Below are 228,513 nucleotides of genomic sequence, written 5' to 3'. Positions count from 1 at the left end.
TGCCGCCGATCTGGCGCTGCCGATCGAGGAGCTGGAGCTCACCGTTCGGTCGTACAACTGCCTCAAGCGCGAGGGCATCCACTCCGTGGGTGAGCTGGTCGCCCGCTCCGAGGCGGACCTGCTGGACATCCGCAACTTCGGTGCGAAGTCCATCGACGAGGTCAAGGCCAAGCTCGCGGGTATGGGCCTGGCGCTGAAGGACTCGCCTCCCGGGTTCGACCCCACCGCTGCCGCGGACGCCTTCGGGGCGGACGACGACGCGGACGCCGGGTTCGTGGAGACCGAGCAGTACTAAGAGCTCGGGCCATCCGGTCCGTACTTGGGTGCGGGTGCGCTGTGGTTTCTCGCGCAGTTCCCCGCGCCCCTTCCGGGCACGGCCCCTTGCGGGGCCTGTGCCCGGATCTCCGACAGGCGACCGCCTGCTCGGATACTGACCTCGGTACCTGATACGGCCGGGGCAGACACACAGGAGAAAGAACATGCCGAAGCCCACCAAGGGTGCCCGTCTGGGCGGCAGCGCCGCGCACGAGAAGCTCCTCCTCGCGAACCTGGCGAAGAGCCTCTTCGAGCACGGCCGGATCACCACCACCGAGGCGAAGGCCCGCCGTCTGCGGCCGTACGCCGAGCGTCTGATCACCAAGGCGAAGAAGGGCGACCTTCACAACCGCCGTCAGGTGCTCCAGGTCATCACGGACAAGGGCATCGTCCACACGCTCTTCACCGAGATCGGCCCGCGGTACGAGAACCGCCCGGGTGGCTACACCCGGATCACCAAGATCGGTAACCGCCGTGGCGACAACGCGCCCATGGCTGTCATCGAGCTGGTCGAGGCGCTGACGGTCGCCCAGGAGGCCACCGGTGAGGCCGAGGCCGCCACCAAGCGTGCCGCCAAGGACGCCGAGGCCACCGAGGCCACGGTCGACACGACCAAGGCCGACGAGGCTCCCGCCGAGGAGTCGAAGGACGCCTAGTCCGGGCTGTTCGATCGCGGGTCCGTCCCTTCCGGGGGGCGGGCCCGCTTTCGTTTCGCTGAGAGGATCTACGGGTGAGTGACGAAGTGGAACCCGGGTACGTACGGCTGCGCCTCGATCTGTCGTACGACGGCACCGAGTTCTCCGGGTGGGCCAAGCAGGCCGGCGGGCGGCGGACCGTCCAGGGGGAGATCGAGGACGCGCTGCGGACCGTCACACGGTCCGGGGACACCACGTACGAGCTGACCGTGGCGGGGCGGACGGACGCCGGGGTGCACGCGCGCGGGCAGGTCGCGCACGTGGATCTGCCGCGCGCGGTATGGGCCGAGCACAGCGAGAAGCTGCTCAAGCGGCTCGCCGGGCGGCTGCCCCGGGATGTGCGGGTGTGGGCGCTGCGCGAGGCGCCGGCCGGGTTCAACGCCCGGTTCTCGGCGGTGTGGCGGCGGTACGCCTACCGCGTGACCGACAACCCCGGGGGCGTCGATCCGCTGCTGCGCAACCACGTCCTGTGGCACGACTGGCCACTCGACGTGGACGCCATGAACGAGGCGGCGCGCCGGCTCCTCGGGGAGCACGACTTCGCGGCGTACTGCAAGAAGCGCGAGGGCGCGACGACCATCCGCACGCTCCAGGAGCTGAGCCTGGTGCGCGGCGACGACGGGATCGTCACGGCGACCGTGCGGGCGGACGCCTTCTGCCACAACATGGTGCGCTCGCTGATCGGCGCTCTGCTGTTCGTGGGGGACGGGCACCGCCCGCCCGACTGGCCCGGCAAGGTGCTCGCGGCCGGGGTCCGGGACTCCGCCGTGCACGTCGTACGGCCGCACGGGCTGACCCTCGAGGAGGTCGGCTATCCCGCGGACGAGCTGCTCGCCGCGCGGAACAAGGAGGCGCGCAACAAGCGGACGCTGCCCGGCGCCGGCTGCTGCTGAGCTCAGTCCCGGGCCCAGGTGGCCAGGGTGTCGGCGAGGGCGTCCGCGGTGTCGTCGGCGTCGCGGCCGTCGCCGCGGGCGGCCGAGGACAGCTCCACGTGCAGGAACGGGGCGTGCCGGCGCTCGGCCGACCTGCCCTGCACATTGGCCGTGCCCTCCAGCGGGCAGCGGTCGGACCAGCCCCGGCAGACCCGCAGGCCGTCGGCCTCCAGACGGTCGGCCAGGGCCGTTGCCTCGGCGGGCGCGCTCTGGGCGGCGCCGCCGGAGACGATGGCCCGGTAGGGGCGCTCGGAGTTGCGGGTGAAGCCGTGCAGCTGGAGGCCGGGCACCCCGCGCTTCTGCAGTTCCTCGACGACCGTGTGGAAGGCGCTGTCCTCGCGGTGGGCGACGTCGGCGGCGCCGGAGCGCCCTGCCTTGCGGTGCGCGCCGGCCAGGATCAGTGAGCCGGACGGGGTGCCCTCCAGCAGCCGCACGCCCAGATCCTCGGTGTCGCGGTCGGAGACCGGGTGGGGCACCTGGACGTTCCAGCGCAGGGCGGAGTCGGCGTTCAGATAGAGCCGGCCCCAGGTCGCCGCGTCGGAGTCGGGTCTGGTGGCGGCTATCTCGTCGTAGCGGCGGCCGGAGTCGGTGTCGGTGAGGCGGGTGACGGCGAGGCCGAGAGAGTCGAGCACACGCGCGGATTCGGCGGCGTCGCCGTCGAGCAGGTGGCCCACGCCCTCGGCGAGCCGCTCGCGCTCGTCGTCGTCCGGCGCGGAGTAGTCGCCGTCGGCCGTGAGGTCCGCGGTGTAGTCGAGGATGCGGCTGCGCAGATCGACGAGTTCACGGGCCCGCGGAGCGGACTGTTCCGGGCCCTCGGACGACGTCGTGTCGCAGGCGGCCAGTGCGACGGTCAAAACCACCGGGGCAAGAAAGCGAGTGAAACGTGATGTTCTTGTGACGAACGAGCGTGATCGAGATGTGAGTGGCATGTGAGTATGTCGCGGTGACATTCCGTAAGTCTCTCCGTATAGGTCGCTCGGTGGCGGTTCTGGGGGCTTTGGCGGGCCTCGTGGCCGCCTGCACCTCCTCCGAGCCGTCCGGTACCCAGGTGAAGCCGGGTGGCCGCTCGTTCACCGTCGCCGCCGCGGGTGATGTGCTCATCCACCCCGAGCTGGTCGACCAGGCGGCCAAGGACGCCGAGAAGACCGGGGAGGGGCAGGCCGGGCTGGACTTCGGGCCGCTCATGGCGGGCGTGAAGCCCGTCATCAGCAAGGCCGACCTGGCCATCTGCCACATGGAGACGCCGGTCGGCACCCCCAAGGGACCCTTCGAGGGGTACCCCGAGTTCCTGGTCCCGCCGCAGATCCTCACGACCCTCAAGGACGTGGGGTACGACACCTGCTCGACGGCCTCCAATCACACCTTCGACCATGGCCTGAAGGCCGTGAAGCGCACGCTGGACGCCATGGACGAGGTGGGCCTCGGCCACACCGGGTCCGCGCGGACGCCGAAGGAAGCAGAGCAGATCAACATCCGGGACGTCAACGGCGTCAAGGTCGCTCACCTGGCGTTCTCGTGGGAGTCGTTCCTCAACCCGACGCCCGAGAAGCAGCAGTGGGCGTTCAACCGGCTCAGCACCGACGAGATCAAGAAGGCCGAGGCGCGCGCCCGCAAGAAGGGCGCCGAGGTCGTGATCCTCTCCGTGCACTGGGGTCTGGAGCACTACAACGAGCCGAGCGTGCCGCAGCTGGAGCTGGCCGAGCGGATCACCGAGGAGACCGGGGTCGACCTGGTGATCGGTCACCACGCGCACGTCGTGCAGCCCATCCAGAAGGTCAACGGCACCTGGATCGCCTACAGCCTGGGCAACCAGGTCGCCCGGCACTCCTCGCCGACCGGCCTCACCGAGGAAGGCGCGATCGGCTGGTTCGAGTTCAAGGAGACGACGGACGGCTGGAAGGTCGACGCGCGCTACCGGACCACGCTGGTCGACATCCCGCCGGAGCTGGAGGCGGGGGAGAAGGCCCCGAAGGGCGCGGTCGTCGACCACCGGCTGGTGGACGTCCAGGACGCGCTCGACCACCCCGGCGAGCTGTCCGAGGAGCGGATCGCCCGCTATCGGCTGGCCGCCGACCGGACGCGCGGCTTCCTCTACAACCGGGGCGCACCCGGCGGCGACGGCCTCGAGCCGCTGTCCCTCGGGAAGTGACAAGGGACACAGCAAGCTCTTGGGTGCGGGAGCCCAACCCCCGCGCCTGTCGGAAGTCTTTTAAAGCGACGGCGTCTCCTGCCCGCGTCAGCGGTGGTTGCCACGAGCGCCCGAGTAGTGAAGAGGCGAAGGAAACCACCGGTGACTCCAACCAAAGGCTCCGCGCGTCCAGGACGCGGCGGTCGGCGGCGCATGCGCAGACGCGCCGACATGCCGCTGCTGGGCGGCGTGCGCCCGCCGATCGCGCTGCTGTGCCTGCTGATCGTCGCCCTGGCCGGGCTGACCGCGAAGGTGCTGGGCCCGGCCGGCGAGCCCGTCGTGCCGAATGCCGTGCTGGGGTCCCAGCAGCACTTCGCGGAGGACGGCGCCATCGCCCTACGCGCGTCGATCGACGAGCGGGTCACCGACCTGAACCGCACCGCGGCCGTGCTGAACGCCGGGAAGTACACGGAGCCGGAGCGGGTCCTGTCGGACCTGAGCAACACGTACCAGAAGTGGACCGGCACCACCGTGCTGGACCTGGAGAGCGGCAAGGTGCTCGCCGCCCGTGGTGAAACGATTCCTCTGGGCTGGCTCGACAAGGACGCGCTCACCGGCGACAACGCCCTGACGCCGCGCATGGTCCGGCTGAAGACCGGCGACGTGCGGCTGATGACCATGGCGCTCCTCGACTGGAAGGACCGCCCGCAGCAGCTCCTCATCGCCTCCAACAGCCTCTCCGTCCCCGCCATCAACCTCGGCCCGTTCCGCTCGATGGCGGTCGTGGCCCGCGGCGGCGAGATCCTCGCCACGGCAGGCTTCGAGCAGGCCGAGGCGCTGAACTCCGACGCCGAGCGCGACGAGCTCACCTTCCTCCAGAAGCAGATGAGCCGCCTCTCCGAGGACGCCGCCGAGGAGACCGAGGAGGACCCGGTCAGCGCCCGCGAGCCCGGCTCCCGCGGCTACCCCGGCGTCAGCGGCACCCTGCTCGGCGACTCCTACAACGGACGGATCGCCACCGCCGGCTACGCCTCCCTCGCCTCCGCCGACCCCGAGCAGCGCAAGAGCGTCGGCGCGGGCCTCGGCCTGACCGTCGTGGCCATGCTCCCCGTGGTGCAGGAGGAGGCCGCCGGGCAGGAGCGCGAGCTGTACGGGCTGATCGCGGCCGGTGTGCTCGTCGTCGTCGGCCTGCTCGCGGCCGCCCTGCTCTGGCGGGCCGTGCAGCGGCCCCTGCTCGCCCTCTTCCTGGAGTCCCGCCGGCTCGCCCGCGGTGATCTGACCCGGCCCGTCGCCGTGCCCCGCTGGGGCGAGGCCGCCCGGGTCGGCGCCGCCCTGGAACGGCTGCGCGCGCAGTTGGCCGGCGGGGACGTGGAGCCCTCCACCCAGCGCACCGGCCGCCGCGGCCGGTTCGGGCTGCGGGTGCCGCTCGCCCTGACGGCCTTCCTGCTCCTGCTGTGGTGCGTCCCCGTCGGCCTGCTGCTCAACCGTACGGACGCCTCCGTCAGCGTGCCCAGCACCATGGTCAACGACCAGCGCGACCGCACCGACCTCGTCGCCGACCGGGTCCGCCGGGCGCTGAACGAGGCCCAGGCCGACCTCGCGTCCATGACCCGGCTGATCGACCCGTCCGACGCGGACACCGCCTCGGACGTCCTGTCCGACGCCCTGGGCGAGCACACCCGCTACGGCTCCCTCTACGTCCTCGACCGGGGCGGCGACGTGATCGCGCGCGCCGGTGACGAGCCGCACGCCGGCTGGGGCGACGACGAGGGGACCAAGGGCGAGGACGCCCCGCTGATCCGGGTGACCGGCGAGGGCGGCAAGAAGCCGGTGATCCAGGCCGCGGCCGCCGTGCCGGAGCACAAGGGCATGACGCTCGTCGGCGAGATCCGCGTCGAGTTCCTGAACTCGCTGCTGGCCCGGCCCGGCCTCGGCGAGGTCAGGGTCGTCGACGCGAAGGCCCGGACCATCGGCGCCAGCGACGGCTTCCTCGCCTTCGAGGGGCTGCCGCGCGACTCGCTCACCGACCTCGTGAAGGCCGGTGGTCTGCGGGTCGGCGCCGGACCCGTGGAGAACGGGCTGCTCATCCGCGAGGGCCGCTCGGTCACCGTCGCCGCGGCGGCGCCCTTCTCCGGCGGCGGCGTGGCCTCCGACATCGGCTGGACCGTCGTGAGCTGGCAGAACGCCAAGCACTTCGAGATCGCCGCGTACGAGCGCGAGGACCGCAGCGTCCTCGCCGGGATGCTCGGGCTCGCCCTGATCGTGGTGTGCCTGGGCTGGATCCACCTGGTCGTGGTCCGGCCGCTGCGTGCCCTGGCGAGCAGCGCCGAGAAGCTGGCCGACGGCGACCTCAAGACCGTGCTGTACCCCCGCTACCACGACGAGGTGGGCGCCGTCGTCCGCAGCCTCGAACTGGTCCGCCAGCAGCTGCAGGCTCGCAGGCAGAACCAGGCGCGCCGGAGTGCCGAGCCCCGGCTCGGCGCCGGAGGAAGGTGACCGGACGTGCTCTACCTGTACTTCGTGCTGCTGATCGGCGGGGTGTTCCTGCTGGTCGCCGGCATCATCGAGCAGCGCAGGCACTACGCCGCGCTGCACTCCATCCCCTCCCGGGTGCTGGTCAACGGCATCCGCGGCAAGTCGTCCATCACCCGGCTGTGCGCGGGCGCCCTGCGCGGCGGTGACCTGGTCACCGTGGCCAAGACGACGGGCACCGCGGCCCGCTTCATCCACCCGGACGCCACCGAGGAGCCCGTCTACCGCAAGTTCGGCATCGCCAACGTCGTCGAGCAGATCGGCATCGTCCGCCGGGCCGCCACCTACCGTCCCGACGCGCTCGTCATCGAGTGCATGGCCGTCATGCCGGCGCTCCAGGAGGTCAACCAGAGCAAGCTGATCCGCTCGACGATCGGCGTGCTGTGCAACGTCCGCGAGGACCACCTCGCCGAGATGGGCCCCACCCTGGACGACGTGGCGCGCTCGCTGTGCCGCTCGATGCCGGAGGACGGCATCTGCGTCACCGCCGAGAAGGAGCGCTTCCACATCCTCCAGGAGGAGGCGGACGCCCGGAACTGCAAGCTGGTCTACGCCGACCCGGAGACCGTCACCGACGAGGAGCTGCGCGGCTTCAGCTGGTTCACGTTCAAGGAGAACGTGGCGATCGCCCTGGTCGTCGCCGAGCTGCTGGGCGTCGAGCGCCAGGTCGCCCTGCAGGGCATGTACGACGCCCCGCCGGACCCCGGTGTGCTCTCCGTGGAGCGCTATGTCGCCCCCGACGGCAAGCGGCTGGCCTTCGCCAACGTGTTCGCGGCCAACGACCCCGAGTCGACGCTGATGAACATCAACCAGCTGCTCGACCTCGGCGCGATCCGCCGCCCCCTGAACGTCGTGATCAACTGCCGCCCGGACCGGGTGGAGCGCAACGGGCAGATGGGCGAGATCATCCCCGACCTGCAGCCGGACAACGTCTTCGTGATCGGCCACCCGGCCAAGAGCGCCATCGACGCCATCCCGGCCGACTGGCGCGACCGCGCGGTCGACCTCGGCGGCGAGCGCCGCTCGGCGGACGAGTTCATGCCGACCCTCCTCGGCCGGATGGCCGACGGCTCCTCCCTGGTCGCCATCGGCAACATCCACGGGCAGGGCGAGGAGCTGCTGGAGTACCTGGCCGAGCTGCCCGCCGACGAGAGCGCGGTGGAGGAGGCCCCGGAGGCGGTGACCAGCGCCCCGCAGCAGGCCCAGCGCCTCGACCCGTACGCCTCCTACCCGACGGCGTACGAGGAGCGGTACCAGGCCTCGCAGACCCAGGAGATCCCGGTCGTCCGGATCCCGCAGCAGCCGGTCGCGTCGTACGGCGACACCGCGTCGGCCTACGCCGGGGCGCAGGCACCGGGCCGGCAGGCCGACGGCTGGGGCGCGCACGACGGGGGACACGCCCCGCACGCCCCGCAGCAGGGGCACGGCACGGTGGCGCCGTACGCGCAGCAGCAGCCCGCCCCTAGCGGGGAGCAGCAGGTCTCCAACTGGTTCCAGACGTCGGGCCGCCCTCAGCGCGCACCGCACCAGCCCGCCCGGCCGCAGCTCCCGCAGGGCGCCGGCCCGGACGCCCACCACCCCGGGCAGCCCCACGGCACGGGCCGCCCGCCGCGGCAGCCGCACCCCGACGAGCACCAGGGCAGGCCACCGCGCCCGCCGGCCGGCGACGGCGGACACCACCCGCGCGCCTGACCCCGCGGGGCGGCCCGCCCCGCAGGCCGCCCGCCCCGCCCACGAACCCGCACCCTTCGTCCGGAGACCCCGTTGACCACCGCCGCCCTGACCCCCGAGATGGCCGCCCTGGGCATCGCCATAGGCCTGTTCTTCTCGCTGCTGTGCTATCTCACGACCAACCTGTCGCCCGGCGGAATGATCACCCCCGGCTGGCTGGCGCTGACCCTCATCGAGGACCTCCAGCGCGCGGCCATGGTGGTGGGCGTCACCGCCCTCACCTATGGCGGCACCAAGATCATGCAGCGGCTGGTGATCCTCTACGGCAAGCGGCTGTTCGCCGCCGTGGTGCTGCTCGGCGTGCTCCTCCAGGCCACGGTGATGATCGTGCTCTCCCTGGAGTTCCCGCTGCTGTACGGCAACCAGACGCTCGGCTTCATCGTGCCGGGCCTGATCGCCTACCAGATGGTGCGCCAGCCCAAGGGGGCCACGCTGCTGGCCACCGGCACGGTGTCCCTCATGGCCTACATCGTCGTCGCCGCCGGCCTGCTGCTCGGCGTCATGCCGACCGTCTGAGAACCGAGGAGCTATCGATGGCAGGGAAGAAGAAGTCGAGGCCCGTCGTCACCGGCCTGGTGCTGCTGGCGCTGGTCGGCACCTCCGGCTACCTCACGGTGGAGCTGCGCAAGCAGGAGGACCGGGGGATCACCGAGGTGCGCAACGTCGGCGTCCTGGAGGGCGGCCGCAGCACGGGGGCGGCCGAGGGCAAGACGACCTGGTCGCGGCTGGAGAACCCGGCGCGCTCGGTGCTGCGCGGGGCCGACGGCCAGATCAAGGCCGTCTTCACGGACGGCGCGCGCACCGCGACGCTGACCGGTCCGGCCCGCACCTTCCAGGAGCCCGCGTCGACCGCGTCCAAGGTCAGCACCACGGACTGGGTGCGGCTGATGCCGGAGCCGTGGACCAAGGGCGCCGAGAACAAGAAGTGGTTCAAGGACTGGTACGCCGAGTACAAGGACAGCAAGGAGGACGACATCTTCGCGTTCGCCTTCCAGTACGTGGCGGGCGCCCCGGACAAGAAGGACGAGCAGGGTGTCGTCTACGCCGGTGACGCCAACTTCGGGCCGCTGAACACCACCGGCGCCGAGGGCGGCGACCTGCGCCTGGAGCAGTCCGACTTCTACGACTACCTCCAGGTGCCCTACCCGTTCCGGGACGGCACCGTCGGGCAGCCGGAGTCGATGCGGGCCCGCTCCATCGACTGCTCGGGCTTCATCCGGATGGTGCTGGGCTACCGGGCGCGCTTCCCGCTGATGTCCTCCGACACCTCCGGCGACGGCCTGCCCCGCACCGCGAACGGCATGGCCCGCTCCCAGGTGGGCGCCGACATCCTGCCGCTCAGCGGCATCTCCGCGAAGGACCGGCCCGCCGCGATCGACCAGCTCCAGCCGGGCGACCTGGTCTTCTTCAAGCTGGACACCCGCACCGGCCAGCGCCTGGACCACGTCGGCATGGTCCTCGGCCACGACACCGAGGGGCACCTGATCTTCGTGTCCAGCCGCGAGGAGGTCAACGGACCCACCATCGGCGACGTCGGCGGTGTCTCCCGGCTCGACGGCAACGGCTACTACGCGAAGACGCTGCGCAGCGCCAAGCGGCTCTGACCGGGCCGGGATCCCCGGCCCGGTGAGGCCCTACGGGCGGCCGGTCACTCGCCGGCCGCCGCCGACGCCTGCGCCTCGCCGCGCCGGCGGATCTGACGGAACGTGAACTCGGCCAGGTCGTCACCGGCCTTGAAGGCGGCGGTGTCCTTGTCCGTCATGTCCCGGCCGTTGGTGAAGCCGGTGATGGTGAAGTAGGCGTAGCGGCCGTACGAGTTGGACGTCGAACGGCAGACCGCCGAGGTGCAGAAGTCCTTGACGCCCTTGCCGGACAGCGAGCGGACGATGTCCTTCTTGGTGTCGACCTTGCCCTTGACCTTCTGGGCCTTCGCCTCGGTGTCGAAGACGGCCACGCCGACCGTCACCGCGATGCCGTCCTTGACGTACGAGACGCGCATGAAGCGGGTGCAGTCGCCCTCGGCCAGGATCTTCGGCAGCCCGCCCTTGGTGGCGGCGGAACAGTTCTTCGTGTCCTCCGTCGCGCCCTTCTTGTAGACCGTCTCCCCCATCGTCAGCTGGGTGCCGGGGAAGAGGATCTGGGCGCCGAGCGGGGCCGTGTCCTTGTTCTTGCTGGCGATGAAGTCCTTCGGGTCCAGCGGCGGCGGGGCGCTCGTCGGCGCGAACGACGGCGCGCCCGCCGACTCACCCGGCAGGTCGGCCGTCGAGGGCAGACCCGAAGCCGGAGAGCCGGACGCGGAGTTGTCCCCGTTCGCCGACACCACCGCCACGGCCACGGCCGCGCCGATGGCGACGGTGGCCAGCGCGCCACCGCCGATGAACAGCAGCCGACGCCGCTTGTTGCGGGTCTCCGACGCCTCCGCGAGCGCGGCCCAGTCCGGAGTCTGGTCGGTGCCGTCGTTCCACGGCTGCTGGGAATGCGGTTTCCAGGGATCCCACTGGGACGGGGGTCCCCCCTGCTGCCCGTAGCTCATGGGGCGCATCTTAGACGGAGCTCGGGTGTGCCGGTCCGCCCCAAAGGGCCCTTCGGCACCTAGCGTTCAGGGGATGAGCGAGCGCAAAAGCGACATCTCCGGGTGGTTGGTACGACCGGCGAACGTGCCGTTGTGGGTCGCCCTGGCCGCCGTGCTGGGAGCCCTCGTGGCGCGCACGGCCCGGCTGACCTCGCGCGGAGGCATGGACAACGCCATCGTCGTCCGCGCGGCCAAGGTCTGGCTGGAGGGCGGCTCGCCGTATGACGACCCCCACTTCCTCTATCTGCCGAGCGCGGTGCTCGCCGCGGCCCCGCAGGTGCTGGTGGACCGGGACGTGCTGCTCGTACTGGCGCCCCTCACGGTGACCGGCTGCCTGGTCGGCGGATGGGTCTGCGCGCTGCGGCTGCACGGCGTCCCGCTGCGCAGCCGCTTCGCCGCGCTCGGGCTGCTGGGGCTCGCGGCGGGCTTCGCCCCCTTCGCCCATCTCGTCTGGCTGGGCAACTGGACGGCGACCGCGGCCCTGGCCCTGCCCCTGGCACTGCTGCTCGCGGGACGCGGGCGCTGGGTGGCCGCCGCGGTGGTGCTCGGCGCCGCGATCGCGCTGAAGCCGCTGCTCGCGCCGATGGCCCTGCTGTTCGTGTTCGCCCGGCGGTGGCGAGCCCTCGCGGTGCTGGTCGCGCTGCCGGTGGCGGTCTCGGCCGGCGCGGCCCTGACCCTGCCGGACCCGGCCGGGTTCTTCACCCGGACCGTGCCGTTCCTGCTCAGCGGCGACGACCGGTTCGTACGGCTCTACGAGGCCTCCCCGGCGGCCGTGCTGCCCCGGATGGGGGTGCCCGGGCCGCTGGCCGGCGCCATCGGGTGCGCGCTGGCGGCGGCCGGCGTCTGGTGCGCGTACCGGCGCTGGCACGGGGGCGGCGGCCCCCTGCGGTACGCGGAGACGGGTGCGCTGCTGATGCTCTCGGCGTTCCTGGTCTCCCGGCCGTCGTACGACCACTATCTGCTGGTCCCGGTGCCGCTGCTGCTGGCGGGGCTGCCCTACGCGGCCTCGGTGACCCGCTCGGTCTGGTTCTGGATGGCGCTGGTGCCGCAGCTGCCCGGCGTGACCTGGCCCTATCTGGAGGAGGGGGAGCGGCGGGCCTTCCGGGACGCGGTGACGCTGTGCGCCCTGGCGGTGACGGTGGGCCTGCACGCCCTGCGGCGGCCCGGCCCGGAGGCGGCGCCGTCCGTGCCGGTCCCGCCCTCGCGCGGGGTGGCGGAGCGCAGCGGTGCGTCCGGCGGGTGAGCGGGAGGGCCCCGCGCGTCGACTACCCTGGGCACGGAACAGCGACGCCGGCCGTGGGCAACCCGTTTTGACCCGGCTGGGGCGCCGCAGGTATCCTGCATGTTCGTTGTGTATTGGCTTGCTCATTCTCACGGGACGGGCCCTTACACCGGTCCACCGGGCCGATGACCAGCAACCCCACGTACGCGGTATGCGTCGCCGCAGTGGCTCAGGCTGTCGTGATCGTTTCGGTGACCTGTTCAGGACCATTCACTCGAAGCGAAGGCTACGAACCGTGCGTACGTACAGCCCCAAGCCCGGCGATGTGACGCGCCAGTGGCACGTCATCGACGCTCAGGACGTCGTCCTGGGTCGTCTCGCCACCACTGCCGCGACGCTCCTCCGGGGCAAGCACAAGCCGATCTACGCGCCGCACGTCGACGCTGGTGACTTCGTCATCATCATCAACGCCGACAAGGTGCACCTCTCCGGCAACAAGCGGACCCAGAAGATGGCGTACCGCCACTCCGGCTACCCGGGTGGTCTGCGCTCCGTCCGTTACGACGAGCTCCTCGACAAGAACCCCGAGAAGGCCATCGAGAAGGCCGTCAAGGGCATGCTCCCCAAGAACACGCTGGGCCGTCAGATGCTCTCGAAGCTGAAGGTCTACAAGGGTGACCAGCACCCGCACGGCGCGCAGCAGCCGCAGCCGTACGAGATCACCCAGGTCGCGCAGTAAGTCCGGCCACCCCCTAAGACTGAAGAGAATCTGAGGAGAATCGTGGCCGAGACCACTGCCGAGCAGCCGCTCGAAGAGCTTGACATCGACAGCTACACCAGCGAGTCCGAGGTTCCGGTGGAGGGCGAGTACACCTCCGAGTCCCTCGCCTCGCGCTTCGGCGAGCCCCAGCCGGCCGCCGGCCTGGGCCGTCGCAAGAACGCCATCGCCCGTGTCCGGATCGTCCCGGGCACCGGCAAGTGGAAGATCAACGGTCGCACCCTCGAGGACTACTTCCCGAACAAGGTGCACCAGCAGGAAGTCAACGAGCCCTTCAAGGTGCTCGAGCTCGAGGGTCGTTACGACGTCGTCGCCCGTATCTCCGGTGGCGGTGTCTCCGGTCAGGCCGGTGCGCTCCGTCTCGGTGTCGCCCGCGCGCTGAACGAGGCCGACGTCGACAACAACCGCGGCCCGCTGAAGAAGGCCGGCTTCCTCAAGCGCGACGACCGTGCGGTCGAGCGCAAGAAGGCCGGTCTCAAGAAGGCCCGCAAGGCCCCGCAGTACAGCAAGCGCTAAGCGCCAGCTGCCTCTGCACGTACTCCGGTACTCCGAACGCCCCGGCGGCACGCCACTGTGCCGCCGGGGCGTTCGTCTTATCACCGGGCGCGGGCGTATAACGGCACAAGACGTTCAAAGGCTTGTGTGATCCGACGCCCCGGCATGGAATGCCGGGGAGCGGGAGCCACCGGCGGCCACGTCAGGGCGGGCGCCGGCTCCGCTTCCCGGAAATGAAGTTTCCTCAGGAGGACAAGTGGGACGACTCTTCGGCACGGACGGCGTGCGGGGTGTCGCCAACGCGGATCTGACGGCCGAGATGGCCCTCGGTCTCTCCGTGGCGGCGGCGCACGTACTGGCCGAGGCGGGCACCTTCGAGGGCCACCGGCCGACCGCGGTGGTCGGAAGGGATCCGCGCGCGTCCGGGGAGTTCCTGGAGGCCGCCGTGGTGGCGGGCCTCGCGAGCGCCGGGGTGGACGTCCTGCGCGTCGGCGTGCTGCCGACGCCCGCGGTGGCGTATCTCACGGGCGCGCTCGGCGCCGACCTCGGAGTCATGCTCTCCGCCAGCCACAACGCCATGCCCGACAACGGCATCAAGTTCTTCGCCCGCGGCGGCCACAAGCTCGCCGACGAACTGGAGGACCGGATCGAGTCGGTGTACGACTCCCACCGGCACGGCGAGCCGTGGGAGCGGCCGACGGGCGCGGGCGTCGGCCGGGTGCGCGACTACGAGGAGGGCTTCGACGCCTACGTCGGGCACCTCCTGAACGTGCTGCCCAACCGGCTGGACGGGCTGAAGATCGTCCTCGACGAGGCGCACGGCGCCGCGGCCGGTGTCTCCCCGGAGGCGTTCCGGCGGGCCGGTGCCGAGGTCGTCACCATCGGGGCCGAGCCCGACGGGCTCAACATCAACGACGGCTGCGGCTCCACCCACCTGGGCAAGCTGAAGGCCGCCGTCGTCGAGCACGGCGCCCACCTCGGGATCGCGCACGACGGTGACGCCGACCGCTGCCTCGCCGTCGACCACACCGGTGACGAGGTGGACGGCGACCAGATCCTCGCCGTGCTGGCGCTCGCCATGCGGGAGCGCTCCGAGCTGCGCTCCGACACCGTGGTGGCGACCGTCATGTCCAACCTGGGCTTCAAACTGGCGCTGGAGCGCGAGGGCCTGAAGCTCGTGCAGACGTCCGTCGGCGACCGGTACGTCCTGGAGGAGATGAAGGAGCACGGCTACGCCCTCGGCGGCGAGCAGTCCGGGCACGTCATCATCCTCGACCACGCCACCACCGGCGACGGCACGCTGACCGGGCTGCTGCTCGCCGCCCGCGTCGCGCAGACCGGGCGCCCGCTACGGGAGCTGGCCGGAGTGATGGACCGGCTGCCGCAGGTGCTGATCAACGTCCCCGACGTCGACAAGTCGCGGGTGAAGACCTCGGCCGAACTCGCCGCCGCCGTCACCGAGGCCGAGCGTGAACTCGGCGCCACCGGGCGGGTGTTGCTGCGTTCCTCGGGCACCGAGCCGCTGGTCCGCGTGATGGTCGAGGCCGCCGACATCGAGCAGGCACAGTCCGTGGCAGGCCGGCTGGCCGACGTGGTGAAGTCCGCGCTGGGCTGACCGCGCCTTCCTGGAGCGGAGGTTCGCCCACCGCGGCCGAGCCGCCGGTGACGAGCCTCCATCCAGGGGGACGGGTCCGTGGCGCGTGGAGTGGCGCCGCGTCCGACGCGGGACGCGACCCTAGTTTCAGGGTCCATGGACTCATCGAGGAACCTCGTACCGCCTCCCGTTCACGCCGCCTCCAGCGCGCCGAGCCGCAGGACCGCGCTCGCCGGGCTCTTCGCGGGCGCCGCCGGAGCGGTGGGGGCCGTCGGCCTCGGCGCACCGGCCGCCTCCGCCACACCCGCCGGTGCCGTCGCCGCCGGCCCGATCCCCGACGGCTCGCCGACGCCCGGTGCCATGCAGCTCTTCGCCGACCCGGGTCTCAACTTCGGCGCCCTGCTCGCCCTGGGGGCCGCGGGCGCCAGGGCCTCCGAGGTCGGCGAAGTCCTCACCGCCGTCAACGCGATCAACGCGGCCGGGGCGAACGAGAACACGTACACCGCGGAGTTCCGTGCCTGGGGCGACCGGCTCGACTCCCTGCGCACCGGCCGCCGGGAGACCGACCGGTTCCGCTCGCTGCGCGCCGCGCAGTACTACGGCCAGGCGCTGTTCTTCGTCCTGGGCTCCCACACCCCGGGTGACGAGGAGCCGCTCTATCTCGCCGGGCGCCGCAACTGGGACAGGTTCGCCCGGCTCTGCGACCCCGCCGCCATCACCGACCGGGTCCCGTACGGCAGGACGCCGCTGCCCGTGTGGTTCTTCCGGCCCGACGCCTCCGGCACACCCCGCCCGACGGTGATCCTGACCAACGGCAGCGACGGGCAGAACGTCGACATGTGGACGTACGGGGTCATGGCCGCCCTCGACCGGGGCTGGAACGCGCTCGTCTACGACGGCCCCGGACAGGGGCAGTTGCTCTTCGTCGACGAGGTGGTATTCACCCCGCGCTGGGAGCGGGTGGTCGGCCCCCTGATCGACTGGCTGCTGCGCCGGTCCGACGTCGACGGCCGGCGGATCGCGCTGACCGGGCTGTCCATGGGCGGCGATCTGGCTCCGCGCGCCGCCGCCTTCGACCACCGGATCGCCGCGCTCGTCGCGATGCCCGGCTGCCTCGACCCATGGCTGGCCTTCCCGGCCGAGCTGAGGGAGATCCTCACGCCGGACCGGGAGGAGACCAACCGGATCTGGAACGAGGAGGTCGTGCCCGAGCTGGGCCCGTCCGAGGCGTACCTGGTGAAGAAGCGGTTCGAGCCGTTCTCCGTCGAGGCGATGCTCGAGGCGCGCCGGGGCCGGATGTTCACCGACTTCTGGACCGCCGCACGGCGGGTCGCGGCCATGGACATCACCGGTGTGGTCCGCCGGATCGAGGCCCCGACACTCGTGCTCGACTACGAGGACGAGCAGTTCTACCCCGGCCAGCCGCGGGAGATGTACGAACTGCTGCGCGCCCCCAAGGAGTACATCAGGCTGACGTCCGCCACGGGGGCCCAACTGCACTGTTCGCCGATGGCGCCCCAGCAGCACTGCGAGGTCGTGTTCGACTGGCTGGAGGACACCGTGGGCCGCGGCAGGGGCTGATGCCGCGGGCGTGGGGCGTCGAGGCGGTGGACCGCGCGGCGTGCCGCGCCGTGCGGTCCACGCCTTCTCAGACGGCGTTGACCTTGCGCGGCTGCCGCGACCACAGCCACTTCTGGAGCACCAGGGTGAGCGTGCCCGCCAGGACGATGCCCAGCAGGTTCAGCAGGAGCTGTTCCGAGGAGCCCCAGGTCTGCCGGGTGTCGCCGTAGCTGAGGGCGACGGCCGCGTTGGCGGCGGCCGGCACCGTCGTCACGGAGATGGCGACGCCCACCAGGGCGCCGGACTTGGCCGAGGTCAGCGACAGCGTTCCGGCGATCCCGGCGAGGACCGCCACGATGAACGAGAACCAGTCGGGGGCGTAGACGAAGGCCGTGTTGGGCCGGTCGGACTCCAACTGCCGTTCGGAGAACAGCCCCAGGGCGTCCATGAACCAGCTGAAGCCGACGGTCACCGCCATCGCCACGGCGAACCCGGCGATGAGCGCGACCACCGACCGCAGTGCGAGCCGGGGTTGCCGCTGCACGGCCGCCGTGGAGATCCCGGCCAGTGGGCCGAACTCCGGGCCGACCGCCATGGCCCCGACGATCAGCACCGCGTTGTCCAGGACCACACCGCACGCGGCGATCATGGTGGCGAGCGTGATGAACGCCAGATAGGTCGCGGAGAGCGTCGACTCCTCGTGCGTGGCCTCCGTCAGGTGGTCCCACAGCACGGCGTCCGCGGCCTCGCCGGGCGCGTCCTTCTCGGCTCGCTCGGCCCGCCGGGACAGCGTCAAGTCGACGTTCTCCACGGCGATGGCCCCCTCGTCCTCCAGGCCCAGGCGCTGCAGTCCGGTCAGGAGCGGGTCGCCCGCCTCGCGCGCCACGTCGCACAGGACGAGGTCCCCGGCGGGGTCGCGGGCCGCGCCGGGCAGGACGACGAGATGGGTCGTCCCCACCGTCCGCTCGATCAGCCGGACGACGTCCTCGGTCCGTTCGGGCGGCGAGATCAGTCGGAGGTGGAGCATGGGGGCAGCGTAGCCGTCACAGTTTGCGCAGGCTCAGCCGCTGCACCTTGTGGTCGGCGCCCTTGCGGACGACCAGGGTGGCCCGGCCGCGGGTCGGGGCGATGTTCTCCACCAGGTTCGGCTTGTTGATGGTCCGCCACATCGTGCGGGCGTAGTCGAGGGCCTCCTCCTCGGACACCTGCGTGTACTTGCGGAAGTACGAGGAGGGGTCCTGGAAGGCGGTCTCGCGCAGCCGCTTGAAGCGGTGCAGATACCAGCGCTCGATGTCCTCGGTGCGGGCGTCGACGTACACGCTGAAGTCGAAGTAGTCGGCGAGACCGACCCGGGTGCGGCCGTCCTTGCCCGGCAGAGCGGGCTGGAGGACGTTCAGGCCCTCGACGATGAGGATGTCGGGCCGGCGCACGGTGAGCCGCTTGTCCGGGACGATGTCGTAGATCAGGTGCGAGTAGACGGGGGCGGTGACCTCGTCCTTGCCCGCCTTGATGTCGGCGACGAAGCGGGTGAGCGCGCGCCGGTCGTACGACTCCGGGAACCCCTTGCGGGACATCAGGCCGCGTGCCTGCAGTTCCTCGGTGGGCAGCAGGAAGCCGTCGGTGGTGACCAGTTCGACGCGAGGGTGCTCGGGCCAGCGCGACAGCAGCGCCTGCAGCAGACGGGCCACCGTGGACTTGCCGACGGCGACCGAGCCGGCGACGCCTATCACGAAGGGTGTGCCGGACTGGGAGCCCTGCTCGCCGAGGAAGGTGTTCAGCGCGCCGCGCAGACCGTCCGTGGCACCGACGTAGAGGTTGAGGAGGCGGGAGAGCGGCAGGTAGATGTCCCGCACCTCGTCGAGGTCGATGACATCGCCGAGACCGCGCAGCTTCTCGACCTCCTCCGCCGTGAGCGGCAGCGGGGTCTTGTCGCGCAGCGCACTCCACTCCGAGCGGGTGAGGTCCACGTAGGGAGTCGCCTCCGGCCGCTGCCGGTGGGCGCTCCGGGGCATCGAGGAGACCGGAGAGATCACAGTCCATTGTTACGGCAGTACGAACGGACGGCAGGGTGGGATCCGTCACGTGACGCCGACCCGGCCGCTTCCGGTCGCCGAGAGGGTTCGTACCACCGTAGGAATTTCCGAAATCGGGCACGAATCGGCGCTTCGGGTCCCGGATCCGCCCGTAGGCTGCCGCGCATGTGCGGAATCGTGGGATACGTGGGGTCGCAGCCGGCGCTCGACATCGTCATGGCCGGACTGAAGCGGCTGGAGTACCGGGGCTACGACTCGGCCGGGGTCGCCGTGCTCGCGGACGGCGGGCTGGCGGCCGGGAAGAAGGCCGGGAAGCTCGTCAACCTGGAGAAGGAGCTGACGGAGCGGCCGCTGCCGACCGGCACCACCGGCATCGGGCACACCCGCTGGGCCACGCACGGCGGCCCCACGGACGCCAACGCCCACCCGCACCTGGACAACGCCGGACGGGTCGCCGTCGTCCACAACGGCATCATCGAGAACTTCGCCGCCCTGCGCGCCGAGCTGACCGAGCGCGGCCACGACCTGACCTCCGAGACCGACACCGAGGTGGTCGCCCATCTGCTCGCCGAGGAGTTCTCGGCGACGGCCGACCTCGCCGAGGCCATGCGGCTGGTGTGCCGCCGGCTGGAGGGCGCCTTCACCCTCGTCGCCGTGCACGCCGACGAGCCGGACGTCGTCGTCGGCGCCCGGCGCAACTCGCCGCTCGTGGTGGGCGTCGGCGAGGGCGAGGCCTTCCTAGCGTCGGACGTCGCCGCGTTCATCGCCCACACCCGCTCGGCGATCGAGCTGGGCCAGGACCAGGTCGTGGAGCTGCGCCGGGACGGGGTGCGGGTCACCGGGTTCGACGGCAGCCCCGCCGACGTGCGGTCCTACCGGGTCGACTGGGACGCCGCCGCCGCGGAGAAGGGCGGCTACGACTACTTCATGCTCAAGGAGATCGCCGAGCAGCCCAAGGCGGTCGCCGACACCCTGCTGGGGCGTATCGACGCGGGCGGCTCGCTCCGGCTGGACGAGGTGCGGATCGGCGCCTCCGAGCTGCGCGAGGTCGACAAGGTCGTCATCGTCGCCTGCGGTACGGCCTTCCACGCCGGGCTCATCGCGAAGTACGCCATCGAGCACTGGACGCGCATCCCGTGCGAGGTGGAGCTGGCCAGCGAGTTCCGCTACCGGGACCCGATCATGGACCAGCAGACCCTGGTCGTCGCCATCTCCCAGTCCGGCGAGACCATGGACACGCTCATGGCGCTGCGGCACGCCCGTGAGCAGGGCGCCCGGGTGCTGGCGATCTGCAACACCAACGGGTCGACGATCCCGCGCGAGTCCGACGCCGTGCTCTACACGCACGCCGGGCCGGAGGTCGCGGTCGCCTCGACGAAGGCGTTCCTGACGCAGCTGGTCGCCTGCTATCTGGTGGCGCTGTACCTGGGGCAGGTGCGGGGCACCAAGTGGGGCGACGAGATCCGCGCGGTCATCCGGGACCTCTCGCAGATCTCCGGCGCGGTCGAGCGGGTGCTGGAGACCATGGAGCCCGTACGGGAGCTGGCGCGGAGCCTCGCCGCGAAGAACACGGTGCTGTTCCTCGGCCGGCACGTGGGCTATCCGGTCGCCCTCGAAGGCGCCCTGAAGCTGAAGGAGCTCGCCTACATGCACGCCGAGGGCTTCGCGGCGGGCGAGCTGAAGCACGGCCCGATCGCCCTGATCGAGGACGACCTGCCCGTCGTCGTGGTCGTGCCGTCGCCGCGGGGCCGGTCGGTCCTGCACGACAAGATCGTCTCCAACATCCAGGAGATCCGGGCCCGGGGCGCGCGGACCATCGTCATCGCGGAGGAGGGCGACGAGGCGGTCGTGCCGTACGCCGATCACCTCATCCGCATCCCGGCCACCCCGACCCTGCTCCAGCCGCTGGTGGCCACCGTGCCGCTCCAGGTCTTCGCCTGCGAACTGGCCACGGCCCGCGGCAACGAGGTGGACCAGCCGCGGAACCTGGCGAAGTCGGTGACGGTGGAGTAGGCGACCGGAATTCCCGGCGTGCGGAGCCGCCCGAACTCGTGGCCGTCGCCGCCGAGGAGGCGCGCTCGGCCGGCTGCCACTGGCTGCACGTCGACTTCGAGGAGGGGCTGCGGCCCTTCTACTTCGAGGCGTGCGGGTTCCGGGCCACGGACGCGGGGCTGATGGCCATGCGGTGACCCGGCGCCGCTCAGCCCACCACGTCCCGCCAGGCCTCCGGGATGCCCTCCGCCACATCGTGGGCGCCCACCGGGGCGCCGTCCGCCGCGAACCGCCCCGACAGGCCGTGCAGATACGCCCCCGCGCTCCCCGCGTCCAGCGGGGCCAGGCCCGCCGCCAGCAGGGAGCCCGCGAGGCCCGACAGGACGTCCCCGCTGCCTGCCGTGGCCAGCCAGGACGTGCCCGTGGGGTTCACCCGGACCGGGCCGGTGCCCCCGGCGCCGGCCACCAGGGTCGTGGACCCCTTCAGCAGCACGGTCGCCTCGTAGCGCGCCGCCAGCTCCCGCACCGCCATCAGCCGGGCCGCCTCGACCTCCTCGCGGGTGACGCCGAGCAGGGCCGCCGCCTCCCCGGCGTGCGGGGTCATCAGCGTCGGCGCCGTCCGCGCCCGTACCGCCTCCCGGTCCGCCAGCCGCAGCCCGTCGGCGTCGATCAGCACCGGCACGTCCGCCGCCAGGACCTCGGCGACCGTCGCCGCGTCGTCCCCGGCGCCCGGCCCGACCACCCAGGCCTGCACGCGCCCGGCCTTCGCCGGCCCCCGGTCCGACACCAGGGTCTCCGGGAACCGTGCGATCACCGCGTCGGCGGCAGGGCCGACGTACCGCACCGCACCCGCCCCGCCGCGCAGCGCGCCCGACACCGCGAGCACGGCCGCCCCCGGATAGCGCGCCGAGCCCGCCGCGATGCCGACCACGCCCCGGCGGTACTTGTCCGACTCCGCCGCCGGCACCGGCAACAGGCGTGCCACGTCCGCGTGTTGCAGCGCCTCCAGCTCCACCGCGTCGTGCGGCAGCGTCAGCCCGATGTCGACCAGCCGCACCACACCGGCGTGTTCGCGGGCCGGGTCGATCAGCAGCCCCGGCTTGTGCGTGCCGAACGTGACCGTGAGGTCCGCCCGCATCGCCGTCCCGCGCACCTCGCCCGTGTCGGCGTCCACACCGCTCGGCAGGTCCACCGCGACCACCGGCACCCGGGCCCGCTCCGCCGCGTGCGCCAGCGCCGCCGCCTCGGGGCGCAGCCCGCCCTTGCCGCCGATCCCGACGATGCCGTCCACGACCAGGTCGGCGGGCTCGACCAACTCCCCGCCCGCGTCGGCGCCGACGCTCCGGCCGCCCGCCTTGCGCAGCGCGGTCAGGCCGCCCGGGTGCGCCCGCTCCGGGGAGAGCAGCACCGCCGTGACGCCGGCCCCGCGCCGGGCCAGCCGGGCCCCGGCGTACAGGGCGTCGCCGCCGTTGTCGCCGCTGCCGACGAGCAGCACCACCCGGCTGCCGTAGACCCGGCCCAGCAGGTCCGCGCAGGCCGCGGCGAGTCCGGCCGCCGCCCGCTGCATCAGCGCCCCTTCGGGGAGCCGTGCCATCAGCTCCCGTTCGGCCGCCCTTACCGTCTCCACGCCGTACGCAGTCCGCATACGACCGAGTCTGACGCACCGGGCGTGACCCGGCGCACTGAATCAGCCTTCGGCGATCACGACCGCCGAGGCGACCCCCGCGTCATGGCTGAGGGACACGTGCCAGGACCGCACGCCGAGTTCGGCGGCGCGGGCCGCCACCGTGCCGCGCACCCGCAGCCGCGGCCGGCCGCTGTCCTCGACGTAGACCTCGGCGTCGGTCCACAGCAGGCCCGCCGGGGCGCCGAGCGCCTTCGCGAGGGCCTCCTTGGCGGCGAAGCGCGCGGCGAGCGAGGCGACGCCCCGGCGTTCACCGCCGGGCAGCAGCAACTCGCTCTCCAGGAACAGCCGTTCGGCCAGCCCGGGCGTGCGGCGCAGCGCCGCGTCGAACCTGTCGATCTCGGCCACGTCGATGCCGACCCCGATGATGCTCATGGCGAGCACCCTATGGGTCCTCGTACGGGTGACCCCGCCGCGCGGCGCCTCCCACCGAGCCCGCCGCGCACGCTTCCCTGTGCGCATGATCAGCGGACGTATCGCCTGCCGGAGCATCGCCGTGATGCTCGCGGCGGCCTCCCTGCTGCCCGTCGGCAGCGCCTCGGCGGACCCCGAGCCCCCGGTCGGCGGGCCGGGCGCCGAACTCGTACCGGGTGTCCCCCTCGACATGCTCCAGCTCGCCCCGGCCGACACCGCGGACCAGGCCCTGCCGCCCAAGGTGTACGAGCCCAGCGCCGAGGAGGACGCCGTCGAGCCGAAGGACGCCCCCGACGCGACCCGCGACCTCGTCGAGTACGTCACTCCGATGGACGCCCTCGGCGGCGTGAAGTGCAGCGACGAGGACGGGCCGCACCAGCGGGAGGTCGAGCGGTGGCTGGGGCGGAAGGCGGACGGCGAGCAGTCCGCCGCCGACTGCCGGGCCATCCGCCGCTTCCAGGTGAAGCACCGGATCAAGCCCGCGATCGGCTTCGCGGGCCCGGTCACCTGGGCCACCATGCGGCTGGAGTCGGCGCGCAAGAACCCCAACGCGGCCGGGAAGTGCCCCGTGCGGGCGTACCGGGTCGCCTGCGTGGACCTCGACCGGCAGATCGCCTGGGTGCAGACGGGCCGCAAGGTCGTCTTCCGCCCGGTGTCCGTGCGCAGCGGACGCAAGGGCTACGGCACCCGCACCGGCTGGCACCGGGTCTACTGGCGGCACAAGAACCACGTGTCGTCGCTCTACAACAGCCCCATGCCGTACGCGCAGTTCTTCGACGGCGGCCAGGCCTTCCACGGCGTCTACGGCAGCATCTTCACCGAGGTCGGCTCCATGGGCTGCGTGAACATGCGCCTGGACGACGCCCGCGCCCTGTGGAAGCTGCTGAAGAAGGGCGACCGCGTCTACGTGTGGGGCCACCGGACGGAGGGCTGACGGGGTCCCGGGGGGTCCGGCGCGACGGTGTCGCCGGACCCCTCTGAGACACTGGGGGCGCGATGAGAGAGACAGCACCACAGCGGACCGCGCCCGCGCGTGCCCGCGCCGAGATCGATCTGGCCGCCCTGCGGGCCAACGTGCGGACGCTGCGCGGCCGCGCCCCCGGCGCCGCCCTCATGGCCGTCGTCAAGGCGGACGCGTACGGCCACGGGGCGCTGCCCTGCGCCCGCGCGGCGCTGGAGGCCGGGGCGACCTGGCTGGGCACGGCGACCCCCGAGGAGGCGCTCGCGCTGCGCGCCGCCGGCATCCACGGCGTGCGGATGATGTGCTGGCTGTGGACGCCCGGCGGACCCTGGCAGGAGGCGATCGAGGCCGACCTGGACGTCTCCGTGAGCGGGATGTGGGCGCTGCGCGAGGTCACCGAGGCGGCCCGGCGGGCGGGGACGCCCGCGCGGGTGCAGCTCAAGGCCGACACCGGTCTCGGGCGGGGCGGCTGCCAGCCCGGGGACGACTGGGCCGAGCTGGTCCGGGAGGCGCTGCGCGCCGAGGGCGACGGGCTGATCCGGATCACCGGGCTGTGGTCGCACTTCGCCTGCGCCGACGAGCCGGGCCACCCCTCCATCGCCGCCCAGCTGGACAGCTTCCGGGAGATGACCGCGTACGCCGAGGAGCGGGGCGCGCGCCCCGAGGTGCGGCACATCGCGAACTCCCCGGCCACGCTCACGCTTCCCGAGAGCCACTTCGACCTGGTGCGCACCGGCATCGCGCTCTACGGCGTCTCGCCGAGCCCCGAGCTCGGCAGCCCCGCCGACCTGGGCCTGCGTCCCGTGATGACGCTCTCGGCGTCCCTGGCCCTGGTCAAGCAGGTGCCGGGCGGCCACGGCGTCAGCTACGGGCACCACTACGTCACCCCGGGCGAGACCACCCTCGGCCTCGTCCCGCTCGGCTACGCCGACGGCATCCCGCGGCACGCCTCGGGTGCCGGGCCCGTCCTGGTCGGCGGCAAGTGGCGGACGGTCGCCGGGCGGGTCGCGATGGACCAGTTCGTCGTCGACCTCGGTGGTGACGAGCCCGAGGCGGGCGCCCGGGCCGTGCTGTTCGGCCCCGGTGACGGCGGCGAGCCCACGGCCGAGGACTGGGCGCAGGCCGCGGGCACCATCGGGTACGAGATCGTCACGCGCATCGGATCGCGCGTCCCGCGCGTCTATGTCGACGGGACCCGGTAGCCGAGGCCACCGGTTCCTCGCGAAGTGCGGTGGAGTGCGGTGTGTGCGGCCACGCGGTTGCTACCAGTGAGTACATTCATGTGAAAGAGGAACGAGAGGGGTAACCCGTAGGGGGCCCCACGCGGACCACCGGCACCGTCCACCACCGTCGTCACACCGGCAGACCGGACCCAGCGAAGAGGAGCGGTACGTGAGCGAGAGCAGCGCGGAGGCCGCCGTCGCGGCCGTCGCCTCCGCCTCGGAGGCGGCCGCGGGCTGGCGCAGGGCGACCGGTCTCGCCGGCGCGGCGATAGGCGTGATCGCGGCCGGCGCGGCCGCCGGTGTCGCCATAGAGCGGATGACCGTGGGCCGCGGCATGCGGCAGAAGGCGCGCCTCGCCCTCGACTCGGCGGGCCCGTACGGCTCGCTGCGCGGTACCCCCGGCAAGGCCTACGCCGACGACGGCACCGAGCTGTACTACGAGGTCGACGACGTCGACCCGGAGTCCGCGCCCGCGCTCAGCCCCCGCAGGCGCCGGCTGTTCGGGCGCAAGGCGCCCGCCCCCGTCACCGTCGTCTTCAGCCACGGCTACTGCCTCAGCCAGGACTCCTGGCACTTCCAGCGGGCGGCGCTGCGGGGAGTCGTACGCACCGTGCACTGGGACCAGCGCAGCCACGGGCGGTCGGCGCGCGGGGTCGCCCAGACCCAGGAGGGGCGGCACGTCGACATCGAGCAGCTGGGCCGGGACCTGAAAGCCGTCATCGACGCGGCGGCGCCCGAGGGACCGCTCGTGCTGGTCGGGCACTCCATGGGCGGGATGACCGTGATGGCGCTCGCCGACCAGTACCCGGAGCTGATCCGTGAGCGGGTCGTCGCCACCGCCCTGGTCGGTACGTCGTCCGGCCGGCTCGGCGAGGTCAACTTCGGGTTGCCCGTCGCGGGGGTGAACGCCGTGCGGCGGGTGCTGCCGGGCGTCCTCAAGGCGCTGGGGCAGCGCGCGGAGCTGGTGGAGAAGGGGCGCCGGGCCACCGCCGACCTGTTCGCGGGGATCATCAAGCGGTACTCGTTCTCGTCGCGGGACGTGGACCCGGCGATCGCCCGCTTCGCCGAGCGGATGATCGAGGGGACCCCGATCGACGTGGTCGCCGAGTTCTACCCGGCCTTCGCCGACCACGACAAGACCGAGGCGCTCGCCCTGTTCACCGACATGCCGGTGCTCGTGCTCGCCGGCGTGGGCGACCTGGTCACGCCCAGCGAACACAGCGAGGCCATCGCCGACCTGCTGCCGGAGGCCGAACTGGTCCTGGTGCCGGACGCCGGGCACCTCGTCATGCTGGAGCACCCGGAGGTCGTCACGGACCGCCTCGCGGACCTGCTGACGCGCGCGGGCGCGGTGCCCGCAGGGGCTACGGTTAGTGGCTATGGAAGCACCAGCAGCACCGCACGACGCGGGTGATCTTCAGCTGACCGTCACCTCCCCCGAGCAGATGCGCGAGCTCGGCCGCAGGCTCGCCAAGCTGCTGCGCGCCGGCGACCTCCTGATGCTCAGCGGGGAGCTCGGCGCGGGCAAGACCACGCTGACCCGGGGGCTCGGCGAGGGCCTCGGGGTCCGGGGCGCGGTGACATCGCCGACCTTCGTGATCGCCCGCGTACACCCGTCGCTCGGCGACGGCCCGCCGCTCGTCCACGTCGACGCCTACCGGCTCTCCGGCGGCCTCGACGAGATGGAGGACCTCGACCTGGACGTCTCGCTGCCCGAGTCGGTCGTCGTCGTGGAGTGGGGCGAGGGCAAGGTCGAGGAGCTGACCGAGGAGCGCCTCCAGGTCGTCATCCACCGGGCCGTCGGCGACACCACCGACGAGGTGCGCCACGTGACGGTGACCGGGCTGGGGGAGCGCTGGGGAACGGTCGATCTGAGCGTGCTGGCGGCCTGATGCGTCCGGGGCGGGGCCGGCCGTCCAGCCGTCGGCCTGTGCCGGCCGCCTGAAGCGCCCCCGGCCGAGGCCGTTCCGACAACGTGTCGGGAAAACATTGCGTTCACGGTCGTGGGCGTGGTCACATGGACTCCAGTGGGTGGTTAGGTCTGCCTAACCGCGCCCGCCCCCGACCTCAGGAGGCGTCCATGCCGGCACCGGAGAACACGCCCCACGGCGAGGCCCGGCCGCGGCCGTACCCACCGGCCGACGGCGTCTCCCTGTCCGTACGCGATCTGCTGGCGGCCAACGCCGCCGCGCGGCTCGTCTCCACACCGCCGCCCGCGCCCGAGTCCCGCCCGATCGCCGAGCCGCGCCCCGAGGCCGCCTGACCCGCCGGATCAGGGGATCACGACGACCGCGCGGCCGATCGTGGCGAACTGCCACATGGCCGTGCCGTCCGCGCGCGACTCGCGGATGCCGCCCGTCCGCGCGACCGGGTCCGGCTGCGGGGTGCCGCCCGGGACGGCCGCGCTGAACCCGACGGTCACGCCGTCCACCGTCGCGAACCGCACCACGTGCTCCACCGGCATGCCGTCGGTCCCGGTGATCGAGCTGGAGCGGGACCCGACCGTGTAGGCGCCCGGCGCCGGGTCGACCGATCCGGGGGACACCCGGAACGTCCGCTTGACCTTGTCGCCGTTCCCGACCAGCCACACCCGGTCGTCGTCCAGCGAGTACACGACCCGCTCACCGATGCCGGAGCCGGCGGGCAGCGCCTCCGGATCGTCGTTGTCCCGGGGGGCCTTGGAGGTGCTCACGCCGAGCGCGCCGCCGGTGCGCTCGCCCAGGTCAGGCGGGACGTTCGCGGCGGCCTTGAAGGTGAGGAACCCGACCGCGGCGAGGGCGGCCGCGGTCAGGCCCACGACGAATCCGGAACTGCTGCCCGCCACCGTCACCACCTCAGCGTTCGCTCGCGCCACGTGATCACGCCGACCGTAGCAGTCACCGGCGGACCGACCGGGGCGGCACTTCCTACGGCCCCGGGCGCCGTAGGCTGTTTGCGTGCTCTTGCTCGCTCTGGATACCGCCACCCCCGCCGTCACCGTCGCGCTGCACGACGGCACGGACGTCATCGCCTCCTCGAGCCAGGTGGACGCGCGCCGGCACGGAGAGCTGCTGCTGCCGGCCGTCGACCGGGTCCTCGCCGAGGCCGGTGTGCGGCTGGACGCCGTCACCGGCGTCGTCGTGGGCATCGGCCCCGGCCCCTACACCGGGCTGCGGGTCGGCCTGATGACCGCCGACACCTTCGGGCTCGTCCTCGGCGTCCCCGTGCACGGCGTGTGCACGCTGGACGGCCTCGCCTACGCCGCCCACATCGAGAAGGGCCCCTTCGTCGTGGCGACGGACGCCCGGCGCAAGGAGGTCTACTGGGCGCGGTACGCCGACTCGCGCACCCGCCTGATCGAACCGGCCGTCGACCGGCCCGCCGACATCGCCGCCGAGGTCGCCGGGCTCCCGGCGGTCGGCGCCGGCGCGCTGCTCTACCCCGACACGTTCCCGCAGGCCCACGAGCCCGAGCATGTGTCGGCCGCCGCCCTGGCCGCCCTGGCCGCCGAGCGGCTGGCCGCCGGCGAGGAACTGCCCGCGCCCCGGCCGCTGTACCTGCGCCGCCCCGACGCCCAGGTCCCCAAGAACTACAAGGTGGTCACCCCCAAGTGACCGGACCCGCGACCATCCCCGGCGGCGCCGAGGGCCCCACGCTGCGCGAGATGCGCTGGTGGGACATCGACTCCGTGCTGGAGCTGGAGAAGGAGCTGTTCCCCGAGGACGCCTGGTCCCGGGGCATGTTCTGGTCCGAACTGGCCCACTCCCGCGGAGCCGCGGCAACCCGCCGCTATGTCGTCGCCGAGCAGGACGGGCGCCTGGTCGGCTACGCCGGGCTGGCCTCCGCCGGCGATCTGGCCGACGTCCAGACCATCGCCGTCGCCCGCGACCACTGGGGGACCGGCCTGGGCGGGCGGCTGCTCGCCGAACTGCTCCGCGCCGCCACCGAGTTCGAGTGCGCCGAGGTGATGCTGGAGTGCCGGGTGGACAACGTCCGCGCCCAGCGGCTCTACGAGCGCTTCGGCTTCGAGGCGATCGGTTTCCGGCGCGGCTACTACCAGCCGGGGAACGTCGACGCCCTGGTGATGCGACTGACCACAGCGCCCGACAGCGGCAGCGCCGCGGGTGACGACTCCGTACAAGGAACTGAGATCAATGGCTGACTCGCGGGACGAACCCCTCGTTCTGGGCATCGAGACCTCGTGCGACGAGACCGGCGTCGGCATCGTCCGCGGCACCACCCTGCTCGCCGACGCCGTCGCCTCCAGCGTCGACGAGCACGCCCGCTTCGGCGGTGTCGTGCCCGAGGTCGCCTCCCGGGCACACCTGGAGGCCATGGTCCCGACGATCGACCGGGCGCTGAAGGAGGCGGGCGTCAGCGCCCGTGACCTCGACGGCGTGGCGGTCACGGCCGGTCCCGGCCTCGCGGGCGCGCTGCTGGTCGGCGTGTCGGCGGCCAAGGCGTACGCCTACGCGCTGGGCAAGCCGCTGTACGGCGTCAACCACCTCGCCTCGCACATCTGTGTGGACCAACTGGAGCACGGGCCGCTGCCCGAGCCGACGATGGCCCTGCTGGTGTCCGGCGGGCACAGCTCGCTGCTGCTGTCCTCCGACATCACTTCCGACGTCCGCCCGATGGGCGCCACCATCGACGACGCGGCCGGCGAGGCGTTCGACAAGATCGCCCGGGTGCTGAACCTCGGCTTCCCCGGCGGCCCGGTCATCGACCGCTACGCCCGCGAGGGCGACCCGGAGGCGATCGCGTTCCCGCGCGGTCTGACCGGGCCGCGCGACCCGGCGTACGACTTCTCCTTCTCCGGTCTGAAGACCGCGGTCGCCCGCTGGATCGAGGCGAAGCGGGCCGCCGGCGAGGAGGTGCCGGTGCGGGACGTCGCGGCCTCCTTCCAGGAGGCGGTCGTCGACGTGCTGACCCGCAAGGCCGTACGGGCCTGCAAGGACGAGGGCGTCGACCATCTGATGATCGGCGGCGGCGTGGCCGCCAACTCCCGGCTGCGGGCGCTGGCCCAGGAACGCTGCGAGGCGGCCGGCATCCGGCTGCGGGTGCCCCGGCCCAAGCTGTGCACGGACAACGGCGCGATGGTCGCCGCGCTCGGCGCCGAGATGGTCGCGCGCAACCGGGCGGCCTCCGACTGGGACCTGTCCGCGGACTCCTCGCTGCCGGTGACGGACCCGCATGTGCCGGGCACCGGGCACGACCATGTGCACGAGGTGAGCAAGGAGAACCTGTACTCGTGACCGTCGCCCTGATGTGGGAGGCGCGGGCGGTCCCCGGCCGGGGCGAGGAACTGCTCGCCTGGGCGCGGGCGCAGGAGCTGCCCCGGCCGCCGCTGCGCCGGGAGACCTTCCGGGCGCCCCAGGACCGGGTCCTCGTCGTCACGTGGTGGGACGCGGACGCCGACGCCGACGTGCCGGAACTCCCCGAACCGGACGCCGGTCTGGTGGTCCGGGCGGTGCACCGGTGGCGGTTCGAATCGCTCGGCACGGAGGGTTCCGGCCGGTCCGACGGATGAGGGGACCGGTCCGGGAAACCGCCCGGATGTCGAAGCTTTCGTGATGGCTGGCGAATGTTCCGATGCGAAGACTCGGAAGGAAGGGGTTCGTCACCGGGCCGGGCGGGGTTACGATCGCCGCCATGACAGCCCGTGAGACCGCTGAATCCCGGACGGCCGTGCCGGAGACCCGGTCGGCACCGTCGACGGCGCCGACGGCCGGCCGCTCCGGGCGGACGGCCACGCTCGCCGAGATCGCCCGCGAGGCGGGTGTCTCGGCGCCGACTGTTTCGAAGGTCCTCAACGGGCGCGCGGACGTCGCCCCGGGCACCCGCACCCGTGTCGAGGAGCTGCTGCGCGCCCACGGCTACCGCCGCCGGCGGGCCGAGACCGGCCGCTCGCCCCTGATCGACCTGGTCTTCCACGAGCTGGAGAGCGCGTGGGCGATGGAGGTCATCCGGGGCGTCGAGAACGTCGCCAGGGACGCGGGGCTCAGCGTCGTGCTCAGCGAGAGTGCCGGGCGCCTCACTCCGGGCCGGACCTGGGCCGACCAGGTCGCCGCCCGCCGCCCGCACGGTGTGATCCTCGTGCTGTCCGACCTCGACGAGTCCCAGCGCGCCCTGCTGACCAGCCGTTCCATCCCGTTCGTGGTGATGGACCCGGCGGGCGACCCCGGCGCCGACGTGCCGTCCATCGGCGCCACCAACTGGCAGGGCGGCCTCGCCGCCACCCGGCATCTGATCGAGCTGGGGCACCGGCGGATCGGCGCGATCACCGGGCCGTCCCGGATGATGTGCAGCCGCGCCCGCCTCGACGGCTACCGCGCGGCCCTGGAGACCGCCGGGATGACGGTCGATCAGAGCATGGTGCGCACCGGCGACTTCCACCACGAGACCGGCTACCGGCAGGGCCTGGACCTGCTGCGCCGCCCGGACCGGCCCACCGCGGTCTTCGCGGGCAACGACCTGCAGGCGCTCGGCCTGTACGAGGCCGCGCGAGAGCTGGGGCTGCGGGTGCCGGAGGACCTGAGCGTGGTCGGGTTCGACGATCTGCCGGTCGCCCGGTGGGTCGGGCCGCCGCTGACGACCGTACGGCAGCCGCTGACGGAGATGGCGGAGGCGGCGGCGAAGCTGGTCCTCGACCTCGCCCGGGAGCAGACCGCCCCGTCCGCGACCAGGATCGACCTGGCGACCAGCCTGGTCGTCCGAAGCAGCACGGCCCCGCCGCCGGAGCTCTGAAGCCCGCCGGGGACCGAAACATTCGGCCCCTTCCTGAGAGAAGTCTGAGAATTTCGCGAGAAAAGCGGCACCGGGCTCCCTGGCCGTAATAATTCGGACGTACGTTCCTCCCATGAGGGGACGTGGGCGGGGAACGGGTGGGGACGACGACGGGGGACGCGGGGGCCGGCGGGCGTCCGTGTGGCGACGGGCGGGGATCGGCCTCGCGGCGTTACTGGCTCTGGCGGTCGGGGTGGCGGCCTGGGCCTACCGGCATCTCGACGACAACATCACGGGCGTCGACATCGACCAGGCGCTGGGCGACGACCGCCCGCCCCGGGCGATGACGACCCCGACGCCGTCGGCGTCACCGCTGCCGACGGAGGCGCTGAACATCCTGGTCCTCGGCTCGGACTCGCGCAGCGGCGCCGACAACAAGAAGCTCGGCGGGGGCGACAGCGGGGGCGCCCGCTCGGACACCGCGATGGTGTTCCACATCGACGCCGGGCGCACCGCGGCCACGGTCGTGAGCATCCCGCGCGACACCCTGGTCGACCGGCCCTCCTGCCCGCTGTCGTCGGGCGGTTCGACCCGGCCGGCGTACCAGGCCATGTTCAACAGCGCCTACGCGCTGGGCGGTCCGGTGTGCGCGGTCAAGACGGTCGAGTCGCTGACCGGGGTGCGGATGGACCACTACGTCGAACTCGACTTCTCCGGCTTCGCGAAGCTGGTGGATGCCCTCGGCGGGGTCACGGTCACCACGGACGAGGACATCCACGACGAGGACAGCCATCTGGACCTCGCGGCCGGCACACACCACCTGGACGGCAAGCAGGCGCTGGCCCTGGCCCGCACCCGGCACGGCATCGGCAACGGCAGCGACCTGGGCCGTATCGAGCTCCAGCAGAAGCTGGTGAAGGCCCTGCTCGACCAGATCTCCGCCACCGACCTGCTCACCGACCCCGCGAAGCTCTACCGGGTCGCCGACGCGGTGACCGGCGCCCTGACCACGGACACGGGCCTCGACTCGCTCGGCGAGCTGACCGGCCTGGGGCAGAGCCTGCGCGGGCTGACGTCCGACACGGTCAGGACCGTGACCATGCCGGTGGTGCCCGCGCCGTCCAACCACAACCGCGTGGTGGCGGACGAGCCGGAGGCGGGCGAGCTGTGGAAGTCGCTGCGCTGAGAAAAGATTTCTCGGGAAATCCCGGAGGACGTGTCGATCCGGCGGCCCGCCGTTCGACGCAGGGGTGAGAGGCCGGGAAGGGCCCGGCCACCGCAGCACGAGGAGTCACCATGCCCCGATACCTGTCGCTCGTGAAGATCGACGAGGCGTCCGCCCCCGCCGAGGGCCCGAGCCCCGAGCTGATGCGGCGCATGGGGGAGCTGATCGAGGAGGTCACCAAGGCGGGCGTCATGCTCGACACCGCCGGGCTGCTGCCGTCCGCGCAGGGGACCAGGGTGCACTGGGAGGGCGGCCGGATCTCCGTCACCGACGGGCCGTTCACCGAGGCCAAGGAGGTCGTCGGCGGGTACGCGCTCATGCAGTGCAAGGACAAGGCCGAGGCCATCGAGTGGACCACCCGGTTCCTGAAGGTCCACGAGGAGTTCTGGACCGTCACCTGCGAGGTGCGGGAGATCGCCGAGGGGTGAGCCCGTCCGCTGGGCGCCCGGACCGGCAGGGTGTTCGATGGTGGGTTGTGGAGACACCGCGCACCATCGCCCCCGGGCCGGGCCCCGGCGACCCGTCCGGCTCCGACCCTCGGTCGGCGTCCGGCACTCTGGCCGCCGCCGATCCCCGGTCCGCCATCGAGACCGTTTTCCGGCTGGAGTTCGCCCGGGTCGTCGCCGCCGTCACCCGGATCGTCCGGGACGTCGGCATCGCCGAGGAGCTGGCCCAGGACGCCCTCGTCGCCGCGCTGGAGCAGTGGCCGCGCGACGGTGTGCCCGACCGGCCGGGCGCCTGGCTCACGGCCGCCGCCCGGCACCGCGCCGTCGACCTGGTCCGCCGCCGGGAGAACTACGCCCGCAAGCTCCGGGAGATCGGCCGGGACCTGGAGGACGTACCACCGCCGCCGGAGCCCGCCGACCCCGACGCCATCGACGACGACCTCCTGCGGCTCGTCTTCACCACCTGCCACCCCGTGCTCTCGCCGGAGGCCCGCACCGCCCTCACCCTGCGGCTGGTCGGCGGCCTGACCACGGCCGAGATCGCCCGCGCCCACCTCGTCCCCGAGGCCACGGTCGCCCAGCGCGTGGTCCGCGCCAAGCGCACCCTGGCCCGCCGCAACGTGCCCTTCGAGGTGCCGTACGGCCCCGACCGCGAGGCCCGGCTCGGCTCGGTCCTCGACGTCATCTACCTGATCTTCAACGAGGGGTACGCCGCCAGCGCGGGCGACGACTGGCTGCGCCCCGCGCTGTGCGAGGACGCGCTGCGACTGGCCCGCCAGCTGGCCGCCCTGATGCCGAAGGAGCCCGAGGTGCACGGGCTCGCCTCGCTGCTGGAGTTCCAGGCGTCCCGCACGGCCGCCCGCACCGCCCCCGACGGCACGCCCGTCCTGCTGCGCGACCAGGACCGGCGCCGCTGGAACCGCATGCTCGTCGCCCGGGGCGTCGCCGCCCTGGACCTGGCGAGCGCGACCGCCACGGGCGCCCCCGGGCCGTACGCACTCCAGGCCGCCATCGCCGCCTGCCACGCGCACGCGTACACCTACGAGGAGACCGACTGGCGGACCATCAGCACCCTCTACCGACTGCTCGCCGCCCGGTCGCCGTCGCCGGTGGTGGAGCTGAACCGTGCGGTCGCCGTGTCGATGGCCGAGGGCCCCGGACCCGCCCTGGAGATCGTCGACTCCCTCGCGGACGAACCCGCGCTGCGCGACTACCACTTGCTGCCGAGCGTGCGCGGCGATCTGCTGCTGCGCCTCGGCCGTACGGCGCAGGCGCGGGCGGAGTTCGAGCGCGCGGCGGCGCTGACGCGCAACGAACAGGAGCGGGAACTGCTGCTGAGGCGGGCCGCGGACACGACCTAGGCAGGATGCCCCACGAGCATCGTCGGGGCGCCCGCGACCCGGGTCAGGAAGACCGTGGCGGCGTTCGGGCCCTGCGGTTTGACCTTGCGGCGCAGTTCCTCCGGCTCGACCGCCGACCCGCGCTTCTTCACGGTCAGCGTGCCCACCGCGCGCTCCCGCAGCAGCGCCTTGAGCTTCTTCACGTTGAACGGCAGCTGGTCGGTGATCTCGTACGCGGTCGCGTACGGCGTGGGGCGCAGCGTGTCCGCCGTGACGTAGGCGATCGTCGCGTCGACCAGCCCGCCGTCCAGCGACTCGGCGACCTCGGCGACCAGATGGGCCCGGATGACGGCGCCGTCCGGCTCGTACAGATAGCGGCCGACGGGACGCACCCCGGGGTCGGGCAGGCCGCGGGAGAGCAGGGAGCGCGGGCCCGGCAGCAGGGTGGCCCGGATCGCGCCGGGGGCCGTCCCGAACCACAGCACCGCCTCCTTCACATCCCCGCCGTCCGAGATCCACTCGGCCTCGGCGTCGCCGGGGACCGCCTCGTGCGGGATGCCCGGCGCCACCTTCAGTGCGGCGTGGGGCGTGGTCCGCGCCGTCTCCACGGCCCAGGACAGGGGCGGCGAGTACGCCTCCGGGTCGAAGATGCGGCCGCGTCCGCCGCGCCGGGCCGGGTCGACGAACACGGCGTCGAACCCGGCGGTGCCGACCTCGGTGACATCCGCCTCGCGCACCTCGACGAGGTCGGCGAGCCCGAGCGCCGCCATGTTGGCCCGGGCCGCCGCCACCGTCAGCGGGTCCCGGTCGACCGCCAGCACCCGGATGCCGGCGCGCGCGAGCGCGATCGCGTCGCCGCCGATGCCGCAGCACAGGTCGGCGACCGAGCCGATGCCCAGCTCCCGCATCCGGGCCGCCCGGTACGCCGCCACGCTCGCCCGCGTCGACTGCTCGACGCCGTTCGGCGTGAAGTACATCCGTCCCGCGTCCTCGGTGCCGAACTTCGCCGCCGCGCGCTGCCGCAGCCGCGCCTGTCCGAGGGCCGCGGAGACCAGCTCGGCCGGGTGCTCGCGGCGCAGCCTGGTGGCGACGGCGAGTTCGTCGGCGGGGTCGGTGTCGCGCACGGCGTCGAGGAGGGCGCGGCCCTCGGGGGCGAGCAGGGCGGTGAAGGCGTCGAGGTGGTCGTTCACCGGGTCATTGTCGGCCAGTCGGTGGATGGTCCGCTCCACGGCGGCGCTGTCGTCCCGGTCCGGGTGCGGGTGCCTGTCAGGATCCGGCTCCATGCGACTTGTAGTACAAAATGACAAAAAGGGACGGCTTCGGCTCCGGGGGGCGCGGCTCCAGGGAGCGCGGCTCCGGGGCGTCGTCGCCGTGCTCGCCGTCGCGGCCATCGCCTCGGGGTGTGCGCAGGGCGGTATCGCCGGGCAGCCGGGCGGCGGTTCCCCGGCCGCGGGTCCCGTCCCGAGCCGGTCGGCCGACGCTCCCGCGTCGCCTCCGCAGGGCACGCGCACACCGGACGGCAGCCGCTCCCCGCAGGGCACACGCCCCCCGGACGGCACGCGCCCGCCGGACAGCACGCGCACCCCGGACGGCACTCGCGCCCCCGACGGCCGGCGGCCGCAGTCGGCGCAGCAGGCCCATGCCGCCCGGGTCGCCGCCGCCCGGCGCTGGCGGCTCGCCCGCGTCCCGCTCGTGCCCCCGCCACCGCCCAGGTCCAAGCCGGAGATCACCACCCGCAAGGGCTTCGAGGTCGACGGCCACGAGGAACTCGGCCTCCTGCCGGTCTTCACGACCGTGCCCACGACCCGGAAGATCGTTTTCCTGACCATCGACGACGGCGCCGAGAAGGACCCGGCGTTCCTGCGCATGATGAGCGACCTGAAGGTGCCGTACACCGCCTTCCTCAGCGACTACGTGATCAAGGACGACTACGGCTACTTCGAGCGGATGCGGCGCACGGGCACCGGCCTGCACAACCACACCCTGCACCACCGCTATCTGCCCGCCCTGTCCTACCGCCGCCAGCAGTACGAGATCTGCGGCATGCAGGACGTCATGGAGGAGCGCTACGGCGTGCGCCCCGCGCTGTTCCGGCCGCCCTTCGGCAACTACGACCGCGACACCCTGCGCGCCGCCAGGTCCTGCGGCGTGCGGTACGTCCCGCTGTGGAACGAGGAGGTCTTCGTCGACCACTGGGAGTACCGGGAGTGGGACCGGAAGATCCGTCCGGGTGACATCGTGCTCAGTCACTTCCGGGGCCGGGGCGAGTGGAAGGGCACAATGCCCGACATGATCCGCAGGTTCCTGGACAAGGTCACGGCCGAGGGGTTCGCGGTGGCCCGGCTGGAGGACTACCTGTGAGGACGCCGCCGGGGGCACGCGCGCTCGCCGCCGTGGCCCTGGCGTCCGCCCTGCTCGCCGGATGCGCGGGGGAGACCGCCCCCGCCGCCTCCCGGGCGGGGTCCGGCCAGGAGGCGACGCGCTCGGCGAAGAACGCGACCCACACCGCGCAGCCGTATCGCCGCTGGGGCCTGAGCGACCCGCTGCCCGTGCCGCCCCCGCCGCCCGCCCGGCGGCTGCCGCACCGCCCCGGCGGCCCGCCGCCCGTCGTGCACCGCGTCCCCACCCGAGACCGGGTCGTCTTCCTCACCTACGACGACGGCGCCGAGAAGGACCCCCGGTTCGTCGACATGGTCCGCGAACTGCGGCTGCCCGTCAGCATGTTCCTCACCGACAGCGTGGTCGGCCCCGGCTACGGCCACTTCGCGCGGCTGCGCTCGGTCGGCGCGTCCATCCAGAACCACACCCTCGACCACGCCGCCCTGCGCGGGCTGCCGTACGCCGGTCAGCGCGCCGAGATCTGCGGCCAGCAGCACAAGCTGCGCGCCCGCTTCGGCATCCGCCCCCGGCTCTTCCGGCCGCCCTACGGCGTCCACGACGCCACCACGCTGCGCGCCGCCGCCGACTGCGGGGTCACCGCCGTCGTGCTGTGGCGGGCGGCGATGGAGGGCGACGGCGGACTGACGTACGCGAAGGGGCCCGCGCGGCTGCGCCCCGGTGACATCGTCTCCGTGCCGTCCGGGGAGCCGGCCGGGCTGTCGCTGCGCGAGCGCACCACCCGGTTGCTGCGGGAGATCCAGAAGCGCGGACTGACCGTCGGACGCCTCGAGGACTACGTGTAGACGCTCGCCGGGCTCTTCCCGGTGGCGCGGGCGGCGCGCCGCGCCACGAGCGAATTGGCACTCCGCTTGACCGAGTGCTAATCGCGGTCATAGTCTCGGCTCTGGCACTCCCCACTGGAGAGTGCCAACAACGCGACGGGCAGGTCCGGCACCCGCGACGACGGATCGACCTGGTCGCCACCTCAGACAGTTAACCCCGTGAGATCTCCGAAGGGGGAGGTCGGATCGTGACGACCACCAGCTCCAAGGTTGCCATCAAGCCGCTTGAGGACCGCATCGTGGTCCAGCCGCTCGACGCCGAGCAGACCACCGCCTCTGGCCTGGTCATCCCGGACACCGCGAAGGAGAAGCCCCAGGAGGGCGTCATCCTCGCCGTCGGTCCGGGCCGCTTCGAGAACGGCGAGCGTCTTCCGCTCGACGTGAAGGTCGGCGACATCGTGCTGTACAGCAAGTACGGCGGCACCGAGGTGAAGTACAACGGCGAGGAGTACCTCGTCCTCTCGTCCCGCGACGTGCTCGCGGTCATCGAGAAGTAAGACGCCTCGAAGCTCTTGCTTTCAGCTGCGCCCCTGGCCCCCGCGACCACATAAGAACCGGGCGCCCGGGGCGCAGTGTCTTTTTTTAGAACCCACAATCCGAGAGGGCTCCCGCTGTCATGGCGAAGATCCTGAAGTTCGACGAGGACGCCCGTCGCGCCCTCGAGCGCGGCGTCAACAAGCTTGCCGACACGGTCAAGGTGACGATCGGCCCCAAGGGCCGCAACGTCGTCATCGACAAGAAGTTCGGCGCCCCCACCATCACCAACGACGGCGTGACCATCGCCCGTGAGGTCGAGGTCGAGGACCCGTACGAGAACCTCGGTGCCCAGCTGGTGAAGGAGGTGGCGACCAAGACCAACGACATCGCGGGTGACGGCACCACCACCGCCACCGTGCTCGCCCAGGCGCTCGTGCGTGAGGGCCTGAAGAACGTCGCCGCCGGCGCCTCCCCGGCCGCCCTGAAGAAGGGCATCGACGCGGCCGTCGCGGCCGTCTCCGAGGAGCTCCTCGCGACCGCGCGCCCGATCGACGAGAAGTCCGACATCGCCGCCGTCGCCGGTCTGTCCGCCCAGGACCAGCAGGTCGGCGAGCTCATCGCCGAGGCGATGGACAAGGTCGGCAAGGACGGTGTCATCACCGTCGAGGAGTCCAACACCTTCGGTCTGGAGCTGGACTTCACCGAGGGCATGGCCTTCGACAAGGGCTACCTGTCGCCGTACTTCGTGACGGACCAGGAGCGCATGGAGGCCGTCCTGGAGGACCCGTACATCCTCATCAACCAGGGCAAGATCTCCTCCATCGCCGACCTGCTGCCGCTGCTGGAGAAGGTCATCCAGACCAACTCCTCCAAGCCGCTGCTGATCATCGCCGAGGACGTCGAGGGCGAGGCCCTGTCGACCCTGGTCGTGAACAAGATCCGCGGCACCTTCAACGCGGTCGCGGTCAAGGCCCCCGGCTTCGGTGACCGCCGCAAGGCGATGCTGCAGGACATGGCGACCCTCACCGGCGCCACCGTCATCTCCGAGGAGGTCGGCCTCAAGCTCGACCAGGTCGGCATCGACGTGCTGGGCTCCGCCCGCCGCGTCACCGTCACCAAGGACGACACCACGATCGTCGACGGCGCCGGCAAGTCCGAGGACGTCCAGGGCCGCGTCGCCCAGATCAAGTCCGAGATCGAGAACACCGACTCCGACTGGGACCGCGAGAAGCTCCAGGAGCGCCTCGCGAAGCTGGCCGGCGGCGTGTGCGTGATCAAGGTCGGCGCCGCCACCGAGGTGGAGCTGAAGGAGAAGAAGCACCGTCTGGAGGACGCCATCTCCGCGACCCGCGCCGCGGTCGAGGAGGGCATCGTCTCCGGTGGTGGCTCCGCGCTCGTCCACGCCGTGAAGGTCCTCGAGGGCAACCTCGGCAAGACCGGCGACGAGGCCACCGGTGTCGCCGTCGTCCGCCGCGCCGCCGTCGAGCCGCTGCGCTGGATCGCCGAGAACGCCGGCCTCGAGGGCTACGTCATCACCTCGAAGGTCGCCGAGCTCGACAAGGGCCAGGGCTTCAACGCCGCCACCGGCGAGTACGGCGACCTGGTCAAGGCCGGCGTCATCGACCCGGTCAAGGTCACCCGCTCCGCCCTGGAGAACGCCGCCTCCATCGCCTCCCTCCTCCTCACGACCGAGACCCTGGTCGTCGAGAAGAAGGAAGAGGAAGAGCCGGCCGCCGCAGGCCACGGCCACGGACACGCCCACTAGGACGACGCCGGGTCGACAAAGGCCCCGCCGCCGTCTCTCAGGACGGTGGCGGGGCCTTCCCCTTCGCGGTCAGTCGCCGAGTACCCCCAGTTGTTCCATCAGACCCGCGCGGTCGTACATCCAGTGGCTCTCGCAGATGCGGCCCCCGCGGAAGCGCTGCCAGGTCATGCCCTGCATGCTCACGTCCTGGCCGGTCGCCGGGATGCCCAGGAACTCGCCCTTGTGGTGGGCGGTCCAGGTCCAGCGGCTGCACACCCGGTCGTCCTCCGCCATCTGGTCGTCGACGCGGAACGAGAAGTCGAAGGCGCCGTACCAGCCCTCCAGCACCGCGCGGATCCCGTCGCGGCCCTGGACGGGGCGCGGGTAGGACGGGTCGTGGTCCACGTAGTCGTCCGTCAGCTGATCGACGATCCGGTCCGGGGGTGTGCGGCCCATCGCCGTGAAGAAGGCCCGCGCCACCAGGACGTTCAGCTGCTCGTCGCGCACCACGTCCAGATCGGTGAAGACCGGCGGCCCGTCGCACAGCGCCACCATCTCCTCGTAGATCCGGCCGGTCTCCGGGAGGTGCGAGTTGCGCATCGCCTCGTCGTACGACGGGAACTCCACGATCTCCACGAAGTGCGCGGCGTCTGAGCGGTCCCGGCCGATGACGTCGTGTGTGGCCGTCCGCTTCCCCTTGGTCTGCTCGACCCACTTGTCCATCAGCCGGTTCATCTCGTCGAACCGGTCCGTCCTGCAGTCGATGAGCTGTACGAAGGTCATGACGCCGGCGCCTCCCGGCCCCCCTGGGTGCGGCTGGACACCCTCATTGTCCTCCGCGTCCGGACCGCCCTCTACTGCGGACCGTACTTGCGGCCCGTCCGCGACGAGAGGGTGCCGAGCACGCCCCGCGGCACCAGCTTCGCCGCACCCAGCAGCACCTTGTAGCGGGGGTCGGGGATCGAGAGGGACCGCCCACGCGCCAGGTCCTCCAGCGCGGTGGCCGCCACCTTGTCGGCGTCCAGCCACATCCACCCGGGGATGTTGTCCGTGCCCATGCCCGCGCGCTCATGGAACTCGGTCCGGACGAACCCCGGGCACAGCGCCATCAGCCGCACCCCGCTCCCGGCCAGATCCCGCGCGGCCCCCTGGGTGAACTGCACGACCCACGCCTTGGACGCGCCGTACGTCCCGCGCGGCACGAACGCAGCCACCGAGGCGACGTTCACGACACCGCCCCGGCCCCGCTCACGCATCGCCTCCGCCGCCGCCGAGGTCAGCCGCAGCACCGCCTCGCAGTGCACCTTCAGCATCCGCAGCTCGTCGGCCATGGACACGTCCAGGTAGCGGCCCTTGTTGCCGAACCCCGCGTTGTTGATCAGCAGGTCGACCGGGTTGCGGCGGTCGCCGAGGCGGGCGGCGACCGCCTCGATACCGGAGTCCTCGGCGAGGTCGGCCGTCAGCACCTCCGCCTCGACGCCGTGCCGGTCGTGCAGTTCCGTGGCCTGCTCGCGCAGCCGCTTGGTGTCCCGGGCCACCAGGACGAGGTCATGCCCGTCGGCGGCCAGCCGACGCGCGAACGCGGCGCCGATGCCCGCGGTCGATCCCGTGATCAATGCCGTTGTCATGGCGCAAGGTTAGTGACCCGGAGGGGCTGGTTCCGCTCCGCTGGCCGCCGTTCGGGCGGACCATGACGGCAACTCCGGTCCAGGGCCCGGGCCTTGGTGTCGCGTCAGGAGCCGTACTTGGCCACGTACTTTCTCGCGGTCTCCACCGCCTCCGGGTGCAGCCACTCGGCGGCGGCCAGGATCCGGGGCAGCAGCGCCCGCTCCGTCGTGACCGCCCGGAACTGGAACGCCACCGTCACCTCGTGGTCGGGCCGGCGGACGATCTCGATCGCGTCGCCCGCGCGGATCTCGCCCGGCTCGATCACCCGCAGATACGCCCCCGGCGCGGCCTGCGCGGTGAACCGCCTCACCCACTGCCGCTCACCCAGATGGCCCTGGAAGGTCTGGCACGGGATACGACCGCTCGTGACCTCGAGCAGCAGATCGGGCCCCACCCGCCAGCGCTCCCCGATCAGCGCCCCGGAGACGTCGAGCCCGGACGTCGTGAGGTTCTCGCCGAACACGCCGTTGCGCAGCGGGCGCCCCAGCTCACGCTCCCAGGCGTCGAGGTCCTCGCGCGCGACCGCGTACACGGCCTGGTCGTCGCCGCCGTGATGCTTCTTCTCGCACACCGCGTCCCCGGCGAGGCCGCTTCCGCCGACCCCCTTCGGTCCGGGTGCCGTCACCCGCACCGGGCACTCGACGGGGCGCTTGTCGATTCCGGTCACACCGTCGACGTGGTCCGTGTACGGCACCGCCTCCGGGCGGCCGAGATTCACTGACAGAAGCTTCATGGCGGCACGGTAGGCGACCGGCGGTCAAAGTGTCGACGCGATATTCAGCGCGCACCCCAAGCTCCGCTTATGCTCGATGGCGTGCTCGAAGCCCGTCATCTCCGCGTCCTGCGCGCCGTCGCCACCACCGGCTCCTTCTCGGCGGCCGCCCGCGAACTGGGCTGCACCCAGCCCGCCGTGAGCCAGCAGATGAGGGCGCTGGAGACGGCCGTCGGCACCCCGCTGCTGATCCGCACCGGACGCGCCATGCGGCTGACCCAGGCCGGCGAGGCGCTGGTGCGCCACGCCACCGGCATCCTCGCGGGGCTCACCGCCGCGGAGGAGGAGGTCGCCGCCATCGCGGGCCTGCGCGCCGGACGGGTCCGGCTCGTCTCCTTCCCCAGCGGCAGCTCCACCCTCGTCCCGACCGCCCTCGCCGCGCTGCGCGCCGCCCACCCCGGCACCCGCGTCTCCCTGGAGGAGGCCGAGCCGCCGAAGTCGGTGGAGATGCTGCGCGAGGGCGAGTGCGACGTGGCCCTCGCCTTCCGGTACGAGAGCGCGGCGGGCGCCGAGGAGTGGGAGGACCTCGTGGTCCGCCCGTTGCTCACGGACCGTCTCGTCGGGCTGGTCCCGGAGCGCCACCGACTCGCCCGTACGGGGTCGCCGGCGTCCGTCGCGATCGGCGATCTGGCGGCCGAGCCGTGGATCGCCGGGTGCCCGCGCTGCCGCGGTCAGCTGGTGGAGGTGTGCGCGAGCGCCGGTTTCACCCCGCGCATCGACTTCGCCACCGACGACTACCCGGCGGTCGTCGGCCTGGTCGGCGCCGGTCTCGGCGTGGCGGTCCTGCCCCAGCTCGCCGTGGAGTCCGTACGGCCGCGGGGGGTGCGCATGGTCGCGCTGGAACCGCCGGTGCGCCGCGAGATCGTCGCCCTCACGCTGCCCGACCTCGCCCAGGTGCCGGCCGTCGCCGCGACGCTGGACCAGCTCGCCCGCGCCGCCGCCGGCCCGGGCCAGTCCGCACCGTAGGAGAGCGCCCCCGGGCATGAGAGAGGGCACGCAATGCGTGCCCTGGATGGAGAAACGTTCCTTCAGTGGTCGGGACCCGCGTCCCCGCCGGTGGTCGACGCCGACACCAGCCGGTTGCGTGCCCTCCCCATGAGCTCTTCGCGCTCGTCCTCGGTCAAGCCGCCCCATACGCCGTACGGTTCGCGTACCGCCAGCGCGTGCGCCGCGCACTGTGCGCGCACGGGGCACCTCATGCAGACCTCCTTGGCCGAGTTCTCTCGAGCGCTCCGGGCCGCCCCGCGCTCGCCCTCCGGATGGAAGAAGAGCGAGCTGTCCACCCCGCGACATGCAGCCAGCAGCTGCCAGTCCCACAGGTCCGCGTTCGGTCCGGGAAGGCGGGAGAAATCTGCCATTGCGTGACCCCTTGTAGCCGTTCTGGGCGGATACGGTGTCTACGACCGTACATCTACGATCTAAGAAGATGAAAATATGACTCATTGCGAATCTAGCCCCAAACGCCGTGAAACAGGAAGAAAAAGGGCTGAATGGGGCACGGCTCGTGATGAAACGGGGAGGATCCGCCCCTCATGTCTGCCTCGTGTCCGTCCCCTCACGTAGAGTGCCGAAGACGGCACATGCCCCCGTAACTCTTTCGAGTGACCGTCGTTGAGAGGGCGGAGGCGGTTGAAAGAAGAAGCGCTCGGGCAAGCGTCCGAGACGGTCGACCGCACAGGTGACATTTCGTACCAGCCTGGAGGCTCAAGGTGACGTGCATCAGCTGCGGAGGGCGGCCATGACATCCGTCCTCGTCTGCGACGACTCCCCGCTTGCCCGAGAGGCGCTCCGCCGCGCGGTCGCGACCGTGCCCGGCGTCGAGCGCGTGACGACGGCGGCCAACGGCGAGGAAGTCCTCCGCCGCTGGGGCGCCGACCGCTCGGACCTGATCCTGATGGACGTGCGCATGCCCGGTCTGGGCGGCGTGGAGACCGTACGGCGGCTGCTGTCCGCCGACCCCGGTGCGCGGATCATCATGCTCACCGTCGCCGAGGACCTGGACGGCGTGGCCCTCGCGGTCGCCGCCGGTGCCCGCGGCTATCTGCACAAGGACGCCTCGCGCGCCGAGCTGCGGGCCACGGTCACCCAGGCGCTGGCCGACCCGACCTGGCGGCTCGCCCCGCGCCGGCTGCGCTCCGCCGAGATGGGCGCGGCGCCCACGCTCACCGCGCGTGAGATCCAGGTGCTCGAGGGCATGAGCCACGGCCGCTCCAACGCCGAGATCGGCCGTGAGCTCTTCCTGTCCGAGGACACCGTGAAGACCCACGCCCGCCGGCTCTTCAAGAAGCTCGGCGCCTCGGACCGGGCCCACGCCGTGGCGCTCGGGTTCCGGTGGGGCCTGGTGCGCTGAGCGTCCCGCCGTGGGGCGCGTCGCGTCGCCCGGTGGCCCCGGGTTCGTCGTGGCTGGTCGCGGGCGCGCGGCCGGGCCACACCATGTCTCGTCCCGCGCCCCCGTGGGGGCGCGGCTTCGAGGCCGGGCAACGGGTCCGATCGGTGCCCGGTGCTCGTTTCGCCGCGGATGCCGCATCCTTGAGGTGTGGAGTCTCTCGGGGACGAGTCGGTCGAGCGGAAGGGGAGGGCGCAGGATATGAGTTCCGGCGCACCTGCTCATAACGCTTCGGTGCACAACGACGGGCGCGATGCCGCGGAGCGTGCGGCCGCAGGGCACCATGGACCGATGCGCGACGACGAGGCGGCCCATGCCGCAGGGGCGATCGGTGCACTCGTCCATCGCGCGGTGGACGGGGACGAGCAGGCCACCCACGACCTGCTCGCGCATGTCCACCCCCTGGCTCTGCGCTACTGCCGCACCCGGCTGTCCCGGCTGCCGGGTGACGCCCGGCACTTCGTCGAGGACCTCGCCCAGGAGGTCTGTGTCGCCGTCCTGCTGGCGCTGCCGCGCTACAAGGACACCGGCCGCCCCTTCGAGGCGTTCGTCTTCGCCATCGCCGCGCACAAGGTCGCCGATCTGCAGCGCGCGGCCATGCGCCACCCCGGGTCGACGGCCGTCCCCTCGGACGAGATGCCCGAGCGGCCGGACGACTCCCTGGGCCCCGAGGAGCGCGCGCTGCTCAGCAGCGACGCCGAGTGGGCCAAGAAGCTCCTGGCCAACCTGCCGGAGAACCAGCGGGAGCTGCTCCTGCTGCGGATCGCGGTGGGTCTGACCGCGGAGGAGACCGGCCAGATGTTGGGAATGTCACCCGGCGCCGTCCGGGTCGCCCAGCACCGGGCCCTGAGCAGGCTGCGGGCACTCGCCGAGCAGTAGTCCCACCGGGTGAACGGGTGTTGTTCCGATTCCGTAGAAACATACGAAGCCGAAAGCCGCCCGGAACCGTGGAATGTGACACCTCTGCTTCCCGTTAGCATGGACATCCGCACCGATCAAGGCCATTTGGGGAAGGTGTCATGACTGCCAACGTCGACGGAGTGCCCGCCAAATTCGCGACACTCGGGCTTACCTACGACGATGTGCTGCTGCTGCCGGGCGCCTCCGAGGTCCTGCCCAACGCGGTCGACACCTCGTCCCGCATCTCCCGCAACGTACGGGTCAACATCCCCCTGCTCTCCGCCGCCATGGACAAGGTCACCGAGTCCCGTATGGCGATCGCGATGGCCCGCCTGGGCGGCGTCGGTGTGCTCCACCGCAACCTGTCCGTCGAGGACCAGGTCAACCAGGTCGACCTGGTGAAGCGGTCCGAGTCGGGCATGGTCACCGACCCCATCACGGTGCACCCCGAGGCGACCCTCGCCGAGGCGGACGCGCTGTGCGCCAAGTTCCGCATCAGCGGTGTCCCGGTCACCGACCCGGCCGGCAAGCTGCTCGGCATCGTCACCAACCGCGACATGGCCTTCGAGTCGGACCGCTCCCGCCAGGTGCGCGAGGTCATGACCCCGATGCCGCTCGTCACCGGCAAGGTCGGCATCTCCGGCGTCGAGGCCATGGAGCTGCTGCGCAAGCACAAGATCGAGAAGCTGCCGCTCGTCGACGACCAGGGCACCCTCAAGGGCCTGATCACGGTCAAGGACTTCGTCAAGGCGGAGAAGTATCCGAACGCCGCGAAGGACGCCGAGGGCCGGCTGCTCGTCGGCGCCGCCGTCGGCGCCAGCCCGGAGGCGCTGGAGCGGGCCCAGGCGCTCGCCGAGGCCGGTGTGGACTTCCTCGTCGTCGACACCTCGCACGGGCACAACAGCAACGCCCTCAGCTGGATGGCGAAGATCAAGTCCGCCGTCCCCGTCGACGTGATCGGCGGCAACGTCGCCACGCGTGACGGCGCGCAGGCCCTGATCGACGCCGGTGTCGACGGCATCAAGGTCGGTGTCGGACCGGGCTCCATCTGTACGACCCGTGTCGTCGCCGGTATCGGCGTCCCGCAGGTCACCGCGATCTACGAGGCGTCCCTCGCCGCCCGCGCCGCCGGCATCCCGCTGATCGGCGACGGCGGCCTGCAGTACTCCGGTGACATCGGCAAGGCGCTCGCCGCCGGCGCCGACACCGTGATGCTGGGCTCGCTGCTCGCGGGCTGCGAGGAGTCGCCGGGCGAGCTGCTCTTCATCAACGGCAAGCAGTTCAAGTCCTACCGGGGCATGGGCTCGCTGGGCGCCATGCAGTCCCGCGGCCAGGGCCGGTCGTACTCCAAGGACCGCTACTTCCAGGCGGAGGTCTCCTCCGACGACAAGCTGGTGCCCGAGGGCGTCGAGGGCCAGGTGCCCTACCGCGGCCCGCTGGCCAACGTGCTGCACCAGCTCGTCGGCGGCCTGCGCCAGACCATGGGCTACGTCGGCGCGGCCACCATCGACGAGATGGAGTCCAAGGGCCGCTTCGTCCGGATCACGTCGGCGGGACTCAAGGAGAGCCACCCGCACGACATCCAGATGACGGTCGAGGCGCCGAACTACAGCAACAAGTAGCCGCCGGCTCCCGCGACAGGGCGGCCCCGGGCGTATCCGGGGCCGCCCTCGTCGTGCCCGTCGGCGATACTGGTAGACGCTGCAACGCATCAGGGAAAGGCCACAGACGTGACTGAGATCGAGATCGGGCGCGGCAAGCGCGGCCGCCGGGCGTACGCCTTCGACGACATCGCCGTCGTCCCCAGCCGCCGTACGCGGGACCCGAAGGAGGTCTCGATCGCCTGGCAGATCGACGCCTACCGCTTCGAGCTGCCGTTCCTGGCCGCCCCCATGGACTCGGTCGTCTCCCCGGCCACCGCCATCCGCATCGGTGAGCTGGGCGGCCTCGGCGTGCTGAACCTCGAGGGTCTGTGGACCCGCTACGAGGACCCGCAGCCGCTGCTCGACGAGATCGCCGAGCTGCCCACGGAGGCCGCCACGCGCCGCCTCCAGGAGGTGTACGCCGCTCCGATCAAGGAGGAGCTGATCGGGCAGCGCATCAAGGAGGTGCGGGACTCCGGTGTGGTCACGGCCGCCGCGCTCTCCCCGCAGCGCACCGCGCAGTTCTCCAAGGCGGTCGTCGACGCGGGCGTGGACATCTTCGTCATCCGCGGCACGACGGTCTCCGCCGAGCACGTCTCGTCGTCGCACGAGCCGCTGAACCTGAAGCAGTTCATCTACGAGCTCGACGTCCCGGTGATCGTCGGCGGCTGTGCCACCTACACCGCGGCCCTGCACCTGATGCGCACCGGCGCCGCGGGCGTCCTGGTCGGCTTCGGCGGCGGCGCCGCGCACACCACGCGCAACGTGCTGGGCATCCGCGTCCCGATGGCCACGGCGGTCGCGGACGTGGCGGCGGCGCGGCGCGACTACATGGACGAGTCCGGAGGCCGGTACGTCCACGTGATCGCGGACGGCGGCGTCGGCTGGTCCGGTGACCTGCCCAAGGCGATCGCCTGCGGCGCCGACGCCGTGATGATGGGCTCCCCGCTGGCCCGTGCCACGGACGCGCCGGGGCGCGGCTGCCACTGGGGCATGGAGGCCGTGAACACGGAGCTGCCGCGCGGCCAGAAGGTCGACCTGGGCACGGTCGGCACGATCGAGGAGGTCCTGACGGGCCCCTCGCACACCCCCGACGGCTCCATGAACTTCTTCGGCGCCCTGCGCCGCGCCATGGCCACGACCGGCTACAGCGAGCTCAAGGAGTTCCAGCGGGTCGAGGTCACGGTGGCGGACTCCCAGCACCAGCGCTAGCCGCCGGCTGTACGACGAAAGGGGCCGGTCCTCCGACCGGCCCCTTTCGCATGCCCTGAGCACCCTGCGGGGCTTGCGGTGCGGGGCGGGGGCGCGCCCCTCGGGGCCCGGCCCGATTCCGAGGGACCGCGGTCGCATGCCACCAGCCGTGAGGTGGCGTCCGTCCGTGCGCCCCTGCTTCACAACCTGTGCGCCGCCCCCGTCGGGGCCGCGCCTCGGGTGTCGAGGAGGAGCTGGGCCTTTACCGAGAGGCCCTGGAGGTCGTAGGTGCGGTGTTGCTGGAGGAGGATCGTCAGGTCGGCGTCGGCGGCGGACTCGTAGAGGGAGTCGGCGCGGGGGACCGGGCGGTCCAGGACGCTCCAGGACGGTACGTACGGGTCGTGGTAGCTGATGGACGCGCCCAGTTCCAGCAGGCGGACGGCGACCTCCTGGGCGGGGGTGGACTGCTGGTCGGCGAGGTCCGGCTTGTAGGTGACGCCGAGGAGGAGGATGCGCGCGCCGCGCGCGGACTTGCCGTGCTCGTTGAGCAGGGTGGCGGCGCGCTGGACGACGTAACGGGGCATCTGGCTGTTGACCTGCTGGGCCAGTTCGACCATGCGCAGGGAGCGGCCGGTGTGGGCGGTCAGGCCCTGCGGGACGGCGTGGCCGCCGACGCCGGGGCCGGGGCGGAACGCCTGGAAGCCGAACGGCTTGGTCTCCGCGCAGCGCACGACGTCCCAAAGGTCGACGCCCAGGTCGTGGCAGAGCACGGCCATCTCGTTGACGAGGGCGATGTTCACGTGCCGGAAGTTGGTCTCCAGCACCTGCACGGTCTCCGCCTCGCGCAGGCCCCGCGCGCGGACCACCTTGTCGGTGAGCCGGCCGTAGAAGGCGGCCGCCGACTCGGTGCAGGCGGGGGTCAGACCACCGATCACCTTGGGGGTGTTGGCGGGGTGGAAGTCGCGGTTGCCGGGGTCCACGCGGCTGGGCGAGTAGGCGAGGTGGAAGTCGCGGCCGGCGCGCATCCCCGAGCCCTCCTCCAGCAGGGGCCGCAGCACGTCCTCGGTGGTGCCGGGCGGGACCGGCGACTCCAGGACGACCGTCGAGTGCGGGCGCAGCCGGGTCGCGAGGGCGCGCGCGGCGGCCTCCACCTCGCTCAGGTCGAGCGCCCCGTCCGCCCCGAGCGGCGTCGGCGAGCAGATGACGGCGGTGCGGACCCGGCCGAGCTCGGCGGGGCTGGTGGCGTGCCGGAAGCCCCCCGAGAGCATCCGGCGCAGTTCGGCGGGACTGAGGGAGGCGGCCTCCGGACCGGTGCGGAAACCGAGTGTGGGGATGCCGGCGGCCACGGCTGCCTTGGCCAGGGGCAGGCCGTACGGGCCCAGTCCGATGACGGCGAGATCTGCGGGCATACGTGGGCCGTCCTTCCCAGTAACCGACATATGGCTGGTGCGCAACCCCGGTGGACAGAACGAGGGAGCGCAATGTCAGACTAGGAGTAAATATGACCGATTTGCCGCATTGAATGATCGCGTTTCCAGGAGTGTTGTCCACAGGCTGGGGGTACGTGGTGGCTGAACTCGGGCAACCCGGTCAGAATTCTGGGCATGGGGGGTACGAGGCGGGCTTCGCCCGACGGGTGCGGCTTACGCGACCGATCATCGGGAGGCAGCGGTGAGGACAGCGACACTGGGGCCGGAGGAGCGGGCCGCGTCACTGGCGGCCATGGCCGAGCGCGAGCTGGACCTGCTGGTCGTGGGCGCCGGAGTGGTCGGCGCGGGCACGGCACTCGACGCGGTGACCCGCGGCCTGTCGACCGGGCTGGTCGAGGCCCGCGACTGGGCGTCCGGCACCTCCAGCCGGTCCAGCAAGCTCATCCACGGCGGCCTGCGGTATCTGGAGATGCTCGACTTCGCACTCGTCCGGGAGGCCCTGAAGGAACGCGGCCTGCTGCTGGAGCGGCTGGCCCCGCACCTGGTCAAGCCGGTGCCGTTCCTGTACCCGCTGCAGCACAAGGGCTGGGAGCGGCTGTACGCCGGTTCCGGCGTCGCCCTCTACGACGTCATGTCGATGGCCCGCGGCCACGGCCGGGGCCTGCCCATGCACCGGCATCTGAGCCGCCGTCACGCCCTGCGCGTCGCCCCCGCGCTGAAGAAGGACGCGCTGGTCGGCGCCCTCCAGTACTACGACGCCCAGATGGACGACGCCCGCTATGTCGCCACCCTGGTGCGCACCGCGGCGGCCTACGGCGCCCAGGTAGCCAACCGCGCGCGGGTGACCTCCTTCCTGCGCGAGGGCGAGCGTGTCGTCGGCGTCAGCGTCCAGGACGCGGAGGGCGGCGGCGAGTACGAGATCCGCGCCAAGCAGGTCGTCAACGCCACCGGGGTCTGGACCGACGACACCCAGTCGATGGTGGGGGAGCGCGGCCAGTTCCACGTCCGCGCCTCCAAGGGCGTCCACCTGGTCGTGCCCAAGGACCGCATCCACTCCACGACCGGGCTGATCCTGCGCACCGAGAAGTCCGTGCTGTTCGTCATCCCCTGGGGCCGGCACTGGATCGTCGGCACCACCGACACCGAATGGGACCTCGACAAGGCCCACCCGGCGGCGTCCAGCGCCGACATCGACTATGTGCTCGACCATGTGAACTCGGTCCTGGCCGTCCCCCTGACCAGGGACGACGTCGAAGGCGTGTACGCCGGGCTGCGCCCGCTGCTGGCCGGCGAGTCGGACGCCACCAGCAAGCTGTCGCGCGAGCACACCGTGGCCCACACCGTGCCGGGACTCGTCGTCGTCGCCGGCGGCAAGTACACGACGTACCGCGTGATGGCCAAGGACGCGGTGGACGCGGCGGTGCACGGACTCGACATGCGGGTCGCGGAGTGCGTCACGGAGGACATCCCGCTGATCGGCGCCGAGGGCTACCGGGCCCTGTGGAACGCGCGTGCGCGCATCGCGGAGCGGACGGGTCTTCATGTGGTGCGCGTGGAGCACCTGTTGAACCGGTTCGGCTCGCTGACCGAGGAAGTCCTCGAACTCATCGCCGACGACCCGACCCTCGGCGAACCCCTCAAGTCCGCCGACGACTATCTGCGGGCCGAGGTCGTCTACGCCGCCTCCCACGAGGGGGCGCGGCACCTGGACGACGTCCTCACCCGGCGCACCCGCATCTCCATCGAGACCTTCGACCGGGGCACCCGGTGCGCCCGTGAGGCCGCCGAGTTGATGGCACCGGTGCTGGGCTGGGACAAGGAGCAGATCGAGCGCGAGGTCGAGCACTACAACAAGCGCGTCGAGGCCGAACGCGAGTCGCAGCGCCAGCCGGACGACCTGACGGCGGACGCGGCCCGCCTGGGCGCCCCGGACATCGTGCCGAGGTAGCCCGATACGGAAGACGACCTCCGGGTCCCGCCGGGGCCCGGAGCCCTTGTGCCCGGGAGCCGGACCGGATTCGAACATGTTGCGCCACGAGGGGCACCCTGGGCGTCGGGCGCTTGTCGCGTGAGGGACAATGGAGGCTCTGTCAGGGCGGGTTGTATGAGGGGACGCATGTCGGAGGCGGAGCGGGCGAGCACATCTCGCCAGGAGACTCGTCAGGACGACCACGAGCGTCTCCTCGCGGGGCGGTACCGGTTGGGGGGCGTCCTCGGCCGGGGCGGCATGGGCACCGTCTGGCGGGCCGTCGACGAGACGCTCGGCCGGACCGTCGCCGTGAAGGAACTGCGGTTCCCGTCGAACATCGACGAGGAGGAGAAGCGCCGGCTCATCACCCGCACCCTGCGCGAGGCCAAGGCGATCGCCCGGATCCGGAACAACAGCGCGGTCACGGTGTACGACGTGGTCGACGAGGACGACCGGCCCTGGATCGTGATGGAGCTCGTCGAGGGCAAGTCGCTCGCCGAGGTCATCCGGGAGGACGGCCTGCTGGAGCCCCGGCGCGCCGCCGAGGTCGGCCTGGCCGTCCTGGACGTGCTGCGCTCCGCGCACCGCGAGGGCATCCTGCACCGTGACGTGAAGCCGTCCAACGTCCTGCTGGAGTCCGACACCGACCGGGTCGTGCTCACCGACTTCGGTATCGCCCAGGTCGAGGGCGACCCGTCCATCACCTCGACCGGCATGCTCGTCGGCGCCCCCTCCTACATCTCGCCCGAGCGGGCGCGCGGCCACAAGCCCGGCCCCGCCGCCGACCTGTGGTCGCTCGGCGGTCTGCTGTACGCGTCCGTCGAGGGCGTGCCGCCGTACGACAAGGGCTCCGCGATCGCGACGCTCACCGCCGTGATGACCGAGCCGCTGGAGGAGCCCAAGAACGCCGGGCCGCTGCGGGACGTCATCTACGGCCTGCTCACCAAGGACCCCGAGAAGCGGCTCGACGACGCCGGTGCGCGCGCGATGCTCAACGCCGTCATCCACGCGCCGCGTTCCGAGCGGGCCGCCGAGGCATCCGACGCGACGAAGGTCGTCCCGCTGCCGTCGCAGTCCGACGCGTCCTCGCGCAAGGGCCGTTCGGGCGCCGCCGCCGCGAGCCGGAAGGCCGAGGAGGCCGGGGAGCGGCTGCGCGGCGCGCTGCGCTCGGTGCGCAAGGCCGCGGTGGGCGCGGGGGCGGCCGGTGCGTCCGGTGCGTCCGGTGCGGACGCGGCCACCGGGTCGCCGTCGGCGCCGAGCGCATCCACGGATGCCTCGATGTCGAAGCCGGCGCCCGCCACCGCTTCCGCCGAGGACGCCAAAGCCACCAACGACGCCGGTTCCGGACCCAGTTCCGGCTGGCCCGTGATGCCGCCGCCGGATCTGCCCGCGCGGCCCGTCCGGCGGGCGCCGCTCACCGACGTCGTCCCGAAGCGGACGCTGCTGATCATCGCGGTGGTCGCCCTGGTCGCCGTCCTCGGCGTGGTGCTGGCGCTGACGCTGGGCGACGACGGCTCCGAGGCGTCCGGGAAGTCGGGCGGCACCGGATCGTCGGCCGCGGCGAAGGAGACCCCGGACACCAAGAGCGACGACGAGGGCGGCACCGGCCGCGGGGACGGCGACGCGAAGTCCACGGCGGAGCCGGACTCCGGCACCGGCAAGGGCGGCGGGAGCGAGCCGAGCGCCGGGTCGAGCGATGCCGCCGGCGGCGGTGACGGTGACGGGCAGAGCTCCGGCGGCGCCGCCGTGGAGTCGACCCACAAGGGCGGCCAGGGCTACTCGATCGGCCTGCCGAAGGGCTGGAAGTTCCAGTCCACGGGCTCGGCCGGCGACCGGTTCACCGGCCCGGACGGGCAGAAGCTGCTCGTGGCCTGGACGTCCACGCCCAAGGGCGACCCGGTGGCGGACTGGAAGAGCCAGGAGCGCTACATGGTGCGCTCCCAGTACAAGAAGATCCGCATAGAGCAGGTGGACTACCGCGGCTGGAACACCGCCGACTGGGAGTTCACCTACGTCGAGGGCGGCACCGAGTACCGCACGATCGACCGCGGGTTCGTGGTGAACGACCATTCCGGGTACGCCCTGATGTACACCGCGAAGGCCGGCGACTGGGACAGCGAGCTGCGCAAGGGCACATGGAAGGCGCTCACGGGCACGTTCAAGCCCAAGTCGTGAAGCGGGGGCTCTCCCTCCGGGCAGGGGCCGCCGCGATTGCTCCGTGAGATCCGGCAACCTCTCCTGGAGAGTTGCCTCCGGCACGTATCGTGAAAGCTCGCGGACCGTACGCATCCACTCCGGCGTCCGGAACGCGACACGAGGCGAACGGAATTGACCGACCGGGCGGCCGGGGGAGGCAACGTGGACGACTACGCGGGCCGGGTGCTCGCCGACCGCTACCGCCTGCCGCTGCCGCCCTCCGACGCGTACGAACTCACCGAGAGCCGCGCCTTCGACACCTACAGCGGACAGGAAGTCCTGATCCGTCAGGTGCCGTTGCCCGAGGTCGTCGAGGCCGAGGTGCTCGACGCCGAAGGCCTGCCCGACGGTTTCACCGCCCGTGACGCGCGGGCCCGCGACTCCGGGCGCCGGCCCGCCGACCCCGCCGTGCGGCGGGCGGTCGAGGCCGCGCAGGCCGCCGCCCGCATCCCCGACCATCCCCGCCTCGACCAGGTCTTCGACGTGTTCGCCGAGGGCGGTTCGCTGTGGATAGTCAGCGAGCTGGTGGCGGCCCGGCCGCTCGCCGCGCTGCTCGCCGAGCAGCCGCTGTCGCCGTACCGGGCGGCCGAGGTGGCCTCCGACGTCCTCATGGCGCTGCGCGTCCTGCACGCCCACGGCTGGGTGCACCGGAACATCACCGCCCGTACGGTCCTGGTCTGCGACGACGGCCGGGTGATGCTGACCGGGCTCGCGGTCGGCGCCGCCGAGGAGGCGCTGTGCGGGTACGACCCGGTGCCGCCCGAGGACGGCGCGGATCCGGGACCCGCGCCCGCCGCGAGCACCGGCCCCGCGGGCTCCACCCCCCGCCCGGACGCCGACCCGGAGGCCGCCCGGCGGGCCGCCATCGAGGCGCGGACGAACGGGACCCGGCCGGTCCCCGGCGCCGACGGCCCCGGCGCGGCATCGCGCGGCGCCCTGGAGACCGGTGCCGACGTCCGGGCCGCCCGGGCCGGGGCGATCGCCGCCTACCGGGCGGGCGCCCGCGCCGCCGCCCGGGTGCAGGAGGCCCAGCAGAGCGAACGGGCCGCGCTGCCCGGCGCCCGCACCGCCCCGGAGGGCCGCACGGCCCCGCCGTACCTCTCCGGCGGCAGCACCCCGCCCGGACAGATCGCCGACCCGTACGGTGTGCGGGCCCCGTCCTGGCAGGGGGCCGTCCCCCGGCCCGGCACCGGGCGCGCCCCCACCGACACCGACAGTGCCCGTACGGCCCTCCCGCCCGCGGGTTCCCAGCCGGGCTTCGCGCCCCGCGAGGACGGCGCCGACGCACCGGCCGCCGTGCCGTCGGCGCGTTCCGGGAGCCGCTGGGACGAACTGGTGTCCGGCACTGCCCGTAAGGGCCCCAGCACCGCGCTCGCCGCCGAGCGGGCCCGGCAGGCCCGTATGGCCGTCGTCGGGCCCGTCACCGAGCGATGGGCGCCGGAGCAGGCCGGGCCCGTGCACGAGAACTGGCAGCTGGCCGCGCCGATCGGGCCCGCGACCGACCTGTGGGCGCTCGGCGCGCTGCTCTTCCGGGCCGTCCAGGGGCACGCGCCCTACCCGGAGGAGTCGACGGCCGAGCTGGTGCAGATGGTGTGCGCCGAGCCGCCCGCCTTCGCCGAGGAGTGCGGACCGCTGCGGCCCGTCGTGGAGTCGCTGCTGCGTCAGGACCCCACCGAACGGCCCGACTTCGAGGAGCTGCGCGGCTGGCTGCGCTCCCTCGTGCGCTCGGCGCCCGAGCCGGAGGCCGGCGCGCATGTCGTCGCCGCCCCGCCCGTCGACCCGAACCGGCTGCCGATCGTCCGGCGCCGCGGCGAGCTGGTGCGCCGGCGCCGGGCCCGGCTGCCCGCCCACCAGGGGCGGCACAAGAGGGCCCCGCAGGGCGGGGGTTCGCCCCGCAGGCTCGGCCGGACGCTGCTGCTGCTCGTCCTGCTCGGGATGGCTGCGGCGATCGCGTACGCCATGCTGTTCATGCCCAAGGCCGACCGGGACAGTGGCGCCACCTCGAACGCCGGGAACACGGCGGCCGCGAGCCAGGCGCCGCCCGAGCGGACCGCCGAGGCGAGCAGCGAGCCCCGTCCCGAGCAGACCTCCCCGTCCCCCGGCGACGGCTCCTCGGAGTCGGCCGGGTCCGACGAGACGCAGACGACCGGCCCCGACGTCCCCGACGGCTTCACCGTCCGCAAGGACCCGGCGGGCTTCGAGGTGGCCGTGGCCAACGGCTGGAGCCGCAGCGGCGGCAGCGGACGCGGCCCGGTCGTCTACGCGCACGGCGACTTCGACCTCATTCTGGTGCCGGGCCGGGACACCGCGCAGCAGTACGGCGGCGACCCCATGGTCTACCAGCGGGAGCACGAGCGGGAGTTGCAGCCGTACCGGGACTCCAGCTGGGCGTCCTCGGGCGGGCTGAAGACCATTCAGGTCGGCGAACGCAAGATGGCCGAGGGGCAGTTCACCTGGACCGACGGCCAGGGACGCGAGCTGTTCGTACGGAACCTCGCGATCCTCGCCGACGGCCGGTACCACGTCGTACAGGTGCGGGGACCGGAGGCCGAGCGGGACGAGGTCACGCGGCTGTTCGAGCAGGCGTCGGCGACGTATCGCATCACCAGGTGAGGCGGCCCGAAGACCGTGTGTGACAACGGCGTTGGGGTTGCCCCGGCAAGCGGAAGGCGAGAACCATCACAGTGCGGTCTCCTTGGCACCCCCGCGGTTCCGGTCGCATGGCCCGGTCCCTAACCTGACCCTGTCAAGAACATTGCGGGGCAACGTGAATAAGATGCAGGGCCAGCTCGTCTCGGGCCGCTACCGGCTCACCGAGGCCATCGGCAGCGGCGGTATGGGCCGCGTCTGGCGTGCGCACGACGAAGTGCTCCACCGGGCCGTGGCCATCAAGGAACTCACCGCCGCCCTCTACGTCTCCGAGAGCGACCAGGACCGGCTGCTCGCCCGTACCCGGGCGGAGGCGCGGGCCGCCGCGCGCATCAACCACTCCGCCGTCGTGACCGTGCACGACGTCCTGGAGCACGACGGGCGCCCGTGGATCGTCATGGAGCTGATCGAGGGCCGCTCGCTCGCCGACGCCGTCAAGGACCAGGGGCGCGTCGAGCCCGCCGAGGCCGCGCGGATCGGGCTGTGGGTGCTGAGAGCGCTGCGCGCCGCGCACACCGCCGGTGTCCTGCACCGCGACATCAAGCCGGGCAACGTCCTGCTGGCCGAGGACGGCCGCGTCCTGCTCACCGACTTCGGCATCGCCCAGATCGAGGGCGACACGACGATCACCCGCACCGGAGAGGTCGTCGGCTCCGTCGACTACCTCGCCCCTGAGCGCATCCGTGGACACGATCCGGGGCCGGCCTCGGACCTGTGGGCGCTCGGCGCCACGCTCTTCACGGCGGTCGAGGGCCGTTCGCCCTTCCGCCGCACCTCCCCGCTGAGCACGATGCAGGCGGTCGTCGAGGAGGAGGCGGGGGAGCCGCGGCAGGCCGGGCCCCTGGGACCCGTGATCACCGCGCTGCTGCGCAAGGATCCGGTCACCCGCCCCGACGCCGCCGAGGCGGAGCAGATGCTGGCCGAGGCGGCGGAGGGCCGGCGGCCCAGCGAGGCGCAGGCCTATGTGCCGACCCAGCACAACCGGTACGAGCCGGAGGTGCACATCGCCCCCGGTCAGGGTGGCGTGCACAGCGCCACGCCGTATCCGCCGACGACGGGTCCGACGGCGTTCGGGCCGCCCGTCGGGCAGCCGGCCGCGGCGGTCCCGCCCGCCCCCGCGCCGAAGCGGCGCCGGCTGCGCTCGGTCGCCCTGGTCGTCGCCCTCGCCGCGGTCATCGGCGGCGGCACGGCCGTGGTCCTGCAGAAGTGGGGCTCGGGCGGCGGCGGTTCGTCCGTCAGCTCGGCACCGCCGTCCACGCCCGCCGCCCCGAAGGAATCGGCCACCGAGCAGGCGGAGGTGGACGTGAGCGGGGTGCCGTCCTCCTGGAAGAAGGTCGACGACCCCCTGGGCTTCAGCATGTATCTGCCCGAGGGCTGGCAGCGGAAGGTGGTCGGCGAGGAGGTCGAGGGCCTCCAGCAGGTCGACTACTCGCCGGACGGCGGGGAGCACTTCGTCCGGGTGTCCGTCGACACCTCGCCCGACTTCGCGACCGCCCACGACCATTTCGTCGACCTGGAACAGCAGGTGAAGGACCGGCTCATCGGGTATCGGCTGGGGTACCTGAAGGAGAACCTCTACCGCGACCGCGCCGGCTCCCTGTGGGAGTACACCTGGGACGCGCAGCCCAAGGACACGCCCTTCCCCGGGCCGCGCCGCGCCATCGACCAGGGCTACATCGACCGCGACGGCACCGAGTACGCGATCTACATGTCCTCGCCGCAGAAGGACTGGGCGGAGGCCCGCGAGCAGTTCTCGGCGGTGCTGCGGGGCTGGCGCACCGGTTCCTGACCCACCCTCGGCCCCTACGGTCGGCGGCTTTTGACGTGCTTTGCTGCTGTGCACAGTTGGCCGATCGGTGCCCGGAGCGGGAGCGTCCGGTGCGGCATGATGAGTCGCATGGGGACCGAGGGGGCCAACTTCCGTGTCATAGCGGGGCGTTACCGTCTCGAGGCGAAGGTCGGCCGCGGCGGCATGGGCGTCGTCTGGCAGGCCACCGACCAGTTGCTCGGGCGACGGGTGGCCGTGAAGGAGATCCCGGTCGACGAGACGCTCAGCGCGCCCGAGGCGCGGCGGCAGCGCGCGCTGTGGCTGCGTGAGGCGCAGGCGGTGGCGCAGCTGCGGCACCCGCATGTGATCGTCGTGCACGACGTGATCGAGGAGCACGAACGCCCCTACATCGTCATGGAGTTGATCGACGGCGACTCGCTCGCCGACCGGCTCGCCGCGCACGGCCCGATGGACGCCCGCGAGGCCGCCCGGATCGGCGCGGACCTGCTGAACGCGCTGCGCACGGCGCATGCCGCCGGTGTGGTGCACCGGGACATCACCCCGGCCAACGTGCTGGTGGAGAGCGGCACCGAGCGTGTCGTCCTCACCGACTTCGGCATCGCCCGGGTGCCGGGCAGCAGCACGCTGACCGAGTCCGGCTCTTTCGTGGGGTCGCCCGAGTACACCGCGCCCGAGCGGATGTCAGGGGCGCGGACCGGTCCGGCATCCGACCTGTGGTCGGTGGGGGCGCTGCTGTGCGCGCTGCTGAGCGGTGAGTCGCCCTTTCGGCGCGACTCGCTGAGCGGCATCGTGCTGGCCGTGGTCTCCGACGAGGTACGGCCGCCCGCCCAGGCGGCGCCGATCCTGCCCGTCGTCCAGGGTCTGCTGGAGCGGGACCCCGCCGCCCGGCTGGACGCGGCGGAGGCGGAGCGGATGCTGCGGGAGTTCCTGACGACCGGCGAGGACCTGCTGCCGAAACGGTTCAGCAGGCGGGCGGAGCGGGCGGAGCGGCCCTGGACGACCCACAAGGTCGCGGCGGCCGTGGTGCTGGCCGCCGCGGCGGCGGTGGCCGGGGCGTCGGCGGCTGCGCTGCTGGCGGACGGGGGCGGCGGCGGACCCGACGTGCCGCCGACCAGCTCGGCGAGCCCGTCGACGGGGGCGAGCGATACGGAACGCCCGTCCGGCGGGCCGACGGCCACCCCCGACAGGTCCCCCGGCTCCCCGACGCCGGAAACGCCTTCGTCCGGGACGAACCGGAGATAAGGAGCGACCCGCGTCACGGCTGTGTGACCGAAGGCACCGCCGCTGGATCCCCGGCCGTCCGGCACGATATGGATGGATCCATGAGCAGCAACGGGGGATTCCCAGACCGGCCCGACGAGCCGACGAGCTTTGAACTGCAGCCTCCGCAGCCGGCGCCGTTCGCCCATGTGCCGCACCCGGACAACCCGTACGCGGCGCCCACGGCGGCCGTACCGCAGCAGGCGTCCGGACCGCAGCCGACGGCCCCCATGCCGTCCGGCGCACCCGCCGGAGCCGCGTCTTCCGGGCGGCCCGCCGCGTCCGCGCCGGAACCCGGCACCGGCCGGTTGATCGCGGGCCGCTACCGGCTGCTCGCCAAGCTGGGGCACGGCGGCATGGGCACCGTCTGGCGTGCCAAGGACGAGACGGTGGACCGCGAGGTCGCCGTGAAGGAACCCCGCGTACCGGACCACCTCCCCGAGCGGGAACGGGCCAACGCCTTCGAGCGGATGCGCCGCGAGGCGCGCGCCGCCGCCCGGCTCGACCACCCGGCCGTGGTGAACGTGCACGACGTCGCCGTCGTGGACGGCCGCCCCTGGATCGTCATGGAGCTGGTGCAGGGACGTTCCCTCGGGGACGCGCTCCAGGAGGGCACCCTGGACGCCCGGGAGGCGGCGCGGATCGGCCTGGAGGTGCTGGGCGCCCTGGAGGCCGCGCACGCGGCGGGCGTCCTGCACCGGGACGTCAAGCCGGACAACGTCATGCTCGGCCGTCACGACCGGGTCGTGCTCACCGACTTCGGCATCGCCCAGATCGAGGGCGAGACCAATCTGACCGACACCGGCGGCTTCGTCGGCTCGCCGGAGTACATCGCGCCCGAGCGGGTGCTCGGCCAGCGCCCGGGCCCGGCCAGCGACCTGTGGTCCCTCGGTGTCGTCCTGTACGCGGCGACGGAGGGCGTCTCGCCGTTCCGCCGCAGCAACACCCCCGCGACGCTCCAGTCCGTGCTCAACGCCGTGCCCGCGGCACCCGCCGCCGCGCAGGGCCCGCTCGCCGAGGCCATCAACGGCCTGCTGAACAAGGACCCTTCGCGCCGCCCGAACGCCGCCCAGACCCGCGCCCTGCTGCAGCAGGCGGCCAACCCGCCGGAGCCGGCCGTCACCCAGCCCGTCCGGCTCCCGGAGAGCGTGCGGCGAGGGGTCGTGCTGGGGCCGAAGACGCTGCTCGGGATCGCGGCGGCGGCGGTCGCGGCCGCGGTGACGGCGTACCTGGTGATCGCGGACCCGTTCGCCGGGTCGGTGCCGGACGGCTGGAACACGCACGAGGAGAAGGCCCTCGGCGCGACGCTGCTGGTGCCGGACGAGTACAAGCGGACCGTGCCCGAGGAGACGGACGACGACCACTGGGTCACGTACACCGATCCGAGCGGTGCCATCTGGGTCAGCCTGTCGCTGGAGAAGAAGGCCGAGGACACCGGCAGCGACATCGCCGCGTCCGCCGCCGCCGAGATGTACGACGACGAGAGCGACTTCAAGCGGAGCGGCGCGTACGACATCGGCATGCCGCAGAACCCGAAGACCGAGCCCAAGCAGACCACGTACCAGGGCAGGAAGTCCGCCGAGAACCTGGTCACCTACACGACCACCGACACGCAGAACCCCCGGCCGCGCGAGCTGCGTGTCTTCTACTACAAGACCTCCGCCGGGGACATGTACAAGCTGTCGGTCGTCTACCCGGGCGCGGGCGACTTCGATGAGCGCGGACGCGAGGTGGCGCGGACCGCGATCGACCATCTGGAGATCGACAAGCTCTGAACCGGAGGGCCGCCGCCGGTGCCCCGTGACCGACTCGAGACCGACCGGCCAGGTGCGTTCACGGCAACGCCCTGATCAGCGCGTTTGTTGCCAGTGTCCACTGGCAGTGTGTGAGCAGTCGGTGAATCCCCGTTACCGACGGGTACACAAAGGCTCCGGCGCGGCATACCCTGCGCCTCATGACGGACGCGCAGGCCCCGGCCCAGACCGGCACGAACCCCCTCGCCCCCGCCCCGGAGGGCGCCCGTACCGCGGCCGACGTGGTCACGCCCGAGCTGGTGGCCCAGCTCACCAAGGGCGTGGCCGGGTCCGGCCGTACCGCCAACCACACGCCGTTCACCGGCGAGAAGCTGGCCGACCTGCCCGAGTCGACGCCCGAGGACGTCCGCGAGGCGTTCGAGGCGGCCCGCGCGGCGCAGGCCGTGTGGGAGCAGGTCCCGGTGCGCCGGCGCGCCGCCGTGCTGCTGCGCTTCCACGACCTGGTGCTCGAGCGTCAGGCGGAGGTGCTGGACCTCATCCAGCTGGAGACCGGCAAGGCCCGGCTGCACGCGCACGAGGAGGTGCAGGCCGTCGCCGTCGCCGCCCGCCACTACGGGCGCAAGGCCCCCGCCTACCTCCGGCCCAAGCGGCACACCGGTGCCATCCCCACGCTCACCCGCGTCACCGAACTGCGCCACGCGCGCGGGGTCGTGGGCCAGATCGCCCCCTGGAACTACCCGCTGGAGCTGTCCGTCGGCGACGCGCTCCCCGCGTTCGTCGCCGGCAACGCCGTGGTGATGAAGCCCGACACGGAGACCTGCCTCACCGCCCTGTGGGCGCGGGACCTGCTCATCGAGGCCGGACTGCCCGCCGACGTCTTCCAGGTCGTGCTCGGCGAGGGCCCGGTCGTCGGCCCCGAGGTCGTCAAGCACGCCGACTACGTCTCCTTCACCGGCTCCACCCGCACCGGCCGCGAGGTCGCGCAGAGCGCCGCCGCCCGTCTGGTCGGCGTCTCGCTCGAACTCGGCGGCAAGAACGCCATGCTGGTCCTGGACGACGCGGACATAGAAAAGGCGGCGGCGGGTGCCGTCCGCGCCTGCTTCTCCTCCGCAGGCCAGCTGTGCATCTCCATCGAGCGGCTCTACGTCCACGAGTCCGTCGCCGACGCCTTCCTGGAGCGGTTCGCCGCTCGCACCAAGGCCATGCGGCTCGGCACGTCCCTCGCCTACGGCGCCGACATGGGCTCCCTGGTCGGCGAGCGCCAGCTGGAGACGGTCACCCGGCATGTGGAGGAGGCCGTCGCCAAGGGCGCCAAGCTCGTCGCCGGTGGTGTGGCCCGCCCCGACATCGGCCCGTACTTCTTCGAGCCGACCATCCTCGACGGCGTCGAGGCGCCGATGGCCGTGTGCACCGAGGAGACGTTCGGCCCGGTCGTCTCCATCTACCGCTTCACGACCGACGACGAGGCGATCGCCCACGCAAACTCCACGCCGTACGGGCTCAACTCGTCGGTGTGGACGAAGGACGGGCGGCGGGGCCGCGCGGTCGCGGCCCGGCTGCGCACCGGCACCGTGAACGTCAACGAGGGCTATGCGCCGGCCTACGGCAGCGTCCAGTCGCCGATGGGCGGCATGAAGGACTCCGGTCTCGGCCGCCGCCACGGCTCCGAGGGCATCCTCAAGTACACGGAGGCCCAGACGGTCGCGACACAGCGCCTGCTGCCGATGGCGCCGTCGCTCGGGATGGACGACGAGAAGTACGCGCAGTTCATGAGCCGGAGCCTGCGGGTGATGAAGGCACTCCGTTTCCGCTAGGGCCGCTGTCCGAGGCCACCGCACCACCGCTTTCGACGAGGAGAGCACGTGTCACAGGAGAACTCCGCCCCCGCGCAGGACGACGGTTCCGGGTACGACTACGACGTCATCGTCGTCGGTTCGGGGTTCGGCGGCTCGGTCACGGCACTGCGCCTGACCGAGAAGGGCTACCGCGTCGGCGTCCTCGAGGCCGGCCGCCGCTGGACCCGCCAGACCCTGCCGAAGAACTCCTGGGACCTGAAGAACTACCTCTGGGCGCCCAGGCTCGGCATGTACGGCATCCAGCGCATCCATCTGCTCGGCAACGTCATGGTGCTGGCCGGCGCGGGCGTCGGCGGCGGCTCCCTCAACTACGCCAACACGCTGTACGTCCCGCCGAAGCCGTTCTTCGAGGACCCCCAGTGGCGTGACATCACGGACTGGGAGGAGGAGCTGAAGCCGTACTACGACCAGGCCCAGCGCATGCTCGGCGTCCGGCTGAACCCGACGATGACCCCGTCCGACGTGCACCTCAAGGCGGCCGCCGAGAAGATGGGCGTCGGCGACACCTTCCACATGGCGCCGGTCGGCGTGTTCTTCGGCGATGGCAAGGACGCCGAGGGCACGGCGAAGGCCCGCCCCGGCGAGGAGGTCGCCGACCCGTACTTCGGCGGCACGGGACCGTCCCGGCGGGCCTGTGCGGAGTGCGGCGAGTGCATGACGGGCTGCCGGCACGGCGCGAAGAACACGCTCAACGAGAACTATCTGTATCTGGCCGAGAAGGCGGGCGCGGTCGTGCACCCGCTGACCACGGTCGTCTCCGTGACCGACGACTCCCAGGGCGGCTACGCGGTCGCCACCGTGCCGACCGACCGCCGGAAGAAGGGCGAGGGCCGGCTGTTCAAGGCCCGCCGGGTCGTCATCGCGGCCGGCACCTACGGCACCCAGACGCTGCTGCACCGGATGAAGGCCGGCGGTCAGCTGCCGCACCTCTCCGACAAGCTGGGCGAGCTGACCCGCACCAACTCCGAGGCGCTGGTGGGCGCGCAGACCGACAGCCGGCGCTACCGCAAGCTGACGGGCGCCCCCAAGGTCGACTTCACCCGCGGTGTCGCCATCACCTCGTCCATCCACCCGGACGAGAACACCCATATCGAGCCCGTCCGGTACGGCAAGGGCTCCAACTCGATGGGCGGCCTGTCCATCCTCCAGGTCCCCTACGCCGAGGGCCGGTCCCGTGTCGGCGCCTGGCTGGCCAACGCGGCCCGGCACCCCCTGCTGGTGCTGCGCTCGCTGTCCAACCGGCGCTGGTCGGAGCGGACCATCATCGGCCTGGTGATGCAGTCGCTGGACAACTCGCTGACGACGTATCTGAAGCCGGACGGTGTCGGCAAGGGGCTGCTGACCGCGCGGCAGGGCCATGGCGCGCCCAACCCCAAGCAGATCAAGGCCGCCTCCGAGGCCGCCTCCGTCATCGCCGCCGACATCAACGGCTTCCCCGGCTCCAACGTCGGTGAGCTGATGGGCACCCCGCTCACCGCCCACTTCCTCGGCGGCTGTCCGATCGGCGACTCCCCGGAGACCGGTGTGATCGACCCGTACCACCGGCTGTACGGGCACCCCGGGATCTCGGTCGTCGACGGGGCGGCGGTCTCCGCCAACCTGGGCGTCAACCCGTCGCTGACGATCACCGCGCAGGCCGAGCGGGCGATGTCGTACTGGCCCAACAAGGGCGAGGCCGACCCGCGTCCCGCGCAGGGAGCGGCGTACGAGCGGCTGAAGCCCGTCGAGCCCCAGGCGCCGGTGGTGCCGAAGGAGGCGTTCGGCGCGCTGAAGCTGCCGTTCCTGGGGATGCCGGCGGTGCCCCCGAAGAAGTAGCCGGCGGGACGTGTCGGAAAAACCAGAAGGACCTGCGCCCCCCTCCGAGCGCAGGTCCTTCTGTGTGGTGCGTCAGACGGCGGAGGCTCAGGCCTCGGCACCGCTCCGACGACGCTTCATGGCGAACATCACGCCGGCACCGGCGAGGATCGTGACCCCGCCGACCGTGGCGATGACGGGCAGCTGGGAGCTGGACCCGGTCTCGGCGAGGCTGCCCGTGACCGGCTGCTCGCTGACGCCGCCCTGCGGCTTCTCCGGCGTGGCGGCCGGGGGCTTCTCGGCGCCCGGCTCGGCCTCGCCCGGGTCCTCGTTCGAGGCGCCGGCGGGCAGGACGTCGAAGAACCAGCCGTCGCCGAAGCCCTCGGCGATGCAGTCCTCGCCGTTGATGTTGTCGATGTAGGCACCGGTGCCGAAGTGGTACGACTCACCGGCGGGGGCACCCTTGTGGATGTTCACCCGCAGGTCGATCTTGTTGTAGTCGTTCGGCTTCATCGTGTCGGTGCCCCAGAAGTAGCCACCGGCGAGGCCGTCCGCGCCCTCGATGCTCTCCCAGGAGTTCGTGGACGGGTTGCGGAACTGCAGGTCCACGTACGGGCTGAGGGTCGGCTCCCAGGTCTCCCAGTACTTGGTGCTCTCGACCTCGGCGTAGAACGCGACGTCCTTGAGCGTGACGTCGGAGGTGTTGGTCACCTTCAGGTTGAAGGAGTGCCAGCCGCTGCCGGCCACGATCTTGCCGGGCAGGGCGCTGACCTCGACGGCGAGGGCCTCCTCGGCGAAGTCCTCGTCGACCTCCTCGCAGTACGGGAGCTCCTCGTCCTCACCGGGGGTGCTCTCCTCGGGGGCGGGCGTGGTCTCCTCGTCGTCGGGAGCGGTGGTCGTCTCCTCGTCGCCGGGGGTGGTCTCCTCGTCGGTGGGAGCCGTGGTCTCGTCGTCGGCGGGCGCCGTGGTCTCTTCGTCGGCCGGCGCGGTCGTCTCGTCGTCCGCCGGAGCCGTCGTCTGCTCGTCGGCCGGAGGCGTCGTGTCGCCCGTGGCCGGCGTGGTGGTCTCCGTGGTGGCGGGCGTGGTGGTCTCGTCCGTGGCGAACGCGGCCGGCGCGGACAGCAGGGCGATCGGTGCTATGACCGCCGTCGTCGCTGCGGCGGCCAGGGCACGGCGAAGCTTCATGAAGACCTCGAAAGTCCGTTGTGCCGCGGGAGGCGGCACGGGTATCGGGAGGCCTCCGCGTGTGGGGCGCGGGTGTGGCCCTTGGTTCGCAGACTTTGATCACCGACGGCGGGCAAAGGTTGTGCCTGCACTCACAGAAAATTTATGTGGCCTGGGTCACAGAGGCTGGATCGCGGCCCGCCGACCTGACGTACTCTCAGCTGCCGTACCGGAGTTCGAGAGAAAGCGCTCACGCATCCATGGCCGGCAGACCGTCAGACGGGACCCCCTCCGCATCCGGTGACGAGGCGGAGCCCTCCACACCGTCCATCCCGGACGAGGAGTGGCAGAAGTTCGTCGAGGACGCCGAGCGCGGCCCTGCCTCCGCGCCGAAGGAGCCGTCCGCGCGCGCCCGGATGGTCACCGAGCGGCTGCGCGCCCAGGAGGCCCGCGGTGAGCTGCCCCCCGGCTGGCGCACCGGCCCCGCCTGGCAGGAGATGAACGGGCGCGCCACCCGCCGCCGCCGGTGGTGGGCGATCGTCGGCGTGCCGCTCGCCGTCGCCGTGGCCGTCGTGGCCGTACGGCCCTCCCTGATCCCCGGCGACCCCTTCGGCACCGCGTCCGAGGCCTCGGACGCGGCCGCCGCCTCACCGCTCCCGGCGGAGACGGCGGCGCCGACGGGGGCGCCCGGCGCGGTCGACCCGGACACCCCGACCGTGGCCCGGCCCTTCGCCGGCTCGCCCGCCGAGCGCTGGGCGGACGGCGAGGCCGGCATCACCCTCCCGGCGGCCACCCCGGTCGGCACCCTGACCAGGGCCCAGGTGGAACAGGCCCTGCGGCAGACCCGCAGGCTCCTCGTCGACGCCAACCTCGATGCGGCCACCCTGCGCGGCGAGCGCCCGGAGACCGCGCTCGACGTCATCGAGCCCCGCCAGAAGGAACTGCTCGACCGGCTGAGGACCGCGCTGCGCAAGCCGGACAAGGAGCACGACCCGCTCCGGATGTTCAGCCGCTTCGACCCCGCCGAGGTGCGGCTCGCCGGGGACGTCGTCAAGACGCGGGGGCGTATGACGTTCAAGGAGGGCGACGACGCCTCCGTCGCCGTGCACGCCGACTACACCTTCGTCTACCCGCTGGTCCGCGAGGGCTCGGACGAAGTGGCCCGCACGATCGTCCGCCGCGTCCTCGACGTCGAGGTCTCCGATCCCACCCGGTACCAGGTCACCCCGGGGAAGATCGTCGTCAAGCGCTACGACCAGGAGGTCGGCAACACCGCCTGCGACCTCTACGACGGCTATCTGCACCCGCACTTCGACTCCGCGGAGCCGACCGGCGCACCGCCCACCGGCCCCACGACGGACCCGTACGACCGCAGCAAGGACATCCCCGAGGACCGCCGCGAGGAGTGCGGGGTCGTCAGCCGCACCTGACGCCCTGGCGGACGCGGGCATGAGAAGGGCCCCGCGGTGCGGGGCCGCGGGGCCCTTCTGTGGTCAGCACCAGCGTCAGGGCGCGCCGGTGCCTGGGGGAGCGGCGCCGGGGGAGTGCGCCGCTGAAAGGGTCTCTCGCATCGTGCGGGACGGGCGGGGGCGCGGCAACCGCTCGGGCCGCCCCGTACTCCGTCGGTGTTGTGCCGGCCGGCCCCGGGCGTCCCCGGAGCCGGCCGTTTCTCTTGGGTGACCGGGCTGCTGTCCCCTGCCGTCCGGTCACTCACCCGGAGCGAGGTCCCACGGCGTACGGCGATCCGTACGCCACAACGCTCCGGCGAGCCACGCGTGGTTTCTTCGGGCCGCCCCTGGCTGGCACGGACACCGGTACCAACGAAGGGGTCCGGGTGGCGTCACGCTCCGACCGGGTGAGAGGGGCGCCGAACTCAGATGCGACCGCGACACAGTTCGAGCAGCGTCATCGCGAAGGCGGTCCCCGGCTTGCCCAGCGCCTCGCTGTAGTGGCTGAGGATCTCCATCTCGCGGGACAGGTTCACCCGCCGGCCGCCGGAGGTGATCCGCGCCTCCTGGATGACGGCGGACACGGCCATGCGCTCCTGGATCAGCCCGATGATCCGGTCGTCCAGGGCGTCGATGCGTTCACGGGCACCGGTGATCACGTCCGCGGCCTCGGCGGTGCGGGCGCCGGTCACCTCGGCGGGGGTCACATGCGTGGTGGTCATCGGGGGCTCCTCGTCGATGGGAGGTGCCCCGGAGCGGCAGGACCCGGGAAACGACAGGCGCCCCGGGCCTTGTCGGCCCGGGGCGCCTGGGAAGTCGCTTGTCAGTTGCTCAAGCAGCACGACCATGGCAGCCGGCGGGCCGGGTGCCATAGGTAAAGACGAACGTCTGGTGCGTGAGCATGCGGCCAGTATGCCGCGCTCGCCGAGGGTGTCCAAGCCGGTTCGTATCGTGAGACGGGCTTCGGCCCCGGGGCGGGCGTGCGACGCCCGGTAGACTCGGCCCCACACACACCTCGCTCACCGCCGGAAGGCAACCCGTGTCATCAGCGAACCCCGCCGCCGCCCCCGACACCGTCCTGGTCGTCGACTTCGGCGCGCAGTACGCCCAGCTCATCGCCCGTCGCGTCCGCGAGGCCCGGGTCTACAGCGAGATCGTGCCGAGCACCATGCCGGTCGCGGAGATGCTCGCGAAGAACCCGGCGGCGATCATCCTCTCCGGCGGCCCCTCGTCCGTGTACGAGGAGGGCGCCCCCCGCCTCGACCGGGAGCTGTTCGAGGCCGGTGTGCCCGTCTTCGGCATGTGCTACGGCTTCCAGCTGATGGCCCAGGTCCTCGGCGGCACGGTGGACAACACCGGCGCCCGCGAGTACGGCCGTACCGATCTGCACGTCTCCAAGGTGTCCTCCACCCTGTTCGAGGGCACCCCGGCCGAGCAGCACGTGTGGATGTCGCACGGCGACGCCTGCTCCGCCGCCCCCGAGGGCTTCTCCGTGACGGCCTCCACCGAGGTCGTCCCGGTCGCCGCCTTCGAGAACGACGAGAAGAAGCTGTACGGCGTCCAGTACCACCCCGAGGTCATGCACTCCACGCACGGCCAGCAGGTGCTGGAGCACTTCCTGTACCGGGGCGCCGGGCTGAAGCCCGACTGGACCACCGGCAACGTCATCGACGAGCAGGTCGCCGCGATCCGCGAGCAGGTCGGCGACAAGCGCGCCATCTGCGGTCTGTCCGGCGGCGTCGACTCCGCCGTGGCCGCCGCCCTCGTACAGAAGGCCATCGGCTCCCAGCTGACCTGCGTCTACGTCGACCACGGCCTGATGCGCAAGGGCGAGACCGAGCAGGTCGAGAAGGACTTCGTCGCCGCGACCGGTGTGCAGCTGAAGGTCGTGGACGCCGAGGAGCGGTTCCTCAAGGCGCTCGCCGGGGTCTCGGACCCCGAGGAGAAGCGGAAGATCATCGGCCGTGAGTTCATCCGGGTCTTCGAGCAGGCCCAGGCGGAGATCATCGCCGACGAGGGCCCGGCCGTGGAGTTCCTGGTCCAGGGCACCCTCTACCCGGACGTCGTCGAGTCCGGCGGCGGCACCGGCACCGCGAACATCAAGTCCCACCACAACGTGGGCGGCCTCCCCGAGGACCTCGAGTTCCAGCTCATCGAGCCGCTGCGGAAGCTCTTCAAGGACGAGGTCCGCATGGTCGGCCAGGAGCTCGGCCTGCCCGAGGAGATCGTCCAGCGCCAGCCCTTCCCCGGCCCCGGCCTCGGCATCCGCATCGTCGGCGAGGTCACCAAGGAGCGCCTGGACCTGCTGCGCGAGGCCGACGCCATCGCCCGCGAGGAGCTGACCGCGGCCGGCCTCGACCGCGAGATCTGGCAGTGCCCCGTGGTGCTGCTCGCGGACGTCCGCAGCGTCGGCGTCCAGGGCGACGGCCGCACCTACGGCCACCCGATCGTGCTGCGCCCGGTGTCCTCCGAGGACGCCATGACCGCCGACTGGTCGCGGCTGCCGTACGACGTCCTCGGGCGGATCTCGACCCGGATCACCAACGAGGTCCGGGACGTCAACCGCGTCGTGCTCGACATCACCTCGAAGCCCCCGGGCACCATCGAGTGGGAGTAGATCTCCCTTCGGGTTTCTAGGCCCTGTCGTCAAATGCCCACCTGCCCCGCGACGCCATGCACGCGCTCTCGACGCACCGGGCCCTGACCCGAGTACGTCCAGTACACGGGCCAGGGCCCGGCACGCCGAGAGCACGCACCTGACGCCGCGGGGCCGCCCTTCGGGCGACGGCGGGAATTTGACGACAGGGCCTAGGTGCGCTTGATCACGCGCACCTGCCCGCCGGGCTTCCAGACCTGGACGACGAGGTACTTCTCGTCCTCGACGTAGGTCCGCACGACCTCCGTCAGCTCGGCACGGAAGAGGTGGAACGGCTCCGGCGGTTCCACCTCTTCGCCGTACGCGGCCTTCTGCGCCGGGTCCTCGACCTCAAGCGCGCGTCCGGCGATCCGTACGTCGCCCCCGCCCATCGTCTGCCCCTCCCCGGGGTTCGCCTGGAGCGCGAAGCGCGGGTCGCGGCGCAGATCGAGGGCCTTGAGCGAGTCCGGCATCATGCCGAGCCACAGCTCGCCGTTCAGGAAGCGCACCTCCAGACCCGAGGTCCGCGGGGAGCCGTCCTTGCGGAGCGTGGCGAGGACGTGATGCGTGAAGGCGCCGAAGCGGGCCTCGACGAGCCGGGCGAATTCCGGCTCGGCGGTGACGAAGGCGGACCAGTTCGCTGTCATGCCGCCGAGTCTGACGCCGAAACCCGACATCGTCTGTCCGGTTTACGCCGAACGGTTCGCCGACGGCCGCTGTCGTCCTGGTTCACGGCATCGTTACCTCGCACACCTGTCGTCCTGCGCTGACCGAGGGTAACTTCCGCCCCGTACGCCCCCCAGTGCCGGAGGACACATGCACGGGACGCCCGCCGGGCCCACTCCGCCCCCGCCGCTGCCCACCGATCAGCTGCGGTTCGCCATGCCGCCGATGCACGACTCGGTCGAGGACGAGCGGCGCCACCGCAAGGAACGTCTCGCCGGAGCACTGCGGATCTTCGGCAGGATGGGCTTCGAGGACGGCGTCTCCGGGCACATCACCGCGCGCGACCCCGAGTACAGCGACTGCTTCTGGGTCAATCCGTTCGGGATGCCGTTCAGCCACGTCACCGTCGGCGACCTGGTCCTCGCCAACTCCGAGGGGCAGGTGATCGAGGGCCGCTACCACGTCAACCAGGCGGCGTTCACCGTGCACTCCCAGGTCCACGCCGCCCGGCCCGACGTCGTCGCCGTCGCCCACTGCCACTCCGTCCACGGGCGGGCCCTCGCCGCGCTCGGCGAGCTCCTGGACCCGATCACCCAGGAGAGCTGCGCCTTCTACGAGGACCACGCGCTCTACGACGCCTACAGCGGGGTCGCCGTCGACGCGGCCGAGGGCCGCCGGATCGCCGCCGCGCTCGGCTCCCACAAGGCCCTCGTCCTGCGCAACCACGGTCTGCTCACCGTCGGCGACTCGGTGGACGCGGCCGCCTGGTGGTTCCTGTCCATGGAACGCTCCTGCCAGGTGCAGCTCACCGCCCGGGCCGCGGGCCGGCCGGTCCTGATCGACCACCGGATGGCGGTCGCCACCCGCGAACAGCTCGGCGGCGACCTCGTGGCCTGGATCAACTACCAGCCGATGTGGCAGAACATCGCGCGCAGCGAACCGGATCTGCTGAGCTGACACCCGGCCGGGCCGGTCAGAAACCGCGCAGCACCGCCGCCTTCGTCCGGGCGAACTCCTCGTCCGTGAGCACGCCCTCGCGGTACAGGTCGCCCAACTCCCGCAGCCGGCGCAGCAGGACGTCGTGGTCGCCGGACGGCGCCGGGACGCGCGCCGGGGACCGGCCCACGGGGGCCGCGCCCAGCCGGGTGGACGGATGCGGCAGACGGGCCGTGACGGCGGTCGCCACCAGCGCGGTGAGCAGATCGCGGCGGGCGCTGCCCCACAGGTCCAGGGCGTTCGGGTCCTTCTCCGGAGGCAGCGCGGAGAACACCGTCGCCCGGGTCACGAAGCGCAGACAGCCGTCCTCGGAACGGGAGTTGGGCAGCCACTCGACCTGCACCAGATCGTCGACGTCGATGACGCGTGGGCCCGTCGCCCGCTTCACCCGCTCCGAGGTGTCCGACCAGTCGATGCGCACCCGGCCGCCGTCGAAGGAGACCGTGCCGTCGGAGGTCCGCACCGACACCGGCACCGGAGGGCCCGGCAGCAGATAGGCCGAGACCGGCTCCTTCGGGACCTGGTCCAGGAGCAGCGCCCGGCGGATCTCCTCCGCCAGATAGGCGGCCACCCCCGCACGGTCGGTGTCCACCGCCAGCCGGTACGGGTCCGACCCCTCCGGCAGCCTGCCCCCGGTCGCCTGCAGCAGCGGATCGGCCCCTTCGCGCAGCCGCATCCGCAGCCGCCCGCGCCGGCGTTCCGGTTCGAAGGCGACGCCCGCGACCGCCTCCAGAGGCACGGCGATCTCCCCGTACGTCTGCCGGAACAGCGGCACGGAACGGTGGAGGCCCGGCGTGATCCGGACGGTCGTGCCGTCGAAGGCCCAGGTCCCGTCACGCTGGATGATCTCGGCCATAAGGGAATTCTCGCAGCCGGGTCAACACACCGGGACCGCGCTCACCCGTCCCGACCGGGCCTGCCGGGCGGCCCCCGGGTGGAGTACGGCACAATTCGTCGTCATCGGACGGGAGTTGTGGAACGCGCGCGGGCGGCGCGGCTCTCCCGGGGGAACCCGTGGCGCCACAGGGCGTACGGGCGTGAGGTCGTCGGAAGGCGGGCGTCGGGCGTGGCGGTGCAGGAGGCTGGGCGGAGCGGCGCGGTGGAGCGCCCGCACGGGGGTGGCTGCACGTGCGGGGACTGCCCGCACGGGGCGCGTGCGGGACACCGGCGGGCGGTGGCCGAGTTCCTGCTGAAGCGGGACGAGTTCGCCGCCGGACAGGGACTTCCGGCGGCGGTGGCCCACTCGGCCTCGGCCTCCCGCCAATGGGTGTCCGAGGAGCTGACGCAGTCCGCGGAACAGGTCGCCGAACGCGGCCGCGCCGAGGGCGAGGCATGGCTGGGACGGCTGTGGTGGCGCACCGCCTGCGTCGCCTGGGGGCTCGTCCTGGCGCTGCTCCTGGCCCAGGCGCTCACGGCGATCGGGGCGGGCTGGACGACGGCCCGTACGGCGGGCCTGCTCGCGGCGATGGTGACGGCGGCGGCGCTGACCGCGGCGTCCTGGTTCCACCGGGCGCGCGGCGGGGCCCTCGCGCCGGTCATCGGTGAGGACAACCGGCTCTCCACCTCGCGTGCCGTCGCCGCGGCCTGGGTGCTCTTCGTCGCGTACGCCGTGCTCGTCCTGGCCGGACGGCTCGCCGCCGCCTCGGGTCACGCCGAGCGCGACGCGCTGATCGAAGGGCTCGAACTGCGGCGCGGCGCCGGGGTGGTGACCGTGCTCGCCGTGGTGTGCGCGATCGCGGTGCTGGTGCGCCGGGTCGTCGGGGTGCGGGTGCTCGGCCAGCGGCTCCAGAAGGTGCCCGCCGACCGGCCCCGCGCCGCGGACCTGCTGACCGACGACGCGGGGCGCGGGACCTTCGCCGACATCCAGTACGTGGTCATCGGCGCCGTCGCGCTGCTGTTCGCCGCGGTACGGCTGGGGCGCCGGCCGGACCAGCTGCCAGACCTGCCGTGGGGCCTCGCGGTCGTGGTGCTCATCTCGGCGGCGACCTATCTGGCCGGCAAGTACGCGGAAGGCGGCCGCCCGGTCATCCTCTCCGTGGTGCGCGCGCGGGAGGCGGGCGACCTGGACGGGCCGATCCGCACCGGGGACGACATCGAGATCCGCGGCGCCGGGTTCGTGCCGCCGGGAGCACAGCGGGCCGACCGGCTGGCGCGGATGGTGGTCCGCATCGGGGCGGTGCATGTGCATGTGCCGCTGGTGCCGGTGAGCGGCGGGTTCAGCAACCCGACCGACGCGGTCCTCACGGTGCCGGTCCCGGCCGACGTGGAGCCGGGCCGGGTCGAGGTGCAGGTGGTGACCGCGGCCGGCGTGGAGACCAACCGCTACGCCATCGACGTGACCGAGTGATTCGAGGGGCCGCGTGACTGGGTGACCGAGTAGCCGGGTGACCGAGTAGCCGGGTCACCGAGTAGCCAGGTGGCCGAGTGGCCGGTGGGGTTCGGCCAGTTGGCCGTGTTCAGTGATTGAAGTTTTGACTGGATGCGGCGGAGAATGCCGGGGTGCCGCGCGTGCCTGAGCGGTGCGGCAGTTCCCTACGTATGGTCGTTCGGGGATCACGGCGGGCGAGAGGCGGCTTCGGCGATGACGCACGGTATGCACACGGGTTCCTCGGGCAGCGGCTGGCGGGACACGGCCTCCCGCTACGCACTGCTCCCGCTCCGGATCTTCCTCGGCGTGACCTTCATCTACGCCGGCCTGGACAAGCTCACCGACAGCGCCTTCCTGAAGGACTCCGGGGCCGGGTCCATCGGCGACATGATGCGCGCCGTACGGGACTCGGCGGCGATCCCGGCCATGGTCGACATGGCCCTCGACGCCCCGGTGGCCTTCGGGTACGCCATCGCCTTCGGTGAACTCGCCGTCGGCATCGGCACCCTCATCGGACTGCTCGGCCGGCTGGCGGCCCTGGGCGGCGCGCTGATCTCGCTGAGCCTGTGGCTCACGGTCAGCTGGGCCTCCGACCCCTACTACTACGGCAACGACCTGGCCTATCTCATGGCCTGGCTGCCGCTCGTGCTCGCCGGCACCCCCCTGTTCTCCGTCGACGCCCTCCTCCACGCACGCCGACGGGAGCGGGTCGAACTGCGCTGACCGGAACTCCTGTCAGGGGTGTGTCTCCGGCCGGGGCGGGGTGCGGCGACGGCGGGAGTCGGGACCATCCGGGCCAGGAGGCCCACCGCGCCCGCGAGGAACAGGCCGCCGACCACCAGCGGGATCACCGCGAACCACGGCGTCTCCCAGGCCTCCGCCGCGTCCCCCACGTAGAGGACACCGGCGAGGGTCAGAAAGGCTCCCGCGACCAGCCGGCCGGGCTGGAACTCATGACGCAGCACGGCGCACCTCCGCCTGTCCGATGCCGACATCCAGGTCGAGGTCCAGCGTGCCCACGCTCTTGGTGCCCTTCGGCGGCTTCAGGGTCAACTCCTTGTGCTTGCCCGGGGCCACGTCGACGTCCTGGCGGTCGTCGCCCGGCAACTGGATGTCGCCCACGCCGACGTCCACGCTCAGCTCCACCGTGACGCCCTTGGGGACGAGCACCTTCAGACGGCCGACGCCCACATCGGCGCGGGTCGTGACCGGCTGGTCCGGCTCGAACGGCACCCCGGTCAGATCGAGGGTGCCGACACCGGTGCCGAGGTCGTACGCGGGCCGTACATCCGCCGCCGTCGCCGGGCTCCAGGTCGTCTCCACCCAGCGGGTGCCGACGTCCTTCGGCAGCGCGGCCGATGCCGCCAGCAGGCCCGCCGTGACCACCGCGAGGAAGACGGTGCCCGCGCCCGTCCGGCCCAGGAACGCGCTGAGCGCGATCCCGAGGCCGAATATGAGCAGCGCGCAGGCCAGACCCGTCTGAAGGCTGGTGCCGAGTGGCTGGTCGTGCCAGGTGCCGGCCGTCCCCGCGGCCCCCGCCAGCAGGGCCAGCAGGAACACCCAGCCGCCGATCCGGCGGGGACCGCGCGGCCGGGGCGGGGCAGGGGGCCGCGCGCGTATCTCCGCCCGGCTGCGCCAGGTGCCGCGGCCGATCGCGACCGCCGCCGCTATGTCCCGGTCATGGGCGTCATGGGGGCCCCACAGATAGCCGGTGCCGCCCTCATGGGTGCCGTCCTTGACGATGGGGTCCCGCCACCAGGACGGGTAGGCGGCCGGGACCGGCGGCGCCTGCGCCTCCGGCGGCGCGTCGGCCACCGCCTGCGCGGCGAGCGGGTCCGGGTCGGGGGCGCCGCGGTGCCGCGACCAGTAGCCGGCGCCCGCCAGGAGGAAGGAGAGGACGACGGCGAAGGTCAGCACACCGCCGTTCTTCAGCATCGTCAGGAAGACGCCACAGCCCACCAGCGCGAACAGCACGGCCGTCAGCGCGTGCCCGTCCACCCGGCCGGTGAGCAGCTTGCGCACCTCGTTCTCGTCGTCGTCCTCGTACGGGACGAGGAGCCAGGCGAAACCGTAGAAGATCAGGCCGATGCCGCCGGTCGCGGAGAGCACGGCGAGGGTGATCCGGAAGATCACCGGGTCCATGTCGCACTGCCGGCCCAGACCCGCGCACACGCCGGCCAGCATCTTGTGCGGCCGGTCCCGCCGGAACCGGTGCGGCGGACCCGACGCCGCGTCCGCCTCCGCCGGCTCGCCCTCCGCCTCCCGTGTGCCCGTGCGTGCGCGCGGTTCCTCACCCGCGGCGCCCGCGGCCGGCCGGCCCGACGCGGTGCCCGCGGAGGGCACGGCGTCCGGCTCGGGCCCGGAGTCCGCGGCGTGCTGGTGATCTGTCATGGGTCCATGGTGACGGGCGGGTCGGCCCGGCGGGAGTCGGGACGACCCTGGTAGGACCCTGATATCGCCCTGAGCCGGGGGAGGGGGAAGCGTTCGAGACCCGCCGGGCCGAAGATCAGGGACGTCTAGGGGGCCGACCCTGATGCCCCGATGGGCCGCCCGTGTGAACATCGATGGCATGCCGGAAGCCGCAGCAGCGCCACTCGCCGAACCGCGGCCGCCGCGCAAGCTCTACCGCAGCAGTGACGGACGCTGGCTCGGGGGCGTGGCGCGGGGGCTCGCCGGGCACCTCGGCCTGCCCGTCATCTGGGTGCGGCTCGTCTTCGTCGGACTGTTCATGGCGGACGGCCTCGGCGCCCTGCTGTACGCCGCGTTCTGGTTCTTCGTACCGCTCGGCGTCGGCGGGGTCGGCGCCCAGCGGCCGTCCCCCTTCACCACCGAGACCGCCGCCGACGGCCGCCGCAGACTCGTCGCCCGCAAGCCGGACAAGGGGCAGATCGTCGCGCTGCTCCTCATGGTCGTCGTGGCCATGGTCTTCGTCGGCAGCGTCGACGTCGGCAACGGCGCCAAGGCGTACCTCCTGCCCGCCGTCCTGGTCGGCGCGGGTGTCGCCCTGGTCTGGCGCCAGGCGGACAACGCCCGCAGGGCCCGCTGGATGGAGGTCGGCCGGCGCCGGCGCACCCTGACCCTGCTGCGCGCCGCAGCCGGCGTCGTCCTCGTCACGGCCGGCGTGTCCGGCATCTTCGTGCTCCAGGGCTCCGCCGCCCACCTCGGCTCGATCCTCCAGGCCGCCCTCGCGGTCCTCGTCGGGATAACGCTCCTCGCGGGCCCCTATCTCGTGCGGATGACCCAGGACCTCTCCGAGGAGCGGCTCATGCGCATCCGCGCCCAGGAGCGTGCCGAGGTCGCCGCCCACGTCCACGACTCGGTGCTGCACACCCTCACCCTGATCCAGCGCAACGCGGAGAACGCGAGCGAGGTCCGCCGCCTCGCCCGCGCCCAGGAACGCGACCTGCGTACCTGGCTCTACAAGCCGGAGGGCACCGGCAAGGACGAGGAGGACGAACCGGCCAACCTCGCCGACGCCGTCCGGCGCAACGCGGCGGAGGTCGAGGACAAGCACGGCGTCCCCATCGAGGTCGTGGTCGTCGGCGACTGCCCCCTCGACGAGCGGATCGCCGCACAGATGCAGGCCGCGCGCGAGGCGATGGTGAACGCCGCCAAGTACGGTGGCGAGGGCGGCGCCGTGCAGGTCTACGCGGAGGTGGAGGGGAGGACCGTCTTCGTCTCCGTCCGGGACCGCGGTCCGGGCTTCGACCTGGACGCGATACCCGCCGACCGCATGGGCGTCAGAGAATCGATCATCGGCCGCATGGAGCGCAACGGCGGCACGGCCCGGCTGCGGGCGGTGCCCGACGGCGGCACGGAGGTCGAGCTGGAGATGGAGAGGGCGGAGAAGACGTCATGAGCGACCCGACCGAGGCGAGCGAACCCGTGGAGTCGACCGGGGGGAGCGCGGGCGAGCGGCGGGTGCGCGTGGTCCTCGTCGACGACCACCGCATGTTCCGCACCGGAGTCCAGGCCGAGATCGGCCGTACCGAGGAGACCGGCGTCGAGGTCGTCGGCGAGGCCGCCGACGTCGACCAGGCGGTCACGGTCATCACCGCGACCCGACCCGAGGTCGTCCTTCTGGACGTGCATCTTCCCGGCGGAGGCGGCGTCGAAGTCCTGCGGCGCTGCGCCCCGTTGATGGCGGACGCCGAGCGTCCCGTCCGCTTCCTCGCGCTCTCCGTCTCGGACGCCGCGGAGGACGTCATCGGGGTCATCCGGGGCGGCGCGCGGGGCTATGTCACCAAGACGATCACCGGCACCGACCTGGTCGACTCCATCTTCCGGGTCCAGGACGGCGACGCGGTGTTCTCGCCGCGCCTCGCCGGGTTCGTCCTGGACGCCTTCGCGTCGACGGACGCGCCGCCCGTCGACGAGGACCTGGACCGGCTCACCCAGCGCGAGCGGGAGGTCCTGCGGCTGATCGCGCGCGGCTACGCGTACAAGGAGATCGCCAAGCAGCTGTTCATCTCGGTGAAGACGGTCGAGTCGCATGTCTCGGCGGTGCTGCGCAAGCTCCAGCTCTCCAACCGGCATGAACTGACCCGGTGGGCGACGGCCCGGCGGCTCGTCTGACCCCGTCCCGTCACGCCACGCGCGTGGCCCCCGCGAACGGCATCTCGTCGAGCGGGGCCACCCGCACCGGCGCCGACGGGTTGGGGGCGTGGATCATCTGCCCGTTGCCGATGTAGAGGCCGACGTGGCTGATGCCGGAGTAGAAGAACACCAGGTCGCCGGGGAGCAGTTCGGAGCGGGAGACCCTGCGGCCGGCGCCGATCTGGCTGTAGGTCGTCCGGGGGAGGGAGACACCGGCCGCGCGGTAGGCGGCCTGCGTCAGGCCCGAGCAGTCGAAGGCGTTCGGACCGGTCGCCCCCCACACATAGGGGCTGCCGAGCTTGCTGTAGGCGTACGACACGGCGGCCGCCGCCCGGGCGTTGGGGGCCTGTGCAGCCGTCGATCCGGGTGCGGCGAGGGCGGTGCGGGCACCGGAGGCCGAGCGGTCGGCACGGTCGTCGAACCGGGCGCGTTCGTCGCCGCCGAGCCGGGCCAGGTGCGCACGGGCCGTGTCCAGCTTGCCGGTGATCGTCTTCTTGTGGCGCTTGAGCTCGGCCTCGCGCGAGGTCAGTGACGCCAGCTCCACGCGTGCGGCGCCTCGCAGTTGCTCGATCTCGCGCAGCTGCCTGCGGACACCGGCGACGGAGGACGCCTGCCGGTTGCCGGCGCGCTCCGCGAACTCCGCGCCCTGCAGATAGCGGTCCGGGTCGGAGGAGAGCGCGAGCTGGAAGGCCGGGTCGAGGCCGCCGTCCCGGTACTGGGCCGCCGCCATCGAACCCAGCGCGTCCCGCGCCGCGTTCAGCTTCTCCGTCTTGCGCGCGGCCTCGTCCTGCAGGGTGCGGATCCGCTTGCGGGCCGCCTCCGCCTTCTCCTGCGCGCCGTTGTACTTCTCGGTGGCGACCTCGGCCTCCTGGTACAGCTGGTCGACCTTCGCCTTGATCTGCTCCGGTGTCAGCTGCGGCTCGGCCTGCGCCGCCCCGTCGAACCCCGTCGCCGTCGCCGCGCCCGCCAGGGCGATCGTCCAGGCCGTGCGGGCGGCGCCACCTGCGGCCGGTCTCGAGCGGGGTTTCCGGTGCGCTGCCACGTGGACTGCACATCCTTCCATCGGGGGGACTCGCGCGTCCGGCGGCGACCCGCACAGGGGGAGCGGACCGCCGCCGGACCTTTCTCGGCGGTGGTGGCCGACAGCCGCCCCTGGCCCGGGCGGCGGTGGGGAGCCGGTCACCTGGTGGAGGACGCTAAACCGGTATGTGTCGGGTCGGTAACGCATTGTGCGGAAGTGCCGGGAGAGGACCGGGCGTGACCGTAAGTGAGCGTGATCCCGCGAAAGCGGCGTCTTGTTCACGCAGTGTGCTGACCGATGTGCGGCTTTGGCGGGTGGAGGGCGGGACGGGCTGCTATGGAGCGCATATATGCACGGCCGGCCGGGGCCTGCGGGGAGCTGACCGTGAGCCCCGCACCCCGGCGGCGGGAGGGCCCGGGCCAGTCGCCGGGAGCTGAGCGGCCGCCGCGCACCCGGTGGCGGCAGGGCCCGGGCCGGTCGTTAGGCTCCGGCCCCATGGACGTACTCATCCACCTCTTCGTGGGCCTGCACATCGTCGGCATCGCCTCGCTGCTCGGCGGCTTCCTCACCCAGATGAAGGCGATGGGTCAGGGCACCGCCCGGTTCGTGCCGGCGATGCTGCACGGCGCGCTGACCATGCTGGTCACCGGGGTGATCCTGGTCGGCCTCAACCAGGCCGACGACCAGTCGGTGAACAACGTCAAGATCGGCGTGAAGCTGGCCCTGCTGGTCGTGATCCTCGGACTCGTCTATGTGAAGCGGGACGAGGAGAAGGTGGACGCGAAGCTGTTCGGCCTGGTGGGGCTGCTGACCCTGGCCAACGTCTTCATCGCCGTCCTCTGGACCTGACACCGGCCGGGGGACCGGCCGCGAGGTGGTTGCGTACAGCTCCGGCGGCGACCGCCAGCCATACCGCCACCGAGATCCACATCAGGACCTCGCCGGGAACCTCCAGCCACGGGACGTCCAGGGTGGCGGCGACGGAGAGCATCGCCGCCGCCGACATGCCCATCGGGAAGACGGTCACCCAGCGGAGTACGTCGTAGCGCAGGCGCGGCCGCATGATCTCGCCGACGAGCATGACCACGTACCAGGCGGCGTCCAGGGCGACCAGGGCGTAGGTCACCGTGCGCAGCACGTCGAAGTCGTCCTCGTTCCACAGGTACAGGGAGCGGCTGTCGGCGGCGAGGAGCCGGGCGCCGGCCAGCGCGGAGATCGCGAGCGCGCCGCCCGCCATCCAGTGGTCCCCGGCTCCGCGGACGACCTCCCGCCGGTCGAAGCGGGTGAGGGCCACGGCGTACAGGAGCAGACCGAGCCAGAACAGCACCAGGGCCGCGTGCGCGAGCCAGGCCACGCCCGCCGTGGCGGCCAGCGTGGCCGCGAGGACGGCGAGGCCCTGGGTGGCCACGCAGCCGAGGAAGACGGAGCCCGGCATCCCGGGCCGCCAGTGGCGTACGACGACGTAGAGCAGGCCCGGCCAGAGCATGAACGCCAGGGCCAGCAGCGCCTCGGCGAGCACCTGCCGTCCCGCCAGGGCGAAGCGGGTGCCCAGGACGGCCGTCGCGGCGACGGCGCAGAGCGAGGCGGGGGTGACCGCCTCCCTCAGCCACTCGGAGCGGTGCCACAGGAGCCGGGCGAGGAAGTCGCAGGCCAGGGCCAGCCACGCGACGCACGCCAGGACCAGGGCGATCCGGGACAGGGTCGCGTAACCCGTCTCGTGCAGGGCCACCGAGATGATGCCGGTCGCCATGACCGAGGCGCCGGCTGCGGGGGGACGTCGCGACCACCAGAGGGGCAGGGGCGACGCGGACGCGGGTGTGTCGGCGGGCATGGGCCGATGCTAAGGAGCGCGGCACCGGCGCGCGGGTGGGGGCGCGCGCGGGGGGTGGGTGAATCGGCGGGGGCGACGGAACCCACCGGAGGTCAGACGCGGTCCAGCGGCCGGTGCGGCCCGTCCGGCAGCTCCACCTCGATCGTGTCGCCGGGGTGGACCACACCGCCCTCCGCGACGACGCCCATGATCCCGGCCTTGCGCACGAGACGGCCGGCCTCGTCGCGCCCGACGACCCGCTTGAGCAGCCCGTCCTGGAAGTGGTCGATCTGCAGGCACGGGTTCCGCAGCCCGGTGACCTCGACCACGGCCTCGGCGCCGATGCGAAGCAGCGTGCCCACCGGCAGGGCGAGCAGGTCGAGGCCGCGTGTGGTGACGTTCTCCCCGAGCTCGCCGGGCGCCACCCGGAAACCCGCCTCGGCCAGCTCACCGAACAGTTCCTCGTGGATGAGGTGCACCTGGCGCAGATTCGGCTGGGTGGGGTCCTGGGCGACCCGCGAGCGGTGCTTCACCGTCACCCCGGCGTGGACGTCCCCGTCGACGCCCAGACCGGCGAGGAGCGTGATGCTCTCCCGGTTCGGCTTCGTGAACGAGTACACCTCGTTCCTGCTGACCGCCGTCACGACCCCCGTCATGGTCACGGGCCCCCTCCCATTGCCGCTGTCCGCTGTCCGCTGTCCGTCAGGCCGGCCGGACGATGCTGTGGATCGACGACTCGCCGTCGTAGAAGATCGACTCCTCGCGCACGTACGTGCCGGGCTTCGGGGCGTGGATCATCATGCCGTTGCCGATGTAGAGGCCCACGTGGGTGATGTCGTCGTAGAAGAAGACCAGGTCACCGGGCTGGGCGCTGGACACGGGGACCGTGGTGCCGGCGTTCACCTGGTCGTAGGTGACGCGCGGGATGTCGACCCCGGCGGCCTTCCAGGCGGCCTGGGTGAGGCCGGAGCAGTCGTAGGAGTCCGGGCCGGTGGCGCCCCAGACGTACGGCTTGCCGATCTGCGTGCGGGCGAAGGACAGCGCCTTCTGCGCCTTGGTGGCGTACGACGCGTCCGGCGCGGTGGTGCCCTGCTCCTGGCTCTCCTGTTCCTGCTGCCGCGCGGCCTCCTCGCGCTTGCGGTCGGCCTCCGCCTGCTGCTGCGCCAGCTCCTCCGCCTTGCGGGCGGCCTCCTCCTGCTTGCGCTTCTCGATCGCGGCGAGGCGGGCCTTCTCCTGCGCGGTCAGCTCGGAGAGCAGCTGGCGCGCGTCCGCGAGCTTCTTCTGGACGGTGGACTTGGCCGTCCGCAGGTCCTTCTGCGACTCGGTGAGCGTCTCGAGGCTCTGCGTGGCCTCCTGCCGCTTCTTCATCGTCGCGGACTGCTCGGTGAAGTAGTCGTCGACCGACTCCTTCTGACGTCCCGTCATACGGTCCATCAGCTGGGACTGGTCGAAGTAGTCCTGGGGCGTGTCCGCGAGGAGGAACGTCGCGGTGTCCGGGGCGGTGGCGCCGGTGCGGTACTGGGCGGCGGCGTTGCGCCCCAGCTCCTCGCGCGCGTCGTTGAGCTTCTGCGTGCGCCGGGCGACGTCGTCGAGGAGGGTGTCGACCCGCTTGCGCTGCTTGGTCGTCTTCTCCTTGGCCGCGTTGTACTTCTCGGTGGCCGACTCCGCCTGGCGGTAGAGGTCGTCGACCTTCTTCTCGACCTCTTCGAGGCTCGGCCGGTCGTCGGAGGACGGGCTCGCCTGAGCGGTCTGGGACAGCAGGGCCACGGACGTGAGGGCCGCGGTCGCCAGCGCGGGGGTCCGTATGCCTGCCACGCGCGTACCGGAGGGACGCGACTTGCGGTGCGACGCCAAGGGAGGCGACTCCTTCCGTGCTCCGCCTACCGAGTTAGCTGTCGGGTTCGGGCGGGTGGCTCGGAAGGTTTGCCCTACGGCCGTTCCCTGGACGGGAAGTCGGGCCGATTCACCCCGGGTTCGGTGGGTCCCCGGCTCCGGATGCACCGGACTCGGCGGAGGCCGTGCGGCCCGGCGTCGATCGCCGGTGGGGGTCGTACGGCCTGCCCGGCACGGTAGCCAACTGGTGTGGCCGCTGTGAAGGTTGATGTGCGATATGCCCGATACATTTTCGTGACCTTCGGTCAGGGGAGGGGGCCGAGGGCCCTCCGGCGGATGATCGGTCCGTGTTGGCGACTATTCACCCCGTTTGTGAGCTATGCGCCGATAATGGGGCTTGATCCCGGGCGGTGTGTGACGTGATGGGGTGACTTCGGACGGTCACCAGGTGATTGCGGGTGGAGGCGGGCCGCGGACCGGAGGGTGTGATGTTCTCGGGACGGCGGCCGGTTGTCGGTGGGGCCGCCTAGACTCGGAGAGCGATGAGCAGCCTCTTTGACGACAGCTTCCTGGCGGACCTCCAGGCCCCACGGGCCCACGGGGAAGAGCACCCGCCACCGCCCGAGGACGATCACACTCCGGAGTCGATTCCGGACGATCTGTTCGGCGGGAAGTTCGACGTGCCGCCGGACCGCGACGCGTACTACCGCGACGGCGCCCCGCGCCCGGCCCTCGACGCCGCCGCGCTGCTGGAGGGGCTCAACGAGAACCAGCGCGCGGCCGTCGTCCACTCCGGCACCCCGCTGCTCATCGTCGCCGGTGCCGGGTCCGGCAAGACGCGTGTGCTCACGCACCGCATCGCGTACCTGCTCGGCGAGCGGAACGTGCATCCGGGCCAGATCCTGGCGATCACCTTCACCAACAAGGCCGCCGGCGAGATGAAGGAGCGCGTCGAGCAGCTCGTCGGACCGCGGGCGAACGCGATGTGGGTGATGACCTTCCACAGCGCCTGCGTCCGCATCCTGCGCCGGGAGAGCAAGAAGCTCGGGTTCACGTCGTCGTTCTCGATCTACGACGCCGCCGACAGCAAGCGGCTGATGGCGCTGGTGTGCCGGGACCTCGACCTCGACCCGAAGCGGTACCCGCCCAAGTCGTTCAGCGCCAAGATCAGCAACCTGAAGAACGAGCTGATCGACGAGGAGGACTTCGCCGCCCAGGCCACCGACGGTTTCGAGAAGACCCTCGCCCAGGCGTACGCGCTCTACCAGTCGCGGCTGCGCGAGGCCAACGCCCTCGACTTCGACGACCTGATCATGACGACGGTCAACCTGCTGCGCGCCTTCCCGGACGTCGCCGAGCACTACCGCCGCCGCTTCCGCCATGTGCTGGTGGACGAGTACCAGGACACCAACCACGCGCAGTACGCGCTGGTGCGCGAGCTGGTCGGCACCTCCGAGCACCCCGTCGACGTGCCGCCCGAGGCCGAGGTCCCGCCCGCCGAGCTGTGCGTGGTGGGTGACGCCGACCAGTCGATCTACGCCTTCCGCGGCGCCACCATCCGCAACATCCTCCAGTTCGAGGAGGACTACCCGGACGCGACGACGATCCTGCTGGAGCAGAACTACCGCTCCACCCAGACCATCCTCAGCGCCGCCAACGCCGTCATCGAGCGCAACGAGTCCCGCCGGCCCAAGAACCTGTGGACCAACGCGGGCGCGGGCGCCCGCATCACCGGCTATGTCGCGGACACCGAGCACGACGAGGCGCAGTTCGTCGCCGAGGAGATAGACCGTCTCACCGACGCGGGCGAGGCCAAGGCCGGCGACGTCGCCGTCTTCTACCGGACGAACGCCCAGTCCCGTGTCTTCGAGGAAGTCTTCATCCGCGTCGGACTGCCCTACAAGGTCGTCGGCGGTGTGCGCTTCTACGAGCGCAAGGAGGTCCGGGACGTCCTGGCCTACCTGCGGGTCCTCGCCAACCCCGAGGACACCGTCCCGCTGCGCCGGATCCTGAACGTCCCCAAGCGCGGCATCGGCGACCGCGCCGAGGCCATGATCGACGCCCTGTCGCAGCGGGAGAAGATCAGCTTCCCGCAGGCCCTGCGCCGCGTCGACGAGGCGTACGGCATGGCCGCGCGGTCCACGAACGCCGTCAAGCGGTTCAACACGCTGATGGAGGAGCTCCGCACGATCGTCGAGTCCGGCGCGGGCCCGGCGACGGTCCTGGAGGCCGTACTCGAACGGACCGGCTATCTGGCCGAGTTGCAGGCCTCCACCGACCCGCAGGACGAGACCCGCATCGAGAACCTCCAGGAACTCGCGGCCGTCGCCCTCGAGTTCGAGCAGGAGCAGGCCGAGGGCGAGGAGTCCGGCGGGCTCGCCGCCTTCCTGGAGCGGGTCGCGCTCGTCGCCGACTCCGACCAGATCCCGGACGAGGAGGAGGACGGCTCCGGCGTCATCACGCTGATGACCCTCCACACCGCCAAGGGCCTGGAGTTCCCGGTCGTCTTCCTCACCGGCATGGAGGACGGCGTCTTCCCGCACATGCGCGCCCTCGGCGAGACCAAGGAGCTGGAGGAGGAGCGGCGGCTCGCGTACGTCGGCATCACGCGGGCGCGGGAGCGGCTGTATCTGACGCGCTCCGCGATGCGCAGCGCCTGGGGGCAGCCGTCGTACAACCCGCCGTCGCGGTTCCTGGAGGAGATCCCTGCCATGCACGTGGACTGGAAGCGGACGGGCGGGAGTTCGCCGCTGTCGTCCGGTCCGGCCGGCGGTGTGGCGGCGTCGCTGTCCTCGTCCCGCTCGCGCTCCTCGGCGTCGGGCGCGTCCGGCTTCGCGACGCGCCGCACCTCGGAGAAGCCGGTCGTGCAGCTGGCGGTGGGGGACCGGGTCACCCACGACCAGTTCGGGCTCGGCACGGTGATGGCGGTGAAGGGCACGGGCGCGAACGCCGAGGCGACGATCGACTTCGGCGACGTCAAGCCGAAGCGGCTGCTGCTGCGGTACGCGCCGGTGGAGAAGCTGTAGCGCCTCGCCGGCGGGGCTGCGGCTCCTCGCCGGCGGCTCGGCCGCGGACATGAGACGGCCCCCGTCGGACGGACGGGGGCCGGGCGTTCCGGATGCGGTGCGCGCAGGCGGATCTACGACGGGTCGAGACCGTGGCTGCGCAGCCAGGACAGCGGGTCTATCGCCGAACCCCCGCCGGGCCTGACCTCGAAGTGCAGGTGCGGACCCGTGGAGTTGCCGGAGTTCCCGGAGTACGCGATGGGGTCACCGGCCTTGACGGTCGTACCGGAGGCCACGCGGTAGGTGGAGAGGTGGCAGTACCACGTCTCCGTGCCGTCCTTCGCGGTCACGATCATCATGTTGCCGTAGGCGCTGTTCCACTGGGTGCGGACGGTGCCGTCGGTCGCGGCCAGCACCGTGGTGCCGTACGAGACCGGGAAGTCGATGCCCGAGTGGACCGACATCCAGTTGATGCCGGACTGGCCGAAGTAGGCGCTGAGGCCGTGCTGCGCGACGGGGACCGCGAACTTCGGGCGCAGCCGCTCCTTGCGGGCCGCCTCCTCGGCGGCCTTCCGCTTCTCGGCGGCCTTCTGCGCCTTGAGGTCGATGCGCTCCTGCGTCCGGCTGGCCCGGTCGGCGAAGTCGTCGGCACCGGCGGAGAGGCTCTCGAGCTGGCTGTCCAGCTTGTTGTTCGCGGCGGACGGCTTCACCGCCTCGCCCTCGGACGCCAGCGTGCGGGGCTCCTTGTCGTCGGTGAGGTCACCGACGGACGCGGCGGCGATACCCGCCACACCCATCACACACGCCGACGGCACCGCGATCGTCAGCAGCGCGGAGCGCTTGGGAGGCGTACGGCGGCGGGAGCGCGCCCCGCCGCGGGAGGCGGCGCGCGGCGCGGGAGCCGGGGTGATCTCCTCCTGGTCGTCCAGGAGGGGCTCCACGACGGGGAGTTGACCGGTCGAGGCCGCCTCGGCGCCGTCCTGGTCGGTTCCGTCGTAGCGCGACCCGTCCTCGTACGGCGTCTGGTCCTCGTACTGGTCCTGGTACGCGGAGTGCTCGTCGTAGGACGCGGACTGGTCGTAGGAGGTGTGCTCGACCTGGTCGAAGTGCGCGGTGGCCTGCTGGTCGAAGGATTCTGCTGACGTGTCGTACGCGTCGGTCGCCTGCGTGGAACCGCCGTCGGAGTTCCACTGCGTGGCGTCGTACGCGCCGGTGTCGAAGTTCTGTGTGCCCCACTCCCACTGCTGGGTGGGGTCGGCCGGGGCGGCACCGGACTGGTCGGGCTGCTGCCAGCCCTGCGCGTCCCACTGGCCCGACACGTCATGGCCGTTGGCCTGCTGCGGGACGAAGTCGAGGCGCTCGTGCTCGGCGGTCCAGGCGCTCGTGTCGTACGCGCCGGTGCCGTAGGCGGTGTGCTGCTCGCCGTGCTGTTCGCCCGCGTAGGTGTCGTAGTGCGTGGTGTGGGTACCGGTGGACCACTGCGTGGCGTCGTAGGCGCCCGTGCCGTCGCCGGGGAGGCTGCCGAAGAGGGGGTCCGCGTCGAACGTCGTGGTCGCGTGGCCGGCCGCGTAGCCGGTGGCGTCGTAGGTGCCGTACGCGCTCGCGTCACCGTAGGGCGCTTCCTGAGTGCCGTACGACGCGTACTGCGCCGAGGCGGCATCGGAGGCCGAGACCGGGGAGGTCATGGTCCCCGACGGGTGACGATCGTTCACCAACTTCTCTCTCGCCTCGACAACAGGGGCTGCCAGAGCAGTGCGGCGACTGTACCCGGCGGTACGCGGGCGCGACAATCTTCGGCAGGTTTTAGGCGCGCAGGAAACGGGCATTCGGCCGTGATTTGGCGGTCAGCGGGCGCGACTTTGGCTTTGTGTTCGAAGGCTGTTCGAAGCCGAGTGGGTGTCGTGAGGGCCGTGGGGCTCGCCGGGTGCTTCCGGTCGGCCGCGGTCAGGCCACGGTGAGGCCGCCGTCAGGCCACGGTGAGGCCGCCGGTCTCCCGGGAGGTGCCCGTCTCCGTCGGGACGGCGTCGAGGGCCTGCCGTATGCCGGTCGCCACGGCCGGGTGGACCGGCAGGGCGAGATGGCCGATTCCGGTGACCCGGACGTTCTGCGCGATCAGGTCGGGATGGTCGATACAGGCCGTCTCCAGCGGCACCATCAGATGGTCGAGGTCGCTCCAGAAACTCACGAAGTGCGTACGGCAGCCGGGCGCGGGCCTGGCCAGCTCCTCGAGGAGGGCCGAGCCGGGACGCATCTGACGCACGATCGGGTGCGCGTTGGCCAGCGGCACGACGCTGGTGCCGGAGTGCGGTGTGCCGAGGGTGACGAGGGTGCGGACCCGGAGGTCGCCGCCGAGGCACTGCACGTAGTAGCGCGCGATCAGACCGCCCAGGCTGTGGCCGACGATGTCGACCCGGCTGCTGCCGGTGCGCTCGCAGATGCCCTCGATATGCCGCCCGAGCAGCTCGGCGGCGGTGCGGATGTCGCAGGTCAGCGGGGAGTAGTTGAGCGATTCGACCTGGTGCCGGCCGTGCTGGGCGAGGCTGCGGCGCAGCAGGACGAACACCGAGCGGTTGTCGATGAAACCGTGCAGCAGGACGACGGGCGGTGCCGCCTCGGCCGGCAGCCGGGTGGTGTCCCGCGCGGGGAGGGCGCCGGGTGAGCGGCGCTCCTGGGCGATGCCGGACGGATAGAGCAGCACATGACCGGCCAGGATCGCGATCTCCAGGGCGGTCGCCTTCAGCAGGGTGAGGGAGAGGCCGGCGAGTCCGCTCGGGAGCAGGCGTCGGCAGAACGGGAGAAAGGGGAGTGCCCCGGTGACCTTCATGGCCGACCTCCTTGTGGCACGCAGGAGACGGCTCCGGCCCCCGTGTGCCCTCGTGGGAAGTCGCGGCGGAGGCGGCCGGCGGGCGGGCAGCGGAAGGGAAGCGGGGTGAGCGAGGCGTGAGAGGTGCGCCGGCCCGGGCGGCCGTGCGGCGCCGATGACCTGAGGGGGCTTGCTGCCGGTGGGGCGACGAGCTCCCGCTTGTCGTGCCTTACCTGCCCTACGTGCCCTTCGTGCCACCGCCGACGTGTCGCATCACCACGGCGCGCCGTCCGGTGGCGCGGTGGTGCGACGACCTCGCTGCGGCTCCTTGTGCGCGGGGTCCCGCCGCGACGCGCGCACCGCTCATCGCCGCGGCGCGTGTGCCGCGATGAGTGGAACCTGCGCGGCGAACGTGTCCCACGTGTGATTTCCCCCTCGGTCAGCACCGCGAAACTGCCGGTTGCGGGATGCTGGAGATAACGTGCGTTCACTTCCGGGCGGTGTGGCCCGGGCGTCCGTGCGGTCGTCGCACGTCCGGCGCGGTGCGTGCCGGAACGGGTGACGGACAGTGCGATACGTGCACCATGTATGACAAGTAGGCCGAGTGCGGCATACCTCATATGTGAGCGGTACTTGTCGGTACGGATGGATGTAGTCGCTTCATGGAGGCAGTGATGGGTGTGGCAGCCGGTCCGATCCGCGTGGTGGTCGCCAAGCCGGGGCTCGACGGCCACGATCGCGGGGCGAAGGTGATCGCGCGGGCGCTGCGCGACGCCGGTATGGAGGTCATCTACACCGGCCTCCACCAGACTCCGGAACAGATCGTCGACACGGCGATCCAGGAGGACGCCGACGCGATCGGCCTGTCCATCCTCTCCGGCGCCCACAACACGCTCTTCGCCGCGGTGATCGACCTCCTCAAGGAGCGCGAGGCGGAGGACATCCTCGTGTTCGGCGGCGGCATCATCCCCGAGGCGGACATCGCCCCGCTGAAGGAGAAGGGCGTCGCGGAGATCTTCACGCCGGGCGCCACGACCCAGTCGATCGTGGACTGGGTCCGCGAGAACGTACGGCAGCCGGCCGGCGCGTAGTCGCCGGCGCGGGCCTTCAGGGGGTGGCGTGCCCCGGTGCTGGGGGCTTTGGCGGAGCCGGGATGCGCCGGTGGGGCGCCGGGGTGCTCGGGTGTGACTGGGGTGACCGCCGGTGGGGCTGCGCCCCGGGTTGATGGTGTGAGTCCCCCCAGGGCAGCGTCCGGTTCCGGGCGCCTCCAGCCCGCAGCCCCAGATGCCCTGCGGGCGGGGTGATTCACGGGGATTTTCCGTGGGGCGGGCCCACGTCCCGCCTTGCGCGCCGGGCGCACCCGTGCCCTCTGTGCGTCGGATGTGCCCGGCGCCCGGCAGGTCACCGCTCACGCCCGGGCGGCCTCCGACCCGTTCAGTTCGGTGATCATCGTGGCGCGCAGCCGTAGCGTCGTCACCAGGCGTTGGAAGGATTCCGCCCAGTAGCCCGTCGCCCCCGGGGACGCGTCCTCCGGTTCGTCCGGTATCGCCAGGAGGCCGTCAAGGCGGCCGGCCTCGGACGGGTCGAGGCAGCGTTCGGCCAGGCCCATCACCCCGCTGAAGCTCCACGGGTAACTCCCCGCGTCCCGCGCGATGTTGAGGGCGTCGACCACCGCGCGTCCCAGCGGCCCGCCCCACGGCACCGCGCACACGCCCAGCAGCTGGAACGCCTCCGACAGCCCGTGCGTCGCGATGAACCCGGCGACCCACTCGGCTCGCTCCCCGGCGTCCAGCGTGGCCAGGAGCTTGGCGCGCTCGGCCAGGGAGACCGCCCCCGGACCGCCCGCCTCCGGAGCCGCCGGCGATCCGAGCAGCGCCCTCGCCCACTCGGCGTCCCCCTGTCGCACCGCCGCCCGGCACCAGGCCGCGTGCAGCTCGCCCTGCCAGTCGTCGCCCACCGGCAGGGCGACGATCTCGTCCGGTGTCCGCCCGCCGAGCCGCCCCGGCCAGGTCCCCAGTGGCGCCGCCTCCACCAACTGACCGAACCACCACGACCGTTCACCCCGGCCCGGCGGTGCCTTGGCCACGACGCCGTCGCGCTCCATGGCCGCGTCGCACTCGTGCGGCGCCTCCACGGTGAGCGTCGGCGCGTCCCCCGTGTGATCGACGGCCACGCACGCCCCGGCCCGGACCGCCATCCTGGCCGCGAGCGCCGAGCCCGGCAGCGCCGACAGCAACTCCGCCGCCGTCGCCCGGACGTTACGGCTGCGGTCGCCGAGCGCCTGTTCCAGGAACGGCTCGTCCGCCGGGCCCAGCCCATTACGCAGCGAGTCCAGAAACATCAGCCGGTCCTCGGCCCGCTCCGTCGCCCACGTCGTGGCCAGCAGCTCGCGGGCGGCCGACGGCTCCCGCGCGCGGATCGCGGCGAGCAAAGCCACCCGCTCCGCGAACAGCCCCTCTTGCCACAGCTGTTCCACCTGTGCCGGGTCTTCCAGCGCCGGCTGCGCGGCGCCTCCGCCTGGCGCGGTACGCAGCGCGAACCGCCAGTCCGGGTTCAGCCGGGCCAACCACATCGCGCGTGGGCCGGCGAAGGTCAGCGCCGCCGGCCGCAGATCCGTACGCCCCCGGGCGGCGTCCAGCAGCGCGGGCAACGCCTGCGGGGGAGGGGCGAAGCCGCGCTCGTTGGCCGCCGCCAGCCACTGCGGAAGCAGCTCCATCAGGTCCGGCGCCGAGCCCCGGCGGCCACTGCCCGTCCCCGGACGGTCCGCCAGCAGCAACGCCAGCCTGCGGGCCGCCGCCGGAGGAAGCGCCGGTCGCGGATCCTCGGGAGCGGGCTGCGGGCGCTCCGCCGCGCGAGCCGGACGCAGCCCGGCCCGTCGCCGTACGGTCTCGACGGCCGCCAGGTCCAGCAGCGCGACCGGGGCCTCCTGGCTGGGCGGGCAGCCCGGGAGTGTGCGCCGGTCCGTGCCGAGCAGCGCCGTCGTGACGAGCTCCTCCCAGGCGCCCGGCGCCGGTGAGTCCACGGGAAGCGAAGGGCTGTTCATGTCGTTCGTCCCTCTCTGCCGTTGCCGTCGTGCCGTGGGTGCGATGGGTGCGGTGAGGGGCGCGCGCCTCGGGGCGGGCGCCGCCGGACGGTCACCACAGGCGCACCGCCTCTCCCGTCCCGTCCGCCCAGGCCGTCAGCGGGGTGAAGCCGCGATGGCCGCACTCACCGAAGACCGTGACGGGCGCGCCGCCCGACAGGGCGACCAGCCGCCACAGTCCCGGCCGTGAGCGGGCGGCCGCCGTGAGCGGCAGAGCAGAGTCGGCTTCGGCGTCCGCGAGTTGCCAGCCGTCGCCGTCCGGGACGGGCACGACCCGGTCCAATGTGACCGGCACCGAGTCCAGCCAGGGATCGTCGCGCAGCGCCTCGCCGTACCGGGCGGCGGCCTGTGCCGTCGTCACCCCCGGCGGCCGGATCGCCGTCGGCGCGGGCGGTCCGTACTGCTCGCCCAGGGCCGCCCGTACCTGCCCGGCACCCCCGTACGCCGACACCTCCGCGTCGAGGGCGAGTCCCACCGGCAGGGTCAGCTCCGGGGCGCGGCCCGCGGCACCGAAGGAGAGGAGGAGCGCGGTACGGCCCGAGTCGGCGCCATGCAGCCAGATCCGGCGCGTCGTCAGCTTCACGTCCGCCGTGTCGTACTGCGCGAGCACAAGCCAGCGGTCCCGCACCGGCGGACCGTCCGCCGAGGACGGCAGGCCGACACGCGAGCGGACCGTCTCCGCCAGCTCGGCGGGCAGCCGCTCATGGCCCAGCCAGCCCTGGTCGAGGAGGTGCACCAGCGCGCACTCCTCCAGCAGCCGGACCGGCCAGCCGGGACCGGACGCCGGTATCGAACCAAGCTCCCGCACGCGGGCGGCCAGCCCGGGCGCCTGGGCGTCGACCATCCGGGCGGCCGTCTCCTCCCACAGCCCGTACCCCGCCTGCTCCGCACCGGCCAGTCCGCCGCGCAGCAGATCGGCGAGCCGCTGCTCCAGCTCCGTCGCCCCCGCCGTGACCCGCAGGGCCCGCCGCTCCGCCCTGCGCCTGGCCGCCTCCGGATCGGCCGCGGCCGCGGAAGAGCCGGCCGGGCCCGCCGCCCGTTTCTCCTGGGCGCGCTGCCGCCGGCCCGCCAGCCACTGCTCCGCCCAGTCCGGCGCCTGCCCGTCCGGCACGGCCCCGTCCCCGCCCGCCCAGAGCAGCAGTAGCCCGAGCGCGTGCTTGCACGGGAACTTACGGCTGGGACAACTGCACTTGTACGCGGGCCCGGAGGCGTCCGCGAGATCGATGACCGTCTGATACGGCTTGCTGCCACTGCCCTTGCACAGTCCCCACACCGTCCCCTCGTCGGAACTCCCCGCCTCGGACCACGGCCCCGCCGCCCCGAGTTTGCTTCCCGCTTTGCGTGATGCGGCGTCAGGTGCCAGTGCCAGCACCTGGTCCGCGGTCCAGCGCACCCCCTGCTGAGTCATGTCTCCGAAGGTAGATCCCGCCACTGACAATCGGTCCGGCGCAGCGGTCGGCGGCGGTGTCTCCGCAGGTCACGACGCGTTGTCAGTGGGGTGGTGCAGGGTTGGACCCAGATCCGAACCGGCTGAGCTGGAGGGGGACTTTGCCATGACTGTGTCCGTTGAGCCGACGTCCGTCGACGCGGGGGAGACGGAGGCGGACCAGGCGTTGCGACCGCACGCCGAGGACGCCTTCGCCCATGAACTGGCCGCGCTGGCCGCGCAGGACGACCGTCCGCGCCCGGCCCGCTGGAAGCTGTCGCCGTGGGCCGTGGCCACCTATCTGCTCGGGGGCACCCTCCCGGACGGCACGGTGATCACCCCGAAGTACGTGGGTCCGCGCCGCATCGTCGAGGTCGCCGTCACCACGCTCGCCACGGACCGCGCCCTGCTCCTGCTCGGCGTGCCCGGCACCGCGAAGACCTGGGTCTCCGAGCACCTGGCCGCGGCGGTCAGCGGCGACTCGACGCTGCTGGTGCAGGGCACGGCCGGCACCCCGGAGGAGGCGATCCGCTACGGCTGGAACTACGCGCAGTTGCTCGCGCACGGACCCAGCCGGAACGCCCTGGTGCCCAGCCCGGTCATGCGGGCCATGGCGGAGGGCATGACGGCGCGGGTCGAGGAGCTGACCCGTATCCCGGCGGACGTGCAGGACACGCTGATCACGATCCTGTCGGAGAAGACGCTGCCCATACCGGAGCTGGGGCAGGAGGTGCAGGCCGTGCGCGGCTTCAACCTCATCGCCACCGCCAACGACCGGGACCGCGGGGTCAACGACCTGTCGAGCGCGCTGCGCCGCCGGTTCAACACGGTCGTGCTGCCGCTGCCGGAGAGCGCCGACGCGGAGGTGGAGATCGTCTCCCGCCGTGTCGACCAGCTCGGACGCTCCCTCGATCTGCCGACGGCACCCGACGGCATCGACGAGATCCGCCGCGTGGTCACCGTGTTCCGGGAGCTGCGCGACGGGGTCACGGCCGACGGCAGGACGAAGCTGAAGTCGCCGAGCGGCACGCTCTCGACGGCCGAGGCGATCTCCGTGGTCACCAACGGCCTGGCTCTGGCCGCCCACTTCGGTGACGGGGTGCTGCGGCCGGGGGACGTCGCCGCGGGCATCCTCGGCGCCGTCGTCCGGGACCCGGCGGCCGACCGCGTCATCTGGCAGGAGTACCTGGAGGCGGTCGTCCGGGAGCGGGACGGCTGGACGGACTTCTACCGGGCCTGCCGGGAGGTGAGTGCATGAGCGACGACCTCGGATGGGGTCGCCCCGGCGGAGGGTCGAAGCCCGCCGGTGGATCGAAACCGGGCGGCGCGTCCGGCCGGCGGAGGCGTGACGGTCGCCGGGCGCGGTCCGGACATGCGGTGCGCGGGGGAGTGACGCCGCGAGCAACGCAGGCGGGGTGAGCACCCACGGCACGGTCGGGGTGTGGCGTGCACGGGGGCGCGCGGCCTGGATGGGGGCGAGGGTGCGAGGTGAACGGGGTGCGGCGTGAACGGGGGACGGACGGTGGCGCGGAGCGAGGGGGTCGAAGTGACAGGCGTTGAGAGGTCCGCAGGGGAAGACGCGGGGGCGGGCTCCGGAGCACGGGACACGGGCCCGGCCGAGCGGGGCGCCGCGGCTGCCTCCCTGGCCCGGCCCGCCGGGCCGTTGCTGCTCGGCGTACGGCATCACGGGCCGGGGTCGGCGCGGGCGGTCCGCGCGGTGCTGGACGCCGCCCGGCCGCGCACCGTGCTGATCGAGGGGCCGCCCGAGGCCGACGTCCTGGTCGCGCTCGCCGGGGACGAGGGCATGCGGCCGCCGGTCGCCCTTCTCGCCCACGCCGTGGACGAGCCCGGCCGCTCGGCGTTCTGGCCGCTCGCCGAGTTCTCCCCGGAGTGGGTGGCCCTCCGCTGGGCGCTGGAGCACCGGGTCCCCGCCCGCTTCATCGACCTGCCGGCCACGCACACCCTGGCGTGGGGCCGGGACGGCGACCAGCGGCCCGAGCCCACCGCCGAGCCGGAGGACCCGCAGGAGGCCCCGGCCGACGTCCGGGTCGACCCGCTGGCCGTGCTCGCCGAGACCGCCGGTTACGACGATCCCGAGCGCTGGTGGGAGGACGTCGTCGAGCACCGGGGCACGGCCGGAGGGGACGCGTTCGCGCCCTTCCTGGGCCTGGAGGAGGCCATGTCCGCCCTGCGGGAGGTGTACGGCAGCGGCGGGCACGACCGGGACCTGATCCGCGAGGCCTATATGCGCCTCCAGATGCGCGCCGCCCAGCGGGAGTTCGGGGACGACGTCGCCGTCGTGTGCGGGGCGTGGCATGTGCCCGCGCTGCGGCAGAAGAGCACGGTCATCGCCGACAAGGCGCTGCTGAAGGGGCTGCCCAAGGTCAAGGCCGAGATGACCTGGGTGCCGTGGACGCACCGCCGGCTGGCCCGCGCGAGCGGCTACGGAGCGGGCATCGACTCACCCGGGTGGTACGGGCATCTGTTCGGTGCGCCGGACCGGCCCGTCGAGCGCTGGATGACGAAGGTGGCCGGACTGCTGCGGGACGAGGACCGCATCGTCTCCTCGGCCCATGTCATCGAGGCGGTCCGGCTCGCGGAGACGCTGGCGGTGGTGCGCGGCCGCCCGCTGCCGGGTCTGAGCGAGACCACCGACGCGATCCGGGCGGTGATGTGCGAGGGCTCGGACGTTCCTCTGGAGCTGGTGCGGGACCGGCTGATCGTCGGGGATGTGCTGGGGGAGGTGCCGGAGTCGGCGCCGGCCGTGCCGTTGCAGCGCGATCTCGACCGGGTCCAGCGCCGTCTGCGGCTCAGGCCGGAGGCGCTGGAGCGGGAGCTGGAGCTCGACCTGCGCAAGGAGAACGACGCCGAGCGCAGCAGGCTGCTGCACCGGCTGCGGCTGCTCGGCGTGGCCTGGGGCGAGCCGGTCGCGTCGCGGGGGAGCACCGGGACGTTCCGGGAGACGTGGCGGCTGCGGTGGGAGCCGGAGCTGGCGGTGCGGGTCGCCGAGGCCGGCGTGTGGGGGACCACCGTGCTCATGGCGGCCACCGCGAAGGCCGAGGCCGACGCCGTGGCCGCGCCGGGGCTCGCCGACGTCACGGCGCTGGCCGAGCGCTGCCTGCTGGCGGAGCTGCCGGACGCGCTGCCCGTGGTGATGGGCGTCCTGGCCGACCGGGCGGCACTCGACGCGGACGTCGGTCACCTCGCCCAGGCCCTGCCGGCGCTGGTGCGCTCCCTGCGGTACGGCGATGTGCGCGGCACCGACACCGGCGCGCTGGCGGAGGTGGCCGCCGGACTCGCGGAGCGCGTCTTCGTCGGCCTGCCCCCGGCCTGCGTCGGCCTCGACGCGGACGCGGCGGACGAGATGCGGCGCCATGTCGACGCGGTGCACGGAGCGCTGGGGCTGCTCGGGGACGCGGAGACCGGGATGCGGCGCCGCTGGCACAAGGTGCTGCGCGTGCTGTCCGGACGGGACACCGTGCCCGGCGTCATCAGAGGGCGAGCGGTGCGGCTGCTCCTGGACGACGGGGAGCTGCGGCAGGAGGACGCCGCGCGGCTGATGGGGCTGGCGTTGTCGCCGGGGACACCGCCGGCGGACGCGGCGGCGTGGATCGAGGGCTTCGTCGGCGGGGGCTCCGGCGGCGGGATGCTGCTCGTGCACGACGAGCGGCTGCTCGGCCTGGTCGACACCTGGCTGACGGGGGTGCCGGCGGAGGCGTTCACCGACGTGCTGCCGCTGCTGCGGCGCACCTTCTCGGCGTACGAGCCGGGCGTGCGGCGGACGTTGGGGGAGCTGGTCCGGCGCGGCCCGGGCGAACGGCAGGGCGTGGGGACCGCCGGTGGCGGCATACCCGGCTTCGCCGACGAGCTGGACATCGAGCGGGCGGACGCGGTGGTGCCGGTCGTACGCCTGCTGCTGGGACTGGACGGGACGGAGGACGGGGCCGCCGGGCGCGGCCGCCCCGCCGCCGACGACCTTGTGGGGGCGACGGGATGAGGACCGAGGAACTGCTGGAGCGCCGGGAGCACACCGGCGCCGGGACGACGGGTGCCGCACGGCACCCGGGCCGCGCCCAGACCACGGCGAGGGCGACGACGCCCCGGGCCGTGCTGGTGATGCCGCTGTGGGAACGGCGCCGAAGGGGGACGTGCTGATGACGGCCGAGGTGAGGGACCCGGCGGGGGAGCGGCTGCGCCGCTGGCGGCTGGTGCTGGGCGGGGACGACGCGGACGGCACCGGATGCGCGCTCTCCGGCAGGGACGCCGCGATGGACGGAGCGCTGACCTCCCTCTACGGCAGAGGGGACAAGAAGCAGACGACCAAGGACCGTTCGGCGGGGCTCGGGGCGTCGGCGCCATCCGTGGCGCGCTGGCTGGGTGACATCCGGACCTACTTCCCCTCCTCCGTCGTCCAGGTCATGCAGCGAGACGCCATCGACCGGCTGGGGCTGTCCACCCTTCTGCTGGAGCCGGAGATGCTGGAGGCGGTCGAGGCCGACGTGCACCTCGTCGGCACGCTCCTCTCGCTGAACCGGGCCATGCCGGAGACGACGAAGGAGACGGCGCGGGCCGTGGTGCGCAAGGTCGTCGAGGACCTGGAGAAGCGGCTCGCCACCCGCACCCGGGCCACCCTCACGGGCGCCCTCGACCGCAGCGCGCGGATCAACCGGCCGCGCCACCACGACATCGACTGGAACCGCACGATCGCGGCCAACCTCAAGCACTACCTGCCCGAGTACCGCACGATCGTGCCGGAGCGGCTCATCGGCTATGGGCGCGCCTCGCAGTCGGTGAAGAAGGAGGTCGTCCTCTGCATCGACCAGTCGGGGTCGATGGCGGCGTCCGTGGTGTACGCGTCGGTGTTCGGGGCCGTGCTGGCGTCGATGCGGTCCATCGACACCCGGCTCGTCGTCTTCGACACGGCGGTGGTCGATCTGACCGACCAGCTCGACGATCCCGTCGACGTGCTCTTCGGCACGCAGCTCGGCGGCGGCACGGACATCAACCGGGCGCTCGCGTACTGCCAGTCGCAGATCACCCGTCCCGCCGAGACGGTGGTGGTGCTGATCAGCGACCTGTACGAGGGCGGCATACGCGCCGAGATGCTCAAGCGGGTCGCGGCGATGAAGGCGTCGGGGGTGCAGTTCGTGGCGCTGCTGGCGTTGTCCGACGAGGGGGCGCCCGCCTACGACCGTGAACACGCGGCGGCGCTGGCGGCGTTGGGGGCGCCGGCCTTCGCCTGCACGCCCGACCTGTTCCCGGAGGTGATGGCGGCGGCCATCGAGAAGCGGCCGATCCCGGTGCCGGACACGCCCTGACGGCCCGTCGCGGGGGAGGCGTTGAGCGGGTGGGCGATGGACTCCGGCCAGAAAAACGGACATGAGTGGCCAACGGCCACACGGGGCTTGCGCGACCGCGGGAGGGGCATGCGAGGATCTGCGTTCCGCAGGGGCGTGGCGTCCTCCGTAAGCGCATACACCCCAGCGCCCCAAGCCCCCTGCTCCACCGAAGCACTTCGCCCCACCCACGTCCTTGCTCCACCCACGGGAGGCTCCCCACCGTGTCCCCGCCCGCCGCCTCACCCGCTGCCGCGGTGCGCGTCCCGCGCGCCGCGGCCGGACGGCGTGCGCTCCAACTGGCGCTGCTCGTCGGCGGGCTGTTCGCGCTGGCGCTCGTCTGCGGGGAGCGGGCCGGTGCGGCGGAGGGTGTGGGTGCACTGGTGGGGACGCGGGTGGAGGCAGGCGAGGCGGCCCAGTCGGCCGCGAGCCCGCCGGTGGCCCCGAAGGCCCGGCCCACGCACGACCTCGTAGGGACCGTGACGGGCGTGACGGACGGCGTGGCGCGGACCGTCGAGCAGACGGTGGGTGCGGCTCTCACCGAGGTGCAGAAGCGGTTGCCGCCGCCCGCCGCACCGCCGGTCACGCCGCCGACACCGCCCGGGGTGCCGGACTGGCCCGACTGGGAGGTCCCGGATCTGCCGGATCCGCCCGCCGCCGAAGCGCCGGGCCTGCCGGATCTCCCCGGGCTGCCGGAGCTCCCCGACCCGTCCGGCCCGTCCGAGCCTGGCGGGACCGCTCCGGCGCCCGAGCCCGGCACACCGGATTCCGGGAAGCACCGGGACGGCAAGGGCCGTAACGCCAAGAGGGCGACCGCGACGACCAGGACAGCCGAGCCGAGCACGATGACGGGCGCCTACGGTCCTTGGGGTGACCCGCACCGCGAGCAGGCGGTCGGCTCCAGCGCAAGGGACGCCGGGGACGTCGTCGCCGCGCGGCCGGAGGCACCGTTCGGATACGGCCCCATGCGTCCGGCGCCGGTGGAGCAGCCGGCCGGGGTGCCGGGCAGCCGTTCGAGCGGCGACAACAGCGGGCTGCGGTACGCGGACGCCCATGCGGTGTCCCTGGAGTACCGGGTGCCGGTGCGACTGGTGCCCGGCGCCGCCGTCCGGGCGGAGTCGGACGAGACACGGGACCGGAGCGGGGACGTCCCGGTTTCCCCCGCTTAACCGCCGCCGCTGCGGTTCTCGCCGTAGCGGCCCGGCAGCCGGCGCGTCCCCCGCCTTTGAGCTCCCCACCCCGCGCCTCACCCCGGGCCTCGCGACCTCGCGCCGCGCGACTCCGGACGCGCACCCCTGGCCCCGGCAGGGCAGCCGCCCGCCATCGCGCCCCCTCGCCAGAGACCGGCACCCCGGCCCGCAGCACAGCACCCCCGGCCCGCACCACACCACCCCCGGCCCGCAGAGCGCCCCCGGCGCCTCCGGCCGGCACCCCCCGGCGTCGCATGACGCCGCCTTCCGACTCGCGGGTGTCGCGGACCCGGACGGGCGAAAGCCGTCGGTCGTTCGGGTCCGGACCCCGCGGACAGGCCGGGGTGATCCCCATTGGGGTGGGGATCACCCCGGCCAGGGCCCACCGAAGCGGCCCTGTTCCGCCGCTTCCGGGCTGTTCAGAGGACCTCACCGGGTCAACCCCAACCCGGTGAGGTCCTTCCCTCTCGACCACGCGTTCGGCACGCCGTGCCAGTGATATCCACCGATCGCGGCATCATGTGACAGGTATCACCGCTCACGTGTGACCCGCGATTTAGAGGCTCCCGCCATGCGGCGATAACCTGCGAGACGGACATGCCGCGCGCTCGGACACCGTGTGCGCCTCCCTTGTGACAGAGCGGACGTCACGTTGCCCTTCGCGGCACGCCCACGCATCCAACGAACCGCGAGATCACTGATAGGGACGGAAGCGCGTGGACCTGTTCGAGTACCAGGCGAGGGACCTCTTCGCCAAGCACGATGTACCGGTGCTGGCCGGTGAAGTCATCGACACGCCTGAGGCGGCCCGCGCAGCCACTGAGCGTCTCGGTGGCAAGTCCGTCGTCAAGGCCCAGGTGAAGGTCGGTGGCCGCGGCAAGGCCGGCGGCGTGAAGCTCGCCGCGACCCCGGACGAGGCCGTCGCCCGCGCGACGGACATCCTCGGCATGGACATCAAGGGCCACACGGTCCACAAGGTGATGATCGCCGAGACGGCGCCGGAGATCCTGGAGGAGTACTACGTCTCCTTCCTCCTCGACCGTGCCAACCGCACCTTCCTCTCCATCGCGTCCGTCGAGGGCGGCATGGAGATCGAGGAGGTGGCGGCCACCCGTCCGGAGGCCGTCGCCAAGATCGCGATCGACGCCATCGACGGCGTGGACGAGGCCAAGGCCCGCGAGATCGTCGAGGCCGCCAAGTTCCCGGCCGAGGTCGCGGACAAGGTCGCCAACGTCCTGATCAAGCTGTGGGACACCTTCATCAAGTCGGACGCCCTCCTCGTCGAGGTCAACCCGCTCGCGAAGGTCGCCTCCGGCGAGGTCATCGCCCTGGACGGCAAGGTGTCGCTCGACGACAACGCCGAGTTCCGTCACCCCGAGTACGAGGAGCTCCACGACAAGGCCGCGGCGAACCCGCTCGAGGCCGCCGCCAAGGAGAAGAACCTCAACTACGTCAAGCTCGACGGCGAGGTCGGCATCATCGGCAACGGCGCGGGTCTCGTCATGAGCACCCTGGACGTCGTCGCGTACGCCGGTGAGAACCACGGCAACGTCAAGCCGGCCAACTTCCTGGACATCGGCGGTGGCGCCTCCGCCCAGGTCATGGCCAACGGCCTCGAGATCATCCTCGGCGACCCGGACGTCAAGTCCGTCTTCGTCAACGTGTTCGGCGGCATCACCGCCTGTGACGAGGTCGCCAACGGCATCGTCCAGGCCCTGAAGCTGCTCGAGGACCGCGGCGAGAACGTCACCAAGCCGCTCGTCGTCCGCCTCGACGGCAACAACGCCGAGCTCGGCCGGCAGATCCTCACCGACGCCAACCACCCGCTGGTCCAGCGCGTCGACACCATGGACGGCGCGGCCGACAAGGCCGCCGAGCTGGCCCACGCCGCCAAGTAAGCACTCAGGACGAGGACACAACACACCATGGCTATCTGGCTCAACAAGGACAGCAAGGTCATCGTCCAGGGCATGACCGGCGCCACGGGCATGAAGCACACCAAGCTCATGCTCGGTGACGGCACCAACGTCGTGGGCGGCGTGAACCCGCGCAAGGCGGGTCAGACCGTGGACTTCGACGGCACCGAGGTACCCGTCTTCGGCACCGTCAAGGAGGCCATCGAGAAGACCGGCGCCAACGTCTCCGTCATCTTCGTGCCGGAGAAGTTCACCAAGGACGCCGTCGTCGAGGCCATCGACGCCGAGATCCCGCTGGCCGTCGTGATCACCGAGGGCATCGCCGTGCACGACTCGGCCGCCTTCTGGGCGTACGCCGGCAAGAAGGGCAACAAGACCCGGATCATCGGCCCGAACTGCCCCGGCATCATCACCCCGGGCGGCTCGAACGTCGGCATCATCCCTGGCGACATCACGAAGCCGGGCCGCATCGGCCTGGTCTCGAAGTCCGGCACGCTGACGTACCAGATGATGTACGAGCTGCGTGACATCGGCTTCTCGACCGCCGTCGGCATCGGTGGCGACCCGATCATCGGCACCACGCACATCGACGCGCTCGCCGCGTTCGAGGCCGACCCCGACACCGACCTGATCGTCATGATCGGTGAGATCGGTGGCGACGCCGAGGAGCGGGCCGCGGAGTACATCTCCAAGAACGTGACCAAGCCGGTCGTCGGCTACGTCGCGGGCTTCACCGCGCCCGAGGGCAAGACCATGGGCCACGCCGGCGCCATCGTCTCCGGTTCCTCCGGCACCGCGCAGGCGAAGAAGGAGGCCCTCGAGGCCGCCGGCGTCAAGGTCGGCAAGACGCCGACCGAGACCGCGAAGCTGGCCCGCGAGATCCTGGGCGGCTGAGTCAGCGCCCCGGCATCGCGCCGACGTGTCGGTGGGCCCGTCCCCTTCCGGGGGCGGGCCCACCGACGTTTCCATGCTCGAGAAGGCTAGAAGGGCTGGGGCGCGAGCCGCTCCGGGCCGTGGTGCAGCTCCGAACGGAGCTTGTCGCGCAGCTTCTGCTCCTTGTGCGACAACGGCCCCGGCGCCACCGGCGGCGGCACCCCGCGCACGGTGGCCCCCGGCGGCACCGGCGGTTCGTAGTGGGTCGGGGCCGTCCGCAGCGTCAGGGCGGTCGTGCCGATCAGCGCCACGGTGAACGCGATCGCCGCGCGCGTCCAGAACCGGGCCCGGCGTTCGCTGCCCTCGCGCACGGCGGCCGGGGCGGGGGCGCGCAGACGTTCCGCCGAGGCCAGTTCGGCCAGCCGCCGGTGCAGATCGTCCGGGTCGGACAGGGTCGGCATCCGGGTGGCGACGGCGGCGCGGGCGTGCAGGATGCGGTTGGCGGCGGCCGGGGTGCTCGCCTCGGTCTCGGCCGCGGTCTCGGGCAGATCGAGCCCGACCCCGTCGTACAGCAGCAGGGTGCGGCGCTGCGGCGGTGTCAGGTCGAGCAGGACGTCGAGCAGAAGCCGGTCCGCCCGGTCGGCGGGCGGTGGCTCGGGGTGCCGGTAGCGGGGGCGGAACCGGTGCCAGGGCGACAGGGCGAAGTCGTACGCCGCCGCCCGCACCCAGCCCGCCGGGTCGGGGTCCCGGGCCACCTCGGGCCAGCGCTCCCAGGCGAGTTGGAAGGCCCGCTCGACCGACTCCCGCGCCAGCTCGCGCCGCCCGCTGAGCAGATAGGTCTGCCGTACGAGGCCGGGGGCGCAGAAGGCGTAGAGAGCGTCGAACGCCTGGGCGGGCGTGAGGGGCCGGTCGGTCCGGGCGGAGGGAGCGGGCCCCGCATCCAGGCCGAGCCCGTCGCCCTCGCCCTCGATGTCGCCCTCACCCTCCTCCAAGGGCTGATCCGGCGTCACGTCGACATCGGCGACCGGCTCCTGATCCCTCCTCCGTTCCTCCAGGGACCTCAGCAGCTCCAGGTACGCCTCCCCCTCCGGGCCCTGCGGAACCGTGCGGCCGGTCTCCCAGGCGCGTACCGTCCGGCGGTTGACGCCGACCCGTTCCGCGACCTGAGCCTGTGTCAAGGACCCGGCCTCACGCAGGCGTCGGCGCTCCGTGGGCGGGGGAATCGGGGCTGCCGGGCTCTGCGTCACAGTGCACCCCTCCGTGTGAAAAAGTACATAAACGTATATTGGGCGACACTTCGGAGGTTCGCCTGTTGCGAGGGTTGAGCGCGTGTCGTTGGGAGCATGGCCGCGTGATCGAGATGACCGCTCGCCGAACGCCTCTGTCGTCCCTGCTCACGCGGCTGCGCCACCGAACACCCGGGCTGAGCGCCAGCCTTCTCAACGGGGTGGTCGCCGCGGCGCTCGGGCTCGGGGCGCTCGTCGTCCTGGTGATGGTGCTGTGGGTCATCTCGCCGTTTCCCGACAGCGGCCCCGGCGGCGCGCTCAGGATCGCCGCCGTGCTCTGGCTGCTCGGGCACGGCGCCGAGCTGGTCCGCGCCGACACCCTCTCCGGCGCCTCCGTACCGGTCGGGATCACCCCGCTGCTGCTGTTCGTGCTGCCGGTCTGCCTGGTGCACCGGGCGGCCCGCGACGCGGCGGCGGACGGCGGCGACGGCGCCCCGCCGGTGCCCGGGCCCACGGCCTGGGCCGGGGTCGTCCTCGGCTACCTCGGGGTGGCGACGGCGGCCGCGCTGTACGCGGCCGGCGGCGTCCTGAAGCCGTCCTGGCCGTCGGCCGTGCTGTGCGTCCCCCTCGTCGTGATGGTGATCGCCGGGGTGGGCGTGTGGACGGCGTGCGAGCGCCGGCCCGGGGCGGCGCACGGGCTGCTCGGCGCGCTCCCGGGCCGCGCGCGGAGGCTCGCGCAGCGACCGGACACGCCCGCCCGGCTGGCGGCGGCGGCCCGCGCGGCCGGGGCGGGCGCGGCGGCACTCGTCGGCGGCGGGGCGCTGCTGGTGGCCGTCTCCCTGGTGTGGCACGGCGCGGACACCCGCGCGACGTTCGCCGGACTGACCCAGGGCTGGTCGGGCCGGATCGGCGTCCTCATGCTGTGCGCCGCCCTGGTGCCGAACGCCGCCGTGTGGGCGGCGTCCTACGCCCTCGGCCCCGGTTTCGTGCTCGGCACCGGGCATGTGGTGGCCCCGCTGACCTCGGCACCGCCGCCGCCCCTGCCGTCCTTCCCGCTGCTGGAGGCGGTGCCGTCGACGGGGATCGCCGGCCCGCTCCAGTGGGCCGTGGCAGCGGTCCCGGTGGTGGCCGGCGTGGTGCTGGGCCGGGGTGCCGCCCGCTGGGGATCGGGTGCCTCCGATCCCGGCCCACGGCGTGACCGGGTCACCGGGCCGGCCGCCCCGACCTGGTCCCCGTTGCGGACGGCCGCGGCCGCCCTGCTGGCCTCCCTCATCTGCGCGTCCGTGGTCGCCGTGCTGGCCGGGCTGTCGGGCGGCCCGCTCGGCCGGGGCGCCCTGGCGGACTTCGGCCCGGTGTGGTGGCAGGCGGGCGCGGCGACGCTGGTGTGGTTCGCGCTGGTCGGCGTCCCGGTGGCCGTGGTCGTCCGCGGCTGGCGGTGCCTCGGGCGCGCCGGACGGCAGGCCACGGAACCGCGCGGCATGGTGATCGGCCCGCCCCGCACGGGACAGGCACCCAAGGCCGGGCGCCCGGCGGAGACGGCGACGGCCGGTGCGCGGAAGGGGCCGTTCACCGCCCTGGTGAAGGATCAGCCGGCGCCACGGCAGTACGACGGCGACGACGAGGGTGACGCCTACGACCTCGTGGAGGACGTGCCGTACGGGGCGTACGACCACGACACGACGTTCGAGCCGGACGACTTCGAGCAGCCCACCGGCCCCGCACGGAACGCGCCCCAGCCTGACCACGACGACGAACCGAACGCATCGGACGACGAACCGCACGACGAGCCGGACGCCGAAGCAGCCCCCATGCAGGACACCCCGGACATCCGGGAGGTCCAGGCGCCCCAGGACCCGGACGAGAACACACAACCGGAGGCACAAGCCCCACCCGCAGCCCCCAGCGAGACCGAAACCGCCCCGGAACCCACAGCCGAAACCGCCCCCGAAACGCCCCCCACGCCCCCTCAGCCCGCCGCCGACGCCCCCTGACGGAACAGCCGCCCCCCAAGGGGCGCCGGACCCGCCGTCACTCCGTGCTGCCCAGCACCCCCCGCAGCTCCTCCGGCAGCAGCTGCTTGCAGGACTGCTCCGCCTCACTGGTGAGCGCGTCGCTGCGGCATGTGTAGTAGTCGCTGTAGACCATCTGCGCCGTGAACCCGGCGGCGACCACCGCGAGCGCGAGCGACGCTGTGACCAGGCCGCTCACCGCGGCGGTCGTCTGCGGGCGGCCACCGGGCTTGGCGGGCGCCGGGCTGTCCGGGTCGGGAGTGCGGGGCTTCGCGCGCAGGCTGCTGATCCCCCAGTACAGGGACAGCGCGCCCAGGAGCAGGGCCACGTACGGCCAGCTGAACAGGGCGAAGAAGAAGGCCCACATACCGGAGAGCAGCGCGTAGCGGGCGCGGCGCTGCGCCGGGTCCGTCGGGTCCCAGCGCATGCCCGAGCCGGGGCCGCCGCCCTGGCCGGGGCCTTCGGGGCCGCCGCCGCGGGAGGGCCGCTCGCCGAAGCCGCCGGACGAGCGGCCGGGCTGACGGTCGCTCCACTGGCTGCCCCACGGGGGCTCACCGCCGTCGCCGGACCCCTGGGAGTCGTCCCCGCCCGCCGGGCGTCGGGGCTGCCAGGGCCGGTCCGGGGTGCCCTCGGGGGGCGGGGCGAAGGGGTTGTCGTCCTGCTTCCGGCCGTCGCCCCGCTCGTCGCCGCCCTGGCCGCCGGAGGGCGCGTCGGGCGGTGAGGAGGGGCGCTCCCGCAGCAGCACGCCGCTGTGCGCCCCTCCCTGCACCGGATGCGAGGGGAGCGTGAGGAGTCGCAGGCTGCGGTCCGGCATCAAATCGAGCGTCTTCCCTGAAGTTGACTGGACAGGACATGGGCGGGACGGACGGTGGGTCCGGGCGGGCCGTCCGGCCGCGCGGGCCGGTCGGCTGCTGAGCTGCTGGGCTGGTGAGCTGTCTGAGCTGACACTTCCTGAACGCACCGGACACCGGCCGCGTTCCCGAGCCGCCCCCAGCAGACGCTACCCCCCGGCCGGGCCCCCGTCCCATGGGGGCCGCTCCCCGGTGCCGGTATCGTTGCTGCCGGTCGGCTGCTTCGTAGACTTCCCCGTATCCCGGGGCGCGACGCATTCGTATGAACGCACAAGCGGTGCTCGTCGTGCCGCCGGCCGCGCAGAACGCACCCCCGAGAAAGGGCTCATCGTGGCCGCCAAGCCCGTGGCCAAGCGCCTCGTCGTCCTGGTCTCCGGATCCGGCACCAACCTCCAGGCGCTGCTCGACGAGATCGCCGCCGTCGGTTCCGAGGCGTACGGCGCCGAGATCGTGGCCGTGGGCGCCGACCGCGAGGGCATCGAGGGGCTCGCCCGCGCCGAGCGCGCCGGGCTGCCGACCTTCGTGTGCAAGGTGAAGGACCACGGCAGCCGCGAGGAGTGGGACGCCGCGCTCGCCGAGGCCGTCGCCGCGTACGAGCCCGACCTCGTGGTCTCCGCCGGTTTCATGAAGATCGTGGGCAAGGAGTTCCTGGCCCGCTTCGGCGGCCGGTTCATCAACACCCACCCCGCCCTGCTGCCCAGTTTTCCCGGCGCCCACGGCGTCCGCGACGCCCTCGCGTACGGAGCCAGGGTCACCGGCTGCACCGTCCACTTCGTCGACGACGGCGTCGACACCGGCCCGATCATCGCCCAGGGCGTGGTCGAGGTCCGGGACGAGGACGACGAGAGCGCTCTGCACGAGCGCATCAAGGAAGTCGAGCGAAGGCTGCTCGTCGAGGTCGTGGGGCGGATCGCCCGCAACGGCCATCGCATTGAGGGACGAAAGGTAGTTATCCAGTGACCGCCGAGAGCAACAAGCGGGCCATTCGACGGGCGCTCGTCAGCGTCTACGACAAGACCGGTCTGGAAGACCTCGCGCGCGGCCTGCACGAGGCGGGTGTCGAGCTCGTCTCCACCGGCTCCACGGCCGCGAGGATCGCCGCTGCCGGTGTCCCCGTGACCAAGGTCGAGGAGCTCACCGGCTTCCCCGAGTGCCTGGACGGCCGCGTCAAGACGCTGCACCCGCGCGTGCACGCCGGCATCCTCGCCGACCTGCGGCTGGACAGCCACCGCGAGCAGCTCGCCGAGCTGGGCGTCGAGCCGTTCGACCTGGTCGTCGTCAACCTCTACCCGTTCCGCGAGACCGTGGCCTCCGGCGCCTCGCCCGACGAGTGCGTCGAGCAGATCGACATCGGCGGTCCCTCGATGGTGCGCGCGGCCGCCAAGAACCACCCCTCGGTCGCCGTCGTCACCAGCCCCGACCGCTACGGCGACGTCCTCGCCGCGGTCCAGGGCGGCGGCTTCGACCTCACCACCCGCAAGCGGCTCGCCGCCGAGGCGTTCCAGCACACGGCCGCGTACGACGTGGCGGTCGCCAGCTGGTTCGCGTCCTCCTACGCCCCCGTCGACGAGTCGCAGTTCCCCGACTTCCTGGGTGCCACCTGGGAGCGCGAGAACACCCTCCGGTACGGCGAGAACCCGCACCAGCCGGCCGCGCTCTACGTCGACGGCACGGGCGCGGGCCTGGCCAAGGCCGAGCAGCTGCACGGCAAGGAGATGTCGTACAACAACTACACCGACACGGACGCCGCGCGCCGTGCCGCGTACGACCACGCCGAGCCCTGCGTCGCGATCATCAAGCACGCCAACCCGTGCGGCATCGCGATCGGCGCGGACGTCGCCGAGGCCCACCGCAAGGCCCACGCCTGCGACCCGCTGTCCGCGTTCGGCGGCGTGATCGCCGTGAACCGGCCGGTGTCCAAGGAGATGGCCGAGCAGGTCGCCGAGATCTTCACCGAGGTCATCGTCGCGCCCGACTACGAGGACGGCGCCCTCGAGGCCCTCGCCAAGAAGAAGAACATCCGCGTCCTCAAGGCTCCGGCCGCGCCCGCCAACCCGGTCGAGCTCAAGCCCATCGACGGCGGCGCCCTCCTCCAGGTCACCGACCGGCTGCAGGCCGAGGGCGACGACCCGGCGCACTGGACGCTGGCGACCGGCGAGGCGCTCGCCGCCGAGGAGCTGGCCGAGCTCGCCTTCGCCTGGAAGGCGTGCCGGGCCGTGAAGTCCAACGCCATCCTGCTCGCCAAGGACGGCGCCTCGGTCGGCGTCGGCATGGGCCAGGTCAACCGCGTCGACTCCGCGAAGCTCGCGGTGGAGCGGGCCGGCGCCGAGCGCGCCCAGGGCTCGTACGCCGCGTCCGACGCGTTCTTCCCCTTCCCGGACGGTCTGGAGATCCTCACCGCGGCCGGTGTGAAGGCCGTGGTCCAGCCCGGGGGTTCGGTCCGTGACGAGCTGGTCGTGGAGGCCGCGAAGAAGGCCGGCGTGACGATGTACTTCACCGGCACGCGCCACTTCTTCCACTGACGGGTCCGTCCGCCCGGCCCCCGATACGGTCGGCCGGGCGGACGACGTCCTACTTGTCCACCTCGTACTGCCCGGTCTCCAGGAAGTACCGGAGCTCCTCCGGCGTGCCGTCGATGACGTCCTCGGCCGCCGCGCGCAGGGCGGCGCTGATCGTCGGATCCGCGAGGATGCGGGCCACGGCGACGCGGTCGTCCTCGGCCTGGGCGAGGCGGTAGCCGGTCTCGAGCCAGGTGCGGAGCTTTTCGGGGGTGGGTGCGTCGAGGAGCGCGTTGATCTCCTGCGTCACGCGCCTTCCGGCGTAGGGCTTGCCGAGGATGGTGACGACGGCGACCTTGTCGTCCTCGTACTGGGCGAGGCGGTAGCCGGACTCGAGCCAGGTGCGGAGCTTTTCGGGGGTGGGTGCGTCGAGGAGTGCGTAGATCTCCTGCTTGACGCGCTTTCCGGCGTAGGGCTTGCCGAGGATGGTGAAGAGGGCGACCTTGTCGTCCTCGTACTGGGCGAGCCGGTAGCCGGTCCTGAGGAACTCGCGCATGTCCTCCACGGTGCCGCCGAGGGCCTCGTTCGCCTCCCGCTCGACGCCCCTGCCGGAGTCCGGGTCGGCCAGGACGGCGGCGATGGCGGCGCGCAGCTCCTCCTCCGACATCTCGTCCACCGGCGTGCCGGGGTCGTCCGTCGCGACCGCCGCCGTGACGGTGGCGGACGACGACGGCGCCGCGTCGGCGGCGGAGGCCGGTGCGGCCGCGAGGAGTGCCGGGGCGAGAGCGCTTGCTACGAGGGCCAGGGCGATGCGGTTCGTTCTCACAGGTGAACCTTCCATGCGGGAAACCAGGACCGCGGCTCGACGGTGAAGTGCGGCACGCGGGGCGTGGGAGAGCACATGCCTCCCCCAACTCCCGTGCGCCACAAGCCGCATGACCATCATGCCGGGAGGCACTGACAGGATCAGGGCGACAACCCGGCAATGCCGAACAGGTGTTCATTGCCTGGGTGACGCAGGAGGCGGTCACACAGCGAGGCCGTGCCCCCCGGTGCGGGTGGACACGGCCTCGGCTGTGATGGCGCGCGCGGCGCGGCTCAGTACCGCGGACGGTTGAACCAGGCGGACGCCTGGCTGTTGACCATCGACGTCAGGATGATACCGGCGATGGCGAGCGAGATCAGACCGCCGAAGGTGGCGGAGCCGTTGCCACCACTCGTGATGTTGACGATGCCGCCGAGGATCATGAACGCGGAGTACACGATCGTCGTGACGCGGATGCCGCTGCCGCCGTTCTTGAACTTCACGCCCAGGAAGATCGACAGCGCGCCGAGCGCCAGCAGGAGACCCGCCAGCAGGAAGCCCAGACCGGCCAGCGAGTCGGTGCTGTCACCGGAGCCGACGCCGTTGGACAGGTCCTGGGCCGCGCCGACCGCGACACCGGCGATGAGGCCGAACAGCAGCTGGAAGCCGGAGAGGATGAAGAGCAGCACACGGGCCGTCTTCATCAGGCCCGGCATCTCCATGGGCATCGCGGGTCCGCCCGGGTAGCCGGGGTAGGCCGGCTGGCCCTGCTGCGGGTAGCCGTAGGCGGGCGGCTGCTGGGGAGCGCCCTGCGGGTAGCCGTAACCGGGCTGTCCCTGCGGGGGCGGCGGCGGGTAACCGGGCTGGCCCTGGGGCGGCGGGCCGTACGGGTTGTTCGGGTCGCCGAAACTCATGGCGGTCTTTCCTCCGTTGTCCGAGTGCGGGGACGCGCGGCACGGTGCGGAGGAGATGTGACTGATGCGGTTCGTCCCCCCGGTACTGCCCGCGGCACTGCAGTCACATCGTTCTTTAGTCTGCTCTTACTTGTCCAGCCGCATTCCCTATGTGTTGTGCAAGTGCAACATCGCTGATCATGAACGCATACGCCCGGAGATGCGCCGGAAGCCCTGTCCAGGACCCGGAGGGGACCGGGATACGACCGGGATGCGACCCGGATTGGAAGAGGAAGGGCGTCATCAAGGAGGATGGGGGGCATGACCGCCCAGATTCTCGATGGCAAGGCCACCGCAGCCGCGATCAAGTCCGATCTGACCGCCCGCGTGGCGGCGCTGAAGGAGAAGGGCGTCACGCCCGGCCTCGGCACGATCCTGGTCGGGGACGACCCCGGCAGCCAGAAGTACGTCGCCGGAAAGCACCGCGACTGCGCACAGGTGGGCATCGCCTCCATCCAGCGCGAACTGCCCGCCACCGCCACGCAGGAGGAGATCGAGGCGGTCGTCCGCGAGCTCAACGAGGACCCGGCCTGCACCGGCTACATCGTGCAGCTCCCGCTGCCCAAGGGCATCGACGAGAACCGCATCCTGGAGCTGATGGACCCGGACAAGGACGCCGACGGCCTGCACCCGATGAACCTGGGCCGTCTCGTCCTGAACGAGCCCGCCCCGCTGCCCTGCACCCCCAACGGCGTCCTCACCCTGCTGCGCCGCTACGGCGTGGAGATCAAGGGTGCCGAGGTCGTGGTCGTCGGCCGCGGTGTCACCATCGGCCGCCCGATGCCGCTGCTGCTGACCCGCCGCAGCGAGAACGCCACCGTGACCCAGTGCCACACCGGGACGCGCGACCTGTCGTCCCACCTCAAGCGCGCCGACATCATCGTCGCCGCCGCGGGCTCCGCCCATCTGATCCGCCCCGAGGACGTCAAGCCCGGCGCGGCCGTCCTCGACGTCGGTGTCTCACGCAGCGCCGAGGGCAAGATCGTGGGCGACGTCCACCCCGGTGTCGCCGAGGTGGCCGGCTGGATCTCCCCGAACCCCGGCGGCGTGGGCCCGATGACCCGGGCGCAGCTGCTGGTCAACGTGGTCGAGGCGGCGGAGCGCAGTGTCGGCTGACGGTGGCGCCGACGGCGCGGACGACATCGAGGTCCGGGATCCCATCAGCGCGCCGGACGCGGACGGCACGCCCCGGCGGACCACCCGGCGCTTCCCGCTGTTCACCAAGGACACGGCCCGCCCGGAGGGCGGCGGGCGGGCGGCGCCCAGCGACGCCCCCGCCCCGGCCCGGCAGTGGCCGGTGCTGGTCGTCTGCGGGCTGGTCGCCGTCGGGCTGCTCGTGACGGCGCTCGACGTGTTCCGGGCCGGCACGCTGCTGATCGGCAGCGCACTGCTGCTGGGCGCGGTGCTGCGCTGGGCCCTGCCGAGCGTCGGCATGCTCGCGGTCCGCTCCCGTTTCACCGACATGGTGACGTACGGCGTGCTGGGGGGCGCGATCGTGCTGCTGGCGCTGATGGCCCAGCCGAACCCGGTGCTGACCATCCCGTTCCTGAACGACGCGCTGCACTTCACGGTCGACAACTGAGTCGACAACTGAGTCGACAACTGAGTCGACAACTGAGTCGACAACTGATTCGACGGCTGAGTCCACGACTGAGTCGACGACCGGGACCTCGCGCACGACGACGGCCCGTCCCCTCCCCCGAAGAGGGACGGGCCGCCGTCGTTCGTCAACCCTCGGGCACGGCGGAGTCCCTGTTCAACGGCTGTCCGCGCGCTGTGGCACGGAAGTGACCGTTCCGGTACGCCCCACGCACCGGGAACCAAGGCGCGCCGTCGCGTCGTCACCCGAACGAGTTGGTTCGGAGGTGAGTGATGGGTGCGTGGCAGCCACTGCCCGAGGGTCTGCCGCCCGAGGTGCGGCACTTCGTGGAGCAGTTGCGGCTGCTCAAGGACCGCACGGGCCTCAGCCTGGTCGCGCTGGGCGCGCGCACCGCGTACAGCAAGTCCTCCTGGCAGCGGTACCTCAACGCCACCCAGCCGCCGCCCCGGCAGGCCGTCGTCGCGCTGTGCCGGGTCGCCGGGACCGGGGCGGAGGAGGCCGAGCGCTTCGGCGTGCGCTGGGAGCTGGCGGTCAAGGTCTGGCCGAAGCAGACGCCGCTCCCGGGAAAGCCGGACGACGCCGCGTCCCCGACGCTCCCAAGGAAGCCGGACGACGCCGCGCCCCCAATCCCCAAGACACCCACGCAGACCGCCGCCGAGCCGGACCCCGGCGACGACTACGAGGACGAGCCGACCCTGCCCTGGTGGGACGCGCCCCCACCGGCCCCCGCCTCCTCTTCCCGGCGCCTGCTGACGACCGCCCTCGTCCTCGCCGCCGTCCTGGCGCTGACGGCCGTGATCGGCGCCCTCGCGTTCGGCTGAGCCCGGCCGGCCCGCAGGGGCGGTGGCGCGCTGCCGGGCCGCCCGGGGTGAGAGGCCGCGCGTGTGTCCGAATGCTGCGTGTGCGACCCCAGTGATCGTTTTTGTGCGTTCCCTGTGGCGATGTGTTGACAAGTTCGCGCATGTGCGAGAAAGCCGTTCGACCGGAGGGCTAGCGTGGTCGATCGGGACGGTCCGGGGCGTTCCGCGGTACCGCAAGGGCTTACTACCAGGGTTGCGTGGGCCGGCCGGGGGAGCCGGTGGAACACTGGACGCGACCGGCCGGGCGTGCGACGGTGCACGCTCACGGTCCCGATGCTCCCGTGCGCCCCCACCCCGGGAACTGAGATCCTTAGTGGGCGCATCCCTGTGGGTAGCCACACCGGGGACTCGGCAGAGGGCACCACGCGCGGGGGAATCGCGAGTAACACCAGCACCAACCGGGGGAAGAGGGGGGACAATGCCTCGTTGGAAGGACTTGCCGGATGAGATGGATCCGCAGGTCAGAGAGTTCGCGAGCCAGTTGCGCAGGCTCGTGGACCGCAGTGGTCTGAGCATCGCCGCGCTCGCCGACCGCACCGGCTACAGCAAGACGTCCTGGGAGCGGTATCTGAACGGACGGCTGCTCGCGCCCAAGGGCGCCATCGTGGCGCTCGCCGAGGTCACCGGGACCAACCCGGTGCACCTGACAACGATGTGGGAGCTGGCCGAACGCGCCTGGAGCCGTTCGGAGATGCGCCACGACATGACCATGGAGGCGATCCGGATCTCTCAGGCCCGCGCGGCCCTGAGCGAGTTCGGACCGCCGCCGGCCAGTGCCGCCAAGGGCGGCGCCAAGACCAGCCGGGGCGCCCGTCGGGGCGGCAGCGCCACGGCGACACCCGGCGTGGCCGGTCCCGCCGGGGTGGCCCCCTCGGTCCCGGTGCAGCCGTCCGCCCCCGATGTACGGGACTCCTCGGGCCGTCCGGCCCCGGCGCGGGACTCCGGGGACGTCCGGGACGCCGAGTCCTCCGGGGGCAACTCCTGGGGTGTGGCGGGCTATCGGGGCCCCGCGCCGACCGGCGCGTCCCCGGCCGGGGCCTATCCGCCCGGAGCCCAGGGTTCGTTCGGCGAGCCGCCGCAGGGCCCCCGGGTCGACCGGCGGGCCCCCGCCCCCGCCGGCGCGGGCAAGCGACGGTTGACGATGTTCCTCGCGGGCGTCGTCGGCGTACTGGTCGTGATCGGCCTGGCGTTCTACCTCACCGAGGGCGGCGGTAAGCCGGACGGCGGCGTCGCCAAGTCGCCCGCGCCGAGCGCCACCACCGACCCCGAGCTGCCGCCCGGCGTGAAGTGCAGCGGCGACTCCTGCACCGGCAAGGACGCCGAGGCGATGGGGTGCAGCGGCGACCTGGTGACCACCGCGAAGACCACGACCGTCGGCACGGCCGTCGTCGAGGTGCGCTACAGCGAGACGTGCGGCGCCGCGTGGGGCCGGGTCACCCAGGCGTCGCAGGGCGCCGAGGTCTCGGTGGCGGTCGGCAAGGCCAAGGAAACCGGCTCCATCACGGAGGCCGGCGACACCATCGCCTACACGCCGATGGTCGCGGTGAAGGACGCGGGCGAGGCCGTCGCCTGTGTGACGCTGCCCGCCGGACAGGACGGCTGCACGCGGTAGCGGGCCGCCCGGCCCCGTCGGAGACCCGGCCCGCACAAGGGGCCCGGAAGAAATCCGGCGGGGCAGGAATGGGCGCCGGATTACGGGGCACGCGCACGGTACCCCCACGGGAGTCCGGCATCGGTACCCCCACCCGGCGGCCGCCAGGTCCTGCTCTCCCGGACCGGTGGCCGCCTCCTCGTTCCCCCGGCCGCACGGTCCTTCCTGGCCATACCGGTGACTCTGTGGGCCGGGCCACAGGGACCCGGCCGTGCGCGCCCTCCGATGCGCGATAGCCTGACCGGTGGATCTCTCGACGCCAAGAGATCGATCATCCTGACGTCCCGCACCCCGGGGCGGGGACGACCCACCGACAGCTGTCCTACGGAGAACGCCATGACCCGCACTCCCGTGAACGTCACCGTCACCGGCGCGGCCGGCCAGATCGGTTACGCCCTGCTCTTCCGCATCGCCTCAGGCCAGCTGCTCGGCGCGGACGTGCCGGTCAAGCTGCGGCTCCTGGAGATCACGCCGGCCCTGAAGGCCGCCGAGGGCACCGCGATGGAGCTCGACGACTGCGCGTTCCCGCTGCTCCAGGGCATCGACATCACCGACGACCCGAACGTCGCCTTCGACGGCGCCAACGTCGGTCTGCTCGTGGGCGCCCGCCCCCGCACCAAGGGCATGGAGCGCGGTGACCTCCTGGAGGCCAACGGCGGCATCTTCAAGCCGCAGGGCAAGGCCATCAACGACCACGCCGCGGACGACGTCCGGATCCTGGTCGTCGGCAACCCGGCGAACACCAACGCGCTGATCGCCCAGGCCGCCGCCCCGGACGTGCCGGCCGAGCGCTTCACCGCGATGACCCGTCTGGACCACAACCGCGCGCTGACCCAGCTCGCGAAGAAGACGGGCTCGACCGTCGCCGACATCAAGCGCCTGACCATCTGGGGCAACCACTCCGCCACCCAGTACCCGGACATCTTCCACGCCACGATCGCCGGCAAGAACGCCGCCGAGGTCGTCAACGACGAGAAGTGGCTGGCCGAGGACTTCATCCCGACCGTCGCCAAGCGCGGTGCCGCGATCATCGAGGCCCGTGGCGCCTCGTCGGCCGCCTCCGCCGCCAACGCCGCCATCGACCACGTGTACTCCTGGGTCAACGGCACCGCCGAGGGCGACTGGGTCTCCATGGGCATCCCGTCGGACGGCTCCTACGGCGTCCCCGAGGGCCTCATCTCCTCCTTCCCGGTCACCGTGAAGGACGGAAAGTACGAGATCGTCCAGGGTCTGGAGATCAACGAGTTCTCCCGCACCCGTATCGACGCCTCCGTCAAGGAGCTCGAGGAGGAGCGCGAGGCGGTCCGCGCCCTCGGCCTGATCTGACGGTCCGACCCCGAGGGGTCCGAGCCGACGCACCACCACCGGTCCCCGGGCGGCGACAGCCGCCCGGGGACCGGTGCGTTCGCGGTTGCGCGGGAAACGTGAGGGCCGGGGGTGGGACGTCGGCTTCAGGTGACTGGTGTCACAGCGGTGTCCTATGCTGGTCGATCCTGGCCTGGTCAACTCCCTTGCGCCTCACCGCAGTTGATCCATGGCCATGGATTCACGGACTGCAACGACCGCTTGTGTGTCGGGGGGACGATCCATGACCCAGCCGCAGCTCCCGCCCCAGCGGGCGCCGGAGCCGAGAACCGGAGAACGCCGTCCGGTCGATCCGGCGCGGAGCGAGGCGTGCCGGCTGCTGTGCGCGGGGACGTATCTGCACGTCGGCTACCGGGACGCGGTGATCGACGAGCTGTATGTGCACCGCGAGCGGTTCGCCGCCCCCTCCTACGGTTTCGACGCGGCCCGGGTCCTCGCACACGCCCTGCGTGCCCGCCGTCAGGAAGTGGCCTGGGCGGCCGGCATGGCCGGCCTGTGGGTGGTCGCGGCGGTCCTCACCAAGTGGCTGATCGTGATGGTGGTCCTTCCGATCCTCCTGATCGCGCTGGGCCGCCGGCTGGGCGGCAGCCGTGCCGTCGACAGGCAGCTTCCGCAGCAGTTCGCCCTGATCCGCCGCCTCGTCGCCTTCACACTGCGCTGGTACGGGCGTATCGCCCTGTTCCGCCTGTACGGCCTTCTCGTCCTGGTGCTGGTCGCCGGCGCCGAGGAGGCCGCGTCCGACGGGAGCGTCTCCGGCTCCTTCGGCGCTTCCGGTGACGGTTTCCTCGACTCGTCGGACAGCGGCGACTTCGGCGTCCTGGACCTGCTGGCCGGCGACTTCGCGGATCTCAACCGCTTCACCGCGGCCTGTCTGCTGGCCCTGCCGCTGCTGCTCGCCCTGCTCAGCGTGGGGCAGCGCGGTCTGTTCGCGCGCACCATCGCGGGCGAGCTGTCCAAGGAGCGTTTCCCGGACGTCGCCGGCGACCCGGCCGAGGCCGCGACCGGGCCGCGATTCCGTGAACTGAGCCGCCGTATCCGCCAGGAGCAGCACGCGCCGCTGATCCTCTACGCGAAGTCCGATCCGTTCCGCGGCGCGGGCGTGCCGTTCGAACCGTGGTCCCTCTCGATCGAGCTGCGCCCCCGCGACACGCGTGACGGCGACTCGCCGATCGACGCCCTCACCAAGCCCGGGGCGCCGCCCGTGCCCGCGGAGCCGCTCGACAACGACACGGTCCTGCAGAAGATCCGACCGCTGCTCGAGGAACTGCGCGAGCCGTCGGCCCGCACCTCCGGGCAGGCGGCCGACGTGGTGATCGACCGGCTGCGCGAACTCGTCGTGGACGAGTGCGTGTTCCTGCCCGCCGAAGGGCTGCCGAGCCGGATGGCCTTCCCGTACACGCCGGAGACGTACGCGATGCACCGCGCCGACGCCGTCGAGGAGGGCGGCGAACAGCGGCGGCACTTCCTGCGCGTCCGGGTCGGCGGCTGGGACGAGGAGATCGTCGTCACCGTGTTCGTCCGGGTCCACACGCAGGGCGGGATGCTGATGCTGGAGGTCGCGCCGCACGTACTGCCGCCGGTCGACCCGCTGTTCGCGACCGCCGACAGGATGGCGCACGAGCATCTGCACCGCGGCGGGTTCGGCCGCTACGTCTTCGCGCTGCTGAGCGTCCCGGCCACCACCGGAGAGGCCCTGCGTGTCCTGGTCAGCGCCGTCGCCCAGCAGTGGCGCCAGCTCACCGGCGTCCACGCGGACACGCTGCCGGACGGGCCCGGCGCCTCCGTGCGGGAACTGGGCGCGGACGACCGGGCGACCCTCTTCCAGGAGATGGACATCGCCCGCTACCTGAAGTCGGTACAGGACCGGATCGCGGGCGGGGTCCGTCAGGCGCTGTGGAACGCGGGGTACGACATCGCGGAGTTCGAGCAGAAGGTCACCAACGTGTTCAACAACAGCGGGACCTTCGTCGGCGGCTCCGTCCAGGGCAACGGCATCGCCATCGGCAGGGACAGCAAGGCCACCGCCCCGGCGGGCAAGCCGTCCGGGGCTCCGCCGGCACGTTCCGGCGGCGCGTCGAAGTAGCGGCGGACGCCGCGGCACCAGCAGACAACGGGAGGACGACATGAACCAGTCACCGGCGGGCGACGCCCAGGGCTCCGGCACCTATGTGGGGGGATCCGTCACCGGCAACGGCATCGCGGTCGGTGCGGGGGCGAGCGCCAGTTACACGTCGACGTCGGCCCCGGCCGACGAGGCGTACCAGGCGCTGCTCCAGGCCGTCCGCGAGCTCGGCGAGGACCTGAAGAGGTATCCGGTCACCCCCGAGACGCGGGAACTCTCCGCGAGCCTGGAGGAGACCGAGCGGGAGGTCACCACCACCGGCCAGGCCCAGCCGGGCGTCCTCACCCGGCTCCGTACGGCCCTCGAGGCGTCGGGCGGCGTCCTCGGCGCGATCACGTCGGCGACGGCCCTCGGCACGGCCGTGGCCGGACTCATCGGAGGCTGAACGATGGGGGGCCGGGGCGCCGGCGAGGTCCGGTGGAACAAGGAGACCCAGTCGTGGGTGCCGGTGGGCGCGGACGGTCACCCCGCCCCGCCCCCGCCGCCCGTTCGGCCACCCGGGACGGACGGCTCCGGCGGCGAGGGGCCGGGGGAGTGGCACACGCCGGCTCCGCCCGGCTGGCCCCAGCCGCCCTCCGTACCGCCCGCCGCGCCGGGCGGCCGGCGCCCCGCAGTCGTCGTCGGCGCGGCCGTGGCGGCGGTCGCGGTCACCGCGCTGGCGGCCTGGCTCGCGGTCGGCGGTACGGGGGACGACGGCGACGACAAGGCGGGCGGCACCGCGTCGAGCACGGCCGCCACCTCCGAGGACGCCCCGACAGCGCCCTCGGACGCCACGTCCGACTGGGCCGAACCCACCGACGGCACGTTCTCCGCCGCGTCCGAGTCACCCGACGTACCGGACGGTCACCGCCTGGTCGACGATCCCTCGGGCTTCACCACCGTGGTCCCCGAGGACTGGACCCGCAGCGAGCGCGACGGCGGGGCCGTCGTCTTCTACACCTCGCCCGACGAGCGCCGTCTGCTGCAGATCTTCGAGGTGGTCGAACCGGGCCTCACGCCCGATGGCGCCTTGGGCGAGGCCTTCAAGACCCTCTCCGAGCAGCCGGGCTTCACGGAGATCAGCCGCGGCCCCGTCCCCGGCGAGACCGACGCGAGCGAGCTCGTCTACGAGTACGACAGCAAGGACCTCGGCGAGCGGGTCAGGGCCGTCGACCGGGTGTTCCGGACGGACGACGGCGGTCTGTACGCCATGGTCGTCCGCGGTACGACGGACGACTGGCCCACGACCCAGGAGACCCTCCAGAACGCACGGTCGGCGTTCACCCCGAGCTGACGCCGGGCCGCCGTTTCTCGAACCCGCACCCGGCCCAGGCCGAGGTTGCGATGCGCTATGTCCGGTTATGGGCGGATCTTCAGTGACCCGGCGCACTTTCGTTCGCCGATCGCGCATGTAAGCGAGGGGTGCGGGCAGGTGCACTCGGTCCCGTGAGTGACCCCTGTGTGACGCATGGGTTCGTGACAGGAACGGAAGGCAACACCGATCATGGCGGACAGTACGGAACTCCAGGCACGCGGCACCATCCACGTGGGAGGGGAATGGCGCGGCGCCGTCTCCGGCGCGACGCGCGAGATCCTCGACCCCGCGGACGCGTCGCCGTTCGCCGTGGTCGCGGAGGGCGACGAGCAGGACGTCGACCTGGCGGTGGCGGCCGCGAAGCGCGCCTTCGACGGCGGACAGGGCGAGTGGCCGCGTACCCCGGTCGCCGACCGCGCGGCCCTGCTCCGCAAGGTCGCCGGCCTCCTGGTGCGCGACCGCGAGAAGCTCGGCCTGCTGGAGAGCCGTGACGCCGGGAAGACCGTCGAGGAGGGGCGCGTCGACATCGACTGCGTCGCCGACGCCTTCCGGTACTTCGCCGACGTCGTCGCCGCCGAGGCCCCCGGCCGGGTCGTCGACGCCGGTTCCCCCGACATCCACAGCGTCGTCGTGCACGAGCCGGTCGGCGTCTGCGCGCTGATCACGCCGTGGAACTACCCGCTGCTCCAGGCCAGCTGGAAGATCCCCCCGGCGCTCGCCGCCGGGAACACCTTCGTCGTCAAGCCCAGCGAGATCACCCCGCTGACGACGATCGCTCTGATCGACCTGCTCGCCGAGGCGGGCCTGCCCACCGGCGTCGCCAACATCGTCACCGGCCCCGGCCACTCCGTCGGCGCCCGGCTCTCCGAGCACCCCGACGTCGACCTGGTCTCCTTCACCGGCGGCCTGGCCAGCGGCACCAAGGTCGCCCAGGCCGCCGCGCCCACCGTCAAGAAGGTCGCGCTCGAACTCGGCGGCAAGAACCCCAACGTGGTCTTCGCCGACGCCTGCGCCACCGACGAGGGCTTCGACACCGCCGTCGACCAGGCGCTCAACGCCGCGTTCATCCACAGCGGCCAGGTCTGCTCGGCCGGCTCCCGCCTCATCGTCGAGGAGTCCGTGCGCGACCGCTTCGTCGGCGAACTCGCCCGCCGGGCGCAGAAGATCCGCCTCGGCCGCGGCACCGCCGACGGCGTCGAGTGCGGCCCGCTCGTCTCCGAGCAGCAGCGCGACAAGGTCGAGGCGTACGTCGAGTCCGCGCTCAAGGAGGGCGCCGTGCTGCGCTCCGGCGGCCGGCGCCCCGAGCCGTCCGCGGACCGCCCGGCGAGCGGCTGGTTCTACGAGCCGACCGTCCTCGACCACTGCCACCGCGAGATGCGCGTCGTCCGCGAGGAGGTCTTCGGCCCGGTTCTCACCGTCGAGACCTTCCGCACCGAGGACGAGGCCGTCGCACTCGCCAACGACACCGAGTACGGCCTCGCCGGCGCCGTGTGGACCGCCGACGCGGGCCGGGCCCGCCGGGTCGCCGGACGGCTGCGCCACGGCACCGTGTGGATCAACGACTTCCACCCCTACCTCCCGCAGGCGGAGTGGGGCGGCTTCGGCAAGAGCGGCGTAGGACGCGAACTCGGCCCCGCAGGACTCGCCGAGTACCGCGAGACCAAGCACGTCTACCAGAACCTCGCGCCCCGCCCGGTGCGCTGGTTCGCCGGCTGACACTTCGACCCCTTCTCGCCGCACAAGACTTCGCAAGCCCCTGGAGTACCCCCCTCATGTCCGAGAACACCCCTGTCTACGACTACGTCGTCGTCGGAGGCGGCACCGCGGGTTCGGTGATCGCCTCCCGGCTCACCGAGAACCCCGATGTCACCGTCGCCGTCATCGAGGGCGGCCCCAGCGACGTCGGCCGCGACGACGTCCTGACCCTGCGCCGCTGGATGGGCCTCCTCGGCGGTGAACTCGACTACGACTACCCGACCACCGAACAGCCGCGCGGCAACAGCCACATCCGGCACAGCCGGGCCCGGGTGCTCGGCGGCTGCTCCTCGCACAACACCCTGATCGCCTTCAAGCCGCTGCCGTCCGACTGGGACGAGTGGGAGGCGGCCGGCGCCGAGGGCTGGGGCGCGGTACCCATGGAGGCGTACTACGCCCGGCTGAAGAACAACATCGTCCCGGTCGACGAGAAGGACCGGAACGCCATCGCCCGCGACTTCGTCGACGCCGCCCAGGAGACGCTCGGCGTCCCGCGTGTCGAGGGCTTCAACAAGAAGCCGTTCAATGACGGCGTCGGCTTCTTCGACCTGGCCTACCACCCCGAGAACAACAAGCGCTCCTCGGCGTCGGTGGCGTATCTGCACCCCGTCATGGACGAGAGGGAGAACCTCACGATCCTGCTGGAGACGTGGGCGTACCGGCTGGAGCTGGACGGCACCCGCGCCCAGGGCGTGCACGTGCGGACCAAGGACGGCGAGGAGACGCTGATCCGGGCCCGCCGCGAGGTCGTCCTGTGCGCCGGCGCCGTCGACACGCCCCGTCTGCTGCTGCACTCCGGCGTCGGCCCGAAGCGGGACCTGACCGAGCTGGGCATCCCGGTCGCCCACGATCTGCCGGGCGTCGGCGAGAACCTGCTCGACCACCCCGAGTCCGTGATCGTCTGGGAGACCGACGGACCCATCCCGGACAACTCCGCGATGGACTCCGACGCGGGCCTTTTCGTGCGGCGCGACCCCGAACACCCGGGCCCCGACCTGATGTTCCACTTCTACCAGATCCCGTTCACGGACAACCCGGAGCGACTGGGCTACCGGCGGCCCGAGTTCGGCGTCTCCATGACTCCGAACATCCCCAAGCCGAAGAGCCGCGGCCGGCTCTACCTGACCAGCGCCGACCCGTCCGTGAAGCCCGCGCTGGACTTCCGGTACTTCACCGACGAGGACGACTACGACGCCCGCACCCTCGTCGACGGCATCCGCATCGCCCGCGAGATCGCCGCGTCGGAACCTCTCGCGCACTGGCTCAAGCGCGAGGTCTGCCCCGGCCCGGAGATCACCGGCGACGAGGAGCTCAGCGAGTACGCGCGCAAGGTCGCGCACACCGTGTACCACCCGGCCGGCACCTGCCGTATGGGCGCCGCCGACGACGAACTGGCCGTCGTGGACCCCGAACTGCGGATCCGCGGCCTCGAAGGCATCCGAATAGCCGATGCCTCCGTCTTCCCGACCATGACCGCCGTGAACCCGATGATCGGTGTGCTCATGGTCGGGGAGAAGGCGGCGGACCTGATGGGAGGTGAGGCGTGATGAGTACGACCGCTCCCCTGACGCCTCGTGACGCGACACCCGAGACCCGTAAACCCCCGACCGGTGAGCCGGTCTTCTCCGTCGACGGCCTGTGGAAGGTCTTCGGCCCCAAGGCGCGCCGGGTCCCCGCCGACCCGGAGCTCGCCGCGCTCCCGGCCGCCGAGCTGCGCGAGCGCACCGGCTGCACGGCGGCCGTGCGGGACGTGTCCTTCGACGTCCGCAAGGGCGAGGTCTTCGTCGTCATGGGCCTGTCCGGCTCCGGCAAGTCCACGCTCGTGCGCTGTCTGACCCGGCTCATCGAGCCGACCGCCGGCAGCATCGCCATCGACGGTGAGGACGTGCGCGCCATGGACCGCGGCCGGCTGCGCGAACTGCGCCGCCACCGCGCCGCCATGGTCTTCCAGCACTTCGGTCTGCTCCCGCACCGCACCGTCCTCGACAACGTGGCGTACGGGCTGGAGATCCAGGGCCTCGGCAAGGCCGCGCGCCGCGAGCGGGCCGCCGAGGTCGTGGCCAAGGTCGGTCTGGAGGGCATGGAGCACCGCAGGCCGGGTCAGCTCTCCGGCGGGCAGCGCCAGCGCGTCGGGCTCGCCCGGGCGCTCGCGGTCGACCCCGAGGTGCTGCTCTTCGACGAGCCGTTCAGCGCGCTCGACCCGCTGATCCGGCGGGACATGCAGGAGGAGGTCGTCCGCCTGCACCAGGACGAGGGCCGCACGATGGTCTTCATCACCCACGACCTCAGCGAGGCGCTGAAGCTCGGCGACCGCATCGCCCTCATGCGCGACGGCCGGGTCGTCCAGCTCGGCACCCCCGAGGAGATCGTCGGCTCCCCGGCCGACGACTACGTCCGTGAGTTCGTCCGCGACGTCCCCCGCGAACAGGTCATGACCGTGCGCACCGCCATGCGGGCCGCCTCCGCCGACGAGACCGGCAACGGCCCGGCCCTCGCGCCCGACGCCACCGTGTCCGAGGCGATCGAGGCGGTTGCGCGCACCGGCTCCCCGGCCCGGGTCGTCGAGGACGGCCGCTGCCTGGGGGTGGTGGACCACGAACGGCTTCTCGGTGTCGTGGCCGGAACGGAGCAGCCCAAGGGGGCGGTCTGATGACGACCGTCACCGCCACCGCCGCGCGCCCCGCGTCGCCGGGCCTGTTCGCGCGCCCCGCCGTCCGCAAGCTCGCGCTGCTCGCCGTCGTCGCCGCGATCCTGGTGCCGCTGGCCCACGCCCGCTGGTCCAGCGGCAGCTGGCCGGCCGCGCTCACCGTCGACGTCTCCGGGCCGCTGACCGACACCAGCACCTGGATCATCGACAACCGCGACAGCCACCCGCTGTTCCTCTACTTCTTCGGGCACATCAGCAACGCGGTCGTGCTCGCCGTACGCGGGGTGTACCTCGTGCTGCTCGCGGCGGGCTGGGCCGGTGTCACCGCCGCCGCGGCCCTCGTCGCCTGGCGTGTCGCCGGGTGGAGGCTGGCCGCCGGGACCGGTGCCGCGTTCCTCGCCTGCGGGTTCCTCGGCATGTGGGTGCCGACCACCCAGACCCTCGCGCTGATGGTCGTCGCGGTCCTCGCCTCGGTCGTCGTCGGCGCCCTCCTGGGGCTCGCCGCCGGACTGTCGGACCGGGCGGACAAGGTGCTGCGGCCCGTCCTGGACACCATGCAGGTGCTGCCCGCCTTCGCGTATCTGCTGCCCGTCGTGCTGATCTTCGGCATCGGCGTGCCCGCCGCCGTCCTCGCCACCGTCGTCTACGCCGCCCCGCCCATGGCCCGGCTCACCGCCCTCGGTCTGCGCGGCGCCGACAAGGAGGTCCTGGAGGCCGTCGAGTCGCTCGGCGCGACCGCGCGGCAGCGCCTGCTGACAGCACGCCTCCCACTGGCCCGCAAGGAACTCCTGCTCGGCCTCAACCAGACGATCATGATGGCGCTGTCGATGGCGGTCATCGCCTCCGTCATCGGCGCGGGCGGCCTCGGCGACCGCGTCTACCAGGCGCTGGCCTCGGTCGACGTCGGTGCCGCGCTCGCCGCCGGCATCCCGATCGTGCTGCTCGCCGTCGTCCTGGACCGCGTCACCGGCGCCGCCGGCCAGGCGCTCGGCGAGGACCCGCACCCGCACGGCCGGCGGCTGTGGCTCGTCGCCCTCGCCGGCACCGTCGCGGTGGCCGTCGCCGGACGCCTCGCGGGCCGGGTCGACTGGCCCGACGCCTGGGTGCTGAACATCGCCGAGCCCGTGAACCGCGCCGTCGACTGGATGACCGCGCACCTCTACTCAGGTGTGCCCGTCGTCGGCGGCACCGCCGACTGGGCCGGCCACTTCACCACCTGGGTCCTCGACCCGGTGCGCGACGGCCTGCAGGGGCTGCCCTGGTGGGCGCTCCTGCTGATCGTCGCCGCCCTGGCCTGGCTGATCGGCACCTGGCGCACCGCGCTGACCGCCGTCCTCGCCCTGGCCGCCATCGGTGTGCTCGGCGTGTGGAAGCCGTCGCTCGACACGCTCTCCCAGGTCCTCGCGGCCGTCGCCGTCACCCTCGTCGTGGGCTTCGCGACCGGTGTCGCGGCCGCCCGCAGCGACCGCTTCGAACGGCTGCTGCGCCCGGTCCTGGACGTCTTCCAGACCATGCCGCAGTTCGTGTACCTCATCCCGGTCGTCGCCCTGTTCGGCGTGGGCCGGGCCCCCGCGGTCGCCGCGGCGGTCGTCTACGCGCTGCCCGCCGTCGTCCGGATCACCACCCAGGGCCTGCGCCAGGTCGACCCGGCCGCCCTGGAGTCCGCCCGCTCGCTCGGCGCGACCCCGGCGCAGCAGCTCCGCCAGGTCCAGCTCCCGCTGGCCCGCCGCGCGCTGCTGCTCGCCGTCAACCAGGGCGTCGTCCTGGTCCTCGCCGTCGTCATCATCGGCGGCCTGGTCGGCGGTGGCGCGCTCGGCTACGACGTCGTCTTCGGCCTCGCGCAGGGCGACCTGGCGACCGGACTGGTGGCCGGCGCCGCGATCGTCTGCCTCGGCCTGATGCTCGACCGGGTGACGCAGCCGACCGAACGCCGCGCGACGAAGGGAGCCTGACATGGGTCCGCGCATCCGTACGACGGCCCTCGTGGCCGCGGTGTCCTCGCTGGCGCTGCTCACCGGCTGCGGCGCCGCCGACATGACGAAGCAGGCGTCGCCCTTCGCCAACGCCGAGGGCGCCAGGACCGTCACCCTGTCCGTGCAGTCCTGGGTGGGCGCCCAGGCCAATGTGGCCGTCGCCCAGTACCTCCTGGAGCACGAGCTCGGTTACCGCGTCGACACCGTGCAGATCGACGAGGTGCCCGCCTGGGACGCGCTCAGCCAGGGCCGGGTCGACGCCCTCCTGGAGGACTGGGGGCACCCGGACGAGGAACAGCGGTACGTCGAGGACAAGAAGACGATCGTGAACGCCGGCGACCTCGGCGTCACCGGGCACATCGGCTGGTACGTCCCGACGTACTTCGCGAAGGCCCACCCGGACGTCACCGACTGGAAGAACCTGAACAAGTACGCCGACCAGATGCGTACACCGGAGAGCGGCGGCAAGGGCCAGCTGATGGACGGCTCACCGTCCTACGTCACCAACGACAAGGCGCTGGTGAAGAACCTCGACCTGGACTACCAGGTGGTGTTCGCCGGCTCCGAGGCGGCCCAGATCACCCAGATCAAGCAGTTCGCCAAGGAGAAGAAGCCCTTCCTGACGTACTGGTACTCGCCGCAGTGGCTGTTCGAGAAGGTCCCGATGACCGAGGTGAAGCTGCCGGAGTACAAGGAGGGCTGCGACGCCGACCCGGAGAAGGTCGCCTGCGCCTACCCGCACACCCCGCTCCAGAAGTACCTCAACGCGGACTTCGCCAAGAGCGGCGGCGACGCGGCGGCCCTGCTGAAGAACTTCAGGTGGACGACCGAGGACCAGAACGAGGTCTCCCTGATGATCGCCGACCAGAAGATGTCACCGCAGGAGGCGGCGAAGAAGTGGGCGGACGCCCACGAGTCCGACTGGAAGAAGTGGCTCCCCTAGCCGCCCCGCCGACACCCCACGTGCCGAAGCCCGACCCGTCCCGCCTGTGGCTGGATCGGGCCGGGCTTCGGCCTTGCACGGCATGTCCGAGCGAGACCGCCCTTACGCGTACTGCCCCGGCCGGTAGTGACCCGGCGTCAGGCGGCAGGTCACGCCGAAGCGGTTCCAGGCGTTGATCACCGTGATCGCGGCGATCAGCTGGGACAGCTCCGCCTCCGCGAAGTGCTTGGCGGCCCGCTCGAACACCTCGTCCGGCACGAACCCGTCCGTGAGGACCGTGACGGCCTCCGTCAGCTCCAGCGCCGCGCGCTCCTTCTCCGTGTAGAAGTGCCGGGACTCCTCCCAGGCGGCGAGCTGCACGATCCGCTCGACGCTCTCCCCGGCCGCGAGGGCGTCCTTGGAGTGCATGTCCAGGCAGTAGGCGCACTGGTTGAGCTGGGAGGCGCGGACCTTGACCAGTTCGAGCAGCCGGGGGTCGAGGCCCTTCCGGGCGGCGGCGTCGAGGCGGACCATCGCCTTGTAGACCTCGGGGGAGTGCCGCACCCACTCCAGACGGGCGGGCTGTTCGGCGGCGTAGGGCTCGGAGGTGGTGTCCGTGGTGGTCGGCGTGTTCGTCATACCTTGAATCTAGGCGCGAGGCAGCCCAGGAGTATGGTCCACTTCCATGGCGGAACGCTGGGCCACTTTCGGCATCGACCTGCACCTCGACCCCACCGGACCCGGGCTGCGCCGGGGCCTGACCGACGCCCTGCGCGAAGCCGTCCGCACCGGCCGGCTCGCGCCCGGCACCCGGCTGCCCTCCTCCCGCTCCCTCGCCGGCGACCTCGGCATCGCCCGCAACACGGTCGCCGACGCCTACGCCGACCTGGTCGCCGAGGGCTGGCTCACCGCACGGCAGGGGTCCGGCACCCGGGTCGCCGACCGCCCGGTGATCCCACCGCCCGGTACCCCCGCCCGCCCACGCCCGGAGAGCCCCCGCCCCGCCCACGACCTGGTCCCCGGCACCCCCGACCTCGCGGCGTTCCCGCGCGCGGAGTGGCTGCGGGCGGCCCGCCGCGCCTTCCTCGCCGCCCCCAACCAGTCCCTCGGGTACGGCGATCCGCGCGGCCGCCCCGAACTGCGCACCGCGCTCGCCGGCTACCTCGCCCGCGCCCGGGGCGTACGCGCCGACCCCGAGCACATCGTGGTGTGCTCCGGCTTCGTGCACGGCCTGCGGCTGCTCGGCCAGGTCCTGCGGGCACGCGGCGTCCGCACGATCGCCGTGGAGTCGTACGGCCTCGCGCCGCACCGGCGCCAGCTGACGGCGGCCGGTCTCGCGATCCCGGCCCTGCCCTTCGACGAGCGCGGCACGGACCCGGGGGATCCGCCCGCCGACGCGGGGGCCGTCCTGCTCACCCCCGCCCACCAGTTCCCCATGGGCGTGCCCCTGCACCAGAGCCGCCGCACCCCGGTCGTGGAGTGGGCGCGCCGCACCGGCGGACTCGTCCTGGAGGACGACTACGACGGCGAGTTCCGCTATGACCGCCAGCCCGTCGGCGCCCTCCAGGGCCTGGCCCCCGGCCATGTCGTCTTCCTCGGCACCGCCAGCAAGTCCCTCGCCCCCGGCCTGCGCCTGGCGTGGATGGTGCTGCCGCCCGCGCTGGTCGAGGAGGTGACCGACGCCAAGGGCGGCTCCGACACCTGCGGCGTGCTCGACCAGCTGACCCTCGCGGAGTTCCTCACCTCCGGCGCCTACGACCGGCACGTCCGCGCGGCCCGTCTGCGCTACCGGCGCCGCAGGGACGCCCTGGTGCGGGCCCTCGCCGAACACGCCCCCGACATCCCCGTCACCGGCATCGCCGCCGGCCTGCACGCCGTCCTGCGCCTCCCGCCCGGCACCGAGGGCACCGTGGTCCAGGCGGCCGCCTGGCAGGGCCTCGCCCTGCACGGCCTGGGCTTCTACCGCCACGAACAGGCCCTGACCGACCCCCTCGACGCCCTGGTCGTCGGCTACGGCACCCCACCGGACCACGCCTGGGCGGCCACCCTGGAGGCCCTCTGCAGAGTCCTGCCCTGAGCGGCGCCCCGCCCGTCCGCGCCCCGCCCGTTCGCGCCCTGCGCCTGGATACGCCATCGGCCCGCACGCTCCCCGCCGCCACGCGTACCCGGCCTCGCGCAGAGCACCACCCTCCGGCACCGGTCCCCGGACGTAGTTCTCCGCCTTCCGCCCCCTCGCACCGCCCGCCCGCTGGATGCTGGACCGGCCCGGCGCCGGGACGCGGCACCGGGAAACGACCTCGGGGGAGGGGTTGTGACCGACACGGCCATGCACGGGGGGAGCCGGGCGGGGACCGCCGACTTCCTGGGGCGGACCGGCGAACTCGCGGCACTGCGCCGATGCTACGAGGGGGCCGCGCAGGGCCGGCCCCGGCTGGTCGTGGTCGAGGGGCCCGCCGGCATCGGCAAGACCGCCCTCGTACGGCACTTCGTCGACGGCACCGCGCGCGGCGGTGTCCTCACGGCGGCCGGCGAGGCGAACGAGGCGGCCCTGCCGTACGGTGTCCTCGACCAGCTCCTCGGCCGGCCCGTGCGCACCGACCCGCTCACCGCCGGGGCCGCGCTCCTGGAACCCCTCGGTGAACTGCAGGGAGAGCACCCGGTCGTCCTGGTCGTGGACGACGCGCACTGAGCGGACGCGCCGTCCCAGCACGCCCTCACCTTCGCGCTGCGCCGCCTCGACGCGGACCGGGTGCTGTGCCTGCTGGTCGTGCGCGATGTGGACGACCCGGGTCTGCCCGACGGGCTGCGCCGCATCCTCACCGACGACCGTGCCCTGCGACTGCGGCTCGGGGGACTGGGCGTGCGGGACGTCGCAGGGCTCAGCGCCCGCCTCCTCCCCGAGCCGCTGGAGCCGGCCGCCGCGCTCCGGCTGCACCGCCACACCGGCGGCAACCCGCTGCACTGCCGGGCCCTGCTGGAGGAGGTGCCCGCCCGCACGCTGCGGTCCGCCGACGCCGCGCTGCCCGCGCCGCGGTCGTACACCCGCCTCGTACGGGACCGGCTGGCGCGCTGCGACCGGCCCGCCCGCGACCTGGTGCGGGCCGCCGCCGTGCTGGGCACCCCGTGCGCCCTCGCCCGGGCCGCCCGGCTCGCCGGCGTCGGCGATCCGCCGGCCGCGCTGGCCCAGGCCCTGACCCACGGTCTGCTGCGGGAACTGCCCCAGGCCGGCGCCGTCACCGTCGCGTTCCCGCACCCGCTGATCCGCGCGGCCGTGTACGACCGGCTCGGCCCGGTCCGCCGTACGGCCCTGCACACGAGGGCGGCGCAGGCCGAGGACGACCCGTTCACCCGGCTGCACCACCGGGCGCGGGCCGCGCACGGCCCCGACGAGCGGCTGGCCGCCGAACTCGCCGACTGCGCCCGGCGGCGCGGCGCCCTCGGGCGCTGGGTGGAGGCGGCGCCCCTGCTGCGGTACGCGGCCCGGCTGACCGCCGCCCCCGCGGACGCGGCCCGGCTGGACTGCGAGGCGGTCGAGGCCCTGCTGTTCGACGGCCGCGAGGAGGAGGCGCGGGGTGTGGCGGCCGCCCTCCCCGAGAGCACCGAGGAGGCCCTGCGGTGCTGCGTGCGCGGTCATCTCGCGCTGGTCGCCGGGGACATCGGGCGGGCCGCCACCCTGCTGGAGGAGGCGTGGCGGCTGCGCGTCCCCGGCGCCGACCCCGCCCTGGAGGCCCGGATCGCGGAACAGCATGTGATGGTCCACATGATGCGCGGCCGGTCCTCCCAGGTGTGCGCGTGGGCCGACCGGGCCCGGCAGCCCGGCGGACGGGCGCGCTCCGGGGGCACACTGCGGTTCGTGCACCTGGCCGCGCTGGGGCACCTCGGCGCGTACGACACCGGGTTCCGGCTGGCCGAGGGGCTGCCCGCCGCCGCCCTCGTGGGCGCGAAGGACGTCGAACTCCTCATGGGCCGGGGCGCCCTGCACCTCTACACCGACCGCTGCGGGCAGGCCCGCCAGGACCTGGAGCGGGCCGCCGAACTCGCCCGGCAGGGACCGGTGCCGCTGCGCGTGATCGCGCTGGCCGTCCTGGCGAAGGCCGAGTTCCAGTGCGGGGCCTGGGACCCGGCGACGGCCCACTGGGAGGCGGCGTCCTCCGTCGCCGCCGACCTCGGGCAGCGCTGGTTCGCGCCGGTGATCCACGCCGAGGCCGCGCTCCCGCTCGCGGCCCGCGGCGACCTGGAGGGCGCCGCCCGGCATCTGCGGCTGGCCCGGGCCAATCCGGTGGTCCGGGAGTCCGCCATGGTCGAGGTCTTCGTGGCGTACGGCCTCGGCTGGCTGGCCTTCGTCCAGGGCGACCCCACCGCCGCCGTCGACCGCCTGCTGCCCCTCCTCGCCCATGAGGAGCTCGACTTCACGGCCGAGCCGGCGTGCGTGCCTTGGCGGGACCTCCTGTCCGACGCCCTGGTGGCCGCCGGCCGGCTCGACGAGGCGGAGGAGGTGCTGACGGCCCTGCACACCCGTGCCGTACACCGGTCCCGGGCGTCGACACTGGTGGCCGTCTGCCGGGCGCGCGGCACCCTGCACGCGGCCCGCCGGGAGCCGAAGAGCGCCCGGGACGCGTTCACCGAGGCCCTGGAGCGGTCGGCGACCCTCGACCTGCCGTTCGAACGGGCGCGCGTCGAGCTCGACTTCGGCGCGTTCCTGCGGCGCACCGGGCGCCGGACCGCCGCCCTGGACCGGCTGACCGCGGCCCGGGCGGCGTTCGACGAACTGGGCGCCGTGCCGTTCCTCCAGCACTGCGACCGGGAACTGACCGCCTGCGGAGCCGCCCCCCACGGCACCGCGAGCCCCCGGCACGGACTGACCCCGCAGGAACTCGCCGTGGCCCAGCTCGCGGCGACCGGGCTGACCAACCGCCGGATCGCCCGCGAGCTGGTCCTCAGCGCGAAGACCGTCGAGTACCACCTGAGCCATGCCTACGCCAAGCTGGGCATCCGGTCCCGGGTGGAACTCGCCGCCCGGATCGCCCCTAGCGCGGAAGCACCTGGAACACCGGGCTGATCGCTGAGGTCGCCCCGATCTTCTTGTTGCCGTAGAGGACGGTCGCGTACGCCTGGAGCAGGTGCCCCTTGTGCGCCTGGAGCTCGGCACCGCTCACGACGAACTCGAAACGGCCCGGCAGGTCCGGCCAGTGGGCGTCGCCGAACGAGCCCTCCACCAGACCGGGCTGAGCGGCGCCCGCCACCTGTGCGAGAACGGCCGTGCCGTCGGAGATGTCGCGCAGGGCGAGCGTCACCGTGTACTTCCCCTGCCCGTCGTGCAGTGTGTCGCCGGCCTCCGCCTCGACCACGATCTCGCCGTCCGTCTTCGGGTCCAGCGTGATGTCCGCGATCGCGCCCTTGGGCTCGCGGCTGAACACCCGGACGATCTGTGCGTCGTTCGGTCCCATGACTACCCCCTGGTTCGCTCCGGCCGCCTGTCGGCCGGTACAGCGGAACGCTAGGGACGGCGGCCCTCCCCGGGCCTCCGGGAAGCACCCGGGGAAATCCCCGGGTCCTGTGGAGGCGGTGCCTCCCCGAAGCGGGCCAGGGCCAGGGCGCCCGCCACCGACACCAGGAAGCCGAGCACCGCCAGCCAGGCCAGGCCCTCCCGGGTGCGGTCGCCCAGCCAGACCACGCCCACCAGCGCCGGGCCGACGGTCTCGCCGATCACCAGGGCCGCCGTGGCCACGGTCACCGAGCCCCGCTGGAGCGCCGAGGTCAGGGCCAGGAACGCGGCCCCGCCGCCGAGCAGCAGCGCGTACGTCGCCGGGTTGGACAGCAGATGCCCGGGCGAGACCGAGTCGATCAGCCGTACGGACACCTCCACCACCCCGAAGCCGAACCCCGCCGCCAGACCGAGCACCAGCCCGCGCCCCCGCTCCGGCAGCCGGCCCCCGGCCAGCCCCACGCACAGCACGGCCAGCGCCACCCCGAGCATCGCGAACTTCAGCGCGTCCGACCCCTCCTTGTCGCCCTCCGTCCCCGAGGCGAGGCCCAGCATCGCCAGACCGGCGCACACCACGGCCACCGCTCCCCACTCGGCCCGGCTCAGCCGCACCCGCAGCAGCCGGGCCGCGACGACCGCCGTGACCGCGAGACTGGACGCGAGGGCGGCGCTCACCGCGTAGATGGGCAGCGAGCGCAGCGCGACGACCTGCAGCACGAAGCCGAGTCCGTCGAGCCCGAGACCGGCCAGATAGCGCCACTGCCGCAGCGCGCGCAGCAGCACACCCGCCTCGCCGCCCCCACCTCCCTGCGCGCTCGCCGTCCGCGCGGCCATCGCCTGCAGCACGGTCGCCGCTCCGAAGCAGACCGCCGCACCCAACGCACAAAGCATCCCTAACAGCACGAATTGACTGTAGGGGAGGAGGGGGAACCCAGCCCCGCCACGAGAGCGCGCCCGTCACCTCCCTAGGCTGTCCGCCTGACGAACCACGGACAAAACACGGACACGAACTCGACGGGGGAGACACACATGGCGGAAACACGACGACGGCTGCGGTCCAGCACGGTCGTCCTCGGCGGGATGGGAGTCATCGCCGCGGCCCTGACCTCCTGCGGCTCCGACCCCGACCGGCGCTGCGTCGACCGGGACAGCTACACCTACGAGGGCTACAAGGTCGTCGCGGACAAGAACTGCTCGGGCGGTTCCGGTTCCTCCAGCGGCAAGGGCCGCAAGACGTCCAGCCGCTCGGACGCCGCCTGGTACTACGACGCCGACGTGTCCCGCGGCCGCGCCGACTCCGGCACCTTCAGCCGCAGCGAGGCCGTCGACCGGGGCGGCTTCGGCTGCTCCGGCAGCGGCGGCGGCTGAGCGGAGGCGCCCCGATGCAGCGTCGCACCATCGAACCCCGCCCCGACTGGCAGCGGACCGTCGAGGAACAGGGCCTCGTCTACCCGCTCACCCGTCACCCCGACGGCTCCCTGCGCCCCTACTGGGACGAGAGCGCCTACTACGTCTTCTCCCTGGAGGAGGTCGAGGCGCTGGAGGAGGTCGTCGCCGAACTGCACCACATGTGCCTCGCCGCCGCCGACCACATCGTCTCGGCCGGCCGCTTCGCCGACCTCGGCATCACCGACCCGCGGGTCGTCGACGCGGTCACCGAGTCCTGGCGCCGCCGCGCCGAACTGCCCTCCGTCTACGGCCGTTTCGACCTGCGCTACGACGGCACGGGCCCGGCCAAGCTGCTGGAGTACAACGCCGACACCCCGACCTCGCTGGTGGAGGCCGCCTCACCGCAGTGGTTCTGGATGGAGGAGCGCTTCCCCGGCGCCGACCAGTGGAACTCCCTCCACGAACGCCTCGTCGAGGCCTGGCGGGGCCAGGCCCACCGGCTCCCGCCCGGCAGCCCCCTGTACTTCGCGTACTCCTCGGCCGACGAGCTCGGCGAGGACCTGATGACCGTCGCCTATCTCAAGGAGACGGCCGAGCAGGCCGGCCTGGACACCGGCTGGATCTCCATGGAGGAGATCGGCTGGGAGCACCTGTCGGGCCGCTTCGTCGACACCCGGCTCCGGTTCATCCGCAGCTGCTTCAAGCTCTACCCCTGGGAGTGGCTGACCACCGACCGGTTCGCCGGGCACGTCCTCGACACGCTCGACAACGGCGGCGGCACGGGCACCACCCTGTGGATCGAACCGGCCTGGAAGATGCTCCTCAGCAACAAGGCCCTCCTCGCCGTCCTGTGGGACCTCTACCCCGACCACCCCAACCTCCTGCCCGCCTACCTCGACAGCCCCCGCGACCTGGCGGACACCACCGGCTACGTCGCCAAGCCGCTGCTCGGCCGCGAGGGCGCCGGCGTCACCGTCCACGAGAAGGGCGCCGCCGCCGAGGTGCGCGACGAGCCCTGCTGCTACCAGCAGCTGGCCCCGCTGCCCGTGTTCGACGGCAACCACGTCGTCCTCGGCGCCTGGGTCGTCGAGGACGAACCGGCCGGCCTCGGCATCCGCGAGTCCTCCGGTCTCATCACGGACGAGTACGCCCGCTTCCTCCCGCACGTGATCCTCTGACGCACCCCGACCCTCCACGCCGGGCCCGCATGGTGGACGTGCGGGCCCCCGGCGCGGCCCGCCCGGTAGGCTGGCTCACGGGCCGTGACTGGCGCGCTGGGATGGACCAACCATCGGGGAGCGGCCCACTGGACCCCGTCCAGAGCGAGTGCCGTGCGCCTGGGCCGACCCGTGAACGCTGCACACGACGTCCGGAGGTCCCCATGCCAGCCGAGTCCCTTTCTCCCGAGTCCACCGCCTTCCGTGCCGCCCTCGACGTGATCCGCGCCGTCGAGCCGCGCGTGGCCGACGCGATCGGCCAGGAGGTCGCCGACCAGCGCGAGATGCTCAAGCTGATCGCCTCCGAGAACTACGCCTCCCCGGCCACCCTGCTGGCGATGGGCAACTGGTTCAGCGACAAGTACGCCGAGGGCACCGTCGGCCGCCGCTTCTACGCCGGCTGCCGCAACGTCGACACCGTCGAGTCCCTGGCCGCCGAGCACGCCAAGGAGCTCTTCGGCGCCCGGCACGCCTACGTCCAGCCGCACTCCGGCATCGACGCCAACCTCGTCGCCTTCTGGGCCGTCCTCGCCGACCGCGTCGAGGCCCCCGCCCTGGAGAAGGCCGGCGCCCGCCAGGTCAACGACCTCTCCGAGGCCGACTGGGCCGAGCTGCGCCGCGCCTTCGGCAACCAGCGCATGCTCGGCATGTCCCTGGACGCCGGCGGCCACCTCACCCACGGCTTCCGCCCGAACATCTCCGGCAAGATGTTCGACCAGCGCTCCTACGGCACCGACCCGGCCACCGGCCTCATCGACTACGAGGCACTGCGCGCGTCCGCCCGCGAGTTCAAGCCGCTGATCATCGTCGCCGGCTACTCCGCGTACCCCCGTCTCGTGAACTTCCGGATCATGCGCGAGATCGCCGACGAGGTCGGCGCCACGCTCATGGTCGACATGGCCCACTTCGCGGGCCTCGTCGCCGGCAAGGTCCTCACCGGCGACTTCGACCCGGTCCCGCACGCCCAGATCGTCACCACCACCACCCACAAGTCGCTGCGCGGCCCGCGCGGCGGCATGGTGCTGTGCGACGACTCCCTCAAGGACCAGGTCGACCGGGGCTGCCCGATGGTCCTCGGCGGCCCGCTCCCGCACGTCATGGCCGCCAAGGCCGTCGCCCTCGCCGAGGCCCGCCAGCCCTCCTTCCAGGACTACGCCCAGCGCATCGTGGACAACTCCCGCGCGCTGGCCGAGGGCCTGACGCGCCGGGGCGCCACCCTGGTCACCGGCGGCACCGACAACCACCTGAACCTGATCGACGTCGCCTCCTCCTACGGTCTCACCGGCCGCCAGGCCGAGGCCGCGCTGCTCGACTCCGGCATCGTCACCAACCGCAACGCCATCCCGGCCGACCCGAACGGCGCCTGGTACACCTCCGGCATCCGCATCGGCACGCCCGCCCTGACCACCCGGGGCCTCGGCACCGCCGAGATGGACGAGGTCGCGGCCCTCATCGACCGCGTCCTCACCACCACCGAGCCGGGCACCACCAAGTCGGGCGCCCCCTCCAAGGCCGCGCACATCCTCGACGCGAAGGTCTCGGACGAGATCTCCCGCCGGGCCACCGACCTCGTGGCCGGCTTCCCGCTGTACCCGGAGGTCGACCTGGGCTGACGCCCCGGCGACCCACTCGCGAGCTGTCCGCGACCCGCCCGGTGTCTCACCGGTCCAGATCGATCAGCTCCTGGCGCGGCTCCTCCCGCGGCGGTCCGGCTCCCTGCCGGGCCGCCGCGCGGCGTATCAGCGCCGTCCCGCCCGCGCCGGCCGCGACCCCGACGGCGAGCCCCGCCAGCGCCCACCGGACCTCGTCCGCCCCCGCGCCGGCCCGCTCCTTGGCGACGGCCTCCGCCGTGCCGTACCCCGTCAGGCCGCTCCCCGCCGGCCCGTCCTCCGCCCCGCCGAGCAGCCGCCCGCGCTCCAGCCGCTCGAAGACGGACCGCGGGGCGCGATGCCAGCGGATGTCGTCGTCCTCCACGTCCGGCGCGAGGTCCGAGCGCACCCAGGGGGTGCCGTCGCCCGCCACGACCAGCTGGTCCTGGCGCCGCAGGGCCACATCCCCGCCGGGCGCCCGGTCCGTCTGCGGCCAGCCGCCGATGCCCGTCAGCCCCCAGAGCACGGTGAGCCGGACCGGCGGATGGCGCCCCTCGGCCCACTCCCGGGGCACCCGCTCCGTCCCCGCGTACGTGGGATGGAACAGCTGCCACAGCCGGGCGAAGTCCCGGTCACCGGAGTGCAGCGCCGTCGTCCGCCCGCCGTCGCCCTCGACGACCACCGCCACATCGGGCACATCCCGCACCGGCACCGGTGCCGCCGAGGCGACCGCCCCGGACCCACCGACCAGCACACCGGATACCACCGCGCCCGACACCAGCGCGAGGACCACGGCCCCGAGCCGTCCCGCGCCTTCCGCGCCCCACCGCCACGGCCTTCTCCGCCCCGCCTCCTTCACCCCTACGGCCCCCCTCGCCCCATGACCCCCACGGCTCCTCCACGTCCGTCGCTGTCCGATGCCTGCCCGCCCCGCCGGGGCCCACCTCACACGTCCCGCAGCTCCTGACGCGGCCCCGGTTCACCGCGCAGCCGGTCCCAGGGCCGCCGGGCGACGACCGGGCGCAGGCCCAGCGCCAGCACCGCCCCGGCCACCGCGCCCGGCACGGCCCACCACCACCCCGTACCGGCACCCGGCCCGGACGACGCCCGTGCGGCGGGAGACGCCGAGGCCCCCGAGGCCGCCGCCCCCGAGCCCGACGCCTCCGACGCGGCTTCCGCCGCCGCGTCCCCCGTCTCGGCCGGCTCCTCGTACGCCCCCGGTGTCGAGGTCGGCCCGCCCGTCAGGTCCAGCTCGTCGAGCAGGGCGCGCAGCTCGCCCGGACGGGCGGCCCGGTACCAGGAGCCGTGTGTCTGCCGCTCGACGTCCGTCGTCCGGCGGATCCACACGTCCTTGCCGCGCGCCATCCGGTGGACCCGGTCGATGCGCCACGGCGTCACGTCGTGCACCATCCACGTCACGTTGATCTGGTCGGCCGCCATCAGCGACTCCTCCGGCGGCTGCTCCCGGGACCCCCTGGCCGGGGTGCCGAGCAGCTTCTCCAGCGCGACGTACTCCCGGTCGGAGTAGTACAGCGCCGCCGTCCGCTGGCTCCCCGGCGCCGACAGGAGCACGCTCGTCGGTCCGCCGGCGGACGCCACGGGCGCCAGCCCCCACAGCAGCAGCGCACAGCCCGCGAGCAATGCCCCCGCCACACCCATGAGTCGACGCCACGAGCCCCGCGGCCTGCCGCTCTCCGCTCCCCACATCCGAACCCCCAACCCGAGTGCCACCCGAGCGGCCCGTCCCCGAGCCGCATGACACTTCTGGTACACCGCCCACCCCCACCCGGTTCCCACCTCCGGCCCACCTTTTTCCGGCACCGGCACCGGAACCGCGCACCGGCCCCGGACCGCCCGCCCTCACTCCTCCACGGACCGCGCGATCTCCGTCGCCCGAGCGACCCCCTCCACACCCTCCAGCCGGAACGTCACCGTCCCGCCCCCGGTCTCGTGCGTCCACAGCAGCGTCGGCCCGGCCGTACGCACCTCGCGCTCGAAGACGCCCTGCGCGTCCGCGAGCCACACGGAGAGCAGATGCGGCCGGTCGAACCACAGACCCGTCCGGGGCGTCTCGCCGTCCGTCTCCTCCGGACCGAGCGTGATCCACTCCGGCTGGACCCGCACCGTCTTGCCGAAGCGGGGGTCCAGCCCCGCGCGCCGCTCGTCCAGCCGGACCGTGCGCCCGCCCTCGTACCAGCACAGGCTGACCACGAACCGGTCCTGCGGCTCGCGGGTGACGGCGACCGCGTCCGGTGTTCCGAGCCGCCCCGGCACCACCGGCGCGAACCCGGCGCGGCGCTCCGCCTCGGCGAGCGGCACCGGGCTCCCGCAGCCGGGGACCCCGGCACCGGGGGAGGGCGTCGCCGACGGGTCGTACCGGATCTCGGCGCCCGCGAAGCCGAACCAGTCGAGCACGGCCGCCCGCACCGGAGGTGTGAGCACGAGCACGGCCACCAGGCCGCACAGCGCGGCCATCAGCGCACGCCAACGCCGGCGCGCCCAGCGCCGCAGCGCGCGCAGCCGCTCACGGGGACCCGGCGGTTCGGGCGCCGGGACGGGCAGACGTTCGGCGAGTATCTCGGCCAGCACCCGCTCGACCATCGTCTCGGGGCCGTCCGCGCCGGCCCGCGCGTCCAGCGCACGCCCGAGCGCCCGCAGCTCCTCAGGCAGGTCGGCCCCCTCCGCGCCCGAACCGCGCCCCCGGCTGCCGTCCGCGCCCGGACCGTGCCCCCGGCTGCCGTCCGCGCCCGGACCGCGCCCCCGGCCGCCGTCCGCGCCGCCCAGCCCGTCCCCGGGCTCTCGCCGCCGCCCGTCACCCATGCGTCTCACCCCCTTCCCGAGGCTCGAATTCCGGAAGCAGTCGTCCCAGCTTCCGCAGCGCGCGGTTCAGCCGGGACTTCACCGTGCCACGGGGCCAGCCCAGCGCCTGGGCCGTCTCCGCCTCGTCCATCTCCAAGAGATAGCGGTAGGTGACGACCAGGCGGTGCTCCTCGCTCAGCCGGCCGAGGGCGGCCTGGAGCGCGGCCCGGCGCTCCCGCTCCAGCGCGGCCACCGCCGGGTCCGCCGACTCCGGTATCAGCGGGTCCGCCTCGACCAGCGCCGCCTCGCGCCCGGCGAGGGTGCGCCGACGGGCCGCCGCCCGCACTGTGTTCCTCGTCTCATTGGCCACGATCGACAGCAACCACGGCTTGAACGCCGAGCCGTCCCTGAAGCGACCCAGCGAGCAGTACGCCTTCACGAACGCCTGCTGCACCACGTCCTCCGCGTCCGCACCCGCGCCGAGCGCGGCGGCCGCCCTGAGCGCGATGCCCGTATGAGCCCGCACCAGCTGCGCGTACGCCTCCGGCTCCCCGGCGCGTACGCGTGCGATCACCGCGGCCTCATCGACGATGCGGCCCCCCTCCCGCGTCCTCACATCCTTGGTACACCGCCCGGGCCGGATCGGTTCCCGTTCGTACGCGGCCTGTTCCGGACCGGCCCCCGGGACCTGAGAGAATGGTGTGCATGGCCACTGATCGCCCACTCGCCGCCCACGACCACCCTCAGGGGAACGGCTCCGCCGTGCCGGGCAGCCCGCGCGTGCTCTCCGGGATCCAGCCGACCGCGGGTTCGTTCCACCTCGGCAACTACCTCGGCGCCGTCCGTCAGTGGGTGGCGCTCCAGGAGACCCACGACGCGTTCTACATGGTCGTCGACCTGCACGCGATCACGGTCCCGCAGGACCCGGCCGAGCTGCGCGCCAACACCCGGCTCGCCGCCGCCCAGCTGCTGGCCGCCGGGCTCGACCCCGAGCGGTGCACGCTGTTCGTGCAGAGCCATGTGCCCGAGCACGCCCAGCTGGCCTGGGTCATGAACTGCCTCACCGGCTTCGGCGAGGCCTCCCGCATGACCCAGTTCAAGGACAAGTCCGCCAAGCAGGGCGCCGACCGGGCCTCCGTCGGCCTGTTCACGTACCCGATCCTCCAGGTCGCGGACATCCTGCTGTACCAGGCCAACGAGGTCCCCGTCGGCGAGGACCAGCGCCAGCACATCGAGCTCACCCGTGACCTCGCCACGCGCTTCAACGGCCGCTTCGGCGAGACCTTCACGCTCCCGAAGCCGTACATCCTGAAGGAGACGGCGAAGATCTACGACCTCCAGGACCCGTCGATCAAGATGAGCAAGTCGGCGTCCACGCCGAAGGGCCTGATCAACCTCCTGGACGAGCCGAAGGCCACCGCCAAGAAGGTCAAGAGCGCCGTCACCGACACCGACACCGTCGTCCGCTTCGACGCCGAGAACAAGCCGGGCGTCAGCAACCTCCTGACCATCTACTCGACCCTCACGGGTGCAGGAATCGATGAACTGGAGCAGAAGTACGACGGCAAGGGCTACGGTGCGCTCAAGACGGACCTCGCCGAGGTCATGGTCGAGTTCGTGACGCCCTTCCGGGAGCGCACCCAGCAGTATCTGGACGACCCGGAGACGCTCGACTCGATCCTGGCCAAGGGGGCGGAGAAGGCGCGCGCCGTCGCCGCGGAGACGCTCTCCCAGGCGTACGACAGCGTGGGCTTCCTGCCCGCCAAGCACTGACCCCGCCCGACCGCGGGCGGCGGAGACGGGGGTGCGCCGGACGCACCACCGCACAGCGCTGCACATCACTTCGGTTGCGCCTGCCCGCGGCGGGGCCGTGGCCGTACAGTCGATAGCGGGTGACGGCATCGGCCGGCACCCGCGCCCACCCGACGGGCACGAGCTCCGCGACGGCGGACTCACCGACGAACGACAGGAGACGACGTGGGGACCGTAACGATCGGTGTGTCGATCGCGGTCCCGGAGCCTCACGGCAGCCTGCTCCAGGAGCGGCGCGCGGGCTTCGGCGACGCCGCGGCTCACGGCATCCCCACGCATGTCACGCTGCTGCCGCCGACCGAGGTCGACTCCTCGCTGCTGCCCGCGATCGAGGCGCACCTCGTGGAGGTCGCGGCCGCCGGGCGCCCCTTCCCGATGCGACTGTCCGGCACGGGGACCTTCCGGCCGCTGTCGCCGGTCGTCTTCGTCCAGGTCGTCGAGGGCGCCGAGGCCTGCACCTGGCTGCAGAAGCAGGTCCGGGACGCCTCGGGGCCCGTCGCGCGCGAGCTGCAGTTCCCGTACCACCCGCATGTGACCGTCGCGCACGGCATCGACGAGGAGTCGATGGACCGCGCGTTCGAGGAGCTGGCCGACTACCGGGCCGAGTGGCCCTGCACCGGCTTCGCCCTGTACGAGCAGGGCGCCGACGGCGTCTGGCGCAAGCTGCGGGACTTCACCTTCGGCGGCCCGGTGGTGCCCCCGCAGGCCGGACACGTCGAGCGCGGCTCCATCCCGGCCACGTAGCCGTCACCGTCCTCACACCGGCAGCCGGCGGAACATCGCGCGCGGGACGTGCCGCAGCGCCGACATCACCACCCGGAGCGCGCCCGGCACCCACACCGTCTCCGAGCGCCGCCGCAGCCCCACCTCGATCGCCGTGGCGACCGCCTCCGGGGTCGTCGCGAACGGCGCCTCCTCGCGGCCGGCGGTCATCCTCGAGCGCACGAACCCGGGGCGTACGACCATGACGTGCACGCCGGTGCCGTGCAGCGCGTCGCCCAGGCCCTGGGTGAAGGCGTCCAGGCCGGCCTTGCTGGAGCCGTAGATGAAGTTGGCGCGGCGCGCCCGCTCGCCGGCCACCGAGGACAGCACGACCAGCGAGCCGTGCCCCTGGGACTGCAGGGCGCAGGCGCTGACCAGGGCGGCGGACACGGCACCGGTGTAGTTGGTCTGGGCGACCCGGACCGCGTTCAGCGGCTCGCGCTCGTCGCGCGCCTGGTCGCCGAGGATGCCGAAGGCGAGCAGCACCATGTCGATGTCGCCCTCGGCGAACACCTTGCCGAGCACCGCCTCGTGGGACTCGGGGTCGAGCGCGTCGAAGGCGACCGTGCGCACGTCGGCGCCCAGGGCGCGCAGTTCGTCGGCGGACCGGTCCAGGGCGGGCGAGGGGCGGCCCGCGAGCCAGACCGTACGGGTGCGGCGGGTGATCAGCCGGCGGGCGGTGGCCAGCGCGATCTCGGATGTGCCGCCGAGGACGAGCAGGGACTGGGGAATGCCGAAGGCGTCCTTCACAACAGCTCCTTGAAGGTTGAGGGACAGTGGCTAGAGGTCGAGGCGGCGGGCCAGGTCCGAGACGAACAGGCCGCGGGGGTCCAGGCGGGCGCGCAGTGCGCGGAAGTCGTCGAGGCGCGGGTACATCGCGGCGAGCAGCTCGGGCCGCAGCCGGGAGTCCTTGGCGAGGTAGACGCGTCCGCCGGCCGCGGCCACGTCCTCGTCCAGCGTGTCCAGGAGGGCGCCCAGGCCGGGCAGCGAGGCCGGGATGTCCAGGGCCAGGGTCCAGCCGGGCTGCGGGAAGGACAGCCAGCCCGGGTCGCCGTCCCCGAACCGTTTGAGGACGGCCAGGAACGACGGGCAGCGGTGCTCGGACAGCCGCCGCACGATCGTGCGCAGGGTGTCCTCCCGGCCGTGCCCGACCGTGAACTGGTACTGCACGAAGCCGCCCCGGCCGTAGATCCGGTTCCAGTGCGGAACGCCGTCCAGCGGGTGGAAGAACGCGGACAGCGTCTGGAGCTCTCCGGTCCGCGCGCGGGGCGCCCTGCGGTACCAGAACTCGTTGAACCAGCCGACCGTACGGCGGCTCAGCAGCCCCTCGGGCAGCACGGCGGGGACGGCGGGCAGCCGGGCGGGCCGGAAGGCCAGCGGCCGCCTCCGCGCGCGCGTGCCCTTCGGCAGCGCCTCCAGGGGGGCGTGGTCGCCGCGGGTGAGGACCGCGCGTCCGGTCGCCGTGCCGCGCGCCAGCAGATCGATCCAGGCGACCGAGTAGCGGTAGAGGTCGTCGGTGGCCGTCATACGGGCCATCAGGTCGTCCAGGTCCCGGGCCCGCTCGGTGTCGACCGTCATCAGGGATGTCTGCACGGGCTGGAGTTGCAGGGTGGCGGTGAGGATCACGCCGGTCAGGCCCATGCCGCCGGTGGTGGCGTCGAACAGGGGGGTGCCGCGGGGGACCGTGTGGATCTCGCCGTCGGCGGTGAGGAGTTCCAGCGACAGGACGTGCCGCGAGAAGGAGCCGGACACATGGTGGTTCTTGCCGTGGATGTCGGCGCCGATCGCGCCGCCGACCGTCACATAGCGGGTCCCGGGCGTGACGGGCACGAACCAGCCGAGCGGCAGCAGGACCTCCATGAGCCGGTGCAGGGAGACGCCCGCGTCGCACGACACCACCCCGCCCGCCGCGTCGACGGCGTGCACCCGGTCCAGGCCGGTCATGTCGAGGACCGTGCCCCCGGCGTTCTGCGCCGCGTCCCCGTACGCCCGCCCCAGGCCCCGCGCGATGCCGCCGCGTGCCCCGCAGCCGCGGACCGCGGCCACGGCCTCCTCGTAGGTCCGGGGACGGATCAGCACGGACGTGGTGGGGGCGGTACGGCCCCATCCCGTGACGGAGACGGTCTCGGCAGACATGTCGGCGACCGTAGCGCCCGCTTGTGCGGCATTACTTCTGAAACATCCCAGCCCTCCCCGAAATGGGTGATTAATGGGATGTCGCTCAATATTGCCGTAATCGCGGGCTCGTGGGCGTGAACAGTGGGTCCACATGGACCACCTCGACGCCATCGATCGGCCAGGCCTTCGGGGCGCGGACCACCGCATCCTCACCGCCCTGCACGCCCGAGCCCGCGACCCGCGGGTCGCGGCCGCCGCCCGCGCCCTGTCCTGGACGGGCGAACACGGCGCGCTGTGGCTGGCGGCGGGGCTGACGGGAGCCGCCGTGGACGGCGGGGGGCGCGGCGCCTGGCTGCGCGGCACGGCGCTCACGGCCGGCGCCCACCTCGTCAGCATGGCGGTCAAGCGGATCGTGCGCCGCCCGCGCCCCGCACACGTCGAACCGCTCGTGCGCACCGCGGGCCGGCACTCCTTCCCCAGCTCCCACGCCGCCTCCGCCACCGCCGCGGCCGTCGCCTTCGGGGCGCTCGGCGCGCCCGCGATCGCGCCGCTCGCCGCCGCCATGTGCGTGTCCCGTCTCGTCGTCGGTGTGCACTACCCGTCGGACGTGGCCGCGGGCGCCGCCCTCGGCGCGCTCACGGCACGTCTCGGGTCGCGCTGGATGGGCCCGGGAGGCGTCCATGCCTGAGGCGGGGCCCCTGACGAGCGCCGCGCGCGCCGGGGACGCGACGCTCCACGAGCAGCGCAGGGCGGCGCCCCGGACGGAACCCCCGGCCGGCGGACGCGGCCCGGGCGTCATGGCGAAGGGCCTGCTCAGGACCGCACGCCCCAAGCAGTGGGTCAAGAACGTCCTGGTCGTCGCGGCCCCGGCCGCCGCCGGCCGGCTCTTCTCCGCACACGCCCTGACCCAACTCGCGCTCGTCTTCGCGCTCTTCACCGCGTGCGCGGCAGCCGTCTACCTGGTCAACGACGCCCGCGACGCCGAGGCGGACCGCGCCCACCCCACCAAGCGCCACCGCCCGGTCGCCGCCGGACAGGTCCCCGTCCCCGTCGCGTACGTCACAGGCGGGCTCCTCGCGGTCCTCGCGCCCGCCCTCGCCGCCTGGCTGACCGCACCGGCCGTCGCCGCCCTGCTGGTGGCCTACCTCGCCATGCAACTGGCGTACTGCGTCCGCCTCAAGCACGTCCTCGTCGTCGACCTCGTGATCGTCACCACCGGCTTCCTGATGCGGGCCGTGGCGGGCGGGCTCGCGCTCGGCATCCCGCTGTCGCGCTGGTTCCTCATCACGACCGGGTTCGGGGCGCTGTTCATGGTGGCGGCCAAGCGCTACTCCGAGGCCGTCCAGATGGCCGGGAAGGCGGGCGCCACGCGCGCGCTGCTCACCGAGTACACCCCCGGCTATCTGCGCTTCGTCTGGCAGCTCGCGGCCGGTGTCGCCGTGCTCGGGTACTGCCTGTGGGCCTTGGAGGAGGGCGGGGTGCCGCACACCAGCGTGCTGCCCTGGCGCCAGCTGTCCATGGTCGCCTTCGTCCTCGCGATCCTGCGGTACGCCGTGTTCGCCGACCGGGGCACGGCGGGCGAGCCCGAGGAGGTGGTCCTGCGCGACCGGGCCCTGGCGGTCATCGGGGCGGTGTGGATGACGATGTACGCGCTGGCGGTGGCCAATTGGTGAGGGGTCGGCCCCACCGCCGCGAGATCCTGGGCTTCGCCGCCGCCGGGCTCGCCGCCTACGCCGTCGACCTCGCCCTGTTCACCGCCCTGCGCGGCCCCGCCGGCCTCGGTCCGCTCACCGCCAAGGGGCTGTCCTTCCTCGCCGGCTGCACGGTCGCCTACGCCGGGAACGCCCTCGGCACCTACCGGCACACCCGGCCGCGCGGACCGCGCCCCTACGCCGCCTTCCTCCTGGTGAACACCGCCGGGGCGGCCGTCCAGCTGCTCTGCCTGGCCGTGAGCCACTACGGCCTCGGGTTCACCTCCCAGCGCGCCGACACCGTCTCGGGGGCGGTCGTCGGCATGTCGCTGGCTACGGTCCTGCGGTTCTGGGGCACACGGACATGGGTGTTCCGTGCGGAGGGGAGAGTCGGATCGTGGACTGGCTGAGAAAGCTCCCCGTCGTGGGCCCCTGGGTGGCCCGGCTGATGACCACGCACGCGTGGCGGTCGTACGAGCGCCTCGACCGGGTGAAATGGACGCGGCTGGCGGCGGCGATGACGTTCGTGAGCTTCGTCGCGCTGTTCCCGCTGCTCACCGTGGCCGCGGCGGTCGCGGCCGCCACGCTCGGCAAGGAGCAGCAGGACAAGCTCCAGGACAAGCTGGCCGAGCAGGTCCCCGGCATCTCCGACCAGCTCGACATCGACGCCCTGGTGCAGAACGCCGGCACCGTCGGGCTCATCGCCGGCGCCGCCCTGCTGCTCACCGGCATCAGCTGGGTCGGCTCGGTGCGCGAGTGCCTGCGCGCGGTGTGGGAGCTGCCCGACGAGGAGGAGAACCCCCTCCTGCACAAGGTGAAGGACGCCGGTGTCCTGGTCGGCCTGGGCGGCGCGATCCTGGTGACGATCCTCGCGTCCACCGTGGCCTCCGCCGCCGTCGGCTGGACGACCCGTCAGCTCGGCGTCGACGAGGGCGGCTGGGGCGGGGTCCTGCTGCGGGCCGCCGCGTTCCTGGTCGCGGTGCTCGCCGGCTTCCTCGTCCTGCTGTACGTGCTGACGCTGCTGCCGGGCGTCGAACCGCCGCGCCGCCGGCTGCTGGTGGCCGCCCTGATCGGCGCGATCGGCTTCGAACTGCTGAAACTGCTGCTCAGCGGCTATATCCAGGGCGTCGCCACGAAGAGCATGTACGGCGCGTTCGGGGTGCCCGTCGCCCTGCTGCTCTGGATCAACTTCACATCGAAACTCGTCGTGTTCTGCGCGGCCTGGACGGCGACGGGCAGCAAGGAGACCGAGCTGGGGGACGGGTCCGCGGCACCGGAGACCTCCCGCGGCCCGGACCCGTCCGACGGCACGATCAGGAACGGCCCCGGCGGCGCACCAGGTCGGGCAGCGGCCACCGGCGGTTGACCAGGAAGACGCCCGCGCCGAGCAGCGCGAGGACACCCGCGGCGATCCCGAGCGCGACCCCCATGCCGCCCGACCCGCTCGCCGCGGAGGCGCCCACGGCAGGCTTCGAGGACTTCTCCGCGCCCTTGGCGCCCCCGGCCTCCCCGGACGTGCCCGTACCCGGCTGCGCGCTCGCCTGGGCGCTCTTGGGCGGCACCAGCTCACCCACCGGCTGCACCTTGCCGGCCGCCTCGAAGCCCCAGTCCAGCAGCCGCGCGGACTCCTTGTAGACCTCGTTGTGCTCCTGCTTCTCCGGGTTCATGACCGTGACCAGCAGCACCTTGCCGTCGCGCTCGGCGACACCGGTGAAGGTGTGACCGGCGTTGGTGGTGTAACCGTTCTTCACCCCGGCGATGCCCGGATAGACGGAGATGTCCGAGTCGCCGCGCAGCAGCCGGTTGGTGTTCTGGATCTCGAAGGACCCGCGCACCGACTTGCCCTTGCTCTTCTTCGTCGCGCCCGGGAACTTCGTCCGGACCGTCGAGCTGTACTCCCGGAAGTCCTTCTTCTGCAGCCCGGAGCGCGCGAACAGCGTCAGGTCGTACGCCGACGAGACCTGGCCCGGGGCGTCGTAGCCGTCGGGGGAGACCACATGGGTGTCGAGGGCCTGGAGCTCCTCGGCGTGCTCGTTCATCTCCCGCACCGTCTTGTCGACGCCGCCGTTCATCGCGGACAGCACGTGCACTGCGTCGTTGCCGGACGCCAGGAAGACGCCGAGCCACAGATCGTGCACCTTGTACGTCTCGTTCTCCTTTATGCCGACCACGCTGGAGCCGGCGCCGACGCCGGCCAGGTCGGACACGGCCACCTTGTGCTCGGTGTCCTTCGGGAAGCGCGGCAGCACGGTGTCGGCGAACAGCATCTTCAGGGTGCTCGCCGGGGCCAGCCGCCAGTGCGCGTTGTGCGCCGCGAGCACATCGCCGGACTCGGCGTCGGCGACGATCCAGGAGCGCGCCGACAGGTCCTTCGGCAGGACGGGGGCGTCGCCCGCCAGGTTCACCTGGGTGCCCGGGCGGCCCAGTTGCGCCCCGCCCACGGTCGACATGTCCGCCGGGGGAGTGGCCGACGGGCTCGTGCTCGGCGACGGCCGGGGGGCCGCGTGGGCGACGGGCGCGGTCAGCGCGAGGGACGACAGGACGGCGGAGGCGACCAGCAGGCCACGCCTGGCGGTCTTCGTAGGTGCGGGCACGAGCGGAAACGTACAGGGCGCTCCCATGGAAGTCCCGCCCCCGCCCCCACCCCGCTCCGCGCACCCGACGGGGGACGGCGATACTGAGGACATGAAGCTCAGCCGCCCCGTCTCCTGGTTCCTGCTCGCCTTCGGAGTGTGGAGCTGGGTCATCTGGGTCACTTTCGTCAAAAACCTGATCAAGGACAGCAGCGGGCTCGCGTTCGAGGACGGAGACCCCACGGCGTACTTCTGGGTGCATCTGCTGCTCGCCGTCGTCTCCTTCGTACTGGGGACGGTCGTCGGGGCCATCGGGTTGCGCGGAGTGCGCGCACTGCGCCGGACGTCATAGGAACTCGGCCACCGGGCCGGACGTTGACCCGGCACGCAAGGGAAAGGGAACGCCGGCGTGGTCATCGTCTTCGTGCTCGTCGCACTGCTCGTGCTGTCCGTCCTGGTGACGGGCAACTGGTGGGTGTGGCGGCGCCTCTTCCGCGACACGACGCGCGCCCCCGGGGCCGTGCGCCGCGCGGGTGTGGTCGTCATCGCCGGCGGCTGGGCGCTCACCGTCGGCGCCCTGGTCGCCGAGCGCGCGGGCGCGCCTTTCCTGCTCCAGCGGATCCTGGCCTGGCCGGGCTTCCTGTGGCTGGCCCTGTCGCTGTACCTGCTGCTGTTCCTGCTGGCCGGCGAGCTCGTCCGGCCGCTGCTGCGCCGCCTGCTCGACCGCCGCGCGGGCGCCGGTGAGCCCGCGCCGCGTCCGGAGCCGGGCACCGCCGCGTCCGCCGCCCCGGCCACCGCGACGGCCGGCCCGCGCGCTCACGGCGGCCCGTCCGCCGCCCCGGGTCGCACGGCGGCGCTCACCGCCGACCCGCCCCCGGCCGCCCCCACCCCGGGCGCCGGTGACTCCGGCGGCTCCCGCCCGGACCTGACCCGGCGCCTGTTCGTCTCGCGCGTGGTCGCCGGCACCGCCGCGGCGGCCGCCGTCGGCACCGTCGGCTACGGCACCCACAGCGTGCTGCGCGGCCCAGGCGTGAAGCGGGTCACCGTCCCGCTGGCCAAGCTCCCGCGGGCGGCGCACGGTTACCGGATCGCCGTCGTCAGCGACATCCACCTCAGCCCCGTGCTGGGCCGAGGCTTCGCGCAGAAGGTCGTCGACACGATCAACGGCACCCAGCCCGACCTCATCGCCGTCGTCGGTGACCTGGTGGACGGCAGCGTCCACGACCTCGGCCCGGCCGCCGCGCCGCTCGCGCAACTCCGCGCGCGCGACGGCAGCTTCTTCGTCACCGGCAACCACGAGTACTTCTCGGGCGCCGGGCAGTGGGTCCAGGAGGTGCGCCGGCTGGGCCTGCGCCCCCTGGAGAACGCCCGTACGGAACTGCCCCACTTCGACCTGGCCGGCGTCAACGACGTGGCCGGCGAGGACGAGGGCCAGGGCCCCGACTTCGCCCGGGCGCTCGGCGACCGTGACCGGGCACGCGCGTGCGTGCTCCTCGCCCACCAGCCGGTCCAGATCCATGACGCCGTCGACCATGGCGTCGACCTCCAGCTCTCCGGGCACACCCACGGCGGCCAGCTCTGGCCGGGCAGCCTCGTCGCCGAGCTGGCCAACCCCACGGTGGCCGGTCTGGAGCGCTACGGCGACACCCAGCTGTACGTCAGCCGGGGCGCGGGCGCCTGGGGTCCGCCCACCCGCGTGGGCGCCCCCTCCGACATTACCGTGATCCAGCTGGCGTCCCGTCAGGCGTGACCCGCGCGTGCCCGCCGAGTGACCGGATTGTGAAACCTGCTGGAATCGCCCGTAGGTAAGATCTTTCTCATGTCCCCAGAATCCCCTTCCGCCCGCTGAAATCCGTGTGGTTAGGTGTGCCCGCCGCTTAGGGGAGTGGCGTGAATTGTTCAGCTCATGCGGGGGCCCTGAGGGGCCTGGGGAGAGGGCACACCCATGCGTACGGTTCGCATGCGGATTCTCGCGACGCTGCTGGTACTGGCGGCCGTGGGAGTGGGGGGCTGGCAGCTGCTGCCGTCCCGGCAGAACCAGGACAGAACCATCACGGTCGGCACGACGGACGCCGTCACCTCGCTCGACCCGGCCGGCGCCTACGACGCCGGCTCCTGGGCGTTGTTCAGCAACGTCTTCCAGTCACTGATGACCTTCGAGGCGGGCGGCGTCACACCCGTCCCGGACGCCGCCGAGAGCTGCGGCTGGGTCGGCGACGGCCTGCGGAGCTACCGCTGCGAGCTGCGCGAGGGCCTGACGTTCCCGAGCGGCCGCACGATGACCGCGGAGGACGTCAAGTTCTCCTTCGACCGGGTCAAGCGGATCAACTCGGACGTCGGCCCGGCCTCGTTGCTGGACACGCTCGGCTCGGTGCGCGCGAGCGGCCGTACGGTCACCTTCCGGCTGTCGTCGCCGGACGCCACGTTCCCGCTGAAGGTGGCCACCGGCGCGGCCGCCATCGTCGACCGGGAGAAGTACCCGGCGGGCGAGCTGCGCACCGGGACTTCCGTCGACGGCACCGGCCCGTACACGTTGTCCGGCTACAGCGAGGGCAAGCAGGCCCAGCTCGACCCCAACCCCCGCTACAAGGGGGCCGTCGACGGCACGGGCAGCCCGGTCGAACTGCGCTACTACTCCGACGCGAACGCCCTGGGCGACGCCTGGAACGACCGGCGGATCGACGTGGCCACACGCACCCTGCCGCCCCGCGTCCTCGCCGGCCTCAACGCCGCCGACACCGACCAGCGCGTCTCGGAGGCCGACAGCTCCGAGGTCCGCAATCTGTACCTCAACACCCGCGCCTCCTCCCCGCTGCACGATGCGCGGGTGCGCAAGGCCATGGCGTGGCTGATGGACCGCGAGAAGCTGGCCGCCACCGTCTACAAGGGGACCGTCGACCCGCTGTACTCGCTGATCCCGACCGGGATCACCGGCCACACCACCTCGTTCTTCGACGCCTACCCGAAGCAGAGCACCGCGAAGGCGAGGGCCCTGCTGCAGAACGCCGGGATCAGCCTGCCGGTGCGCTTCACCTACGGCTACGCCACCGGCCGCGGCTCCGGCGCCGAGGAGGCCGAGGAGATCAAGCAGCAACTGGAGGCGAGCGGCCTGTTCAAGGTCGACGTCAAGGGCTACGAGTGGACCGACTTCCAGAAGCGCTGGGCGGGCGGCAAGCTCGACGCCTACGCGGTCGGCTGGGTCGCCGACTTCCCGGACCCGGACACCTACGGCGGCCCCCTCGTCGGCACCAAGGGCACCATGAACACCGGGTACAGCGACAAGACGGTCGACCGGCTGATCACCGCCAGCCAGCAGTACGCCGACCGCGCCCAGGCCACCCGGGACTTCCGCGACATGCAGGAGGCGGTCGCCCGGGACGTGCCGGTGATCCCGCTGTGGCAGGCCAAGGAGTACGTCGTCACCACCGAGGACGTCGGCGGCGGACAGTACCTCTCCGACGGCACCGGCGTGTTCCGGCTGTGGAGCCTCGGTTGGATCTGACGCGGGCGACGCCCCGCCGGCGGTGTCAGGACGCGGACACCGCCGGCGCCGGCAGGGTCACCGTGACGGCCAGCCCCTCACCGGGGGCCGTCCGCACGGCGACCTCCCCGCCGTGCGCCTCCACCACGCCCTGCACGATCGCCATGCCGAGACCGCTGCCGGCGCCCCCGCCGGCCCGGAAGAACCGGTCGAAGACCCGGGCCGCGTCCTCCTCGCACAGCCCAGGCCCCCGGTCGGTGACACACAGCCGTACGGCCGTGTCGTCCCGCTCCACCTCCAGCCGCACCGGTACGTCGGCGGGCGTGTGGACGCGGACGTTGCTCAGCAGATTGCCCAGCACCTGACGCAGCCCCGACTCGTCGGCGTGCACCAGGAGCGAACCCTCGGCGCCGACCGTCAGCGGCCGTTCGGGCTGCTGCACCCGCAGATCCTCCGCCGCCTCCCGCACCAGCCGGCTCAGGTCCACGTTGCGGAACCGCAGGGCGGGCCGCTGGTCGAGGCGGGCCAGGGTGAGCAGTTCGTCGACGAGCCGGCCCATCCGGTCCACCTCGCCGTTCATCCGGTCCCAGACCCGTTTGCGTTCGGCCTGGTCCGGAAGCATCCCCTTGTCGTACAGCTGGAGATAGCCGCGGATCGCGGACAGCGGGGTGCGCAGCTCGTGCGAGGCGTCCCCGACGAAGCGCCGCAGCTGGGCCGCGCTGCGCTCGCGGGTGCGGTACGCGGACTCCACCTGGTGCAGCATCGAGTTCAGGGCCAGCCGAAGCTGCTCGACCTCCAGGGTGGCGTTGCCGCTGGAGGGGACCCGGCGGGTCAGATCGCCCTCGGCGATGGCCGACGACGTCTCCACCATGTCCTCCAGCGGCCGCAGCCGCCGGCGCACGCTGAACATCGTCAGGCAGACGAGCAGGGCCAGCAGACCGGTGCCGACGGCCAGATCCATCTTGAGCGCCTTGCCCATGCCCTCGTGCAGCCCCTCGGTGGGCACGGCGACCAGGACGACGGTGCCGTCCGCCAGCCGGGCCCCGGCCATTCGGTAGCGCTCGCCCTCGACCGTGACGTCCCGCGGCTCCTCGTCGGCGGCCAGCGCCCGCGGATCGTCGACGGCGGAGGCGAGGGCGTGCTGGCGGGCCGTCGGCCGCAGCGGGCCCAGGGCGACCGGCTCCCCGGTGGCGCCAACGGCGACGTACACCATGGACGGACCGGGCAGCGGGTCGGTGTCGGTGGCGCCGCCACCGCTGAACTTGTCCAGGGCGATGCCCAGTTCGCTCAGCGACTCGATCTGGCGCAGCGTGAACCCGGCCTGGCTGAGCGTGCCGCGGGCACTCTTCAGCTCGGTGTCGACCTTGTCGAGCAGATAGAACCGCGCGGTCATCAGGCTGACGGCGGTCGCGACGACGATGCCCGCGGCCAGCAGCGCGACGTTCACCAGGGTCAGCTTGCCGCGCAGCGAGCGTATGCCGCGGATCCGGCACCGCTGCAGCAGGTGCCGGGCCCTCATGCCAGCCCGTATCCGACGCCGCGCCGGGTGGTGATCACCGGGGGCCCCAGGGTGTCCAGCTTGCGCCGCAGATAGCTGATGTACGTCTCGACGACGGTCGACTCCGGCGGGGTGTGCTCGTACTGCCAGACATGGCGCAGGAGTTGCTCCTTGGGGACGACCCGTCCGCCGTTGCGCACCAGGAAGCGCAGCAACGCGTACTCGGTCGGGGTGAGTTCGACCGTACGGCCCGCGCGGTGCACCGAGTACGTCGTCTCGTCCAGCTCCAGGTCGCCGTAGCGCAGCGGCGGGCGCTGGGGCAGGACGTCGGCCGGGCGGGTGCGGCGCAGCACCGCCGTGATCCGGGCGACGACCACGTCCACGTCGAACGGCTTGGTGATGTAGTCGTCGCCGAAGCCGAGGGCGCCGACGATCTCGGCGGGCGCGTCGCGCGCGGTGAGGAAGACCAGGGCCAGATCGGGCCGACTGCGCCGCAGTTCACGGCCGAGGGCGCGGCCGTCGCCGTCCGGGAGCATGACGTCGAGCAGCGCCACGTCCGGGCGGGTGCGCTCGGTGAGGGCGAGCGCGTCGCGGACGGTTCCCGCCGTCATCACCTCGAACCGGTGGTAGCGCAGGGCGATCCCGAGGACGTCGGCGATGCTCTCCTCGTCCTCCACGACCAGCACGGTGCCTGAAGCCGTCGTCATGCCCCCAGTATCTGTGGGCTCGCGTGCGTCGGGGCCGGTTCCGTCTTTGGAGTTCCTTGAGAGTCATGGCGGTCGGCTGCCGCGCGGGCGGGCGCACACCCAATGCTGTTGCGCAGGACCTGGGGGACCATCCGACCGACTAAGGAGCGTTGAGCGTGACGGCATTGGCACGGTGGTGCTATCGGCACCGGCTGGTGGTCCTGCTGCTCTGGCTGGGGGCGCTGTTCGGCCTGGGCACGGCGAGCTCGCAGGCCGGCACGAACTATGCGGACGTCTTCTCCCTCCCGGACACCGACTCGGCGACCGCGTACGACCTGATGGAGAAAGCCTTCCCGGAGCGTGCCGGCGACACCGACACGGTGGTGTGGAAGGTGGACGAGGGTTCCGTACGGGACGCGTCCGTACGGTCCCGGATCGAGCCCGCCCTCGAGGAGATCGGGCGTATGAAGGGCGTCGGCGAGGTCACCGACCCGTACGCGGAGCGGGGGGCCGCGCAGATCAGCCGGGACGGGACGATCGCGTACGCGCAGGTCACCTTCACCGAGCAGGCCAACGCCGTCCCCATGGAACTCGTCGAGGACGTCGTGGACACCGCCCAGGCCGCCGAGCAGGACGGTCTGGCGGTCGAGCTGGGCGGGCAGGCCATCGCCCGCACCCAGGAGCCCCCGCAGGGCACCGCGGAGGCCGTCGGCATCCTCGCGGCCGCCGTCGTGCTGTTCCTCGCGTTCGGCTCGCTGTTCGCGATGCTGCTGCCGATCGTCGTGGCCGTCGCGGGCGTCGGCACCGGAATGATCGCCACGATGCTGATGAGCCACGTCACCGACGTGCCCGAGGTGGCCCCGCTGCTCGGCTCCCTGATCGGCCTCGGCGTCGGCATCGACTACGCCCTGTTCATCGTCACCCGGCACCGGCGCGGCATCCTGCGCGGGATGAAGCCGGAGGAGGCGGCCGTGACCGCCCTCAACACCTCGGGGCGGGCGGTGCTGTTCGCGGGCGGCACCGTGTGCATCGCCCTCGCCGGGATGCTCGTGATGAACATGCGCTTCCTGGACGGCGTGGTCGTCGCGACCTCGCTCACCGTCGTCCTGAGCGTGCTGGCCGCGATCACCCTGCTGCCGGCCCTGCTCGGACTGCTCGGCATGCGGGTGCTCAGCCGCCGGCAGCGCGCCCGGCTCGCCGCGGCCGGACCGGAGCCCGCGGAGACCAGCGGGCTCGCGGCGCGCTGGTCGGCGTTCGTGCAGCGGCGCCCGCGCCCGGTCGTCGCGATGGCCGTCGTCGTCATGGCGGTCCTCGCGATCCCCGTGCTGTCGCTGCGGCTGGGCGCCACGGACCAGGGCAACCACCAGGAGTCCACGACCACCCGGCAGGCCTACGACCTGCTCGCCGAGGGCTTCGGGCCCGGCTTCAACGGCCCGCTCCAGGTCGTCGTCGACGGGGACGCGCCCGCCGGCCTGGTCGAGGGCATCCGCTCCACCGAGGGTGTCGCGCAGGTCGCGGCCGTCCCGCCCGCCAACGGGGTCACCGTGATCCAGGTCGTGCCGGACACCTCACCGCAGTCCGAGGAGACCGACGCGCTGATCGACCGGCTGCGGGACGACGTGATCCCGCAGTCGGGTGCCGAGGCCCATGTGGGCGGGGTGACGGCCGTGTTCAAGGACTTCGCGGCGGTGACCGGCGACCGGCTGCCGTACTTCGTGGCGACGATCATCGCGCTCGGCTTCCTGCTCCTGCTGGTCGCGTTCCGCTCGCTGGTGGTGCCGCTGACCGCCGCCCTGATGAACCTGATCGCGGCCGCCGCGTCCTTCGGCGTGCTGGTGGCGATCTTCCAGTGGGGCTGGGGCACCGAGCTGATCGGCGTCGGCAAGGAGGGCCCGATCACCTCGTTCCTGCCGGTCATCATGCTCTCGCTGCTGTTCGGCCTGTCCATGGACTACCAGGTGTTCCTGGTGAGCCGGATGCACGAGGAGTGGGTGCACACCAAGGACAACGCGCGCGCGGTGCGCGTCGGCCTCGCGGAGACCAGCCGGGTCATCAACTCGGCCGCCCTCATCATGATCTGCGTGTTCGGCGCGTTCGTGCTGAGCGGCGACATGGAGGGCGCGATGGCCGGCATCGGACTCGCGGCGGCCGTCGCCCTTGACGCCTTCATCCTGCGCACCGCGCTGGTGCCGGCCGCGATGCATCTGCTCGGCAGGGCCAACTGGTGGCTGCCCGACTGGATGGAGAAGCGGCTGCCGCATCTGGCCGTCGAACCGGCGGAGGAGCCCGCGCCGGCCGAGGCGGCGCCCGCCGGCCCGTCCGCCACCTCGGTCGTGCACGGCTTCGTCCTCACCGCCGACGGCGAGCCCGTCGACGGCGCGGCGGTGACACTGCTCAGCAAGGGCGGCCGGCAGCTGGACCGGGTCACGTCCCTGGCCGACGGGTCGTACATCGTCTCGGTGCCCGGCCCGGGCACGTATCTGCTGGCGGCGAGCGCCCCGGCGTACGGGTCGCGCGCCGCGCACGTGGTCGTGGGGGACGGGCCGCTCGTGCACGACGTCGAACTGACCGGGGACGAGGTCGACGCCGTCAACTGACCCGGCGGTCCCTCAGGGGCGCTCGTCGCGCGCGGGCGCCCCCGGGGACTCCTTCGCCGGGTCCGGGATCATCCGGGTCATGCCCGGCAGGAAGTCCGTGAACAGGTCGTGCACCTCGCGGACCAGGGGGCGCAGCACCCGGAAGCGGGCCAGCGACACCCCGCGCGCGGTGAGCCGGGCGCCGCGCTCGGCGAGCCGGTAGCTGCGCTCACGGCCCTCGGTCCGGTCGAAGATCCAGTACAGGACGAGTCCCATCTGGGAGAGCCACATCAGCTCGGGCAGGATCTCCCGCAGCTCCTCCGGGACCTTCGTCCGGGTCGCGCCCGCCAGCACCTGCCGGTGGATGCTGATGGCCTCCTGGCGCGCGTGCTCGGACTCCTGTGAGAAGGGGCTGAGCGGGCTGTCGGGGTCGGCGGCGTTCTTGAAGAACTGCACCGCGAACTCGTGGTACGGCGTGGCGATGTCCAGCCAGGCCCGCAGCACGCCCGCGAGCCGTGCCTCCAGATCCGTCTCCCGGGCCAGGATGTCCCGGACCGCCGCCTGGTGCTCGGCGGCGATCCGGTCGTAGAAGCCCTGGATCAGGTGCTCCTTGCCCTCGAAGTAGTAGTACGCGTTGCCGACCGAGACCCCGGCCTCCTGGGCGATCGCCCGCATCGTCGTCTTGTCGTAGCCGCGCTCCTGGAACAGCCGCATGGCGGTCTCCAGGATCAGCGCGCGGGTCTGCTCGGACTTGCTGGGCGTGTCGCCCTGCTCGGGGCGGTCGTTCTTCGAGGGCACGGAGCGAGCCTAACCATTGCGGATCAGGAGGACTGCGCCGCCTGGTAGAGGTTCTGCGCGTCGGCGCCGAAGTACGGGCCGTACATGCGGTTGGGCAGGAAGTTGTACTTGAAGCTGTTCACCGAGGACTGCAGTCCGGTGCCGGTCGCCTCGTTGAATTGTGTGAACCACGGGCCTCCGCTGGAGCCCCCGGTCATGTCGCAGCCCATGCCGTGGTCGTTGGAGAGCAGGAAGTCCCGGTTGGTCGTGCCGGAGCAGTAGATGAATTTCTGCCCGTCGTAGGGGGCGGCGGCCGGGAACCCGAAGGCGTACATGCGCAGGTTGTAGCCGGTGTTGAAGGCCAGCCCCTGCCCGCCGACGACGTCCGTGAGCCGCTGTCCGTCCAGCGGGGCCACGACCGCCGCGCCGACGTCGTAGTTGATGTCCTCGCTCGCCGTCCACTGCGGGGTGGACAGCGTCTTCGTCGCCGTCCAGCGGCCGTGCGGGGCCTGTCCGTCGTGGTAGCCGGGCACGAAGACCCAGTCGGTGTGCCAGGCGCCCTCCAGCTTCACGCAGTGGCCAGCCGTGATGACGGTGCTCTTGTTGGCGCTGGTGACGGCGTTGCCGGAGCAGGACGCCGTACGGCCCTGGTAGGTGAAGAAGACGCGGCCCGCCGTGTTGACGACGGCGCCGCCGCCCGTCCACGCGCCTCCGCCGTTCGGGAAGGCGGCCGGTCCGACGTCCGCCGTCCCGGCGGTGGGGGCGGTGGGCGCGACGGTGGCCGGGCGGCCCGCGCGCGGAGCGGCGTCCGTCGAGCGGGCGTCCGCGTCGAGGAGGTCGAGCGGGACCGCCGAGCGCATCCGCTCCGGGGTCCAGAAGTCGCGGGCCTGCTGCTGTGCCGAGGCCGGCACGGAGTGGACGCGGGCGGGGGAGGGGCCGGGCTCGGGGGCGGCGCCGGCCGGGGTGGCGAGGGCGCCGGCGGTGAACAGCGCGGTGACGCCGATCAGGACGCCGAGGGCGGGGCGGGGTATCCGACGGGTGCGGGGTGTGCCTCTCACGCGTACTCCTTCTGCGATGGGGGGCCCGGACCGCCCCGAAGGGCCGTCCGGCTGCGACAGTCGGTGCGATTGCGGAGTGCGGAACCGGGTGCAGCGTGCCAACCCGAACGCTGTTTTGGAAGGGTGCATGCCAAACCGGTTCGCGCGCCCCGCCGTACGCGCCCCCTCGTGTCCCCTGTTCACGAGGGAGCCGCGCACCTCCCGTCGGCACACCCCGGCGGGTGGTACGTCCACCCAGCCCGCCGGTCGTACACCCATCCGTCGCCGCGTCGCGGTGCTTGGCCGCCCCGGGCTTGGCCGCCCCGGCTCTTCGTCCCGCGCCACGCGGCGGCCGCGAGCACGGCCCCCCGGGCGAGCCGCGCCCCGGACGGGGTGCTCAGCCGGTGCGCGAGCGGCCGGTACTTCCGCAGCGCCCACAGGGTGACGACCCAGGCGTCGGCGCCCCGGTAGACCTGCCCGGCGTCACCGACCACCGTGATCTCCTCGAAGGTGCCGGCGTGGTCGAGGCAGGGGAAGCGCCGGCGGGCCTCGGCGGACCCGGCGGGCACCAGCTCCAGCGGCACCCACTGCGGCTGCCGTACGAGCCAGTCGCGGAGGAAGGTGCACAGGGAGCACTCGGCGTCGTAGAGGACGGTGAGCGCGCGGACCGGGGTCCTGGCCGCCCGGGCGGCCGTCTCGGCGGTCATGCCGGGCCCCGCTCAGGCCCCGGCCGTGGGGGCGGCCCAGCCCTGCGGCGCGACCGGCGGCAGCTGCTCGCGCTCCATCACACCGCGCCGCCGGATCTTGTTGAGGACGTAGACGTTGGCCAGGTGCATCACGCCGAGGACCAGCAGGACCACGCCGAGCTTGGTCGACAGGGCCTCGAAGATGCCGCGGGTGTCGAGGACGGTGTCGTCGTCGCTCAGATACAGCGCGACGAAGCCGAGGTTGACGAGGTAGAAGCCGACCACCAGCAGGTGGTTCACGGCGTCCGCGAGCTTCTCGTTGCCGTGCAGGACGTCGGCGAGGAAGATGCGGCCGTTGCGGCTGAGCGTACGGGCCACCCAGATGGTCAGCCCGATGCTGACGACCAGGTAGATGACATAGGCGATGACCGTGCGGTCCATGGCCCGGCCCCCTTCTTGAACGTGTTCAACTCGCTGTCGTGGATGACAGTAGACCTGTGTTTGAACACGTTCAACTCGATGGCGTGAGGCGTGCGTCACGCCGTCAGGGGGCTGCCGCCGTCAGGGCCTTCGGCCCAGCTCCGGACGCTTGGTGTAGTCCGTGAGACCGATGACGTTCCCCCAGGGGTCGGCGATCTCCACGGTCCAGCCGGTGGCCGTCGAGAACGGCTCGTCCAGCGGCTGCGTCCCCGCGTCCCGCAGGATCCGCGCCGCCGCCCGCGCGTCCGGCACCTCCAGCCACACGCGCGCGGAGGGCCACGGCGGGGTGCGCCGCCCGAACCCGTCCTCGTGCCGCAGCAGGATGCCGGGCGTCTCGCCCCCCACCTTCAGCAGGGCGATCCCGGCCTCGTCGAGCCGGAACCCGACGGTGAACCCGGCCCGCTCGTAGAACCCGACGGCCTCGGCGATATCGCCGACCGGCAGCAGCACGTTGTCGAACCCGAGCAGCTCGTAGGACTCGTCATCTGACATGGCGTCAGAATAAGGGGATGATCCACGGGATCCGGTGATTGTCAGTGCCGGTGCGTACGGTCGGAGGCATCCGGTAAGAAGGGGCACGCCGGGACGTGCGGTACTCCGTCGGCTCCCGAACGTTCGACGTACGCCCGCACCGACAAGGACGGCCGTGTCCTCCGCGGCTGACCTCCCCACCCGCAACGCCTTCGCCCCGCCGATCACTCGACCCGCGGGGCGGAGTCAGCTCCCGGCCTCCAGAACGGCCGCCACGTCCAGCGTGACCTTGGCCCCGATCGAGTCGGGAAGGGTCACGATCTCGCCGGGGGCGTGCGGACGGTGGTTCGCGTAGGTGTCTTCCGCGGGCTCTGTGAGCACGTGCAGTCGTTGGTGCTTGCGGTCGACGATGACGTACACGGGGATCTTCGCCTCGGCGTACGCGGCGACCTTGGTGCGCAGGTCCGTCCGGTAGTTGCTGGACGTCACCTCGACGACCAGCCGGAAGCACATGGGGTCGTAGCAGCTGTTCTCGGTGAGGTGGTCCTTGTAGTCGGCGTCCACCAGGGACAGGTCGGGGATCGCGTAGTCCTCGGCGGCGGTGGGCAGCCAGAGCCCGATGCCCTGGAGGAGTCTCGATTCCGTTCCGTGGAGGCCGGCGGAGACGAAGGGCAGCATGAGCTCTGTCAGGGCATCGGCGTGCGGTCCGTCGGGGGGCGGGGACACGAGGAGCTGGCCTCCGATGATCTCGACGCGGTAGCCCGGATTGCGGTCCATGAGGTGGTTCGCCTCCGCGATCAGCGGACGCTCGTTGTGGGGCCGCTCGACGGATGCTGCGGACATCGCGTGCCTCCCAAGGGCTGGTGCCGAGACCATCATGGTAGGGCGGCAAGGCCCGCACGCCGGTCTCCGTCGCGTTCACCCGCAGGTGTGGCATCAACACGAGGGCCCCGTTTCCGGTGGAAACGGGGCCCTCGGCGCACGTGCGCGGGGGATCAGTAGCGGCGCGTGATCAGGGCGCGCTTGACCTCTGCGATCGCCTTCGTGACCTCGATGCCGCGCGGGCAGGCGTCCGTGCAGTTGAAGGTCGTGCGGCAGCGCCAGACGCCGTCCTTGTCGTTCAGGATCTCCAGGCGCTGCTCGCCGGCCTCGTCACGCGAGTCGAAGATGAAGCGGTGCGCGTTGACGATGGCCGCCGGGCCGAAGTACTGGCCGTCGTTCCAGAAGACCGGGCACGAGGAGGTGCAGGCCGCGCAGAGGATGCACTTCGTCGTGTCGTCGAAGCGCTCGCGGTCCTCCGCCGTCTGCAGCCGCTCGCGCGTGGGCTCGTTCGTGTCCTTCGTGATGAGGAAGGGCATGACGTCCCGGTACGCCTGGAAGAACGGCTCCATGTCGACCACGAGGTCCTTCAGGACCGTGAGGCCCTTGATGGGCTCGACCGTGATCGGCTTCTCGGGGTTGATGTCCTTGATCAGCGTCTTGCAGGCGAGGCGGTTCTTGCCGTTGATCCGCATCGCGTCCGAGCCGCAGATGCCGTGGGCGCACGAGCGGCGGAACGTCAGCGTGCCGTCCAGCTCCCACTTGATCTTGTGGAGGCCGTCGAGGACGCGCTCCTTGGGGTCGATCTCCAGCTGGAAGTCTTCCCACACCGCCTCGGCCGCGACCTCCGGGTTGAAGCGGCGGACCCGGAACGTGACCGTGATGTAGGGGGAGGCCTCGGACTGCGCCTCGGCCTTGTCCAGTACGGGGGTTGCCATCAGTACTTACGCTCCATCGGCTGGTAGCGGGTCTGGACGACCGGCTTGTAGTCGAGACGAATGGACTCCGTGCCGTCGTCGCCCACCTCGCGGTACGCCATGGTGTGGCGCATGAAGTTGACGTCGTCGCGGTTCGGGTAGTCCTCGCGGTAGTGACCGCCGCGGGACTCCTTGCGGGCCAGCGCGGAGACCGCCATGACCTCGGCCAGGTCGAGCAGGTTGCCCAGCTCGATGGCCTCCAGCAGGTCCGTGTTGAACCGCTTGCCCTTGTCCTGGATCGAGACGTTCCGGTAGCGCTCGCGCAGCTCCGCGATCTTCTCGACCGCCGTCTTGATGGTCTGCTCCGTGCGGAACACCATGACGTTGGCGTCCATGGTCTCCTGCAGCTCCCTGCGGATGGTGGCCACCCGCTCGGTGCCGGTGGAGGTGCGCAGCCGCTCGACCTGCTCGAGCACCAGCTCGGCCGGGTTCTCCGGAAGCTCGACGAAGTCGGCCTTCTGGGAGTACTCGGCGGCGGCGATGCCCGCGCGCTTGCCGAACACGTTGATGTCCAGCAGCGAGTTGGTGCCGAGGCGGTTGGCGCCGTGCACGGAGACACAGGCGACCTCGCCGGCGGCGTACAGGCCCGGCACGACGGTGGTGTTGTCCGCCAGGACCTCACCCTCGACGTTGGTCGGGATGCCGCCCATGGCGTAGTGCGCGGTCGGCTGGATCGGGATCGGGTCCGTGTAGGGCTCGATGCCGAGGTAGGTCCGCGCGAACTCCGTGATGTCCGGGAGCTTGGCGTCCAGCTGCTCCGGCGGGAGGTGCGTGAGGTCCAGGTAGACGTGGTCGCCCTCGGGACCGCAGCCGCGGCCCTCGCGGATCTCCGTGTAGATGGAGCGCGAGACGACGTCACGCGAGGCGAGGTCCTTCATGACCGGCGCGTACTTCTCCATGAAGCGCTCGCCGTCCTTGTTGCGGAGGATGCCGCCCTCACCGCGGGCGCCCTCCGTCAGCAGGATGCCCATGCGCCAGATGCCGGTCGGGTGGAACTGGAAGAACTCCATGTCCTCCAGCGGCAGACCGCGGCGGTACACGGCGGCCTGGCCGTCACCGGTCAGGGTGTGCGCGTTGGACGTCACCTTGAAGAACTTGCCGGTGCCGCCGGACGCGTAGATGACGGCCTTCGCCTGGAAGACGTGGATCTCGCCGGTGGCCAGCTCGTAGGCGACCACACCGGCGGACTTCTTGACGCCGTCGACCTCGGTGATCAGCTGGTCCAGGACGTAGAACTCGTTGTAGAACTCCACGCCGTGCTTGACGCAGTTCTGGTACAGCGTCTGGAGGATCATGTGGCCGGTGCGGTCCGCGGCGTAGCAGGACCGGCGGACCGGGGCCTCGCCGTGGTTGCGGCTGTGACCGCCGAAGCGGCGCTGGTCGATGGTGCCGTTCGGGGTGCGGTTGAACGGCAGGCCCATCTTCTCCAGGTCGAGGACGGAGTCGATGGCCTCCTTCGCCAGGATCTCGGCGGCGTCCTGGTCGACCAGGTAGTCACCGCCCTTGACCGTGTCGAAGGTGTGCCACTCCCAGTTGTCCTCCTCCACGTTGGCGAGCGCGGCGGCCATGCCGCCCTGCGCGGCGCCCGTGTGGGAACGGGTGGGGTACAGCTTGGTCAGCACGGCGGTGCGGCTGCGCTTCGTCGACTCGATGGCCGCGCGCATACCCGCGCCACCGGCGCCGACGATGACGGTGTCGTACTTGTGGATCTTCATGGTCGGTTACCTCAGCCCCGTGCCTAGCGGATGTTCGGGTCGAAGGTGAAGATCACCAGCGTGCCCAGCAGGATGGTGAACACCGTGGCGGTGTAGAGCAGGCCCTTCAGCCACAGCCGGGTGTTGGCGCGCTCCGCGTAGTCGTTGATGACCGTGCGCAGACCGTTGGCGCCGTGGAGCATCGCGAGCCAGAGCATCAGCAGGTCCCAGACCTGCCAGAACGGCGAGGCCCAGCGGCCGGCCACGAAGGCGAAGCCGATCTTCGAGACGCCGCCGTCCAGGACCAGCTGGATCAGCAGGTGGCCGATGACGAGGACGACCAGCACGACGCCGGACAGGCGCATGAACAGCCACGCGGCCAGCTCGAAGTTGCCCCGGGTGGACCGGGGCGTCTTCTTGGTCCGCTTGCGCGGGGCCTCGATGAGCGGGGCCGGGTTGTCGACGTTGTAGAGCGAGTCACCCTCGACCGGGCCGATCCCGGAAGCGGTGGTTTCAGTCGTGGACATGTGCGTCAGCTCCCGAACAGTTCACGAGCGGCGTGGCCGAGGACGGGGTAGATCGCCCCGAGCATGAGCACGAGCCACAGACCGACGACGGACCAGAGCATCTGCTTCTGGTAGCGCGGGCCCTTCGACCAGAAGTCGACGGCGATGACGCGCAGGCCGTTGAGCGCGTGGAACAGGATGGCGGCGACGAGGCCGTACTCCAGCAGCGCGACGATCGGCGTCTTGTAGGTGGCTACGACCTTGTCGTAGTCCTCGGGGGAGACACGGACGAGAGCGGTGTCCAGCACATGAACGAACAGGAAGAAGAAGATGAGGACGCCGGTGACTCGGTGAGCCACCCAGGACCACATTCCTTCCCGGCCGCGGTACAGCGTTCCAGCCGGCACGGAAGTCCCTCCGGGAGCGGGGTATCGGGGCCTGCCGGCTTGTGCTGTCGGTCGGGCCCGGCCGGGTACGGTCCACCGGCCCCCAGCATCGTAGCGACGGTTGCCTGCGGCGCTTACGCCGGGCCTGGCGGTGTGATCAAACTGGCACGCGGATGGTCCATTCGCGCGGGTCGGGACGGAATGCCCGGGTCAGGCGAGATGGCCGATCAGCCGGCCCTTCGCGAGCCGCCGTAGTTCCTCGGCCGCGAGGACCCTTTCTTCCTCAGGATCGTTTGCCAATCGTGACCGGATGCCTGCCAAAACATGGTCCAGGCTCTCGGTGCCCGACAGGCCGTCCAGGCAGATAATGAACCCATGCCCGAATTTGGCCTCATATGCGGCGTACGCGGCACTCAGCGCTGTGTGCGCCGCCGCGTACACGTCCTCCGGCAGCGACGGCAGCCCTTCCGCCGCCAGCGCGCGCGCCAGCTCCGCCGGGGTCAGGTCGTACGCGGCCTCGTCGCAGGCGGCCAGCAGGGCGCCGAGGTCGGGGTAGGGGCGGTGGTCCGCCACCCGCTCGGCCCAACGGGCGCTGTGCAGGCAGGTCAGAAGGATGGCCCGGGCCTCGCGCGGGGGAGCGGCGTTGAACGGGCCCAGCCCGCCCGGAGGCGCTGTGCGGCTCTGCTCGGGCAGTGCGGGTATGGCCACTCGGCCAGGAAGATGTGTGGGCGTCACGTGGGTTTCGGCAGGGGAATTTGGGAGAGGAGTGGCGCCACGCTACCGACTGTGGACGTGAGGTGTCCGACCGATGCCCGAATTTCAGCCGAACGGGAGAGTTTCAGAACGTGTGCTGGACGGCTGACGATGCGCACAGGCCCTAGGTTGGCGCCGTGAGCCAGCACAAGCACAGGCGCCGGGCACCGGCGAAGAAGGCCCTGAAGCAGACGTGGGTGCTGATCGTCGCGGTGGTCCTCGTGACGGTCGGCGCGGGAGTGGGCCTCGGCCTCCTGGCGAGCGGCGGTGACGGCGACTCGGCCGGATCCGGTCCCCGCGGGTCGGCCCCGGGCGCCTCCGAGGGCGTCTCCGGCACCGACGGCGCCACCCCCTCGCCCACCCGGACCTACCCGCTCTCCAAGGCGCCCTCGACCATCCCGGCCGTGCGGTCCCACACCGCCGCGCGCGGCCCCGGCTGGAAGCCCGCCGACAAGAACCGGGTCGTCGTCAGCGACGACGAGCTCGCCGACGAGGGCCGGCTCCTCGCGGGCGAGCTGGACCTGACGTACGCGGGCCGCAAGGACGACGTCCGCGCCGGCGACGTACGGCTGTCGCTCAACGACGACGAGGGCGCGAACCCGGAGTCGTACACGATGACCGTCCGCGACGGGCGTGTCGTCATCAGCGGGCCCGCCGAGGCCGGCGTCTTCTACGGCACCCGGACGCTGAAGCAGGAGGTGCACGGCGGCGGCACCGCGCCCGAGGGCGTCGTCCGCGACGAGCCGGCCAAGCCGGTGCGCGGGTTCATGCTCGACATCGCCCGCAAGCACTTCACCGCGGACTGGATCGAGGACCGGGTACGGGAACTGGGCGACCTGAAGTACAACCAGCTCGGTCTGCACTTCTCCGACGACCAGGCGTTCCGCATCGAGTCCTCCTCGCACCCGGAGATCGTGTCGAAGGAGCACCTCACCAAGGCGCAGGTCCGCGCCATCGTGAAGCTGGCCGAGAGCCGGCACATCACCGTCGTCCCGGAGATCGACTCGCCCGGGCACCTCGGGGCCGTCATCGCCGCCCACCCCGATCTGCAGCTGCGCAATGTGAACGGCGTGCCGACGCGCGGCGCCATCGACATCTCCAAGCCCGCCGCCGCCGAGATCGTGGACGACCTGCTGAACGAGTACGCCGGGCTCTTCCCCGGCGACCAGTGGCACCTCGGCGGCGACGAGTACCAGGCGCTGGTCGTCTCGAATCCCGAGGCCTCCTATCCGCAGCTGGCCCGTGCCGCCCGCGAGGCCTTCGGCTCCGGCGCCACGGTCGCCGACCTCGCCACCGGCTGGGTCAACGACCGCGCCGACACCGTCCGCGCCCACGACCGCACGCCCCGCGCCTGGAACGACGGCTTCTTCCGGGACACGAAGGTGCAGGCCGACAAGGACATCCAGGTGGCGTACTGGACCGGCAAGGAGATCGGGGCCCGCACCCCCGAGGAGTATCTGAGCGCCGGCCGGAAGGTCATCAACTACAACGACGAGTTCCTCTACTACGTGCTCGGGGAGCCGCAGACCTTCGTCTACCCGACCGGCGAGCGGATCTACGAGCAGTGGACACCGCGCGTGCTGCGCGGGACCACCGCCGTCCCCGCCAAGTACGACGGCCAGATCCTCGGCGCCTCCTTCGCGGTCTGGTGCGACATCGCGAACGCCCAGACCCAGGCGCAGGTCGCGGCCGGCATCCGGATGCCGCTGCGGGCGATGATGCAGAAGACCTGGGACCCGGGCGAGCCGGACCTGTCCTGGACCGAGTTCAAGGCACTCGCGGACAGGCTGGACCGCCCCGCCGATTGACCCGAACGCCTGCGCACCCCCGTACGAATGTGGTGTATTCGGCCCGAGCCGACACCGATCACCGGGGGGACACCGGATGGGCTACTGGGGTTACTTCGTCGTGGGCCGCGGGGAGCGGCCGCTGGCGGAAGGGGAGGCGCTGTCCGGCGCCCAGGGGATGACGCTGCGCGAACGGGCGCCGGACGGCTGGCAGGTGTGGGAGTACCCGGGCGGGGACGACCGGATCGCGAGCATGAACGACCTGGCGGCCGAGACCGGGGCGCCCGCGCTGTTCGGCTATGTGATGGACAGCGCCGGCGTCGTCGTGGAGGCGGCCGCCCCGGACAGCGGCGCCTGGACCACCTGCCTCAACCGGGCCGCGACCGCCCGGCACCTCGGCGCCGGGGAGGACGGGCTCTCCCTGGAGGACTACTTCCTCGAACCGGCCGACGCCGCCGAGCGGGCCGTCGCCTGGGCCGCCGAGGCCGGGCACGAGGTGAACGCCGAGGCAGTGCTGGACGTACTCACCGCCGAAGCGGACTCCTTGGCCGAAAACCTCTTCTTCCGGCTGCTCGATCGGCTGGGTGTGGTCCCGCTGTGACACTCCGGGGCCGTCGCACGCAGTAAGGGGAAGTGCGGGCTCCGTGAGAAAGGAGCCCGGCTGGGGCCTGTGCGGGGGCCCCGCACCCTCGTAGATGACCCGCTTAGGGAGGCGTGGATGAGCCTGGTGGAACTGATCGCTCAGGCCGACGAACGCGGACTGGCCGCCAGCGGGTTGGCTTGTTTGGATCGGTGCGTGCCGCTGCTCGGCGGTGACGACGAGGTGCTGCGGCCCCTGTGGGCCAACCTCGCGGCCGACGGCGACCCGGCCGCCTGGGGCACCCTCCTCGACCAGGTCCGCGCCAAGCTGGGCGTCGCCGACGTCGTGGACGACGAGGACATCGAGGACGAGGCCGCGCTGCTGGCCCGGCGGATGCTCGCCGCCGCCCCCGCCGTCCGCTCCGCCGCCGAGGCCCGCACCTGGGCCGACGGCTGCTCGGTGGCGTCCCTGCAGATCCACCGGCTCCTCGACCCCGCGCAGGACGACGGCGCCGCCGTGCCGTCCGGGGCGCTGGAGACCGTACGCGCCGCCGACGCCTCCGACGCGCGCCCCGAGGGCGTCTCCCCGCTCGTCGTCGCCGAACTGCGCCGCCAGATCAGCGTCCTGGAGATCCTCGACAGCCACGGGGCGGGCGGGGTGCGCCGGGCGCTGGAGGTGTCGACGGAGGGCCGGCGCGTGCTCCGGGCGGTCGTGTCGCGCCGGGCCCGCGGAAGGGGCTGAACCCTCGATTCCGGGCCCCTGTCCGGCCCAAACCCCGTTCCTGAGAGAGTCCTGTGCCCGTCGTGGGAGTGCCGTGCGGCGGTCCTGCACGGGTCCGGGGAAGCCGCCGGAACGGGGTGACGGATCGCCGTCGGGCCACGCTCTCCAGGGTGTGACGACTCAGCAGGAGACCAGGCCCGCGGCGGCGACCAAGCCGGTCCGGTGGGCGACGGACGCGGTGGCGACGATGCGCGAGGGGGCGCGGCTGCGCCTGGACTACTCCGAGCAGAGTCTGTGGCGGGTCGACCGCATGATCGAGGGACTGCGCCGCGAGGGGACCCCGCCGGCCGCCGCCGCCCATGTGCTGCGCGGACTCGGCGCCTACGCGGGAGAGGTGATCGCCCGCCGGACCGGGGCCGAGTGGTGGTCGACCGGCGGCGACCACTGGATCCGTACGCCCGACGGCCGGTTGTGGGACCCGATCGACGAGGCCCGCCGGTGCTTCGCGGGCGACGGGTCGCTGCGTCTGCTGTGCCGGGACGCGACGAGCGGGACGCGCCGCTGACCCGGCGGTGCGGGGCGCCGTCCGGCGCCCCGCACCCCTCGCTCACGGGGTGAGCGTCTGCCCCAGGTGGGCGCCGGACGGCGTGCCCAGCGGGGTCCGGCTGAGGATGGCGGTGCTGCCGAAGCCGAGGCCCGCGCTGCCGCTCGGGACGTACATGACGATGCCGTTGCCGGCGTCCTCGCCCTCCACGCCCATGACCAGATCGGCCCGGCCGTACCCGGAGAAGTCCGTCAGCGACACCGAGGAACCGGCCGTGTCACCGGACTCGGAGACGCCAGGCACCCCGGACGTGTCCTGCGAGAACGCGATCGAACCGGCCCCGGTCAGACCGGACGCGGTGCCCTTGAGCAGCACCGACATCCCGGCGTTGGACCGGTTGCCGTCGCGGCTGATGTCCTCGCCGGGCAGACCGACCAGGGCGTCCGCGTAGCCGTCGGCGTTCTGGTCGCCGACCGACACCGAGCCGCCGAAGGCGTCACCGGCCTCGTTGGAGCCCGGGACGGACGCCGTGTTCTGGTGGATCACCTTCATGCCGGTCGTGGTGAACCCGGCGGAGGTGCCGAACAGCATGGTCACCTGACCGCCCGTGGCCGCACCCGACTCGGCGACGTACGGCTGGCCGATGACCAGGTCGTCGTAACCGTTGCCGTCCACGTCGCCGGACGCGACGGCCCGGCCGCCCTTGACGGAGAGGACGCCCGCCTTGGTCAGGCCCGTCGCCGAACCGGCGAAGCGGACCACACGGCCGATGCCGCCGGCGTCACGGTAGTTGAGGGCGACGTCCGCGTAGCCGTCCCGGTTGAAGTCACCGGTCGCGGAGTCCAGGTAGGCGATGGCGCCGGTGGCCGAGGTGAGCGTGCCGGTGCTGGTCTTCCCGCCGGTCAGACGGGCGTTCCAGTTGCCGCCCTTGCCGGTGCCGGCCGCGAAGACGTCGGCCTTGCCGTCGCCGTCGAAGTCGCCGACCGCCACGGTCGAGCCGAGCTTGGCGCCGGTGGCCGTGACCGAGCCCGACGTCGTGTACGAGAAACCGGAGTTCAGGGCCGGGCCGTACAGGACGGTGACGGCGCCGCGGTCCGCGTGGCCGCTCGTGTCGTCCTCGCCGGGCGCGCCGATCGCGAGGTCCGCGTGACCGTCGCCGTTGACGTCGCCCCACGCGGTGGAGGTGCCGAAGCCGTCGCCGGACTCGTGGGAGCCGGGGACGCCGGTGCTGCTCTGGCTGAACGTCCTCCTGGCCGCCGCGACCGGGCCGTCGACGCCGCCCGGGACGACGGTGACGGTGCCGCCGCCGCTCTGCGCGCGGGGCGTGCCCGCGACCAGGTCGGCGAGGCCGTCACGGTCGGTGTCCGAGGTCGGCAGGGCGTGCGAGATGCCCGGGGTCGCGGCGAGCTGGGCGATCCGGGAGAGCTTCGGGTACAGGTTGGCGCCCGGGCAGGCCGTGGTGTTGGTGTCCCGGTGCCCGAGGACCCGGGGCAGCGTGACGGAGGCGCCCAGCGGGAACTTGTTGCCGCTGGCCCCCTGGGGGACGCCGGACGTCAGCGCGACCTTGCCGGTCGGGTCGACGCCGTACATCCCGAACTTCCAGGCCACGACCCGGGCGATGGCGTCCAGGCCGGCCTTGCTCGGCTTGGCGCTCTCGAAGTTGCCGATGTACGAGATGCCGACCGTGTCCGTGTTGAACCCGGCGTCGTGCGCCCCGATGACCGGCAGGTCCATCCCGCCGCTGCGCCCCTCGAAGATCTGGCCGCAGCGGTCGACGACGAAGTTGTAGCCGATGTCGAAGTAGCCCTGGCTGAAGTGGGACTGCTGGATGGTGCGCAGCCGGGCCCGCGAGTCGGCGCAGGACACCGCGTTGTCGCTGTCGACGCCGGTGTGGTGGATGACGGCGGCCTTGATCGTCTCGCTGTAGGAGGGCGTGCCGTCGTAGTCCGTGGACGCGCCCCACTCGGCCTGCGTGATGATCGGCGGCTTCGCGACCGTGGAGGGCCGGGGCTCGGGCACGGTCGGCGTCGGCGTCGGCGACGGGGACGCGGTGTCGGTCGGCGTGTCCGTCGGTGTGTCCGTTGGGGCCGGGGCCTCGGTGGTCGGGGCCGGGTCGGTCGGATCGGCGGTCGTGGCGGGGTCCGTCGGCGTGTCCGTGGGCGTGTCCGTCGGGGTGTCCGTCGCCGGGTCCGGGGTCTCGTCGGCGGAGAACGCGGCCGGCCGCAGCGTGCCCTTAGGGTCCGTGCCAGGGTCGAGCAGCTTGACGTCCATGCCGGCCGGCTGGCCCTTGGCCTCGGTGCCGTCCGCGTTCACCACCCGCAGCTCGATGCCGTCGGAGTCACCGGTCCACACCGACTCCGTACCGCCGCGCAGGGCCGCCCGCTCGCCCTCCGCGCCGTCCGCCTGGCTCGGCTCCAGCGTGATCCGCCGCCACGGGGACCACGTGCCCGTGTCCAGGTCGCGGGTGCGCACCTCCGGGGTGCCCTTGGCCTCGGCCTCCGGGTCGTTCCAGGTCAGCACGACCGCGCTGAAGCGCTCGGTGCTCCGCCTCTCCAGACCCTTGCGCCCGGCGCCGCGGTCCTTGAGCTTGAGCGTGTGGATCGCGGGCTTGCGGGTCTCGCGCGCGCCGTCGGCCTTCGTCGACGGTTCGGCGATGGCGTAGGTGACCACGCCCGCCGCGCTCAGGACCACGGCTCCCACGGTCAGCCACGCACGTCTCTTCAGACTGAGCGGCCTGTACGCATGAGTCTTACGAGGACTCAACTGTCCCACCCCTATGAGCAGTTAACGGATGCCACACCTGTCACTCGGGTGGCGATTACACACAGCGCAGACACAGCCCGAACCGTCACCCTCGGCCCCGCGGAGAGGCCGGGCACGGCGACGGGGCCGGTCCCTCCGGACACGGCCCCGTCGGTCCGAGGCGGTGGATCAGCCCGCCCACACCTCGGCCTCGTCGGCCGGGACGGTGGTGGCCAGGCCCAGCTCCTTGCGGGACGCGACCGACTTGTTCGGGTCGATGCCGTCGAACGCCGGGTCGTAGGCGATGTAGAACGCGTCGGCGTCGGCGGCGCCCGCGGCCTTCTTCCAGTCGGCGGCGGCCTTCTCCAGGGTCGTGCGCAGCTTGGCGACCTCGGCGCCCTCGATGCCCTTCAGTCCGTCGACGTGCGTGGCCAGGGCGGCCGCGACGGCCTTGGCCTGCTTCTTGTACCCCGCGAGGTCGGCCTCGACGGTGTCCTTCTCGGACTGGTTCGCCCACAGGGCCTCGTAGACGGCGTTCGAGCCCTTCAGGAAGGTGGCCTGCTCGGGCTTGAGCGACTTGGACGTGTCCAGCGTGCCGCTGAACTTGCCCTTCTCCGAGGTGTAGGTGCAGCTCACGGCACGGTCGCCGGTCTCCCAGCTCTCCTTGGTGGGCGTGTAGTAGAAGAGCGACACGCCCTTGGGGAGCGCCCAGGTGTCCGGGGAGTACTTCTGCGCCTCGACCGGGCACTGGTTGTCCGCGATCGTGGAGACACCGTCGTCGCCCGGGTACTCCTTGCCCTTGTCGATCGAGAACTCGCCCACGACCTGGCCGACATGGGCCTCGTGGCAGGGCACGATCTCCACGGTGAAGGCGGTCCCCTCGGCCTTGCCGTTGGGGTTGTAGCAGTCACCGATGTCCAGGGAGAACACCGAGCGCTGACGGGCGACCTTCTTCGCACCGTCCTTGGCGCTGTCGACGGCGTCGGAGACACCCGAACAGCCCACCGCCCCGGCGGCGATCAGAGCGACGGCGACGGAGAGGCCGCGAAGGGAACGGCGAGGGGCCTGGGTAGCCATGACGTGTACATCCTCTTAATTGATCTTTACAGGGCGGGCGCACCGGGCTCCGAACGCGGGGCCGAGGGTGCACGGGCCCTCACTCGCGGCGTCTGACTCACGAGGTGCCGAGAGGGTTGTACCGGGCCGTGGACAGGACCGATACCGCCGTCACCAGTGACACTTCCGCGGCGCGGGGCGCTGTTGAGCGTGAAGGGGCGTGCGCAAGGGTGGGCGGACCGAAGCGGTACGGATTCGCCACGAACCGGTACGGACGAGGACAGTTCTTGGCTCGAGGAGGGGAACCCCGGCGCGCGCTCGCGCACGACGGGGAACTGGGCGCGGCCGTCGCGCGGGCCCAGGAGGGCGACGAGGCCGCGTTCGCGGTCGCGTACCGGCTGGTGCAGCCGGGCCTGTTGGGCTATCTGCGCGGTCTGGTCGGCAACGACGCCGAGGACGTGGCGTCCGACGCCTGGCTGGAGATCGCCCGCGACCTCGGCCGGTTCTCCGGCGACGGCGCCGGCTTCCGCGGCTGGACGGCGACGATCGCCCGGCACCGGGCGCTGGACCATCTGCGCCGGCAGCGCGTACGGCCCCGGTCGTCCGTGCTGGAACAGGACGTCCTGGAACTGCCCGACCCGTCCAGCACACATGAGCGGGCACTGGAGTCGATCTCCACGGAACAGGCCCTGCGCCTGGTCCGCGGACTGCCGAGGGACCAGGCCGAGGCGGTGCTGCTGCGGGTGGTCGTCGGACTCGACGGCCCGGCGGCGGCACGGGTGCTCGGCAAGCGCCCGGGCGCGGTGCGCACCGCCGCGTACCGGGGGCTGAAGCGGCTCGCCGACCAGCTCGGCGCGGCCGGTGTGACGGATGACGGTCCCGGGACGCTGGGGGAATCGACATGACCTGTGCGGGCGACGGCGGCCGGACGCCCGGCACGTGACATGCGTCGCGGGCGGCGGGTGCGGATGAGTCGTACGGACGGACGGGACGTACGGACACGGGAGACGTAGAGGCTCTACGGCCCCCGGAGGCAGGGCTGTCACACGCGGGGCGCGGGGCGCCCGGCGGACCGGGAGTCGGCGGAGCGAATCGGACGGGAACGGAAACGGACATGGGTGAACGGCAGAGCGGCGGTGCGACGCCCGGCCGTCGGCGCACGTACCCCGACCGGATGACGGCCCGTCACTCCTCCGCCCCCCAGGCCGTGCTCGACGACGCCGCGCTGGAGGAGCTGCTGTCCGCCGCCGTGCTGCGCGGGCACCGCCCGGACGCCGCCGGCGAGCAGCGGGCCGTGGCCGCGTTCCGTGCCGCCCGCGCCGAGGGCGCCCACCGGGCGCGCACCCGGCGCCGGGACGACTGGCGGCCCCGGCAGCGGCGCCGCCTCGCGATCTCGGCACGGGCCACCCTGTCGCTGCTGCTCGCCAGTCTGACGCTGGGCGGGGTCGCGGTCGCCGCCATCAACGCGTCCGGTCCCACGGAGGCCGCGGAGGAGCGCCGGACGTCCCCGTCCGAAAGCGCTTCCCGCCGGTCGGCCGCATCCCCCGCACCGCCGTCCACCGCACCCCGGACCACCCGCCCCGACCACCCGGGAAACGCCCGCGACACCGAGGCCACGTGCCGTGCGTACGGCAAGGTCGCGGGCCGGGGCCAGGCGCTGGAGTCGACGGCGTGGCAGCGGCTCGTCGAGGCGGCGGGCGGCGAGGACGAGGTCGCCGCCTACTGCGCCGACCGCCTGGCGACGGCGCCGGCCCGCCCGAGCGGCAGTCCCGGCAGCAATCCCGGCCAAGGCACGCCCGGAACACCGGCCACCGGCAAGGGGCAGGACGGCACGGGATCCGGCGAGGGCGGGCCGGGACAGAGCGCCGAGAACGACGCGAACGACGCGAATGGCGCGAACGATGCGGATGGCGCGAACGACGCCAATGACGGGAACGCCCGGAACTCCGGCAAGAACAAGGGCTGATCCACGCTCGGAAAGCGGCGTGCTCGCCGGCCAAAGCAACGGCCGGGGCCGCCACCCCCCACAGGAGAGGCCCCGGCCGTCGCGCGGCACGGGCCGCGCGGCGGCCCGTACTCTCTACAGCGCCATGACTGCGTTTTCTGTCACACCCCGGACGGCGGGACAGCCGGAATCCTGGGTGCTTGCATGTTGTACAGACATGGACGAGCAGCGGTTTCAGGCCGTAACGTGCCTTTCGCGCCGGACGCGGAGGGTCTAGTACCACCCGCAACGACCTGCGGTCCTGTTGCCGCAACCATCAATTGAGGTATCCAGTGCTGGGGGACGACGCGGAGCTGACCACCGCGGTGCTTGCGGCGCAGGACGGGGACGAGACCGCGTTCCGTACTGTGTACCGCTCCGTGCACCCGCGGCTGCTCGGATACGTGCGGACGCTGGTCGGCGATCCGGACGCGGAGGACGTCGCCTCCGAGGCGTGGCTCCAGATAGCGCGCGACCTGGACCGGTTCAGCGGGGACGCCGACCGTTTCCGCGGCTGGGCGGCGCGCATAGCGCGCAACCGGGCGCTGGACCACATCAGGATGCGTGGGCGCCGCCCCGCGATCGGCGGTGACGAGACCGAGCTGACCGGCAAGGCCGCCGAGTCCGACACGGCCGGTGAGGCGATCGAGGCGCTGGCCACCGACGGCACCCTCTCCCTCATCGCGCGGCTGCCCCAGGACCAGGCCGAGGCGGTCGTCCTGCGCGTGGTCGTCGGCCTCGACGCGAAGACGGCCGCGCAGACGCTGGGCAAGCGCCCGGGTGCCGTACGGACCGCGGCGCACCGGGGCCTGAAGCGCCTCGCCGAACTGCTCGGTGACGATCCGGAATCGGCCGGGGTGCTCGACGCCCTGCCGCCGCAGCGAGAACCGCGCCGCCGCGCGGTGACGTCCGCGACTGTGACGCATCTGCGTACGCGGACGCAGAAGGATGTGTGATGGCCGACGAGCTGAACAGGTGGCTGGACCGCGAAACAGCGGAACGCTTGCTGCGGGGAGAGCCACTCGAAGCTGTCGACCCGGCCGACCGCGATCAGGCCGAACGGCTCGCCAAGACCCTTGAGGCACTGACCGCCGAACCGGCGCCGGCCTGCGAGGAACTCCCGGGAGAGGCCGCCGCGTTGGCGGCCTTCCGGGCATCCCGCGCGGGCCGCGACGGCATTCCCGCGACCCCCGGCGCGCTGGGCGGACCGACGGCCGACGAGGTCGGTCTCGTCCGGCTCGGCGCCCCCGCGGACCGGCTGCGGCGCCCGCGCTGGGGCCGGCCCGTCCGGCTCGCCCTCGCCGCCGCGCTCGCCGTCGGCATGGTCGGCGGAGTCGCCGTGGCGGCCGGAACCGGAGTCCTGCCGACGCCGTTCGACCGCGACGAGCCCGCCCGCCCCGCCTCCACGGTCTCCGCTCCGACCGAGACGGAACACCCGCTCGTGTCGCCCTCCCCGGAGGAGGACGCGCCGGCCGGCACCCCGACCGGCGGCGGCAACGCGGCGACCCAGGACCCCGGCGCAGGCAAGGACACGCCGCCCGGCGGACCCGCGGACGACAAGGCCGACGGCGACGACCGCCGCGGCTCCGGCGGCTGGTGGCGCGGAGTCGTCTCCTCCTGCCGGGACATCCGGTCCGGCAAGGCGGTGTCCGGCGACCGCCGACACACCCTGGAGGGCGCGGCGGGCGGCCAGGGCCGGGTGCGGACCTACTGCGACCGGGTCCTGCGGCTCGTGGACGCCCGGACCGGCGGCGACGCCAAGGACCGCGACAAGGGCCGGGGCCACGACAGTGGCAACGGCGACGGGCGGCACGACGACGGCGACTGGAGCGACCGGGGCGGCTCGGGCCGCGACGGCGACGACGACATCCCGAACGGCCTGACCCGCGACGACGACTCCGGCGACGGCCGGCGCGCCGAGGGCGCCGACGAGATCGTCGAGCCCGGCGCACTCCCCACCGAGGCCGCCGCCAGCACCTCCGTCGCAAGCCGCTGACCTGCGGTTTTCCAGACGGATAGAAAAATCTTCGGGCCCGGAGTGACGTTTTCGGGCGTCCCGGCGCTGATCTGAGTGAGCCGACTGGTCATCGGCCCTCGCACAGAGCCGGGGTTCCCCCCGTACCTGCGGCTCGTGCATCGGCGCGGGCGGGACACGTTCCCCCGGTCCCGCCCGCGCCCCACACACCGCCTCTCACCAGTGGACGACGACCTTGTCGCCGGTCCGCACCCGCGCGAAGATCTCCCGGATCGCCGGCTCGTCCGCCACGTTCACACAGCCGTGCGAGGCGCCCGCGTAACCCCGGGCCGCGAAGTCCGACGAGTAGTGCACCGCCTGCCCGCCGCTGAAGAACATCGCGTACGGCATCGGCGAGTCGTAGAGCGTCGACACATGATGGCGTGACTTCCAGTAGACGCTGAACACGCCCTCCCGGGTGGGGGTGTACTCCGAGCCGAACCGCACCGGCACCGTCAGCTCCGTCCGGCCGTCCACCATCCAGCGCAGCGTCCGGCTCTCCTTGCTGACGCAGAGCACCCGGCCGGTCAGACAGCGGGCGTCCGGCGCGTCGGCCGGCTGGCCGCCCATCAGATACAGGTCCCACCGGCCCGGTTCACGGGTCATCTTCAGCAGCCGCTCCCAGGTGACCCGGTCCGTCCTGCCGGTCTTCGGCAGGCCCCGCTTGCCCTGGAAGCCCCGGACCGCCCGCTCGGTGAGGTCGTCGTAGACACCGGTCGGCCCGTCGAAGAGCCAGGCGATCTGGCGCAGCCGCGCCTGCAGCTCCCGTATCTCGCGGCCCTTGTCGCCGGGCTTCCACAGCACGGCGGGCGCCGCCGGTGCCGCCGGGGCGCTCGGCTTGTCGTCGGGCGGCGCCGACTTCGGCGACGGGGTGCCGCTCGGCAGCTCTATGCGCACCGGTGACTGCCGCTCCCCGTCCGGCCCCTGCACCGTGCAGCCGCCGAGCACGGCCATCGCCGCGCCGCAGGCGAGCACGGCTGCCGTCGGCGCGCGCAGCCCGCCCGGCCGTCCGCCGCGCCCGTCCCGAGTGCTCCGCCCCATGCCCCTGGTACGCATCCAGGCCCCCGTCGTCTCATCGCGGCCGCCCCGGCCATGTGGATGTCACTCGACATGTTCCCCGCGCGTGACCGGTGGCGAACCAGGCGGCATGGTGGAACACAGGAGTCACGGCGGCCGGCGGGACAGGCCGCCCGATGACACCCCAGCGACGCGAGAGGCACCCACCATGGCGCGTGAGTCGGAGTCCGGACTGCCCATCGAACCGGTCTACGGACCGGACGCGCTCCAGGGCTGGGACCCCGCCGAGCGGCTGGGCGAGCCCGGCGCCTACCCGTTCACCCGAGGCGTCTACCCGACGATGTACACCGGGCGGCCCTGGACGATGCGCCAGTACGCCGGGTTCGGCACGGCCGCGGAGTCCAACGCCCGCTACCGGCAGCTCATCGCGCACGGCACCACCGGGCTCTCGGTCGCCTTCGACCTGCCCACCCAGATGGGCCACGACTCCGACGCGCCCCTCGCGCACGGCGAGGTCGGCAAGGTCGGCGTCGCCGTCGACTCGATCGACGACATGCGCGTGCTCTTCGACGGTATCCCGCTGGACCAGGTGTCGACGTCCATGACCATCAACGCGCCGGCGGCCCTGCTGCTGCTCCTGTACCAGCTCGTCGCCGAGGAGCAGGGCGTCGGCGCCGACCAGCTCACCGGCACGATCCAGAACGACGTGCTGAAGGAGTACATCGCGCGCGGCACCTACATCTTCCCGCCGAAGCCCTCCCTGCGGCTGACCGCGGACATCTTCCGGTACTGCCGGGCCGAGATCCCGCGCTGGAACACCATCTCCATCTCCGGCTACCACATGGCCGAGGCGGGGGCGAGCCCCGTCCAGGAGATCGCCTTCACCCTCGCCGACGGCATCGAGTACGTCCGTACGGCGGTCGCCGCGGGCATGGACGTGGACGACTTCGCGCCCCGGCTGTCGTTCTTCTTCGTGGCCCGGACGACGTTCCTGGAGGAGGTCGCCAAGTTCCGCGCCGCCCGCCGGATCTGGGCCCGGGTCATGCGGGAGGAGTTCGGCGCCCGGAACCCGAAGTCCCTGATGCTGCGCTTCCACACCCAGACCGCCGGAGTCCAGCTGACGGCCCAGCAGCCCGAGGTGAACCTGGTCCGGGTCGCCGTCCAGGGCCTCGCGGCGGTGCTCGGCGGCACCCAGTCCCTGCACACCAACTCCTACGACGAGGCGATCGCCCTGCCCACGGACCGGTCCGCCCGGCTGGCCCTGCGCACCCAGCAGGTGCTCGCCCACGAGACGGACGTGACCGCGACCGTCGACCCGTTCGCCGGGTCCTACGCCGTGGAGCGGATGACGGACGACGTGGAGGAGGCGGCGCGGGACCTGATGCGCCGCGTCGAGGACCTCGGCGGTGCCGTCGCCGCCATCGAGCGGGGCTTCCAGAAGGACGAGATCGAGCGCAACGCCTACCGGATCGCGCAGGAGACCGACTCGGGCGAGCGGGTCGTCGTCGGCGTCAACCGGTTCCGGCTCGACGAGGAGGAGCCGTACGAGCCGCTGCGGGTCGACCCGGCCATCGAGGCGCGGCAGACCGAGCGGCTCGCCCGGCTGCGCGCCGAACGCGACGGGCGGGCGGTGGAGTCGGCGCTGGCCGCGCTCCGCAAGGCGGCGGCCGGCGACGACAACGTGCTGTACCCGATGAAGGAGGCGCTGCGGGCCCGCGCCACGGTGGGCGAGGTCTGCGGCACCCTGCGGGAGGTGTGGGGCCGCTACGAGCCGTCCGGCACCTTCTGAGCACGGACGCCGGACGCCGGTGTCCCACCCTGCGGAACACCGGGTGCACGCGCCGGGACTCGTGTGACACTCCTGTCCATGTTCGGCGTCATCGATCTCCCGACCTATCTGGCAGGTCTGGTCCTCATCATCCTGCTGCCCGGTCCCAACTCGCTCTACGTCCTCTCGGTGGCCGCCCGGCGCGGCGTCCGCGCCGGGTACACCGCCGCGGCCGGCGTCTGGTGCGGGGACGCCGTGCTGATGACCCTGTCCGCGGCCGGGGTCGCCTCGCTGCTCCAGGCGAACGCCCTGCTGTTCGGGATCGTGAAGTACGCCGGCGCGGGCTATCTGACCTGGCTGGCGATCGGCATGCTGCGGGCCGCCTGGGCCATGTGGCGCACCCGCCGGGAGGCGGTCGCCGCGGCCACCGGGGAGGCCCCGGCCGGTGAGGAGCGGCCCTTCCGCCGCGCCCTGGTCGTCAGCCTGGTCAACCCCAAGGCGATCCTGTTCTTCGTCGCCTTCTTCGTGCAGTTCGTCGACCCGGCCTACGCCCACCCGGCCGTCTCCTTCGTGGTGCTCGGCACCCTCGCGCAGCTGGCCAGCGTCCTCTACCTCAGCGCCCTGATCTTCAGCGGCACCCGGCTGGCCGCCGCGTTCCGCCGCCGCAGGCGTCTGTCGGCCGGGGCGACCTCGGCGGCGGGTGCGCTGTTCCTCGGGTTCGCGGTCAAGCTGTCGCTGGCCAGCGCCTAGGTCAGACCAGGCGGAGTTCCCCCGCGTACTCCGCCAGCCCCTCGGCGGTCGTCCCCGCCCAGCCGACATAGCCGTCGGGGCGGACCAGGAAGACGCCCGTGCCGTAGGTCGCGTGGTGGCCGATGCGGACCGTCGGCACGGGGAGCGGGGGCAGTGCGGTGTCGGTCCCGACGGTCAGCAGGGTCCAGTGCGGGCCCCGGAACGCGTCGAAGAGCCGGACGCCGTCCGCCCGTGCGTCCGGGGCGCGGTCGCCCGCCTGGACCGGGCCGGGCTCGGGGCGGGTCTCGCGGGTGAGGGACGACTCCCGGTAGCCGAGGCCGAGCTGATGGGTCGCCTGCCCGCGCCGGATCTCCCCGCGGTGCACACCGGTGGAGACACCCAGCATGTGCGCGGCGATCGGGCGCCGCTCCTCCTCGTAGGTGCCGAGCAGGTCCGCCGACGCCCCGCCGCGCAGGACCGCCCCCAGCTTCCAGCCCAGGTTGTAGGCGTCCTGCACGCTGGTGTTGAGGCCCTGGCCGCCCGCCGGTGAGTGGACGTGCGCCGCGTCCCCGGCGAGGAACACCCGGCCGTCCCGGAACCGGTCGGCGAGCGCCACCCGCGGCCGGAAGTCGGAGGCCCACGACACCTCGGTCACGTCCTCGGGCAGCAGATGGGAGCGGGCGGCGACGACCTTGCGCACCCCCTCCAGGGAGGTGTCCACGGTGGCGCCCTCCGGGAACCGGGCGACGACCTGGAAGTCCTCCGTGCCGGACAGCGGGCAGATGGCCAGGAAGCCGTCGTCGTCCCCGCGCGGCGGGAAGAGGTGCCAGTTGTCGCGGTCCAGGCCGGTGATCCGGGCGTCCGCGACCAGCATCGGGTGCGGGTCGACGTCCTCCCCGGTCATGCCGATGCCCAGGGCCCGGCGCACGGCCGAACGGCCGCCGTCGGCGGCGACCGCGTACCGGGCGCGGACCGTGCCGCCGTCCGCGAGGCGGGCGGTCACGCCGTCCTCGTCCTGGGTGAGGCCCACCAGCTCGCCGCCGAAGGCGACCTCGCCGCCCAGTTCGGTCAGCCGGTCGTGCAGGATCCGCTGGGTCCGCCACTGCGCCACCATCCACGGCTCCTCGTACGGGGAGGCCTCGGTCGGCTCGGCGGGCTCGGCCATGTGGTGCTCGCCGGCCCGCTTCCCGTCCTGCCAGATCATCCCGACCGGGTAGGTGCCGCCCGCCGCGCGGATCGCGGGGAGGACGCCGAGGTCGTCGAAGACCTCCAGGGTGCGGGGCTGCAGGCCCTTGCCGCGCGAGCCGGGGAAGAGCTCCGCGGCGCGCTCCAGCACGAGCGCGTCCACGCCGCGCCGGGCCAGGTCGACGCCGAGGGCGAGGCCGGTCGGCCCGGCTCCGACGATCAGGACGTCCGTCGTACGAGGCTGTTCGCTCATGGTCGATCGCTCCTTAACGCTGTTAAGTGCCGTCGGTGTCGAGCGTGCCCTTAACGGCGTTAAACTGTCAAGCGTGACCTCCGAACGCCGCGCCCCCCTCGACCGCACCCGCGTCGCCGACACCGCCCTGAGACTGCTGAACGAGGTCGGTCTGGACGGGCTGACCCTGCGCGCCATCGCCCGCGAGCTGGATGTGAAGGCGCCCGCCCTGTACTGGCACTTCAAGGACAAGCAGGCGCTGCTGGACGAGATGGCGACCGAGATGTACCGGCGGATGGTCGCCGGGACCCCGCTCGGCCCGGACGACACCTGGCAGGAGCGGCTGCTGAGGACGAACCGCGGGCTGCGCGCGGCGCTGCGCGGCTACCGCGACGGCGCGAAGGTGTTCAGCGGCTCACGGTTCACCGGCATGGTCCACGCCGAGCAGATGGAGGACAGCCTCAGACTGTTCACGGCCGCCGGCTTCACCCTCGCCCAGGCGGTCCGCGCGACCTCGACGGCCTACGCCTACACGCTCGGCTTCGTCACCGAGGAACAGGGCGTCGAACCACTGCCCGGGGAGCGCCGCGAGGGCTACGACATCGACGAACGCGCCCGCATGATGGCGGACTACCCGCTCTCGGCGCGGGCGGGCGCCGAGATCTTCGCCGACTACGACCAGCACTTCGAGGAGGGGCTGGCCCTGGTGATCGCGGGCATCGAGGCCCGCTACGGCATCCGCTGACCGCCGCCCGTCACCGTGGACGGGAGGACAGCGCACGCCGCAGCAGCGGGGTCGCCCACTCCTCGACGTACCGGTTCAACAGCCGGGCCAGGAGCAGCATCGCGGCGACCGTGAGCAGGGCGGTGGCCGCGGACGGCAGACCGAGCCCCTGGTGCAGTGCCTCGATGACGACCCAGCCCAGATGCTCGTGGACCAGGTAGAAGGGGTACGTCAGCGCGCCGGCGACGGTCAGCCAGCGCCGGTCGGCCCACCGCAGCCACCCCAGCGCGATCACGGCCACGGCCGCAAAGCCGCAGGTGACGACCAGGATGATGCCGAGGGAGCCGCGGTACGAGAAGGCGTCGACGTCCGGCGCGTGCCACAGCCGGGCCACCGCGTGGTGCTGGCCGAGCAGCCAGCTCACCGCCACGACACCCCACGCGTAGGCGTCCCGCCGGTCGCGGTGCACCAGGTACAGGCCGACCCCGCCGACGAAGAAGGGCGCGTACTCGGGCATCAGCACGAGGTCGAGGAGCGGTTCCCGGGCGGCCTGCGCGAGGGCGGCGGCCAGCGTCCAGGCGGCGCAGAACAGGATGATCCGCCGCCGGGTCGCGCCGGGCAGCACGACGCACAGCGCGAACAGCGCGTAGAACCGGATCTCCGCCCACAGCGTCCAGCACACACCCAAGACCCGGTCGGCCCCCAACGGCTGCTGGAGCATCGTCAGGTTCACCAGCGCGTCGCTGGGCGAGACCGCCCGGTACGCGACGACGGGCAGCGCGAACACGACGGTCACCAGGACGACCGCCGCCCAGTACGCCGGCAGCAGCCGGGCCGCGCGGGACGCGAAGAACGACGTCAGGGTGCGGCCCCAGCCGCTCATGCAGATCACGAAGCCGCTGATCACGAAGAACACCTGCACGCCCAGGCAGCCGTACGCGAACCAGCCGTGCAGCGTGGGGAACTGCAGGCTCGGTGAGCTGCCCCAGGCGTCGGCGACCTCGCCGTCGCGGCCGCCGTAGTGGTACGCCGCCACCATCAGCGCGGCGACCAGCCGCAGTCCGTCCAGGGCGCGCAGCCGGTTCTGACGCAAGGGGGCCGGGTGGACCGGGATCTCCGCGGCGGCGGGCGCGTCGATCACGAGGCGCCCTCGCGGGCGGAGCGGCGGAGGTCCCGGGCCCGGCGGGCCACGCGGCGCACGGTGGCGTTGCGCGGGATGAAGGACAATTGCGCGGGCAGCCCGCCCGGCAGCCCCAGCGAGGTCAGCCGCCGGCGCTTGAAGTAGCGCAGGGTCTTCTCGCCCTGATGCGCCGCCAGATAGCGTTCCGTCTCCGCGCGCAGGCCCGGCAGGATCTTCGGCTGCATCGCGAATCCGACCGCGCGCACCAGCGCGCCCAGCGCCTCGACGTCCCTGCCCGGACGCCGCTCCGCGACCGCCGCCGGGTCCTCAAGGGCGGGCAGCAGCGCGTCCACGATCGTCACGGGCACCCGATTGCTGTTCTCGTACGGCGTCAGCCGCTCCAGCAGCAGGTCCGTGCCCACCCGGGCGACCGGCAGGCCGTACAGCGCGGACGCCGTGAGCAGCGCGGTGGAGAAGCAGCCGGCCACCAGCGCCGGACGCGTCCGCTGGAACAGCACTTCGGCGAGCACCGGTGTGTCACAGACGACGAGCTCGGCGCCGAGCCGCCCCGCCTCCTCCTCCAGACTGCGCGTGAACCGCGCGGGCGCCGACGGATGCGGCTTGAACACCACCCGCTCATGGCCGAGCGCGACCACGCCCCTCAGCATCCGCAGATGCAGGGCGTCCTCCTCGTCGGGGGAGAGGATGCCGAGCGCGGACAGATACTGGCCGAGCAGCAGCGCGGGCTCCTCGACGTCCGGCAGGCCGTCGGCCCCGTCCGCGAGGGAGGCCAGCACCTTGGTGAGCGCCGGCGCCGGCACGACCTCCGCCGGCACGCCGAACTCGGTGAGCAGCAGCGGGGCGAGCCCCGGGACCAGGTCGACGTGGAGCACCCGGTCCACCCGGGTGCCGACCAGCGGGTCGATCTTGTTGCGGGTCGGGCCGTAGCTCATCAGGCCGTCCGCGTAGACGGTGACGGGGGCGCCGGTGAAGATCCGGGCGAGCGTCAGCGACGGATCGACCTGGATCGACTCGACGGCCAGCTCGACGTCGTCGTCGCCGAGGCGCCACTCGTGCCGCACGAACCGCTCCCACAGCGGCAGTTCGTCGGCCCGGGGCGACCACCCGCCGGGATGGAAGGGGAAGAACGTCTCGTTGTACGACACCACGTCGTCGAACCGGTCGCGCAGCCGCGCGAACCCCGGCATGGAGTCCAGCCCCGGAGTGGTCTCGGGGGTCGCCGCGTTGTTGCAGACCAGCAGGATCCGCCGGCCGGTGGAGTCGAAGCAGCCCGCGTCCAGGGCGGCGGCCAGCGTGGCCGCGCCGTACAGCGTGGACGCCTGGAAGATCCGGGTGGTCACGCGGCGGCCCCCACGACGGCGGGACGGCGCCGCAGCCGGCGCAGCCGGGTGGCGCGCCGCACGTCCATCGAGTCCAGCGCCTCCTCCAGCACGTCCTGCGGCATTCGGCGCAGCGCCGCTGCACTCATGGATTTCAGTTTCCTCGCCACCGCCGGTTCGAACCTTTCGATGGACGTCAGGTGATGGGAAATGATTGCGCAATACGTGCGCACGGCTTTCGGCAGCAGAACATCCGCCGCGGAATCCTGTGCCGTTTCCGACACGACCTGGTCGAATGCGCGGATGAAATCCAGCTGCCGTACGTCCCCGATCTGCGTCAGCGACGAGGCGACCCCGCGCCGGTAGAAGACACCGAGCAGTCCGACCGCGGCGAAGGACTCCGCCTCGCGGTGCAGCCGCCAGATCCAGGGCCGGTCCTCCGCGGTGCGCAGCCCGTCGGTGAAGTGCAGCAGCCCCCGCTCGGCGAGCCGGCGGTGGTAGACGCCCGCCCAGGCGTACGCGTAGTCGACGGACGTGGAGCGGTCGGCCGGCAGGATCGCGTCCCGCGGACGCAGCACGACACCACGGCGGCCGTGCGGAACCCGGTGCACCGTCCGCGCCCGCCCCGTGCACTGGACATGGTCCGTGCGTACGAAGTCGCAGCCCAGCCCCTCGATGGCGGCGACCAGCCGGGCGTAGTACCCGGGCGCCAGCCAGTCGTCGCCGTCCAGGAACGTCAGATACTCGCCGCGCGCCCGGTCGATCCCGGTGTTGCGCGCGGTCGCCAGCCCCCCGTTGCGCTCGTGCCGCACGAGGACGGCACCCGGCAGCTCGCGCTCGGCGCGCGCGAGGATCTCCGGGGTCCCGTCGCGCGAACAGTCGTCGACGAGGATGAACTCGAAGTCGTCGCGTGCGTTCGCACGAAGACTCCTGAGGGTGTCGGGCGCGTATTGCCGCACATTGAAGAACGGCACGATGACGGAGAGCTTGACCACGGAAAAGACCGTAGGGGGCGGCCCGGCATTCGTCTTGACGCCTCAATTGATTTCAGGTGAACGGCGAGTGGAGAAGCCGTGAACCGGGTTTTCCGTCCCTCCTGAAGCGGCCGGATTCGCCGTTCGTCGGTGCGCTGTTCACCGTTTGTTGTGTTCGGGTTGGGCGGCCGTCCCGAATGCGTTCCTAGCGTCATCGACGTGCCAGCGAGAACGACGAACACCCGGCGAGTGGCCGTACTCGCGGATTCCGACACCCGGTGGAAATGGGGTGCGCTCACCGCGCGCCGTATCGCCCCCGAGGACACGGACGTCCGCCTGGACGGATACCTCCTGCGCGGCCGGGCCACCCCCACACCACGCCAGCTCCAGGAGGTCGGCGTCCCCGCCGACTCCCTGCGCGAGGTGACCACGGCCGAGTTCCTCGACGCCATGGCCCGGCAGCCGTACGACGTCGTCGTCCTCGCGCTGGTCGGCGGCGGGGTACAGGCCGCGCTGCACGGGCTGAAGCGCGTGTGGGAGGACCGCGAGAGGCGCCCCGTCGTGGTCACCGGCTATGTCGGCGTCGTCTACGAGAAGCTCGCCGACGGCCTGCTGCTGCGGCACGGCGCCGACCTCGTCCTCGCCAACTCCCGGCAGGACGCCGAGCGGTTCCGCGCCGTGTACGAGGGGGTCGGCGCCGACGCGTCGGCGGTGACCGAGGTGGCGCTGCCGTTCCTGGGCGGCGAGCCCTACCCGGGGGAGCACGACCCGTACACGGTGGTGTTCGCGGCCCAGCCCTCCGTGCCGGAGAACCGCCGGGACCGTACGTATCTGCTGGAGCGCCTGGTCCGGCACGCCCGGCTGCACCCCGAGCGGGAGGTCCTGCTCAAGCTGCGCTCCAGGCCGGGCGAACACACCACGCACATCGAGGAGTTGCCGTACCAGAAACTCGCCGGGAAGCTGTCCGCGCCGGACAACTTCCAGCTGGTGTACGGGCACATGGGCGAGGTGCTGGACCGCGCCGACCTGCTGGTCACGGTCAGCTCCACCGCCGCCCTGGAATCCCTGCACCGCCGTATCCCCACCGCCGTCCTCACGGACCTCGGAGTGCGTGAGGCACTCGGCAACCACCACTTCGTCGGCTCCGGCTGCCTGGCCTCCTGGGACCAGCTCGACGCCGGACACCGTCCTGAGCCGGACGAGGAGTGGGTGGCCCGGCAGGGCGTGGCCACGGACGGCGCGTTCGACGCGGCCCGGGAACGGATCGCCGGGCTCCTCGCCCGGCCGCTCCCGCCCCTGACCCCGTACTACACCCCCGCCACGGCACCGGGTTACCTCCCCGCCGTCCTCGCCCGCCACCACCTCGCGCCCGACGGCTCCCCGCTCCCCGGAGCGCCGGCCACCGGCAGGGCGCCCGGCCCCGTCCGGCAGATCGTGCGCCGGGCCGCGCGCGGCGCCTACCGGCACGGCGTGCAGCGCGTCGCCCCCGTGATCCGGCGGATGGGCGAGCTGTGAGCGCCCGAGGACGCCCCCATCGACAAGGAGAAACCATGTCCGACCCGGCCACGGGCCACGGCACCTCGACCCGCCGGGTGCTCGCCGTGATCCCCGCACGCGGCGGCTCCAAGGGCGTGCCCGCGAAGAACCTCGCCCCGGTCGGCGGAGTCCCGCTGGTGGCCCGCGCGGTGCGCGCCTGCCGGGCGAGCCGGCTGGTGACCGACGTCGTCGTCTCCACCGACGACCGGGCCATCGCCGAAGCCGCCCGGCAGGCCGGCGCCGAGGTCGTACTGCGGCCCGCCGCGATCGCCGGGGACACCGCCACCTCCGAGGCGGCGGTCCTGCACGCCCTGGACACCCATGAGGCGCTGCACGGCGCCCCCGTCGACGTGGTCCTGCTCGTGCAGTGCACCAGCCCGTTCCTCGTCCGCGACGACATCGAGAAGGTCGCCGCCGCGGTCGCCGAGAACGGCGCCGACACCGCCGTCACCGTGGCACCCTTCCACGGCTTCGTGTGGCGCGAGACAGAAGAGACCGACGCGTCCGGCGAGTCCACCGGGGGCGGCGGCCACGGCGTCAACCACGACCCGTCCCACCGCCCGCGCCGCCAGGACCGCCCCGAGGACTTCCTGGAGACCGGCGCCGCCTACGCCATGGACGCGGCCGGCTTCCGCAAGCACGGTCACCGCTTCTTCGGCCGCACCGAACTGGTCCGCACCGACCCGGCCCGCGTCCTGGAGATCGACGACCCGCACGACCTGGCCCGCGCCCGCGCACTGGCCCCCCTCCTCGACGCAGGCGGGGTCGGTTCGCTGCCGACCGCCGCCGACATCGACGCGGTCGTCCTGGACTTCGACGGCACCCAGACCGACGACCGGGTGCTGATCGACTCCGACGGGCGGGAGTTCGTCGCCGTGCACCGCGGCGACGGCCTCGGCATCGCGGCCCTCCGCAGGAGCGGCCTGAAGCTGCTGATCCTGTCCACGGAACAGAACCCGGTCGTCGCCGCCCGCGCCCGCAAGCTGCGGATCCCCGTGCTGCACGGCGTCGACCGCAAGGACCTCGCCCTCAAGCAGTGGTGCGAGGAACAGGGCATCGCGCCCGAGCGCGTGCTCTACGTCGGCAACGACGTCAACGACCTCCCGTGCTTCGCCCTCGCCGGCTGGCCCGTGGCGGTCGCGAGTGCCCACGACGTCGTCCGCGGCGCCGCGCGCGCGGTCACCACCGCCCCCGGTGGCGACGGCGCGATCCGGGAGATCGCCGGCTGGATCCTCGGCCCCTCCCTCGACTCCCTCCCCAAGTAAGCCCAAGTGAGGAATCCTCTGATGAGCACCAACTCCCGTCTGCGTACGTTCGGTTCGCGCGAGGTCGGCCCCGGCCGCCCCGTCTACATCTGCGGCGAGATCGGCATCAACCACAACGGCGAGCTGGAGAACGCCTTCAAGCTGATCGACGTGGCCGCCGAAGCCGGCTGCGACGCCGTCAAGTTCCAGAAGCGCACCCCCGAGATCTGCACCCCCCGCGACCAGTGGGACATCGAACGCGACACCCCCTGGGGCCGGATGACGTACATCGACTACCGGCACCGCGTCGAGTTCGGCGAGGACGAGTACCGGCAGATCGACGAATACTGCAGGGAGAAGGGCATCGCCTGGTTCGCCTCCCCGTGGGACACCGAGGCCGTCGCCTTCCTGGAGAAGTTCGACGTGCCCGCCCACAAGGTGGCCTCTGCCTCCCTGACCGACGACGAACTGCTGCGCGAACTGCGCGCGACGGGCCGTACGGTCATCCTCTCCACCGGCATGTCCACCCCGCGCCAGATCCGGCACGCCGTCGAGGTCCTCGGCTCCGACAACATCCTGATGTGCCACGCCACCTCGACCTACCCGGCCAAGGCCGAGGAGCTGAACCTCCGCGTGATCAACACGCTGGAGAAGGAGTATCCGAACGTCCCGATCGGCTACTCCGGCCACGAGACCGGTCTGCAGACCACGCTCGCCGCCGTCGCCCTCGGCGCCGCCTTCGTCGAGCGGCACATCACCCTGGACCGCGCCATGTGGGGCTCCGACCAGGCCGCCTCCGTCGAACCGCAGGGCCTCACCCGACTGGTCCGGGACATCCGCACCATCGAGGCGTCCCTCGGTGACGGCGTGAAGAAGGTCTACGACTCCGAGCTCGGCCCCATGAAGAAGCTCCGCCGCGTCTCCGGCGTGGTCGCCGAGGCGGAGATCGCCGCAGCGGCCGGCGAACCGGTCGCGGTCTGAACCCGGACACCACGAGGCAGGGGACGGTCACGCCGATGAGCCGCCGCGCCGGGAACGCCGGCCACTCCACTCTCGCGTTCGTCGAGAGCCCGGTACAGCTCCTGAACGTGCTGGAGTGGGCCCACGCCCACGCGCCCGGCGCGGGGCTCACCCTCGTCGTACTGTCCCCGACCGACCCCATGACCCGCGGTCAGCTCCGCAGGACGGCCGAACTGGCCCGCACCGAGGGCCACACCATCCGCTGGGAGGAGGCCCGGGGCGGTGCCACGGCACCCTTCCGGACCATCGGCGGGCTCGCCGGCCTGCTGCGCCGAGCCGAGCGGATCGTCCTCGGCGACCCCTTCTCCCGGTACGTCCAGCTGCTGCTGACGATCACCGGCGCCCGGGCCCTCGTCGTCGTCGACGACGGCACCGCCACCATGGAGTTCGTGGCGCAGCTCGCCCGCGGCGAACGCCTGGTCCGCTGGCACCGCAAGGGCGGGCGCCCCGGCCCGCGCGACCTGCTGTTCGCGCCGGTGTCGGCGGTCGCCCGCAGACGCCTCACCCCCGGCGGCAGCCGGACCGTCGAGGTCTTCTCGTCCATGCCGGTCACCGAGACCCCGCCCGGCGTGACGGTCACGGCGAACACCTTCGCCTGGACCCGTGAACGGTTCGGGCCGCCCCGTATCACCAAGGGCGCCGACCTGGTCGGCACGTCCCTCGTCGAGACCGGCGTGGTGGACGGCGACCGGTATCTGCGGGCCGTCCGCTCCCTGGCCGCCGCGCACGGCGCCACCCGCTACTTCGCCCACCGCCGCGAGAGCGCCGAGAAACTGCACCGGCTGGCGGTCGAGACGGGACTGGAGGTCGTCCGCCCCGACCTCCCGCTGGAGCTGATCGCCCGCCGCGGCCCGATCGGCCGTACGGTCCTGAGTTTCCCGTCGACCGTCGTGCACACCCTGCCGCTCGCGCTGGCCGGCACAGGCGTCCGGGTCGCCGTGTGCGACATCGACCCGGCGTGGCTGACTGCCCACGCCTCACCCCGCGCCGAGGGCTTCCTGTCGGGCGTCACCGGCACCGCACGCGACGTGCACCGTCTGGCGGCGATCAGCGCGGGGTGAGCCCCATGGGCTTCTCGGCGAGGAGGAAGGCCCGCGGGCGCTTCTCCTCGCCGACGGGCTCCCGCAGCACCCGAGCCGTCACCCACAACCCGGCCTCCGCCAGCCGCTCGGCGACGGTCTCCGGGGTCCGCCAGTGGTAGGTGAGATCGACGTCCCGCCCGAACCGCTCGGACAGGCGCATCCGCCCCCCGGCATCCCCGGACTGGAACACCAGCAGCACGGGCGCCCCCGGCCGCAGCACCCGCGCCATCTCGCCGCACGCGTCCGCCAGATGCTCGTCGGGCACATGGATGAGCGAGTACGCGGCGACGATCCCGCCCAGCGTCCCGTCCGGCAGGTCCAGCGCCGTCATCGAGCCGATGTGGAAACGCAGCGCGGGATGCGCGCGCCGGGCCAGGGCCACCATGCCGGGGGACAGGTCGACCCCGAAGACCGTGAGGCCGAGCCCGTGCAGATGCGCGGTGACCGCCCCCGGACCGCTGCCGAGGTCGGCCACCGGAGCCGGGGCGTGCACGGCCGCCAGCCCGGCGAACGCGCCGATCAGCGACCGGTCCAGCGGATGCCAGTCGCCCGGCCGGTTCGGGAAGCGGTCCGTGTAGGCGGCGGCGATGGTGTCGTACGAGGCCCGCGTGGCCTCCAGAAAATCGGCTGGCACCCGGCGACCCTAAGGGCTGTCCCGTCATTCCCGGCGGGCGCGCGACGACAGCTACGGCACCTCGCCGCGTGGTCGGGTCCTCCGCATACATCCAGTATGCGGACGACCCTCCGCCTTGCGATGCACCGCATCTGACGCCGCGCGCTGATCCACCGGGCATTACGGGACAACCCTTAGGCCGCCGCCGAGCCCCCTGTCCGGCGCTTCCCGCGGAGCGTCCGGTCCCGACAGGTGAACACAACCGACAGTTCTGTCCGCGGCGTGGTATCCGTGGAGTATGGGCCGCCCGTGTCGTCGTCACACTGCGTCGACCACAAGGACCGGCTCGGTGAAAAACGCGTGAGTTTACCCACCTAAATCAATACCTACGCGTCGGACGGCCAGATTTTCTTCCCCGAACGGGTTGAAGTTTTGTTGATCGAGGGTCAGTTGGCCGCCTCGGCGTCCTACCCTTCAGAGGGTGAACCAACTGATGTCCGCAGAGTCCGAGGCCGACCAAACCGGAGAATCAGCACTCCCCGGCACCTTGCCGGAAGCGCTGCGCGCCGAGCTCATCGAGTTCCGGCGCGACCTCCACATGCACCCTGAGCTCGGCAATCAAGAGTTCAGAACGACCGCGGCGATCAAGGCCCGCCTGGAGAAGGCCGGCCTGAAACCCCGCGTCCTCTCGAGCGGCACCGGCCTCGTCTGCGACATCGGCGAGTGGGACGGCGGACGCCCCATGCTCGCGCTGCGCGGCGACATCGACGCGCTCCCCATCCCGGACACGAAGAGTGAGTGCGCCTACCGCTCCACCGTGCCCGACCGCGCCCACGCCTGCGGCCACGACGTGCACACCACCGTCGTCCTCGGCGCCGGGCTCGTCCTGGCCGAGCTGGAGCGGCGCGGACAGCTGCCCCGGCCGGTCCGGCTGCTGTTCCAGCCCGCCGAGGAGGTCCTCCCCGGCGGCGCCGTCGAGGCCATCGCCAACGGCGTGCTCGACGGGGTGGGCCGGTTCCTGGCCCTGCACTGCGACCCGAAGGTGGACGCGGGCCGGATCGGACTGCGCGAGGGCCCCATCACCTCCGCCTGCGACCGCCTCGAGATCGCCCTGGCCGGGCCCGGCGGACACACCGCCCGTCCGCATCTGACGACCGACCTCGTCACCGCCGTCGCCCGTGTCGTCACCGACGTGCCGGCGATCGTCGCCCGTCGCGTCGACGCCCGCAGCGGGCTGTCGGTGACCTGGGGCCGCGTCGAGTCCGGGCACGCGCCCAACGTCATCCCGCAGCACGCCGAGGTGGCCGGAACCGTGCGCTGCCTCGACCTCGACACCTGGCGGCAGGCCCCCGACCTGGTCGTCGCCGCGATCGACGAGGTCGCCAACCTGCACCGCGCCAAGTCGGAGATCAACTACGTGCGGGGCGTCCCGCCCGTCGTCAACGACGCCGACTCCACCGAGCTGCTCCGCGACGCGATGACCGCCCGGCGCGGCGCCGACTCCGTCGAGTCCACGGAGCAGAGCCTCGGCGGCGAGGACTTCTCCTGGTACCTGGAGCACGTCCCCGGCGCCATGGCCCGTCTCGGCGTCCGCCACCCGGGCGACAGGATCGGCCGCGACCTGCACCAGGGCGACTTCGACGTCGACGAGTCGGCCATCACGGTCGGCGTGGAGCTGTTCACGGCGGCGGCCCTGCTCGACGCGACCCGCTGAGCCCGGCGCCCGGAACACGGCCCCGGAGCACGCCCCCGGACACCCCGCCACCCGTCTCGCCCACTCCGCTTGCGACCCGCCGGAGCCGGGGGGAGTCTGGGCCATGGCGGGCGGTCCGGAGTGCTGTCGCGCGGAAGGCACCCGTGGGTGCGATCGCCCCATGCGTGCCTTTCGATCCGGTGGTTCACAAGGACGTAACCGGCCATCGGCACGAATGGATAACGGCACGGCGAAACCCCGTTCCCAGGAGTGTCTACGCGCGTTAATGTGCGCCGAACCCAGCACCCACTGCGGGGCTTGGAGAATGGGGACTTCACGATGCGTCGGACATCCAAACTGACCAGTGTCGCGGTGGGGGTCGCGTCGATCGCGCTCGCTGCCACGGCGTGTGGTGGTACCAGCAGTGACAGCGGCAGCGGAAGCGACGGCAGCGGCGACTCCAAGGGTCTCGCCATCGCCTACGACATCGGCGGCAAGGGCGACCAGTCCTTCAACGACGCCGCCTACGCCGGCCTGCAGAAGGCGGCGAAGGAGTTCGATTACAAGACGGCCGACATCGAGCCCACCGAGGGCGAGACGGACGCCGACAAGGAGCAGCGGCTCTCCTCGCTGGCCAAGCAGGGCTACAACCCGGTGATCGGCGTCGGCTTCGCCTACGGTCCCGCGATGGAGGCCGTGGCCAAGAAGTACCCGAAGACCACCTTCGGCATCGTCGACTCCGTGGTCGAGGGCAAGAACGTCGCCTCCCTCGTCTTCGCCGAGCAGGAGGCCTCCTACCTGGCCGGCGTCGCGGCGGCCAAGGCCACCAAGACGAACACGGTGGGCTTCGTCGGCGGTGTCGACGTCCCGCTGATCCACAAGTTCGAGGCCGGTTACAAGCAGGGCGTGCAGGACACCAACCCCAAGGTGAAGGTCCTGTCGCAGTACCTGACGCAGACCGCCGAGGAGGGTGGCTTCTCCAGCCCCGACAAGGGCAAGGCCGCCGCCGAGGGCCAGATCGAGAAGGGCTCGGACGTCGAGTACGCCGCCGCCGGCCTCTCCGGCCAGGGCGTCATCGAGGCCGCGTCCAAGGCCAAGGTCTGGGCGATCGGCGTCGACTCCGACCAGTACAAGCAGGCGGCTCTCGCCAACTACAAGGGCTCGATCCTGACGTCCGCCCTGAAGGACGTCGGCGGTGCCGTGTTCACGCTGGCCAAGTCCGTCCACGACGGTGAGCCGCTGACCGGCACGCAGACCTTCGACCTCAAGGTCGACGGCGTGGGCCTGTCGGACTCCAACCCCGAGTTCGCGAAGATCCCGGGTCTGGCCGAGGCCGTCGACAAGGCCAAGGAAGGCATCATCGACGGCACCATCAAGGTCAAGACCGAGTAGTCGCGGTCGTACGGCAGTTCGGCCGTACGGGCGTTCAGTGGGCGGGCATCCCTCGGGTGCCCGCCCGCTCGCCGTTCCCGCCCCCGCGTGCGAGTGACGCGCCGGTCACCCTCGGCCACCCGCCGGCCCCGGTCGCGGGCCCTCGGAGCGCCCCGCGCACGCGGTTGGCCACGGGCCTATAACAAGGTGGACAGAAGGGGTTTCCTGGCAGGTCTACGCGCGTTACTCTGCGGCGGAAGCCAGCGCCGTAGCTGCAAGCTGTCCCAAGGCTGTACCGTCCCGGCGCTAGTACGACTAGGAGTCACACGACATGCGCCGGATTTCCCGGATCACGGTCGCGGGCGCAGCGACCGCCTCTCTGGCCCTCGCTCTCTCCGCCTGCGGCGGCACCTCCACCGAGTCCTCCTCGGAGGGTTCGAAGGGCGGGGACAAGGGTCTCGCCATCGCGTACGACGTCGGCGGCAAGGGCGACCAGTCCTTCAACGACGCCGCGTACGCGGGCCTGGAGAAGGCGAAGAAGGACTTCGGCTACACCACGGCCGACGTCGAGCCCACCGACGGTGAGACGGACGCCGACAAGGAGCAGCGCCTCGCGTCGCTGGCCAAGCAGGGCTACAACCCGGTGATCGGTGTCGGCTACGCCTACGCCGCCGCCGTCAAGGGCGCCGCCGAGAAGTTCCCGAACACCACCTTCGGCATCGTCGACGACTCCACCGTCGAGGCGAAGAACGTCGCCGACCTCGTCTTCTCCGAGGAGGAGGCGTCGTACCTGGCCGGTGTCGCCGCCGCCAAGAGCACCAAGACGAACACCGTCGGCTTCGTGGGCGGCGTGGACATCCCGCTGATCCACAAGTTCCAGGCCGGTTTCGAGCAGGGCGTCAAGGACACCAACCCCAAGGCCAAGGTCCTCACCCAGTACCTCACGCAGACCGCTGAGGAGGGTGGCTTCTCCAGCCCCGACAAGGGCAAGTCGGCCGCCGAGGGCCAGATCGAGAAGAAGGCGGACGTCGTCTACGCCGCCGCCGGTCTGTCCGGTCAGGGTGTCATCGAGGCCGCCGCCGCCAACAAGGTGTGGGCGATCGGCGTCGACTCCGACCAGTACAGCCAGGAAGCGCTCGCCAAGTACAAGGACTCGATCCTGACCTCGGCGATGAAGGACGTCGCCAAGGCGGTGTACAACCTGGCGAAGTCGGTCGAGGACGGCAAGCCCGAGACCGGTATCGTTCGTGGCGATCTGAAGTCGGGTGAGGTGAGCCTGTCGAACTCCAACCCGAAGTTCGCGGACGATGCCGAGCTTCAGGAAGCCCTCAAGACGGCCAAGGAGAAGATCGTCAGCGGCGAGATCAAGGTCAAGACCAGCTGAGTGAAGCCAGACCCTGAGCAGCGGTAACCCCAGGGGTTGTGTCCGCTCGACGGGGTACGGGGAGGCTCGCTCCCCGTACCCCGTTGTCGCGGTACGCCGGCCCCTTTTCAGGCCATAGGGGCGCTACGCGCGTAGACGACCCCCGTCCCCAGGAGTGTGCGCCATCAAAGCGTCCAGCAGCCCTCCGGCCGGCGCGGCGGTCAACGGTCAGGTGACCGCCGTCGAGCTCGCCGGGATCACCAAGCGTTTCCCGGGCGTCGTGGCCAACCACGACATCCACCTCACCGTCAAAAAGGGCACCGTGCACGCCCTCGTCGGCGAGAACGGCGCCGGCAAGTCGACCCTGATGAAGATCCTCTACGGCATGCAGAAGCCGGACGAGGGCACCATCGCGGTCGACGGCGAGCAGGTGACCTTCTCGTCCCCGGCCGACGCCATCGTGCGCGGCATCGGCATGGTCCACCAGCACTTCATGCTCGCGGACAACCTCACCGTCCTCGAGAACGTGGTGCTCGGCAGCGAGAAGCTGTACGGCATCGGCGCCAAGGCCCGCCGCAAGATCAAGGAGATCTCCGAGCGCTACGGCCTCGGCGTGGAGCCCGACCGCCTCGTCGAGGAGCTCGGCGTCGCCGCCCGCCAGCGCGTGGAGATCCTCAAGGTCCTCTACCGCGGCGCACGCACCCTGATCCTCGACGAGCCGACCGCGGTCCTCGTGCCGCAGGAGGTCGACGCGCTCTTCGAGAACCTGCGCGAGCTGAAGTCCGAGGGCCTGTCGGTCATCTTCATCTCCCACAAGCTGGGCGAGGTGCTCTCCGTCGCCGACGAGATCACCGTCATCCGCCGCGGTACCACCGTCGGCACGGCCGTCCCCGCCGAGACCACGCCGAAGCAGCTCGCCGAGATGATGGTCGGCAGCGAACTGCCCACGCCGGAGACCGCCGAGTCCACGGTCACCGACCGCCCCGTCATCACCGTCGACAAGCTCCGCCTGGAGGCGGCCGGCGGCAAGGCCCTCCTGGACGACATCAGCTTCACCATCCACGCGGGCGAGGTCCTGGGCATCGCCGGTGTCGAGGGCAACGGCCAGACCGAACTCGTCGACGCCCTCATCGGCCTCAAGCACGCCGACTCGGGCACGATCACCCTCGCCGACGAGGAGATCACCGGCTGGACCACCCGCAAGCGCCGCGAGCAGGGCATCGGCTACATCCCGGAGGACCGGCACCGCCACGGCCTGCTCCTGGAGGCCCCCCTCTGGGAGAACCGCATCCTCGGCCATGTCACCGAGGAGCCCCTCGCCAAGGGCGTCTGGCTGAACCCGAAGGCCGCCCAGCAGGACACCCGCCGCATCGTCGAGGCGTACGACGTCCGCACCCCCGGCATCGACGTCACCGCCGCCTCCCTGTCCGGCGGCAACCAGCAGAAGCTGATCGTCGGCCGCGAGATGAGCCACAAGCCGCGCTTCCTGATCGCCGCGCACCCCACCCGCGGTGTCGACGTCGGCGCGCAGGCGGCGATCTGGGACCACATCCGCGAGGCCCGCCGCGAGGGCCTGGCCGTGCTGCTGATCTCCGCCGACCTCGACGAGCTGATCGGCCTGTCCGACACCCTCCGCGTGATCTACAACGGCAAGCTGGTCGCGGATGCCGACCCGGCCACCATCACCCCGGAGCAGCTGGGCTCGGCGATGACGGGTGCCGCCACCGGGCACCTCGAAGACGACGACACGACCCCCGGGACTCCCGACCTGAGCAAGTCTCCCGAGTCCGGCGAAGACGAGGCACGCTGATGAAGAAGTTCGACAAGGAGCGCGTGCTCCTCGCGGTGGCCGGACCGGTCATCGCGCTGGCCGTGGCCTTCGTGCTCAGCGCGATCGTCCTGATCGCCTCGGGCAAGAGCCCGGTCGAGCCGTACACCCTGATGTTCGAGCAGCTCGGCTTCTCCGACATCCAGGTGCTGATCATCAACCAGGCGTCGCTGTACTACATCGCGGCCCTCGCGGTCGCCATCGGCTTCCGGATGAACCTGTTCAACATCGGTGTCGACGGCCAGTACCAGCTCGCCGCCATGATGGCCGCCGTCGTCGGCGCCCACGCCAACCTCCCGGCCGGCCTCCAGGTCCCGCTTCTCCTCCTCACCGCCGTCCTCACCGGCGCCTTCTGGTCCGGTATCGCCGGTGTCCTGAAGGTCACCCGGGGCGTCAGCGAGGTCGTCGCGACGATCATGCTCAACGCGATCGCGACCTCCGTCATCGCCTACCTGTGGCTGCCGAACGTCTTCGGCGTCAAGGTCGGCAACAACAACACCACCGGCGAGATGCACGAGTCCGGCTGGGTCTCCGGCATCCCCGTCGGCGACGCCGGCGAGATCTACGGCCTGGTCTTCCTCGCCGTGCTCCTCGGCATCGGCTACTGGGTCGTCCTCAACCGCACCCGCTTCGGCTTCGACCTGCGCGCCTCCGGCGCCTCCGAGACCGCCGCCGCGGCCAGCGGCGTCGACCCCAAGCGCATGGTGCTGACGGCCATGCTGCTCTCCGGCGGCATCGCGGGCCTCGCCGGCCTGCCGATCCTGCTCGGCGACACCCACACGTACAGCCTGAACTTCCCCACCGGCATCGGCTTCCTCGGCATCGGCATCGCGCTGCTCGGCCGCAACAGCCCCGTCGGTATCGCGTTCGCCGCCCTGCTGTGGGCCTGGCTCGACAAGGCGTCCCCCGAGCTGGACTTCCACGGCTACGACAAGGAGATCGCGGTCATCATGCAGGGCCTGATCGTCCTCTCGGTCGTCGTCTCCTACGAGGCCGTCCGTGAGTGGGGCCTGCGCCGCCAGCAGCGCCGGGTCGGCGCCGAACTGGCAGCCGGTCACGTCCTCGGCGCCGACAACAACACCACGAAGGAGGTGGCTGGCCGATGACTGCCCCGACCTCAGCGGTTGATGTCAACCAGCCCTCGCTGCAGCCCGCGGCGCCGACCGGCCGCCGACTTTCCTGGCAGGTGCTGCTGCTGGTCATCGCCGGAGCCCTGGCACTGACCTCGATCGTCCGCATCATCACCGGCGCCGACGGCATCACCAACGTCAGCCAGATGTCCACCGCGCTCCAGCTCGCCGTGCCGATCGGCCTCGCCGGTCTCGGCGGTCTGTGGGCCGAACGGGCCGGCGTCGTCAACATCGGTCTCGAGGGCATGATGATCCTCGGCACCTGGTTCGGCGCCTGGGCCGGCTTCCAGTGGGGTCCCTGGACCGGCGTCGTCGTCGGCATCGCCGGCGGCTGCATCGGCGGCGTCCTGCACGCCATCGCCACCGTCACCTTCCGGGTCAACCACATCGTCTCCGGTGTGGCGCTGAACATCCTCGCGCTCGGCATCACCCGCTACCTCGCGCCCCTCGCCTTCGAGGGCCACGCGGGCGGCTCCGCCAAGCAGTCCCCGGCGGTCGAGACCCTCGGCCACTTCACCGTGCCGGGCCTCTCCGACGGCCTGCGGGACCTGAACGACAACGGCTGGTTCTTCGTCTCCGACATCGCCGGCCTGCTCGGCGGCCTCGTCACCAACGTGTCCTGGCTGACCCTGATCGCCGTCGCGCTGATCCCGGCCACCTGGTGGATCCTGTGGCGGACCGCCTTCGGTCTGCGGCTGCGCTCCTGCGGCGAGAACCCGATCGCCGCCGAGTCCCTCGGCGTCAACGTCTACAAGTACAAGTACATCGCCGTGATCATCTCCGGCGGTCTGGCCGGCCTCGGCGGCGTCTTCCTCTCCATCGTCGCCAACCCCTTCTATCTGGAGGGCCAGGTCAGCGGCCGCGGTTACATCGGCCTCGCCGCGATGATCTTCGGCAACTGGATGCCGGGCGGCCTCGCCCTCGGCGCCGGCCTGTTCGGCTACACCGACAGCCTCAACCTGCGCGGCGGCTCCACCAACGTGCACGCGCTGCTGCTGCTCGGCGCCCTGCTGCTGATCATCGGCGCCATCTGGCTGGTCATCCGCAAGAAGTACGCCCCGTCGATGATCACCGCGGTGGTCGGCGCCCTCGTCTACACCTGGTACGCCACCACCAACGAGGTGCCCAACCAGGTCGTCTCCGCCACGCCGTACGTCGTCACCCTCGTCGTCCTCACGCTGTCCGCGCAGCGTCTGCGGATGCCGAAGGCGGACGGCCTGCCGTACCGGAAGGGACAGGGCAAGTGAGCCCGGCCGCGCCCTCCGGCGTCGACTGGGACCGGCTGCGCGAGGCCGCGCGGGACGCCATGTCCCGCGCCTACGCCCCGTACTCCGGCTTCCCGGTCGGAGTCGCCGCCCTCGTCGACGACGGCCGCACGGTCACCGGCTGCAACGTCGAGAACGCCTCGTACGGACTCGGCCTGTGCGCCGAGTGCGGACTGGTGTCGGAACTGCAGAACACCGGGGGCGGACGGCTCACGCACTTCGCGTGCGTCGACGGCGAGGGCCGGACGCTGGTGCCCTGCGGCCGCTGCCGCCAGCTGCTCTACGAGTTCGGCGGCCCCGACCTGCTGCTCGACACCCCGGCCGGCATCCTGCCGCTGTCGGAGATGCTGCCCCAGGCGTTCGGACCGGACCACCTCAGCAAGTAACCCCCCCCGTGCGGCCCCTCCGCGTCGCTCACGCGACCGTCTGGAGGGGCCGTGTCTCTTCTGGCACCTTCGGAAGGAAAGCCATGGCTGTTTTGTCGACGGATGCCATCTCCGTCATCCGCACCAAGCGGGACCGCGGCGAGCTCAGCGACGCACAGATCGACTGGGTCATCGACGCGTACACCCGCGGGGAGGTCGCCGACGAGCAGATGTCCGCGCTCGCCATGGCGATCCTCCTCAACGGCATGAACCGCCGCGAGATCGCCCGCTGGACCGCCGCGATGATCGCGAGCGGCGAGCGCATGGACTTCTCCTCGCTGTCCCGCCCGACGGCCGACAAGCACTCCACCGGCGGCGTCGGCGACAAGATCACGCTGCCGCTCGCTCCGCTGGTCGCCGCGTGCGGCGCCGCCGTCCCGCAGCTCTCCGGCCGCGGCCTCGGCCACACCGGCGGCACCCTCGACAAGCTGGAGTCCATCCCCGGCTGGCGCGCACTGCTCTCCAACGAGGAGATGCTGTCCGTCCTCGACACCACCGGCGCCGTGATCTGCGCGGCGGGCGACGGCCTGGCCCCCGCCGACAAGAAGCTGTACGCCCTGCGGGACGTCACCGGCACCGTCGAGGCCATCCCGCTGATCGCCTCCTCGATCATGTCGAAGAAGATCGCCGAGGGCACCGGCTCGCTGGTCCTCGACGTGAAGGTCGGCACCGGCGCCTTCATGAAGACCATCGAGGACGCCCGCGAGCTGGCCTCCACCATGGTGGGCCTCGGCACCGACCACGGGGTGAAGACGGTCGCGCTGCTCACCGACATGGCGACCCCGCTCGGCCTCACGGCCGGTAACGCGCTCGAGGTCCGCGAGTCCGTCGAGGTCCTGGCCGGCGGCGGCCCCGCCGACGTGGTCGAGCTGACCATCGCCCTGGCCCGCGAGATGCTGGCGGCCGCCGGGCTGAAGGACGCCGACCCGGCGAAGGCCCTCGCCGACGGCTCCGCCATGGACGTCTGGCGGCGCATGATCGCGGCGCAGGGCGGCGACCCGGACGCCGAACTGCCCGTCGCGCGCGAGCAGCACGTCGTCACGGCCCCCGCCTCCGGTGTCCTCACCCGCCTCGACGCCTACGACATCGGCGTCGCCGCCTGGCGTCTGGGCGCCGGACGCGCCCGCAAGGAGGACCCGGTGCAGGCGGGCGCCGGCGTCGAGATGCACGCCAAGCCCGGCGACACGGTGACCGCGGGCCAGCCCCTGCTCACCCTGCACACGGACACCCCGGAGCGCTTCGAATACGCGCTCCAGGCGGTGGAGGGCTCGTACGACGTCAGCCCGGCCGGCACCGACTTCACGGCGTCGCCGGTGGTGCTGGAACGTATCGCCTGACCAGGCGGTTTCCCTTTCGGGTGAACGGGATCGGTGGACCACCGCCGGTCCCGTTCGGCATGGTGCGATCGGTGCCACATCGAGGGGAGACGACCATGTGGGCACTCACCGTCAGCGAGGATCCCGACCAGCGGTGGGACGACCTCGTACGGTTCTGGGAGGCGATGGACTGGCCCGAGGGCAGCAGAGTGGAGATCATCGAGGGGATCATCACCGTCTCGCCTGCTCGGGAGCCCCGTCACCACCTCATCGTGGAGCGCGTTCAGCGTCTCCTCTACTCCGTGATCCCGGACGACCGGAGGATGTTCCAGAGGTCGGCCATCTCGGTGCCGTCCTGCCTGGGCATGTTCATCCCGGACCTGCTCGTGGCGCCCGTCGGGGAACGCGCGGAGGCGGAGTCCCACATCCCGGCGGCCCTGGCCGAACTCGTCGTCGAGGTGACCTCCCGGTCCAACGCCCAGCACGACCGCGTCAGCAAGCCCGCCGCATACGCCACCGCCGGTATCCCGCTCTACCTGCTCGTCGACCGCTGGGCTCCGGGCGGCCCGACCGCCACGCTGTTCGGGGAACCCAAGGGGGACGTCTACCGGGTGCTGAGGGCGGTCAAGTTCGGCGACCCGATCACGCTGCCGGACCCCTTCGGCGTGACGATCGACACCGGTGAGCTCCCCGTCGACTGACGCTCAGCCCAGGAGCGCCGCCACCGCTACCAGGACCGGTACCGAGAGCACCGTCGAGAGCAGGATCGAGTCGCGGGCCAGGCGTTCGGCCACCCGGTAGCTCGACGCGTACGTGTACAGGTTCTGTGCGGCGGGCAGGGCCGAGGTCACCACCACGTCCAGCAGGGACGCGCCCCGCAGGCCGAAGACGCCCGCCGCCAGGGCCCAGGCCGCGGCGGGCTGGCCGAGGGACTTCAGCGCCACCGAGAGGAACACCGGGTGCCGGTCGGGGCCCCGACCGGGCATCGTGCTGCCGCACAGGGAGATGCCGAAGGCCAGAAGGACCGCGGGGACCGACATGCCGCCGATCAGCGTCAGCGGGTCCAGGACGGGTGCCGGGATCCGCAGCCCCGTCGCCGACACCGCCACGCCCGCGAGCGAGCCCAGTGCGATGGGGTTCCGCAGCGGTGTCAGCAGGCGGTGCCACAGCGGGCCCTTCGCGCCGCCACCGGAGAGGTCGAGGATCGTCAGCGCGACCGGTGTGACCCCGACCAGCTGGAACAGCAGCACCGGGGCCACCAGCGACGCGTCTCCGAGGACGTACACGGCGATCGGGATGCCGAGGTTGCCGGAGTTCACGTAGCTGGAGCACAGAGCACCGATCGTGGTGCGGCCCACGCCCCAGCGCCGCACGGCGGCGACCGCCACGAAGACCCCGGCCGCGGCGGCCGTGCTCAGCGCGGTGACCAGGAGACGGCTGGAGAAGATCACCGAGAGGTCGGTGCCCGCGAGGGTGGTGAAGAGCAGCGCGGGCGACGCCACGTGGAACGCCAGCTTCGTCAGCACGTCCCGCCCGTGCTCCCCGAGGTAGCCGCGCCGGCCGATCACATAACCGACGGCGATCACCACCGCGATCACCGCGAAACCCGTCAACACCCCCTGCACGGGACCCCCTTCGCGAGGAGCGGGCCGCGCGGTCTTCGAGGGGGCACTGGTGTGTGGGGCATACACCCAACCCTCCGGGGCGGGAGGGCGCCGGGTCAATGTGATCCCGGCCGGCGGACACGCGGGCGCGTCCGGCGGATCGCGGCAGGCGCGCGTGCCGCGATGAGTTACCAGCCCCGGCCCGGTCTACCGGTCGTGGACGCCATGACACCCGCGGTACTCGTGCTGGCCGGCCCTGTCACCCCGGGCGAGGTGACGGGCCTGTGCGCCGTCGTACGGGCCCGGCTGGAAGGCTGCCCCTCCAGGGTCGTGGTGTGCGACGTCGGCGGGCTCGGCCCGCCCGGCCTGGGGACCGTGGACCTGCTGGCCCGGCTCCAGCTCACCGCCCGGCGCGCCGGCGGCCGGATACGGCTGCGGGACCCGGACCCCGCCCTACACGCCCTGCTCGACCTCGTCGGCCTCCGCTTCGAGGTGGAGGGGCAGCCCGAAGAGCGGGAACCAGCGCTTGGTGTCGAGGAAGCAGTGGAACCCGGTGATCCGCCCCCCTGAGGTCTCCAGGACCTGCACCGCCCACGGCGTGAACCCGCCCGCCTCCGGGTCCGGCTTGTACTGGGCGAACCCCGGCAGCCCGTTGACCTCGACGGGCACCAGACGGGAGCCCGCGCAGGGGGCGCCCATCGTCGTCATGAACCCGGTGATGTCCCCGGCGCCGGTCAGCCACAGGTCGAACGGCGGCATCGTCATGATGGCGTCCTCGTGCAGCAGCTCTGTCAGCGCCGTCATGTCGTACCCCTCGAAGGCGGCGACATAGCGGTCCAGGAGCTTCTGCTGCTCCTCGTCCAGCGGGTCGGAGACCGCCGCGTCCGCGCCGGGCTGACGCTGCTCGGCCAGGGTGGCCCGGGCCCGCTGCAGCGCGCTGTTCACCGACGCGACCGAGGTGCCGAGCAGCTCGGCGGTCTCGCTCGCCTTCCACGCCAGCACCTCGCGCAGGATCAGCACCGCGCGCTGCTTCGGCGGCAGCTGCTGCAGCGCGGCCATGAAGGCGAGCCGCACCGACTCCTTCGCGACGGCGGCCTCCGCCGGGTCGTCGGTCGTGGGCAGCACCCGGGTGTCCGGCGCCGGCTCCAGCCAGGTGTGGTCCGGGCGGGGGGAGAGGGCGGCCTGTGCGAGCGGCGTCGACTCGGTGAGGTCCATGGGGCGGGCCCTCTTGTTGCCCGCCGTCAGCATGTCCAGGCAGACGTTCGTCGCGATGCGGTACAGCCATGAGCGGAGGCTGGAACGGCCCTCGAACTTGTCGTAGCTGCGCCAGGCCCGCACCATCGTGTCCTGCACCGCGTCCTCGGCCTCGAAGGACGAACCGAGCATGCGGTAGCAGTACCCGGTCAGCTCGACGCGGTGCTTCTCCAGCCTGACGTCGAGATCCGTCGTCGTGGTCGCCGTACCGTCGCTCATCGTCCACCCACCCCTGTGGCCGTCCTGTGGAACGCCTCGTCGCGCCCCACCACTTCGGAAGCTACCGCAGCCCACTGACAATGGCCCCCGGAGTGGGGAAAGCCGCAGGTCGGGGGTGTGGTGTGAGGCCGAGAGTGCGGTGTGGGGTCGGGGGTGTGGTGTGGCATCCGGGCATGGCATCGGGGCGCACCCCCATGTCATGAGTGCGCCCCGATGGTGTGCGGCCGTGCGGCGGGGTCAGCCCAGCGGGACGCCGTTCACGGGCAGGCCCTGCGTCGGGAGGCCCTGGGTGGGGAGGGCCTGCGCCGGGAGGCTCTCCACCGGCAGGCCGCCGAGGAGGCCGGTGGCCGCGCCCGTCGGGCCGGCCGCCAGCGTCGGGGCACCGGCCAGCGTCCGCTCGGCGGTCGGCTGCGCGGCGGCGAGGCCGGCGGCGACCGCCTCCTGCCCCCCGGCCAGGCCCTCGGCGGCGTTCGGGGCCGCCTGCGTCAGGCTCTCGGCCGGGAGCGTCCGGGTGACGGTGTCCAGCGCCGCGCCGGCGTCCGGGACGGCGGGGGCCGCGTTGGCGGCACCCGCGCCCGTGGCGGCGAAGGCGGCGCCGAGCGCGGCGACACCGAGGGACTTGGCGGCAGACTGCTTCATGGAAAACCTCGGAATTTCGAGAACGGGGATGTGAGCGGTTCTTCGACCGTAAACACCCCCACCGTCCGGCCGCAAACATCGAATTGCGGACGGATTGTGAATGGCGTCCGCAGTCCCTGTGCGGGCGGAACCCCTCGTCAGCCCTCCTCGTCGGGAGAACCGCTGGTAGAGCTCGTCTGTCGGAAAAGCCACTCGGACTTGAGTTCGGCATATCCGGGCTTGATCACGTCATTGATCATGGCCAGCCGTTCATCGAAAGGAATGAACGATGATTTCATCGCATTGACGGAGAACCACTGCATGTCGTCGAGCGTGTAACCGAACGCCTCGACAAGATGCTCGAATTCCTGGGTCATGCTGGTGTGGGACATCAGGCGGTTGTCCGTGTTCACCGTGGCCCGGAAGTGCAGCTTGCGCAGCAGGCCGATGGGGTGCGCCTCGTACGAGTCGGCCGCGCCCGTCTGCAGATTGGAGCTCGGGCACAGCTCCAGCGGAATGCGCTTGTCCCGTACGTAGGACGCGAGGCGTCCGAGCTCCACCGAGCCGTCGTCCCGCACCCGGATGTCGTCGATGATCCGGACCCCGTGCCCCAGCCGGTCGGCGCCGCACCACTGGAGGGCCTGCCAGATCGACGGCAGCCCGAACGCCTCGCCGGCGTGGATCGTGAAATGGTTGTTCTCGCGCTTGAGGTACTCGAAGGCGTCGAGGTGCCGGGTCGGCGGGTGGCCCGCCTCGGCGCCCGCGATGTCGAAGCCGACGACGCCCATGTCGCGGTAGGAGTTGGCGAGTTCGGCGATCTCCAGCGAGCGGGCCGCGTGCCGCATCGCGGTGAGCAGCGCGCCGACGCGAATGCGGTGGCCGTTCTCCCGGGCGATCCGCTCGCCCTCCCGGAAGCCCTCGTTGACGGCCTCCACGACCTGCTCCAGGGTGAGCCCGCCCTCCAGGTGCTGCTCCGGGGCGTAGCGCACCTCGGCGTAGACGACCCCGTCCTCCGCGAGGTCCTCCGCGCACTCACGGGCGACGCGGACGAGGGCGTCACGGGTCTGCATGACCGCCACGGTGTGCGAGAACGTCTCCAAGTACCGCTCCAGCGAACCGGAGTCGGCGGCCTCCTGGAACCACAGGCCGAGCTTTCCGGGGTCGGTCTCGGGGAGCTGGTCGTAGCCCGACTCGCGGGCGAGCTCGACGATCGTGCCGGGGCGGAGCCCGCCGTCGAGGTGGTCGTGCAGCAGAACCTTCGGGGCCCGGCGGATCTGGTCCGAGCTCGGGGTGTGCGCCTTCGGGGCAGTCTGGCTCGTCATTTCCGCACTCTAACGCCTACGCGCGTAGAGAGTGCGGCTCCGCGCAGGAGGAGAGTTTTGTGCAGAGTGCGGCTCCGTGCGGGAAGTGAAGTGCGGCGCGTGGACGGCCGGAACGGCGCTTTACACATCCGTCGATACGTAACGGTGACCGCACGGACGGGTCGCCCGGGCCCTCGTTTCTGCCACTGTTCTGTCATGGCACAGCAAGCGACGCCGGTGCGCAGGGTCCGGCTGGGCAAGGTGGTCGGGCCGGAGCCGACGGCGGTGAGCGGTGTGGTTCTGCTGCTCCCGGGCGGGGACGAGACCTCTTACCGCAGACCCGCGCCGCTGCTGGCCACCTCGTTGGTTCGTGCACTGGGGCGCCGGCTCGCTCGGGCCGGGCGGGGGGACGGGCTCGCCGTGCACGCCGTTCACTACCGCTGTCGCGGGTGGAACGGGGACGAGGCCTCTCTCATGCGGGACGCGTTGTGGGCCGCCGACGAGGTCGTACGGCTCTATGGGGATGTGCCCGTGTGTCTCGTCGGGCTCGACATGGGCGGGCGGGCCGCGTTGCGTGCGGCAGGGCATGAGGCCGTCAATTCCGTGCTCGCGATCGCCCCTTGGCTGCCGGACGAGGACGGGGCGGGCTCGCCCGAACCGGTGAAGCAGCTCGCCGGGCGGCGCGTGATGATCGTGCACGGCACGAACGACGAGCGGACCGATCCCGAGCTGTCCTTCCGGCTGGCGGCGCGGGCCAAGAAGGCGAACCGGGAGGTGTGCCGGTTCGAAGTCCATTCCGATCGGCATCGGTTGCATCAGCATCGGGACGAAGTGCTGGCGCTGGCCGAGGACTTCGTCATGGGCGCGCTGTTCGGGGCCGTGTTCTCGCGGCCTGTTGTCGATGCGTTCGCGGCTCCGCCGCCGTTGGGGTTGCGGATGCCGCTTGCCTCGGGGTTCGGGAAGTCGTTGCGGCGGTAGGGGGGGAGGGTGCGGGTGGGCTGGGGTGCGATTTGATTTGTGTTTGGGGTGGTTTCTGTTCGGGGCTGGGGTGCGGGTTGACTATGGGAGCAGTGTGCCTCTGCGGGAGAGCAAGAATTTCTTGAACGCCGCCACCGGCGGCGTGTCCGGGCGGTCCGCCAGCCAGGCCACGCCGATCTCCCGTGCCGCCCTCGGTGCCGTCACCGTCAGCTCCCGCACCCCTGGGCGGGGTACAGCCGGCGGGGGGAGCAGCGCTACGCCCAGCCCTGCCGCCACCAGGCCCCTGAGGGTCTCCGCTTCCTCGCCCTCGAAGGCGATGCGCGGCCGGAAGCCTGCCTCCCGGCACAGGTCGTCCGTGATGCGGCGCAGGCCGTAGCCGGGCTCCAGCGTCACGAAGTTCTCCTCCGCCGCCTCCGCCAGCCGGATGCGTCTGCGGGTGGCGAGACGGTGGTCGGCGGGCACCACCAGGCGCAGTTTCTGTTCGTCCAGGCGGCGGGCCACCAGGTCGGGGGCGTCCGGCACCGGCGACGTCAGGCACAGGTCCAGCTCCCCGGCCCGCAGGCCCTCCAGCATCGCCTCGCCGTAGTTCTGCACCAGGCTGAAGCGGACCCGGGGGTGGTCGGCCCGGAACGCCTGCAGCAGGCCCGGCACCGTCTCCGCGCCCATCGTGTGCAGGAAGCCGAAGGCCACCTTTCCGGTCGCCGGGTCGGCGTCGGCGCGGACCTCCTCCGCCGCGCGCTCCACCTCGGCCAGGGCGCGCTCCACCGAGGCCAGGAACGTGCGGCCCGCGGGCGTCAGCGACACCGTCCGGCCGTGCCGCGCGAACAGGTCCACCCCGAGATCCTGCTCCAGACGGACCATGGCCCGCGACAGCGTCGACTGCGGTACGCCCATCTCGCGCGCGGCCCTGGTGACGTGCTCGGTGCGCGCCACCCCGGCGAAGTACGCGAGGCGGGGCGCCAGCAGCCGGGACATGTCGGCCATGTCTTCTGTGTCACTGAACGGTGACAGCCGACCTCGTGAACTGTGCTGATGCGCCATGGGAACGATTATGGCGAATCCATGCATTGGACGGATCAGTGACGGCGTACGTAACTTCGAAGCATGCCTCCCGCCAGTACCGAGGCGTCCACTCCCGTGGTCGCCGCCCCCGCAGCCCCCGTCGTCGACTCCCGTATGGCTCCGGGCGGTCCCGGATACCGCCGGATGAGCTTCGCCCTCTTCCTCGCCGGTGTGGCGACCTTCGCCCTCCTCTACTCCACGCAGGCCCTTCTGCCGCTGATCTCCGACGAGTTCGGGGTCGCGGCGAGCCAGGCCAGCTGGGCGGTGGCGGCCGCGACCGGCGGACTGGCCCTGTTCGTACTCCCCATGAGCGCCCTCTCCGAGCGGTACGGCCGCCGTACCGTCATGACGGGCTCCCTCGCCGTCGCGGTCGCCGTCGGTGTCGCCGTGCCGTTCGCGCCCAACCTGACCGCGCTCGTCGTGCTCCGGGCCGTCCAAGGCGCCGCGCTGGCCGGTCTGCCGGCCTCCGCGACCGCGTACCTCGCCGAAGAAGTACGGCCCAAGGCGCTGATCACGGCGATCGGGCTGTTCGTCGCGGGCAACAGCGTCGGCGGCATGAGCGGCCGTGTCATCACCGGCTGGGTCGCCCAGGAGTGGGGCTGGCGTGTCGCCGTCGGCGTCATCGGCGCCCTCGCCGTGGCCTGCGCGGTCGCCTTCCGGCTGCTGCTTCCTGCGCCGCGGCATTTCACGCCCGGGTCGCTGCGGCCCCGTGTGCTGGTGCGGACCGTGCGCGACCATCTCTCCGACCCGCTGCTGCGGCGGCTGTACGCCATCGGCGCGCTGTTCATGACCGTCTTCGGCGGCGTCTACACCGTGATCGGGTACCGGCTCACCGAGGCGCCGTTCTCGCTGCCCCAGGGCATCGTCGGTTCGATTTTCCTTGTCTATCTGGTCGGCACCGTCTCCGCCTCCACGGCGGGGCGGCTCGTGAACCGGCTCGGGCGGCGTGGGGCTCTGTACGCGGGTGCAGCGACTACGGCGGTGGGGCTGCTCGCGACCCTGGCGGGGTCGCTGCCGCTCGTACTGCTGGGGCTCGTGCTGATCACCGCCGGGTTCTTCGCGGGGCACGCTGTGGCGTCGTCCGCGGTCAGCAAGACCGCCACGCACGGGCGTGCGCAGGCTTCGGCGCTGTATCAGTCCGCCTACTACATCGGGTCCAGCGCGGGCAGCACCGTCGGGGCCGTCGCCTTCCACGCGGGGGGCTGGGGCGGGACCGTCGGGGTCGGGCTGCTGGCCGTCGTCGGGGTCGTGGCGATCACCTTGCTGGGGACTCGGGCGGCTCGGGCTCGGGGGGCCGTCGTGGCTGTGTGACGTGTTGTGTGTTGTGTGTTTTCACAGAGGGGATCCCCCTCTCGCCGGGTTTCCCGGTGGGAGGGGGATGTGGGTTTCTACCAGGCCGTGTTTGTCTTGGCTGCCTTCTCTTCCGATGGCAGCAGGAGCCACAGGGCTATGTAGAGCAGGAACTGCGGGCCCGGCAGGAGGCAGGAGACCAGGAAGATCACGCGCATCGTCGTGGCGGACGTGCCGAAGCGTCGCGCCAGCGCGGCGCACACTCCGCCGATCATGCGGCCGTGGGTGGGTCGGGCGAGCGCGGTCATGGTGCGGCTCCTTCGCGAGCGTCGGTCGGTGTCGGTGGCTCCTGGGTGGGCCCTCCGAGTGGTCTCTCTCTTCCACTGACCTCAACGCTACGAGGACAAACAGGGTGAAGCGTCGTGCTACGGGGCCATCCCGACCCTGGGGATCGTCGGGGTACGACCCTGAGACGGTTCCTCCTGGAGTACCGGGACGCGGTGGCTCCTCGGGGAGCCGCGGCGGAGGCGGGCTCGGGCCGCGGGGACCACGGCGGTGTGGGCCAGTGCCACGCCCAGCGTGTTCAGCAGGAGCGAGTCGACGTCGACCATCTGGCCGGGGACTCCGGTCTGGAGCAGTTCGATGGCCAGGGAGATCAGGGCGGCCGTTGTCGTGGTGCGGGCCAGGGAGCCCAGGGGGGACGATGTCGTCCTGCCGTGGGCCATCGGGAGCAGGACACCGAGGGGGGCCAGGAGGGCCAGGCCCTCGACGATGCACCTCGTCGCCTCGCGCCAGCCGAGGGCCAGGTCGGCCTGGATGCCGGCGAAGGGCTGGAGGTTGGCGGGCATCACCCAGGGGACGTCCAGGGGGCGCAGCGTGAGCCAGGCGACGAACGCAAGGTGGGCGACCAGGAGGATGCCTCCTGTCGCGCGGACGCGGATCACGGCGCTGCCGCCGATGGAGCCTTGACGCTGCACGATCCCCAAGACGCCGTCTTCGGTGGGATCGGTTCCGGGTGGGGTGGGGGTGGGGTGAGGTGTCTGCCACACGGGCGGTTTCGGGGGGCGGTGTGATGCCTGCGGCGCATCCTCGGGTTCGTGGGGGTGCGTCTCGCGCCTGCGGGTGCGTCATGAGGCGGGGCCGGGGTGGGGGGGGTCCGTCCTCGGTCCGGCGGCTCGGGTGGATGACCTGTGCTGTCTTCTTGACGCCGGACGCTGCGGGCGGGCACCCCCCACCCCGGCCCCTCACCGCCGTACGCGGGTGTCAGGCCGTCGCCACCTCGGTCGACGGGGGCTCGGTGGTGCCGGGGCGGGTGCGGACCTCGTCCGTGCACTCGTAGCGGCGGGGGGTGCCCGTGGGGCCGCCCAGGATGACCGAGCCGTCGCCCTCTGCCGCCGCGGAGTCCGAGAGCGTGCAGACGATCTGGGCGAGGGCGTAGCTGGTGAGGGTGGATGGGGCGGTTGTCAGGCGCAGGGTTTCGTCCGGGTCGTTTCTGCGAGGGCCTGTCACGTCCATCGGGCCTCGGAGGTCTGTGGTGTAGCCGGCCTCCTTCTCGGCCGGGGAGGGCGTTGCCTGGAGTTCCTCGAGAAGGCCCTGGGCCACCAGGACGCGGCGGGCCGCGTCGGCCGTGCCGTCGGGGACGCGGATCGTGCGGTCCACCGCGACCAGCTGGGAGCCGCAGAGCAGGAAGACCTGGACCGGGAGGCCGCGGGTGGCTCGGGGGGAGGCGTCCGGTTCTGAGAGTGAGCAGTGGACGCGGGAGGGGGCCGGACCGAAGTTGGTGGGGACTTCCGTGGACCGTATGCCGCAGCCGGCCAGGGTTATGGCCGCCAGGGTGAGGAGGGCCGTGAGGCGCGGGGTCATCAGTCCTCCTTCTTCGGTTCGTCCCGGGGGAGGCGCAGGGTGAAGACGGCGCCGCCCTCGGGGGAGTTCGCGGCGGTGATCTCGCCGCCGTGGATGTGGGCGTTCTCCAGGGCGATGGAGAGGCCGAGGCCGCTGCCCTCGGAGCGTGGGCGGGAGGCGCTGGCCTTGTAGAAGCGGTCGAAGACGTGCGGGAGGACGTCCTCGGGGATGCCGGGGCCGTGGTCGCGTACGTCGATCACGACGGCCTCGTCCTCCTCGCGGACCGTGACACGGACCGGGGAGCCGCCGTGCTTGAGGGCGTTGCCGATCAGGTTGGCCAGGATGACGTCGAGGCGGCGGGGGTCGAGGCGGGCCATGATGCCGCGTTCGGCGTCGAGTTCGACCGCGTCCAGCCAGGCGCGGGCGTCGATGCACGCCGTGATCTGGTCGGCCACGTCGACGTCGTCGAGGACCAGGCGGGCCGTGCCCGCGTCGAAGCGGGTGACCTCCATCAGGTTCTCGACCAGGTCGTTCAGGCGGCGGGTCTCGCTGACGACGAGGCGGACCGCCGGTTCGATCATGGGGTCCACCGAGCCGGTCTCCGCCTCCAGCTCTTCTTCGAGGACCTCGGTGACCGCCGTGATCGCGGTGAGCGGGGTGCGCAGTTCGTGGGACATGTCGGCCACGAAGCGGCGGGACGCCTCATCGCGGCCGGCCATGTCGGCGACCCGTTTCTCCAGCGCTTCGGCCGCGTTGTTGAACGTCCGGGAGAGGTCCGCCAGTTCGTCCGTGCCGGACACCCTCAGGCGGGTGTCGAGTTTGCCTTCGCCCAGGCGGCGGGCGGCCACACCGAGGCGGTGCACCGGCTTCAGTACGGTCGTGGCGGCTGCTTGCGCGAGGAGTGCTGAGCCGATCAGGGCCAGGCCGGTGGCGATGCCCAGGGACCAGGCCAGGGAGTTGAGGTCCTTGGCCTCCTGTTCGAGGGACTTGAGCATGTAGCCGGTAGGGCCGCCGCCGATGACCTTGGTGCCGGCTATCAGGTACGGCTTGTCGTCCTCGATGATCCGCTGCCAGTACAGGTGGTACTCGGCCTTGTCGGAGTCGACCTTGTCGTTCACCGCCGTGCGCAGCGACTTGGGCACGTCGGCGAGCGTGAAGCCGTCCAGGGCGCCCGAACTGCTGGACAGCGGCTTGCCGTCGGCGTCCTGGGCGACGAGCAGCACGCTGAAACGCTGGCTGCTGTTCGCCATCTGGCCCGCGGTGTGCTGCAGTTCGTCCTGCGTCGGGTTCTCGGGGAGGAGGGCCGCGCGGTTCTGCATCTCCTGCTGGAAGTCGCGCAGCACCGCGTCCTGGGTGCGGGTGAGGACCGCCTCCCGGTTGAGCCAGTACGCGATCCCGGAGGCGGAGACGGCGGCGGTGAGCGCCACCAGGCCGAAGACGACCACCAGTCTCAGCCGCAGACTGGTGAAACGCAGCCTCGACCACACTCCCTTGCGAGCCGCGGCCCAGCCGCGGAGATCCTTCTGTGCGTCCGTCACTGAGGCGCGTCCAGGCGGTAGCCGACCCCGCGTACGGTACGGATCAGGGTGGGCGAGGACGGGACGTCCTCGACCTTGGCGCGCAGGCGCTGCACACAGGCGTCCACCAGGCGCGAGTCGCCGAGGTAGTCGTGCTCCCAGACCAGGCGCAGGAGTTGCTGCCGGGAGAGGGCCTGGCCGGGGCGGCGGCTCAGTTCGAGGAGCAGGCGCAGCTCGGTCGGCGTGAGCTGCAGGTCCTCGCCGTTCTTCGTGACGGTCATCGCCGCCCGGTCGATCACCAGGCTGCCGAACGTCGCCGCGTCGTTGGACTCCCGCTCCCCGCGGCGCAGCACCGCGCGGATCCGGGCGTCCAGCACCCGGCCCTGCACGGGCTTGACCACATAGTCGTCCGCGCCGGACTCCAGGCCGACCACGACGTCGATGTCGTCGCTGCGGGCCGTGAGCAGGATGATCGGCAGCTGGTCGGTGCGCCGGATGCGCCGGCACACCTCGAAGCCGTCGATGCCTGGCAGCATCACGTCCAGCACGATCAGGTCCGGCCGCTGCTCGCGCAGCAGCTTCAGGCCGTCCTCACCGGTGGCAGCCGTGGCTACCCGGTGACCCTGGCGGGTGAGCGAAAGCTCCAGGGCCGTGCGGATGGCGTCGTCGTCCTCGATCAGCAACAGGGAAGGCACGCCGCACATTCTGGCCCATGCGGGGGTGGTGTTTCGACACCTGTACGAGCAGTTCGGTCTCGCGCGCGTGGAGGCGGGGTGTCACGGACCCCTGTGACAGGTCTGTGACAGTCGGCGGACAGGGCCATGAAAGTGGCCGGGCAAGCTTTTCGGCACAGGCAAGACAGCACCGAGAACACCGGTAAGTCCACGACGGGGGGCGCGAGATGAACACGCTGCACGGCACCAGCACCAGCGCAGTGATCACGCGTCTGCACGACGTGAACGGGGGCCGGGGTACGGCGGGGCGGGGGTGCGCTCGCGGCACGGGGCGTCAGCACACCGGTTACATGACGGTGGTCGACGGCCGCACGGGGGAGACGCACGGGGGAACCGCGTACAGGGAGGACTCGGGGGAGAGCCGGCGCTCGCTGTCGGAGGCGGAGTTCACCGCCTACGTCCAGGAGCGCCGCGCCTCCCTGTACGCCACCGCCTACCACCTGACCGGTGACCGCTTCGAGGCCGAGGACCTGCTGCAGAGCGCGCTGTTCTCGACCTACCGGGCGTGGGACCGGATCAGCGACAAGGCCGCCGTGGGTGGCTACCTGCGGCGGACGATGACGAACCTGCACATCAGCGCGTGGCGCCGCCGCAAGCTGAACGAGTACCCGACCGAGGAGCTGCCGGAGACGGCCGGCGACACGGACGCGATGCGCGGCACCGAGCTGCGCGCGGTCCTGTGGCAGGCGCTGGCCCGGCTGCCCGAACTCCAGCGGACGATGCTGGTCCTGCGCTACTACGAGGGCCGCACCGACCCGGAGATCGCGGAGATCCTCGACATCAGTGTCGGCACGGTGAAGTCGAGCATCTGGCGGTCGCTCCGCCGGCTGCGTGAGGACGAGGTCCTCAGCTTCGGCCGTGACGAGGAGGACGCCTTCGGGGAGCTTGTCGCCTGAAGGTGAAGGGGGGGACCGTTCGGGGGAGCGGTGCCTGGAGGGGGACTCACGGGGGCTGGGGGGCCACCGGGGGGAACCACGGGGGAACGGGGGGTGCTCTGCCACGGGGGAAGCGGCGGAGCACGACGGTGCGGGGCCGGGGCCGGGGGGTCCGCGGCCCCGTTTCCGTGTGTGCGGTCAGCGGGCGGTCACGTGCGCGGCTGTCGACGGGGCGTCGCCGACGGCGACCGCCTCGGTGGGATCGACCCCTTCGACCGCGTAGACGCCGGTCGTGGCCTCGGCGACTCCGGTGCCCGGCTCGTTGGGCGTGTCGTAGCAGGCCGCCACGGTGGCGGTGCCCAGACGCTCGCCCACGGTGAAGACGGACTTACCGGTGGGCAGGTAGTCGCGGCCGTCGTAGACCACCAGACCTGAGCAGGACGCCGCGCCGGATCCCTTGCTGTCTTCGCCGGAACACCCGGCCGTGGTCAGGGCTGCCAGGGTCATGAGCAGTACCGCACGCCTCATCGTCGTCCTCTTCGTCGCAGGAGCTGTCGGATGTCGTGACTACGACGGAGGAGGCGGCGTGATCGTTCAGGGCGTCGGTGCCGGTGTCACCGTGGCGGCTTCCGTCAGGCGGTTCAGGGCCTCGTCGCGGTCGCAGGCGTGGGCGCCCAGGGCCGTCTGACGGGCGACGATCGAGCGTTCCTGGCGCATCAGGCGCCAGCCGCGGCGCAGCAGGAACGGCACCGACTTGCGGCCCTCCCGCAGATCGCGCAGGAAGCGGCGGCGGAACGTCTTCACCGGGCCGCGGCTCAGGCACAGCGCGTCGGCCAGCAGGCCGAGTTCCCGGCACCGCGACACGATCTCCGCCGCGAAGATGCCCTCCGCGATGAACAGCGGGGTCTGCCCGATCTCGATGCTCTCGTGGCCGGTGCGGGCGCTCAGTGAGATGTCGTAGACCGGTATGTCCGTGCGGCGCGTGCGGCACAGGTCCGCGATCGCGTCGACGGCCGCGTCGGCGTCCCATGAGTCGGGGTGGTCCCAGTCGATGTCGGAGCTCCCGGGGACCAGCGGCAGGGTCGGGTCGCCGGCCTCCTTGTAGAAGTCGTCGAGCCGCAGCACCGGAAGACCGGAGAGGGCCGCGAGGAGGGACTTGCCGGAGCCGGAGGGGCCGCAGAGCAGCACGACTCGCGTCGGTATGGGCACAGGGGAACTCACGGGACACCAGTGTGAGGCATCCGGCGGGGTCGGGACGACCCGGCGGGCGTTGTTGATGCACGCATCACATGCCGGTGGCGTCGCGCTGGGTGTCTTTTGGTACGGCGAAGAGCCGTGGCTTCCCTGGACGGAGGGAAGGCACGGCTCTTCGGTCTCGGGGCCTCCTCAGTACGCGGAGCCGGACGCGCCCAGCGAACCCGTGGGGTGCCAGACCGTCTTGGTCTCCAGGAACGCCGTCATGCGGTCGGTGCCGGGAGCGGCCGACCAGTCGTCCACAGGCTGTGGACGCAGGACGCGCTTCAGGTTGTCCGCCGCGGCGATCTCCAGCTCCTTCGCCAGCACCTCGTCGGCGCCCGCGAGGTCGATCGCGTTGACGTCCTGGTGCGCCGCGAGGGGGGTGGCGATCTCCGCCGTACGGCCGGAGAGGATGTTGACCACTCCGCCGGGGACGTCGGACGTGGCCAGGGCCTCGGCCAGGGAGAGGGCCGGGAGGGGGGCGTTCTCGGAGGCCACCACGACCGCCGTGTTGCCCGTCGCGATCACCGGGGCGAGCACCGAGACCAGGCCCAGGAACGAGGACTTCTGGGGGGCCAGGACGGCCACCACGCCCGTCGGCTCCGGGGAGGACAGGTTGAAGAACGGGCCCGCGACCGGGTTGCCGCCGCCCACCACCTGGGCGATCTTGTCCGTCCAGCCCGCGTACCAGACCCAGCGGTCGATCGTCGCGTCCACCTGCTCGGCGGCCTTCGACTTGGACAGGCCCTCGGCGTCGGCGACCTCGTGGACGAACTGGGCCCTGCGGCCCTCCAGCATCTCGGCGACCCGGTAGAGGACCTGACCGCGGTTGTACGCGGTCGCGCCGGACCAGCCACCGAACGCCTTGCGGGCGGCGACCACCGCATCACGGGCGTCCTTGCGGGACGACAGCGGTGCGTTCGCCAGCCAGTTGCCCTTCGAGTCCGTCACCTCGTACACCCGGCCGCTCTCGGAACGCGGGAACTTCCCGCCGACGTACAGCTTGTAGGTCTTCAGGACAGTCAAGCGCTCAGACATCGAGGTACGCCTCCAGGCCGTGGCGGCCGCCCTCGCGGCCGAAGCCCGACTCCTTGTAGCCGCCGAACGGCGACGTCGGGTCGAACTTGTTGAACGTGTTGGACCAGACGACGCCCGCACGGAGCTTGTTCGCGACCGCGAGGATGCGCGAGCCCTTCTCCGTCCAGATGCCGGCCGACAGGCCGTAGGGCGTGTTGTTGGCCTTCGCGACGGCCTCGTCCGGGGTGCGGAAGGTGAGGACCGACAGCACCGGGCCGAAGATCTCGTCCCGGGCGACCGTGTGCGCCTGCGTGACGTTCGTGAACAGCGTCGGCGCGAACCAGTAGCCGCTCTCGGGCAGGTCGCAGGCCGGCGACCAGCGCTCGGCGCCCTCCGCCTCGCCGCGCTCCACGAGGGAGGTGATGCGGCTCAGCTGCTCCTCGGAGTTGATCGCTCCGATGTCGGTGTTCTTGTCCAGCGGGTCGCCGAGGCGGAGCGTGGAGAGGCGGCGCTTGAGGGAGTCCAGGAGCTCTTCCTCGATCGACTCCTGCACCAGGAGGCGGCTGCCGGCGCAGCAGACCTGGCCCTGGTTGAAGAAGATGCCGTTGACGATGCCTTCTACGGCCTGGTCGATCGGGGCGTCGTCGAAGACGATGTTCGCGCCCTTGCCGCCCAGCTCCAGGGTGACCTTCTTGCGGGTGCCCGCGACCGTGCGGGCGATCTCCTTGCCGACTGCCGTCGAGCCCGTGAACGCCACCTTGTTCACGTCCGGGTGCGCGACCAGGGCCGCGCCCGCGTCGCCGTAGCCGGGCAGGATGTTGACGACGCCCTTGGGCAGGCCCGCCTGGCGGCAGATGTCCGCGAAGAAGAGCGCCGAGAGGGGCGTCGTTTCCGCGGGCTTCAGGACGACCGTGTTGCCCGTCGCGAGTGCCGGGGCGATCTTCCACGCCAGCATCAGGAGGGGGAAGTTCCAGGGGATGACCTGGCCCGCGACGCCGAGGGGCGCGGGGTTCGCGCCGTAGCCGGCGTGGTCGAGCTTGTCGGCCCAGCCCGCGTAGTAGAAGAAGTGCGCCGCCACCAGAGGGAGGTCCGCGTCGCGGGTCTCCTTGATCGGCTTGCCGTTGTCGAGCGTCTCCAGGACGGCCAGCTCGCGGCTGCGCTCCTGGATGATGCGCGCGATACGGAAGAGGTACTTGGCGCGCTCGGAGCCGGGCAGCGCGGACCACTTCTCGAACGCCTTGCGCGCGGCCTTCACCGCGCGGTCCACGTCCGCCTCGCCGGCCTGGGCGATCTCGGACAGGACCTCCTCGGACGACGGCGAGACGGTCTTGAAGACCTTGCCGTCCGCCGCGTCCGTGAACTCGCCGTCGATGAACAGGCCGTACGACGGCGCGATGTCGACGATCGAGCGGGACTCGGGGGCCGGGGCGTATGCGAATACCGATGCCATGGTGATCAGTCCACCGTCACGTAGTCGGGGCCGGAGTAGCGGCCGGTGGCCAGCTTCTGCCGCTGCATCAGCAGGTCGTTCAGAAGCGAGGAGGCGCCGAAGCGGAACCAGTGGTTGTCCAGCCAGTCCTCGCCGGCGGTCTCGTTGACCAGCACGAGGAATTTGATGGCGTCCTTGGAGGTGCGGATTCCGCCGGCCGGCTTCACGCCGACCTGGATGCCGGTCTGGGCGCGGAAGTCGCGCACCGCTTCCAGCATAAGGAGGGTGTTGGCGGGGGTGGCGTTGACGGCGACCTTGCCGGTGGACGTCTTGATGAAGTCCGCGCCGGCCAGCATGCCGAGCCAGCTCGCGCGCCGGATGTTGTCGTACGTCGACAGCTCGCCGGTCTCGAAGATGACCTTGAGGCGGGCGGTGGTCCCGCAGGCCTCCTTCACGGCGGTGATCTCGTCGTAGACCTTCATGTAGTTCCCGGCGAGGAACGCGCCGCGGTCGATGACCATGTCGATCTCGTCGGCACCGGCGGCGACGGCGTCCCGCACGTCCGCGAGCTTCACGGAGAGCGCGGCGCGGCCCGCGGGGAAGGCGGTGGCGACCGAGGCGACCTTCACGGAGCTGCCGGCGACGGCCTCCTTGGCGGTGGCCACCATGTCGGGGTAGACGCAGACGGCCGCGGTCGACGGGGTCGTGCGGTCGGTCGGGTCGGGGCGGACCGCCTTGGCGCCGAGCGCCCGGACCTTGCCCGGGGTGTCCGCGCCTTCCAGCGTCGTCAGGTCGACCATCGAGATGGCGAGGTCGATGGCGTACGCCTTGGCGGTCGTCTTGATGGAACGGGTGCCGAGGGACGCGGCCCGCGCCTCCAGGCCGACCGCGTCTACGCCGGGCAGCCCGTGGAGGAAGCGGCGCAGCGTGCTGTCGGACGCGGCGACGTCCTTGAGTGCGTGAGCTGCGGCAGGTGCATTGGTGGGCATGGTCACCAGACGAGCATATCTACGCGCGTAGCGGCTGTACACCCCGTGGGGCGGAATCGGTGGGGGGTGGGGTGTGGGGAGCTTGTGGGGTGGTGGTGGGGGATGCGTTGTGGGGGGTGGGTATGGGTGCGTTGTCGGGTGCTGCTTGTGAACAGGCGTTCAGGGGTGCGGCAGAATCGGCGTTATGACGACGCCTGCTCCCAGCCCCGATCCCGCCGCGAAGGATCGGGTCTACCGCTCGCCCATGGGCATGCTCGGTGGTGCCCTCGTGCTGGTCATCGCCCTGTGGCTCGGCATCGACGCCCTGGTGCTCGGCACCGGGCGCACGCCGTGGCTGGCCCTCGCCGCGCTGATCCTGATCGTGCCGGTCATCACGGCGTTCACGCTGCGGCCGGCCGTGTACGCCAACGAGGAGCGGCTGCGGATCCGTAATCCGCTCCGGGTCGTCGTGCTGCCCTGGGGGCAGGTCGCGTCCCTGCGCTCGCGTTACTCCAACGAGGTCGTCACGGCGTCCGGCGCCACGTTCGCGCTGTGGGCCATTCCTGTGTCGCTGCGGGCCCGCAAGAAGGCGGCTCGGCAGACGGCTGCCGCCGAGCGGGGCGCCGGGCGTGGCGGGCGCCGTGGTGGGGGGCGGGACCTTGGGCTGGGCCTCGATGCGTCGGGTGGGGGCGCCGGTGCGTCGAGTGGGCCTGTGCGGGCCGAGACCGACAAGGTCATGGATGAGCTGCGGGAGCTGCTCGAGCGGTGGGAGGAGCGGGCCTCGCGTGCCGATGCCCCGAGTGTGGGTGAGGTCAGTGTGCGGTGGGCCTATGAGGTCATCGGGCCTGCTGTGGCGGGGGCTGTTCTTTTGGTGATTCTGCTCGCCACGGGGTGAGCTTTGACGTGGGTTCAGGGGTGCCTCGTTCTTGCGAGGCACCCCTTGTGTTTTCAGATGCCTGCTGCTGTTGACAGGTCCTTTTTGAGCGCCGCCAGCAGGGTCTTTGCCTTTGCGTGTGCTGCGGGCAGTTCCGTGTGGTCCCTGACGGGGACCACCACTTCCAAGTAGCACTTCAGCTTCGGCTCCGTGCCGCTGGGGCGGACGATCACGCGCGCGCCCTCCAGCGTGTAGCGCAGGCCGTCCGTGGGCGGGAGCTTGTCCGTGCCCTTGGTGAGGTCCTCCGCGTTCGTCACGGACAGACCCGCCAGTTCGGTCGGGGGCTGTTCGCGCAGGCGGCGCATCGCGTCGGTGATGATCGACAGGTCCTCGACGCGGACCGAGAGCTGGTCCGTGGCGTGCAGGCCGTGTTCCACGGCCAGGTCGTCCAGGAGGTCGGTCAGTGTGCGGCCTTCGGACTTGAGTGTCGAGGCCAGTTCTGTGATCAGCAGGGCCGCCGTGATGCCGTCCTTGTCGCGGACGCCCTCCGGGTCCACGCAGTAGCCGAGGGCCTCCTCGTAGCCGTAGCGCAGGCCCTCCACGCGGGCGATCCACTTGAAGCCGGTCAGGGTCTCCTCGTACGGCAGCCCCGCCTTCTCGGCGATCCGGCCGAGGAGGGAGGAGGAGACGATCGACTCGGCGAACGTGCCCTGTGCTCCGCGGGCGACCAGGTGGGCGGCGAGCAGTGCGCCTACCTCGTCGCCGCGCAGCATGCGCCAGCCGCCGTTGTCCTTGACGGCCACCGCGCAGCGGTCGGCGTCCGGGTCGTTGGCGATGACCAGGTCGGGGTCCTCCTCGCGGGCCTTCGCGAAGGCCAGGTCCATCGCGCCGGGCTCCTCCGGGTTGGGGAACGCGACGGTGGGGAAGTCCGGGTCGGGCTCGGCCTGCTCGGCGACCAGGGCCGGGATGGGGAAGCCTGCGCGCGCGAAGGCTGCCAGGAAGACGTCCTTGCCGACGCCGTGCATCGCCGTGTAGACGGTGCGGGCGGTGCGGGGGGAGTCCTGGGCGAGGACCGCGTCGGTGCGGGCGAGGTAGGCGTCCAGGACGCTGTCGTCCAGGGTCTCCCAGCCGGTGTCGGGGCGGGGGACGTCGTGGAGCGAGGCGATCGCGGCGATCTCGGCGGCGATCTCCGCGTCGGCGGGCGGCACGATCTGGGAGCCGTCGCCGAGGTAGACCTTGTAGCCGTTGTCACGCGGGGGGTTGTGGCTGGCGGTGACCTCTACGCCGGCTACCGCGCCGAGGTGCCTTATCGCGTAGGCGAGGACCGGGGTGGGGAGGGGGCGGGGCAGGACTGCTGCGCGGAGGCCGGCGCCCGTCATGACCGCTGCGGTGTCCTCGGCGAAGGCTGAGGACTTGTGGCGGGCGTCGTAGCCGATCACCACGAGGCCGTCGGTGTGGCCTTGCTTCTTGAGGTAGGCGGCGAGGCCAGCGGCTGCGCGGATGACGACCGAGCGGTTCATGCGGAGCGGGCCGGCGCCCAGCTCGCCGCGCAGGCCCGCGGTGCCGAACTGGAGGGTGCCGGCGAAGCGTGACGCGAGCTCGTCGGTGTCCCCGGCGTCGAGGAGGGCGGCGAGTTCCGCGCGGGTCTCCGGGTCGGGGTCCTCGGCGAGCCATGCCTGGGCCCGGGCGATGAGGTCGTCTTGCACGTCGGGTCAGCCTCTCGTGGTGGTCGGGGGGCGGTGCCTGCGGCGGCCCGTTTCGGAGGGTGGGGGCTTCTGTGGCGCCTGCGCCTTTGGAGGGTGCGGGCACGGGGGCCTCACCGTGGGTACGGCTACAGGCGGCCCAGCACCTGGGCGAGGAGGGAGCCCATGCGGGCGGCCGAGTCGCGGCCGGCCTGGAGGACCTCCTCGTGGTTCAGGGGTTCGCCCGTCATGCCGGCGGCCAGGTTGGTGACCAGGGAGATGCCGAGGACCTCGGCGCCCGCCTCGCGTGCGGCGATCGCCTCGAGGACCGTCGACATGCCGACCAGGTCCGCGCCGATCACGCGGGCCATGCGGATCTCGGCCGGCGTCTCGTAGTGCGGGCCGGGGAACTGTGCGTAGACGCCCTCCTCGAGGGTGGCGTCGATCTCCTTGCACAGCGCGCGCAGGCGAGGGCTGTAGAGGTCGGTGAGGTCGACGAAGTTGGCGCCGACGATGGGGGAGGTGGCCGTGAGGTTGATGTGGTCGCTGATCAGGACCGGCTGGCCGGGGCGCATGCCCTCGCGGAGGCCGCCGCAGCCGTTGGTGAGCACGATCGTCTTGCAGCCCGCGGCGACTGCGGTGCGCACGCCGTGGGCTACGGCGGCCACGCCGCGGCCCTCGTAGTAGTGCGTACGGCCCAGGAAGACCAGGGCCCGCTTGTCGCCGGTGCGGTACGAGCGGATCTTGCCGCCGTGCCCCTCGACCGCCGGCGGCGGGAAGCCGGGCAGCTCGGTGACCGGGAACTCGGCCTCGGGCGCGCCGAGGGCGTCCACGGCCGGGGCCCAGCCGGAGCCCATCACCAGGGCGACGTCGTGGGTGTCGGCGCCCGTGAGTTCGCGCAGGCGCGCGGCGGCGGCGTCGGCGGCCGCGTGCGGGTCGCCCTGGATGTCGTCCGGAAGAAGAGATGCGTTCACGCGACTGAGGGTAGCCGGTTTGGGCCTACGCGCGTAGATGACGGAGCTCACGGGATGGCGATCGTTGTCTTGTCGTATCCGACAAGAGAGGGGTGGTTGGGGGGCTTGTGTCAGCAGGGGCGCTTGCGTAGTTCCATCACGTAGTCGTGGGGGGCTCCTGCCGATTCCGCCGCGTCGGCGATCTCGCCCAGGTAGCGGGCCGACGGGAGGCCGCCCTCGTAGGCGTTCAGGACGTACGTCCATGCCTGCTCCTCGCCCTCCAGGGTGTGGGCGCGGACGCGCAGGCGGCGGTAGATGCCCAGGCCCACGCCTTCCCAGCGGTCCAGGGAGTCCTCGTCCATCGGGGCGATGTCGTAGAGCGCGACGAAGACCTGTTCCATCGGGTCCTCGACGAGTGTGGCCAGCGCGCCCTCCCAGCCGAGCTGTTCGCCGCCGAACGTCAGCCGCCATCCGTTGAGCCAGCCGGTGGCGCGCAGCGGCGAGTGGGGGGCGCGGCGGGTCATCAGCCGCGCGTCGAGATTGCCGGCGTACGCGGCGTAGAGCGACATGGGGGGAAGGGTACGGCAGTGTCACTGTCGTAACGGTGGTGTCTCGTGGCGGCCCCCCAGGCGGTCGCACCCCGATGCGTGCGGGACAATGGAGTACGTGACTCGGATCGTGATCATCGGTGGCGGACCCGGCGGATACGAAGCGGCGCTGGTCGCCGCTCAGCTCGGCGCGGAGGTGACCGTCGTCGACGCCGACGGTCTGGGCGGGGCGTCGGTGCTGACCGACTGCGTGCCGTCCAAGACTCTGATCGCCACGGCCGAGGTGATGACCACCTTCGACTCCTCGTACGAGGAGCTGGGCATCATCGTCGCCGACGACACCCCGCACATCGACACGCCCGCGCGTGTCGTGGGCGTCGACCTGGGCAAGGTCAACCGGCGTGTGAAGCGGCTCGCGCTCGCCCAGTCGCACGACATCACCGCGTCCGTGACGCGTGCCGGTGCGCGGGTGATGCGCGGGCGTGGGCGGCTGGAGGGCATGCAGGCCCTCGACGGGTCGCGCAAGGTCGTGGTGCGGACCGCCGACGGCAGCGAGGAGACGCTGGTCGCCGACGCCGTGCTCATCGCGACGGGCGGCCACCCGCGCGAGCTGCCCGACGCCCAGCCGGACGGCGAGCGCATCCTGAACTGGACCCAGGTCTACGACCTCGACGAGCTGCCCGAGGAGCTCATCGTGGTCGGTTCCGGTGTCACCGGTGCCGAGTTCGCCGGTGCCTATCAGGCGCTGGGGTCGCGGGTCACGCTCGTGTCGTCGCGGGACCGCGTGCTGCCGGGTGAGGACCCGGACGCCGCCGCTGTGCTGGAGGACGTCTTCCGGCGTCGTGGCATGAACGTCATGGCGCGCTCGCGTGCCGCCGCCGCCAAGCGCGTCGGCGACCGGGTGGAGGTCACCCTGGCGGACGGCCGCGTCATCAGCGGCAGCCACTGCCTGATGGCCGTCGGTGCCGTCCCGAACTCCGAGGGCCTCGGCCTGGAGGAGGCCGGCGTCAAGGTGCGTGAGTCAGGACATATCTGGACCGACAAGGTCTCCCGTACTACGGCTCCGGGCGTGTACGCCGCCGGTGACGTGACCGGTGTCTTCGCCCTCGCCTCGGTCGCGGCGATGCAGGGGCGTATCGCCATGTACCACTTCCTCGGTGACGCGGTGGCTCCGTTGAATCTGAAGACCGTGTCGTCGAACGTCTTCACCGATCCGGAGATCGCCACCGTCGGGTACACCCAGGCTGATGTTGACGCCGGCAAGATCGACGCCCGGGTGGTGAAGCTGCCGCTGTTGCGGAATCCTCGGGCGAAGATGCAGGGGATCCGGGACGGGTTCGTCAAGATCTTCTGCCGGCCGGGCACCGGCATCGTGGTCGGTGGTGTGGTCGTCGCCCCGCGCGCCTCGGAACTCATCCACCCCATCTCGCTCGCCGTCGACAACAATCTGACGGTCGAGCAGATCGCGAACGCCTTCACCGTCTACCCCTCGCTTTCGGGGTCGATCGCCGAGGTCGCGCGGCAGCTGCACACGCGCAAGGCGGGCGCCGACCTCTGACGGCCGGATCCGACTCCCCGCCGGTCACGGGGAGTTGCCGGTCATGCGAGCGGCATAGGCGCCGGGACTAGGCCTTATACCACTTGGCGTGCCTGCGTACGAACAACTTCTGTTATTCGGCGCAAACTGCTGAAAGCAGACGGTCGTTGGGGTTACTGTCAGTTTCGTGTTCGCTGCAGAACGTCGCCAATTGATCCTCGAAATGGTGCGAGCGAACGGGGCCGTGTCGCTCCGTGAGCTCGCCCGCGTCGTCCAGACCTCCGAAGTGACCGTACGGCGGGACGTGCGCGCACTGGAGGCAGAAGGACTCCTCGACCGCCGGCATGGCGGTGCGGTATTGCCGGGCGGGTTCACGCGGGAGTCCGGCTTTCCGCAGAAGTCACATCTCGCGACCGCCGAGAAGACCGCCATCGCCGACCTCGCCGCGAACTTCGTGGAGGAGGGCGAGGCCATCGTCGTCGGGGCGGGGACCACCACCCAGGAGCTGGCCCGCCGGCTCGCCAGGGTGCCCGGGCTGACCGTCGTCACCAACTCGCTGCTGGTGGCACAGGCGTTGGCCCACGCCAACCGGGTCGAGGTCGTGATGACCGGCGGCACGCTGCGCGGTTCCAACTACGCCCTCGTCGGGAGCGGTGCCGAGCAGTCCCTGCAGGGGCTGCGGGTGTCGCGGGCCTTCCTCTCCGGGAGCGGGCTGACCGCCGAGCGCGGACTGTCCACGTCCAACATGCTGTCGGCGTCCGTCGACCGGGCGCTGGTGCAGGCCGCCGCGGAGGTCGTCGTCCTCGCCGACCACACCAAGCTCGGCACCGACACGATGTTCCAGACGGTGCCCTCGGACGTCATCACCCGGCTCGTCACCGACGAGCCGCCGGCCCATGACGACCGCGCCCACACCGAGCTCCAGGCCCTCGCCGACCAGGGGGTGCAGATCGCCGTGGCCGGGGCGGCCGGGGCGTCGGGGGGTGACGAGGTCCCGGCGCGGCGCCAGCAGCGCGCGCTGCCGGGACCGCGCCGGGGTCAGGCTCCTCCGGGGCTGCGCCCCGCCGCCGCGATGCTCGGTGAGCAGGGGGCCGAGCGGGAGCGGGCCCGCGTCGCCGACCTGCGGCGGCGCTGAGTCTTCAAGGCTTCAGGCCTCGCAGGGTCAGGTGCAGGAGGCGGTCCGCCAGGTCCGGGTCGGTCGGGGTTTCCTCGGCCGCCAGGGCTATCGCGTGCGTCAGCTGGAGCAGGTCGGTGATCGCCACGTCCGCGCGGACGGAGCCGGCCTGCTGGGCGCGGGCGAGCAGTGCCCCGCCCGCCTGCCGGATCGGGTCGCTGCACCGGGCGAGCGCCGAGGAGCCGTCGGCGGAGACCGCCATCAGGGAGCGGGCCAGCCCGCGGTACTCGCCCGCGTGGGTCACCATCTCGCGCAGCCAGGTCACCAGTGCCGCGCAGGGCTCCGGGTCCGTGAGGAGCTGGCGCGAGCGGGTCAGCAGCTCGTCGACGGCGTCCTCGAAGACGGCGCTCACCAGGGCGTCCCGGTTCGGGAAGTGCCGGTACAGGGTGCCGATGCCGACCCCCGCCCGCCGGGCCACGTCCTCCAGCGACGCGTCCGTGCCGTGCTCGGCGAAGGCCGCACGGGCCTCCGTCAGCAGCCGTTCGTGATTGCGGCGGGCGTCCGCGCGCATGGCGCGCGCAGGCGCCACCGCCTGTTCGCGTGAGCCCACCCTGCCTCCTGGTCCGCCCGGTGTGCCTCAAGAATGCCACCCGTACGACGACGAGGCGCCCGGCGGACCGTCCGTGTGGGGGTCCGCCGGGCGCCTCGGGGTGTCGTGGCGTCAGTCCTTGATCTCGCAGATCGGGGCGCCGGAGGTGAGGGAGGCGCCGACCTCGGCGGTCAGGCCCTTCACCGTGCCCGCCTTGTGGGCGTTCAGCGGCTGCTCCATCTTCATGGCCTCCAGGACGACGATCAGGTCGCCCTCCTTGACCTCCTGGCCCTCCTCGACCGCGACCTTGACGATCGTGCCCTGCATCGGGGAGGCGAGGGTGTCGCCGGAGGCGGCCGGACCGGACTTCTTGGCGGCGCGGCGCTTCGGCTTGGCGCCGGCGGCGAGGCCGGTGCGGGCCAGCGACATGCCCAGCGACGCCGGGAGGGAGACCTCCAGGCGCTTGCCGCCCACCTCGACGACGACCGTCTCGCGGCCGCTCTCCTCGTCGGTGTCGGTGTCGGTGGGGGAGGTGAAGGGCTTGATGTCGTTGACGAACTCGGTCTCGATCCAGCGGGTGTGGACCGTGAAGGGGTCTGCGCTGCCGGTGAGTTCGGGGGCGAACGCCGGGTC

205 protein-coding genes, 2 pseudogenes and 2 riboswitches (1 of these 209 only partly in view) are annotated in these 228,513 nt (G+C 72.4%); of the genes and pseudogenes, 125 read left to right on the top strand and 82 right to left on the bottom strand.

Going from position 1 to position 228,513, the window contains the following annotated elements; genetic code table 11:
* The 3 genes from KBY32_RS09800 to truA form a co-directional block, all read left to right on the top strand.
* A protein-coding gene (locus tag KBY32_RS09800; RefSeq protein ID WP_003966937.1) for a DNA-directed RNA polymerase subunit alpha crosses the window boundary here: on the top strand, positions 1-295 show its 3' portion. 728 nt of this gene lie to the left of the window's left edge; 295 of the gene's 1,023 nt are visible here — the last part of the coding sequence; the start codon falls outside the window, past its left edge; its stop codon occupies positions 293-295.
* A gap of 184 nt (positions 296-479) precedes the next feature.
* Positions 480-971, top strand: coding sequence for a 50S ribosomal protein L17 (gene rplQ / locus KBY32_RS09795; protein ID WP_210979644.1), 492 nt, complete (start codon positions 480-482; stop codon positions 969-971).
* A 74-nt stretch (positions 972-1,045) separates the two neighbouring features.
* Positions 1,046-1,903, top strand: coding sequence for a tRNA pseudouridine(38-40) synthase TruA (gene truA / locus KBY32_RS09790; protein WP_055622526.1), 858 nt, complete (start codon positions 1,046-1,048; stop codon positions 1,901-1,903).
* Between the two features lie 2 nt (positions 1,904-1,905).
* Here truA and KBY32_RS09785 read toward each other — a convergent pair whose 3' ends face one another.
* Positions 1,906-2,802, bottom strand: a complete 897-nt coding sequence (locus KBY32_RS09785) for a hypothetical protein (protein WP_308293688.1) — start codon at positions 2,800-2,802, stop codon at positions 1,906-1,908.
* 119 nt (positions 2,803-2,921) lie between these two features.
* Between KBY32_RS09785 and KBY32_RS09780 the strand changes: the two genes are divergently transcribed.
* The 5 genes from KBY32_RS09780 (at position 2,922) to KBY32_RS09760 (ending at position 9,937) form a co-directional block, all read left to right on the top strand.
* A complete protein-coding gene (locus KBY32_RS09780) occupies positions 2,922-4,091 on the top strand; it encodes a CapA family protein (protein WP_308293687.1) in 1,170 nt (389 codons plus the stop codon).
* 210 nt (positions 4,092-4,301) lie between these two features.
* Positions 4,302-6,566: a HAMP domain-containing protein gene (locus KBY32_RS09775; RefSeq protein WP_210979750.1), complete on the top strand. Its 2,265-nt coding sequence runs from the start codon at positions 4,302-4,304 to the stop codon at positions 6,564-6,566.
* A 6-nt stretch (positions 6,567-6,572) separates the two neighbouring features.
* On the top strand, positions 6,573-8,294 hold the full coding sequence (pgsB, locus tag KBY32_RS09770; protein WP_210979642.1) for a poly-gamma-glutamate synthase PgsB: 1,722 nt from the start codon (positions 6,573-6,575) through the stop codon (positions 8,292-8,294).
* A gap of 72 nt (positions 8,295-8,366) precedes the next feature.
* A complete protein-coding gene (locus tag KBY32_RS09765) occupies positions 8,367-8,849 on the top strand; it encodes a poly-gamma-glutamate biosynthesis protein PgsC/CapC (RefSeq protein ID WP_030950648.1) in 483 nt (160 codons plus the stop codon).
* A 17-nt stretch (positions 8,850-8,866) separates the two neighbouring features.
* Complete coding sequence (locus KBY32_RS09760) at positions 8,867-9,937, top strand: C40 family peptidase (RefSeq protein WP_210979641.1); 1,071 nt, start codon at positions 8,867-8,869, stop codon at positions 9,935-9,937.
* Between the two features lie 44 nt (positions 9,938-9,981).
* Here the strand turns inward: KBY32_RS09760 and KBY32_RS09755 are convergent, their stop codons facing one another.
* Entirely contained in the window at positions 9,982-10,866 is an 885-nt protein-coding gene (locus KBY32_RS09755; RefSeq protein ID WP_055622523.1) for a hypothetical protein, read from the bottom strand.
* Between the two features lie 73 nt (positions 10,867-10,939).
* On the opposite strand from KBY32_RS09755, the gene KBY32_RS09750 reads away from it, so the two are divergent.
* The 5 genes from KBY32_RS09750 to KBY32_RS09730 all read left to right on the top strand — a co-directional run bounded on the left by KBY32_RS09750 (position 10,940) and on the right by KBY32_RS09730 (position 16,575).
* The gene (locus KBY32_RS09750) at positions 10,940-12,148 is read left to right on the top strand and encodes a glycosyltransferase 87 family protein (RefSeq protein WP_210979640.1); all 1,209 of its coding nucleotides are present in this window, start codon (positions 10,940-10,942) and stop codon (positions 12,146-12,148) included.
* A 274-nt stretch (positions 12,149-12,422) separates the two neighbouring features.
* Positions 12,423-12,866 carry a 50S ribosomal protein L13 gene (rplM, locus tag KBY32_RS09745; protein WP_010036634.1) on the top strand — a complete coding sequence of 148 codons (444 nt, stop codon included), beginning with the start codon at positions 12,423-12,425 and terminating at the stop codon, positions 12,864-12,866.
* Positions 12,867-12,908: 42 nt separating this feature from the next.
* Positions 12,909-13,421, top strand: coding sequence for a 30S ribosomal protein S9 (gene rpsI / locus KBY32_RS09740; RefSeq protein WP_055622521.1), 513 nt, complete (start codon positions 12,909-12,911; stop codon positions 13,419-13,421).
* A gap of 235 nt (positions 13,422-13,656) precedes the next feature.
* Positions 13,657-15,015: a phosphoglucosamine mutase gene (gene glmM, locus KBY32_RS09735; protein ID WP_210979639.1), complete on the top strand. Its 1,359-nt coding sequence runs from the start codon at positions 13,657-13,659 to the stop codon at positions 15,013-15,015.
* 135 nt (positions 15,016-15,150) lie between these two features.
* A complete protein-coding gene (locus KBY32_RS09730; RefSeq protein ID WP_210979638.1) occupies positions 15,151-16,575 on the top strand; it encodes a S9 family peptidase in 1,425 nt (474 codons plus the stop codon).
* 67 nt (positions 16,576-16,642) lie between these two features.
* Here the strand turns inward: KBY32_RS09730 and KBY32_RS09725 are convergent, their stop codons facing one another.
* Complete coding sequence (locus KBY32_RS09725; protein ID WP_210979637.1) at positions 16,643-17,581, bottom strand: DUF389 domain-containing protein; 939 nt, start codon at positions 17,579-17,581, stop codon at positions 16,643-16,645.
* 16 nt (positions 17,582-17,597) lie between these two features.
* On the bottom strand, positions 17,598-18,566 hold the full coding sequence (gene coaA / locus KBY32_RS09720; protein ID WP_055622517.1) for a type I pantothenate kinase: 969 nt from the start codon (positions 18,564-18,566) through the stop codon (positions 17,598-17,600).
* A 186-nt stretch (positions 18,567-18,752) separates the two neighbouring features.
* Here coaA and glmS point away from each other — a divergent pair, with 186 nt between their 5' ends.
* Complete coding sequence (glmS, locus tag KBY32_RS09715) at positions 18,753-20,600, top strand: glutamine--fructose-6-phosphate transaminase (isomerizing) (RefSeq protein ID WP_210979636.1); 1,848 nt, start codon at positions 18,753-18,755, stop codon at positions 20,598-20,600.
* Between the two features lie 32 nt (positions 20,601-20,632).
* Positions 20,633-20,776 (top strand): annotated as a pseudogene (locus tag KBY32_RS09710) (GNAT family N-acetyltransferase); the annotation flags it as partial.
* Between the two features lie 11 nt (positions 20,777-20,787).
* Here the strand turns inward: KBY32_RS09710 and KBY32_RS09705 are convergent.
* Positions 20,788-22,224 carry an NAD(P)H-hydrate dehydratase gene (locus KBY32_RS09705; RefSeq protein ID WP_210979635.1) on the bottom strand — a complete coding sequence of 479 codons (1,437 nt, stop codon included), beginning with the start codon at positions 22,222-22,224 and terminating at the stop codon, positions 20,788-20,790.
* 42 nt (positions 22,225-22,266) lie between these two features.
* A complete protein-coding gene (locus KBY32_RS09700; protein ID WP_115507840.1) occupies positions 22,267-22,638 on the bottom strand; it encodes a holo-ACP synthase in 372 nt (123 codons plus the stop codon).
* 85 nt (positions 22,639-22,723) lie between these two features.
* Between KBY32_RS09700 and KBY32_RS09695 the strand changes: the two genes are divergently transcribed.
* The 5 genes from KBY32_RS09695 to KBY32_RS09675 all read left to right on the top strand — a co-directional run bounded on the left by KBY32_RS09695 (position 22,724) and on the right by KBY32_RS09675 (position 27,124).
* Positions 22,724-23,611, top strand: a complete 888-nt coding sequence (locus KBY32_RS09695; protein WP_247689223.1) for a L,D-transpeptidase — start codon at positions 22,724-22,726, stop codon at positions 23,609-23,611.
* Positions 23,612-23,673: 62 nt separating this feature from the next.
* Positions 23,674-24,840, top strand: a complete 1,167-nt coding sequence (gene alr / locus KBY32_RS09690) for an alanine racemase (protein ID WP_210979634.1) — start codon at positions 23,674-23,676, stop codon at positions 24,838-24,840.
* Positions 24,841-25,030: 190 nt separating this feature from the next.
* Complete coding sequence (locus tag KBY32_RS09685) at positions 25,031-26,275, top strand: alpha/beta fold hydrolase (RefSeq protein ID WP_210979633.1); 1,245 nt, start codon at positions 25,031-25,033, stop codon at positions 26,273-26,275.
* On the top strand, positions 26,241-26,753 hold the full coding sequence (gene tsaE / locus KBY32_RS09680) for a tRNA (adenosine(37)-N6)-threonylcarbamoyltransferase complex ATPase subunit type 1 TsaE (RefSeq protein ID WP_210979632.1): 513 nt from the start codon (positions 26,241-26,243) through the stop codon (positions 26,751-26,753). The genes KBY32_RS09685 and tsaE overlap by 35 nt, the downstream gene beginning before the upstream one ends.
* Before the next feature lie 188 nt (positions 26,754-26,941).
* Positions 26,942-27,124, top strand: a complete 183-nt coding sequence (locus KBY32_RS09675) for a hypothetical protein (RefSeq protein WP_210979631.1) — start codon at positions 26,942-26,944, stop codon at positions 27,122-27,124.
* Positions 27,125-27,133: 9 nt separating this feature from the next.
* Here the strand turns inward: KBY32_RS09675 and KBY32_RS09670 are convergent, their stop codons facing one another.
* Entirely contained in the window at positions 27,134-27,685 is a 552-nt protein-coding gene (locus KBY32_RS09670; RefSeq protein WP_199835433.1) for a hypothetical protein, read from the bottom strand.
* A 112-nt stretch (positions 27,686-27,797) separates the two neighbouring features.
* Between KBY32_RS09670 and tsaB the strand changes: the two genes are divergently transcribed.
* The 8 genes from tsaB to KBY32_RS09630 all read left to right on the top strand — a co-directional run bounded on the left by tsaB (position 27,798) and on the right by KBY32_RS09630 (position 34,598).
* Positions 27,798-28,454: a tRNA (adenosine(37)-N6)-threonylcarbamoyltransferase complex dimerization subunit type 1 TsaB gene (gene tsaB / locus KBY32_RS09665; RefSeq protein WP_210979630.1), complete on the top strand. Its 657-nt coding sequence runs from the start codon at positions 27,798-27,800 to the stop codon at positions 28,452-28,454.
* A gap of 50 nt (positions 28,455-28,504) precedes the next feature.
* Positions 28,505-29,002 carry a ribosomal protein S18-alanine N-acetyltransferase gene (gene rimI, locus KBY32_RS09660; protein ID WP_055622708.1) on the top strand — a complete coding sequence of 166 codons (498 nt, stop codon included), beginning with the start codon at positions 28,505-28,507 and terminating at the stop codon, positions 29,000-29,002.
* Positions 28,995-30,095, top strand: coding sequence for a tRNA (adenosine(37)-N6)-threonylcarbamoyltransferase complex transferase subunit TsaD (gene tsaD, locus KBY32_RS09655; protein WP_055622507.1), 1,101 nt, complete (start codon positions 28,995-28,997; stop codon positions 30,093-30,095). Before rimI ends, tsaD begins: the two co-directional genes overlap by 8 nt.
* Entirely contained in the window at positions 30,092-30,370 is a 279-nt protein-coding gene (locus KBY32_RS09650; protein WP_115507701.1) for a hypothetical protein, read from the top strand. Before tsaD ends, KBY32_RS09650 begins: the two co-directional genes overlap by 4 nt.
* A gap of 122 nt (positions 30,371-30,492) precedes the next feature.
* Positions 30,493-31,587 (top strand): LacI family DNA-binding transcriptional regulator, encoded by a 1,095-nt coding sequence (locus tag KBY32_RS09645; RefSeq protein WP_210979629.1) that lies wholly within the window; start codon positions 30,493-30,495, stop codon positions 31,585-31,587.
* Positions 31,588-31,699: 112 nt separating this feature from the next.
* Entirely contained in the window at positions 31,700-32,752 is a 1,053-nt protein-coding gene (locus KBY32_RS09640) for an LCP family protein (protein WP_210979628.1), read from the top strand.
* A 110-nt stretch (positions 32,753-32,862) separates the two neighbouring features.
* Positions 32,863-33,219 (top strand): YciI family protein, encoded by a 357-nt coding sequence (locus tag KBY32_RS09635; RefSeq protein WP_055622504.1) that lies wholly within the window; start codon positions 32,863-32,865, stop codon positions 33,217-33,219.
* A 128-nt stretch (positions 33,220-33,347) separates the two neighbouring features.
* Positions 33,348-34,598, top strand: a complete 1,251-nt coding sequence (locus tag KBY32_RS09630; protein ID WP_247689265.1) for an RNA polymerase sigma factor — start codon at positions 33,348-33,350, stop codon at positions 34,596-34,598.
* Here KBY32_RS09630 and KBY32_RS09625 read toward each other — a convergent pair.
* Positions 34,595-35,860 carry a methyltransferase domain-containing protein gene (locus tag KBY32_RS09625; protein WP_210979627.1) on the bottom strand — a complete coding sequence of 422 codons (1,266 nt, stop codon included), beginning with the start codon at positions 35,858-35,860 and terminating at the stop codon, positions 34,595-34,597. The genes KBY32_RS09630 and KBY32_RS09625 overlap by 4 nt on opposite strands.
* Between KBY32_RS09625 and KBY32_RS09620 the strand changes: the two genes are divergently transcribed.
* The 4 genes from KBY32_RS09620 (at position 35,859) to groL (ending at position 40,040) form a co-directional block, all read left to right on the top strand.
* A complete protein-coding gene (locus KBY32_RS09620; protein ID WP_210979626.1) occupies positions 35,859-36,938 on the top strand; it encodes a polysaccharide deacetylase family protein in 1,080 nt (359 codons plus the stop codon). The two genes, KBY32_RS09625 and KBY32_RS09620, sit on opposite strands and share 2 nt — an antisense overlap.
* Positions 36,935-37,759, top strand: a complete 825-nt coding sequence (locus tag KBY32_RS09615) for a polysaccharide deacetylase family protein (protein ID WP_210979625.1) — start codon at positions 36,935-36,937, stop codon at positions 37,757-37,759. The genes KBY32_RS09620 and KBY32_RS09615 overlap by 4 nt, the downstream gene beginning before the upstream one ends.
* Before the next feature lie 227 nt (positions 37,760-37,986).
* Entirely contained in the window at positions 37,987-38,295 is a 309-nt protein-coding gene (groES, locus tag KBY32_RS09610; protein WP_013001368.1) for a co-chaperone GroES, read from the top strand.
* Positions 38,296-38,414: 119 nt separating this feature from the next.
* Complete coding sequence (gene groL / locus KBY32_RS09605) at positions 38,415-40,040, top strand: chaperonin GroEL (protein ID WP_210979624.1); 1,626 nt, start codon at positions 38,415-38,417, stop codon at positions 40,038-40,040.
* Positions 40,041-40,109: 69 nt separating this feature from the next.
* Here the strand turns inward: groL and KBY32_RS09600 are convergent, their stop codons facing one another.
* From KBY32_RS09600 to KBY32_RS09590, 3 genes are all read right to left on the bottom strand, one after another.
* On the bottom strand, positions 40,110-40,802 hold the full coding sequence (locus tag KBY32_RS09600) for an ester cyclase (RefSeq protein WP_210979623.1): 693 nt from the start codon (positions 40,800-40,802) through the stop codon (positions 40,110-40,112).
* Positions 40,803-40,873: 71 nt separating this feature from the next.
* Complete coding sequence (locus KBY32_RS09595; protein ID WP_210979622.1) at positions 40,874-41,647, bottom strand: SDR family oxidoreductase; 774 nt, start codon at positions 41,645-41,647, stop codon at positions 40,874-40,876.
* Positions 41,648-41,751: 104 nt separating this feature from the next.
* The gene (locus KBY32_RS09590; RefSeq protein ID WP_210979621.1) at positions 41,752-42,420 is read right to left on the bottom strand and encodes an MOSC domain-containing protein; all 669 of its coding nucleotides are present in this window, start codon (positions 42,418-42,420) and stop codon (positions 41,752-41,754) included.
* Positions 42,421-42,501: 81 nt separating this feature from the next.
* Between KBY32_RS09590 and KBY32_RS09585 the strand changes: the two genes are divergently transcribed.
* Entirely contained in the window at positions 42,502-43,425 is a 924-nt protein-coding gene (locus KBY32_RS09585) for a LysR family transcriptional regulator (protein WP_210979620.1), read from the top strand.
* Positions 43,426-43,487: 62 nt separating this feature from the next.
* Here KBY32_RS09585 and KBY32_RS09580 read toward each other — a convergent pair whose 3' ends face one another.
* Complete coding sequence (locus KBY32_RS09580) at positions 43,488-43,817, bottom strand: WhiB family transcriptional regulator (RefSeq protein ID WP_062663964.1); 330 nt, start codon at positions 43,815-43,817, stop codon at positions 43,488-43,490.
* Between the two features lie 380 nt (positions 43,818-44,197).
* Here KBY32_RS09580 and KBY32_RS09575 point away from each other — a divergent pair, with 380 nt between their 5' ends.
* From KBY32_RS09575 to KBY32_RS09560, 4 genes are all read left to right on the top strand, one after another.
* On the top strand, positions 44,198-44,809 hold the full coding sequence (locus tag KBY32_RS09575) for a response regulator transcription factor (protein ID WP_003948568.1): 612 nt from the start codon (positions 44,198-44,200) through the stop codon (positions 44,807-44,809).
* Between the two features lie 327 nt (positions 44,810-45,136).
* On the top strand, positions 45,137-45,724 hold the full coding sequence (locus KBY32_RS09570; RefSeq protein WP_055622496.1) for a sigma-70 family RNA polymerase sigma factor: 588 nt from the start codon (positions 45,137-45,139) through the stop codon (positions 45,722-45,724).
* A gap of 140 nt (positions 45,725-45,864) precedes the next feature.
* A complete protein-coding gene (guaB, locus tag KBY32_RS09565; protein ID WP_055622495.1) occupies positions 45,865-47,367 on the top strand; it encodes an IMP dehydrogenase in 1,503 nt (500 codons plus the stop codon).
* 108 nt (positions 47,368-47,475) lie between these two features.
* Positions 47,476-48,600, top strand: coding sequence for a GuaB3 family IMP dehydrogenase-related protein (locus KBY32_RS09560; RefSeq protein ID WP_086867705.1), 1,125 nt, complete (start codon positions 47,476-47,478; stop codon positions 48,598-48,600).
* A gap of 179 nt (positions 48,601-48,779) precedes the next feature.
* Here KBY32_RS09560 and KBY32_RS09555 read toward each other — a convergent pair whose 3' ends face one another.
* Positions 48,780-49,988, bottom strand: a complete 1,209-nt coding sequence (locus KBY32_RS09555; RefSeq protein ID WP_055622493.1) for a nucleotide sugar dehydrogenase — start codon at positions 49,986-49,988, stop codon at positions 48,780-48,782.
* Between the two features lie 262 nt (positions 49,989-50,250).
* Here KBY32_RS09555 and KBY32_RS09550 point away from each other — a divergent pair, with 262 nt between their 5' ends.
* The 8 genes from KBY32_RS09550 (at position 50,251) to KBY32_RS09515 (ending at position 65,297) form a co-directional block, all read left to right on the top strand.
* Positions 50,251-51,957 carry a glycerol-3-phosphate dehydrogenase/oxidase gene (locus KBY32_RS09550; protein WP_055622492.1) on the top strand — a complete coding sequence of 569 codons (1,707 nt, stop codon included), beginning with the start codon at positions 50,251-50,253 and terminating at the stop codon, positions 51,955-51,957.
* A 168-nt stretch (positions 51,958-52,125) separates the two neighbouring features.
* Entirely contained in the window at positions 52,126-54,153 is a 2,028-nt protein-coding gene (locus tag KBY32_RS09545) for a serine/threonine-protein kinase (RefSeq protein ID WP_210979619.1), read from the top strand.
* Between the two features lie 183 nt (positions 54,154-54,336).
* Positions 54,337-56,787, top strand: a complete 2,451-nt coding sequence (locus KBY32_RS09540) for a protein kinase (RefSeq protein WP_210979618.1) — start codon at positions 54,337-54,339, stop codon at positions 56,785-56,787.
* A gap of 163 nt (positions 56,788-56,950) precedes the next feature.
* The gene (locus KBY32_RS09535) at positions 56,951-58,612 is read left to right on the top strand and encodes a serine/threonine-protein kinase (protein WP_210979617.1); all 1,662 of its coding nucleotides are present in this window, start codon (positions 56,951-56,953) and stop codon (positions 58,610-58,612) included.
* Between the two features lie 108 nt (positions 58,613-58,720).
* Complete coding sequence (locus KBY32_RS09530; RefSeq protein WP_210979616.1) at positions 58,721-59,854, top strand: serine/threonine-protein kinase; 1,134 nt, start codon at positions 58,721-58,723, stop codon at positions 59,852-59,854.
* A gap of 80 nt (positions 59,855-59,934) precedes the next feature.
* Positions 59,935-61,647, top strand: coding sequence for a serine/threonine-protein kinase (locus KBY32_RS09525; protein ID WP_210979615.1), 1,713 nt, complete (start codon positions 59,935-59,937; stop codon positions 61,645-61,647).
* 179 nt (positions 61,648-61,826) lie between these two features.
* Positions 61,827-63,440, top strand: a complete 1,614-nt coding sequence (locus KBY32_RS09520; protein ID WP_210979614.1) for a succinic semialdehyde dehydrogenase — start codon at positions 61,827-61,829, stop codon at positions 63,438-63,440.
* 48 nt (positions 63,441-63,488) lie between these two features.
* Complete coding sequence (locus tag KBY32_RS09515) at positions 63,489-65,297, top strand: GMC oxidoreductase (RefSeq protein WP_210979613.1); 1,809 nt, start codon at positions 63,489-63,491, stop codon at positions 65,295-65,297.
* An 87-nt stretch (positions 65,298-65,384) separates the two neighbouring features.
* On the opposite strand, the gene KBY32_RS09510 is transcribed toward KBY32_RS09515, so the two are convergent.
* Complete coding sequence (locus KBY32_RS09510; protein ID WP_210979612.1) at positions 65,385-66,461, bottom strand: LAETG motif-containing sortase-dependent surface protein; 1,077 nt, start codon at positions 66,459-66,461, stop codon at positions 65,385-65,387.
* Between the two features lie 239 nt (positions 66,462-66,700).
* On the opposite strand from KBY32_RS09510, the gene KBY32_RS09505 reads away from it, so the two are divergent.
* On the top strand, positions 66,701-67,870 hold the full coding sequence (locus tag KBY32_RS09505) for a hypothetical protein (RefSeq protein ID WP_210979611.1): 1,170 nt from the start codon (positions 66,701-66,703) through the stop codon (positions 67,868-67,870).
* Positions 67,871-68,313: 443 nt separating this feature from the next.
* Here KBY32_RS09505 and KBY32_RS09500 read toward each other — a convergent pair whose 3' ends face one another.
* On the bottom strand, positions 68,314-68,610 hold the full coding sequence (locus KBY32_RS09500) for a chorismate mutase (RefSeq protein WP_210979610.1): 297 nt from the start codon (positions 68,608-68,610) through the stop codon (positions 68,314-68,316).
* 317 nt (positions 68,611-68,927) lie between these two features.
* Between KBY32_RS09500 and guaA the strand changes: the two genes are divergently transcribed.
* Complete coding sequence (guaA, locus tag KBY32_RS09495; protein WP_055625223.1) at positions 68,928-70,505, top strand: glutamine-hydrolyzing GMP synthase; 1,578 nt, start codon at positions 68,928-68,930, stop codon at positions 70,503-70,505.
* Positions 70,506-70,696: 191 nt separating this feature from the next.
* Here the strand turns inward: guaA and KBY32_RS09490 are convergent, their stop codons facing one another.
* Positions 70,697-71,170 (bottom strand): pyridoxamine 5'-phosphate oxidase family protein, encoded by a 474-nt coding sequence (locus KBY32_RS09490; protein ID WP_210979609.1) that lies wholly within the window; start codon positions 71,168-71,170, stop codon positions 70,697-70,699.
* 169 nt (positions 71,171-71,339) lie between these two features.
* Here KBY32_RS09490 and KBY32_RS09485 point away from each other — a divergent pair, with 169 nt between their 5' ends.
* A complete protein-coding gene (locus KBY32_RS09485) occupies positions 71,340-72,146 on the top strand; it encodes a class II aldolase/adducin family protein (RefSeq protein ID WP_055625222.1) in 807 nt (268 codons plus the stop codon).
* Positions 72,147-72,162: 16 nt separating this feature from the next.
* Here the strand turns inward: KBY32_RS09485 and KBY32_RS09480 are convergent, their stop codons facing one another.
* The gene (locus KBY32_RS09480; protein WP_210979608.1) at positions 72,163-73,041 is read right to left on the bottom strand and encodes a DUF4429 domain-containing protein; all 879 of its coding nucleotides are present in this window, start codon (positions 73,039-73,041) and stop codon (positions 72,163-72,165) included.
* Positions 73,042-73,251: 210 nt separating this feature from the next.
* On the opposite strand from KBY32_RS09480, the gene KBY32_RS09475 reads away from it, so the two are divergent.
* Both KBY32_RS09475 and KBY32_RS09470 read left to right on the top strand, forming a co-directional pair.
* Positions 73,252-74,532 (top strand): hypothetical protein, encoded by a 1,281-nt coding sequence (locus KBY32_RS09475; RefSeq protein WP_210979607.1) that lies wholly within the window; start codon positions 73,252-73,254, stop codon positions 74,530-74,532.
* A 234-nt stretch (positions 74,533-74,766) separates the two neighbouring features.
* A complete protein-coding gene (locus tag KBY32_RS09470) occupies positions 74,767-75,276 on the top strand; it encodes a DoxX family protein (protein ID WP_055625219.1) in 510 nt (169 codons plus the stop codon).
* Between the two features lie 62 nt (positions 75,277-75,338).
* On the opposite strand, the pseudogene KBY32_RS35930 reads toward KBY32_RS09470, so the two are convergent.
* Both KBY32_RS35930 and KBY32_RS09465 read right to left on the bottom strand, forming a co-directional pair.
* A pseudogene (locus KBY32_RS35930) lies at positions 75,339-75,518 on the bottom strand (hypothetical protein); the annotation flags it as partial.
* Complete coding sequence (locus tag KBY32_RS09465; RefSeq protein ID WP_210979606.1) at positions 75,505-76,944, bottom strand: PspC domain-containing protein; 1,440 nt, start codon at positions 76,942-76,944, stop codon at positions 75,505-75,507. The gene KBY32_RS09465 and the pseudogene KBY32_RS35930, both read right to left, overlap by 14 nt.
* Before the next feature lie 142 nt (positions 76,945-77,086).
* Here KBY32_RS09465 and KBY32_RS09460 point away from each other — a divergent pair, with 142 nt between their 5' ends.
* Together KBY32_RS09460 and KBY32_RS09455 are read left to right on the top strand one after the other, a co-directional pair.
* On the top strand, positions 77,087-78,412 hold the full coding sequence (locus tag KBY32_RS09460) for an ATP-binding protein (RefSeq protein ID WP_079033918.1): 1,326 nt from the start codon (positions 77,087-77,089) through the stop codon (positions 78,410-78,412).
* Positions 78,409-79,128 (top strand): response regulator transcription factor, encoded by a 720-nt coding sequence (locus KBY32_RS09455; RefSeq protein ID WP_055625215.1) that lies wholly within the window; start codon positions 78,409-78,411, stop codon positions 79,126-79,128. Before KBY32_RS09460 ends, KBY32_RS09455 begins: the two co-directional genes overlap by 4 nt.
* 10 nt (positions 79,129-79,138) lie before the next feature.
* Here KBY32_RS09455 and KBY32_RS09450 read toward each other — a convergent pair whose 3' ends face one another.
* On the bottom strand, positions 79,139-80,191 hold the full coding sequence (locus KBY32_RS09450) for an NlpC/P60 family protein (protein ID WP_210979605.1): 1,053 nt from the start codon (positions 80,189-80,191) through the stop codon (positions 79,139-79,141).
* A 474-nt stretch (positions 80,192-80,665) separates the two neighbouring features.
* Between KBY32_RS09450 and KBY32_RS09445 the strand changes: the two genes are divergently transcribed.
* Positions 80,666-81,019, top strand: coding sequence for a hypothetical protein (locus tag KBY32_RS09445; RefSeq protein ID WP_055625213.1), 354 nt, complete (start codon positions 80,666-80,668; stop codon positions 81,017-81,019).
* Here the strand turns inward: KBY32_RS09445 and KBY32_RS09440 are convergent.
* The 3 genes from KBY32_RS09440 to KBY32_RS09430 form a co-directional block, all read right to left on the bottom strand.
* A complete protein-coding gene (locus tag KBY32_RS09440; RefSeq protein ID WP_210979604.1) occupies positions 80,997-82,001 on the bottom strand; it encodes a tellurite resistance/C4-dicarboxylate transporter family protein in 1,005 nt (334 codons plus the stop codon). The two genes, KBY32_RS09445 and KBY32_RS09440, sit on opposite strands and share 23 nt — an antisense overlap.
* Positions 82,002-82,093: 92 nt before the next feature.
* Complete coding sequence (locus KBY32_RS09435; RefSeq protein WP_199835492.1) at positions 82,094-82,636, bottom strand: MOSC domain-containing protein; 543 nt, start codon at positions 82,634-82,636, stop codon at positions 82,094-82,096.
* A 46-nt stretch (positions 82,637-82,682) separates the two neighbouring features.
* On the bottom strand, positions 82,683-83,834 hold the full coding sequence (locus KBY32_RS09430; protein ID WP_055625211.1) for a C40 family peptidase: 1,152 nt from the start codon (positions 83,832-83,834) through the stop codon (positions 82,683-82,685).
* Positions 83,835-83,842: 8 nt separating this feature from the next.
* Positions 83,843-84,002, bottom strand: a riboswitch (cyclic di-AMP (ydaO/yuaA leader).
* Between the two features lie 353 nt (positions 84,003-84,355).
* Here KBY32_RS09430 and pcrA point away from each other — a divergent pair.
* Positions 84,356-86,839 (top strand): DNA helicase PcrA, encoded by a 2,484-nt coding sequence (gene pcrA, locus KBY32_RS09425; protein WP_055625210.1) that lies wholly within the window; start codon positions 84,356-84,358, stop codon positions 86,837-86,839.
* Between the two features lie 113 nt (positions 86,840-86,952).
* Here pcrA and KBY32_RS09420 read toward each other — a convergent pair whose 3' ends face one another.
* Positions 86,953-88,644, bottom strand: coding sequence for a M23 family metallopeptidase (locus tag KBY32_RS09420; protein ID WP_210979603.1), 1,692 nt, complete (start codon positions 88,642-88,644; stop codon positions 86,953-86,955).
* A 140-nt stretch (positions 88,645-88,784) separates the two neighbouring features.
* Positions 88,785-89,642 carry an alpha/beta fold hydrolase gene (locus KBY32_RS09415; RefSeq protein ID WP_210979602.1) on the bottom strand — a complete coding sequence of 286 codons (858 nt, stop codon included), beginning with the start codon at positions 89,640-89,642 and terminating at the stop codon, positions 88,785-88,787.
* A 653-nt stretch (positions 89,643-90,295) separates the two neighbouring features.
* Between KBY32_RS09415 and KBY32_RS09410 the strand changes: the two genes are divergently transcribed.
* The gene (locus KBY32_RS09410; RefSeq protein ID WP_062663918.1) at positions 90,296-90,712 is read left to right on the top strand and encodes a cobalamin B12-binding domain-containing protein; all 417 of its coding nucleotides are present in this window, start codon (positions 90,296-90,298) and stop codon (positions 90,710-90,712) included.
* Positions 90,713-91,029: 317 nt separating this feature from the next.
* Here the strand turns inward: KBY32_RS09410 and KBY32_RS09405 are convergent, their stop codons facing one another.
* Together KBY32_RS09405 and KBY32_RS09400 are read right to left on the bottom strand one after the other, a co-directional pair.
* Positions 91,030-92,664: a DUF5691 domain-containing protein gene (locus KBY32_RS09405; protein ID WP_210979601.1), complete on the bottom strand. Its 1,635-nt coding sequence runs from the start codon at positions 92,662-92,664 to the stop codon at positions 91,030-91,032.
* Between the two features lie 91 nt (positions 92,665-92,755).
* On the bottom strand, positions 92,756-94,111 hold the full coding sequence (locus KBY32_RS09400) for an SWIM zinc finger family protein (RefSeq protein ID WP_210979600.1): 1,356 nt from the start codon (positions 94,109-94,111) through the stop codon (positions 92,756-92,758).
* Between the two features lie 145 nt (positions 94,112-94,256).
* Here KBY32_RS09400 and KBY32_RS09395 point away from each other — a divergent pair, with 145 nt between their 5' ends.
* The 7 genes from KBY32_RS09395 to sucD all read left to right on the top strand — a co-directional run bounded on the left by KBY32_RS09395 (position 94,257) and on the right by sucD (position 103,465).
* On the top strand, positions 94,257-95,387 hold the full coding sequence (locus KBY32_RS09395; protein WP_210979599.1) for an AAA family ATPase: 1,131 nt from the start codon (positions 94,257-94,259) through the stop codon (positions 95,385-95,387).
* A 288-nt stretch (positions 95,388-95,675) separates the two neighbouring features.
* Positions 95,676-98,126 (top strand): DUF5682 family protein, encoded by a 2,451-nt coding sequence (locus KBY32_RS09390; protein WP_374224918.1) that lies wholly within the window; start codon positions 95,676-95,678, stop codon positions 98,124-98,126.
* Positions 98,123-98,284, top strand: a complete 162-nt coding sequence (locus tag KBY32_RS09385; protein ID WP_210979598.1) for a hypothetical protein — start codon at positions 98,123-98,125, stop codon at positions 98,282-98,284. Before KBY32_RS09390 ends, KBY32_RS09385 begins: the two co-directional genes overlap by 4 nt.
* The gene (locus KBY32_RS09380) at positions 98,284-99,447 is read left to right on the top strand and encodes a VWA domain-containing protein (RefSeq protein ID WP_210979597.1); all 1,164 of its coding nucleotides are present in this window, start codon (positions 98,284-98,286) and stop codon (positions 99,445-99,447) included. Before KBY32_RS09385 ends, KBY32_RS09380 begins: the two co-directional genes overlap by 1 nt.
* Before the next feature lie 242 nt (positions 99,448-99,689).
* Complete coding sequence (locus KBY32_RS09375; protein WP_210979596.1) at positions 99,690-100,634, top strand: hypothetical protein; 945 nt, start codon at positions 99,690-99,692, stop codon at positions 100,632-100,634.
* A 737-nt stretch (positions 100,635-101,371) separates the two neighbouring features.
* Positions 101,372-102,553, top strand: a complete 1,182-nt coding sequence (gene sucC, locus KBY32_RS09370) for an ADP-forming succinate--CoA ligase subunit beta (RefSeq protein ID WP_055625202.1) — start codon at positions 101,372-101,374, stop codon at positions 102,551-102,553.
* Between the two features lie 27 nt (positions 102,554-102,580).
* Positions 102,581-103,465: a succinate--CoA ligase subunit alpha gene (gene sucD / locus KBY32_RS09365; RefSeq protein ID WP_055625201.1), complete on the top strand. Its 885-nt coding sequence runs from the start codon at positions 102,581-102,583 to the stop codon at positions 103,463-103,465.
* Positions 103,466-103,551: 86 nt separating this feature from the next.
* On the opposite strand, the gene KBY32_RS09360 is transcribed toward sucD, so the two are convergent.
* Positions 103,552-104,691: a helix-turn-helix domain-containing protein gene (locus tag KBY32_RS09360; protein ID WP_210979595.1), complete on the bottom strand. Its 1,140-nt coding sequence runs from the start codon at positions 104,689-104,691 to the stop codon at positions 103,552-103,554.
* A 113-nt stretch (positions 104,692-104,804) separates the two neighbouring features.
* On the opposite strand from KBY32_RS09360, the gene KBY32_RS09355 reads away from it, so the two are divergent.
* Entirely contained in the window at positions 104,805-106,661 is a 1,857-nt protein-coding gene (locus tag KBY32_RS09355) for a DUF6350 family protein (protein WP_210979746.1), read from the top strand.
* Between the two features lie 37 nt (positions 106,662-106,698).
* On the opposite strand, the gene KBY32_RS09350 is transcribed toward KBY32_RS09355, so the two are convergent.
* On the bottom strand, positions 106,699-107,493 hold the full coding sequence (locus KBY32_RS09350) for a hypothetical protein (RefSeq protein WP_210979594.1): 795 nt from the start codon (positions 107,491-107,493) through the stop codon (positions 106,699-106,701).
* Between the two features lie 367 nt (positions 107,494-107,860).
* Here KBY32_RS09350 and purN point away from each other — a divergent pair, with 367 nt between their 5' ends.
* Positions 107,861-108,490, top strand: a complete 630-nt coding sequence (purN, locus tag KBY32_RS09345) for a phosphoribosylglycinamide formyltransferase (protein ID WP_055625279.1) — start codon at positions 107,861-107,863, stop codon at positions 108,488-108,490.
* The gene (purH, locus tag KBY32_RS09340) at positions 108,487-110,052 is read left to right on the top strand and encodes a bifunctional phosphoribosylaminoimidazolecarboxamide formyltransferase/IMP cyclohydrolase (protein ID WP_210979593.1); all 1,566 of its coding nucleotides are present in this window, start codon (positions 108,487-108,489) and stop codon (positions 110,050-110,052) included. Before purN ends, purH begins: the two co-directional genes overlap by 4 nt.
* 49 nt (positions 110,053-110,101) lie before the next feature.
* Here the strand turns inward: purH and KBY32_RS09335 are convergent, their stop codons facing one another.
* Both KBY32_RS09335 and KBY32_RS09330 read right to left on the bottom strand, forming a co-directional pair.
* A complete protein-coding gene (locus tag KBY32_RS09335) occupies positions 110,102-110,854 on the bottom strand; it encodes an ALF repeat-containing protein (protein ID WP_210979592.1) in 753 nt (250 codons plus the stop codon).
* Positions 110,855-111,126: 272 nt separating this feature from the next.
* Entirely contained in the window at positions 111,127-111,747 is a 621-nt protein-coding gene (locus KBY32_RS09330; protein WP_210979591.1) for a hypothetical protein, read from the bottom strand.
* 300 nt (positions 111,748-112,047) lie between these two features.
* Here KBY32_RS09330 and KBY32_RS09325 point away from each other — a divergent pair, with 300 nt between their 5' ends.
* From KBY32_RS09325 to KBY32_RS09265, 13 genes are all read left to right on the top strand, one after another.
* A complete protein-coding gene (locus KBY32_RS09325) occupies positions 112,048-112,902 on the top strand; it encodes a bifunctional methylenetetrahydrofolate dehydrogenase/methenyltetrahydrofolate cyclohydrolase (protein WP_055625283.1) in 855 nt (284 codons plus the stop codon).
* The gene (locus KBY32_RS09320) at positions 112,892-113,368 is read left to right on the top strand and encodes a DUF3017 domain-containing protein (RefSeq protein WP_115507667.1); all 477 of its coding nucleotides are present in this window, start codon (positions 112,892-112,894) and stop codon (positions 113,366-113,368) included. Before KBY32_RS09325 ends, KBY32_RS09320 begins: the two co-directional genes overlap by 11 nt.
* Positions 113,369-113,658: 290 nt before the next feature.
* On the top strand, positions 113,659-114,207 hold the full coding sequence (locus KBY32_RS09315) for a helix-turn-helix transcriptional regulator (RefSeq protein WP_210979590.1): 549 nt from the start codon (positions 113,659-113,661) through the stop codon (positions 114,205-114,207).
* 457 nt (positions 114,208-114,664) lie between these two features.
* Positions 114,665-115,858, top strand: a complete 1,194-nt coding sequence (locus tag KBY32_RS09310) for a DUF2690 domain-containing protein (protein ID WP_210979589.1) — start codon at positions 114,665-114,667, stop codon at positions 115,856-115,858.
* Positions 115,859-116,233: 375 nt separating this feature from the next.
* Positions 116,234-117,223: a malate dehydrogenase gene (locus KBY32_RS09305; protein ID WP_115507664.1), complete on the top strand. Its 990-nt coding sequence runs from the start codon at positions 116,234-116,236 to the stop codon at positions 117,221-117,223.
* 262 nt (positions 117,224-117,485) lie between these two features.
* A complete protein-coding gene (locus tag KBY32_RS09300) occupies positions 117,486-119,345 on the top strand; it encodes a hypothetical protein (RefSeq protein WP_210979588.1) in 1,860 nt (619 codons plus the stop codon).
* A gap of 40 nt (positions 119,346-119,385) precedes the next feature.
* On the top strand, positions 119,386-119,769 hold the full coding sequence (locus tag KBY32_RS09295; protein ID WP_055625288.1) for a hypothetical protein: 384 nt from the start codon (positions 119,386-119,388) through the stop codon (positions 119,767-119,769).
* A 3-nt stretch (positions 119,770-119,772) separates the two neighbouring features.
* Positions 119,773-120,657: a hypothetical protein gene (locus KBY32_RS09290; protein ID WP_210979587.1), complete on the top strand. Its 885-nt coding sequence runs from the start codon at positions 119,773-119,775 to the stop codon at positions 120,655-120,657.
* Between the two features lie 210 nt (positions 120,658-120,867).
* A complete protein-coding gene (locus tag KBY32_RS09285; protein ID WP_210979586.1) occupies positions 120,868-122,394 on the top strand; it encodes an aldehyde dehydrogenase family protein in 1,527 nt (508 codons plus the stop codon).
* Positions 122,395-122,450: 56 nt separating this feature from the next.
* Entirely contained in the window at positions 122,451-123,980 is a 1,530-nt protein-coding gene (locus KBY32_RS09280) for a GMC family oxidoreductase (protein WP_210979585.1), read from the top strand.
* The gene (locus KBY32_RS09275) at positions 123,980-125,083 is read left to right on the top strand and encodes a glycine betaine/L-proline ABC transporter ATP-binding protein (RefSeq protein WP_055625292.1); all 1,104 of its coding nucleotides are present in this window, start codon (positions 123,980-123,982) and stop codon (positions 125,081-125,083) included. Before KBY32_RS09280 ends, KBY32_RS09275 begins: the two co-directional genes overlap by 1 nt.
* Positions 125,083-127,032: an ABC transporter permease subunit gene (locus KBY32_RS09270; protein WP_210979584.1), complete on the top strand. Its 1,950-nt coding sequence runs from the start codon at positions 125,083-125,085 to the stop codon at positions 127,030-127,032. The genes KBY32_RS09275 and KBY32_RS09270 overlap by 1 nt, the downstream gene beginning before the upstream one ends.
* 1 nt (position 127,033) lies before the next feature.
* On the top strand, positions 127,034-127,996 hold the full coding sequence (locus tag KBY32_RS09265) for an ABC transporter substrate-binding protein (RefSeq protein ID WP_210979583.1): 963 nt from the start codon (positions 127,034-127,036) through the stop codon (positions 127,994-127,996).
* Between the two features lie 102 nt (positions 127,997-128,098).
* Here KBY32_RS09265 and KBY32_RS09260 read toward each other — a convergent pair whose 3' ends face one another.
* Positions 128,099-128,614, bottom strand: coding sequence for a carboxymuconolactone decarboxylase family protein (locus KBY32_RS09260; RefSeq protein WP_210979582.1), 516 nt, complete (start codon positions 128,612-128,614; stop codon positions 128,099-128,101).
* Positions 128,615-128,660: 46 nt separating this feature from the next.
* Here KBY32_RS09260 and KBY32_RS09255 point away from each other — a divergent pair, with 46 nt between their 5' ends.
* The 3 genes from KBY32_RS09255 (at position 128,661) to KBY32_RS35810 (ending at position 133,034) form a co-directional block, all read left to right on the top strand.
* The gene (locus KBY32_RS09255) at positions 128,661-130,052 is read left to right on the top strand and encodes a PLP-dependent aminotransferase family protein (RefSeq protein WP_210979581.1); all 1,392 of its coding nucleotides are present in this window, start codon (positions 128,661-128,663) and stop codon (positions 130,050-130,052) included.
* Between the two features lie 234 nt (positions 130,053-130,286).
* Positions 130,287-130,664 carry an ATP-binding protein gene (locus KBY32_RS09250; RefSeq protein ID WP_210979580.1) on the top strand — a complete coding sequence of 126 codons (378 nt, stop codon included), beginning with the start codon at positions 130,287-130,289 and terminating at the stop codon, positions 130,662-130,664.
* Positions 130,665-130,742: 78 nt separating this feature from the next.
* A complete protein-coding gene (locus KBY32_RS35810) occupies positions 130,743-133,034 on the top strand; it encodes a LuxR family transcriptional regulator (RefSeq protein ID WP_210979579.1) in 2,292 nt (763 codons plus the stop codon).
* Here KBY32_RS35810 and KBY32_RS09240 read toward each other — a convergent pair.
* Positions 133,003-133,422, bottom strand: coding sequence for a hypothetical protein (locus tag KBY32_RS09240; protein ID WP_210979578.1), 420 nt, complete (start codon positions 133,420-133,422; stop codon positions 133,003-133,005). The two genes, KBY32_RS35810 and KBY32_RS09240, sit on opposite strands and share 32 nt — an antisense overlap.
* Positions 133,423-133,472: 50 nt before the next feature.
* Positions 133,473-134,351, bottom strand: coding sequence for a hypothetical protein (locus KBY32_RS09235; protein WP_247689218.1), 879 nt, complete (start codon positions 134,349-134,351; stop codon positions 133,473-133,475).
* Positions 134,352-134,489: 138 nt separating this feature from the next.
* Between KBY32_RS09235 and KBY32_RS09230 the strand changes: the two genes are divergently transcribed.
* The 3 genes from KBY32_RS09230 to KBY32_RS09220 all read left to right on the top strand — a co-directional run bounded on the left by KBY32_RS09230 (position 134,490) and on the right by KBY32_RS09220 (position 137,679).
* Positions 134,490-134,828 carry a hypothetical protein gene (locus tag KBY32_RS09230; RefSeq protein ID WP_055625299.1) on the top strand — a complete coding sequence of 113 codons (339 nt, stop codon included), beginning with the start codon at positions 134,490-134,492 and terminating at the stop codon, positions 134,826-134,828.
* A gap of 14 nt (positions 134,829-134,842) precedes the next feature.
* Positions 134,843-136,027 (top strand): glutathionylspermidine synthase family protein, encoded by a 1,185-nt coding sequence (locus KBY32_RS09225; RefSeq protein WP_210979577.1) that lies wholly within the window; start codon positions 134,843-134,845, stop codon positions 136,025-136,027.
* Between the two features lie 74 nt (positions 136,028-136,101).
* Positions 136,102-136,199: riboswitch (ZMP/ZTP riboswitch) on the top strand.
* Positions 136,200-136,230: 31 nt separating this feature from the next.
* Positions 136,231-137,679, top strand: a complete 1,449-nt coding sequence (locus KBY32_RS09220; protein ID WP_055625301.1) for a glycine hydroxymethyltransferase — start codon at positions 136,231-136,233, stop codon at positions 137,677-137,679.
* Between the two features lie 46 nt (positions 137,680-137,725).
* On the opposite strand, the gene KBY32_RS09215 is transcribed toward KBY32_RS09220, so the two are convergent.
* The 4 genes from KBY32_RS09215 to KBY32_RS09200 all read right to left on the bottom strand — a co-directional run bounded on the left by KBY32_RS09215 (position 137,726) and on the right by KBY32_RS09200 (position 141,070).
* Positions 137,726-138,448, bottom strand: a complete 723-nt coding sequence (locus KBY32_RS09215; protein WP_374224917.1) for a hypothetical protein — start codon at positions 138,446-138,448, stop codon at positions 137,726-137,728.
* Positions 138,449-138,600: 152 nt separating this feature from the next.
* On the bottom strand, positions 138,601-139,314 hold the full coding sequence (locus KBY32_RS09210; protein WP_210979576.1) for a hypothetical protein: 714 nt from the start codon (positions 139,312-139,314) through the stop codon (positions 138,601-138,603).
* A gap of 201 nt (positions 139,315-139,515) precedes the next feature.
* Positions 139,516-140,475 carry a hypothetical protein gene (locus KBY32_RS09205; protein ID WP_247689217.1) on the bottom strand — a complete coding sequence of 320 codons (960 nt, stop codon included), beginning with the start codon at positions 140,473-140,475 and terminating at the stop codon, positions 139,516-139,518.
* Complete coding sequence (locus KBY32_RS09200; protein WP_181890409.1) at positions 140,468-141,070, bottom strand: RNA polymerase sigma factor; 603 nt, start codon at positions 141,068-141,070, stop codon at positions 140,468-140,470. The genes KBY32_RS09205 and KBY32_RS09200 overlap by 8 nt, the downstream gene beginning before the upstream one ends.
* A gap of 164 nt (positions 141,071-141,234) precedes the next feature.
* Here KBY32_RS09200 and trpS point away from each other — a divergent pair, with 164 nt between their 5' ends.
* A complete protein-coding gene (gene trpS / locus KBY32_RS09195; protein WP_055625314.1) occupies positions 141,235-142,227 on the top strand; it encodes a tryptophan--tRNA ligase in 993 nt (330 codons plus the stop codon).
* A 204-nt stretch (positions 142,228-142,431) separates the two neighbouring features.
* The gene (locus KBY32_RS09190) at positions 142,432-143,010 is read left to right on the top strand and encodes a 2'-5' RNA ligase family protein (RefSeq protein ID WP_055625304.1); all 579 of its coding nucleotides are present in this window, start codon (positions 142,432-142,434) and stop codon (positions 143,008-143,010) included.
* 12 nt (positions 143,011-143,022) lie between these two features.
* Here KBY32_RS09190 and KBY32_RS09185 read toward each other — a convergent pair whose 3' ends face one another.
* Both KBY32_RS09185 and KBY32_RS09180 read right to left on the bottom strand, forming a co-directional pair.
* On the bottom strand, positions 143,023-143,778 hold the full coding sequence (locus KBY32_RS09185) for a decaprenylphospho-beta-D-erythro-pentofuranosid-2-ulose 2-reductase (protein WP_210979575.1): 756 nt from the start codon (positions 143,776-143,778) through the stop codon (positions 143,023-143,025).
* A 30-nt stretch (positions 143,779-143,808) separates the two neighbouring features.
* Positions 143,809-145,164 (bottom strand): FAD-binding oxidoreductase, encoded by a 1,356-nt coding sequence (locus KBY32_RS09180; protein ID WP_210979574.1) that lies wholly within the window; start codon positions 145,162-145,164, stop codon positions 143,809-143,811.
* A gap of 133 nt (positions 145,165-145,297) precedes the next feature.
* On the opposite strand from KBY32_RS09180, the gene KBY32_RS09175 reads away from it, so the two are divergent.
* From KBY32_RS09175 to KBY32_RS09160, 4 genes are read left to right on the top strand one after another with little or no spacing between them, the layout of a single operon-like run.
* Positions 145,298-145,834 carry a phosphatase PAP2 family protein gene (locus KBY32_RS09175; protein ID WP_210979573.1) on the top strand — a complete coding sequence of 179 codons (537 nt, stop codon included), beginning with the start codon at positions 145,298-145,300 and terminating at the stop codon, positions 145,832-145,834.
* Positions 145,827-146,819: a decaprenyl-phosphate phosphoribosyltransferase gene (locus KBY32_RS09170; RefSeq protein WP_210979572.1), complete on the top strand. Its 993-nt coding sequence runs from the start codon at positions 145,827-145,829 to the stop codon at positions 146,817-146,819. The genes KBY32_RS09175 and KBY32_RS09170 overlap by 8 nt, the downstream gene beginning before the upstream one ends.
* Complete coding sequence (locus KBY32_RS09165) at positions 146,813-147,247, top strand: GtrA family protein (protein WP_055625309.1); 435 nt, start codon at positions 146,813-146,815, stop codon at positions 147,245-147,247. The genes KBY32_RS09170 and KBY32_RS09165 overlap by 7 nt, the downstream gene beginning before the upstream one ends.
* Positions 147,235-148,203: a YihY/virulence factor BrkB family protein gene (locus KBY32_RS09160; protein ID WP_308293686.1), complete on the top strand. Its 969-nt coding sequence runs from the start codon at positions 147,235-147,237 to the stop codon at positions 148,201-148,203. Before KBY32_RS09165 ends, KBY32_RS09160 begins: the two co-directional genes overlap by 13 nt.
* On the opposite strand, the gene KBY32_RS09155 is transcribed toward KBY32_RS09160, so the two are convergent.
* Positions 148,151-149,431: a D-alanyl-D-alanine carboxypeptidase gene (locus KBY32_RS09155; protein WP_366897498.1), complete on the bottom strand. Its 1,281-nt coding sequence runs from the start codon at positions 149,429-149,431 to the stop codon at positions 148,151-148,153. The two genes, KBY32_RS09160 and KBY32_RS09155, sit on opposite strands and share 53 nt — an antisense overlap.
* Positions 149,432-149,522: 91 nt before the next feature.
* Between KBY32_RS09155 and KBY32_RS09150 the strand changes: the two genes are divergently transcribed.
* The 3 genes from KBY32_RS09150 (at position 149,523) to KBY32_RS09140 (ending at position 152,912) form a co-directional block, all read left to right on the top strand.
* Entirely contained in the window at positions 149,523-149,762 is a 240-nt protein-coding gene (locus tag KBY32_RS09150; protein ID WP_055625315.1) for an SCO4848 family membrane protein, read from the top strand.
* A gap of 57 nt (positions 149,763-149,819) precedes the next feature.
* Positions 149,820-151,160 (top strand): metallophosphoesterase, encoded by a 1,341-nt coding sequence (locus KBY32_RS09145; RefSeq protein WP_210979569.1) that lies wholly within the window; start codon positions 149,820-149,822, stop codon positions 151,158-151,160.
* A gap of 195 nt (positions 151,161-151,355) precedes the next feature.
* On the top strand, positions 151,356-152,912 hold the full coding sequence (locus tag KBY32_RS09140; protein WP_210979568.1) for an ABC transporter substrate-binding protein: 1,557 nt from the start codon (positions 151,356-151,358) through the stop codon (positions 152,910-152,912).
* Positions 152,913-152,937: 25 nt separating this feature from the next.
* Here KBY32_RS09140 and KBY32_RS09135 read toward each other — a convergent pair whose 3' ends face one another.
* Both KBY32_RS09135 and KBY32_RS09130 read right to left on the bottom strand, forming a co-directional pair.
* On the bottom strand, positions 152,938-154,410 hold the full coding sequence (locus KBY32_RS09135; RefSeq protein WP_055621647.1) for a HAMP domain-containing sensor histidine kinase: 1,473 nt from the start codon (positions 154,408-154,410) through the stop codon (positions 152,938-152,940).
* The gene (locus tag KBY32_RS09130) at positions 154,407-155,096 is read right to left on the bottom strand and encodes a response regulator transcription factor (protein WP_115507640.1); all 690 of its coding nucleotides are present in this window, start codon (positions 155,094-155,096) and stop codon (positions 154,407-154,409) included. The genes KBY32_RS09135 and KBY32_RS09130 overlap by 4 nt, the downstream gene beginning before the upstream one ends.
* A gap of 164 nt (positions 155,097-155,260) precedes the next feature.
* On the opposite strand from KBY32_RS09130, the gene KBY32_RS09125 reads away from it, so the two are divergent.
* Positions 155,261-157,672 carry an MMPL family transporter gene (locus KBY32_RS09125; RefSeq protein WP_210979743.1) on the top strand — a complete coding sequence of 804 codons (2,412 nt, stop codon included), beginning with the start codon at positions 155,261-155,263 and terminating at the stop codon, positions 157,670-157,672.
* A 12-nt stretch (positions 157,673-157,684) separates the two neighbouring features.
* On the opposite strand, the gene KBY32_RS09120 is transcribed toward KBY32_RS09125, so the two are convergent.
* The 11 genes from KBY32_RS09120 to KBY32_RS09070 form a co-directional block, all read right to left on the bottom strand.
* On the bottom strand, positions 157,685-158,449 hold the full coding sequence (locus KBY32_RS09120) for a TetR/AcrR family transcriptional regulator (RefSeq protein WP_055621650.1): 765 nt from the start codon (positions 158,447-158,449) through the stop codon (positions 157,685-157,687).
* A 23-nt stretch (positions 158,450-158,472) separates the two neighbouring features.
* Entirely contained in the window at positions 158,473-159,486 is a 1,014-nt protein-coding gene (locus tag KBY32_RS09115) for a peptidase (RefSeq protein WP_308293685.1), read from the bottom strand.
* Between the two features lie 179 nt (positions 159,487-159,665).
* The gene (locus KBY32_RS09110; RefSeq protein ID WP_210979567.1) at positions 159,666-160,172 is read right to left on the bottom strand and encodes a thiol-disulfide oxidoreductase DCC family protein; all 507 of its coding nucleotides are present in this window, start codon (positions 160,170-160,172) and stop codon (positions 159,666-159,668) included.
* 12 nt (positions 160,173-160,184) lie between these two features.
* Entirely contained in the window at positions 160,185-160,592 is a 408-nt protein-coding gene (locus KBY32_RS09105; protein ID WP_055621652.1) for a hypothetical protein, read from the bottom strand.
* Positions 160,593-160,712: 120 nt separating this feature from the next.
* A complete protein-coding gene (locus tag KBY32_RS09100) occupies positions 160,713-161,123 on the bottom strand; it encodes a VOC family protein (RefSeq protein WP_055621653.1) in 411 nt (136 codons plus the stop codon).
* 225 nt (positions 161,124-161,348) lie between these two features.
* On the bottom strand, positions 161,349-161,945 hold the full coding sequence (locus tag KBY32_RS09095) for a Uma2 family endonuclease (protein WP_055621654.1): 597 nt from the start codon (positions 161,943-161,945) through the stop codon (positions 161,349-161,351).
* Between the two features lie 152 nt (positions 161,946-162,097).
* The gene (locus KBY32_RS09090) at positions 162,098-162,859 is read right to left on the bottom strand and encodes a succinate dehydrogenase iron-sulfur subunit (RefSeq protein WP_055621655.1); all 762 of its coding nucleotides are present in this window, start codon (positions 162,857-162,859) and stop codon (positions 162,098-162,100) included.
* Positions 162,859-164,613 (bottom strand): succinate dehydrogenase flavoprotein subunit, encoded by a 1,755-nt coding sequence (gene sdhA / locus KBY32_RS09085; RefSeq protein ID WP_055621656.1) that lies wholly within the window; start codon positions 164,611-164,613, stop codon positions 162,859-162,861. Before sdhA ends, KBY32_RS09090 begins: the two co-directional genes overlap by 1 nt.
* 23 nt (positions 164,614-164,636) lie before the next feature.
* Positions 164,637-165,119 (bottom strand): succinate dehydrogenase hydrophobic membrane anchor subunit, encoded by a 483-nt coding sequence (locus tag KBY32_RS09080; RefSeq protein WP_055621657.1) that lies wholly within the window; start codon positions 165,117-165,119, stop codon positions 164,637-164,639.
* 5 nt (positions 165,120-165,124) lie between these two features.
* Complete coding sequence (sdhC, locus tag KBY32_RS09075) at positions 165,125-165,505, bottom strand: succinate dehydrogenase, cytochrome b556 subunit (RefSeq protein ID WP_078504082.1); 381 nt, start codon at positions 165,503-165,505, stop codon at positions 165,125-165,127.
* Positions 165,506-165,694: 189 nt separating this feature from the next.
* Positions 165,695-166,219: a 2-oxo-4-hydroxy-4-carboxy-5-ureidoimidazoline decarboxylase gene (locus tag KBY32_RS09070; protein WP_055621658.1), complete on the bottom strand. Its 525-nt coding sequence runs from the start codon at positions 166,217-166,219 to the stop codon at positions 165,695-165,697.
* A 215-nt stretch (positions 166,220-166,434) separates the two neighbouring features.
* Between KBY32_RS09070 and KBY32_RS09065 the strand changes: the two genes are divergently transcribed.
* From KBY32_RS09065 to KBY32_RS09050, 4 genes are all read left to right on the top strand, one after another.
* A complete protein-coding gene (locus KBY32_RS09065; RefSeq protein WP_374224920.1) occupies positions 166,435-168,045 on the top strand; it encodes a glycoside hydrolase family 20 protein in 1,611 nt (536 codons plus the stop codon).
* A gap of 76 nt (positions 168,046-168,121) precedes the next feature.
* Complete coding sequence (locus tag KBY32_RS09060; RefSeq protein WP_210979566.1) at positions 168,122-168,625, top strand: hypothetical protein; 504 nt, start codon at positions 168,122-168,124, stop codon at positions 168,623-168,625.
* Positions 168,626-168,742: 117 nt separating this feature from the next.
* The gene (locus tag KBY32_RS09055; protein WP_055621660.1) at positions 168,743-169,345 is read left to right on the top strand and encodes a hypothetical protein; all 603 of its coding nucleotides are present in this window, start codon (positions 168,743-168,745) and stop codon (positions 169,343-169,345) included.
* A 151-nt stretch (positions 169,346-169,496) separates the two neighbouring features.
* Positions 169,497-169,889 (top strand): hypothetical protein, encoded by a 393-nt coding sequence (locus tag KBY32_RS09050; protein WP_210979565.1) that lies wholly within the window; start codon positions 169,497-169,499, stop codon positions 169,887-169,889.
* A gap of 42 nt (positions 169,890-169,931) precedes the next feature.
* Here the strand turns inward: KBY32_RS09050 and KBY32_RS09045 are convergent, their stop codons facing one another.
* Together KBY32_RS09045 and KBY32_RS09040 are read right to left on the bottom strand one after the other, a co-directional pair.
* The gene (locus tag KBY32_RS09045) at positions 169,932-172,559 is read right to left on the bottom strand and encodes an N-acetylmuramoyl-L-alanine amidase (protein WP_308293682.1); all 2,628 of its coding nucleotides are present in this window, start codon (positions 172,557-172,559) and stop codon (positions 169,932-169,934) included.
* Positions 172,560-172,799: 240 nt separating this feature from the next.
* On the bottom strand, positions 172,800-173,687 hold the full coding sequence (locus tag KBY32_RS09040) for a septum formation family protein (RefSeq protein ID WP_210979563.1): 888 nt from the start codon (positions 173,685-173,687) through the stop codon (positions 172,800-172,802).
* A gap of 266 nt (positions 173,688-173,953) precedes the next feature.
* Here KBY32_RS09040 and KBY32_RS09035 point away from each other — a divergent pair, with 266 nt between their 5' ends.
* From KBY32_RS09035 to KBY32_RS09020, 4 genes are all read left to right on the top strand, one after another.
* Entirely contained in the window at positions 173,954-174,571 is a 618-nt protein-coding gene (locus tag KBY32_RS09035; protein ID WP_055621664.1) for an RNA polymerase sigma factor, read from the top strand.
* 209 nt (positions 174,572-174,780) lie between these two features.
* A complete protein-coding gene (locus tag KBY32_RS09030; RefSeq protein WP_210979562.1) occupies positions 174,781-175,632 on the top strand; it encodes a hypothetical protein in 852 nt (283 codons plus the stop codon).
* A gap of 311 nt (positions 175,633-175,943) precedes the next feature.
* On the top strand, positions 175,944-176,606 hold the full coding sequence (locus KBY32_RS09025; protein WP_055621666.1) for an RNA polymerase sigma factor: 663 nt from the start codon (positions 175,944-175,946) through the stop codon (positions 176,604-176,606).
* The gene (locus KBY32_RS09020) at positions 176,606-177,646 is read left to right on the top strand and encodes a hypothetical protein (RefSeq protein WP_210979561.1); all 1,041 of its coding nucleotides are present in this window, start codon (positions 176,606-176,608) and stop codon (positions 177,644-177,646) included. The genes KBY32_RS09025 and KBY32_RS09020 overlap by 1 nt, the downstream gene beginning before the upstream one ends.
* Before the next feature lie 195 nt (positions 177,647-177,841).
* Here the strand turns inward: KBY32_RS09020 and KBY32_RS09015 are convergent, their stop codons facing one another.
* Positions 177,842-178,705, bottom strand: a complete 864-nt coding sequence (locus tag KBY32_RS09015; RefSeq protein ID WP_374224916.1) for a L,D-transpeptidase family protein — start codon at positions 178,703-178,705, stop codon at positions 177,842-177,844.
* A gap of 184 nt (positions 178,706-178,889) precedes the next feature.
* On the opposite strand from KBY32_RS09015, the gene KBY32_RS09010 reads away from it, so the two are divergent.
* Positions 178,890-180,470 carry a methylmalonyl-CoA mutase gene (locus KBY32_RS09010; RefSeq protein ID WP_210979559.1) on the top strand — a complete coding sequence of 527 codons (1,581 nt, stop codon included), beginning with the start codon at positions 178,890-178,892 and terminating at the stop codon, positions 180,468-180,470.
* Between the two features lie 78 nt (positions 180,471-180,548).
* Entirely contained in the window at positions 180,549-181,199 is a 651-nt protein-coding gene (leuE, locus tag KBY32_RS09005; protein WP_055621920.1) for a leucine efflux protein LeuE, read from the top strand.
* A 1-nt stretch (position 181,200) separates the two neighbouring features.
* Here the strand turns inward: leuE and KBY32_RS09000 are convergent, their stop codons facing one another.
* Positions 181,201-182,616 carry an FAD-dependent oxidoreductase gene (locus KBY32_RS09000; protein WP_210979558.1) on the bottom strand — a complete coding sequence of 472 codons (1,416 nt, stop codon included), beginning with the start codon at positions 182,614-182,616 and terminating at the stop codon, positions 181,201-181,203.
* Positions 182,617-182,689: 73 nt separating this feature from the next.
* On the opposite strand from KBY32_RS09000, the gene KBY32_RS08995 reads away from it, so the two are divergent.
* On the top strand, positions 182,690-183,340 hold the full coding sequence (locus tag KBY32_RS08995; RefSeq protein WP_055621671.1) for a TetR/AcrR family transcriptional regulator: 651 nt from the start codon (positions 182,690-182,692) through the stop codon (positions 183,338-183,340).
* Between the two features lie 10 nt (positions 183,341-183,350).
* Here KBY32_RS08995 and KBY32_RS08990 read toward each other — a convergent pair whose 3' ends face one another.
* The 3 genes from KBY32_RS08990 to KBY32_RS08980 are packed head-to-tail and all read right to left on the bottom strand — an operon-like array spanning position 183,351 to position 186,774.
* Positions 183,351-184,460 carry an acyltransferase gene (locus KBY32_RS08990; RefSeq protein WP_210979557.1) on the bottom strand — a complete coding sequence of 370 codons (1,110 nt, stop codon included), beginning with the start codon at positions 184,458-184,460 and terminating at the stop codon, positions 183,351-183,353.
* On the bottom strand, positions 184,457-185,800 hold the full coding sequence (locus tag KBY32_RS08985; RefSeq protein WP_210979556.1) for a polysialyltransferase family glycosyltransferase: 1,344 nt from the start codon (positions 185,798-185,800) through the stop codon (positions 184,457-184,459). Before KBY32_RS08985 ends, KBY32_RS08990 begins: the two co-directional genes overlap by 4 nt.
* Complete coding sequence (locus KBY32_RS08980) at positions 185,797-186,774, bottom strand: glycosyltransferase family 2 protein (RefSeq protein ID WP_108708381.1); 978 nt, start codon at positions 186,772-186,774, stop codon at positions 185,797-185,799. The genes KBY32_RS08985 and KBY32_RS08980 overlap by 4 nt, the downstream gene beginning before the upstream one ends.
* Positions 186,775-186,972: 198 nt before the next feature.
* On the opposite strand from KBY32_RS08980, the gene KBY32_RS08975 reads away from it, so the two are divergent.
* From KBY32_RS08975 to KBY32_RS08960, 4 genes are read left to right on the top strand one after another with little or no spacing between them, the layout of a single operon-like run.
* On the top strand, positions 186,973-188,268 hold the full coding sequence (locus KBY32_RS08975) for a DUF6716 putative glycosyltransferase (RefSeq protein ID WP_210979555.1): 1,296 nt from the start codon (positions 186,973-186,975) through the stop codon (positions 188,266-188,268).
* A 35-nt stretch (positions 188,269-188,303) separates the two neighbouring features.
* The gene (locus tag KBY32_RS08970; protein WP_210979554.1) at positions 188,304-189,554 is read left to right on the top strand and encodes an N-acylneuraminate cytidylyltransferase; all 1,251 of its coding nucleotides are present in this window, start codon (positions 188,304-188,306) and stop codon (positions 189,552-189,554) included.
* A gap of 21 nt (positions 189,555-189,575) precedes the next feature.
* Positions 189,576-190,514, top strand: coding sequence for an N-acetylneuraminate synthase family protein (locus KBY32_RS08965; protein WP_055621677.1), 939 nt, complete (start codon positions 189,576-189,578; stop codon positions 190,512-190,514).
* Positions 190,515-190,549: 35 nt separating this feature from the next.
* The gene (locus KBY32_RS08960) at positions 190,550-191,614 is read left to right on the top strand and encodes a hypothetical protein (RefSeq protein ID WP_210979553.1); all 1,065 of its coding nucleotides are present in this window, start codon (positions 190,550-190,552) and stop codon (positions 191,612-191,614) included.
* Here the strand turns inward: KBY32_RS08960 and KBY32_RS08955 are convergent.
* Positions 191,601-192,269 carry a class I SAM-dependent methyltransferase gene (locus KBY32_RS08955; RefSeq protein WP_210979552.1) on the bottom strand — a complete coding sequence of 223 codons (669 nt, stop codon included), beginning with the start codon at positions 192,267-192,269 and terminating at the stop codon, positions 191,601-191,603. The two genes, KBY32_RS08960 and KBY32_RS08955, sit on opposite strands and share 14 nt — an antisense overlap.
* A gap of 472 nt (positions 192,270-192,741) precedes the next feature.
* Between KBY32_RS08955 and KBY32_RS08950 the strand changes: the two genes are divergently transcribed.
* The 9 genes from KBY32_RS08950 to KBY32_RS08910 all read left to right on the top strand — a co-directional run bounded on the left by KBY32_RS08950 (position 192,742) and on the right by KBY32_RS08910 (position 203,340).
* Positions 192,742-193,962 carry a M20 family metallopeptidase gene (locus tag KBY32_RS08950; RefSeq protein ID WP_210979551.1) on the top strand — a complete coding sequence of 407 codons (1,221 nt, stop codon included), beginning with the start codon at positions 192,742-192,744 and terminating at the stop codon, positions 193,960-193,962.
* Between the two features lie 318 nt (positions 193,963-194,280).
* Entirely contained in the window at positions 194,281-195,333 is a 1,053-nt protein-coding gene (locus tag KBY32_RS08945; protein ID WP_210979550.1) for a BMP family protein, read from the top strand.
* Positions 195,334-195,643: 310 nt separating this feature from the next.
* Positions 195,644-196,696 (top strand): BMP family protein, encoded by a 1,053-nt coding sequence (locus KBY32_RS08940; protein WP_055621682.1) that lies wholly within the window; start codon positions 195,644-195,646, stop codon positions 196,694-196,696.
* A gap of 211 nt (positions 196,697-196,907) precedes the next feature.
* The gene (locus KBY32_RS08935; protein WP_210979549.1) at positions 196,908-198,485 is read left to right on the top strand and encodes an ABC transporter ATP-binding protein; all 1,578 of its coding nucleotides are present in this window, start codon (positions 196,908-196,910) and stop codon (positions 198,483-198,485) included.
* On the top strand, positions 198,485-199,609 hold the full coding sequence (locus tag KBY32_RS08930; protein ID WP_108708389.1) for an ABC transporter permease: 1,125 nt from the start codon (positions 198,485-198,487) through the stop codon (positions 199,607-199,609). Before KBY32_RS08935 ends, KBY32_RS08930 begins: the two co-directional genes overlap by 1 nt.
* Positions 199,606-200,880: an ABC transporter permease gene (locus tag KBY32_RS08925; protein ID WP_055621685.1), complete on the top strand. Its 1,275-nt coding sequence runs from the start codon at positions 199,606-199,608 to the stop codon at positions 200,878-200,880. Before KBY32_RS08930 ends, KBY32_RS08925 begins: the two co-directional genes overlap by 4 nt.
* Entirely contained in the window at positions 200,877-201,284 is a 408-nt protein-coding gene (locus tag KBY32_RS08920; protein WP_079033611.1) for a cytidine deaminase, read from the top strand. The genes KBY32_RS08925 and KBY32_RS08920 overlap by 4 nt, the downstream gene beginning before the upstream one ends.
* 92 nt (positions 201,285-201,376) lie before the next feature.
* On the top strand, positions 201,377-202,660 hold the full coding sequence (locus KBY32_RS08915) for a thymidine phosphorylase (protein ID WP_210979740.1): 1,284 nt from the start codon (positions 201,377-201,379) through the stop codon (positions 202,658-202,660).
* A 95-nt stretch (positions 202,661-202,755) separates the two neighbouring features.
* Positions 202,756-203,340, top strand: a complete 585-nt coding sequence (locus tag KBY32_RS08910; protein WP_210979548.1) for a Uma2 family endonuclease — start codon at positions 202,756-202,758, stop codon at positions 203,338-203,340.
* A 3-nt stretch (positions 203,341-203,343) separates the two neighbouring features.
* Here the strand turns inward: KBY32_RS08910 and KBY32_RS08905 are convergent, their stop codons facing one another.
* Positions 203,344-204,264: an AEC family transporter gene (locus KBY32_RS08905; protein WP_210979547.1), complete on the bottom strand. Its 921-nt coding sequence runs from the start codon at positions 204,262-204,264 to the stop codon at positions 203,344-203,346.
* A gap of 162 nt (positions 204,265-204,426) precedes the next feature.
* On the opposite strand from KBY32_RS08905, the gene KBY32_RS08900 reads away from it, so the two are divergent.
* On the top strand, positions 204,427-204,813 hold the full coding sequence (locus tag KBY32_RS08900; RefSeq protein WP_210979546.1) for an STAS domain-containing protein: 387 nt from the start codon (positions 204,427-204,429) through the stop codon (positions 204,811-204,813).
* On the opposite strand, the gene KBY32_RS08895 is transcribed toward KBY32_RS08900, so the two are convergent.
* The 3 genes from KBY32_RS08895 to KBY32_RS08885 all read right to left on the bottom strand — a co-directional run bounded on the left by KBY32_RS08895 (position 204,697) and on the right by KBY32_RS08885 (position 207,656).
* Entirely contained in the window at positions 204,697-205,716 is a 1,020-nt protein-coding gene (locus KBY32_RS08895; RefSeq protein ID WP_210979545.1) for a sigma-70 family RNA polymerase sigma factor, read from the bottom strand. The genes KBY32_RS08900 and KBY32_RS08895 overlap by 117 nt on opposite strands.
* 237 nt (positions 205,717-205,953) lie before the next feature.
* A complete protein-coding gene (locus KBY32_RS08890) occupies positions 205,954-206,355 on the bottom strand; it encodes an ATP-binding protein (RefSeq protein ID WP_115507611.1) in 402 nt (133 codons plus the stop codon).
* 137 nt (positions 206,356-206,492) lie between these two features.
* Positions 206,493-207,656, bottom strand: a complete 1,164-nt coding sequence (locus KBY32_RS08885) for an adenosine deaminase (RefSeq protein WP_108708396.1) — start codon at positions 207,654-207,656, stop codon at positions 206,493-206,495.
* A gap of 195 nt (positions 207,657-207,851) precedes the next feature.
* Between KBY32_RS08885 and KBY32_RS08880 the strand changes: the two genes are divergently transcribed.
* Positions 207,852-208,613, top strand: a complete 762-nt coding sequence (locus KBY32_RS08880) for an alpha/beta hydrolase (RefSeq protein ID WP_210979544.1) — start codon at positions 207,852-207,854, stop codon at positions 208,611-208,613.
* Between the two features lie 81 nt (positions 208,614-208,694).
* On the opposite strand, the gene KBY32_RS08875 is transcribed toward KBY32_RS08880, so the two are convergent.
* A complete protein-coding gene (locus tag KBY32_RS08875; protein ID WP_055621692.1) occupies positions 208,695-209,654 on the bottom strand; it encodes a LysR family transcriptional regulator in 960 nt (319 codons plus the stop codon).
* A 63-nt stretch (positions 209,655-209,717) separates the two neighbouring features.
* On the opposite strand from KBY32_RS08875, the gene KBY32_RS08870 reads away from it, so the two are divergent.
* A complete protein-coding gene (locus tag KBY32_RS08870) occupies positions 209,718-210,986 on the top strand; it encodes an MFS transporter (RefSeq protein ID WP_210979543.1) in 1,269 nt (422 codons plus the stop codon).
* Positions 210,987-211,063: 77 nt separating this feature from the next.
* Here KBY32_RS08870 and KBY32_RS08865 read toward each other — a convergent pair whose 3' ends face one another.
* From KBY32_RS08865 to afsQ1, 5 genes are all read right to left on the bottom strand, one after another.
* Positions 211,064-211,273: a PspC domain-containing protein gene (locus tag KBY32_RS08865; protein WP_055621694.1), complete on the bottom strand. Its 210-nt coding sequence runs from the start codon at positions 211,271-211,273 to the stop codon at positions 211,064-211,066.
* A gap of 117 nt (positions 211,274-211,390) precedes the next feature.
* The gene (locus tag KBY32_RS08860) at positions 211,391-211,942 is read right to left on the bottom strand and encodes a VanZ family protein (RefSeq protein WP_210979542.1); all 552 of its coding nucleotides are present in this window, start codon (positions 211,940-211,942) and stop codon (positions 211,391-211,393) included.
* A gap of 286 nt (positions 211,943-212,228) precedes the next feature.
* Positions 212,229-212,828, bottom strand: a complete 600-nt coding sequence (locus KBY32_RS08855) for a hypothetical protein (RefSeq protein ID WP_210979541.1) — start codon at positions 212,826-212,828, stop codon at positions 212,229-212,231.
* Entirely contained in the window at positions 212,828-214,345 is a 1,518-nt protein-coding gene (locus tag KBY32_RS08850) for a HAMP domain-containing sensor histidine kinase (protein WP_210979540.1), read from the bottom strand. The genes KBY32_RS08855 and KBY32_RS08850 overlap by 1 nt, the downstream gene beginning before the upstream one ends.
* Positions 214,342-215,019 (bottom strand): two-component system response regulator AfsQ1, encoded by a 678-nt coding sequence (afsQ1, locus tag KBY32_RS08845; protein WP_037886857.1) that lies wholly within the window; start codon positions 215,017-215,019, stop codon positions 214,342-214,344. Before afsQ1 ends, KBY32_RS08850 begins: the two co-directional genes overlap by 4 nt.
* 206 nt (positions 215,020-215,225) lie before the next feature.
* Here afsQ1 and KBY32_RS08840 point away from each other — a divergent pair, with 206 nt between their 5' ends.
* The gene (locus tag KBY32_RS08840) at positions 215,226-215,954 is read left to right on the top strand and encodes a SigE family RNA polymerase sigma factor (protein WP_055621697.1); all 729 of its coding nucleotides are present in this window, start codon (positions 215,226-215,228) and stop codon (positions 215,952-215,954) included.
* Positions 215,955-216,131: 177 nt separating this feature from the next.
* Here KBY32_RS08840 and KBY32_RS08835 read toward each other — a convergent pair whose 3' ends face one another.
* The 5 genes from KBY32_RS08835 to deoC all read right to left on the bottom strand — a co-directional run bounded on the left by KBY32_RS08835 (position 216,132) and on the right by deoC (position 220,604).
* Complete coding sequence (locus KBY32_RS08835; protein ID WP_210979539.1) at positions 216,132-216,440, bottom strand: DUF6281 family protein; 309 nt, start codon at positions 216,438-216,440, stop codon at positions 216,132-216,134.
* Positions 216,441-216,527: 87 nt separating this feature from the next.
* The gene (locus KBY32_RS08830) at positions 216,528-217,154 is read right to left on the bottom strand and encodes a uridine kinase (protein WP_308293681.1); all 627 of its coding nucleotides are present in this window, start codon (positions 217,152-217,154) and stop codon (positions 216,528-216,530) included.
* Between the two features lie 165 nt (positions 217,155-217,319).
* Entirely contained in the window at positions 217,320-218,207 is an 888-nt protein-coding gene (locus tag KBY32_RS08825; RefSeq protein WP_210979538.1) for an aldehyde dehydrogenase family protein, read from the bottom strand.
* A complete protein-coding gene (locus KBY32_RS08820; protein WP_055621701.1) occupies positions 218,200-219,636 on the bottom strand; it encodes an aldehyde dehydrogenase family protein in 1,437 nt (478 codons plus the stop codon). The genes KBY32_RS08825 and KBY32_RS08820 overlap by 8 nt, the downstream gene beginning before the upstream one ends.
* A 5-nt stretch (positions 219,637-219,641) precedes the next feature.
* The gene (gene deoC / locus KBY32_RS08815; RefSeq protein WP_210979537.1) at positions 219,642-220,604 is read right to left on the bottom strand and encodes a deoxyribose-phosphate aldolase; all 963 of its coding nucleotides are present in this window, start codon (positions 220,602-220,604) and stop codon (positions 219,642-219,644) included.
* Positions 220,605-220,788: 184 nt separating this feature from the next.
* On the opposite strand from deoC, the gene KBY32_RS08810 reads away from it, so the two are divergent.
* On the top strand, positions 220,789-221,478 hold the full coding sequence (locus tag KBY32_RS08810) for a PH domain-containing protein (protein WP_210979536.1): 690 nt from the start codon (positions 220,789-220,791) through the stop codon (positions 221,476-221,478).
* Between the two features lie 53 nt (positions 221,479-221,531).
* On the opposite strand, the gene KBY32_RS08805 is transcribed toward KBY32_RS08810, so the two are convergent.
* The 3 genes from KBY32_RS08805 to KBY32_RS08795 form a co-directional block, all read right to left on the bottom strand.
* Positions 221,532-223,163 (bottom strand): phospho-sugar mutase, encoded by a 1,632-nt coding sequence (locus KBY32_RS08805; RefSeq protein WP_210979535.1) that lies wholly within the window; start codon positions 223,161-223,163, stop codon positions 221,532-221,534.
* A 125-nt stretch (positions 223,164-223,288) separates the two neighbouring features.
* On the bottom strand, positions 223,289-224,113 hold the full coding sequence (locus KBY32_RS08800; protein ID WP_062674534.1) for a purine-nucleoside phosphorylase: 825 nt from the start codon (positions 224,111-224,113) through the stop codon (positions 223,289-223,291).
* A 110-nt stretch (positions 224,114-224,223) separates the two neighbouring features.
* Positions 224,224-224,661, bottom strand: coding sequence for a gamma-glutamylcyclotransferase (locus tag KBY32_RS08795; protein ID WP_055621705.1), 438 nt, complete (start codon positions 224,659-224,661; stop codon positions 224,224-224,226).
* 88 nt (positions 224,662-224,749) lie between these two features.
* Between KBY32_RS08795 and KBY32_RS08790 the strand changes: the two genes are divergently transcribed.
* Both KBY32_RS08790 and KBY32_RS08785 read left to right on the top strand, forming a co-directional pair.
* On the top strand, positions 224,750-226,198 hold the full coding sequence (locus KBY32_RS08790) for an NAD(P)H-quinone dehydrogenase (RefSeq protein ID WP_055621706.1): 1,449 nt from the start codon (positions 224,750-224,752) through the stop codon (positions 226,196-226,198).
* A gap of 166 nt (positions 226,199-226,364) precedes the next feature.
* Entirely contained in the window at positions 226,365-227,312 is a 948-nt protein-coding gene (locus tag KBY32_RS08785) for a DeoR/GlpR family DNA-binding transcription regulator (protein WP_079033613.1), read from the top strand.
* Between the two features lie 4 nt (positions 227,313-227,316).
* Here the strand turns inward: KBY32_RS08785 and KBY32_RS08780 are convergent, their stop codons facing one another.
* Together KBY32_RS08780 and KBY32_RS08775 are read right to left on the bottom strand one after the other, a co-directional pair.
* Complete coding sequence (locus tag KBY32_RS08780) at positions 227,317-227,862, bottom strand: TetR/AcrR family transcriptional regulator (protein ID WP_055621708.1); 546 nt, start codon at positions 227,860-227,862, stop codon at positions 227,317-227,319.
* 150 nt (positions 227,863-228,012) lie between these two features.
* Positions 228,013-228,513: biotin/lipoyl-containing protein (locus tag KBY32_RS08775; RefSeq protein WP_210979534.1), on the bottom strand; the 501-nt coding region annotated here is incomplete at its 5' end.

The sequence above is a fragment of the Streptomyces sp. RK62 genome (genome assembly GCF_018070255.1).
GTDB lineage: Bacteria > Actinomycetota > Actinomycetes > Streptomycetales > Streptomycetaceae > Streptomyces > Streptomyces nigra.
Note: the sequence above shows the minus strand (reverse complement) of the source record. Positions and strands in the feature narration are given on the sequence as shown.

Excerpts from the sequence above, each read along its gene's own strand:
- rplQ (WP_210979644.1), top strand. The coding sequence starts at position 480 with ATGCCGAAGCCCACCAAGGGTGCCCGTCTGGGCGGCAGCGCCGCGCAC.
- KBY32_RS09775 (WP_210979750.1), top strand. The coding sequence starts at position 4,302 with ATGCCGCTGCTGGGCGGCGTGCGCCCGCCGATCGCGCTGCTGTGCCTG.
- KBY32_RS09760 (WP_210979641.1), top strand. The coding sequence starts at position 8,867 with ATGGCAGGGAAGAAGAAGTCGAGGCCCGTCGTCACCGGCCTGGTGCTG.
- KBY32_RS09755 (WP_055622523.1), bottom strand. The coding sequence starts at position 10,866 with ATGAGCTACGGGCAGCAGGGGGGACCCCCGTCCCAGTGGGATCCCTGG.
- KBY32_RS09750 (WP_210979640.1), top strand. The coding sequence starts at position 10,940 with ATGAGCGAGCGCAAAAGCGACATCTCCGGGTGGTTGGTACGACCGGCG.
- KBY32_RS09730 (WP_210979638.1), top strand. The coding sequence starts at position 15,151 with ATGGACTCATCGAGGAACCTCGTACCGCCTCCCGTTCACGCCGCCTCC.
- KBY32_RS09725 (WP_210979637.1), bottom strand. The coding sequence starts at position 17,581 with ATGCTCCACCTCCGACTGATCTCGCCGCCCGAACGGACCGAGGACGTC.
- coaA (WP_055622517.1), bottom strand. The coding sequence starts at position 18,566 with ATGCCCCGGAGCGCCCACCGGCAGCGGCCGGAGGCGACTCCCTACGTG.
- glmS (WP_210979636.1), top strand. The coding sequence starts at position 18,753 with ATGTGCGGAATCGTGGGATACGTGGGGTCGCAGCCGGCGCTCGACATC.
- KBY32_RS09705 (WP_210979635.1), bottom strand. The coding sequence starts at position 22,224 with ATGCGGACTGCGTACGGCGTGGAGACGGTAAGGGCGGCCGAACGGGAG.
- KBY32_RS09700 (WP_115507840.1), bottom strand. The coding sequence starts at position 22,638 with ATGAGCATCATCGGGGTCGGCATCGACGTGGCCGAGATCGACAGGTTC.
- KBY32_RS09695 (WP_247689223.1), top strand. The coding sequence starts at position 22,724 with ATGATCAGCGGACGTATCGCCTGCCGGAGCATCGCCGTGATGCTCGCG.
- alr (WP_210979634.1), top strand. The coding sequence starts at position 23,674 with ATGAGAGAGACAGCACCACAGCGGACCGCGCCCGCGCGTGCCCGCGCC.
- tsaE (WP_210979632.1), top strand. The coding sequence starts at position 26,241 with ATGGAAGCACCAGCAGCACCGCACGACGCGGGTGATCTTCAGCTGACC.
- KBY32_RS09675 (WP_210979631.1), top strand. The coding sequence starts at position 26,942 with ATGCCGGCACCGGAGAACACGCCCCACGGCGAGGCCCGGCCGCGGCCG.
- rimI (WP_055622708.1), top strand. The coding sequence starts at position 28,505 with ATGCGCTGGTGGGACATCGACTCCGTGCTGGAGCTGGAGAAGGAGCTG.
- tsaD (WP_055622507.1), top strand. The coding sequence starts at position 28,995 with ATGGCTGACTCGCGGGACGAACCCCTCGTTCTGGGCATCGAGACCTCG.
- KBY32_RS09645 (WP_210979629.1), top strand. The coding sequence starts at position 30,493 with ATGACAGCCCGTGAGACCGCTGAATCCCGGACGGCCGTGCCGGAGACC.
- KBY32_RS09640 (WP_210979628.1), top strand. The coding sequence starts at position 31,700 with ATGAGGGGACGTGGGCGGGGAACGGGTGGGGACGACGACGGGGGACGC.
- KBY32_RS09635 (WP_055622504.1), top strand. The coding sequence starts at position 32,863 with ATGCCCCGATACCTGTCGCTCGTGAAGATCGACGAGGCGTCCGCCCCC.
- KBY32_RS09620 (WP_210979626.1), top strand. The coding sequence starts at position 35,859 with ATGCGACTTGTAGTACAAAATGACAAAAAGGGACGGCTTCGGCTCCGG.
- KBY32_RS09625 (WP_210979627.1), bottom strand. The coding sequence starts at position 35,860 with ATGGAGCCGGATCCTGACAGGCACCCGCACCCGGACCGGGACGACAGC.
- groL (WP_210979624.1), top strand. The coding sequence starts at position 38,415 with ATGGCGAAGATCCTGAAGTTCGACGAGGACGCCCGTCGCGCCCTCGAG.
- KBY32_RS09600 (WP_210979623.1), bottom strand. The coding sequence starts at position 40,802 with ATGACCTTCGTACAGCTCATCGACTGCAGGACGGACCGGTTCGACGAG.
- KBY32_RS09595 (WP_210979622.1), bottom strand. The coding sequence starts at position 41,647 with ATGACAACGGCATTGATCACGGGATCGACCGCGGGCATCGGCGCCGCG.
- KBY32_RS09590 (WP_210979621.1), bottom strand. The coding sequence starts at position 42,420 with ATGAAGCTTCTGTCAGTGAATCTCGGCCGCCCGGAGGCGGTGCCGTAC.
- KBY32_RS09580 (WP_062663964.1), bottom strand. The coding sequence starts at position 43,817 with ATGGCAGATTTCTCCCGCCTTCCCGGACCGAACGCGGACCTGTGGGAC.
- KBY32_RS09575 (WP_003948568.1), top strand. The coding sequence starts at position 44,198 with ATGACATCCGTCCTCGTCTGCGACGACTCCCCGCTTGCCCGAGAGGCG.
- KBY32_RS09570 (WP_055622496.1), top strand. The coding sequence starts at position 45,137 with ATGCGCGACGACGAGGCGGCCCATGCCGCAGGGGCGATCGGTGCACTC.
- guaB (WP_055622495.1), top strand. The coding sequence starts at position 45,865 with ATGACTGCCAACGTCGACGGAGTGCCCGCCAAATTCGCGACACTCGGG.
- KBY32_RS09555 (WP_055622493.1), bottom strand. The coding sequence starts at position 49,988 with ATGCCCGCAGATCTCGCCGTCATCGGACTGGGCCCGTACGGCCTGCCC.
- KBY32_RS09545 (WP_210979619.1), top strand. The coding sequence starts at position 52,126 with ATGTCGGAGGCGGAGCGGGCGAGCACATCTCGCCAGGAGACTCGTCAG.
- KBY32_RS09535 (WP_210979617.1), top strand. The coding sequence starts at position 56,951 with ATGCAGGGCCAGCTCGTCTCGGGCCGCTACCGGCTCACCGAGGCCATC.
- KBY32_RS09530 (WP_210979616.1), top strand. The coding sequence starts at position 58,721 with ATGGGGACCGAGGGGGCCAACTTCCGTGTCATAGCGGGGCGTTACCGT.
- KBY32_RS09525 (WP_210979615.1), top strand. The coding sequence starts at position 59,935 with ATGAGCAGCAACGGGGGATTCCCAGACCGGCCCGACGAGCCGACGAGC.
- KBY32_RS09520 (WP_210979614.1), top strand. The coding sequence starts at position 61,827 with ATGACGGACGCGCAGGCCCCGGCCCAGACCGGCACGAACCCCCTCGCC.
- KBY32_RS09510 (WP_210979612.1), bottom strand. The coding sequence starts at position 66,461 with ATGAAGCTTCGCCGTGCCCTGGCCGCCGCAGCGACGACGGCGGTCATA.
- KBY32_RS09505 (WP_210979611.1), top strand. The coding sequence starts at position 66,701 with ATGGCCGGCAGACCGTCAGACGGGACCCCCTCCGCATCCGGTGACGAG.
- KBY32_RS09500 (WP_210979610.1), bottom strand. The coding sequence starts at position 68,610 with ATGACCACCACGCATGTGACCCCCGCCGAGGTGACCGGCGCCCGCACC.
- KBY32_RS09490 (WP_210979609.1), bottom strand. The coding sequence starts at position 71,170 with ATGACAGCGAACTGGTCCGCCTTCGTCACCGCCGAGCCGGAATTCGCC.
- KBY32_RS09485 (WP_055625222.1), top strand. The coding sequence starts at position 71,340 with ATGCACGGGACGCCCGCCGGGCCCACTCCGCCCCCGCCGCTGCCCACC.
- KBY32_RS09480 (WP_210979608.1), bottom strand. The coding sequence starts at position 73,041 with ATGGCCGAGATCATCCAGCGTGACGGGACCTGGGCCTTCGACGGCACG.
- KBY32_RS09470 (WP_055625219.1), top strand. The coding sequence starts at position 74,767 with ATGACGCACGGTATGCACACGGGTTCCTCGGGCAGCGGCTGGCGGGAC.
- KBY32_RS09465 (WP_210979606.1), bottom strand. The coding sequence starts at position 76,944 with ATGACAGATCACCAGCACGCCGCGGACTCCGGGCCCGAGCCGGACGCC.
- KBY32_RS09460 (WP_079033918.1), top strand. The coding sequence starts at position 77,087 with ATGCCCCGATGGGCCGCCCGTGTGAACATCGATGGCATGCCGGAAGCC.
- KBY32_RS09455 (WP_055625215.1), top strand. The coding sequence starts at position 78,409 with ATGAGCGACCCGACCGAGGCGAGCGAACCCGTGGAGTCGACCGGGGGG.
- KBY32_RS09445 (WP_055625213.1), top strand. The coding sequence starts at position 80,666 with ATGGACGTACTCATCCACCTCTTCGTGGGCCTGCACATCGTCGGCATC.
- KBY32_RS09440 (WP_210979604.1), bottom strand. The coding sequence starts at position 82,001 with ATGCCCGCCGACACACCCGCGTCCGCGTCGCCCCTGCCCCTCTGGTGG.
- KBY32_RS09435 (WP_199835492.1), bottom strand. The coding sequence starts at position 82,636 with ATGACGGGGGTCGTGACGGCGGTCAGCAGGAACGAGGTGTACTCGTTC.
- pcrA (WP_055625210.1), top strand. The coding sequence starts at position 84,356 with ATGAGCAGCCTCTTTGACGACAGCTTCCTGGCGGACCTCCAGGCCCCA.
- KBY32_RS09420 (WP_210979603.1), bottom strand. The coding sequence starts at position 88,644 with ATGCCCGTTTCCTGCGCGCCTAAAACCTGCCGAAGATTGTCGCGCCCG.
- KBY32_RS09415 (WP_210979602.1), bottom strand. The coding sequence starts at position 89,642 with ATGAAGGTCACCGGGGCACTCCCCTTTCTCCCGTTCTGCCGACGCCTG.
- KBY32_RS09410 (WP_062663918.1), top strand. The coding sequence starts at position 90,296 with ATGGGTGTGGCAGCCGGTCCGATCCGCGTGGTGGTCGCCAAGCCGGGG.
- KBY32_RS09405 (WP_210979601.1), bottom strand. The coding sequence starts at position 92,664 with ATGAACAGCCCTTCGCTTCCCGTGGACTCACCGGCGCCGGGCGCCTGG.
- KBY32_RS09400 (WP_210979600.1), bottom strand. The coding sequence starts at position 94,111 with ATGACTCAGCAGGGGGTGCGCTGGACCGCGGACCAGGTGCTGGCACTG.
- KBY32_RS09395 (WP_210979599.1), top strand. The coding sequence starts at position 94,257 with ATGACTGTGTCCGTTGAGCCGACGTCCGTCGACGCGGGGGAGACGGAG.
- KBY32_RS09385 (WP_210979598.1), top strand. The coding sequence starts at position 98,123 with ATGAGGACCGAGGAACTGCTGGAGCGCCGGGAGCACACCGGCGCCGGG.
- KBY32_RS09380 (WP_210979597.1), top strand. The coding sequence starts at position 98,284 with ATGACGGCCGAGGTGAGGGACCCGGCGGGGGAGCGGCTGCGCCGCTGG.
- sucD (WP_055625201.1), top strand. The coding sequence starts at position 102,581 with ATGGCTATCTGGCTCAACAAGGACAGCAAGGTCATCGTCCAGGGCATG.
- KBY32_RS09355 (WP_210979746.1), top strand. The coding sequence starts at position 104,805 with ATGACCGCTCGCCGAACGCCTCTGTCGTCCCTGCTCACGCGGCTGCGC.
- KBY32_RS09350 (WP_210979594.1), bottom strand. The coding sequence starts at position 107,493 with ATGCCGGACCGCAGCCTGCGACTCCTCACGCTCCCCTCGCATCCGGTG.
- KBY32_RS09330 (WP_210979591.1), bottom strand. The coding sequence starts at position 111,747 with ATGAGTTTCGGCGACCCGAACAACCCGTACGGCCCGCCGCCCCAGGGC.
- KBY32_RS09325 (WP_055625283.1), top strand. The coding sequence starts at position 112,048 with ATGACCGCCCAGATTCTCGATGGCAAGGCCACCGCAGCCGCGATCAAG.
- KBY32_RS09315 (WP_210979590.1), top strand. The coding sequence starts at position 113,659 with ATGGGTGCGTGGCAGCCACTGCCCGAGGGTCTGCCGCCCGAGGTGCGG.
- KBY32_RS09310 (WP_210979589.1), top strand. The coding sequence starts at position 114,665 with ATGCCTCGTTGGAAGGACTTGCCGGATGAGATGGATCCGCAGGTCAGA.
- KBY32_RS09305 (WP_115507664.1), top strand. The coding sequence starts at position 116,234 with ATGACCCGCACTCCCGTGAACGTCACCGTCACCGGCGCGGCCGGCCAG.
- KBY32_RS09300 (WP_210979588.1), top strand. The coding sequence starts at position 117,486 with ATGACCCAGCCGCAGCTCCCGCCCCAGCGGGCGCCGGAGCCGAGAACC.
- KBY32_RS09295 (WP_055625288.1), top strand. The coding sequence starts at position 119,386 with ATGAACCAGTCACCGGCGGGCGACGCCCAGGGCTCCGGCACCTATGTG.
- KBY32_RS09290 (WP_210979587.1), top strand. The coding sequence starts at position 119,773 with ATGGGGGGCCGGGGCGCCGGCGAGGTCCGGTGGAACAAGGAGACCCAG.
- KBY32_RS09285 (WP_210979586.1), top strand. The coding sequence starts at position 120,868 with ATGGCGGACAGTACGGAACTCCAGGCACGCGGCACCATCCACGTGGGA.
- KBY32_RS09280 (WP_210979585.1), top strand. The coding sequence starts at position 122,451 with ATGTCCGAGAACACCCCTGTCTACGACTACGTCGTCGTCGGAGGCGGC.
- KBY32_RS09275 (WP_055625292.1), top strand. The coding sequence starts at position 123,980 with ATGAGTACGACCGCTCCCCTGACGCCTCGTGACGCGACACCCGAGACC.
- KBY32_RS09270 (WP_210979584.1), top strand. The coding sequence starts at position 125,083 with ATGACGACCGTCACCGCCACCGCCGCGCGCCCCGCGTCGCCGGGCCTG.
- KBY32_RS09265 (WP_210979583.1), top strand. The coding sequence starts at position 127,034 with ATGGGTCCGCGCATCCGTACGACGGCCCTCGTGGCCGCGGTGTCCTCG.
- KBY32_RS09260 (WP_210979582.1), bottom strand. The coding sequence starts at position 128,614 with ATGACGAACACGCCGACCACCACGGACACCACCTCCGAGCCCTACGCC.
- KBY32_RS09255 (WP_210979581.1), top strand. The coding sequence starts at position 128,661 with ATGGCGGAACGCTGGGCCACTTTCGGCATCGACCTGCACCTCGACCCC.
- KBY32_RS09240 (WP_210979578.1), bottom strand. The coding sequence starts at position 133,422 with ATGGGACCGAACGACGCACAGATCGTCCGGGTGTTCAGCCGCGAGCCC.
- KBY32_RS09235 (WP_247689218.1), bottom strand. The coding sequence starts at position 134,351 with ATGCTTTGTGCGTTGGGTGCGGCGGTCTGCTTCGGAGCGGCGACCGTG.
- KBY32_RS09230 (WP_055625299.1), top strand. The coding sequence starts at position 134,490 with ATGGCGGAAACACGACGACGGCTGCGGTCCAGCACGGTCGTCCTCGGC.
- KBY32_RS09225 (WP_210979577.1), top strand. The coding sequence starts at position 134,843 with ATGCAGCGTCGCACCATCGAACCCCGCCCCGACTGGCAGCGGACCGTC.
- KBY32_RS09220 (WP_055625301.1), top strand. The coding sequence starts at position 136,231 with ATGCCAGCCGAGTCCCTTTCTCCCGAGTCCACCGCCTTCCGTGCCGCC.
- KBY32_RS09210 (WP_210979576.1), bottom strand. The coding sequence starts at position 139,314 with ATGGGTGTGGCGGGGGCATTGCTCGCGGGCTGTGCGCTGCTGCTGTGG.
- KBY32_RS09205 (WP_247689217.1), bottom strand. The coding sequence starts at position 140,475 with ATGGGTGACGGGCGGCGGCGAGAGCCCGGGGACGGGCTGGGCGGCGCG.
- KBY32_RS09180 (WP_210979574.1), bottom strand. The coding sequence starts at position 145,164 with ATGTCTGCCGAGACCGTCTCCGTCACGGGATGGGGCCGTACCGCCCCC.
- KBY32_RS09175 (WP_210979573.1), top strand. The coding sequence starts at position 145,298 with ATGGACCACCTCGACGCCATCGATCGGCCAGGCCTTCGGGGCGCGGAC.
- KBY32_RS09170 (WP_210979572.1), top strand. The coding sequence starts at position 145,827 with ATGCCTGAGGCGGGGCCCCTGACGAGCGCCGCGCGCGCCGGGGACGCG.
- KBY32_RS09150 (WP_055625315.1), top strand. The coding sequence starts at position 149,523 with ATGAAGCTCAGCCGCCCCGTCTCCTGGTTCCTGCTCGCCTTCGGAGTG.
- KBY32_RS09140 (WP_210979568.1), top strand. The coding sequence starts at position 151,356 with ATGCGTACGGTTCGCATGCGGATTCTCGCGACGCTGCTGGTACTGGCG.
- KBY32_RS09135 (WP_055621647.1), bottom strand. The coding sequence starts at position 154,410 with ATGAGGGCCCGGCACCTGCTGCAGCGGTGCCGGATCCGCGGCATACGC.
- KBY32_RS09130 (WP_115507640.1), bottom strand. The coding sequence starts at position 155,096 with ATGACGACGGCTTCAGGCACCGTGCTGGTCGTGGAGGACGAGGAGAGC.
- KBY32_RS09110 (WP_210979567.1), bottom strand. The coding sequence starts at position 160,172 with ATGACCGCCGAGACGGCCGCCCGGGCGGCCAGGACCCCGGTCCGCGCG.
- KBY32_RS09105 (WP_055621652.1), bottom strand. The coding sequence starts at position 160,592 with ATGGACCGCACGGTCATCGCCTATGTCATCTACCTGGTCGTCAGCATC.
- KBY32_RS09100 (WP_055621653.1), bottom strand. The coding sequence starts at position 161,123 with ATGTCAGATGACGAGTCCTACGAGCTGCTCGGGTTCGACAACGTGCTG.
- KBY32_RS09095 (WP_055621654.1), bottom strand. The coding sequence starts at position 161,945 with ATGTCCGCAGCATCCGTCGAGCGGCCCCACAACGAGCGTCCGCTGATC.
- KBY32_RS09090 (WP_055621655.1), bottom strand. The coding sequence starts at position 162,859 with ATGGCAACCCCCGTACTGGACAAGGCCGAGGCGCAGTCCGAGGCCTCC.
- sdhA (WP_055621656.1), bottom strand. The coding sequence starts at position 164,613 with ATGAAGATCCACAAGTACGACACCGTCATCGTCGGCGCCGGTGGCGCG.
- KBY32_RS09080 (WP_055621657.1), bottom strand. The coding sequence starts at position 165,119 with ATGTCCACGACTGAAACCACCGCTTCCGGGATCGGCCCGGTCGAGGGT.
- KBY32_RS09060 (WP_210979566.1), top strand. The coding sequence starts at position 168,122 with ATGGGCTACTGGGGTTACTTCGTCGTGGGCCGCGGGGAGCGGCCGCTG.
- KBY32_RS09055 (WP_055621660.1), top strand. The coding sequence starts at position 168,743 with ATGAGCCTGGTGGAACTGATCGCTCAGGCCGACGAACGCGGACTGGCC.
- KBY32_RS09040 (WP_210979563.1), bottom strand. The coding sequence starts at position 173,687 with ATGGCTACCCAGGCCCCTCGCCGTTCCCTTCGCGGCCTCTCCGTCGCC.
- KBY32_RS09030 (WP_210979562.1), top strand. The coding sequence starts at position 174,781 with ATGGGTGAACGGCAGAGCGGCGGTGCGACGCCCGGCCGTCGGCGCACG.
- KBY32_RS09020 (WP_210979561.1), top strand. The coding sequence starts at position 176,606 with ATGGCCGACGAGCTGAACAGGTGGCTGGACCGCGAAACAGCGGAACGC.
- KBY32_RS09015 (WP_374224916.1), bottom strand. The coding sequence starts at position 178,705 with ATGGGGCGGAGCACTCGGGACGGGCGCGGCGGACGGCCGGGCGGGCTG.
- KBY32_RS09010 (WP_210979559.1), top strand. The coding sequence starts at position 178,890 with ATGGCGCGTGAGTCGGAGTCCGGACTGCCCATCGAACCGGTCTACGGA.
- leuE (WP_055621920.1), top strand. The coding sequence starts at position 180,549 with ATGTTCGGCGTCATCGATCTCCCGACCTATCTGGCAGGTCTGGTCCTC.
- KBY32_RS09000 (WP_210979558.1), bottom strand. The coding sequence starts at position 182,616 with ATGAGCGAACAGCCTCGTACGACGGACGTCCTGATCGTCGGAGCCGGG.
- KBY32_RS08970 (WP_210979554.1), top strand. The coding sequence starts at position 188,304 with ATGTCCGACCCGGCCACGGGCCACGGCACCTCGACCCGCCGGGTGCTC.
- KBY32_RS08965 (WP_055621677.1), top strand. The coding sequence starts at position 189,576 with ATGAGCACCAACTCCCGTCTGCGTACGTTCGGTTCGCGCGAGGTCGGC.
- KBY32_RS08960 (WP_210979553.1), top strand. The coding sequence starts at position 190,550 with ATGAGCCGCCGCGCCGGGAACGCCGGCCACTCCACTCTCGCGTTCGTC.
- KBY32_RS08950 (WP_210979551.1), top strand. The coding sequence starts at position 192,742 with ATGTCCGCAGAGTCCGAGGCCGACCAAACCGGAGAATCAGCACTCCCC.
- KBY32_RS08945 (WP_210979550.1), top strand. The coding sequence starts at position 194,281 with ATGCGTCGGACATCCAAACTGACCAGTGTCGCGGTGGGGGTCGCGTCG.
- KBY32_RS08940 (WP_055621682.1), top strand. The coding sequence starts at position 195,644 with ATGCGCCGGATTTCCCGGATCACGGTCGCGGGCGCAGCGACCGCCTCT.
- KBY32_RS08930 (WP_108708389.1), top strand. The coding sequence starts at position 198,485 with ATGAAGAAGTTCGACAAGGAGCGCGTGCTCCTCGCGGTGGCCGGACCG.
- KBY32_RS08925 (WP_055621685.1), top strand. The coding sequence starts at position 199,606 with ATGACTGCCCCGACCTCAGCGGTTGATGTCAACCAGCCCTCGCTGCAG.
- KBY32_RS08910 (WP_210979548.1), top strand. The coding sequence starts at position 202,756 with ATGTGGGCACTCACCGTCAGCGAGGATCCCGACCAGCGGTGGGACGAC.
- KBY32_RS08900 (WP_210979546.1), top strand. The coding sequence starts at position 204,427 with ATGAGTTACCAGCCCCGGCCCGGTCTACCGGTCGTGGACGCCATGACA.
- KBY32_RS08895 (WP_210979545.1), bottom strand. The coding sequence starts at position 205,716 with ATGAGCGACGGTACGGCGACCACGACGACGGATCTCGACGTCAGGCTG.
- KBY32_RS08890 (WP_115507611.1), bottom strand. The coding sequence starts at position 206,355 with ATGAAGCAGTCTGCCGCCAAGTCCCTCGGTGTCGCCGCGCTCGGCGCC.
- KBY32_RS08885 (WP_108708396.1), bottom strand. The coding sequence starts at position 207,656 with ATGACGAGCCAGACTGCCCCGAAGGCGCACACCCCGAGCTCGGACCAG.
- KBY32_RS08880 (WP_210979544.1), top strand. The coding sequence starts at position 207,852 with ATGGCACAGCAAGCGACGCCGGTGCGCAGGGTCCGGCTGGGCAAGGTG.
- KBY32_RS08875 (WP_055621692.1), bottom strand. The coding sequence starts at position 209,654 with ATGGCGCATCAGCACAGTTCACGAGGTCGGCTGTCACCGTTCAGTGAC.
- KBY32_RS08870 (WP_210979543.1), top strand. The coding sequence starts at position 209,718 with ATGCCTCCCGCCAGTACCGAGGCGTCCACTCCCGTGGTCGCCGCCCCC.
- KBY32_RS08865 (WP_055621694.1), bottom strand. The coding sequence starts at position 211,273 with ATGACCGCGCTCGCCCGACCCACCCACGGCCGCATGATCGGCGGAGTG.
- KBY32_RS08855 (WP_210979541.1), bottom strand. The coding sequence starts at position 212,828 with ATGACCCCGCGCCTCACGGCCCTCCTCACCCTGGCGGCCATAACCCTG.
- KBY32_RS08840 (WP_055621697.1), top strand. The coding sequence starts at position 215,226 with ATGAACACGCTGCACGGCACCAGCACCAGCGCAGTGATCACGCGTCTG.
- KBY32_RS08835 (WP_210979539.1), bottom strand. The coding sequence starts at position 216,440 with ATGACCCTGGCAGCCCTGACCACGGCCGGGTGTTCCGGCGAAGACAGC.
- KBY32_RS08825 (WP_210979538.1), bottom strand. The coding sequence starts at position 218,207 with ATGTCTGAGCGCTTGACTGTCCTGAAGACCTACAAGCTGTACGTCGGC.
- KBY32_RS08820 (WP_055621701.1), bottom strand. The coding sequence starts at position 219,636 with ATGGCATCGGTATTCGCATACGCCCCGGCCCCCGAGTCCCGCTCGATC.
- deoC (WP_210979537.1), bottom strand. The coding sequence starts at position 220,604 with ATGCCCACCAATGCACCTGCCGCAGCTCACGCACTCAAGGACGTCGCC.
- KBY32_RS08810 (WP_210979536.1), top strand. The coding sequence starts at position 220,789 with ATGACGACGCCTGCTCCCAGCCCCGATCCCGCCGCGAAGGATCGGGTC.
- KBY32_RS08795 (WP_055621705.1), bottom strand. The coding sequence starts at position 224,661 with ATGTCGCTCTACGCCGCGTACGCCGGCAATCTCGACGCGCGGCTGATG.
- KBY32_RS08790 (WP_055621706.1), top strand. The coding sequence starts at position 224,750 with ATGGAGTACGTGACTCGGATCGTGATCATCGGTGGCGGACCCGGCGGA.
- KBY32_RS08780 (WP_055621708.1), bottom strand. The coding sequence starts at position 227,862 with ATGCGCGCGGACGCCCGCCGCAATCACGAACGGCTGCTGACGGAGGCC.